This window comes from Pseudomonas sp. A0308, from assembly GCF_044218815.1.
Lineage (GTDB): Bacteria > Pseudomonadota > Gammaproteobacteria > Pseudomonadales > Pseudomonadaceae > Aquipseudomonas > Aquipseudomonas iridis.
Window position 1 is genome coordinate 1832036 of the sequence record NZ_CP162581.1, and the last position, 227950, is coordinate 2059985.

Consider the following 227950-nt stretch of genomic DNA (forward strand, 5'->3'; position numbering starts at 1 on the left):
GGCTTCAGAAGCCTTCGTTCGATCGTTGGCGAAGTTTCCCGAGTTCGAGTTTCTTGAATTAGGCATGATTCTCTACCTCTTGGTATTGATCGTGGCGAGCAGGTGCCCGTCTAGATTGAGAATTTTCTCACCGGCAAAGGTTTAGAAAAATTGCCATCGCTGCGACGAACGGTGAACCCTCGGCGAGCAGATCAAGCCTTGTTCGGCATCAATCCCGGCAAAGCATGCAGTAGCGCATTGATGGCGAAACCGATGAACATCACGCCGCACAATCGAGTGATGAGCAGTTCGTGACGCTGGTACACCGTGCGCACTCGCTGCGCGCCCACCACACCAATCAGAATCGCGTAGGCGAGCAGTCCACCAAGGAAACTCAGGGCGATCAGCGCTGGCAACATCGACCAGTTGAGCAGCTCGGCGCGGCTCGACAGCAGCGCGGTAAACGTCGCCACCGCCACCGGATAGGCTTTGGGATTGGTCAGGCCGAACAAAATGCCGTGCCAGAAGGGATTGCGCGCCGCGCCCTGCGGTTGATCGTCACTGCGCCGTTGCGCACGCACTGCACGCCAACCGAGCCAGAACAGGTACAAGCCACTCAGTACGCCAAGCACATCAAACGCGGTGCTGCCGATTTCCCGTGCACCGACAATCGCGATCAGTGCGGTGCTGCACCACACCACATCGCCCAGCAAATGCCCGCAGAGAAACCCCGCGCCAGCACGCCGCCCATGCGCCGCGCCGATGCCGAACACCGCCAGTACGCCCGGCCCGGGCGTGATGCCGTAAATGAAACCCGAGGCCAGCACGGCCATTAGCAACGATGGAGTCATGGGTTACCTGCAAACGCGAGAATACGTGGCGGCCAGTCTATATCAGCGAAAACGGTCTGTTCACGGCGCGTCGTAAAAACGCATGCCGGCATACGGTTTTTGCCGACACGCCGCCAGCCGCGAAGCGAGATCGCCGACGTGAACTTCGAGCTGATGGCCGTCAGGATCGAGAAAGTAGAAAGAAGCACCTTCGCTGCGGTTATCCCGCCATTGCTGAACGTGTGCCGCTTTTAGTCTCTGTACCAAAACCGGGAAATCCGCCGCGCTGAGGCTGAAGGCGTAGTGGGTGTAATCGCCGCACGCCTGGGCACTGCGTTTCGAATCAAGCGAAAGGCACAACCACAGCCCCGGCAGCGACAGATAGGCGCCGTTGTCCCACGTCGCTTCGACGCGCAACTGCAGCACATCGCGGTAAAACGCCAGGCTGCGACTCAGGTCGCCGACGGCGAGGGTCAGGTGGTTGAGGCCGGTGAGCATCGGTTCAGTAACCTCTGAGATCTTCAGGGACGCCGTATTGCTGGCCATCGTAGGTCAACGTGATCCGGGTTTTCTTCAGGTGAGTGGTTTTGGAAACGCACTCGTTGCCCGACTTGGAGTCGTTCATTTTGCTGGCGCTGGTGGTGATGATCAAATCGGCGAAACCATGGTGACTCGATGGACCGATCTCGACACTCCTGCGAACCTCATTGGTGTAGCCCTCGCAATCGCTCATGAATTCGCCGTTGTTTTTGTAGACCACCAAGCCTTCCAGAACCGGGCGCAGGTTGTTGCCTTCGCGGACGTACAACGCCAGATCGGTTTTTTCGTAGGGAATTGCATGGGAGCTGTGCACGAACTTCGAGCGCAGACCAAACGCGCGAACATTCGGCGCCAGTCGGTAGCGCCCGGTATCAATGCGCAGGTCATCGAAGCGCACGGCATCGGAGTTGTAAGCGCCGGGTTTGCGGTAAGTGGCGATAGGGTTTGCATTGCTGGCGTTGACGATCGACAGGTCCAGATCGAACACCCCGGCATCGTCGTCGCCGGGGTCGGCCAGGTACGTGGATTTGACCGCGATCGCCTGAGTCGGGAAGGCCGGCCAGACGATGCAGCGTGCCAGTGATTGGCCGTCGAAGGCCTTGGTGGTGCAGGCGGCCTGGGCTTGGGCGGTGATGGCCAGAATAGCGAGGGCGATAAGGAGTCTGGTAGGGGTGAGCATGGTTCTTCCTTGATAAGAGTCGTGTTTCAGCAGGTGAATCAGAGTCCCTTGAGACCTGGTGGCAGGACGTAATTCTTTCCGTCGTAATGCAATGTTGTCAAAACCGGTTGGCGTACAGTCGTCTTGTCTTCACACGCGTCGCCTTCAACCACACTTGTCGTGCCTTTTTCCTGGGTTTTGACGATTAAATCTGCATAGCCATAGGAGCTCGTTTTAGCGATATCGACGGTTCTTGAAATTTCAAAACGCTGTCCGGCGCAGTTGTCATCCCACTCGCCGCCATACTCATAAACCACCAACTGACGCAGGACAGGACGCAACGTCTCGCCCTCCTTCACGTAGAGCGACAGTTGATGTTCCTCCACGGGATTGAGACGAGAGCCGTTAGCGAGTGTTGCGCGGACACCAAAGGCTCGAAGTTCGGGAGCGAGTTTGTAGCGTGCCGTGTCGAGCGTCAGATCCTTCAAGTGGACGCCATCCATTACGAAAGCGGCGGCCTGGTGATAAGTCGCAATCGGAGTCGGTTGGCCATCCTGCAACACGGACACGTCCAGATCGTGGGTGCCGAGCGCTTCGGTAGTGCCCGGCTCAAACCGCGTCGAGGCGCTGATGGTCAGCCCGGTGTAGGCTGGCCAATCCTTGCAGGCAGAGACATCCTCCCCCGCAACCGCTGGCGGCGTGCAAGCGGCAAACACCTGCCCCGCCATCAACCACCCGCTCAACACCACACACCCGATCAATCCAGACTTCACTGTCACTTCCCGCTCCTTGCTAACGTTTCAGCCGCGCACTATCCCCTGCTCAATCCTGCGATTCAACCAATTCAACGCCTGATCCCCGCCCCGGCGCTTATGCCACGCCAGCACAAACGTGAACGGCGGAATCTCGAACGGTGGCGGCACGACGACAAGTTCACGCGGGTCAATATCCCGCAAGCCCCGTGACGACACCGTAAGAATCAGATCCGTACCGCTGATGAACTGTGGCGCGACGTTCCAGTGCGGCAGGCTGATGGCGACGCGGCGGCGCTCACGCAGTGACGTTAAAGCGCGTTCGATTTCCGGCGTGCCGCTGCCCCGCATTTCCAGCAACACGTGCGGGCGAGACAGGTAGGTCGGCAGATCCAGAACGCCGTCGGCAGGCAAACTGGCGCGATCCAGCAGGCACACGTAGCGCTCTTCAAACAGCAGCGTGCTGCGCAATTCGTTGGGCATTTCCGGGAACACGCCGGCGGCCACGTCGATATCGCCGTTGAGCACCCCTTCCAGCATGCCTTCTCGACTGGCGTGGCTGATTTGCAAGTCGATGCCTGGCGCTTCGCGGCGCAAGGTACGGATCAGCGTGGGCAGGATGATCGCCGCGCCGTAGTCGGACATCGCCACGCGAAAGGTGCGGCGCGCACTCGCCGGATCGAAGGTGTTGGGGGCCAGCAGCGACTGCACCTGGGCCAGCGCTTCGGCCAACGGCGCGACCAGCTCGAGCGCCCGCGCGGTGGGCACAAGGCCAGAGCCTGCGCGCACCAGCAATGGGTCACCAAGCAAGTCACGCAATCGCGCCAGCGCATGGCTGACCGCCGGTTGGCTGAGGTGCAGGCGCTCGGCGGCGCGGGTGACGTGTTGCTCGCTGAGCAAGGCGTCGAGGATCACCAGCAGATTGAGGTCGATACGGCGCAGATCATTCATCTGGTGCATGTACTTGATGACAAAACGGAATTTAAATCTGCGCGACGAATAGCCTAGAGTCCAGCAAAACCTGTTGGAGGATGATCATGAGTACGTTGCAGTGGGCCGGTCTGCTCGCCTTGGCCGCTTTCGCCGGCGCCGTGGTGCCGTTTCAAAGCGCGATCAACAGCAATCTGGCGCGAGGGCTGGGACATCCGTTGTGGGCGACATTGGCGTCGCTGCTGGTGAGTGTGCTGGTGTTGTTGCCGGTGATTCTGGCGTTGCGCTTGCCGTTGCCGTCAGTGGCGTTCATCAGCAAGGCTCCATTGTGGATATGGGCCGGTGGCGCGTTCGGCGTGTGCTTTGTGGCACTGGCGGTGATGCTTTTGCCCAAACTCGGCGCGTCGGGATTTGTCGCGCTGGCGTTGGCCGGACAGGTCATTGCCTCGATGGTGCTGGATCACTTCGGGCTGTTTGGTTTGATGGAAAAGCAGCTGACATTGCCGCGAGTATTTGGCGCGTTGTTGCTGGTTGCGGGGGTGGTGTTGATTCAGTTTGGTGGGGTTTTCGAGAGGAATGTGGCGGTTGTTGGGTAACCTGAGAACTCAATAGATTTGCAGTGCCTGGTAATCAGTCTTCGCGAGCAGGCTCGCTCCCACAATTGAAATGCGATTCACTGTGGGAACGAGCCTGCTCGCGAAGAGGCCGGTTTGACTGGGTCGAAATTACCAGGAAAGCACTGACCTCAAAACGCGTTGCGGAAAATCTCCTCGATTTGCCGCTGATCCGCCGCGCGTGGATTGGTCAGCCCGCAAGCGTCTTTCAGGGCGTTGGTGGCGAGTACCGGAATGTCCGAGAGTTTCGCGCCCAGCTCCCGCAAGCCGCCCGGAATTTCCACGTCTCTGGCCAGGCAACGGATCGCCGTGATCGCCGCCTGAGCGCCCTCTTCCGGGCTCAAACCGTGAACATCGGCACCCATGGCGTGGGCGACATCGGTGAGCCGGTCGGCACACACCAGCGCATTGAACGTCTGCACATGCGGCAACAGCACAGCGTTGCAGACACCATGAGGCAAGTCGTAGTAACCGCCCAACTGGTGCGCCATCGCGTGCACGTAGCCCAGCGACGCATTGTTGAACGCCATGCCGGCGAGGAACTGCGCGTAGGCCATGTTCTCCCGTGCGGCGAGGTCGCTGCCGTCACGCACGGCCAGACGCAGGTTGTTGCTGATCAGGGTCATGGCCTTCAGCGCACAGGTATCAGTGATCGGGTTGGCGGCGGTGGAGACGTAGGCTTCGATCGCATGAGTCAGGGCATCCATGCCAGTCGCGGCGGTCAGGCTTTTCGGCATCGCAACCATCAGCGCCGGGTCGTTGACTGACAGCAGCGGCGTGACGTTACGGTCGACGATGGCCATTTTCACGTGACGCGATTCGTCGGTGATGATGCAGAACCGGGTCATCTCGCTGGCAGTGCCGGCGGTGGTGTTGATGGCGATCAGCGGCAGTTGCGGCTTGCTCGATTGATCAACGCCTTCGTAATCGCGAATCTGCCCGCCATTGGTCGCACACAGCGCGATGCCCTTGGCGCAGTCGTGAGGCGACCCACCGCCCAGCGACACCACGAAATCACAATGACTTTCCTTGAGCAGGCCCAAACCGCACTCGACATTGGCGATGCTCGGGTTCGGTTTGGCGCCGTCGAAAATCACTGAATCGATGTCCTGCATCGCCAGTTTCTCCGCCACCATGCTCGCCACGCCGGCCTTGGCCAGCCCCACGTCGGTGACGATCAGCGCCTTGCGAAAACCGTAGTTGCGGATCGCGACCATGGCTTCGTCGAGGCATCCATTGCCCATGATGTTGACCGCCGGAATGAAAAAGGTGCTGCTCATCGTGTGACTCCTGACTGGGGCCGAATCGACAGCTGCGATCCGACGGGTAAGCACAGGATCGACCGATCGGTCACGGCGTATGTTGATCTGGCTCAATGTCCGCTCGTGATAAAGTCACCGCCCATCAGCCCCTTTGTTTTGAGATGTGCCAAGTAATGAGCGATTTTCTGGATGTCGACGCCACCCTCGAAGACTGGAACACCCTGCGCGCCGCAACCGGCTTCAACGGTTTGCTGGTGGGCAACGGCGCCAGCCGGGCCGTTTGGGATGACTTCGGCTACGACTCGCTGTTCGAAAACGCCCGTACCGTGGAAGAAAAACCCCTGAGCGCGTCGGAGCTGGCGGTGTTCGACGCGATGCAGACGCACAGCTTCGAGCAGGTCCTCAGCGCCCTCAAAACCACCAGCCGGGTGAACAAGGCGCTGGCCGTCAGCTCGGCCGCACCGCGCAACCGCTACTACGCGATCAAGGAAGCGTTGATCAACACCGTGCACGCCATTCACATTCCGTGGCGGCTGGTTCAGACCTCAACGCTCACCACGCTGAATGAAGAGCTGGCGCGCTATCGCACGGTGTTCACCACCAATTACGACTTGCTCAACTACTGGGCGATCCAGCATCGCAGCGAGGCCATCGACGATCTGTTCAAGGGCGCCAACGCCAGTTTCGATATCAGCGAAACCGCTACGTCCAAACCGCGTTTGCTGTACCTGCACGGCGGCCTGCACCTGGTACGCAATCAGGATGGCACCGCGCGCAAACTGACCTCGACCGAGGGCACGCTGCTCGGCAGTTTTGCGATCAACAACACGATCAAGACGCTGGATGACGTACCGCTGTTCGTCACCGAAGGGCCGAGCGCCGACAAGCTCAAGACCATTCGCAGCTCGGATTACCTGTCGTTCTGTTACGAGCAGTTATTGGGCCACAGCGACAGCCTGTGCATCTTCGGCCATGCCTTGGGCGAGCAGGACAACCACATCGTCCGGGCCCTGCGCCTGGCAAAACCGAAGGTTGTGGCGATCTCCATTTATCCGCGCAGCGCGGCGTTCGTTCAGCATCAGAAGCGCCACTACGCGAAGGTGTTTGAGGGGACGGGGGCGCAGTTGCGCTTTTTTGATGCGAAGACGCATGCATTGGGCAGTCCGAAGTTGTCAGTGCCCGTCGAGGTTTGATGTAGCCAGGACTGACGCCTTCGCGAGCAGGCTCGCTCCCATAGGGATTCTGGTTGGATCAGATCGTGTGGTGTGACCCATGACACTGTGGGAGCTGGCTTGCCAGCTCCCACAGGAATTTGTATTGGGTTGGAAAGTGGAATCAGAGGACCGGCAGGGTCTTGTCCTTGATGGTCTTCGTCGGGCCATTGGCCTTGACGCTGGCAATGCCTTTGTCACACGCCGCATCCGAGGAGTAGGCCTCGCTGTTGCCGATGACCTGATGATTGGCCGCTTTTAGATTGAAATACGGATGACCATCCTTGGTGGACTTTTTCTCGTAGCGCTCATCCAGCGGACTGTTGGTCTGCACTGACGCAATGCCGCCGTCGGCTGCTGCGCGGGTGGTGTAGAGCTCGCTGGTGAGAATGGTTTCGGCGTTGGCAGCCTTGAGTACAAACCTGAACTGGCCGTTGCTGCTTTTACTCACTTCGTACCATCCGGACATGCTCGTTTCTCCTTGGCGGTTGAGAGGTTTTCGCGCTTCAGAGTAAAGACCAACCTCAGGCTTCTGTCGCCTGTACTGACGCCATCGCTGGCAAGCCAGCTCCCACAGAGTCCGGGTCGTTCACAAAATCCTTGTACCGCACACAGAACCTGTGGAAGCTGGCTTGCCAGCGATGGCAGCGACTCGGCATGAGTTATTTCACCACCGCCCGCACCACCGACAATGGCGGCGAATCCACCCGCCGCTGACTCAGATACCGCGTGCAACTCACCCGCAAGAACGAAGCAAAATTGACCACCTCACCGCGGTAATCCATCACCTCTTCATACAGCTTGGCGATCAGTTGATTGGTGGTCATGCCGTCGATCTCGGCGATTTCGCCGAGGATGTCCCAGAACTGATTCTCCAGGCGCAACGTCGTCACCACCCCGCAGATACGCAGCGAGCGAGAGCGCGATTCATAGAGGATCGGGTCGGCCTTGACGTAGAGCTCGCACATGGACGAAACCTCGTTACAGGGTGATTTGGGTGCCCAGCAAACCGAGGAAACCGGCCAGCCAGTTCGGATGCGCCGGCCAGGCCGGAGCAGTCGCCAGATTGCCTTGAACGTGGCCGTCCGTCACTGGAATGTCGATGTACGTGCCGCCCGCCAGTCGCACTTCAGGCGCGCAGGCCGGATAGGCGCTGCACTCGCGACCTTCAAGAACGCCCGCCGCTGCCAGCAACTGCGCGCCGTGGCACACCGCTGCAATCGGTTTGCCGGACTTGTCGAAGGCACGCACTAGATCCAGGACTTTTTCGTTCAGACGCAGGTATTCCGGAGCACGACCGCCAGGGATCACCAGCGCGTCGTAATCGGCCTCACTGGCACTGGCGAAATCGAAATTCAGCGCGAACAGGTGACCGGGTTTTTCGCTGTAGGTCTGGTCACCTTCGAAGTCATGGATCGCGGTGCGCACGGTCTGGCCTGCGGTTTTGTCCGGGCAGACCGCGTGGACGGTGTGCCCGACCATTTGCAGGGCCTGGAACGGCACCATCACTTCGTAGTCTTCGACGTAATCGCCGACCAGCATCAGGATTTTTTTCGCGGCCATGGGGAGTACTCCTCTGGGAAATGCTTGGGAGTATTGAAGGTAGACCTTATCTGTCGGGGCGGGTAACAACCGGCTACTACGCCTGACGCGCCAGGCAGTTTGTACACGAACACCTGTAGGAGCTGCCGCAGGCTGCGATCTTTTGACTCTGGTTTTGTAGCAACAAGATCAAAAGATCGCAGCGTGCCGCAGCTCCTACAGGTTACGAGTCAAGCCAGACAACCGTGGGCGCGCAGCGGAGTTGCGATTCAGGCCAGGTAGCCATCAGCGCGCAGCAAGGTTTCCAGGCAGTGCTCGCTGATGTGGTAGAACGCCTTCAACTCCTGGATTTTCACCAACAGCTGAGCCGGGTCCACCGGCTCGGCGCGTTTCACTGCCAGAATCATCTTGTTCTTGTTGGTGTGATCCAGCGAGATGAACTCGAACACTTTGGTCTCGTAACCACAGGCTTCAAGGAACAGCGCGCGCAGGCTGTCAGTGACCATTTCCGCCTGCTGACCGAGGTGCAAACCGTATTGCAGCATCGGCTTGAGCAGCGCCGGGCTCTGGATCTGCAGGCGGATCTGTTTGTGGCAGCACGGCGAGCACATGATGATCGACGCGCCCGAACGGATGCCGGTGTGGATCGCGTAGTCGGTGGCGATATCGCAGGCATGCAGGGCGATCATCACGTCCAGTTCGCTCGGCGCCACGCTGCGCACATCACCGCATTTGAAGACCAGGCCCGGATGATCGAGTTTGGCCGCTGCGGCGTTGCACAGGCTGACCATTTCTTCACGCAACTCGACGCCCGTGACTTCGCCCTCGGCTTTCAAGGTATTACGCAGGTAGTCGTGGATGGCGAACGTCAGGTAGCCCTTGCCCGAACCGAAATCCGCGACCCGCACCGGTTTGTCCAGCGCCAGCGGTGACGATGTCAGGGCATGGCTGAAGACTTCGATGAACTTGTTGATCTGCTTCCACTTGCGCGACATCGCCGGGATCAGCTCGTGCTGGGCGTTGGTCACGCCCAGGTCCCTGAGAAACGGCCGGTTCAGGTCCAGAAAACGGTTTTTCTCGCGGTTGTGCTCGGCCGACGGTGCCTCGCGCAATTGCTGAGGCTGGCTCTTGAACAGCGAAGTTTTGCCCTTTTTGCTGTATTCGAGCTGAGCTTCGTCAGCCAGCGTCAGCAAGTGCGCATTTTTGAACGAGGCCGGCAGCAGCGCGGCAATGCTCGCAACGCCTTCGCTCAATGGCAGGTTCTTGGTGATGTCGCGGGTTTTGTAGCGATACACGAACGACAGGCAGGGCTGAGCTTTAACGGTCACCGGTTTGATGATGACGCGCTGCAAGTCCGCTTCTTCACCGACGTATTTGGCCAGCACCAGTTTGATGAAACCGTTCTGCTCGAGGCTGGTTTGCAGCAACTCGATGAACTGGGCGTGGTGGTCCGGCGCGGGTTTGGCTGATGGCGCGGAGGGGGCGGTAACGGACATGAACAAGCGGCCTCGGGGGGGGCGAATCGGGAATGGCGGGTATTTTAGGGGGGATGGGGGTTGGGGACACGCTCTTATTTACCGAACGGTTTTAAATGAGGCCCTCACCCTGGCCCTCTCCCAGAGGTAGAGGGAACTGACCGAGGTGTTATCTCAAGCTACGCCGACCTGAATTATCGAGCCGAACTCAGGTTTTGAAACCAACAAATATCGGCTCCCTTTCCCCCTCTCCCATTGGGAGAGGGCTGGGGTGAGGGGCTGGATTTCAAGTCAGACAATCCTTCTCAGGCCAACACCACCAACCGGTTCGGCAACTCATTGCGCACCTGCGTCACCGGCACATGCACCTTGAGCAATTCCCCGCACGCCTCGATGCAAGTGACAAACCCCTCAAGCGTGCGCCCCTGCCGTACCTGCTCAGTAAACGCGGCGACAATCACATCCCAGCTTTCATTGCCCAACCGCTTCGATATCCCCTCATCCACCAGAATCTCCACATAGCGCTCGGCCTCGCAGACGAAAATCAGCATGCCGGTGCTGCCCACGGTGTGATGCAGGTTCTGTTCGAGAAACTGTCGCCGCGCCAGGTTCGATGCACGCCAGTGTCGTACACGGCGTGGCACCAGATGTGTGGTGATCTTCGGCAGGCGAAACAGCAGGCACAGCACAATGAACAGGCCCCACTGCACCAGCAACAGGCTGCGCAGGGTCAGCCAGCCGGTCAGATAATGCACGACGCCCGGCACCACCAGCGCCAGCAGGCTCGCCCACAGCAGCGGGATGTATGCGTAGTCATCGGCGCGAGCCGCCAGCACTGTCACCAGTTCGGCATCGGTGTCGCGCTCGACCCGTGCGATCGCCTCGGCGACTTTGCGTTGTTCGTGTTCAGTCAGTAATGCCATGTCAAAAAGTGCCTGCTCATTATTCTTTTAATGTCACCAGCCGCCGGACGAACCACCGCCGCCGAAACTGCCCCCGCCGCCGCTGAAGCCCCCACCGCCACCGCCGCCACCAAATCCGCCGCCACCGCCAAACCCTCCGCCGCCACCGGAGCCGCCACGGCCGGTGGGCAGGATACCGAGCATCTGGCAGACAAACACCGTCAGGATGAACAACATCACCAAAAAAACGAACAACGTCGGATGGCGCGAGATGAAATCGCTCTGCGGGTCCCCGCTGGACTCATACACCGTCGACGGTTCGTCCAGCGGATTGCCGCCCAGCACAACCAGCATCGCCGCCACGCCGTCGCTGATGCCTTTGCTGAAATTGCCGGTCTTGAACGCGGGCGTGATGACTTGATGGATGATCACCGAGGTTTGCGCATCGGTCAGCCGGTCTTCCAGGCCATAACCGACTTCGATGCGCAATTTGCGCTCGTCACGGGCAACGATCAGCAGCGCGCCGTTATTCTTGTCCTTTTGCCCTATGGCCCAATGACGACCGAGCTGGACGCCATAATCCTCGATGGTGGTGCCTTGCAGATCGGGCAGCGTGACCACGACCAATTGCTCACCGCTCGCCTGTTCGTGGGCCTGCAACTGTTGGCTCAATTGCGCGCGCACCGATGGCTCGATCATCTGCGCCTCGTCCACCACGCGCCCGCTCAGCGCCGGGAACGTCAACTCGGCCCGGGCGCTGACGGCGAACATCCACAGCATCAGCACCAGGCCTATTTTCAACACACGCATGGGCAACCTCGAATCAGAACTTCACTTGCGGGGCCTTTTCCGCACCGGGCGTGGTGGCTTCGAAGGTTTCGCGCATCGGCAGGTCGCTGTACATCACGCTGTGCCAGAGGCGACCGGGAAAAGTGCGGATCTCGGTGTTGTACTTCTGCACCGCCAGAATGAAATCGCGTCGTGCCACGGCGATGCGGTTTTCCGTGCCTTCGAGCTGCGATTGCAGGGCGAGGAAGTTCTGATTGGCCTTCAGATCCGGATAACGCTCGGACACCACCATCAAACGGCTCAATGCGCCGCTCAATTGATCCTGCGCCTGCTGGTACTGCTTGAGCTTCTCGGGATTGTCGAGGGTACTGGCATCAACCTGAATCGACGTGGCTTTCGCCCGGGCTTCGATCACTGCGGTCAGGGTTTCCTTTTCGTGGGCGGCGTAGCCCTTCACCGTTTCCACCAGATTGGGGATCAGGTCAGCGCGGCGCTGATACTGGTTCTGCACCTGCCCCCACGCGGCCTTGGCCTGTTCGTCGAGGGTCGGGATGTTATTGATGCCACACGCGGTCAGCAAAGTCGCCAGCATCAACAATGTGGCGACCTGCAAACGCGAGCGATAGGTTGGACTTACATTCATTGCAGTGATGCTCCCTGACACATTTCATTAAAAAGCCGAGCGCGAAACCTTCTCAGCCGGTGGTTGGGGCATAATCGGCCGCGCCACTGGATTGCGACCGGTCAATGGGCTAAAAAGTGCCTGCGCGGTCGAGCTGCCTGCGGTCAACGGTGTTTTTTTGGCTTGGCGTTTTTGCGCCCGCACCCGAACAACAATAGTCGCTCCCTAAATTTTGGCTGGCCGGCATTGCATTGCCGTTTGTGCCCTTGAGAAAAATATTCATGAAGAAGCTGTGTTTGCTGGGCCTGTTCGTCAGTCTGGCCAGTCATCAAGTATTGGCCGCTGAGACCTCGGTACCTCTGGAAAACAAGGACGCCTTCATCAGCAACCTGATGAAGCAAATGACCCTCGACGAAAAGATCGGCCAGTTGCGCCTGATCAGCATCGGCCCGGAAATGCCCCGCGAGCTGATCCGCAAGGAGATCGCCACCGGCAACATCGGCGGCACGTTCAACTCGATCACCCGCGCGGAAAACCGTCCGATGCAGGACGCTGCCATGCGCAGTCGCCTGAAGATTCCGATGTTTTTCGCGTACGACGTGATCCACGGTCACCGTACGATTTTCCCGATTCCGCTAGCCCTGGCTTCGAGTTGGGACATGGACGCCATCGGTCGCTCCGGGCGCGTTGCCGCCAAAGAGGCCGCTGCCGACAGCCTCGACATCACTTTCGCGCCGATGGTCGACATCTCCCGCGACCCGCGCTGGGGCCGTAGTTCCGAAGGTTTCGGTGAGGACACCTACCTCACTTCGCGCATCGCCCGAGTCATGGTCAAGGCCTATCAGGGCGACGCCCCGAACACGGCCGACAGCATCATGGCCAGCGTCAAGCACTTTGCCTTGTACGGCGCGGTCGAGGGCGGTCGCGACTACAACACCGTCGACATGAGCCCGGTGAAGATGTACCAGGATTACCTGCCGCCGTACCGCGCCGCCATTGATGCCGGCGCCGGTGGTGTGATGGTGGCGCTGAACTCGATCAACGGCATTCCGGCCACCGCTGACACGTGGCTGATGAACGATCTGTTGCGCAGGGATTGGGGTTTCAAGGGCCTGGCGGTCAGTGACCATGGCGCGATCTTTGAACTGATCAAGCACGGTGTGGCTCGCGACGGTCGTGAAGCGGCGAAACTGGCGATCAAGGCCGGCATCGACATGAGCATGAACGACACCCTGTACGGCAAGGAACTGCCAGGGCTGCTCAAATCCGGCGAGATCGAACAGAAACATATCGACAACGCTGTGCGTGAAGTCCTTGCGGCCAAGTACGACATGGGCCTGTTCAAGGACCCGTACCTGCGCATCGGCAAAGCTGAAGATGATCCGGCCGATACCTACGCCGAAAGCCGCCTGCACCGCGCCGACGCCCGTGACGTCGCGCGTCGCAGCCTGGTGCTGCTGAAGAACCAGAACGAAACCCTGCCACTGAAGAAGACTGCAAAAATCGCGCTGGTCGGCCCGCTGGCCAAGGCGCCGATCGACATGATGGGCAGTTGGGCCGCCGCCGGTCGTCCGGCGCAATCGGTGACCCTGTTCGACGGCATGAACGCACTTATCGGCGACAAATCGAACCTGATCTACGCCCGTGGCGCGAACATCACCAGCGACAAGAAGGTGCTCGATTACCTGAACTTCCTCAACTTCGATGCACCGGAAGTGGTTGATGATCCGCGCCCGGCCAATGTGCTGATCGATGAAGCGGTAAAAGCCGCCAAGGATGCCGACGTGATCGTCGCAGCCGTAGGCGAGTCCCGTGGCATGTCCCACGAATCTTCCAGCCGTACCGACCTGAACATCCCGGAAACACAGCGCGAGCTGATCCGCGCGCTGAAAGCCACCGGCAAGCCGTTGGTGCTGGTCTTGATGAACGGCCGCCCACTGACCATTCTCGAAGAGAACCAGTCGGCCGATGCGATTCTGGAAACCTGGTTCAGCGGCACCGAGGGCGGCAACGCCATCGCTGACGTGCTGTTCGGCGACTACAACCCGTCGGGCAAACTGCCGGTAACCTTCCCACGCTCCGTTGGGCAGATTCCGACCTACTACAACCACCTGAGCATTGGCCGGCCGTTCACACCGGGCAAACCGGGCAACTACACCTCGCAGTATTTCGATGACACGACGGGCCCGCTGTTCCCGTTCGGTTACGGCCTGAGCTATACCGATTTCAGCCTGAGCGACATGGCGCTGTCCTCGACCACCCTGAATGCCAGCGGCAAGCTCGACGCCAGTGTCATGGTGAAGAACACCGGCAAGCGTGACGGCGAAACCGTGGTGCAGCTGTACATTCAGGACGTTACCGGTTCGATGATTCGCCCGGTGAAAGAACTGAAGAACTTCCAGAAAATCATGCTCAAGGCCGGCGAACAGAAAGTCGTGCACTTCACCATCACCGAGGAGGAGCTGAAGTTCTACAACGCCCAACTCAAGTACGCCGCCGAGCCCGGCAAGTTCAACGTGCAGATCGGTCTGGACTCTCAGAATGTGACGCAGCAGAGCTTTGAGTTGCTGTAACTGCAAGCACACCGCAAAACCCTGTGGGAGCGAGCCTGCTCGCGAAAGCGGTCATTCAGATAAACAATTACTGACTGACACACCGCCTTCGCGAGCAGGCTCGCTCCCACATTGGATTTAGGGTGTATTCAAAATCGGTTTTACCCGCGGCGGTCGAGGATGTTAACCACCAACCGATCCACCCACCCCCACATCCTCTGTTTCACCCGCCGCCACAACGGCCGCCTCTGCCACTCCTCCAGGCTCACCCGCTGACTCAAGCCGAAATCCTTCTCGAAACTCGCCACCACCGCTGCCGTCAACGACGGATCGAGCGCCTCAAGATTCGCCTCCAGATTGAAGCGCAAATTCCAGTGATCGAAGTTGCACGAACCGATGCTCACCCAATCGTCCACCAGCACCATTTTCAGGTGCAGGAAGCACGGCTGGTATTCGTAGATCTGCACGCCGGCCTTGAGCAGTCGCGGGTAGTAGCGATGCCCGGCGTAGCGCACGGACGGGTGATCGGTGCGCGGCCCGGTCAACAGCAGGCGCACGTCGACACCTCGGGCAGCGGCCTTGCGCAGCGATCGGCGGATTTTCCAGGTCGGCAGGAAGTACGGCGTGGCCATCCAGATGCGTTTTTGCCCGCTGTTCAGCGCGCGAAACAGTGATTGCAGAATGTCGCGGTGCTGGCGGGCGTCGGCGTAAGCCACGCGGCCCATGCCCTCGCCCATGTCCGGCACCTTGGGCAAACGCGGCAAGCCGACATGCGCGGATGGCTTCCAGGCACGGCGATGGCGGTTGGCGATCCACTGGCGGTCGAACAATAGCTGCCAGTCGAGCACCAGCGGGCCGCTGATTTCCACCATCACTTCGTGCCACTCGCTGGTGTCGTGCCCCGGGGTCCAGAACTCATCGGTGACACCCGTGCCGCCGACCACCGCCAGCCGCTGGTCAACCAGCAGCAGTTTGCGGTGGTCACGATAGAAATTGCCGACCCAACGGCGCCAGTGCAGGCGATTGTAGAAGCGCAGCTCAACCCCGGCGTGCGTCAAGCGTTTACGCAGGTTCAGGGTAAACGCGAGGCTGCCGTAGTCGTCGAACAGGCAGCGCACGCGTACACCTCGCTCGGCGGCCAGCACCAGCGCTTGCACGATGGTTTCGGCACAGGCGCCAGCCTCGACGAGGTACAGCTCAAGTTCGATCTGCTCCTGGGCGCCGGCAATTTGCTCAAGCATGCGCGGGAAGAATTGCGGGCCGTCGATCAACAGCTCGAAACGGTTGCCGTCACGCCAAGGGAAGATCGCGCCGCGCATGTCAGCGCGCCGTGAAAATCAGTACCGCACCCACCGGCACCGACAAACTGATGGCCGACAAATCGGCCAGTTTGCGCAGGCTTTCCAGCCCTGGGGCAAGATCGAAATCCTCGGCATTGATCACCACTGGCTCCAGTGTCACCACCTGGAAGCGTCGGTCATCAAGACGCGTTGCCAGCAGCTCGGCCGGGTACTCATTTTGCTTGCCATGCAGAGTGACGGTCAGCGGCAGACGCAATTCCAGTTGCGCACCGGGGGCCAGATCGTTGATCGGGCGCAGGTCGATCTGGGTGGTGATGGTCGCGTCGGGGAATTGCTCGATCTGGAACAGCCCCTTGCGCATGCGCTCGTCACGCAGCGGGATGCCGCTGTTGATCGAATCCATCTCGACCTCGACCTCGGCGCGACCGTTCGGATCGACCTTGCCATGCAGCACCAGAAAGCGCTGCACTTCGGAGATATGGGCGTTTTTCGTGCTGACAAACGACAGCCGTGACGACTCGCCGTCCAGGTACCAATTGGCCTGCGCCGGCAACGCAGCGGCAGCCAGCAGCAGGCAGGACAGGGTTTTGTAGAGGGAGCGGTTGAACATTGAGGACTCGTGGGGGCGATAAACCTGAGCCGAACATTAACTGGCTGGGGCGTTATTGCAAATCGAAGATCAAAAGATTGTCCGATCGCGGCCCGAGCCTTCGACAGCTACAAGTTCCACTGTTGACGCTTCACCTGTGGGAGCTGGCTTGCCAGCGATTGGGCCGGCACAGGTGAAATTTTTGCTGAATGACACGCCGCCATTCGCTGGCAAGCCAGCTCCCACAGGGTTCTTTATTTGCAGGGCAATTGTGTGTTCAGGGGTTGAGGCGGCAGCCCTGGCGCTCACTCAACCATTGCGCGCTGTTGCTGCGGCCCATGCCACTGACGGTGATGGTTTTGCTATCGACGTCATCGCTGAAGCCGCTGGTCGGTAGCCACTGTTTCACATAGCCACGGCAATATTCGGCATCGTTGTTCATGACGTAGCGGCACGAACAATATTCCTTAGCCGTGTAGGCACTGATGATGTCCGCAAAGGCCCAGAGGTTCTCGCGCTCATAGGCAATCCAGCCGAGCAGCACGACAAGCAACACCAGCAAGAACCGCTTCATGGCCGCACCGCCGCAAGCACACGTTTGAGCAGTTCGTTGTGGCGGTAGCTGCCGTCGCGATCATCGGCGTAGCGCACGATCACCAGTTTTTCGCTGGGGATGACGTACAGCGCCTGGCCCCAATGACCCAGCGCGGCGAAGGTATCGGGCGGCGCATCGGCCCACGGTGACGATGCGCCTTGCGCCGGGCGATTAAGCCACCAGTGGCCGCCGGGCACGGCTTCATCCTGATTGGCCTTGTAACCGGCGAAGGGTTGCAGGTTGAAGGTGAGCCATTCCTTGGGCAGCAATTGCCGATCATTCCAGCGTCCGTCGCGGGCCATCAACACACCGACACGCGCCAGATCCCGCGCGGTCAGGTAGGCATAGGACGATGCGACGAACGTACCGTTGGCATCGGTTTCCCACACGGCGTGGCGGATGCCCAACGGTTCGAACAGTGCTGTCCACGGATAGTCTGGATATCGCTGTGGGCCGACGATGGATTTCAACGCTGCCGCCAGCAGATTGCTGTCGCCGCTGGAGTAACGGAATGCCTGCCCCGGTACGGCGTAGCTGTGGTGATCGGCGGTGAATCGCGCCATGTCCTGGTGACCACGGGTGTAGAGCATCGCCACCACCGAGGATTTCAGCGGGGCGTATTCATAGTCTTCCTGCCAGTCGATGCCCGAGGCCCAATGCAGCAGATCGGCAATAGTGATCGCCGGGTGTTTTTCCAGCGCCGGGTAGAACTTCACGGCTGGATCATCGAGCTTGAACAGGCCTTCACCGTAGGCAACGCCAAGCACCGCAGCCATCAGACTTTTGCTGATCGACCAGGTCAGGTGTGGGGTTTGCGCGTTAGTCGGGCCGGCGTAGCGTTCGTAGATGATCTGGCCATCGCGAATGATCAACAAGGCATCGGTGCGAATGCCCTGGCGAGTGGTGTCGTCGCGGGGTGGGAAGGCGTAGGCCTGAAGATCCTCAACCGCTGTGATCTGCGGACCAACCGGCCACTGTTCGCCGGGCCATGATTCGGCCTGAACGGTGAAGCTGATCAGCAGCAGAAACAGCGACAGGCCTTTGAACATGGTGAGGGCTCTTGGGGAGAACCTGCTGAGCGTAGTCGGGGCTCATGACAAATTGGCGATCCTGGCTGTTCATCAGGCCATCATCGCTGGCAAGCCAGCTCCCACAGGGTGAATGGTGTACAGACAATCTGTGGCAATCACACAAACCTGTGAGAGCTGGCTTGCTAGCGATGGGGCCCGTCAGATCACCGCCAAAGCCTTGACCAGGCGCTTGGCTCGGGCACCGGAGGCCAACTGCATCACCGCCTGATCACGCTGCCACATCTGCGCCCATTCCGGATCACCTTCGCTTAACGCTTGGTCAATCTCGGTCTTGACCGAATCAAACTGCGCAAACAACCCACCGAGCAACACATGCCCCGCCGGATTGTTCGGCGGCTGTCGACTCATCTCCGCACACCCGGCCAGCAGCGCCAGCAAGCGCAGTTGCAGCGTCTGTGGCCAGTCGTTGTCCTGCCCCACGCCGTACAACCAGGCGGTCATCGCGCTCAGCACATAGACATCTTCCAGCGTGCGAAACGGTTTGACGTAAGCATCCCAGCCGTCCCCCGCGAGCAACTCGCACAGAGCCCCATCGAGATGCAGTCGGCCATGGCTGATGTCGGGCATCAACGGCAGAGCCGGCAGTTTTTCCACCGTCACACCGGGCTCACCGGGATACACCACCGCCAGACTCAGGCGCGGCGTTGCGCCGGCCTCTTCACTGCGTGCGGCGATCAGCAGCCAGTCCGCCGCATCGCCGGCGGTAACGAAATCCTTGGTGCCACTCAAGCGTAAATCCGTCAGCCGCGTTTGCATGTCGGACGGACGCAGGCTGCGCTGTTCGGTCGCACACAACGCGCCGAGGCTCAGCGGTGCGCTCGGCCACAACATGCGCAATGCCGCTTGATAACCGACCAGAAACGCCAGCCCTGGCGTCGCCATCCGCCGCCCGCCCGCCACCGCCAATTCGAACGGCGTGACGTTGCCCAACTGCTGCAACAACGTCGCAAAACCCTCGGCCAGGTCAGCAACGGCGGGCAATCGTTCACGGCTTTGCAACAGATCTGGCCAGGGCATAAGAGGCTCCTTGTGGGCTGTCATATAAGCATCACCAAAGGTTCATGGCGATGACACCGGGGCTACATAGCCTGACTTTGCACAACACGGCTGCATAAAGAAAGTCGATCGGCTGCAACCCATGACGGGTTCAAGGCCCGTACGGAGATTCAAATGACTCAGATCGCCCGCATCAGCGACACCGGCAATGAACGCCGTCTGCAAGCCGAACGCCTGATCGGCGCCGAAGCCTTGCAGCAAGCCCAGGCCCTGCGATTCAGCGTCTTCAGCGGCGAGTTCAACGCCAAACTGAAAGGCGCGGAACTGGGTCTGGACATGGATGATTATGATGTTCACTGCAGCCACATCGGCGTGCGTGACCTGAACACTGGTCGCCTGGTCGCGACCACGCGATTGCTCGATCACACCGCCGCCAGCAGCCTTGGCAAGTTCTACAGCGAAGAAGAATTCAGCCTGCATGGCCTCGCTCATCTGCAAGGCCCGATCCTGGAAATCGGCCGCACCTGCGTCGACCCGGCCTACCGCAACGGCGGGACGATTGCAGTGCTGTGGGGTGAATTGGCCGAAGTGTTGAACGAGGGCGGCTACAGCTATTTGATGGGGTGCGCGAGCATCCCGATGCAGGACGGTGGCGTACAGGCCCACGCGATCATGCAGCGTCTGCGCGAACGTTATCTGTGCACCGAAAACTTGCGTGCCGAGCCGAAAAAACCGCTGCCAACCCTCGACATTCCGTCGAACGTGATCGCCGAAATGCCGCCGCTGCTCAAGGCTTATATGCGCCTGGGCGCGAAGATCTGCGGCGAGCCGTGCTGGGACGAAGACTTCCAGGTCGCCGACGTGTTCATCCTGCTCAAGCGCGACGAACTCTGCCCGCGCTATGCCAAGCACTTCAAGGCGGCCGTGTGATGAGCCGGTTGCGGGTTTACGCGCGGATCGCGCGAGTGCTGCTGGTGGTATCGCTGGGATTGACCATGGCCAGTCTGTTCGGCGTGTTCGAGAGGATTGGCCTGGCGCACTCGATGGAACGTCGCCAGCGCTGGTCGCGCTTTTTCATGGCGCGCCTGAGCAATGCCCTGCCCTTTCGCATGACCGTCCACGGTGAACTGCCAAAGCAGCCGATGTTGTGGGTCAGCAATCATGTGTCGTGGACCGATATACCGCTGCTGGGCATGCTCACACCGCTGTCGTTTCTGTCCAAGGCCGAAGTGCGCACCTGGCCGGTCGCCGGTTGGCTCGCAGCCAAGGCTGGCAGCCTGTTTATCCGTCGTGGCTCGGGCGACAGCCAGTTGATCCGCAAACAGATGACCCGGCACCTGCAAACCGATCATTCACTGCTGATGTTCCCGGAAGGCACGACCACCGATGGCCGTTCACTGCGCACCTTTCACGGTCGCTTGCTGTCGGCGGCGATTGATTCAGAGGTGATGCTGCAACCGGTGGCGATTCGTTATCTGCGTGACGGCGAAGTCGATACGTTGGCACCGTTCATTGGTGACGATGATCTGCTGTCGCACCTGATGCGTCTGTTCAGCAATGATTGCGGCGATGTCGAAGTGCATCTGCTCAAGCCGATCGCCTGCGAGGGTCGGGAACGTGCGGCGCTGGCGTTTGAAGCGCAGCAGGCGGTGCAGAAGGTGTTGTTTGGATCGATTCCGGAAACCCGACAATCCCCAATGCGCCCGGCAATCGCCGCCTGAAATACAAATCCAGAAATCACCCTCGCCCCTGTGGGAGCTGGCTTGCCAGCGATAGCGATAGACCAGCCGACACGAATGTTGAATGTGCTGACGCCATCGCTGGCAAGCCAGCTCCCACAGGGATTCAGGGGGTTGCTGGAGACTGGGCGAAGTCCTGGAGTTGTGGGTAGAAAAGTCGGAAGTCTTCACTCAGCGGCTCGTACAACCGCCGCAATTCCTGCATCGCCCCCGCCAGTTCCTCTGGCCGGCTCAATCGCCGGGAGATCCCGCGCAACACCTGATCAAGCACTTCAAACTCCTGATACGAGCCCAACCAGTCATTGGCGACCATGTGCGGCGCAATCTTCGCCAGGCGCTCGGGCAATTGCGGTTCGCGGGACAACACTCGATAAACGTCAGCGGTGAACTGCGCCAGCGGTTGATCCGCGTACAACCGCCAGTCCCGCGCCAGACAGTGGTCGAAAAAGACATCAAGGACGATCCCGGCATAACGCCGACGGGTATCGGAAAACCGCCCCAGCGCGATGTCCACCAGCGGATGGCGATCAGTGAACACGTCAATCCGTCGATGCAGTTGAATACCCGCCTCGACCTCCGGGGCAAACTGCCCTTGCAGCCGGCCTTTGACGAAATCGCCATACAGACTGCCGAGTAATTGGTCGGGGCGCTGGCCACCGAGATGCAAATGTGCGAGATAGTTCATGGGCGCAGCTTAGCACCGCGCCCTCGTTCCAATACACCCAACGTATCGTTATAACCCGATATACCGATTTGTGCGGTCGTCAGATCAAAATCATATTGGTATATCGCGAAGTAGCGATTTAAAGTTCGCCTCATCGCGATATAGCGTTTTACACACCGAGCACCCTGCCATGAACCTTGACCTCGACGAAATAATAAAAGCCCTGGCACACCCAGTACGGCGAGACATCCTCAACTGGCTGAAAGACCCGAAAGGCGAATTCCCGGAACAGTTGCACAACCACGAGTACGGCATTTGCGCCGGGCAGATCGATCAACGCTGCGGTCTGTCGCAATCAACCGTGTCCGCCCATTTGGCGACCCTGCAACGCGCCGGACTGATCAGCAGCCAGAAGGCCGGTCAATGGCACTTTTTCAAACGTAACGAGGACGTGATTCAGGCGTTCCTCAGCACACTCAGTAAAGAGCTCTGACCCTTAACGTCAGCCAGCCCACAAGGAAAAAACGATGCCCCTCTCGCTACTCATACTCGCCTTGAGCGCTTTCGCCATCGGCACCACCGAATTCGTCATCATGGGCCTGCTGCCCGATGTGGCGGCCGACCTCGGTGTGTCGATTCCCGGCGCCGGCTGGCTGGTGACCGGTTACGCCCTGGGCGTGGCCATCGGTGCGCCGTTCATGGCACTGGCCACCGCCAAATTGCCGCGCAAGGCTGCACTGGTCGCGCTGATGGGCATCTTCATTGTCGGCAACCTGCTCTGTGCGATGGCCAGTGACTACAACGTGCTGATGTTCGCCCGTGTCGTCACCGCGCTTTGCCACGGTGCGTTCTTCGGTATCGGTTCGGTGGTGGCGGCAGGTCTGGTGGCGCCGAACAAACGCGCTTCGGCAGTCGCCCTGATGTTTACCGGTTTGACCCTGGCCAACGTCCTCGGCGTGCCGCTGGGCACCGCATTGGGTCAGGAGGCCGGCTGGCGTTCGACCTTCTGGGCAGTGACCGTGATCGGTGTGATCGCGCTGATCGGCCTGATCCGCTTCCTGCCGGCCAAACGTGACGAAGAAAAGCTCGATATGCGCGCCGAACTCGCCGCCCTCAAAGGCGCCGGTATCTGGCTGTCGCTGAGCATGACCGCTCTGTTCGCCGCCTCAATGTTCACCCTATTCACCTACGTCGCCCCGCTGCTCGGCGATGTCACTGGCGTCTCGCCAAAAGGCGTGACCTGGACGCTGCTGTTGATCGGTCTCGGTCTTACCGTCGGCAACATCATCGGCGGCAAGCTCGCAGACAAACGCCTCGCTGCCACCCTGATTGGCGTGTTCGTGGCGATGGCGGTGATTTCCACGGTGTTGAGCTGGACCAGCGTCGCGCTGATCCCGACTGAAATCACCTTGTTCCTCTGGGCCACTGCTTCATTCGCAGCCGTACCGGCACTGCAAATCAACGTAGTGACCTTCGGCAAAGCTGCACCGAACCTGGTCTCGACCCTGAACATCGGCGCGTTCAACGTCGGTAACGCCCTCGGCGCCTGGGTCGGCGGCAGCGTCATCGCCCACGGCTTCGGCCTGACCAGCGTGCCTCTGGCCGCCGCTGCCCTGGCAGTGCTTGCCCTGCTGGTGACCCTGATTACTTTCCGTCAGAACGGCAATGCCGAACTGGCCCCTGCGACTCACTGATTAACCACTTAAACCAAGAGGGTTGTATTTCATGGCAACTATTTTCGATCCGATCAAACTGGGCGACATCGAGCTGGCCAACCGCATCATCATGGCCCCGCTGACCCGCTGCCGCGCTGACGAAGGCCGTGTGCCAAACGCGCTGATGGCCGAGTACTACGTACAACGCGCCTCCGCCGGCCTGATTCTCAGCGAAGCCACTTCGGTGACCCCGATGGGCGTCGGCTATCCGGACACCCCGGGCATCTGGTCGAACGATCAGGTGCGTGGCTGGACTAACGTGACCAAAGCCATTCACGCCGCCGGCGGCAAGATCTTCCTGCAACTGTGGCACGTGGGCCGGATCTCTCACCCTTCGTATTTGAACGGTGAAGCGCCAGTCGCACCGAGCGCTATCCAGCCCAAAGGTCACGTCAGCCTGGTGCGTCCAATGGCCGACTACCCAACCCCGCGCGCACTGGAAACCGCTGAAATCGCCGAGATCGTTGACGCTTACCGCACCGGTGCCGAGAACGCCAAGGCGGCCGGTTTTGATGGCGTGGAAATCCACGGCGCCAACGGTTACCTGCTCGACCAGTTCCTGCAAAGCAGCACCAACCAGCGCACCGACAATTACGGCGGCTCCCTGGAAAACCGTGCCCGCTTGCTGCTGGAAGTGACTGACGCGGCAATCGAAGTCTGGGGCGCCGGTCGTGTCGGCGTGCACCTGGCACCACGTGCTGATTCCCACGACATGGGCGACGACAATCTGGCTGAAACCTTCACCTATGTGGCACGTGAGCTGGGCAAGCGTGGCATCGCCTTCATCTGCTCCCGCGAGAAAGAAGGCGCCGACAGCCTCGGCCCGCAACTCAAAGAAGCCTTCGGCGGCCCGTACATCGCCAACGAACGCTTCACCAAGGACAGCGCCAACGCATGGCTGGCCAGCGGCAAGGCTGACGCCGTGGCGTTCGGTGTACCGTTCATTGCCAACCCGGATCTGCCAGCGCGCTTGAAAGCCGATGCGCCGCTGAACGAGCCACACCCGGAAACGTTCTACGCTAAAGGCCCGGTTGGCTACATCGACTATCCAACGCTGTAAGCCTTGACGCAAAAACGCAAAAGCCCCCGACTTGTGAGAGTCGGGGGCTTTTTTTTCGCCAGCGGTTACCGGGCATTGGCAACACTCGTTCACACCAGCGACACAAAATCCCTACAAAATGCCTGGCTCGCTACCTATAAACTCCGCACCTCAAACGTATATGAAAGCAGGCCAATTGACATAAGCTGTGCCGATTAGACATTGTTCATTTGCGCAGGCTGGGGCTCAGCCGCAGCATGTCCATCCCTGTGTCGACCCAACGCTCGGCTTCGGCGTGCAACTCGAAGCTGTCCGGAGCCAATAGCCACCCATAGAGGAGGCCATCGATATAGGCATGAATGCTGATGGCCGCACGGACAGTGTCGAGATCTTCCGGCAACTGGCCGCGATTCACCGCATTACGCAGGGTCAACCCGATACGCAGATTGCAATCGAGACTGGCCGTCCGGCGCTGCTGGCGCAGATCGCACATTTCATCGGTGAACTCGCACTTATGAAACAGAATTTCGTTGATGCGACGGGTCTTCGGGTCCAGCGCAACTTGATGAAACAAATGAATCAACAATTTGCGCATGCAGCCCAACGGGTCGAGTTCATCTTCGCTTTCACTGGCTTTGGCCAATTCATCCAGCGGCTCATGCAAGCTGTCGAGCATGGCCTGCACCAGATCGGCCTTGTTGCTGAAATGCCAGTAAATGGCGCCGCGCGTGACGCCGGCCATTGTCGCGATATCCGCCAAAGTCGTGCGGGCCACGCCCCGTTCATAGAACGCTTTCTCTGCCGCTTCGAGAATCTGGCTTCGCGTTTCCTGAGCTTCTTCTTTGGTACGACGGACCATGGCAGTAAAACCTCAAACAGGATATTTCAGGGATGGATTGAACATCCGCTGAACAAAGAGGGGGTCGATCTCTCTTGAATCGGCTCCCCAGCCTACAATTTCAAACCTTGCAACGACTTTTGTAACAGGGTGGGTACGTGGCCAAGGTGTTTACAAACAACCATGAACGTAAGTATATTACTTAGCAAGCTACTTATCCACCCGATAGTATTTTTTTACCCTTCCACACTTCTTGTGCGTTTTTTGCGCGCCTGACCCGAGGATCTTCATGCAATTCAAGCCAGCTGTTACCGCTCTGGTCACTGCCGTCGCCCTGGCATCGCTGCTCAGCGGATGTAAAAAGGAAGAAGCGGCACCGGCCGCTCCGCCTCCTCAGGTCGGCGTCGTCACCCTGCAACCACAAGCGTTTACCCTCACCTCCGAGCTGCCGGGCCGCACCAGTGCGTTCCGCATCGCTGAAGTGCGACCACAGGTCAACGGCATCATTCTCAAGCGTCTGTTCAAGGAAGGCGGCGATGTCAAAGCCGGCCAGCAGCTGTATCAGATTGATCCGTCGGTTTATGAAGCGACCCTGAAAAGCGCCGAAGCCAACCTGCGTTCGACCAAGTCGATCTCCGACCGCTACAAGCAATTGGTCGATGAGCAAGCCGTGAGCCGTCAGGAATACGACACTGCCGTGGCCAATCGCATGGAATCGGAAGCGTCCTTGCAGACCGCACAGATCAACGTGCGCTACACCAAGGTCTACGCGCCGATTTCCGGTCGCATCGGTCGCTCTTCGGTCACCGAAGGTGCGCTGGTCAACAACGGCCAGACCGACGCGATGGCTGTGATCCAGCAGCTCGATCCGATCTACGTCGACGTTACTCAATCCTCGGTTGAAATGCTGGAACTGCGTCGCGAGCTGGAAAGTGGTCGCCTGCAAAAGGCCGGCGACAATGCCGCCGCAGTCAAGCTGACCCTCGAGGACGGCAGCCAATACAAGCTCGACGGCAAGCTGGAGTTTTCCGAAGTCTCGGTTGACCAGACCACCGGTTCCGTGACCCTGCGTGCCGTGTTCCCGAACCCTGATCACACCTTGCTGCCAGGCATGTTCGTCCACGCCCAGTTGCAGGCCGGCGTGAACAGCGCCGCGATCCTCGCGCCACAGCAAGGCGTGACCCGCGACCTCAAAGGCACCCCGACCGCACTGGTTGTCGGCCCGGACAACAAGGTTGAACTGCGTCAGCTCAAGGCCAGCCGCACCGTAGGCAGCCAGTGGCTGATCGAAGATGGCCTGAAAGCGGGCGATCGTCTGATCACCGAAGGGCTGCAATACGTCAAACCTGGTGTCGAAGTAAAAGCCAGCGAAGCGACCAACGTCGGAGTAAAGAACCCGGCCCCCGCACAGGCAGCTGATAAAGCCGCCGGCGGCAAAGGGGAGTAACCCATGTCAAAATTCTTCATCGACCGTCCGATTTTCGCCTGGGTAATTGCCCTGGTGATCATGTTGGTCGGGGCACTTTCGATCCTGAAATTGCCGATCAACCAGTACCCGAGCATTGCGCCACCAGCCATTGCGATCTCCGTGACCTACCCGGGCGCCTCGGCGCAAACCGTGCAGGACACCGTGGTCCAGGTGATCGAGCAACAGCTCAACGGTATCGACAACTTGCGTTATGTGTCCTCGGAAAGTAACTCCGACGGCAGCATGACCATCACCGCGACCTTCGAGCAAGGCACCAACTCCGACACCGCGCAGGTACAGGTTCAGAACAAGCTGAACCTGGCCACCCCGCTGTTGCCGCAGGAAGTGCAGCAACAAGGTATCCGCGTGACCAAGGCAGTGAAGAACTTCCTGCTGGTGATCGGCGTGGTGTCGCGTGACGGCAGCATGAGCAAGGACGACCTGTCCAACTACATCGTGTCGAACATGCAGGACCCGATCTCCCGTACTGCGGGTGTCGGCGACTTCCAGGTCTTCGGTGCCCAGTACGCGATGCGCATCTGGCTCGATCCGGCCAAGTTGAACAACTTCAACCTGACCCCGGTCGACGTCAAAACCGCGATTGCGGCGCAGAACGTCCAGGTCTCGTCCGGTCAGCTCGGCGGCTTGCCGGCCGTACAGGGCCAGCAGCTTAACGCGACCATCATCGGCAAGACCCGTCTGCAGACCGCCGAGCAGTTCAAAGAGATTCTGCTCAAGGTCAACAAGGACGGCTCGCAAGTCCGCCTCAAAGACGTCGCCAGTGTGGGCCTGGGTGGTGAGAACTATGCGATCAGCGCCCAGTTCAACGGCAGTCCGGCATCCGGCCTGGCGGTAAAACTGGCCAACGGTGCCAACGCCCTCGACACGGCCAAGGCCTTGCGCACCACCATCGACGGACTGAAACCATTCTTCCCGCAAGGCATGGAAGTGGTATTCCCGTACGACACCACTCCGGTGGTGACTGAATCGATCAAGGGTGTGGTTCACACGCTGATCGAGGCAGTGGTGCTGGTGTTCCTGGTGATGTTCCTGTTCCTGCAGAACTTCCGCGCCACGGTCATTACGACCATGACGGTGCCGGTGGTATTGCTCGGTACATTCGGCATCCTCGCCGCCGCCGGTTTCAGCATCAACACCCTGACCATGTTCGGTATGGTGCTGGCCATCGGCTTGCTGGTGGACGACGCCATCGTTGTGGTGGAAAACGTCGAGCGGGTGATGAGCGAGGAAGGCTTGTCGCCCAAGGAAGCGACCAAAAAGTCCATGGGCCAGATCCAGGGCGCACTGGTCGGTATCGCGCTCGTACTGTCGGCGGTATTGCTGCCGATGGCGTTCTTCAGCGGCTCCACGGGTGTGATCTACAAGCAGTTCTCGATCACAATCGTTTCGGCCATGGCCCTGTCGGTACTGGTTGCCCTGATCTTCACCCCGGCGCTCTGCGCGACCATGCTCAAGCCGATTCCGAAAGGCGAGCACGGTACGCCGAAGAAAGGTTTCTTTGGCTGGTTCAACCGCAACTTCGACCGCGGGGTGCGGAGCTACGAACGCGGTGTCGGCAACATGCTGACCCGCAAGGCGCCGTACTTGCTGGCTTACCTGCTGATCGTCGTCGGCATGATCTGGCTATTCACTCGCATTCCAACCGCGTTCCTGCCGGAAGAAGACCAAGGCGTTCTGTTCGCCCAGGTGCAGACGCCGGCCGGCTCCAGTGCAGAGCGCACTCAGGTGGTCGTGGATGAAATGCGTGAATACCTGCTGCGTCCGAACAAGGATGGCGGTGAGGCTGACGCGGTGGCTTCGGTGTTCACCGTAACCGGCTTCAACTTCGCCGGTCGTGGCCAGAGCTCGGGTATGGCGTTCATCATGCTCAAGCCGTGGGGCGAACGAGACGCTGATAACAGCGTGTTCAAACTGGCCGCACGTGCTCAACAGCACTTCTTCAGTTTCCGCGACGCGATGGTGTTTGCCTTCGCACCACCCGCAGTACTGGAGTTGGGTAACGCCACAGGTTTCGACGTGTTCCTGCAAGACCGTGCCGGTATCGGTCACGAAAAACTGATGGAAGCACGCAACCAGTTCCTTGGCATGGCGGCGCAGAGCAAAGTCCTGACCCAGGTGCGTCCGAACGGCTTGAACGACGAGCCGCAGTTCCAGCTGGAAATCGATGACGAGAAGGCCAGCGCCCTGGGCGTTACCATCAACGACATCAACAACACCTTGTCGATTGCGTTGGGTAGTAGCTACGTCAACGACTTCATCGACCGTGGTCGAGTGAAGAAAGTGTACATACAAGGCCAGCCGGACTCGCGCATGAGCCCGGAAGACTTGAAGAAGTGGTATGTGCGCAACGCCTCCGGCACCATGGTTCCGTTCTCCGCATTCGCCAAAGGCGAGTGGATCTACGGCTCGCCGAAGCTGGCACGCTACAACGGTGTGGAAGCGGTAGAAGTGCTGGGTGCTCCGGCGCCGGGTTACTCCACCGGTGAGGCCATGGCGGAAGTCGAAGCGATTGCCAAGAAACTTCCTTCAGGTGTCGGTATCTCCTGGACCGGTCTGTCCTATGAAGAACGTCTGTCCGGTTCGCAAGCACCAGCGTTGTACGCCTTGTCGCTGCTGATGGTGTTCCTGTGCCTGGCGGCGCTGTATGAAAGCTGGTCGATTCCGATCGCGGTCATGCTCGTAGTTCCACTGGGGATCATCGGTGCGTTGATGGCCACCAGCCTGCGCGGTCTGTCCAACGACGTGTACTTCCAGGTGGGCTTGTTGACAACCATTGGTCTGGCGGCGAAAAACGCCATTCTGATTGTCGAGTTCGCCAAGGAACTGCATGAGCAAGGGCGCAGTCTGCGCGAAGCGGCGATTGAAGCCTGCCGCATGCGTCTGCGACCGATCATCATGACTTCGCTGGCCTTCGTGCTCGGTGTTGTACCGCTGGCAATCTCGACCGGTGCCGGTTCGGGCAGCCAGCATGCAATCGGTACTGGCGTGATTGGCGGTATGCTGACGGCCACGATCCTGGCGATCTTCTGGGTTCCACTGTTCTTCGTCACCGTGTCTTCCATTGGTCAGCGTAAAAATGCCGACAAGGATGACGCCATAGAAACTCCTAAAGAGGCTGGCCAATGAGCAAGTCGCTACTCTCCCTCGCAGTCGCCGCCTTCGTGCTGAGCGGTTGCTCGCTGATACCTGACTATCAGCAGCCTGAGGCTCCGGTCGCAGGCCAATACCCGCAGGGGCCGGCGTACTCGCCGGCCCAGGCACCGGCGCAAGCCGCTGCCGAGCAGGGCTGGAAGCAGTTTTTCCATGACCCGGCCCTGCAACAGCTGATCCAGGTCTCGCTGGAAAACAACCGCGACCTGCGTGTCGCGGCACTGAACATCGACGCTTATGCGGCTCAATACCGCATTCAACGTGCCGACCTGTTCCCGGCGGTTTCGGCCAATGGCAGCGGCAGCCGTCAGCGTCTGCCGGCGCGCGCGTCGCAGACCGGCGATTCGATGATCAGCAGTTCGTACTCCGCCACCGTCGGCATCAGCGCCTACGAACTCGACCTGTTCGGTCGGGTGCGCAGCCTGAGCGAACAAGCGTTGCAACAATACTTCGCCACTGAAGAAGCGCGCCGCAGCACCCAGATCAGTCTGGTCGCCAGCGTCGCCAACGCCTATCTGACCTGGCAGGCCGACAAAGAACTGCTCAAGCTGACTCAGGACACCCTCGGTGCCTTCGAAGAAAGCTACAAGCTGACCAGTCGCAGCAATGAAGTCGGTGTGGCTTCGGCGCTGGATCTGGCGCAGTCGCGCACCTCGGTGGAAAACGCTCGGGCGCAACTGGCGCGTTACACCCGCCAGGTGGCCCAGGACGAAAACAGCCTGACCCTGCTGCTCGGAACCGGCATCCCGGCCAATCTGCAAACGGCCAAACCGCTGGCCGATGACCTGCTCAGCGACGTACCGCCGGGCCTGCCATCGGACCTGCTGCAACGTCGTCCGGACATCCTTCAGGCCGAGTACAACCTGAAGGCCGCCAACGCCAACATCGGCGCCGCCCGTGCAGCTTTCTTCCCGAGCATCAGCCTGACCGCCAACGCGGGCACCCTGAGCCCGGACCTGTCCGGTCTGTTCAAGGGTGGTTCGGGGACGTGGCTGTTCCAGCCGCAGATCAACCTGCCGATCTTTAACGCCGGCAGCCTGCGCGCCAGCCTCGACTACGCCAAGATCCAAAAAGACATTGGCGTGGCGAACTACGAGAAGTCCATTCAAACGGCCTTCCAGGAAGTCGCCGATGGCCTGGCCGCACGCCAGACCTACACCGAGCAATTGCAGGCGCAGCGTGATTTCGTACAGGCCAACCAGGATTACTACCGCCTGGCCGAGCGTCGTTACCGCATCGGTGTCGACAGCAACCTGACCTTCCTCGATGCCCAGCGTCAGCTGTTCAGCGCCCAACAAGCGCTGATCACCGACCGCCTCGCGCAACTGACCAGTGCGGTCAACCTGTACAAGGCATTGGGTGGTGGCTGGAATGCGCAGACGGCGCAAAACGAACCACAGAAAGAAGAAGCACCGAAGATGAAGTTGTTCTGATCATCGGCTGAACACAAAGAGCCCACCTTATTGGTGGGCTTTTTGTTGCCTGCCAGAAAGTTGTGTTGTCTGGGCGGTTGCTATCGCTGGCAAGGCAGCTCCCACAGGGTTCTCGGGTGTACCCGGGGTATGTGAACAACCCAAAAACCTGTGGGAGCTGGCTTGCCAGCGATAAGGCCATCACCTGCATCGCAAAACCCGGCCCAATCTTGCGTTCGATAATCGCCCCAAAACCGCTTTCCCCGATTGAAACCCCGCCTCCGCGCCCCGCACCATTCATCCCACAAAACCAATAACATCAGGTTCGACACCATGCCCCCGCGCCCTGCCCTGTCCGGCTGATCACCGCCGCTCATTCCGAAATCTGCAAGCCAATGCCCGCCGCAAAAAGCGCCGGCACCGGACTCCGTTCGCCCCAAAAATAACAAGAGAAACTGCAATGACCTACCCAACTGCGCCGTACGCATTCCCCGGCCTGATCGCCCTGGCACTGGCTTGCGCGGCTTTGCCCGTTGCGGCTGAAGAGGCCGGTTTTGTCGAAGGGGCCAAGGTCAACCTGAACCTGCGCAACTTCTACATCAACCGCAACTTCACCAACCCGACCAAGGCTCAGGGCAAGGCTGAAGAGTGGACGCAAAGCTTTATCCTCGACGCCAGATCCGGCTTCACCCAAGGCACCGTCGGCTTCGGCATGGACGTGCTCGGGCTGTATTCGCTGAAGCTCGATGGCGGCAAAGGCACTGGCGGCACGCAACTGTTGCCGCTTGATCATGACGGTCGCCCGGCGGACAACTTCGGCCGCACCAACGTCGCGTTCAAGGCGAAGCTGTCGCAGACCGAAGTGAAGGTCGGCGAATGGATGCCGGTACTGCCGATCCTGCGTTCGGACGACGGTCGCTCGCTGCCGCAAACCTTCCGCGGCGGCCAGATCACGTCGAAAGAAATCGACGGCCTGACGCTTTACGGCGGTCAGTTCCGCGCCAACAGCCCGCGCGACGACAGCAGCATGAGCGACATGTCGATGACCGGCAAAGCGGCGTTCACCTCTGATCGCTTCAACTTCCAGGGTGGTGAATACGCTTTCAACGAAAAACGCACGCAGATCGGTCTGTGGAACGCCGAGCTCAAGGACATCTACAGCCAGCAATACATCAATCTGATCCACAGCCAGCCACTGGGCGAATGGACCCTGGGCGCCAACCTCGGTTTTTTCTACGGCAAAGACGACGGCAGCGCGCGCGCCGGGGATCTCGACAACAAGACCTGGTCCGCATTGTTCTCGGCAAAATATGGCGGCAGCACCTTCTATGTCGGCCTGCAAAAACTCACCGGCGACAGCGCGTGGATGCGCGTCAACGGCACCAGCGGCGGCACCCTGGCCAACGACAGCTACAACGCCAGCTACGACAATGCGCAGGAACGTTCCTGGCAGGTCCGCCACGACTACAACTTCGTCGCCCTCGGCGTCCCCGGCCTGACGCTGATGAACCGCTACATCAGCGGCGATAACGTACATACCGGGACCATCACCGACGGCAAGGAGTGGGGCCGCGAATCCGAACTGGGCTACACCGTGCAGAGCGGCACGCTCAAGGACCTGAACGTCAGATGGCGCAATTCGACCATGCGCCGGGATTTCAGCAATAACGAGTTTGATGAAAACCGGTTGATCGTCAGCTATCCGATCAGTTTGCTCTAACCTCTCCTCTTTATCAGCTGCGGCACGCTGTGATCTTTTGATCCTGAAAAACAAGATCAAAAGATCGCAGCGTGCCGCAGCGCCTACAAAAAAAACCGCATCAGGACGCCACCCGTCAGGTCGGGTGGAGCTTTCTTTGCTGGCGAGTAGAGTTTAAAAACCTGAAGGACTCAGGCGTACAACCCTACCCACTTCCGTTATCTGTTGTAGTTGGTCCCCAAGACTTGAGCCAGGTTGTCACGGAAGACACTGCTGATCACCGGAGGACCACCTCATGATCGCTCGACTCAAAACGGCACCCGACTGGGATGCCAAGGCTTACCAGCAGTTTTCCCGTCTCAGGCAACGCCCGGTCAACGAATTGCTCGACCGTGTCGACCTGCAAACCCCACAGCATATTTACGACCTTGGTTGCGGCACGGGCATTGCCACTCAGTTGTTGGCCGAGCGCTGGCCACACGCGCAACTGCAGGGAATCGACAGCTCACAGCAAATGCTTGAACAAGCCCGCTGCCTGCCGATCAACGCATCGTGGCAGCACTGTGACATGCTCGACTGGCGACCCGAACAACCTGCAGACCTGCTGTTCGCAGCGGCGGTTCTGCATTTCATCAACGGTCATGAGACGTTACTGCCGAATCTGCTGGGTCTGCTCAATGATGGAGGGTGCCTGGCGGCGCACATGCCGGACTGGCGCGATGCATTGTGGTATCGACTGATGCTCGACACCCTCGACGATGCCGGCCCCGGCAACACGCCACTGGGCACACCGCAACTGCGCCAGCGCATGGCCGCGCGGCCCTTGCTGTCACTTGAGGATTACTACCGTTTGCTCGCACCGCTGACCGCGTCGCTGGACATCTGGGAGACCGAGCAATTGCAGGTGGTTGACGGCAAGTCGCCGGTGTATGACTGGATAAAAGTTTCGGCGCTAAGGCCGGTGATGCAGGCGCTGACGTCAGAGGAACAGGCGCGCTTCATTTATCACTTTCTGATGCGTGTGCATGCGCATTATCCGCAGGAGGAAAACGGGCACACGCTGTTTCCGTTCAAGCGCATTTTCATTGTGGCCACAGTCTGAAGATCAAAAGATCGCAGCCTTCGGCAGCTCCTACAATATGCAATGCAATCCCCTGTAGGAGCCGCCGAAGGCTGCGATCTTTTCAAACCCGACAATCACTCCCGGGATTCAACACCCAGCTCATCCCACACCGACTCAGCCAGATGAAACGTCGCGTTTGCCGCTGGAATCCCGCAGTAGATCGCGCTCTGCATGATCACTTCCTTGATCTCGCCACGGCTCACGCCGTTATTGGCCGCCGCGCGCAGGTGCAGTTTCAGTTCGCCCTCGCGGTTCATGCCGATCAGCATGGCGATGGTGATCAGGCTGCGGGTATGCCGAGGCAAACCTGGGCGGGTCCAGATGTCGCCCCAGGCGTGGCGGGTGATCATCTCCTGAAATTCCGAGTTGAACTCGGTCAGTGTGCTCAGGCTGCGATCGACATGCGCGTCGCCCAACACTGCGCGGCGGACCTGCATGCCTTCGTCGTAACGTTGTTTCTCGTCCACAAAAACTTCCTCACTGAGCCTGTAAAAACGTCAACACGCGATCGCTGAAAGCGATACCTGCCTGCACGTTTGAAAGATGCGCCGCGTAGAACTCGGCGTACTCCGCACCGCGCACATGCTCCTGAATAAAGTGGCCACCGGACGGCGGCGTTACCGCATCTTCGGTACCGGCGATCACCAGTAGCGGCAGGTTGATGGACGCCAATTGATCACGGAAATCGGCATCACGCACTGCCGCGCAATTGGCCGCATAACCTTGCGGCGAAGTCGCCGCGAGCATGTCGGTAATCTGCTTGGCCGCGGCCGGATGGGCTTGGGAAAAGTCCGGGGTAAACCAGCGGGCAATCGACGCATCGCGCAGGGCAACCATTGCTGACGCACCGTCACGCAGCACGGTTTCAATGCGCGGATTCCACACTGACGGATCGCCGATTTTCGCTGCCGTGTTGCACACGATCAGTTTGTGCAGTCGATGCCCGGCATTGATCCCCAGCCACTGACCGATCAACCCGCCCATCGATAACCCGCAGAAATGCGCGCGCTCGATGTGCAGCGCATCCAGCAGCCCGAGCACGTCGTGGCCCAGTTGCTCGATGCTGTACGGCCCCGGCGTCACCAACGACTTGCCGTGACCACGGGTGTCGAAACGCAGCACGCGAAAGTGCTCGGTGAATGCCGGCATCTGCACGTCCCACATGTGCAGGTCGGTGCCCAGCGAGTTGGACAGCACCAGCACCGGCGCATCGACCGGGCCTTGAATTTGATAGTGCAGTTCGCCATCGGCGAGTTGAACGAAAGCCACAGCCCTCTCCTTCAGACAGTCAAAGCGTTGTGTTCGGCCACCGCTCGCTCGACCCAGACCTGCGCCTGACCGAGGTAATGGGCGGGGTTCAAAAGATTATCCAGTTCAGCGCTGCTCAATTGCGCAGTGACCTGCGGTTCGTCACCGAGCACGGCGCGCAAGTGGCGCTGTTCGGCCACGGCACGTTTGCAGCATTGTTCGAGCAAGTGATGGGCGGTGTCGCGGCCAACCCGTTGTGCGAGCACGATGCTCACCGCTTCGGCCAGCACCAGCCCTTGGGTCAGGTCGAGGTTGCGCGCCATGCGTGGGGCGTCTACCTCCAGGCCCTCAGCCAACAGGCGCGCCTGTTGCAGTGAGCCCGAGACAAGGCAGCAAATCTGCGGCAAGGTTTCCCATTCGGCATGCCACAGACCGAGGCTGCGCTCGTGCTCCTGCGGCATCGCACTGAACAGCGTCGACACCAGCCCCGGCACTCGCGTGGCTGCGCCGATCAACACGGCGGCACCCACCGGATTGCGCTTGTGCGGCATGGTTGACGAACCGCCCTTGCCCGGTGCCGAAGGCTCGAAAACCTCCGCTGCTTCGGTTTGCATCAACAGACTGATGTCGCGGCCAAGTTTGCCGAGACTGCCGGCGATCAAACCCAGTACCGCGCCGAACTCCACCACGCGATCACGCTGGGTGTGCCACGGCTGTTCCGGCAAGGTCAGTTGCAGTTCTTCGGCCAAGGCCTGGGCAATCGGCAATGCCTGTTCGCCCAATGCCGCGAGGGTGCCCGACGCTCCGCCGAATTGCAGCACCAGCAAACGGGGTTTCAGCTCGCGCAAACGCTGGCGGCTGCGGGTCACGGCGCCGAGCCATCCGGCGATTTTCATGCCCAGAGTCACCGGTGTCGCGTGTTGCAACCACGTGCGCCCGGCCATTGGCGTTGCCGCGTGGCGCTGAGCCTGCGCAGCAAGAGAATCGGCCAGTTGCGCCAGATCGCTTTCGATCAGATCCAGCGCCTGACGCAATTGCAGGACCAACCCGGTATCCATCACGTCCTGACTGGTCGCGCCCAGATGCACATACCGCTCGGCCTCGGCGTCGGTTGCGGCAATCTGCTTGCCCAACGCCTTGACCAGTGGAATCGCCGAATTGCCCGCCGTGGCAATCGCCTCGCCCAGCGCTGCGAAGTCATAGAGGTCGGCGCGACAGGCATTCTCGATGGGCGCAACAGCGCTCGCCGGAATCAAACCCACCCGCGCCTCGGCCCGAGCCAGCGCCGCTTCGACGTCGAGCATCGCCTGCACGCGGCCCTGATCGCAGAACACCTCGCGCATATCGCGGGCGGTGAAGTAGGCATCGAACAACTGATCGCCCGGTCGCTGAGTCATAAACAGTCCTTGCCGGCGCGGGCCATCGCGGCCCGCGCACATGGGGTTACAGATCGTGGTGCAAATATTTCGCCTGCTTCGGCAACCGCAGGCTGAACAGGAAGGCCACCGCCATCATCGCCGTGACGTACCAATAGAAGACGTTTTCCATGCCGCCAGCCTTGAGGCTCAGCGCAACGAATTCGGCCGAACCACCGAAGATCGCGTTCGCCACCGCATACGCCAGGCCGACGCCGAGGGCGCGGACTTCCGGCGGGAACATTTCGGCTTTCACCAAGCCACTGATCGAGGTGTAGAAACTGACGATGGCCAGCGCCACGGTGATCAGCACGAACGCCAGGAACGGACTGCTGACAACCTTCAGGCTAAGCAGGATCGGCACCGTGAACAACGTACCGAGGGCGCCGAACCAGAGCATCGAACTGCGTCGGCCGATCTTGTCGGCGAGCATGCCGAACAGCGGCTGCATGCACATATAAAGGAACAGCGCGCCGGTCATGATGTAGCTCGCGGTCTTGGCGTGCATGCCGGCGGTGTTCACCAGGTATTTCTGCATGTACGTGGTGAACGTGTAGAAAATCAGCGAACCACCGGCGGTGTAGCCAAGCACGGTGATGAACGCGGCTTTGTGATCGCGGAACAATGCGCGGATGCTGCCGGCGTCCTTGTTTTCGCGCATTTCCTTGCTGGTGGTTTCTTTCAGCGAACGACGCAGGAACAGCGAAATCAGCGCCGCCACCGCACCGACCACAAACGGAATCCGCCAGCCGTAGGCACGCAGGTCGTCTTCAGTGAGGAACTGTTGCAGCACCACCACCAGCGACACCGCCAGCAATTGCCCGCCGATCAGCGTCACGTACTGGAACGAGGCAAAAAAACCACGCTGGCCCTTGAGCGCAACTTCGCTCATGTAGGTCGCGGTGGTGCCGTACTCGCCGCCGACCGACAGGCCTTGCAGCAGACGTGCGAACAGCAACAGCACCGGCGCCCAGACGCCGATGTCCTTGTAAGTCGGCAGGCAGGCGATGAGCAACGAACCGAAGCACATCATCAGAATCGAGATCAGCATCGAGTTCTTGCGGCCGTGCTTGTCCGCCACCCGGCCAAAAATCCAGCCGCCAATCGGCCGCATCAGGAAGCCTGCGGCGAACACGCCAGCGGTGTTGACCAGTTGTACGGTGGGATTGTCGGAGGGGAAAAACGCCGGGGCGAAATAGATCGCGCAGAAGGCGTAGACGTAGAAGTCGAACCATTCGACGAGGTTGCCGGACGAAGCGCCGACAATCGCGAAGATGCGCTTGCTGCGCTCTTCGCCGGTGTAATGGGCGGTCTGGGTTGTCATTATTTTTCACTCAATAGGGACAGTCAGAGTCTAGACACACTTTGCAACAGTCCCGTTCCACAAGCTGGAACATCAAAAGATCGCAGCCTTCGGCAGTTCCTACAGAAAGCACATTCCAAATGCAGGAGCTGCCTAAGGCTGCGATCTTTTGCTCTTGATCTCAATAATCGAAGAACACCGTCTCGGCATCAGTGCCCTGCAAAATCACATTCCACTGATAAACCCCCGACGCATCCGGTTTGGCCAGCAACGTCGCACGACGTTCGGCCGGCACGCATTCGAGCAGCGGATCAGCAACGTTGGCCGGTTCACCCTCAAAGTAGATCCGCGTCAGCAAGTGCTTCACCAACCCGCGTGCAAACACCAGCACCACCAGATGCGGCGCCTGGGTCGAGCCCTTCAGCCCCTCAACCGTACCCGGTTTGATCGTGGTGAAACGGAAGCGCCCCTGCGCATCCACCGGCACCCGGCCAAACCCTTCGAAATGCGGATCGAGGGGTTTGGCCTGCTCGTCTTCCGGGTGGTCGTACTTGCCAGCGGCATTCGCCTGCCACACTTCAAGCATGGCGTCGTTGACGACATCGCCGTTGCCGTCCACCACTTGACCGGTGATCGCCACGCGCTCGCCGAGGGTTTGTTCATTGGCGAGGTTTTCGCGGTTCAGCCAGGTCAGGCCGATGTGGTAATACGGCCCGACGGTGTGGGACGTGGTCGCAGTCAGCGTCATCTTATTTCTCCATCGGCGTGGCTTCACGCCCGCGCAGCACGATGTCCCAGCGATAACCGAGGGCGTAGGACGGAATGGTTTTCTCCAGATCGAAACTGGCGATCAGACGTTCCTTGGCCGACGTATCTGGCACGCAGTTGTAGATCGGGTCGTAGGCCAGCAGAGGATCGCCGGGGAAATACATCTGCGTGACCAGCCGGGTGAGGATGCTCGGCCCGAACAGCGAAAAGTGGATGTGCGCGGGGCGCCAGGCATTGTGATGGTTGCCCCACGGATAGGCGCCAGGCTTGATGGTCTGGAACTGATACCAGCCGTCGGCATCGGTCACGGTGCGGCCGGTGCCGGTGAAGTTCGGGTCCAGCGGCGCGTCGTGCAGATCGCGCTTGTGGTTATAACGGCCGGCGGCGTTGGCCTGCCAGATCTCCACCAGAATCCCCGGCACCGGCAAGCCGTTTTCGTCGAGCACACGGCCATGAATGATGATGCGCTCGCCCTGCGGCTCGCCGTCGTGTTGGGCGGTCAGGTCGTTGTCCTTCTCGGCAACACGCTCGGCGCCGATGGTCGGACCGGTGATTTCCGACAGCGAATGCGGCAGAAACACCAACGGCTTGGACGGCGAGCGCAGATTGGTGGATTGATACGTCGGGTGCAGGTACTCAGGCTGGGTGCCTTCCTGCGGGCGACGGTAACCAGGCTTGTCAGACATTTCGATTTCCTCTGTTCTTCTTCGTCACGGCTGCGTCAGACGCGTTCGATGGCCAACGCCAGACCTTGGCCGACTCCGACGCACATGGTCGCCAGACCTTTCTTGCCACCGGTCTTTTCCAGCTGATGCAGGGCAGTCAGCACCAGCCGTGCACCGCTCATGCCCAACGGGTGCCCCAAGGCAATCGCGCCGCCGTTCGGGTTGACCTGCGCGGCATCGTCCGCCAGCCCTAATTCACGCAGCACTGCCAGGCCTTGGCTGGCGAAGGCTTCGTTGAGTTCAATCACATCAAAATCACCGACCGCCAGACCAAGGCGCTCGATGAGTTTGCGCACCGCCGGCACCGGGCCGATGCCCATCACCCGTGGCGCTACGCCGGCACTGGCCATGCCCAGCACTCTGGCGCGGGCGGTCAGACCGTGTTTTTTCACCGCGTCAGCCGAGGCCAGAATCAGCGCGGCGGCGCCGTCGTTGACCCCGGAGGCATTGCCGGCGGTGACGGTTTTGTCCGGGCCGTTGACCGGTTTCAGTTTGCTCAGCGCTTCAATCGTGGTGTCGGCACGCGGATGTTCATCCTGGCTGACCACGGTTTCGCCCTTCTTGTGCGCAATCCGCACCTCGACGATTTCTTCGGCGAAGTAGCCGGCAGCCTGCGCGGCCGCAGTACGTTGCTGACTGCGCAGGGCGAAAGCGTCCTGATCCTCGCGGGAAATTTCATAGTCATCGGCGACGTTGTCGGCAGTCTGCGGCATCGCATCGACGCCATACTGCGCCTTCATCAACGGGTTGATAAAACGCCAACCGATGGTGGTGTCTTCCAGTTTCATGTTGCGCGAAAACGCCGCGTCAGCCTTGCCCATCACAAACGGCGCGCGGGACATCGACTCTACGCCGCCGGCAATCGCCAGTTCCATTTCGCCGCTGGCGATAGCACGGAACGCGGTACCAATCGCATCCATGCCCGAAGCGCAGAGGCGATTGAGGGTCACGCCCGGCACGGTTTCCGGCAGGCCCGCCAGCAGCAACGCCATGCGCGCGACGTTGCGGTTGTCTTCGCCGGCCTGGTTGGCGCAACCGAGGAACACCTCGTCGATTGCGTTCCAGTCCACCGATGGATTGCGCTCCATCAGCGCCTTTATCGGCACAGCAGCCAGATCGTCGGCGCGCACGGCGGCCAGACCACCGCCGAAACGGCCAATGGGGGTGCGAATCGCGTCGCAGATATAAACGTCACGCATCATGCTTCTCCCGGTGCCTGACCGTGGGCCGCCGCGGTGCGCGCTTCGAGATCGCGCAGCGCGGTCAGTTCGACTTCGCTCGGTTCGGCAGTGGTGGCGACATTGTCGGCAAAACGGATGGCCCAACCGGTGGCGGCGATCACTTGCTCGCGGGTCACGCCCGGATGCAGCGCGGTGACCACGAACTCATGGGTGCCCTCTTCCGGCTCCATGGTGCACAGGTCGGTGATGATGCCGACCGGGCCAGCGCCCGGCAGGCCCAGGCGCTTGCGCGAATCACCGCCCTCGCCATGCCCGACCGAGGTGATGAAATCGAGCTTGTCGACAAACGAACGCGCCGACTGTTTAAGGATGATCAGCACGCTTTTCGCCGAACCGGCAATTTCCGGCGCGCCACCGGCACCCGGCAGACGCACTTTCGGCGCGTGGTAGTCGCCCACCACGGTGGTGTTGATATTGCCGAAGCGGTCGACCTGCGCCGCGCCGAGAAAACCGACGTCGATGCGTCCGCCCTGCAACCAATAGCGAAAAATCTCACCGGTCGGCACCACGGTGTCAGCGGTTTCCGCCAGTTCGCCGTCACCGATGGACAGCGGCAACACGCTTGGCTTGGCGCCAATCGGGCCCGATTCGTAGATCAGCACCACGTCTGGCGACGAGGTCAGGCGTGCGAGGTTGGCAGCCTTGGAGGGCAGGCCGATGCCGACGAAACACACCGAGCCGTTTTTCAGGCGACGGGCCGCGGCGACGGTCATCATTTCATTGGTGGTGTAAGTCATTACTTGGCCTCCGAAGCAGCGGCCAACTTGGCCTGGAATTCGCTGAAATCAGCGCTGCCATGGATGTATTCGTTGATCCACGCAGTAAACGTCGCACGGTCGCGGGCGATCGGGTCCCACGCCTGATAGAAACGGTTATCGCGCTCGTTGTAACCGTGGGCGTAGGACGGATGCGCGCCACCGGGCACATGGCACACCGCACTCAGAGCCCAGGTCGGCAGAACACAGGAATTCATCGGGGCATTAAGGTCATCGACAATTTCTTCGACGGTAACAATGCAGCGCTTGGCGGCCAGTGCGGCTTCCTTCTGCACACCAAGAATGCCCCACAGCAGCACGTTGCCTTTGCGGTCGGCTTTCTGCGCGTGGATCACCGTGACGTCCGGGCGCACCGATGGCACCGCCGCCAATACTTCACCGGTGAACGGGCAAGTGACGGACTTGATCAGTGGATTGACCTTCGGCAAGTCAGAGCCTGCGTAGGCACGAAGCACCGCGAACGGTAGGCCTGAAGCGCCAGCCACGTAGGCATTGGCCAGGTCGGCGTGGCTGTGTTCTTCGATTTCCAGTGGCTGCGGCCATTGCTTCTCGACGGCATCGCGCAGACGGTGCAGCGAACCCACACCCGGATTTCCGCCCCAGGAGAAAATCAGTTTGCGCGCACAGCCGGCACCGATCAGTTGGTCGTAGATCAGGTCAGGCGTCATCCGCACCAGCGTCAGATCTTTCTTGCCCTGACGAATGATTTCATGACCCGCCGCCGTAGGGATCAGGTGAGTGAAGCCTTCGAGCGCAACGGTGTCGCCGTCGTTGACGAATTGCTTCACCGCGTCGTGCAGCGAAAGGATCTCAGCCATGGAGCGGGCTCCCGTTTTTGTAGTGGATCGCCAGTGATAAAAAGGCGCGAGGTTCAGCGCCGGAGTCACTGAAGATTAAGCCTGTGAAAATCACCAAACAATCCGATAATCGACTGAGTGTTCGTTTATCGAACAGATTGTTGTCAGCCTATCAATCAGATCAAAAGCTTCGTCGGAACGCCGCCCGGAGCAGGCTCGCTCCGACAATTTGAAATGCATTCCATTGTGGGAGCGAGCCTGCTCGCGAAGGGGGCGGAACCTTCAACGAATATTCCTACGCTGAAACTCAAGTCGCATCCGCATGACTGACCATGCCCTTGATCACGACAGCAGCAGTCGCCAACGCCGCCGGAATCACCAATGCCGTCAACACCTGCTCAAAATTCCAGCCCAATCCGAGCAACGTCGCGCCCATCCACGCCCCGAGAATCGCGCCAAAGCGGCCGATCCCGAGCATCCACGACACACCGGTCGCCCGGCCCTGGGTTGGATAGAACCGCGCCGCCAGTGACGGCATTGCCGACTGCGCGCCGTTGACGCACATCCCCGCCACCAGCACCAGCGTCGCCAGCAGCGTGATGTTGCCCAGGCTCTGCCCCACCGCGTAGGCAAACACCCCGGCCAACAGGTAAAAAGTGCCGATGACCTTGTGCGGATTGAACCGGTCCATCGCCCAGCCTACGCCGACCGCGCTCAACACCCCGCCGAACTGGAACAACGCACCGATGAACGCTGCCTGCTCCATGCTCGCGCCGCTGTCACGCATCAGCGTCGGCAGCCAACTGGTCAGCAGATAGACGATCACCAGGCCCATGAAATAGGTCAGCCACAACAATAAGGTGCCGGTGCTGTAGGTGCCGGAGAAGATCACCGCGAACACGTTGCGTGCCTTGACGGTTTTCTGTTCCGGCACGCTGAAGCTTGAGGCCTGGGCGACGGTAACCGGATCGATTGGCGCCAGCGTCTTGCGCACTTTGTCAGTGCCACGGTTGCGCACCACCAGATAGCGCGCCGATTCCGGCAGCCAGAACACCAGCACCACGGTGAGAATCAGCGGCAGAATCCCGCCGATCAGCAACAGGCTGTGCCAGCCGAACGCCGGGATCAGCTTCGCGGAAATGAACCCGCCACCGGCCATGCCGAGGTTGAAGCCGCAGAACATGCTGGTCACCAACAACGACTTCTTGCGCTCCGGGGTGTATTCCGAGAGCAGCGTAGTGGCGTTGGGCATACCGGCGCCCAGGCCCAACCCGGTGAGAAAACGCAGGACCAAAAGCTCTTCGATGTTGGTGGCGTAGGCCGACGCCAGGCTAAACGCGCCGAACAGAAATACCGCGCCGACCAGCACGACTTTGCGTCCGAAGCGGTCTGCCAGAGGCCCGGAACCGAGTGCGCCGAAGACCATGCCGATCAACGCGGCGCTCATCACGGGGCCGAGGCTGGCGCGATCAATGCCCCAATCCAGCGACAACGCCGGGGCAATAAAGCCCATCGCTGCGGTGTCGAGGCCATCGAGAAACACAATCAGGAAACACAGGATCACCACCCGCCACTGATAGCGCGAGATCGGTTGAGCATTGATGAAGGTCTGCACGTCGAGGCAGTTACCCACAGCGGACTGAGGCTGGTTCATTATTTTTATTCCACGCAAAAAACGCAGTCGAACGGCGGCCGGCCAGAGAGCGGCACAGGCACAAGAATAGAAGGTCGGGATCAGGCGTTGCGTTGAATCCGGCAACAGCGATCGGTGCGGAGACAGTCGGGGAGCGTGCGCATAGTGAGTTGCCTCTTGTCATTATTATGGGAGTCGGCAGTCCGGCGAGCTCATTCACATCAGCGCCGGATGACGCTGCCGCGACATTAATGATCCAGGGGTTTTAGCGTCAATTCGATAAACGCAACACTGTGCGTTTATCGAACAGCTTCATCAGGCAAACAGTTGCGCACTGAGGTCGCGACTGGCGCTGAGCAGGCCCGGCAGAAAGCGCTGTTCCAGCTCGGTGCGGCTGACACGACCGGCGTGGGTGCTGACGTTGAGCGCCGCCACCACTTGGCCGGAAGCGTCGTAAACCGGTACGGCAATCGAGCGCAGGCCTTGTTCCAGCTCCTGATCGACAATGCACCAGCCCTGCTGCCGCACTTGCTGCAAGCATTCAAGCAAAGCGTCCGGGGTGTGGATCGTGCGGCTGGTCTTGGCAACGAGTTCGGCGTGGTCGAGGTATTCACCTAACGACGTGTCGTCCAGCGCCGCCAGCAGAATCCGCCCCATCGACGTGCAATATGCCGGCAGGCGCCCGCCCACCGACAGATCCACCGAGATCAAACGCTGGGTGGTCGCCGAACGGGCGATGTACAGAATGTCATCGCCCTCCAGCGTGGCCATGTTGCAGGCTTCGTGCAGTTGCTCGCTCATGCGGTCGAGGTACGGCTGGGCGGACACGGCCAGCGGCGTCGACGACAGATAAGCGTGGCCGAGGGTCAGCACTTTGGGCAGCAACGAGTAGGTGCGACCGTCCGTGGTGGCGTAGCCGAGTTTGATCAAGGTGTGCAGGCAACGGCGCACGGCAGCGCGGGGGATTTCCGTGCGATGACTGATCTGGGCGATGGTCAGGTGCCGTTTGCGCTCCTGAAATGCCTGAACCACCGCCAGGCCACGGGCCAGCGAGGTCATGAAATCCGGATCCCCCGTCAGCGCCTGAATGCGCTTGGCCGGCGAGGCGACGATCGGCGGCGCCACGGAAGTGAAGGAGTTGCGCATTTGATCGTTCATTTCAGGTCCTTATCCGGCACGGATCGATGGCTATACAAGCGGCTCGCGGCGGGATGCACAAGGGTTGCGACGCGAAGATTGGGCGATTATCGAACCGCCGACCGATTATCGCAATTGATCAGGTAGCGTTTGCCTGACCTCATGTGACGTTTGCTGACTTCGTCGGCACTTTGAATTTTCGTCTGAGTTGCTCGACTAAATGACGTCAAAAACAGATCACTTCGCAAATAACGGTCTGTGCGCAGTTCAACTAGCGATAAAAGTTGCGAGTAACAAAACGATCACACATCCGGAACCGTTTTTAACTTGGCAAAGATAGTCATTCCCGAATCGACCGCTATAATGCACCTCAGTGGGACCCCGTTCTTAAATACCGGGGTCGCCACCCGCTGACGCGATGTCCATCGCTGTCGGCCCCGGCCAGCGCCTGGCACTTATTGTCAATGTAATGCCAACGCTCGCTGAAACTGGAAACTGATGCTGCGTCAGTTTTAATCTGGTGCCGTAGCCGCCTGCTAGACGCAAGTCTTGATCGTCTTGCCGATCCCAGCAACGCCTGTTCAGGTGTTGGTCTTCGGTAGATTGCTCAATCGATTCGTTGCAGTGCGTTTCACCAGACATTTAACTCAACTCATACAGGTAGCACTGTGACGAAAGACGAACTGCGCGCGGAACTTGAGCGCCAGGAACAACGTTACAAGGAAGTTTACGGCGGGGAAGTCACCACCTACGCCGCTCAGCCAGAACCAGAACGCAAGGCGTGGCGCAAGCGCCCCACCGTTCAGGATCAGGTCTTCAAGCAGGAAATCGAAAAGATCGAAAAGGAACTCAAAGCCGAAGAGCCATGAGCCAACCGGTTTTGATATTCGAGGGTCAGTGCGCACCGTTTACAAGCGCGGTGTGACGACGATGCCCTGTGCGCCCGCTATCCGCGGGCAGCAGCCATTACCCCGTCCTACAGGGTGATAGGAAGCTTCTTACAGGTTTCATTTATATTTCAGACAAGCGTATGAGCCCGTGTTTTATCGGTCAAAAGCCCCGCCATCACTGGCCTTTCCCAATAAATTCAGTAACTTGAAAGACCCTGCGCGCCGCTTGGTTTTAATGCGCTGCAACAAATTAATTCGAATAAGAGTGTTACTGATTAGCAGGTAGGGCATCGATTTCGAGACTTTTCTGGCATAATCGCGCCCCCTTACGACCGGGTCAGAAAACCTTCATGATCGATTTATTCAGCGGACTGGATGCTTGGGTGCTTGTGAGCCTCCTGCTCGCCCTGACATTCGTCCTCGCCTTCGAGTTCATCAATGGATTTCATGACACCGCTAACGCGGTAGCCACTGTTATCTACACCAAAGCCATGCCGCCTCACCTGGCGGTGTTCTTTTCCGGCGTGTTCAACTTCCTCGGCGTTCTGCTGGGTGGCGTTGGCGTGGCGTATGCCATTGTCCATTTGCTGCCGGTTGAGCTGCTGATCAATGTGAACACCGGCCACGGGCTGGCGATGGTGTTCTCGTTGCTCGCCGCGGCAATCGCCTGGAACCTTGGCACCTGGTACTTCGGTATCCCGGCCTCCAGCTCGCACACCCTGATCGGTTCGATCCTCGGTGTCGGCCTGGCCAACGCCCTGATCAACGACATTCCGTTGGCCGATGGTGTGAACTGGCAGAAGGCGATCGACATCGGCGCCTCGCTGGTGTTCTCGCCAATGGCCGGCTTCCTGATCGCGGCGCTGGTGCTGATCGGTCTGAAATGGTGGCGCCCGCTGTCGAAGATGCACAAGACGCCGGAACAACGCCGCAAGCTCGATGACAAGAAGCACCCACCGTTCTGGAACCGTCTGGTTCTGGTGATCTCGGCCATGGCCGTAAGCTTCGTGCACGGCTCCAACGATGGTCAGAAAGGCATCGGCCTGATCATGCTGGTGCTGATCGGTATCGTACCTGCGCAGTTCGTCCTCGACCTGAACAGCACCACCTACCAGATCGAACGCACCCGCGACGCGACGCTGCACCTGAGCCAGTTCTACCAGCGCAACAGCGATTCGCTGGGTGAATTCCTGGCTTTGGGCAAGAGCGTGGAAGGCGACCTGCCGGAGAAATTCCGCTGCAACCCGCAGCAGACCGAACCGACCATCACCGCCCTGTTGCACACCCTTAAAGGTGTTGCGGACTATCGCTCGCTGTCTTCCGAAAGCCGTATTGAAGTCCGTCGCTACCTGCTGTGCCTGGACGACACTGCGAAGAAAGTCGGCAAGTTGCCTGGCCTGGAACCACGCGAAAAGGCTGACCTCGACAAACTGCGCAAAGACCTGACCACCACCACCGAATACGCCCCGTTCTGGGTGATTCTGGCGGTCGCTCTGGCCCTGGGCCTGGGCACCATGGTCGGCTGGAAACGCGTAGTACTGACCATCGGCGAGAAGATCGGCAAGCAAGGCATGACCTACTCGCAAGGCATGTCGGCGCAGATCACTACCGCGACCCTGATCGGTATGGCCAACATCTTCAGCCTGCCGGTATCCACCACCCACGTACTCTCCTCGGGCGTGGCCGGTACCATGGTCGCCAACAAGAGCGGCCTGCAAGGCGGGACGGTTCGCACCATCCTGCTGGCCTGGGTACTGACCCTGCCAGCGACCGTGGCACTGTCCGCCGGCTTGTTCTGGCTGGCGTCCAAGGCGTTGGGTAGCTGATAGATAGCTGGAAATGAAAAAGGCGTGATTCGAGAGGATCGCGCCTTTTTTTGGTTTGGGATTTGGGGCCATATCCTTGGCTGCGGCGAGGGCTGCTTAGGGTTTCGCCCTTAACCTAAAAGGCTTTGCCCCGGCGTACGGCCTGCCGAAGGGGCAGCAAATCAAGAGCCCCTCACCCTAGGGAGAGGGCTGGCGCGAGGGAAAACCCACCACAAAACAAGAGTCGACCGCACGCTCTTCCCCCACTCAACAGGATGAGCGTTAGCTCGGCTGAGCTTTTGATCTTCAGGCCCGTCGGCAGGCTGAGTGGAGGGATTCATCCGGGGAGAACATCGAAAGGAGGTGCAGCGAAGCAAACCGGAATCGATGCCCTGGATGAACCCGGAGCGAAGGAACCCCGAGCCCCAGCGAGCGGGCCGAACGTCAGGGCAAAGCCTTTTGGGTTACCTTTTCGGCGCTTGGAAAAGGTGACCCGCCGTAAGGGCGGAACCCTACTCAGCCATCACCCAAAAAACGGATATTCACACAGCCCCCCCAACAACCTGGTCGGCCCACAGGCCGCCAAGGCAAAAAAAAAGGGCAACCGAAGTCGCCCAAAATGCCTTGCGTGCTCATCAATCCAGAAGAATCACTTCTTGCGCTTATTCGCATCCTTCCAGATAAAAAATCCAAACCCTGCAAAAAACAGAACCATGAGGCCGACAGTCAGCACTCCGGCAAAAACCACGTTATCGAAAAACATGACTGGCCTCCTGAACCTGCTCTGCTGCGATGGAACTAAGTTAACCAAACACGCAGGCGCAATAATTGACCAGGATCAAGTCCGGCCAACACAGAACGCAAAGGAGGGGAAATAACTGACATGCATCAACGGATGCAGGAGGAGATCAACGCTTTTTCGGCTTGTTCTTCGATTTTTTCTTCGGTTTCCCCAAAGGCATTGCCTGCTCGAAGGCATTGCGCACTTCGTTCAAGCGCTTCTCTTTGATGTCATGTACGCGCTTGGCACGCTCAGAATTGAGGTCGATCAGTTTGTCGTCTTGGCTCATGGCAACATACATCGCTAAAAATAATCACAACTGCCGCGACAACGGCAGGACTGCGCCAATAATGCAGCCTCACGCCAGCGCTGACCAGTCGCCAGCACCAACGCTCTAGAACATTTTATGTAAACGACGAATATCAGATCTCGATATCGACCCACAAACCCTGACGCGGCTGATCTTCCATAAGCGGCACGACGGGCACGGTGTTGTCGGCATTGAGTTCGTCGCCGGGCACGGCGAGGTGTTCTTCAGGGTCTTCATCGGCTTCGCGGCGACGGCGATCGCGCTCCTGCTGGCGACGCTGTTCTTCGCGCAGCAGCAAACCGTCCTCTTCAGGATCACGCTTTTGCAGATCGATCGTGCTTTCGTTCGAGCTTTCCTGCACCGGCACTACAGGAGGAATGTCCGGTCGCTGACGAATCGGATCCTGCTGAGAAGTAACTGGCACAACGCTCAAGGGGAGCATCGGTGGCAACATATAAGAGATCTCCTGTCAGCAGGCTATCGGCTGCGGCGAAGGTGCCTTGAGCCACTGGTCGCAAACTTGTGACAGGGTTGGCACTCACTGGTGCCCCACAACCTTCGCAAACTGACAGATGACCGCATTAGGCGTGCTACACGCTTGTGGCTAAAAACTTGCCGCTGCGCCTAATCCTTTGGCCCTGAAGCCTGCATTCCGTTAAGATAGCCCGCTTTTTCAAGGTGGGAGTCAGGCAGCATGGCGCAGCAGTATCAACCGGGGCAACGCTGGATCAGTGACAGCGAAGCAGAGCTTGGTTTAGGCACCGTTCTGGCACAGGATGGCCGCTTGTTGACCGTGCTTTACCCGGCCACTGGCGAAACCCGCCAGTACGCGCTACGGAATGCGCCCCTCACCCGCGTGCGGTTCTCGCCCGGTGACAGCATTACCCACTTCGAAGGCTGGAAGATGACTGTCCAGCAAGTCGACGACGTCGATGGCCTGATGGTCTATCACGGCCTCAACGCGCAGAACGAAGCCGTCACCCTGCCGGAAACCCAGCTGTCGAACTTCATTCAGTTCCGTCTGGCCAGCGACCGTCTGTTCGCCGGGCAGATCGACCCGTTGGCGTGGTTCTCCCTGCGTTACAACACCCTCGAACACACCAGCCGCCAGTTGCAATCTGCGCTCTGGGGTCTGGGCGGCGTGCGCGCGCAACCGATCGCGCACCAGTTACACATCGCCCGTGAAGTCGCCGACCGCATCGCGCCACGCGTATTGCTGGCGGATGAAGTGGGCCTGGGTAAAACCATCGAAGCCGGTCTGGTGATCCATCGCCAACTGCTCTCGGGCCGTGCCAATCGCGTGCTGATCCTGGTGCCGGAAAACCTTCAGCACCAGTGGCTGGTGGAGATGCGCCGCCGCTTCAACCTGCAAGTTGCGCTGTTCGACGAAGAACGCTTCATCGAAAGCGATGCCGCCAACCCGTTCGAAGACACCCAACTGGCGCTGGTTGCGCTGGAGTGGCTGGTCGAAGACGAGAAAGCCCAGGACGCGCTGTTCGCCGCCGGTTGGGACTTGCTGGTGGTCGACGAAGCGCACCACCTGGTCTGGCACGAAGAAAAGGCCAGCCCCGAGTATTCGCTGGTTGAGCAACTGGCCGAAGTGATTCCTGGCGTGTTGCTGCTCACCGCGACCCCGGAACAACTGGGACAGGACAGCCACTTCGCCCGTCTGCGCCTGCTCGATCCGAACCGTTTCCATGACCTGGCCGCCTTCCGCGCCGAGAGCGAAAACTATCGCCCGGTGGCTGAAGCCGTTCAGGAGCTGCTGGACAAAGGGCGCCTGTCGCCTGAAGCACACAAGACCATCCACGGTTTCCTCGGCAACGAAGGCGAAGCCCTGCTGACCGCGGTCAACGATGGCGACACCGAAGCCAGCGCCCGCCTCGTGCGTGAACTGCTCGACCGCCACGGCACCGGCCGCGTGCTGTTCCGTAACACCCGCGCCGCCGTGCAGGGTTTCCCGGAACGCAATCTGCACCCGTACCCGTTGCCGTGCCCGGACGAATACCTCGAACTGCCGCTGGGCGACCACGCCGAGCTGTATCCGGAAGTCAGCTTCCAGGCGCAGCCGGATGCGAATGAAGAAGAGCGCTGGTGGAAATTCGACCCACGCGTCGAGTGGCTGATCGATCAGCTGAAAATGCTCAAGCGCACCAAAGTGCTGGTGATCTGCGCCCACGCCGAAACCGCGATGGACCTGGAAGACGCCCTGCGCGTGCGCTCCGGCATCCCGGCCACGGTGTTCCATGAAGGCATGAACATCCTTGAGCGCGACCGCGCCGCCGCCTACTTCGCCGACGAAGAGTTTGGCGCGCAGGTACTGATCTGCTCGGAAATCGGCAGTGAAGGTCGCAACTTCCAGTTCGCTCACCATTTGGTGCTGTTCGATCTGCCGGCGCACCCGGACTTGCTGGAACAACGTATCGGTCGTCTCGACCGGATCGGTCAGAAGCACATCATCGAACTGCACGTGCCGTACCTGGAAACCAGCCCGCAAGAGCGTCTGTTCCAGTGGTATCACGAAGCGTTGAATGCGTTCCTCAACACGTGCCCGACCGGCAACGCCCTGCAGCATCAGTTTGGCCCGCGCCTGCTGCCGCTGCTCGAAGAAGCCGACGACAGCGAGTGGCAAGCGCTGATCGACGAGGCGCGCACCGAGCGCGAGCGTCTGGAACAGGAGCTGCACACCGGTCGCGACCGCCTGCTGGAACTCAACTCCGGCGGTTCGGGCGAAGGCGATCAGTTGGTCGAGGACATCCTTGAGCAAGACGATCAGTTCGCCCTGCCTATCTACATGGAAACCCTGTTCGATGCGTTTGGCATCGACAGCGAAGACCATTCGGAAAACGCCCTGATCCTCAAGCCAAGCGAGAAGATGCTCGACGCCAGTTTCCCGCTGGGCGACGACGAAGGCGTGACCATCACTTACGACCGCAACCAGGCGCTGTCGCGCGAAGACATGCAGTTCATCACCTGGGAACACCCGATGGTGCAGGGCGGCATGGATCTGGTGCTGTCCGGTTCGATGGGCAACACCGCCGTCGCGCTGATCAAGAACAAGGCGCTGAAACCGGGCACCGTGTTGCTGGAACTGCTTTACGTCAGCGAAGTGGTTGCCCCGCGTTCGCTGCAACTGGGCCGTTACCTGCCACCGGCCGCCCTGCGCTGCCTGCTGGATGCCAACGGCAACGACTTGTCGTCACGCGTTTCGTTCGAGACGCTGAACGATCAGCTCGAAAGCGTGCCACGTGCCAGCGCCAACAAGTTCATCCAGGCCCAGCGCGATCAGCTGACGCCACGGATCAACGCCGGTGAAGAGAAGATCACCCCGCGTCACGCCGAGCGCGTGGCCGAGGCCCGTCGCCGTCTGGCGGCCGACACCGACGAAGAACTGGCGCGCCTGACCGCGCTGCAAGCGGTCAACCCGACCGTACGTGACAGCGAACTGGTTGCGTTGCGCGAGCAGCGGGAGCAGGGCTTGGCGATGCTGGATAAAGCGGCGTTGCGCCTGGAAGCGATCCGGGTATTGGTGGCGGGTTAAACCACCCTGCTCCACCGCTGAAAACAAGAAGGCCCGCAGTGATGCGGGCCTTTTTGTTTGCCTGTTATTTATCCGCTGATATTGATGGCCTTATCGCTGGCAAGCCAGCTCCCACAGTGATGGAGTCGCCCACAAATCATGTGATCACCTCAGGACCTGTGGGAGCTGGCTTGCCAGCGATAGCGGTTATGCAGTCGCTACTGCAACATCAGGCTCAACCACCGCAACCAACCCCTCTTTCATCCGCTGCGCATCGCGCACAAAACACCGCGCCGCCAAAAACAGAAACACCATGGTCAGGAACAGTGCCACCGGAATCAGGTACATCGCGTCATGCAGCCCGACAGCCTTGAATGCTTCGGTCATCTGCTGCGCCCCGGCTGCCAACATCGCCGTGTGCGCGAAATGATCCGACAACCCGCCTACCACCACCGGTCCCAATCCTCCGCCCAGCAAATACAAACCGGCAAAGAACAACGCCATCGCCGTGGCCCGCAGGCGCGGTTCGACCACGTCCTGAATCGCCGTGTACACGCAAGTGTAGAAGTTGTAGGCAAACAGCCAACCCAGGCTGAATACCGCAACAAACAGACCTATCTCGATCCGTCCGGCGTGCAGCGCCCACGCCGTGCACAGTGTCGAAATGATCAGGCTGAATGCCGCAAACAACAGACGACCGTTAGCCACCCGCTGGTGGATTTTGTCGGCAATCCAGCCGCCAAGGGTCAAACCGATCAGCCCGGTCACGCCGACGATCACACCGGTCGCCACCGCCGCTTCCTGCAACGGCATCAGGAAATAACGCTGCAGCATCGGCACCAGAAACGAATTGCAGGCATAAGTGGCAAAGTTGAAGCACAGCCCCGCCATCACCAGCCACAGGAAGGTCGGCACAGCGAGGATCCGGCGGATCGGCTTGTCGACTTTCTCCTGCGACACCTGCACGCTTTCCGCCGCCCCGCGCTTGGGTTCCTTGATGAAAAACATGAACACTGCCAGCAACAAGCCCGGCACGGCGGCGATAAAGAATGGTGCGCGCCAGCTGTCGAACGCCTTGACCATCCAGCCGATGGTGAAGAACGCCAGTAGCAACCCCAGCGGCAGCCCCAGCATGAAGATGCCCATGGCCCGCGCCCGGCGATGAGCCGGGAACAGATCGCCGATCAACGAGTTGGCGGCCGGCGCATAGCTGGCCTCACCAATGCCGATGCCCATTCGCACGATCAGGAAACTCCAGAAACTGCCGACCAGCCCGTTGACGGCGGTCAACGCACTCCATGTCGCCAGCCCCCACCCCATCAGTTTGCTGCGTGAACCCGTATCAGCCATGCGCCCAAGCGGCAACCCGGCGATCGCGTAAACAATGGTGAATGCCGTACCGACGATGCCCAGCTGAAAGTCGCTGAGATGCCATTCCATGCGGATCGGCTCGATGATGATCGCCGGAATGGTGCGGTCGAAGAAGTTGAACAGGTTGGCGAGGAACAGCAGGAACAGAATGCGCCAGGCATTCGCCGCTTGGGTCGAGTTCTGCATGGGTCCGTCTCTTTATTGTTATAGGGCTTCACTGCCAACGCATCCGAGCCCGGAACCTGCAATCTAGTCAGCGCTGTGGCGGCTGTCTGTGATCATTCGTCTGCCTGATATAGGGCCATGTCACTGTAACGAAACGTAAGCCCTTGATAAGTCTGCAATCCCCTTGAATCCGGGGCTTTTCCGGCAAAACCTTGCCATAAAAAAATAGTTTCAAGCCCCCCTTCCCATTGCCGTTGCGAAGCCTAGAATGGCCACCGGATCCGTCCGGATCTCCCGATCAATCCCTTTGATACCCTCCCCAATGTCCGAAGTCAGTCCGTGTCTGAATTGCGGTGCCTGCTGTTCCCATTTTCGCGTGTCTTTTTTCTGGGGTGAATGTGCTTCGTCCGGGGGTACAGTGCCCGATGAGCTGGTGACTCAAATCTCTCCCAGCCGGGTGGCGATGAACGGCACCGACTGCAAATCGCCTCGATGCACCGCATTGGAGGGTGACGTTGGCAGCACCGTGAGCTGTTCGATTTATGACAAACGCTCCAGCACCTGCCGTGAATTCGAGTCGTCTTGGGAAAACGGCGAGCAAAATGTCGATTGCGACAAGGCGCGCGCCCGTTTCGGACTGCCTCCCTTGCAACCGGACTGGGCCGAAATCCCCTTTGAGAAGAGCGCCTGACCCTTAGCGCCAATCGCTATGACGCTAATGCCGAAATCATTAGCACCAATGTGCCACTACCGCTTGCTCCCCGAAAACCGCCTCTATACTTCTGTCTTCAGCCAGCGTTAACCGCGCGGTAGGACTTCAGAGACGGGGCGTGCTATGGAGTGGCTTGGTTTGCAGTTCGTTACCGAGCTGCCGGAGAGCGGGCAGGTCATTCTTGATTGCACACATAATCCCTTGCTGGTGCTGGTGGCCTATCTGGTTGCTTGCGCTGCGAGTTTTGCCACCCTCGATATGGCCGAGCGGGTTGCCCACGCCGACGACCCGAGTTCCCAGCGATTGTGGCGCTGGATAGGCGCCACCTGCCTGGCCGGCGGCATCTGGGCCATGCATTTCATCGGCATGCTCGCCTTTCAGGCGCCGATTGAAATCCAGTACGACCTGCCGATCACCCTGTTTTCCCTGTTGATCGCCCTGCTCGCCTCGTGGCTGGCGATGTACACGCTGAGCCATGCGCAGCCGAGCCTGGTGCTCTACCTGAAAACCGCACTGCTCATCGGCCTCGGCATCGCCGGCATGCATTACGTGGGTATGGCCGCCATGCAATCGCGCGCCACTGCGTACTACGAACCGTCCCTGTTTGCGCTGTCGATAGCTATCGCCATCGGCGCCAGTTTCGCCGCGCTGCGGGTAGCCGGTTACTTGCGCGAAGGCAGTGGCATGGCTCATCAACTGCTCAAATACAGCGCGGCGCTGATACTCGGCGCGGGCATTTTCAGCATGCATTTCACTGGAATGGCAGCCCTGCAACTGGTGTTGCCCGAGGGCAGCCTGCCCGCGACGCCCGTCGATACCAGCCAACTGCAACTGGGCCTGACAGTCGCGCTGATCATCCTGTTGATTCTGAGCAGCGCGATCAGCGCGGCGCTGTTCGACAAGAAACTGCAGAACAAGGAAAACGACCTGCGCCGGGTCAACGCCCTGCTCAGCCAACTTGATCAGGCACGCATGGCGCTGCAACAAGTGGCCAACTACGACGCCCTGACCAACCTGATCAACCGCCGCGGCTTCAATCAGATCTTTGCCGAGAAGCTCAGCCAGAAAACCACCGAAGGCGGCATGCTCGCGGTGATGTTTCTCGACATCGACCACTTCAAACGCATCAACGACAGCCTTGGCCACGACGCCGGTGATGCCCTGCTCAAGGTCATTGCCAATCACATCAAAGGTTCGGTGCGCAGCCATGAAGATGTGGTCGCGCGTTTCGGCGGTGACGAGTTCTGCATTCTGATCAGCCTGCGCGACCGCGATGAGGCGCGCAACATGGCCCAGCGGATCATGGCCAAGATGAAGGAGCCGATAGAACTGGCCGGACGCCGCATGGTGATGACCACCAGCATCGGCATCAGTCTGTTTCCTGAAGATGGCAGCACCTGCGAAGAATTGCTCAAGCACGCCGATCTGGCGCTGTATCAGTCCAAGGGCGCCGGGCGCAATGGCCTGCACTTTTTCAGTTCCAGCCTGAAAAACCGCGCGACCCTCGAATTGCAACTCGAAGAAGAACTGCGCCACGCACTGCGCGAAGAAAACGGCCTGACGCTGTATTACCAACCGATCTTCGAACTGAAAACCGGTCGGGTGACCAAGCTCGAAGCGCTGATCCGCTGGCAGCATCCGATTCGTGGTCTGCTGACACCTGACTCTTTTATCAGCATCGCGGAAAACAATGGCCTGATTGCCGAGCTGGACAACTGGGTGCTGCGCCGGGCCTGCAAGGACCTGGGCGAGCTGTCGAAACATGGCTGCGAAGAACTGAAAATCGCCTGGAACTGTTCGCCGTTGAACCTCGCTCGCGAAGAACTGGCCGACGAAATCGAAAATGCGTTGCGCACCGCTGGCGTCGCTCCGGAACGTCTGGAACTGGAAGTCACCGAAAATGCCTTGATGGGCAATATCGCCGATACTCTGGTGCTGTTGCGGCAGATCCGCGCCCTCGGCGTGTCGCTGTCGATCGACGACTTCGGCACTGGCTACTCGTCACTGGCTTACCTCAAGCGCTTGCCGCTCAACACGCTGAAGATTGACCGTTCGTTCATCCTCGACATTCCCAAGGCGACGGCAGACATGGAGATCGTCCAGGCGATCATCGTCATGGCCCACACCCTGCATTTGCAGGTGGTCACCGAAGGCGTCGAAAGCCTGGAGCAGTACGAATTCCTCGAACGCTCCGGCTGCGATTTCATTCAGGGTTACTTGCTCAGCCGCCCGGTGCCGCTGGACGAGCTACGCCCGGTGCTGGAAGAAATCAATCAACGCAAACAATCACACTCGGTCAATCCGTTGATTCTGGCGCGCGGTACATTTGCACCAGTGTCGCTGGATCTTGCTCCAAAAAGCCTTGCGCCCCATGCAGGCGCATCAGTTGTGCGGCCAATCCGCTGATCGGCGTGGCCGAGCCTTGCTCGCGAGAGAATTTCACGGCGGTGTCGAGATCCTTGAGCAGCGTGCGCACGTGCCACTTCACCGGTTCGAAACGGCTCTCGGCCATTTGCGGGGCGAGGATCTGCAACGGTTTCGAATCGGCAAAACCACCGGCCAACGCTTCAGCGATCAAGCGCGCATCGACCCCGGCCTGCTCGGCCAGTGCCACCACTTCAGCGATCACCAGCGCATTGCAGGCGACGATCATCTGATTACAGGCCTTGGTCACTTGACCGGCACCCACGCCGCCCATGTGCGTAACGCGCTGGCCAAGATTGAGCAGCACCGAGCGTACGCGCTCAAGATCTGCCGCCTCACCACCGACCATGATCGCCAGACTGCCGGCCTCGGCGCCGACCACCCCGCCTGACACCGGAGAGTCGAGCCAGGCCATGCCGGTTTGACTCAGCAATTGCGCGGCCATCTCTCGAGTGGCCGTAGGTTCGAGACTGGAAAAATCCACCAGCAACTGACCGCCCTTCGCGCCCTCGGCGACACCGGCCGGGCCAAATACCACCTCGCGCACCACGGCGGTATCCGCCAGGCACAACATCACCACGTCGGCGTGTTCGCACAGTTCAGACGGGCTGGCGACCTGTCGGGCGCCGGCCGCGACCAGTGGCGCGCACTTGGCCGGATTGCGGTTCCACACCGTCAGCGGATAACCCGCCGCCAGCAGGCGTCGGCACATCGGCAGGCCCATCAGGCCAATTCCGGCAAACCCCAACGATGGTAGCGATGACATCATTTAGCCTCCTTTTGATTAAAGATCGCCGAATAATGGCCGATTCATCAACGATCAGGAAAGGATTCCCCCCAAGCGACAGTCAGGCCAAGTCCCTGACGCTAGGGCCAAATTCGCGCAAAAAAGACGCGACATCTTATTCCGTGAGGTTCGCTGACATTCAGTCACCGGACCAACCCAGTCCAGGTACATGGCGCACAATGACTTCTAAAAATAATCCCGCCACAGCGGTATCCGATCTGACCTTGAGCCCGGCCGCCAACAGCCCGTCATCGTCCAAGCCATTGGTTCCCTCGCGCCCGCTGTCGACCCAGCAATACCTGTACTTCACCGAAACCAACACCGACCGCATCCTCGACAACCTCGACGGTTTGCGCGACATGGTGTTCCCGCGCCCGCCGCATCTGGAAGGCGACAACGAGCAGCACAGCGATCAGGAATTCCCGTCGGTGTGCCTGATCGGCCTCGGTCGCTGCGGCTCCAACATCGCCCTCGATGTGGCGGAGTTGGTGTACAACGCGCGCAAGTTCTACCTCAATGAATTCAACAACGAAGACCGTGCAGGCGACCGGCGTTCGGCCGACAAGGGCTACAGCCCGGCGCAGTGGATCAAAAACAACCTGCGACTTGGCACCAGCAAAGCGAGCAAACCGGTGTTCCTGGTGGAACCGCTGGTCATGCTCGGCGACCTCGACAAAGACATCGCCGGACGCATCCGTTTCTCGCGCAAGAGCGAAAAGAGCGGCTTCCTGCGCGACTACAGCAAAATGAAAATCATGGACCTGTCCGAAGTCCACGCCGGTGGCGCCGGTAACGCGCCGATCCTCGGCCAGTATCTGGCGAAGATCATCCTCAACAAGGACACCCAGCGCTTCTCCAGTCCAGACTGGAAAATGATCCACTCGTACCTGATCGACAGCTGCGGCATCAAGGCCAACCAGTCGCGCCTGTACTTTTCGATCTTCAGTGCCGGCGGCGGTACGGGTTCGGGCATGGCCTCGGAGTTTGGCCTGGCCCAGCAGCATTCGTACATGAACAAGACGTTCGACACCAAGCCGATGGATGAGCACGACGGCAAGAGCGGTCATTCGTTCGTGTTCGAGCCGATCTTCACCAGCGGCATCTGTGTGCTGCCGAACATTTCCGACCACCGCAGCGAAATGTCCGAGGCGCTGCACATCAACGCCGGTCGCCTGCTGTGCAAATACCTTTCGGAAGAATGGGATTTCTCCTACAACTTCGCCAATGAAGACAGCAGCGAAGCCAGCGTCATGGGCCGTATCCGCCCATGGAACGCGATGATGCTGATCTCCAACGACATCATGCGTTACGCCGAAGAAAACGATGACGGCAACATCCAGAACATTGATGTCAATGCGATGGAGAAACACGCCAATCAGTACATCTCGCAGCAGATCTTCAACATTCTGACGGCGCAGGCAGTCACCACCGACTACGACCAGAACTACTTCCGTCGCGCCGGCATCGACATCGGCGAAACCATTCGCCTCGACGCCAACGACCTGTTCATGAGCCTGGCCGGCCCGGTGGCGATCGCCTACGCCGAATCGGTGGTGCCGGAAACCCCGCCGCCGAGCAGCGACAAGTTCAAGGTGTTCGATAAAGAACCGCAGCGTCTGAACATCGACGACTTGTTCTTCCGTTCGATCGACCTGCCGCACTTCAACAAAGTCACCCAGGCCATTGAAGGCATCAGCCTGTTGCCGATCGAGTCCAAGCGCTATCGTGCCTCGCTCGAACAGTACAAGAATTCCGGCTACGATGCCGCTGCCTTGCACGACCTGCATTTCTTCAAGAACTGCTCGTCGGTGGTGTCGATCGTTTCGCTGCCCAAAGACTACAAGCTGTCGTACATGGATCTGAACCGGTTGAAGACGCACCTCAACAGCCTGTTCCCCAATACCACGCTCAAGCGCTACGCACTGGTGATCGGTGCCTCGGCCAACCTGTCCCTAACCACCTTGATCGCCAAGAGCCCGTGCCTGTCGGACGACTTCCTGACACTGATCGTCGCGTTCATCAAACGCTGTTTCGCGAAAAATCCGTACCGTTTCGACGAAACGCTGGATAACTCGATCCTCGACTTCATCATCAATGAAGAATTCGACGAAGACCGCATCGACGAACTGCTCAACGAGTTCGAAAACCCGGCGAAGATCCTCGACACCAACTGGTACGCGATCAAACCGATGTACGAAAAGAAGTACCGCGAACTGATCAACGATAAAGAGAAGTTTGTCTCGATCAACGACATTCGTCTGTCGCGTGATTGCGTGAAGAAGTCGATCAAGTACCTGCGCGAGATCTACCGTCACCGGATTGGCAAGACCAAGGTTATTTCGCTGAATAACCATACCGGGAAGTCGTTTACGGTCTGACTCCAGACCGAGTTGCCGCAATCGCTGGCAAGCCAGCTCCCACAGGTTTTGGGTCGTGCGCAGGTTGTGTGTTCAACAACGACCCTGTGGGAGCTGGCTTGCCAGCGATGAGGCCATCAAATTCACTGAAAATTTCAGCCGATCCAACATCCAGAAACAATTAAGCAGCCGTCAGGCGGCTTACTAAACTGTGCTCGTTACGTTTACGTCACCGTTATGCCACCCCTGCCTGTGGCGAATCTCTACGGCAACGTGCCATCACGCTACTCGGCTACACACTTTCTTTGGATGAGGTCGCGCACCAATAAGGTGCGCACGCTTATTCGCCTGCCCTTTCCTGGATCAAAATCCACGGGCTGACCACCACGGCCCACAGCACAGGGTCACGCTCGAAAAGATCCAGCGCCCGCGATTCAGACAGCTTGGCGACCTTGTCTTCGGCCAGCCAGGCAGCGACTTTCTCGCCTTCATCAGAGGCCACGGCTTCGGCGGCGGCGATCAGATCCAGGCTCGGGTCGACCCACAATAGGGCACCCTTGGCGAAGAACGGCTCCAGCTCCTTCCAGGTAATAGATGCGGTTTCACCAAGCAGCTTGGCATAGAGGGTGCTAGGTTCTTGGTTCATGGGTTCTGTCCGGAAAAGAAATCGACGCGAATAATAACGTCGGTGGTCCGCCAGAAAAACCCGGTTGCAAAAAGCTGCACCGAACGAAAAGCGCAGGAAGGCCAAGGAATGCTGTTGATTGGGATATATGCCCACGAACGCCCCGCCGCAATTCTGTCTTTTTCATTCAAAAATGCGACACCCTCAAGTTTTGTCCCTCGGCGCCTGCTTCCCAGGCCAACAACCGGCGCTCTACACTGTACCGGTACAGTTGCCGAGGGCATTTCCGGAAGGTATCGCAAAGATATCTGACCCGGTTCTGCTGCTACGGCGCCAGAACTCAAAAAAAAATTACAACAGTAAGAGTGGAGCACTATGACTAAGGCTACTAAGCAGATTTCCAAACTGTTTGCCGCTATGGTTCTGGCCGGGGTTGCCAGCCATTCGTTCGCAGCTGACACCATCAAAATCGGTATCGCCGGTCCAAAGACCGGTCCAGTAGCCCAATACGGCGACATGCAGTTCAGTGGCGCGAAAATGGCCATCGAACAGATCAACGCCAAGGGCGGCGTCGACGGCAAGAACCTCGAAGCCGTTGAATACGACGATGCCTGCGATCCAAAACAAGCGGTAGCGGTTGCGAACAAGGTCGTCAACGACGGCGTCAAGTTCGTGGTCGGTCACCTGTGCTCCAGCTCCACTCAACCGGCTTCGGACATCTACGAAGACGAAGGCGTGATCATGATCACCCCGGCTGCCACCAGCCCGGACATCACCGCCCGTGGTTACAAAATGATTTTCCGTACTATCGGTCTGGACAGCGCCCAGGGCCCTGCCGCCGGTAACTACATCGCCGACCACGTCAAACCGAAAATCGTCGGCGTGCTGCACGACAAGCAGCAATACGGTGAAGGCATCGCCACTGCCGTCAAATCGACCCTTGAGAAGAAAGGCACCAAAGTTGCCGTGTTCGAAGGCGTCAACGCCGGCGACAAGGACTTCTCGGCAATCATTGCCAAACTCAAGCAAGCCAACGTCGACTTCGTTTACTACGGCGGCTACCACCCGGAGCTGGGCCTGATCCTGCGCCAGGCTCAGGAAAAAGGCCTGAAAGCCAAGTTCATGGGTCCGGAAGGCGTGGGTAACGACTCGATCACCCAGATCGCCAAAGACGCTGCCGAAGGCCTGCTGGTGACCCTGCCGAAATCCTTCGACCAGGACCCTGCCAACATCGCCCTGGCTGATGCATTCAAAGCGAAGAAAGAAGATCCGAGCGGCCCGTTCGTGTTCCCGTCCTACTCGGCCGTGACCCTGATCGCCGAAGGCATCAAGGCTGCCAAGTCCGAAGACCCGACCAAAGTGGCGGAAGCCATTCACGCCGGCACCTTCAAGACCCCGACTGGCGACCTTAGCTACGACGCCAAGGGCGACCTCAAGGACTTCAAATTCGTAGTCTACGAGTGGCACAACGGCAAACCTAAAACTGAAGTTTCGCCTCAGTAAGGCATTGCCAGACTGACTGCCAATAAAGCCCACGGCGTGCCGTGGGCTTTGTTTTACGAATGTATAGGGCCGCGCTGGCGTGATCCGCCAGTCTCCCCACCTGAAAATCTCAAAACCGTCATCAGCGGTTCGCTGGCAAAACCCGGATTCGAAGTGGATAAAGATCCACGGGGCCGGGCGGGAAAATGACTCCACCAGTGAAATGCGTATCAGGTTTTTAGGAGCGCTGTAATGCCTGACATCTATCACTTCTTCCAACAGCTGGTTAACGGCCTGAACGTTGGCAGCATGTATGCCCTGATCGCCATCGGCTACACGATGGTTTACGGCATCATTGGAATGATCAACTTCGCCCACGGCGAGGTGTACATGATTGGCTCCTACGTGGCGTTCATCGCCATCGCCGGGCTCACCATGATGGGACTCGACAGTGTCCCGCTGTTGATGACGGCGGCGTTCATCGCCAGCATCGTCGTTACCAGTTCCTACGGTTACAGCATCGAACGGATCGCCTACCGCCCCCTGCGTGGCAGCAACCGTCTGATCCCGCTGATTTCCGCCATCGGTATGTCGATCTTCCTGCAGAACACGGTTCTGCTGGCGCAAGACTCCAAGGACAAAGCTATCCCCAACCTGATTCCGGGCAACATCGTCTTCGGGCCAGGTGGCGCACAAGAAGTGCTGATTTCCTACATGCAGATCGTGGTGTTCGTGGTCACGTTGATCGCCATGCTCGGCCTGACACTGTTCATCTCTCGCTCTCGTCTGGGTCGCGCCTGCCGCGCCTGTGCCGAAGACATCAAGATGGCCAACCTGCTCGGCATCAACACCAACAACATCATCGCCCTGACCTTCGTCATTGGTGCTGCGCTGGCGGCCGTCGCGGCTGTGCTGCTGAGCATGCAATACGGGGTGATCAACCCGAACGCCGGTTTCCTCGTCGGCCTCAAAGCCTTCACCGCCGCGGTACTGGGCGGGATCGGCAGCATCCCCGGCGCCATGCTCGGCGGGTTGGTGCTTGGGGTGGCGGAAGCTTTCGGTGCCGATATCTTCGGCGACCAGTACAAGGACGTCGTGGCTTTCGGCTTGTTGGTTCTGGTGCTGTTGTTCCGTCCGACCGGCATTCTGGGCCGTCCGGAGGTTGAGAAAGTATGACTAGGAATCTGAAACAGGCACTGTTCAGTGCCTTGCTGGTGTGGGCCGTGGCCTACCCGGTACTGGGTCTGAAACTGACCATCGTCGGCATCAATCTGGAAGTGCACAACACCAGCACGGCTGTTCTGGCGACCATCGCCATCTGCTCGGTGCTGATGTTCCTGCGCGTGCTGTTCAACCAGCAGATCAGCAAGGCCTGGCGTTCCTCGCCGGGCATGCCGCTGATCCCGGCCAAGGCCAGCAACTTCCTGACCCTGCCGACCACCCAGCGCTATTTCATCATTGCGCTGATCCTGCTGGCGCTGGTGTGGCCGTTCTTCGGCTCCCGTGGCGCGGTGGACATTGCAACGCTGATCCTGATCTACGTGATGCTCGGCCTGGGCCTGAATATCGTCGTCGGTCTGGCCGGTCTGCTCGACCTTGGTTACGTCGGCTTCTACGCCGTCGGCGCCTACAGCTACGCGCTGTTGTCGCACTACTACGGCCTGAGCTTCTGGATCTGCCTGCCGATTGCCGGCCTGATGGCGGCGACGTTCGGTTTCCTGCTGGGCTTCCCGGTATTGCGTTTGCGCGGTGACTATCTGGCGATCGTGACCCTCGGCTTCGGCGAGATCATCCGTCTGTTCCTGCGTAACCTGACCGACATCACGGGTGGCCCGAACGGCATCAGCAACATCGACAAGCCAACGTTCTTCGGCCTGACCTTCGAACGCAAAGCCGCAGAAGGGATGCAAACCTTCCACGAGTATTTCGGCCTGCAGTACAACTCGATCAACAAGGTGATCTTCCTTTACCTCGTTGCCCTGTTGCTGGCGCTGGCGGCACTGTTCGTCATCAACCGCCTGCTGCGCATGCCGATCGGCCGTGCGTGGGAAGCGCTGCGTGAAGACGAAATCGCTTGCCGCGCGCTGGGTCTCAACCCAACCGTGATCAAGCTTTCCGCGTTCACCCTCGGTGCTGCGTTCGCCGGTTTTGCCGGCAGCTTCTTCGCCGCCCGCCAAGGCCTGGTGACACCGGAGTCGTTCACCTTCATCGAGTCGGCGATCATTCTCGCCATCGTCGTGTTGGGCGGCATGGGCTCGCAGCTCGGCGTGATCCTCGCTGCCGTGGTGATGATCCTGTTGCCGGAAATGATGCGTGAGTTCAGCGAGTACCGCATGTTGATGTTCGGTGCCCTGATGGTGTTGATGATGATCTGGCGTCCACAAGGTCTGCTGCCGATGCAACGCCCACACATGGAGTTGCGAAAATGAGCCGCGAGATCCTTAAAGTTGAAAACCTGAGCATGCGCTTCGGCGGCTTGCTGGCGGTCAACGGCGTGGCCCTGACCGTGAAGGAAAAACAGGTGGTTGCATTGATCGGGCCGAACGGCGCGGGCAAGACCACCGTGTTCAACTGCCTGACCGGTTTCTACCAGCCTAGCGGCGGCAGCATCCTGCTCGACGGCGAGCCGATTCAGGGCCTGCCGGGCCACAAGATCGCCCTCAAAGGCGTGGTGCGCACCTTCCAGAACGTGCGGTTGTTCAAGGACATGACGGCGGTCGAGAACCTGTTGATCGCCCAGCACCGTCACCTGAACACCAACTTCCTGTCCGGCCTGTTCAAGACCCCGGCGTTCCGCAAAAGCGAGCGCGAGGCGATGGAATTTGCCGAGTACTGGCTGGATAAGGTCAACCTCAAAGAGTTCGCCAACCGTACTGCCGGCACCCTGGCGTACGGTCAGCAACGTCGTCTGGAAATCGCCCGCTGCATGATGACCCGACCGCGGATCCTCATGCTCGACGAACCGGCCGCCGGCCTGAACCCGAAGGAAACCGAAGATCTCAAAGCGCTGATCAGCATGCTGCGTGAAGAGCACAACGTCACCGTGCTGCTGATCGAGCACGACATGAAACTGGTCATGAGCATTTCCGACCACATCGTTGTGATCAACCAGGGCACGCCTCTGGCCGACGGCACGCCGGAACAGATCCGCGACAATCCTGAAGTGATCAAAGCCTACCTGGGGGAAGCGTAAATGCTGCAGTTCGAAAACGTTTCCACCTTCTACGGCAAGATCCAGGCCCTGCACAGCGTCAACGTCGAAGTCCGTCAGGGCGAGATCGTGACCCTGATCGGCGCCAACGGTGCCGGCAAGTCCACGCTGCTGATGACGCTGTGCGGTTCGCCGCAAGCGCACAGCGGCAGCATCCGCTACATGGGTGAGGAACTGATCGGCCAGGACTCGTCGCAGATCATGCGCAAGAGCATTGCCGTGGTCCCGGAAGGTCGTCGGGTGTTTGCCCGTCTGACCGTTGAAGAAAACCTCGCCATGGGCGGATTCTTCACCGACAAGGGCGACTATCAGGAACAGATGGACAAGGTTCTCGGACTTTTCCCACGCCTGAAAGAACGCTTTGCCCAACGCGGCGGCACCATGTCCGGTGGCGAACAGCAAATGCTCGCCATCGGCCGTGCGCTGATGAGCAAGCCGAAACTGCTGCTGCTCGACGAGCCGTCGCTGGGTCTGGCACCGATCATCATCCAGCAGATCTTCGACATCATCGAACAGCTGCGCAAGGACGGTGTGACGGTATTCCTGGTCGAGCAGAACGCCAACCAGGCGCTGAAAATCGCCGACCGTGCGTACGTTCTGGAGAACGGCCGCGTGGTCATGCAAGGCACCGGTGAAGCGCTGCTGACCGACCCGAAAGTGCGCGAGGCGTATCTCGGCGGTTGATGGGTTGCGCCAAACAAAAAAACGGCCTTCGGGCCGTTTTTTTTTTGTGCCCGTCAAATCCCCCCCCTCGGCAGCTCCTACACAGGGATGGCGTATTTTCTGAAAAAGATTTGTACGGGGCTGTAACGCATTGCCATGTCATTTCTCTAGAGGGACAAGCAAGCACATTTCGCTTGTAAAACCCCAAGCTGAATCTGGAGAAACACCATGACTGCTACTACCCGCACCCTGTCCGCCACCGCACTGGTTCTGGCCCTTGGCTCCGCGCTGAGCATCGCTAGCGTTTCGACCGCTCAAGCTGCCGACACCAAAATGGAAAAATGCTTCGGCGTGGCATTGAAAGGCAAGAACGATTGCGCTGCGGGCGCTGGTACCACTTGTGCCGGCACCTCGAAAATGGATTACCAGGCCAACGCCTGGAAACTCGTTCCGGAAGGCACCTGCGCCACCACCGAGAGCAAAACCTCGCCGACCGGCTTCGGTCAGATGACCGAGTTCAAAGCCAAGTCCTGATCTGCCGCCTGCCTGAGTGACGATCATGTTCACACCCCACGACCATGCCCTCCCCCGCACTCAGGCAGCCTGCGCAGCGCTCCCGCCCCGTGCCGGGCTGGGGCTCAAGACCGAGCACTTTCGCGAAGTGCTCGGTTCGCAGCCGGACATCGGCTTTTTCGAAGTCCACGCCGAAAACTACATGGTTGCCGGCGGTCCGTTTCATCATTTTCTCGGATTGATTCGCGAGCAATATCCGTTATCGCTGCACGGTGTCGGACTGTCCATCGGCGCTGAAGGGCCACTGGATGTTCAGCATTTGCAGCGTCTCGGCGAGTTGATCGAACGCTATCAACCGCAATCCTTTTCCGAACATCTGGCATGGTCGAGCCACGGCCCGGTGTTCCTCAATGACCTGTTGCCACTGGCGTATGACGAGCCGACGCTGAAACGTGTTTGCGAGCATATCGACCAAGTGCAGAACACCCTCAAACGCCCCATGCTGCTGGAGAATCCAGCGACGTATCTGGCCTTCCGGCATTCGACCATCGACGAAGCAGATTTCATTGCTGAAGTGATCCGTCGCAGCGGCTGCGGTTTGCTGCTCGACGTCAACAATGTCTACGTGTCGTGCGTGAATCATCAGCGCGATCCCTTGGCCTACCTCAATGCGTTGCCGTTGCACGCGGTTGGCGAAATTCATCTGGCCGGTTTTGCCGAAGATTCCGACAGCCTCGGCGACCGCTTGCTGATCGACGATCACGGCGCGCCCATTGATCAAGCGGTCTGGGATTTGTATCGCCAAGTGCTGGAGCGCATTGGCCCGGTGGCGACGCTGATCGAGCGTGACAATCAGGTGCCGCCGTTCAACGTGTTGCTGGCCGAAGCGCAGCAGGCCGATGAGTTGTTGCAGCGTGTGAGGCGTTCGTCATGAGCACTCACGCCGCTTTCTGCGCCGCGCTGCTCAACCCTGGATCGCCCTGCCCCGAAGGTTTGTGCAGTGCCAACGGCGCCGATCCTGAGAGCCGTTTCGCGGTGTATCGCAACAATGTGCAGAGTTCATTGATCAACGCGTTGGCGGACAGTTGCCCGGTGGTCATGCAATTGGTTGGCGAGGCATTCTTTCGCGCCATGGCAGCCATTTTCGTCCAGGGCCAGCCGCCGCGAAGTCCGTTGATGAGCCGTTACGGCGAAGATTTTGCGGATTTCATAGCCGCGTTTGAACCAGCCTGCAGCGTGCCCTATCTGGCCGACATCGCGCGCCTGGAACACTTGCGCACCCGCGCCTACCACGCCGCCGATGCCGAGCCAGTGCGCCCGGAACAGATCACCGCGGCCCTGAACGCCCCGCAGGTATTGAGCGAGCTGCGTTTCGAACTGCATCCGTCCCTGCACCTGCTTGATTCAGCCTATGCCGTGGTTGCGATCTGGGCGGCGCACCAGCAGGAGGCAACACTCGCCGGCATCGACATCAGCCGTGAACAGCACGCTCTGGTACTGCGCAACGGCCTGGAGGTTGAAGTGTTTGCGCTCGAGCCCGGCGCCAGCACGTTCATTCGCCATTTGATCGAAGGCCAGCCACTGCTGGCGGCGGCAGAAAACAGTCCGCCATTCGATCTGGCCCAAACCCTCGGTCTGCTGATCGCGCACAACGCCATCACTCATCTGAAATTCAAGGAACAGCCATGAATAACCTGATCATCCGCGCCATCGCGCTGCTGGAAAAAATCCCCCACAGCCTGATCGCTTTTCTTGCACGCTTCTCGATTGCGGCGGTGTTCTGGAAATCCGGGCAAACCAAGGTCGAAGGCCTGGCCATCGATCTGATCGACGGCACCTTTCAATTGGGCTGGCCACACTTGGCCGGCTCGACGATTCCGCTGTTCGAAAGCGAGTACCACGTGCCGCTGCTTTCGCCCGAAATCGCCGCGCACATGGCCGCGTTTGCCGAGCATTTCTTTCCTGTTCTGATCCTGCTCGGTTTCGCTACACGCTTTTCGGCGTTGGCGCTGCTGGGCATGACCCTGACCATTCAGTTGTTTGTGTACCCGGATGCATACCCGACCCACGGCACCTGGGCGGCGGTGTTGCTTTACTTGATGGCAACCGGGCCGGGCAAGCTCTCGATCGATCACCTGATCGCCCGCCGATTCGCAAGCTGAGCAATTGCGTGTGGGAGCGAGCCTGCTCGCGAATACGATTTCACATTCAGCAAATGTGTTGCGCCATGTACGGCTTTCGCGAGCAGGCTCGCTCCCACGGAGACTGGAGTGAAACCGGAATTAGCGCTGCAGGCGGTCGAGCGCCTCGCCGCTGCGCTTGAACCAGCCGATCAAATAATCTGCCAATACCTGCGTGCGTTTGGGCAACCCGCCTTGATACGGGTGCACCAGGTACATCGGCATGCGCCGGGTCTGGTAGTCGCGCAGGAGCCAGCGCAATCGCCCGTCAGCCAATTCTTCCTGCAGCAGGTACGACGGCAACCGGGCGATGCCGGCGCCGGTGAGAGCGGCTTTCTTGAGCAGATTGTAATGGTTGCTGGCGAACGGCCCCGACACCCGCACCCGCAGTAATTCGTGTTGCTGGTGGTACAACCATTCCTCGCGACCGCTGTAATGACTGTTGAGCAAACAGCGGTGTTCGGCCAGCGCCTGGGGCGTCATTGGCTCGCCGAAGCGCTCGAGATAGTCAGGACTGGCACATGTCATTTCCTGCCAGGCCAGCAGCGGTTTGGCCACCAGCCGTTGGTCATTGGCGACTTCGCTACGAATCGCCAGGTCAAATCCATCCCGCGAAAGATCGCGATAGCTGTTGTTCAGTTCCAGCTCGATCTGCACTTCGGGGTATTGCTGCGAGAAATCCAGTAGCAGACCGTCGAAGAAGGTTTCCCCCAGCGAAACCGGAACCGTCATACGCACCGGGCCGGCCATGTCGTCCTTCAACCGCGCCAATGCCTGACGTGCCCTTTCCACTTGGACTACAAGTGCCTGCGCCTGTGGCAACAATGCCGCACCGGCGGCGGTCAGGCTCAAACGTCGGGTCGTACGCTGTAGCAAGACCACGGAAAACCGCGCCTCCAGCTGACTGATGCGCTTGGACAACTGGCCTTTGCTGCAACCCAGTTGCTGCGCTGCCAAGGTGAAACTGCCAGCCTCGATCAACACGGCAAACGCGGCCAGATCATCCATTTCGCTCATGGACTGTTTCCATTTGAAAACCAAAGGTTGCCCATTAGCGCGTTTATCCGCAGGAAAAACCACTCTAGATTGAAACCTCGTTCAATCACTTGAGGCACAGCACGATGAAAATTCTGTTGATAGGCGCTGGCGGCACCATCGGTTCGGCCGTGGATAAAGAATTGTCGCAACGCCACGAGGTCATTCGTATCGGTCGTACCAGCGGTGACTTTCACGTCGATATCAGCGACAGCGCGTCGATCCGCAAGCTCTTCGAGCAGACCGGCAAGTTCGATGCACTGATCTGCGCCGCCGGCAACGTGACATTCGCCCCGCTGGGAGAAATGAGTGAAGACAGCTTCGCACTCGGCCTCAAAGACAAACTGATGGGTCAGGTCAATCTGCTGTTGATCGGCCGCGAATTCGCCAATGACGGCGCCTCGTTCACATTCACCACTGGGGTGCTCAGCCACGATCCGATCCGCAGTGGCGCCTCGGCTGCACTGGTCAACGGTGCGCTGGACAGCTTCGTCCGTGCCGCCGCCATCGAACTGCCGCGCGGTTTGCGAGTGAACTCGATCAGCCCGACCGTTTTGCTGGAAGCGATGGGTAAATACGCCCCGTATTTCCGTGGCTACAAGCCCGTTCCTGCGGCGGATGTGGCGTTGGCCTACGCCAAAAGTGTCGAAGGCTTGCAGACAGGCCAGACATTTCACGTCGGTTGATGAGACTTAGTTGATCAGGGTCGGCAAAAGTCTTTTGGCCACGGGGCGTTCTATCGATATCCGGAACCTCTCCCTCAAAACGGAATGCACCGTTGCCGTGGTGACCGGCAGGCCATTGATCGATACGGTCAATGGCTGCCCCATCGCTGCAAGGCTCACTTGTTGAGCGCGCTTCGCCGCTTCGGCCGTCAGGGTGACTGATAATTCGACATGGTCCGGGTTGGCCCCGTCTTGATCCTCAAGCAGTATTTGCAGCCGTTTGAAGTCTGCAGAAGAGGTAAATTGGAGGTCGGCTGCCTGGCCAGCGCCGGCTCCCGCCATCATCAGCAGCAACATCATGGTTTTCCATTGCATCCAAATCTCCTTCGCCACCGCTCCTCGACAGCGCATCACTATGCAATGGCGCTGGAGCCCACTCAATAGCGTTTACACAAACCTTGTGATCGGCGGCTGGCCTCAGTAACGTGGCGGCACTTGTCTGGAGAGTCGAAGATGCGTGTTGCCCGTTCGTTAGTCCTTGTTGCCCTGTTGCCGTTGTTCGCCGCGTGCCAGTTGTTCGATGGCCAACGTGAAAGTGCCTCCCATGTGGGGCAGACACGGATGCAGGGGCAACTGACCGCTGCCGACGGCAAACTGGTGTTCCAGCCGTGTCAGGATCAGCGTCAATACGTGGTCAACGACATCGGCGGCACCAGCGTTCTGCAAGAGGCCGCTACCCTCGCCGATGAGCACGGCAAGCTGTTCGCCGACGTGCGCGGCAAGGTCGCCGGCGACCGACTCGATCTGACTCAGTTGTATCGCGTCGAGCGCTCGGGCACGGCCTGCGATGACCCCAATTTCAAGCTGTTGATCCTGCGTGCTGCCGGCCATGGCCCGGAATGGAACGTCAAGGTCAGCGGCAAAGGCATGGTCATCGACCGCGACGGTCAGCCACCACTCGCCGTACCTTATGTTGAAGAACAACTGGGCGATGGCCGCTTCAATCTGAGCAGTGAAGCCAACAATCAGCGCATCGAATTGTGGGTCGCACCGCAGCGCTGCGTCGACAGCAGCACTGGCAGCGTGCAGCACATGAGCGCCGAGTTGCGCATCGATGGCCAGGTGCAGCGCGGCTGCGGGTATTTCGGCGGATCGCGTAACGACTGAGTGTTTTAGCCTCACCGGATCCGGCCTTTGCGGCTTATAATCCCGGCCTTCAAACGCCCTGGCGCAGTTGTGCGCCCCGCGAACCCGGATCCTCGCCATGTTACGAATCACTGAACTCAAGCTGCCAATCGACCATCCCGAAGAAGACCTGCGCGTTGCCATCGTGCAGCGTCTGGGCATCGCCAGCGATGACTTGCTCGATTTCACCTTGTTCAAGCGCAGCTACGACGCGCGCAAAAAGTCCTCCGAACTGTGCTTCATCTACACCATCGACCTCAACGTAAGCGACGAGGCCAAGGTGTTGGGCAAGTTCGCCGACGACCGTAACGTCAACGTGGCGCCGGATGTCAGCTACAAATTCGTCGGCCAGGCGCCGAGTGACCTGAACCAGCGCCCGATCGTGGTCGGTTTCGGCCCCTGCGGAATCTTCGCCGGCCTGCTGCTGGCGCAAATGGGCTTCAAGCCGATCGTTCTGGAACGCGGCACCGAAGTGCGCCAGCGCACCAAGGACACCTGGGGCCTGTGGCGTAAAAGTGTGCTTAACCCTGAGTCCAACGTGCAGTTCGGCGAAGGCGGCGCGGGTACATTCTCCGACGGCAAGCTGTACAGCCAGATCAAGGATCCGAAGTTCCTTGGCCGCAAGGTTCTGCACGAGTTCGTCAAGGCCGGCGCGCCGGAAGAAATCCTCTACGTCAGCAAGCCGCACATCGGTACGTTCCGTCTGACCGGCATGGTTGAAAACATGCGCGAGCAGATCCGCGAACTGGGTGGCGAAGTACGCTTCCAGGAGCGCGTCAGCGACGTGCTCATCGAAGACGGACAATTGGTCGGCGTGCAACTGGCCAGCGGCGAAACCCTGCACTCCAGACATGTGGTTCTGGCCCTCGGCCACAGCGCCCGCGACACGTTCCGCATGCTCCACAGCCGTGGCGTGTTCATGGAAGCCAAGCCGTTTTCGGTAGGTTTCCGTATTGAACATCCGCAATCGCTGATCGACCGTGCGCGTCTGGGCAAATACGCCGGCCACCCGAAACTCGGCGCCGCCGACTACAAACTGGTGCACCACGCCAAGAACGGCCGCTCGGTCTACAGCTTCTGCATGTGCCCAGGCGGCACCGTGGTGGCGGCGACTTCCGAGCCAAACCGGGTGGTCACCAACGGCATGAGCCAATATTCGCGTAACGAGCGCAATGCCAACTCCGGCATCGTTGTCGGCATCACACCGGAAGTCGATTATCCGGGCGGCCCGCTGGCCGGGATCGAGTTGCAGGAACGCCTGGAATCCCATGCGTTCATCCTTGGCGGCAGCGATTACAAGGCTCCGGCGCAACTGGTCGGCGATTTCATCAACGACATTCCTTCGACCGAACTGGGTGAAGTCGAACCGTCGTACAAGCCGGGGGTCGCATTGGGTGATCTGTCGCTGGCTCTGCCGGATTTCGCTATTGAAGCGATCCGCGAAGCCTTGCCGGCGTTCGAGAAGCAGATTCGCGGTTACTCGCTGCACGATGCGGTGTTGACCGGGATCGAGACGCGCACCTCGTCGCCACTGCGCATCACGCGCAACGAAACGCTGCAGAGCATGAACGTGAAGGGCTTGTTCCCCGCCGGTGAAGGTGCGGGCTATGCGGGCGGGATTCTGTCGGCGGGCGTGGACGGAATTCGGATTGCCGAGGCTGTGGCTCGGGACATTCTGGGCCTCAAAGCGTAAATCTCAAGATCAAAAGATCGCAGCCTTCGGCAGCTCCTACAGGAATGTATTCTCTTGTAGGAGCTGCCGAAGGCTGCGATCTTTTTGCTTTTAAATGTTGGCGCGCAGGACAGAGGTCGGCAGCACCTCACCGCGTTCGGCACTCGCCGCCACTGCCTCGATCAACTCGTCCAGCTCATACCCCTGAGCCTTGAGCCATTGCTGATCGTAGTAGGTGTCGGCATAACGCTCGCCGCCATCGCACAGAATCGCCACGATCGACCCCGACTCCCCCGCCGCTTTCATCTGCTGCGCCGCCATCAGCGCGCCAATCAGATTGGTCCCGCTCGACCCACCGACGTGCCGTCCCAGCCGCTGCGCCAGATAATGCATGGCTGCCAGTGACAAGGCGTCCGGTACCTTGACCATCGCATCGATCACTTTGGGCAGGAAGGAAGCCTCCACCCGTGGCCGACCGATGCCTTCGATCCGCGAACCGCAATCCAGACGCAGGCTGGCGTCGCCAGTCTGGTAGTAATCGAAGAACACCGAACGTTCGGCGTCCGCACACAACACGCGGGTGCAGTGCTGGCGATAGCGTACGTAACGGCCGAGGGTTGCGGTGGTGCCGCCGGTGCCGGGGCTGGAAATCAGCCAGCTCGGCTCGGGATGCTGCTCGAAGCGCATCTGCTGGAAAATCGATTCGGCGATATTGTTGTTTGCCCGCCAGTCGGTGGCGCGCTCGGCATAGGTGAACTGGTCGATGAAATGGCCGCCGTGCTCGCGAGCCAGGCGTTCGGATTCGGCGTAGATCTGCGTCGGATCTTTCACCAGGTGGCTTTGCCCACCGTAGAAAGCGATCTGGGCAATTTTCTCTTTGGACGTGGTCGCCGGCATCACTGCAATGAACGGCAGACCCAGCATGCGCGCGAAATACGCTTCGGAAATCGCCGTCGAACCGCTGGACGCTTCGATCACCGGCGCACCGGGTTTAAGCCAGCCGTTACACAGTGCATAGAGGAACAATGAGCGGGCCAGGCGGTGCTTGAGGCTTCCGGTCGGATGACTGGATTCGTCTTTGAAGTACAACTCGATGCCCGCAAAACCCGGCAACGGCAAGGGAATCAGGTGGGTGTCGGCGCTGCGCTGAAAATCCGCTTCAATGATGCGGATGGCTTCGCGGGCCCACTGTCGGGTGTCGCTCATGGTCAGGGTTCTCGGTCGAATCGGGCAGGAGTTCAGCCTCCTCGAAGGCTCTCTCGCAAGCTTAGAAAAATTCCTGCATCGCGCACAGATACAGCTGAGTCTCAATGTGCCAGGCAACTGCTAGGCTGACCTTGGCTTTGCAGCAGACGCGTTGTAACGACATATAACAAAAAAGAATATAACTTTTGTTTTAACAACTAACGGTACGGGTTAGGGTGTTCCACCTTTTTGACTTATCGATGGAGAGCGACCTTGCCTCTGCGTAGCACTTTCACGCGTTTCTTTCAGTTGGAAGCTGCCAGCGGTCTATTACTGATCGCCGCGGCCATCCTCGCTTTGATTATCAACAACTCACAGCTTTCGTGGCTGTACAGCGGCCTGCTCGACACCCCGGTGGTGGCGCAGATCGGTGCGTTGAAAATCGCTAAACCCCTGCTGCTGTGGATCAACGACGGCTTGATGGCGCTGTTCTTCCTGCTGATCGGCCTGGAAGTGAAGCGCGAGGTGCTCGACGGTCAGTTGTCCAAGCCATCGCAGCTCGTCCTGCCCGGCGCGGCCGCTATTGGCGGCATGCTGGTGCCGGCGCTGATCTACTGGTTCCTGAACCGCGACAACCCTGCTGCCCTCGACGGCTGGGCGATCCCGACCGCCACCGACATCGCCTTCGCCCTCGGCGTGCTGGCTCTGCTTGGCAAACGCATACCGGTGTCGTTGAAGCTGTTCCTGATGACCCTGGCAATCATCGATGACCTTGGCGCCATCGTGATCATTGCAATCTTCTACTCAGGCGATCTCTCGACCCTGTCGCTGGGTCTGGCAGCAGCATGCATCGCCGCATTGGTGGCGCTGAACCGCCTCGGCGTGGTCAAGCTTGGCCCGTACATGATCATCGGCCTGATCCTGTGGGTGTGCGTACTCAAGAGCGGTGTGCACGCGACATTGGCCGGCGTAACCCTGGCCTTCTGCATTCCGCTACGCACGAAAAACGCCGAGCCTTCGCCGCTGCTGACCCTCGAACACGCGCTGCATCCTTGGGTCGCCTACGGCATCCTGCCACTGTTCGCCTTCGCCAACGCTGGCCTGTCGCTGAGTGGCGTCACCGTCGAAAGCTTCACCCATCTCGTACCCATGGGCATTGCCGTGGGCCTGTTGGTGGGCAAGACCGTCGGTGTGTTCGGCCTGACTTGGCTGGCCGTGAAGACGGGCATCGCCGCCCTCCCTCAGGGTGCCAATTGGGGTCAGGTGCTGGGAGTCGCGATTCTTTGCGGGATTGGCTTCACCATGAGCCTGTTTGTCGGTTCGCTGGCCTTCGTTCCAGGTGCCAGCGAATACGCAGGCATGGACCGGATGGGCATCCTGACCGGCTCGCTGTTCGCCGCGTTGATTGGTTATGCGGTAACGGCGGCGGCCAGTCGCAAGAGCACTGCTCTGCCGAAAACTTAAAATGTTCGTGAAGGGCTTTTGTTGCGAGGGAGCTTGCTCCCTCGCCATAAGTTACCGGCCCTTCAGGTAAGTAGCGAACAATCCCTGGCAGGTTCTGCCTTCGAAGCGCTGCCCGCCGTCGCCGCCAGTACTTCAGCGGCCACCCTGGTGGGATTGGTCGCGCTCTTCATACCGTCAAGCCTTGGCGACAGCGCTCTCTACACCGACGAACAACTGCGCGCGCTCAAACAGGCCCGCACCCGCGTACGCCTGCGAATCGAACAACAGGCCAACGGCAGCCTCAAAGGCTACGCCTTCTATACCGGCAAGAATCGCGATTGGGAAATGGTAGATGTCGTGCAATTCATTGCGCGCGACGGCCAGTTCGTCGCAGTTCTGGGCAAGGGCAAAGGTATCGAACTGATCTGGACGCCAGCCGTGGATGGCTCAGACATCCTCGGTATTCCGGCGCTGGAGGCCGCCCCGCAGACACCGCACATCTGGGTTTACCCGCCAACGAATGCAGCGGATGCGATTCTGGTTAATCCGGTTTATCCGCCGGCGTACGAGGATTTCATTCTGGTGTTTCCGGTGGGTTCGGGGGTAAGACCGCTGTATATAGTGGTTGAGGGTCCGGTATCCGGTGACCACGACTACCATATTCCCCCCAAGTTACTCCCTGCATTCCCCGACGCAAAACCGGTTCGTAACAAAGGGCATCGCAAGCGCTGGGAAAGCAAGAAACGCATTTATGAGTGGGACTATCAACATGGAGCTGTCGAGGTTTATAACTGGGAAGGGGATCATCTCGGCGAGTTCGATATTCAAACGGGCGAGCAGACGGGTAATGCAAAACCTGAAAGACGCACTACAACCAAGTGACGATCGAGTATTGAAAAATGATTTTTTTAGCTCTTTCTGGATTTTTCCCAGAATCAAATCCAGACGACTCTCTGCAATATGACAAAGATGTACCGCAGACTTCAGAGCAAGCAGTTCTTGACGTAATGGGATGGAAATCCCTGAAAGACGTACCAATGGGTGAGCATGACCTGACGCAAACCCAAGCCAGAGAAATCATGCAGCTTGTCAAAACACCCTTCAGGGACGATTTGATTTACTGCATCGGACTTTGTCGCGAAGACTGAAAAACCTGATTCAAAAAGGCAACGGCCACAAAAAACCCCGACCAGTCACCTGATCGGGGTTTTCTTTTACCGCTTGCTCTCGCTTAGTGCGAAACGCGGCTAGTCCCGCCAACAGTCGAAATCCGTACCCGCTCGCCAACACGGAACACTTCATTCTCCTGAACCTGCTGCACATAGGCGCGCATGCTGCCGTCGTCTTCACGAACGGTGATTTCCACGCCTTGAGTACGGGTCAGGCCTTCTTCGGTTGCGGAACCGAGCAGACCACCCGCCACCGCACCGATGACAGCAGCAACGATACTGCCCTTGCCACCGCCGATAGCGCTGCCACCAACACCGCCGACCACAGCGCCTGCAGCGCCGCCAATCGGGGTCTTGGTGCCTTCGATTTTGACCGGACGCAGGGATTCGATGGTGCCCATGCGAATCGTCTGCACGCGACGCGCTTCGTCACGGGAGTAGGAGTCACCGGTCAGGCTCGATTGGCAACCGGTAAGCAACATCGCCATCGTGGAAAAGGAAGCAACCAGCAGAACAGACTTACGCATAGCATCAACTCCAAAAGAACATCTATTCATTAAACTCCGCAGCTTGACGTCTGTCACGACGCAGTGCGGATAAATTGGCTTTCATTCAGGCGAGGTACAGACGCCTGTGCTCTTCCCTCAGAATCCCAACCTTAGCGCCAAATGACCGATCCTGCGCCACCGCCCCGAGGATTTTCATGGATTACTTCATCATCGTCGTTACCACCGTCGCCGGTCTGTACTTCCACGGGTGGTTGTACTTGCGGATCAAACGCTGGATGGACCGCGACCTCGCGCTTTCACTGGCCGGCAAGGATGAAGGCAAACGTGCCTTCATGCTCGATCAGTTGGCCCGCGCTCAGGCGCTGAAGATCAAGCGCAGAGACCTGTCGATGTGGCTGGAGGCCTCAGCGGCAGGCTATCTCGCTCGGTAGACTGCTTAAGGTGCCAGACGTTCAAGAATCCAGTCGGCGCCTTGCAAACGGTAGTTGAGGCGATCATGCAGTCGGCTCGCACGGCCCTGCCAGAACTCGATGCGCTCGGGCAGCAAGCGGTAACCGCCCCAGTGTTCCGGGCAATCCGGCTGGGTATCGCTGAAGCGCTGCTCGGTGGCCTTGAGCAAATCTTCCAGCTCCCCTCGCCCGTTGATCACCCGGCTCTGCGGCGACGCCCAGGCACCGAGACGGCTGCCCAATGGACGCACTTGATAATACGCATCGGACTCTGCAGGCGTGACTTTCACCACCCGACCTTCGATGCGCACCTGACGCTCAAGGGTCGGCCAGAAGAAGGTCATGGCCGCGAACGGATTCGCTGCCAGATGCTGACCCTTGGCACTTTCGTAGTTGGTGAAGAAGGTGAAACCCTGCTCGTCCAGGCCCTTGAGCAACAGAATGCGGCAATGCGGACGCCCGTCCGCATCTACTGTGGCCACGGTCATGGCGTTGGCTTCAACCGGCGCCTGCTCGGTTTTCACCGCATCGGCAAACCACTGGTGGAACAGCGCAAACGGCTCGGCCGGGGCTTGCGCCTCGGTCAGGCCATCACGGGTGTAATCACGACGCATATCTGCCAGAGCCTGGGTCATGGCGCATTCCTTTTCGTTAGCGGATCACTTCTTGGCGGCATCGGTGGCGGCGACTTTCTTGTCGGTCGCCGCGGCTTTGGCTGGAGCAGTCTTCTTCGCTGGAGCTTTGGCTGGAGCCTTTTTCGCCGGAGCCTTGGCGGCAGCTTTCTTGGCCGGGGCCTTTTTGGCGGCTGGTACAGCAGCTTTCTTCGCGGCCGGGGCTGGCGTCACCGGTTTGGCCACTGGCTTGACGTCTTGTGCAGCAACCAGGGTCACTGGCTTCGGCGCCGGCATGTTGTATTTGCTGAGCAACGCAACCATGGTGTTTTGCGGGGTCACCAGCAGTTCAACACGACGGTTCAACGCACGGCCTTCAACGCTGTCGTTGGCCGCACGTGGCGCTTCAGAGCCCATGCCGCGCAGCATCAGACGATCACGCTGCAAACCGCTGAGGCGGAAAATCGCTGCAATGGCCTGGGCACGTTCCTGACTCAGTTTGACGTTGGCTGGAGCAGCACCGCTGGTGTCGCTGTGACCAAGTACAAGCACGGCAGTTTTCGGGTCGGCTTCGAGGATTTTCGCCACACGAGTGAACGGGCCGAGGGTGACTGGCAGCAACATCGACGGACGATCCGGGTTGAACGAACCTTCAACCGGCGCGGTGACCACCAGCACGTTTTCGCGGCGCTCGAGTTGCAGGTTGCTGTCCTTGATGGCGGTGCGCAGACGCGGCTCGTAATCGTCGAGCCAGGCCTGGGTGACTTTCGGATCCGGCATCGGCACTGCTTTGGTCACAGGCTGATCCTTGCCGCCGAACGGCCACCACCATTTTCCACCTGCGTCAGCTTCAGCCTTGGCGACGGAGACCGGTTTCTTGGCTTCAGGTGCTACTTCGGCCTTCATGTCAGCTTTGGCAGCGGCATCATCGGAGCCGAACGGCCAGTACCAGGGATTGCTGCTTTCAGCCTTGGCAACCGGCGCGGTGGCGGCAGGTTTCAGCGGCGCCGGAGCTGGAGTCGGTGCAGGCTCATTGGCCGCCACTTTGTCGGGAGAACCGAACGGCCACCAGGTGCCGCCGTCCGCGTCGTTTTTAGGAGTCTGTGCACAACCGGTGATCGCAACACACAGGGCCAGGGCGAGAGTCGTTTTAGCTGACATTGAAAATCCACAAAATGAAGTAATGAAAAATCAGAGCACTTTCGCCCGGATAAACAGACGCTTTGAATCGAAAAACCTTTCGAGGTTCCGGCCCTGGAACCTCGGGTGATACTTTACAGACAAGTGGCTAGCACCCGCGCGAGCTTCTGCGCACGCGGATCCATCAAGACGTACGGTCCAAGCGTATTTGTCACAAAACCAAACGCGACATCATGCTCCGGGTCAGCAAAACCGATAGAGCCGCCCGCGCCCGGATGACCAAAGGCCCGTGGGCCGAGGCCGTAGGTGGCATTGGGCACGTCCGGTTGATCGAGCATGCAGCCCAGACCAAAACGCGTGCGGGTCAACAGGGTCTTGTCTTCGCCGAGGCTGTGCTCGCGGGTCAGCTCTTGCAGCATGTCGCTTTCGAGCAGGCTGCCATCAAGCAGTCCCGCGTAGAACCCGGCCAGACTGCGCGCATTGCCGTGGCCATTAGCCGCCGGTTGCTGCATGCGGCGCCATTCCGGTTTGTTGGTGCTGGTGAGCACCGACGGCGGATTGGTGAAAGCGCGGGTGGTCATGGCAGTGGGTTCACGCATCGTCGTTTGCAGCAGACGCTGAGCAGCGGCGTCGCCAGCGTTACCCTTGCCGCGAGCGATATGCGCCACGCGATAAAACTCTTCATCCGCCAGACCGACATGGAAATCCAGCCCCAATGGCTTGGCGACTCGGGCGACGATCGATTCACCCGGCCCGCGACCGTCGGCACGACGGAGCAGTTCGCCGACCAGCCAACCGTACGTGATCGCGGCGTAACCGTGACCGGTGCCCGGCGTCCACCACGGCGCTTCAGCCGCAAGGGCGTCAACCATGGTTTGCCATTCATAAAGCGCTTCGGGCGCGAGCAGTTCGCGCAGGGCCGGCAGACCTGCCTGATGACAAAGCAATTGACGCAGCGTGACGGATTCTTTGCCGGCGGCGGCGAATTCCGGCCAGTAGCGCGCGACCGGAACATCCAGTTGCAGTTTGCCTTCGGCAACCAGTTGCAACGCGGTGACGGCCGTGAAGGTTTTCGTGCAGGAGAACAGGTTGGCGATGGTGTCGCTGTGCCAGGCTTCGGCGCCATCCTTATCGGCAGTACCGGCCCAGAGATCGACGACGGTTTCTCCGCCGACCTGAATACACAAGGCTGCGCCGCGTTCCTGGGGATCGTCGAACAGTGCGGCGAAAGCCTCGCGCACCGCTTCGAACTGAAGCTCGTAATGTCCCTGAATCTGCACCCGCAACTCCCCCGCGAAAACGCTCTACAAAGTGGCCCGCATTGTTCCAGCCCTTGAGGGATTTGGGAACAGCTGCGGGCTCGGTGGTCATCTCTAACCGAAGATCAAAAGATCGCAGCCTGCGGCAGCTCCTAAAGAGAACGCAATCTCATGTAGGAGCTGCCGATGGCTGCGATCCTGGCTACCTGAAACTCAGTGACCATTGCCGGAATGCCCACCAGAGTGGCCCGCACCCGGACCTTTACCCGCCTCACCCTTGCGGCCGCCTTCAGCTTCATGAGCCGCCGCAGCCGGCGGTTTCGCGGCCTCTTTGCCCATCTGATCGACAGCCTGCAAATTGCCCTTGCGCACCGCGTCAACAAATCCTTGATACGGCAGATCCGTCACACCGACCAGGCCGAAGTGCCCGTTCTCGCCGTCCAGCAGACGCCCGGTCACGGGCTGATCGAGAAACTGGAACCAGTGAACCCCGACAATCGACGGCTCGTTCAGCGCCTGCTTGAGGAAGTTGGCGTACGCCGCGCCGCGATCCTCTTCCTTGGCCAGTTGCGTCACGCCGCCCCAGAACGGGCCGCGATCGGTCGAGCCAAAGTTGAACTCGGTGATCAATACCGGTTTGTCCAAAGCGCCCAGCGCGGCAAAGTCGTAACCGTCCTGCGGCTTGAGGGTGTACATGTTAAAGCTCAGTACATCGCAATACTGCGCGCACGACGCCACTGCTTCCGGAGTACTGACGGCGAAACGGCCGCCGAGCAGCAGTTGATTCGGCGCATGCCATTTCAGCGAGTCGGAGATGGTCTTGAAATAAGTGTCAGCGAAGACTTTCTGGAAATATTTGAAATCGGCTTCGATTTCCGGATGCTCAGGGTTCGGCATGGGCGGCACGAACCCCGGATCTTCCATCAACTCCCACGCCGGCAGATCGATACCCCATGCCTTCGACAGCCCCGCCTGATTGCGGTACTTGTCGCGCAACTGCTTGAGGAACGCGCGTTTGGCCGGTACGTCGGTGGTCATTTTCAACGTGCCGTAAGCCAGCGCGTAACGCGATTGCGCATCGTCACCGGGACCGGCCCACGCCAGTTCGTTGTCGGCGAAATAGCCGATCAGCCACGGATCGTCACGATGATCGCGTGCCGCGATGGCCACGGCACGCTCGGTCGCCATGGCGAAACGCGGGTCGAACGGATCGGGCATCGCGCCCCACCAGTCGTTGCCGGTGCTGATGCTGGTGTAATCGCCGACGATCGACAGCGGCAAGGTGTACGGCACGCGCTCGGCATCGACCACGGCGTCTGCACTCCAGTTGCCGAGGGTGTTGAAACCCCAGGCCTGAAGACGATCAAGGGTATGACTGGCCCACTTCTGCTCATCGACCGTGGCAGTACACGGCCTGGCAGCGGGCGGTTGCGCCGCTGGCGCTACCGATTCCGCTTTGGCCGCCTCAGCGACGCCAGCCTTGGGTTGCTCAGAGGTGGCAATCGGTTCTGCGGCATTGACGGCGGTTTCCTCAGCCGCGCCGGCCTTGGCCGCTTCGGCCACCCCGGCCTTGACGTCGCTGTCGGGTTTGCACGGTTCGCCATTCAAGCGCTGCAGATTGGCGCCATAGAAGTCATACCAGCGCCCGTTGCCGTAGCCTCGGCCCTGATCGGCGCCGTTGCCGCCACGGTTATCGCCTTCGCCGAAATGGCTGGCGAGCACTTCACCGGGTTTTGGCAGGGATTCGAACATCCACTCGCGCCCCGCCACGTAGGTCTGATTGACCTCGGGGCTGACGGTGTTGACGCCGAGGGAGTAGAACGGATGCCCTTCAGGCGTCACCAGGTACCAGCGGCCGTCACGTTTTTCGGTGCGGAAAAAACCACTGGCCTTGAACGCAGGACCTTTGCTCCAGCCCCCGAACTTGTCCAGTGAGGACTTTTCACGCTCGGCAAGCCAGGTTTTCAGCTGTTGCTGTTCCTTGGCGGCGGCGGATTTGAGTTGTTCGTCACTGGAGACTTTTTCTGGCCATTTGCTGCGGGTCGATTGTCCGTAAGGGTCGACCAGATTGCCGTACACCGCTTGCGTGATCCCCTCGCCGTCCTGCACACCAAAGCGCTCAAGCAGCAGGCTTTGGGCAACTTTCGGCTGATCCATCGACAGGCTCACCGATACCACTTGGCTGCGATCAATCTCACCGCTGCTGCTGGCCAGCAGAATGCGCTGGCCATCTACGGTCATCGGCATCGGTGGCCCGGCCTTCATGCCCTGGCTCAGTGGCGAACTTGCCACCAACGGCACCAGCAAGGTTTGCGCCGGGCCCGCCGGCAGATCGACACGACTGGTCAGCGTCTGGCCGTTGTTGCTTTGAATCTGCACGTAGACCGTCACGGCCCAGTTCATCGCGCTCTGAATGCGCAGGCTCATCATCCCGGACTGCGACCAGTCCCATGCGCCGGTTTGCGGGGTCAGACGCAACGTCGGACGTGCCACCGCGTTGAACGTCACCCGGCGCAGCACTTCACCTTCAGCGGTTTGCTCGGCGTTGGCTTGCGGCAGGTCGGCGTTTTCCGTGGCGATTTTCACCACGTCGGCGGGACGGACAAAGTTGAACAGAGTCTGCTGGCCAGCAGGCGCCGCCAGCAACGGGGCAGCAAAGATCAAGGCAAATACGGCAGGCAACGAACGGCGGATCATAAGAACGGAGTTCTCCCTAACGACCAAATGGCCAATGGAAAAGCGATGGCAGAGAGATAGACAACGCGGCGGGCAAAACTGCCCACCGATGTCTCAGGATATTTCACGACGGAAAGGAGGCAACGCATTGAGGATCGCCTTGCCGTAGCGCTGGGTGACCAGCCGCCGATCGAGCAAGGTGATGGTGCCGCGGTCTTCTTCGGTACGCAGCAGACGACCGCAGGCCTGAACCAGTTTCAGCGAAGCATCGGGCACCGAGATTTCCATGAACGGATTGCCGCCCCGGGCTTCGATCCACTCCGCCAGTGCCGCCTCGACCGGATCGTCCGGCACCGAGAACGGGATCTTGGCGATCACCACGTGCTCGCAATACGCGCCCGGCAAGTCGACGCCCTCGGCAAAACTGGCCAGACCGAACAGCACGCTGGAATCGCCGCCATCGACCCGCGCTTTGTGCTTGTTCAGGGTTTCCTGTTTCGACAGGTTGCCTTGAATGAACACTTGCTTGCGCCAGTCACGGTCCAGACCATCGAACACGTCCTGCATCTGTTTGCGCGAAGAAAACAGCACCAGCGTGCCGCGTGAGCCTTCGACCAGGTCCGGCAAATCACGGATGATCGCCGCCGTGTGGGCGGGAGCATCGCGTGGGTCGGCCTTCAGATCCGGCACCCGCAACACGCCGGCATCGGCGTGATGGAACGGGCTCGGCACCACGGCGGTGACGGCTTTCTTCGGCAGACCGGCACGCATGCGGAAGCGGTCGAACGTGCCGAGGGCGGTCAGAGTGGCCGAGGTGACCAGGCAACCATAGGCGACATTCCACAGGCTGCGGCGCAAGGTTTCAGCGGCGAGAATCGGGCTGGCGTTGACCTCGATATCAAACAGCGAGCCGCTTTCGGCCAAGGTCAGCCAGCGCGCCATGGGCGGGCTGTCTTCCGGGTCTTCGGCGGTGAACGCGGTCCAGAGTTCCCAATTGCCGGACGCCCGCGACAACAGGCTGCCGAACAGTGGATACCATTCTTCGGCCTGATTGCTGGCGATGCCGATGTTGACCTCGCCATCCATGCCTTCCTTGAGCAGGTCGGTCAGGCGCGTGAACAGGTCATTGAGGCGGGAGAAGCCTTTTTTCAGCTCGATGCCCATTTCACGCATGTGCTCGGGAATGACCCCGGCGACAAAGCGATGGCGCGGCCGCTCACGGCCTTCGACGTCTTCGCCGGGTTTGAAATCGGCAACTTGCTCGCAGGCGCTGAACATGAACTGCTGCTGGGCCTTGATCTCACGCGCCAGCTCCGGCACTTGCTCGATAAGCTTGCCAAGATCGCCCGGCAATGGGTGTTGGGCCAACAGCTTGGTGAGGTTCTTGGCGGTGGTTTCCAGCCAGTCGGCGGTGGAACGCAAACGCGTGTAATGGGCGAAATGGCCGATCGCCTTGTCCGGCAGGTGATGGCCTTCGTCGAATACGTAGATGGTATCGCGGGGGTCAGGCAGCACGGCGCCGCCGCCCAATGCCAGGTCAGCAAGGACCATGTCGTGGTTGGTGACGATGACATCGACTTTGCCCATACCTTCGCGCGCCTTGTAAAAGGCGCACTGGCCGAAGTTCGGGCAATGGCGGTTGGTGCATTGGCTGTGGTCGGTGGTCAGTCGCGCCCAATCGGCGTCTTCGAGCGCGGTCGACCAGCTGTCGCGGTCGCCGTCCCATTTATTGCCGGCGAGCTTCTCGATCATGCTGGTGAACAGCTTCTGACTGGCCTCATCGACCTCGATCTTGAAGCCTTCTTCTTCGAACAGCTGAGCGGTGGCGGTTTGCGCGTGGCCTTCCTGCAACAGCATGTCGAGTTTGGACAGACACATGTAGCGACCACGGCCCTTGGCCAGCGCAAAGCTGAAATTCAGCCCGCTGTTGCGCATCAGGTCAGGCAAGTCCTTGTAGACGATCTGCTCTTGCAGGGCCACGGTCGCGGTGGCGATCACCAGGCGTTTACCGGCAGCTTTCGCTGTCGGAATCGCCGCCAGGCTGTAGGCCACGGTTTTGCCGGTACCGGTGCCGGCTTCCACCGCGACAATCGCGGGGTCGCCACTGCGCCGGCCTTCGTCGTCGGTGTCGATATCCCCGAGGACTTTGGCGATTTCAGCGATCATCAGACGCTGGCCGTAACGCGGCTTGAGGCTCTTGGCCTCTAGAAAACGCGAATAGGCGCCCTGGATCGTGGTTTTGAGTTCAGTGCTGATCATTGAGTGTCGGGCGCAAAAACGCTGGATAAATTTTCAGTGGTTCGGTTCGGCGGCTATCATACCCCGCGAATCGTTATCGCGCAGAACGGAGTACCTCAATGACACCTTTTAGCCTCGTTTATCCCCTGCATGTGCTGGCCGCTTTAGTGTGGGTCGGCGGTATGTTTTTCGCCTGGATAGTCTTGCGCCCCGCGGCTATGAAGGCTCTGGACGGCCCCAATCGACTGACGCTGTGGGTAGAAGTATTTCAAGGTTTTTTCCGCTGGGTCTGGGTCGCGGTGATCCTGTTGCCAATCAGCGGCGTGGGTATGCTGCATCTGCAGCAAGTCGGGTTCGAGACCGCACCGAAATACGTGCAGGTGATGATGGGTTTGTATGTGGTGATGACCGCGCTGTTTATCCGAATTCAGGGGCTGATGCTGCCGGAGTTGCGCAAAGCGGTTGAGGCGAAGGACTGGCCGGCGGGTGCGGTGGTGCTGGGGCGGATTCGGCGGGTGGTGGGACTTAACCTGATTGTCGGGTTGCTGCTGGTGGCGATTGCGGCGGCTCGGCCGATGTTCTGAAGTACGGACGCTGAAGATCAAAAGCCCCTCACCCTAGCCCTCCCCCAAGGAGAGGGCTGGGGTGAGGGAGAGCTTCTACAGGCGCTGCACAGTCACCGCACCCGCCGCACCCACAGGCCCCGGCTGACCATCAGCCCCCGCCTTGCCGCTCTTGCCGCCATCGGCGCGGTACACCAGGCAGCCCTTGGACTTGCCGCCTTTCCCAGCCTTGCCGCCAACACCCGCCGGGCCACCGGCGCCGCCAGCCACATTGACCTTGATCAGCTCGACCGGAAATTCGCGCGGTACTTCAAGCCGTACCAGCGCACCCGGTGCACCTGGCTGGCCATCGCTGCCGTCACTGCCATCCGCACCGTGCCCGGCCGAGCCATAGGTGCAGCCCGGATCTTCACCGTTGCCGCCATCAAGTCCGACAAACCCCGGCGCGCCCGTGCCGCCGCGCGCATCGACTTGCAGCTGCGGTGCGCTCAATGCCTTGAATTGCAGATTCAGATTGCGCCCTGCGCGGGCGGCTTTTTCATAAGTGCCCGGGGCACCGCGAGCGGTGATCCGGCTGCCTTCGCTCAGTTCTGCGCGATTGACTTTCATGTCCAGCGCCTGCTCACCCGGAACGATAGCGATCCGTGCTTCATGGCCGAGGCGCAACTCACCGACACTCAACTCAGTCACATTGGCGGGAATCAGCAAAGTGCCGTAATCGGCCACTTCCAGTTTTTCAAGTTGCAAGGTGCCGGCGGTGTTGGGCAGGCGCATCAGGGAATTGGTTTCGACGCTGACCACCTGGGCACAGGCCAACGGGCTGATAAATGCAGCGAACAGACAAAGTTTACGCATGGGAAGAAGCCTCCGGAGCGGCCGGGGCCGGGATGGTTTGCAGGTGGAATACGCCGAACAACAGGATGCGGGCACGATCACGCCAAGGGTGCGGACGCCCCTTGAGACTGCGATTACACAGCAGCATTTCGAACACATGGATCAGCAACAGCAGACCGCCGGCCAGATTGACCAACAGGTGCAGCGGATGTACGAACGGCACCAGCTGATTAGCCAGCACCACGCAGCAGAACAGCAGGGTCAATAATCGCCCCAGCCCCCAAAACACTTTCATACGCTCCCCCGTGTTGCGAATTATTCTTTGGGCGCACAGTAACGGCTTCTGCGGGGGATAAGCCAGAGGCAAAAATGAAAAATCATTACGCAGCCGCCAAATGGCTGCCGGATCGACACTAATCGCCGTCCGACAGCTCTAGCTTGCGGACTACAGACCCATCCTAACGATTGATATGTAACTCCACGCGACGGTTTTGCGCGCGGCCCTCGTCCGTTGCGTTGTCAGCCACTGGCTCACTCTCGCCACGCCCTTCACTGGTGAGTTTGTTGGGTGCAAGCCCCTGACTCAGCAGGTAAGCCGCCACACTGCTGGCGCGCCGTTCCGACAATGCCTGGTTATACGCATCCGAACCTTTGCTGTCGGTATGACCGATCACCTTGATGCTCACCACATCGGCGTTGCGCAGTTTGTCCATCAGGGTATCGAGCTGGGCTGTCGCTGCCGGGGTCAGGTCGGACTTGTCGAATGCGAACAACACATCGCCGGCATCGCTCAAAGTGACGACTTCGGTTTGCGGCGCCGGTTCGACCGGTTTTTCAACGACCGGATACTGCGGCATCGGGCAGCCACGGTGATCGACTGGCGTGTTGGCCGGGGTATCCGGGCAACGGTCGCGACGGTCGAACACGCCGTCGTCGTCTTCATCGCCGTCCTGGGCGTAACAGATCAGTCCGCCGGTCAAAATCCCCAGCGCTGCGCCGCCACCGGCCCAGCCAGCGCTTTCAATAGCGCCGAGCCCGCCGCCGACCAGCCCGCCAAGAAGGCTGCAGATCGGCCACGTACGTTGATTGAGGGGTGCAGTGCCATCGCTGTGAGTGGCGCAACCGGTAAGCAAACTGCCAAGCAGCAGCACCGGCAAGACAGACCTTGAGAAAACAGTCATTGTGAAAGCTCCTGTGTCACCGGCCCATACCGGTTACACAGGAGTAAAGACCCGCATCCGCGACTGCACAAGCCGCGGATGCAAGAGGACTAACGGTTGATTTTGATTTCAGTACGACGGTTCTGAGCACGACCGTCAGCGGTTTTGTTATCCGCAACTGGCTGGCTTTCACCGGCACCGGTCACCGAAACGAAGCTGCCCTGCGGTATGCCGCTCTCGACCAGGTACTTGACCACCGAGTGTGCACGACGATCCGACAGTTTCTGGTTGTAGGCATCGCTGCCCACGCTGTCGGTGTGACCGGTGACGGTCAGTTGCGCAGTCGAGGATTCCTGTTTCAGGCGCGTGGCGACCTTGTCGAGCACCATTTTGTCAGCGCCGGTCAGCGTGGCTTTGTCGAACTGGAAGTGAACATCGCGGATGACGATGGTTTCTTCCTTGACCACTACGGCTTCTTCAACCACTGGCGCCGGGACTGGTGGAGGGCAACCATCTGCATCGACCTGCACACCTTTAGGCGTGCCCGGGCACTTGTCGCGGCTGTCCGGCACACCATCGCCGTCTTCGTCGCCATCACCGTGCACCCAGCAATAGGCCGCCGCCATACCACCGACGATCAGTGCGCCGCCGCCCGCCCAAGAGGCGCTCTCGGTCGCGCCGAGACCGGCACCGACGACTCCTCCGACCGCCGCACAGGTCGGCCAGTCGGTTTTCTGCAAACCTGCGCAACCAGTCAACACACTGGTTAGCAGAACCAAGGGTAATGCTGTCCGAACTATGCTCATCTAGTTTTCTCCTGAGGGATCGGCTTGAAACCGATTCAGGGAGTAAAGACCGGAGTTTTAATCTCCGCCAGCAATAGACGACTGCTGTTTGCCACCGTGTTCACAGGACTTCGGCGCTTTGGCTGGAAACCTGCGAGACAGGGCTCTTTGCTGCCGCAGTCAGGCAGGCTAGTCTTGGCGGTCTGATTGAGGAGCTTCGATGAACGCCGCCATTTCTTCCCGCACGCCCCAACAGGCGTTAGCCGCTTTGCTGGATCGCTATGCCCCGGCGCGTTTGCTGCTGATCGGCGCCAGTGAATTCCCGGCATTGGCCGCTTTTAAAGCAGCCCACCCGGACACCTGCGTGGCCCATGCGGCCCCGGGAGCCTTGCCTGCTGAACTGGCGGCGCGGCGTTTCGATCTGGCCCTTGTAGTCGATTGCCTGGAACATTTGCCCAAGCGCGACGGCCTGAATCTGCTGGGTGGCATTCGTAATCTCAACGCCAGTCGCATTGCGGTGCTGGCGGATCTGTCGGCCAGTGGCTGGCAGGAAACCGATTTCTATTCGCTGGCGCTGCAAGCCAGTGAGCGCTTTGCCCGCGACGAGCAGGTTCTGACTCTGTTCACTTATGATCTGCTTGACTACAAACAAGTCCCCGACTGGCTCAACTCACGGTTCTGGGCCAATCCGGAAAACTTCGGGAAATACTGGTGGTAATGCAATGAGTACAGCCATTTGCCCTTGCGGCAGCGGTAATCTGCTGGATGCCTGCTGCGGTCATTATCACGAAGGCCTCCCGGCCCCGTGCGCCGAAGCCTTGATGCGCTCGCGCTACAGCGCCTACGTGCTGGGGCTGATCGATTATCTGGTGGCGACCACCCTGCCCGCCCAGCAAGCAGGGCTGGACCGGCAATCGATCGGTGCCTGGAGCGCGCAAAGCACCTGGCTGGGCCTCGAGGTCGAAAGCTCGGAGGTCTTCGGCGGCCAGCCGGAACACGCCTTTGTCACCTTCACCGCGCGCTGGCACGACAGCCAGGGCGAACACAGCCACCGCGAACGTTCTTCATTTGTGCAGAACGCCGGGCGTTGGTATTTCATCGATCCAACGGTGCAGTTGAAACTGGGGCGCAACGACAGTTGCCCGTGCGCCAGCGGGCAGAAGTTCAAGAAGTGCTGTGCGGGTTATTTCGGCGCTTGAGATGAAAAAACCGGCCAATCTTTTAGGGCTAGACTGAGCAACAAAAGGAGCTACTCCATGTTTGCTCAACAACGCGCATTGCAATCCCTCGCCTTTTTCCTGTTTCTGGGGCTCGGCGGCTGCGCCTCATGGTTCGCCGACGACACCCGCGACCCCGCCGTACACTTGGTCAATGTCGAAGTGGTGCGCGCCAAACTCCTCGAGCAGAAGTTCATCCTGCACTTTCGCATCGACAATCCCAACGACAGCGATCTGACCGTGCGCGGCCTGGAATACCGTATTCATCTGGCTGACATGTTGCTGGCTGAAGGCGAGCATGAACACTGGTTTACCGTCGGCCCCAAACACAGCGCGTACTTCAAAGTACCGATCCGTACCAACCTGTGGCCGAAGGTAAAAGACGTGGTGAAAATGCTGAAAAACTCGAAGCAGCAGATTCCTTATCGATTGCAGGGGGAAATGGAAACCGGTTTATTCATCGCTCACTACGTGCACCTTGAGCGCAATGGCGTGATAATCCCCGCCGATTTAATTCCGGAGCAACACCGATGACCCAACAACCTCATGTCCATGGCCCTGATTGCAACCACGATCATGATCATGACCATCATCACGATCACGACCACGGCCATGTTCACGGCCCGAACTGCGGCCACGCCCACCAGGAACCGGTGCGCAACGCCCTGAAAGACGTCGGCCGCAACGACCCTTGCCCTTGCGGCAACGGCAAGAAATTCAAGAAGTGCCACGGGGCGTGATGTTCCGGGCGAACTATTCCTTCGCCTGATCAACCGCCTTCGCGAGCAAGCTCGCTCCCACAGTTGACCGGTGCCAGGCAAGACACCTGTGTGCACCGCAAATCCTGTGGGAGCTGGCTTGCCAGCGATGAGGCCGGCACTCCCGGCCGAAATGTCGCCTGATACACCGGTATCGCTGGCAAACCAGCTCCAGCAGTGACGGAGTTTCTTCAGTTGCAATGCAATCTACTGTGGGAGCGAGCCTGCTCGCGAAGAGGCCGGCACATTCAGTAAGGTTCAGCCTGCCGCCAGAATCTGCTCAACCCTGACCACCGTCGCATACTCCCCCTGCAGATTCCCCAGCGACATCCCATGCACCTCTTCAGCTGAACGCGGCGTGCCGAAAAAATCAGCCTTGTCGAACGTGAAGCATGCATCCTCCGCCACCCACGCATCAAACCCCAGGTTGCCCGCCGTGCGCGCCGTGGACTCCACCGAGTTGTGGGTGGCCACGCCAACGATGATCAACTGTCCAATCCCCGCCTCACGCAGGCGCACTTGCAGCCCAGTGGCGCAAAAAGCGTCCGGCACTTGTTTCTGAATCAGCCATTCGCCATCCCGGGGCATAAATCTCTGCTGAAACTCCACCCCTTCCTGCTCGGGCCAGAACACTGAATCCGGCGAGCGCGACAGGTGTTGCACATGAATCACCGGCCGCCCACTGCGCCGCCAAAAACTCAGCAAATCGAGGATGCGTTCTTCAGCCAGTGGATTATTGCGCCGCCCCAAACGCGGATGCAGGATGCCTTTTTGCTGGTCAATGATGATCAGTGCAGCGTTGGCCTGAAGCTCCATGGCGGTTTTCTCGCGAGGGTCATTTGATTTGTCGCAGTTCAGCATCTCTCCCTTCAACCAGGCAAGCCATGAAACGATCATCGATCAGTGGCAAGAAATAACCACTCGCCCCGCTTGCGCGGCATCCTCCTGCTCACTAACGTAGCGCCTTTATTGCGCCCCCAGCCTCTACACCCCCGCAGGAGCTTTGCCATGGCCTCGCCAGCCCTCACACATTTTCTTCCCCGGTTCGGCGTTGCCGCAGCAGTGGCCGGTGTTTTGAGCCTGACCGGTTGTCAGACCTGGAACGCTCAGGACACCCTCCCGCCCACCTCTGGCGTGCAACCGCTCAAGGGTTTGGCGCAGAACGTTTCAGTGCGCCGCAATGCCATGGGCATGCCGTTGATCGAAAGCAACAGCTTCCACGACGCCCTGTTCGCCCTTGGCTATGTCCACGCCAGCGACCGCATCAATCAGATGGTCACCCTGCGCCTGTTGGCTCAGGGCCGTCTCGCGGAAATGTCCGGCGCGTCGATGCTCGACGCCGACCGCTACATGCGCGCGGTCAATCTGAAGAAGAGCGCCGGTGAGCTGTACAAAGCCTCCTCCCCCCGGCTCAAGCGCTTCTTCGAAGTCTATGCGCGGGGCGTCAACGCCTACCTGTTCCGCTACGCCGACAAGCTGCCGGGCGACCTCGCCTCCAGTGGCTACAAGCCTGAATACTGGAAACCAGAAGATTCGGCGCTGATTTTCGTCCTGCTGAACTTCAGCCAGTCGGCCAACCTGCCGGAAGAAATCGCTTCGCTGGTACTGGCACAGACCGTCACCACCGACAAGCTTGCATGGCTGACCCCGTCGGCGCCTGACGAAAACCTGCCGCTGGGCGAAGCCGACAAGCTGCAAGGCCTCAAGCTCAACGGGCAGATCCCCGGCCTGAGCGAATTGAGCAGCGCCAGCCAACAGCTGTCGACGTTGAACCTGTTGGGTGCCACGTCTTCGAACAACTGGGCCATCGCCCCGCAACGCAGCCGCAGCGGCAAAAGTCTTTTGGCCAGCGACAGTCACGGCCCGTTGGCCGCGCCGTCGCTGTGGAGTTTCGTGCAGATCCGCGCGCCGAAATATCAGGCTGCCGGCGTGACCGTTGCCGGTCTGCCGATGGTGCTCGGTGGTTTCAACGGCAAAGTGGCCTGGAGCATGAGCAGCGTGCTCGGCGACAATCAGGATCTGTTCCTGGAAAAAATCCGTCGCCAGGGCAGCAGCCTGACCTACGAGGTCAATGGCAAATGGCAGCCACTGGGCGTGCGCAACGAAACCTACTTCGTCAAAGGCCAGCGACCGATTCGCGAAGCGGTGTACGAAACCCGTCACGGCGCACTGCTCAACAGTGCCAAGGCTGCGGCGCAAGGCAGCGGCTACGGCCTGGCCTTGCAGACGCCAAGCTTCACCGACGACAAATCGCTGGACGCATTTTTTGATCTGAGCCGTGCACAGAACGTTGAACGCGCGTCGGACGCCAGCCGGGAAATCCGCGCCATAGCGTTGAATCTGGTGTTCGCCGACGCCAGCAACATCGGTTGGCAAGTCACCGGACGCTTCCCCAATCGCCGTGAAGGCGAAGGCCTGCTGCCATCGCCGGGCTGGGAAGGTCGTTATGACTGGGACGGTTACGCCGACCCGATGCTGCACCCCTACGATCAGGACCCGGCGCAAGGCTGGCTCGGCACCGCCAACCAGCGAGTCATCCCGCATGGTTATGGGATGCAGTTATCCAACTCCTGGGCTGCGCCGGAACGCGGCGAGCGTCTGGCAGAACTGGCCGGCAGCGGCAAGCACGACAGCCGCAGCGTGATCGCCATGCAATACGACCAGACCACAACATTCGCCGCCAAACTGAAGAAAGTCTTCGAAGCGCCAGGCATGAAGCAGCCGCTGAAACAGGCGATTGATGCCCTGCCGGAAGCCGATCGCAGCAAGGCGCGTGAGGCGTTCACGCGGTTGATGGCGTTCGACGGCAAGCTCAGCCCGACTTCGGCTGATGCGGCGATCTATGAACTGTTCCTGCAAGAAAGCATGAAACAGATCTTCCTCGACGAACTCGGTCCCGAATCCAGCCCGGCGTGGAAAGCGTTTATCGCTAACGGCGAATTGTCCTACCCGGCGCAGGCCGATCATTTGCTGGAGCGCGAGGACAGTCCGTTCTGGGATGACCTTCGCACGCCGCAAAAAGAAGACAAGGCAGTGATACTCGCCCGCAGCCTGGCGGCGGCGATCAACGCTGGCGACAGTCAGTTGGGCGGTGATCACAAGACCTGGCAGTGGGGCAAATTGCACAGCTATGCGTGGAAGAACGCCAATGGCCAGACCGTTCGCGGGCCGCTGGCGGCAGGCGGCGATCACACGACGCTGAATACTTCGGCGTTTGCCTGGGGCCAGGACTTCACTACTACCCGCGCGCCATCGATGCGCTTTATCGTCGACTTCGGTCAGACCGAACCCTTGATGGGGCAAAACGGCACAGGGCAGTCGGGGAATCCGCTTAGCCCGAATTACCTTAACGGCATCGATCAGTGGCTCAAGGGGCAGTACATCGGATTGCCGATGCAGCCACAGAACTTTGATCGGGTTTATGGGAAGGCGCGTCTGACCCTGACACCGGGCAAGTAAGAGAAAGAACAAAAGATCGCAGCCTTCGGCAGCTCCTACACAGACAAATGCAGGAGCTGCCGAAGGCTGCGATCTTTTGATTTTCACCCCTGAAAATCCAATAGAACTTCCACCCTCGCGCCAACCTCATAGCTAACAAGCCCCCCATTCTGGCAATGACATGGATCTTGTTATCGCGCGCCCGGAAGGTTTGTACTGCCCCGCCGGGGATTTCTATATCGACCCCTGGCGCCCCGTCGAGCGTTCGGTAATCACCCATGCCCACGGCGATCACGCCCGCACCGGCAACCAGCACTATCTGGCCAGCAGCGCCAGCGAAGGGATTCTCCGCTCGCGCCTGGGACAGGACATCAACCTGCAAACCCTCGCGTACGGCCAACGCCTGACCCACCACGGTGTCACCTTGAGTTTCCACCCGGCCGGTCACGTGCTCGGCTCGGCGCAAGTACGCCTGGAATATGGCGGTGAAGTCTGGGTCGCCTCCGGCGATTACAAGATCGAGCCGGACGGCACCTGCGCGCCGTTCGAACCGGTGCGCTGTCATACCTTCATCACCGAATCGACCTTCGGCCTGCCGATCTATCGATGGCAGCCGCAGGCGCAGGTGTTCAGCGAAATAAACGAATGGTGGAAAGGCAATATCGCCGCCGGCAAGGCCAGCGTGTTGTTCTGCTATTCCTTCGGCAAAGCCCAGCGAATCCTCCACGGCATCGACGAAAGCCTCGGGCCGATCCTCAGCCACGGCGCCGTCGAACCGTTGAACCGGGTTTACCGCGACGCCGGCGTATACCTGCCGCCGACGATCTACGCCGGTGATGTGAAAAAAAGCGATCCGATCATGCGCCAGGCCTTGGTCATCGCCCCGCCTTCAGCCGGCGGCAGCACCTGGATGAGGCGCTTCGGTGACTTCAGCGACGCGTTCGCCAGTGGCTGGATGCGCCTGCGCGGCACGCGTCGGCGGCGTGGAGTCGATCGCGGTTTCGTGCTGTCCGACCACGCCGACTGGCCCGGTCTGCTGTGGGCGATTGACCAGACCGGCGCCGAACGGGTGATGGTCACCCACGGCTCAATTGGTGTGCTGGTGCGCCATCTGCGCGAGCAAGGTCTCGATGCCCAAGGCTTCAACACCGAATACGGCGATGACGAAGAAGATAGCGCCGCTGCCACTCCGACCATCGCAGAGATACCAGCATGAAAGCCTTCGCCGAGTTGTACGCCGAACTCGACGCCACCACGTCCAGCAACGCCAAACTGGCCGCCATGCAGGCCTACTTCACCAAGGCCGAACCGCAAGATGCGGCGTGGGCGGTGTACTTTTTGTCCGGTGGCCGGCCACGGCAACTGGTGCCGGTGCGGATCCTGCGCGAACTGGCGGTCGCGGTCTCCGGGCTGACGCCATGGCTGTTCGAGGAGAGCTATCAATCGGTCGGCGATCTCGCGGAAACCATTTCGCTGGTACTGCCGGAAAACCCGCACAGCTCCGACGCCGGCCTCGCCGAATGGATCGAGGACAAACTTCTACCGCTACGCGGTGAAACCCCGGAGTCTCTTTCACTGCAATTGCCCGCACTTTGGGTGCAACTGGATCGGCCGAGCCTGATGCTGTGCATCAAACTGATCACCGGCAGCTTCCGCGTTGGCGTATCGAAACTGCTGGTGACCCGCGCACTGGCGTCGATGGCCGGGCTCGACAGCAAACGTGTCGCCCAGCGTCTGGTGGGTTACACCGACCTGTCGAATCGGCCCGATGCAGCCAGTTATCTCAAGCTGATCGCCGCAGAATCTGCCGACGAGCATGCTCAGCGCGGTGGCCAGCCGTACCCGTTTTTCCTCGCGCATGCCTTGTCGCAACCGGTTGAGGATTTCGAAGCGCTGATCGGCCCTGCAAGCAATTGGCAGGTGGAATGGAAGTGGGATGGCATCCGCGCGCAAGTGGTCAAGCGTGACGGCCAGTTGTGGGTGTGGTCGCGCGGCGAAGAACTGGTGACCGAGCGCTTCCCCGAACTGGATGTGCTGGTCCACGGTTTGCCCGATGGCACGGTCATCGACGGTGAAATTGTGGTGTGGAAAAGCACCCGTCCGCACACCGAAGATGCCTTTGATCCGCAATCGACCGAGCCGCCCGCGGTGCAACCGTTCGCCCTGCTACAACAGCGAATCGGGCGCAAAACCCTCGACAAGAAAATCCTCGAAGACATACCGGTGGTGGTGCTCGCCTACGACTTGCTGGAATGGCAAGGCGAAGACTGGCGCAATCAGCCGCAAGCCCGGCGCCGCGCGCAACTGGAGGATGTCATCGCCCGCTGCAACAGCCCGGTGCTGCTGCCCTCGCCAGTATTGACCGGCACGGACTGGTTCGACCTCGCCCGTCAGCGCGAAGCCTCGCGGCGCCTGGGCGTCGAAGGCATGATGCTCAAGGCACGCGATTCTCTATATGGCGTGGGCCGCACCAAAGACATGGGCGTGTGGTGGAAATGGAAGGTCGACCCCTTCAGTGTCGACGCGGTATTGATTTATGCACAACGCGGTCATGGCCGCCGCGCCAGCCTGTACAGCGATTACACCTTCGCCGTGTGGGACGGCCCGCCCGAGTCCAGTCAGCGCGCACTGGTGCCGTTCGCCAAGGCCTATTCAGGGCTGACGGATGCCGAAATGCGGCAGGTCGACAGCATCGTGCGCAAAACCACCGTGGAAAAATTCGGCCCGGTCAGCAGTGTGAAACCAAGCCTGGTGTTTGAACTGGGATTTGAAGGCATCGCCCTCTCGCGCCGGCACAAGAGCGGAATCGCCGTGCGTTTTCCGAGGATGCTGCGCTGGCGGCAGGACAAGACTGTGGACGAGGCCGATAGCCTGGCGACGTTGCAGGATCTGTTGGCCTGACCCTCACCCGCAATCGTTCCCACGCACCGCACGGGAACGATCTCGCACACAAAAAGTGCATCACATTTGCGATGCCCGTTTCCGTGCATCAATTTTCTGCTTATCTATTAATCCCACCTTTTAAAACACTTGTTCGGGACTATGGTTCGGAAATTGCTACTTTCTATAGGTCGTACGCGTTCCAGTAACAATAATTCTGCGCCACAAGCGCTCATATTGGTTCTTAGGGATTGAATAATGAAAAAAGCATTGCTGACCCTTTCTGCACTGGCGTTGTGCATGGCCGCTGGCTCCGCGCTGGCCAAGGAATACAAAGAGCTGCGCTTTGGCGTTGACCCTTCGTACGCACCGTTTGAGTCGAAAGCGGCCGACGGCAGCCTGGTAGGCTTCGACATCGATCTGGGCAACGCGATCTGCGCCGAACTGAAGGTCAAGTGCAAGTGGGTCGAAAGTGACTTCGACGGCATGATTCCGGGCCTCAAGGCCAACAAATTCGACGGTGTGATCTCGTCGATGACCGTGACGCCGGCTCGCGAGAAAGTCATCGATTTCTCCAGCGAACTGTTCTCCGGCCCGACCGCTTACGTGTTCAAGAAGGGTTCCGGCCTGAGCGAAGACGTCGCCTCCCTCAAGGGCAAAACCGTTGGCTACGAGCAAGGCACCATTCAGGAAGCCTACGCCAAAGCCGTGCTGGACAAGGCTGGCGTGAAGACTCAGGCCTATCAGAATCAGGATCAGGTTTACTCCGACCTGACTTCTGGCCGTCTCGATGCGGCCATTCAGGACATGCTGCAAGCCGAACTGGGCTTCCTGAAGTCGCCAAAAGGTGAAGGCTACGAAGTCAGCAAGCCCGTCGACAGCGAATTGCTGCCGGCCAAAACTGCTGTCGGTATTAAGAAAGGTAACACTGAGCTGAAAGCGCTTTTGGATAAAGGTATCAAAGCGTTACACGACGACGGCAAATACGCCGAGATTCAAAAGAAACACTTTGGCGATCTGAATCTGTACAGCGGCAAATAATGCCCCGGCGCCCATCCTCGATGGGCGCCTTTTCCATCCGCTCAGGTTGCTGATTTATGTTCGAAAACCTCTTACAAAATCTGGGGCTCTCCGCGTTCAGCCTTCAGGGTTTCGGCCCGTTGCTGTTGCAAGGCACCTGGATGACCATCAAATTATCGGCGATGTCGCTGCTGGTGGCCGTGTTGCTCGGCCTGCTCGGCGCCAGTGCCAAGCTGTCAAAAGTCAAACTGGTGCGTCTGCCCGCCCAGCTCTACACCACGCTGATCCGCGGGGTACCGGATCTGGTGCTGATGCTGCTGATCTTCTACAGCCTGCAAACCTGGCTGACGTCGCTGACCGATTACATGGAATGGGAATACATCGAGATCGACCCGTTCAGCGCCGGAGTGCTGACCCTGGGCTTCATTTATGGCGCGTATTTCACCGAAACCTTTCGTGGCGCGATCCTCGCCGTACCACGCGGGCAGGTTGAAGCCGCCACTGCGTATGGCCTCAAACGCGGCCAGCGCTTTCGCTTCGTGGTGTTCCCGCAAATGATGCGCTTCGCCCTGCCGGGCATCGGCAACAACTGGATGGTGATGCTCAAGGCCACGGCGCTGGTGTCGATCATCGGTCTGGCCGATCTGGTCAAAGCCGCGCAGGACGCCGGTAAAAGCACTTATCAACTGTTCTACTTCCTGGTCCTCGCCGCGTTGATCTATCTGCTGATCACCAGTGCCTCGAATTTCATCCTGCGCCGGCTTGAACGCCGTTATGCCGCCGGTTCCCGGGAGGCCGTACGATGATCGAACTCCTGCAGGAATACTGGAAAGCCTTCCTTTATACCGACGGCCAGAACATCACCGGGCTGGCGATGACGATGTGGCTGCTCAGTGCTTCGATCTTCATCGGCTTCATTGTGTCGATTCCGCTGTCGATCGCTCGGGTTTCCCCGCACTTCTATATCCGCTGGCCGGTTCAGTTCTACACCTACCTGTTCCGTGGCACGCCGCTCTACATTCAACTGCTGATTTGCTACACCGGCATCTACAGCCTCGCCGCGGTGCGCGAGCAGCCGATCCTCGACAGCTTCTTTCGCGATGCGATGAACTGCACGATCCTCGCGTTTGCCCTGAACACCTGCGCCTACACCACGGAGATTTTTGCCGGGTCGATCCGCAGCATGAACCACGGCGAAGTCGAAGCGGCCAAGGCCTACGGTCTGACCGGGTGGAAGCTGTATGCCTACGTGATCATGCCCTCGGCCCTACGGCGTTCGTTGCCTTACTACAGCAACGAAGTGATCCTGATGCTGCACTCGACCACCGTGGCCTTCACCGCGACCATCCCCGACATCCTGAAAGTCGCCCGGGACGCCAACTCGGCGACCTTTCTGACTTTTCAATCGTTCGGCATCGCCGCGCTGATTTACCTGACCATTACTTTTGCGCTGGTCGGCCTGTTTCGCCTCGCCGAACGCCGATGGCTGGCCTTCCTCGGGCCGACTCACTAAGCCGCGCTTTCAGGAATAAAGAGAAAGAACATGCGACACCAGATACATGACCTGCTCGCCCCGCTGCCGGGGACCGCACGACAGATTCACAGCTTTCACTTTGGCCCGGAACAGGCCAGAGGCAAGGTCTACATCCAGTCCTCGCTGCATGCCGATGAATTGCCCGGCATGCTCGTGGCCTGGCATCTCAAGCAGCGCCTTGCAGAGCTGGAGGCGGCCGGCCGTCTGCGCAGCGAGATCGTGCTGGTACCGGTGGCCAACCCGATCGGCCTCGAACAAGTGCTGATGGACGTGCCACTGGGCCGCTACGAACTGGAGAGCGGGCAAAATTTCAATCGCTGGTTCGTCGACCTCAGCGAAGAAATCGGCAACGCCATCGAGGGCAAGCTGGGCGATGACCCGCAACGCAACCTCGAACTGATCCGCACCAGCCTGCGCCACGCCCTCGCCCGCCAGACCGCCAGCACGCAACTGCAATCACAGCGCCTGACCCTGCAACGGCTGGCCTGCGATGCCGACATGGTGTTGGACTTGCACTGCGATTTCGAATCCGTGGTTCACCTCTACACCACGCCCGAAGCGTGGCCGCAGGTCGAGCCGCTGGCGCGTTACATGGGCTCGCAGGCCAGTCTGCTGGCCACTGACTCGGGAGGACAGTCGTTCGATGAGTGTTTCACCCTGCTTTGGTGGCAACTACGGGAGCGTTTCGGCGAACAGTTCGAGATTCCGCTGGGCAGTTTTTCAGTGACCGTCGAGTTGCGCGGTCAGGGCGATGTCAATCACCCCCTGGCCAGCCGCGACTGTCAGGCGCTGATCGATTATCTGATCCAGTCCGATGCCATCGTCGGTGAGACAAAACCGCAGCCGCCATTGCCGTACCCGGCCACGCCACTGGCCGGGGTGGAACCAGTGACCACGCCGGTCGGCGGCCTGCTGGTGTACACCGCCACGGCGGGGCAATACCTGGAGGCGGGCCAACAGATCGCCGAGATCATCGACCCGATCAACGATCGCATCACCCCCGTTCATTGCACCACTGCCGGCCTGATGTACGCCCGTTCGCTGCGGCGCATGGCCACGGCCGGCATGGTGATCGCCCACGTCGCGGGCGCCGAAGCCTATCGCAGCGGCTACCTACTTTCGCCTTGAGGATGTCTGTCCCATGTACAAACTGACCGTTGAAGGCCTGCACAAAAGCTATGGCGACCATCAGGTGCTCAAAGGCGTGTCGCTCAAGGCCAAGACCGGCGACGTGATCAGCCTGATCGGCGCCAGCGGCTCGGGCAAAAGCACGTTTTTACGCTGCATCAACTTTCTCGAACAACCCAACGCAGGCGCCATGAGCCTTGATGACCAGGCCATCCGCATGGTCACCGACCATCACGGCATGCACGTCGCTGATGCAAGTGAGCTGCAACGCCTGCGCACGCGACTGGCAATGGTGTTTCAGCACTTCAACCTGTGGAGCCACATGACCGTGCTGGAAAACATCACCATGGCGCCGCGCCGGGTGCTGGGTTGCAGCAAACAGGAAGCCGAGGATCGCGCGCGGCGCTATCTGGACAAGGTCGGCTTGCCGGCACGCGTGGCGGATCAGTACCCGGCGTTTCTCTCCGGTGGCCAGCAGCAACGCGTGGCAATCGCCCGGGCATTGGCGATGGAGCCGGAAGTCATGCTGTTCGACGAACCGACCTCGGCGCTGGACCCGGAGCTGGTGGGTGAAGTGCTGAAGGTGATCCAGGGCCTGGCGGAAGAAGGCCGGACGATGATCATGGTGACGCACGAGATGAGTTTTGCCCGCAAGGTGTCGAGCCAGGTGTTGTTTCTGCATCAGGGATTGGTGGAAGAGGAAGGTGCCCCTGAAGACGTGTTGGGCAATCCAAAAAGCGAACGCCTGAAGCAATTCCTCAGTGGCAACCTGAAATAAGCTACACACGTAAACCCTGTGGGAGCGAGCCTGCTCGCGAAAGCGCTCTGTCAGTCACATTGATTGTGAATGTTCAGCCAACTTCGCGAGCAGGCTCGCTCCCACAGGGAAATCCATCAGCCACAAAATTAAACTTGTCCTGCCAAGCCGCGGTCATTGGAAGAACCCCTCCAGAGCGCGCGCAGCCGGCATGGCGAAATCTCCCGACCTTGCAAAAACCTGGTTCAGCGCCCGTACCTGGAAACCCTTCGTCTTTCAGAAACAGGTCTGGGCCGCCGTAAAAAACGGCCAGTCCGGACTGCTCCACGCCAGCACCGGCGCCGGTAAAACCTATGCGGTGTGGTTTGCCGCGCTCAACCGTTTCGCTCGATCCGCGCCGGTTGTTGAAACGGTGCGCAAACGCAAACCCGTTGCCGAACCACTGACCGTGCTGTGGATCACGCCGATGCGCGCCCTCGCCGCCGACACCGCCCGCGCGTTGCAAACGCCGGTGACCGATCTGCAGATCCCGTGGAGCATCGGCCTGCGCACCGGCGACACCAGCAGCAGCGAACGTGCGCGCCAGAGCCGACGTCTGCCGACCACGCTGATTACCACCCCGGAAAGCCTGACGCTGCTACTCGCCCGCGCCGACGCACACAGCGCACTGTCGACCCTGCGCATGATCGTCGTGGACGAATGGCACGAATTGCTCGGCAACAAACGCGGCGTGCAACTGCAACTGGCCCTCGCCCGCCTGCGTTATTGGCAGCCAGACCTGATCGTCTGGGGCGTCTCCGCCACGCTCGGTAATCAATCCCACGCCGAGCAGGTGCTGATCCCACAGGGCGGTGGCGTCAGCATTCAGGGCCAGAGTGAAAAATCCCTCAAGGTCGACACCCTCCTCCCACCGACCATCGAACGCTTTCCCTGGGCCGGACACATCGGTCTGAAGATGCTCCCGCAAGTAGTCGCCGAACTCGACGCCTGCGCCAGCAGCCTGGTGTTCACCAATACCCGGGCGCAGTCGGAAATCTGGTATCAAGCGCTGCTTGAAGCGCGGCCGGACTGGGCCGGGTTGATCGCTTTGCACCACAGCTCATTGTCCCGTGACACCCGCGACTGGGTAGAGCAGGCATTGAAGGACGGCCATTTGAAGGCAGTGGTCTGCACGTCCAGCCTGGATCTGGGTGTGGATTTTTTGCCGGTGGAGCGCGTGCTGCAAATCGGTTCGGCCAAGGGTGTCGCCCGCCTGATGCAGCGCGCCGGGCGTTCCGGCCATGCACCGGGACGCACCTCACGAGTGACGCTGGTGCCCACCCACAGCCTCGAGCTGATCGAAGCTGTCGCTGCCCGCGATGCCGTGGCGCAACGGCGTATCGAACCGCGACGCTCACCACTAAAACCGCTGGATGTGCTGGTGCAACATTTGGTCAGCATGGCGCTGGGGGGCGGATTTATCCCCGAGGAGCTGTACGAAGAAGTCCGCGGCGCCTGGGCTTATCGTGATCTGACACAGGCGGATTGGGCCTGGGCGCTGGCATTCGTACGCCATGGAGGGATGTCTCTGACGGCGTATCCGGATTACCGACGAGTCGAACCGGATGAGCACGGTGTCTGGCGCGTGCCAGATGCGCGGCTGGCGCGGCGGCACCGCATGAGCATCGGCACCATCGTCAGTGACGCGAGCATTCAGCTGAAATTCTGGAGCAAGGGTGGCGGCGGCAAGCAACTGGGCAGCGTCGAAGAAGGTTTTATTGCGCGGCTCAAGCCCGGTGATGGGTTTCTGTTTGCCGGACGTCTGCTGGAGCTGGTACGCGTGGAGAACATGACCGCCTACGTCAAACGCAGCACCGCGAAAAAAGCCGCCGTACCGCGCTGGAATGGCGGGCGCATGCCGCTTTCCAATGAATTGGCCGAGGCGGTAGTGACACGCTTCACCGCCGCCGCACAGGGGGAATTTGTCGGGCCGGAAATGCAGGCCCTGCGCCCTTTGCTGGAAACCCAGGCGCGCTGGTCTGGCCTGCCCACGACGCAAAACTTACTGGTCGAGGTGCTGAAATCCCGCGAAGGCTGGCACCTTTTCCTCTATCCGTTTGCCGGTCGCCAAGTGCACCTGGGGCTCGCCAGCCTGCTCGCGTGGCGTGCCAGTCAGCGTCAGCCGGTGACGTTCTCGATCGCGGTCAACGATTACGGTCTGGAGTTGCTCAGCGCCACACCGGTTGATTGGTCGCAGCAACTTGATGCCGAACTGTTCAGCCCCGAACATCTGCTGCGCGATGTGCTGGCCAGCCTCAACGCCGGCGAACTGGCCCTGCGGCGTTTTCGCGAAATCGCCCGAATTGCCGGGCTGGTGTTCGCCGGCTACCCCGGCGCGCCAAAAAGTACCCGCCAGGTGCAGGCCTCCAGCGGTTTGTTTTTCGAGGTTTTCAAACAATATGACGCCGACAACCTGCTGCTGGCGCAGGCCGGGGAAGAAGTCCTGCGAGCGGAACTGGATATTCACAGGCTTGAACAGACGCTGGAGCACATCAATCGCATGAAACTCGACGTACATCTGATCAAACGTCCTACACCCTTAGGCTTTCCGCTGCTGGTGGAACGCATGCGCGAGAGCATGAGCTCGGAAAAACTCGCTGACCGGATCAGACGGATGGTGGGTGATCTGGAGCAATCAGCCGACAAGGGCAAGGGCTGATGAATGCGCCCTACCCCGTTCGTCTGGCCGGTGAGGAGCTCTGGTTGTTACCGGAAAAGGCCCTGTATTGGCCGGCGCAGCAAGCGCTGTTGATCGCCGACGTGCATTTCGGCAAGGCTGCCGCCTATCGCAGCCTCGGTCAGCCGGTTCCGCAAGGCACGACGTCAAGCAACATCGCCGTGATTGATCGACTGTTAGCTAAACTGCCCTGTCGGCAACTGATCTTTCTTGGCGATTTTCTCCACGGCCCGGGCTCCCATGCGCCAGGCACGTTAAGCGCACTGTCCAAATGGCGGTCGCGCCACGCTGATCTGCCGATGACGCTGATTCGCGGCAATCACGACAAGCGCGCGGGTGACCCGCCCGCATCGTTGAAAATTCGCGTCGTGCCGGAGCCGCTGTTGCTCGGCCCGTTCGCCTTGCAACACGAGCCCGATCCCCACGCTGAAAGACATGTGCTGGCCGGGCATGTGCACCCAGTCTATCGGCTGCACGGCAAAGGCCGGCAGAGCTTGCGTCTGGCCTGCTTCAAACTCGGCGAGCGCATCAGCCTGATGCCGGCGTTCGGTGCGTTCACCGGTGGTTATCAGGTCGACCGCGACGAGACCTGCAGGATTTTTGTCATCGGTGACAACGAAATCTGGCCAGTCAGTTGAAGTCTTTATCGACCTCTACTGACCGACCATTCATTGAGCGCGTCATTTAGCGCGTTTTTTAGTGCAAATCAGGCGACAGGTGCCGGTGGCGGCTCATCCGGAAGGGTCGGTTCGCCCGGCTCGGTCGGTTGTTCGTTGGGGGTATCGGGATCAGGCTGACCAGGAATCCCGCCGGCCATGCTGATGGGCGGATGTGCCAACAAGGACCAGGCTAAGACGCCAATCTGATTGGGCTCAAGCCTTGCCAGTTCGGCACTGATATGCGGATCGATCTTCATGGGGCACTCCTCGGCGAAGGCCCGTTTTGCCAGACACAAAAACGGGCAGTACACCCCATAGAGTGTCTGCCCGCCAAAGAATTCCCGACATCCGCCGGATGGACGAATCAGGTACGCGGCAGAGTTACGCCACGCTGGCCCTGATACTTGCCGCCGCGATCCTTGTAGGAAACTTCACATTCCTCGTCGGATTCAAGAAAGAGCATCTGTGCCACGCCTTCGTTGGCGTAGATTTTTGCCGGCAGATTGGTGGTGTTGGAGAATTCCAGCGTCACGTGGCCTTCCCACTCCGGCTCGAGCGGGGTGACGTTGACGATAATGCCGCAACGCGCGTAGGTGCTCTTACCCAGGCAGATGGTCAGCACGTTGCGTGGAATACGGAAGTATTCGACGGTGCTGGCCAGGGCGAAGGAGTTCGGCGGAATGATGCAAACGTCACTATGGATGTCGACGAAGCTGCCGGCGTCGAAGTTTTTCGGATCGACGATGGCCGAGTTGATGTTGGTGAACACCTTGAAGTGGCTGGTGCAACGCACATCGTAGCCGTAGCTCGACACGCCATAGGAGATCACGCGGTTGTCGTCACTGCCACGCACCTGGCGCTCGACGAACGGTTCGATCATGCCGTGTTCCTGCGCCATGCGGCGAATCCACTTGTCCGATTTGATGCTCATGGCGGGTGTCCTGAATAGCGAGGTGGAAAAATTCTGTCCGGCATCTTACCGGTCGCGCCGCCGCGTTCAAAGTGCGCGGTGCAATTCTCGCCGAACACCCTGGATTTGCGGACTCTGGCGACGAACTGTCACACCGCCGATCCCGAAATTAAAGAAACCTTCGCAAGAAGCATTGGCACATTCCGGAAAAAGGGTTAAGGTGGCGCCACTGTGCTGCTTGTGTCACTGAGAATCTCTACACGATATGTTGAATTTCGATCCAACCATCTACAAGAATTTTTCCTGCTCTTTGCACTCAGTCTCGGCCAGGGTTCTTCCTGTGTCGCAGTTATCTTTGTTCAAGGAGTTACACCATGTCTAATCGCCAAACCGGTACCGTTAAGTGGTTCAACGATGAAAAAGGCTTCGGCTTCATCACCCCACAATCCGGTGACGACCTGTTCGTTCACTTCAAAGCTATCCAATCCGACGGCTTCAAAAGCCTGAAAGAAGGCCAACAGGTTTCTTTCATCGCTACCCGCGGTCAGAAAGGCATGCAAGCTGAGGAAGTACAAGTTATCTAACTTGTAGCTTCTTTAGAAAAGAGCCCCGCCCTTAAAAGCGGGGCTTTTTTGTGGGCGTCTGTTTTTCAGGCGCAAAAAAAGATCGCAGCCTTCGGCAACCCCTCCTGAATCCAGGGGCTGCCGAAGGCTGCGATCTTTTGCTTTACGTTACCAAGCCACGCCAAACCCAGCGGTATAACGGGTCTTGTTCAAATCTGCATCATTGGTACCGCTGATGATGTCACGCTCGGCCTTCAGGTTCAGCGAGGCCCACTCGGTGACCTTGTAGCGCAAGCCCATCTCGGCATCCAGCGCGTAATTGGCCACGTTGGACAACGGCTTGCCAACTTCGCCGTTGGTGAAGAATTCGACCTTCTTGCCGATCAGGTAACGGTTGTAGTCCCACTTCATGGCAACGGAGTAGAAGTTGTCCTTGCTGCCATCCTTGTATTCGTAATCGGTGCGGTTGAGCAGCGAGCCCAGCGAGAACGCCCCCAACTCATCATCCCAGAACTGGTAGCCAGGACCGGTACCGACGACACGCTGACGCGCCAGCTCTTCGATGTGATCGCGCTTATAGTTCAGACGCCCCTGCCAGAACCACTGATCGGTCAGGAAGCGGTCAAGGGAGTACTCGGCGCGCCAGTTGTCAGTGGTGGTCACATCGTCCTGTACTTCACGGTTGTATTCGCCTTCGGCAATGTGCCGCCAGCGACCGTGCCGCGCCGTAGTCTTGAAGCCGATGTCGTAATCGTCGGTGTCCTTCTCCGCACGCTGATAGTCCAGCGCCAGATCGACATTGCCCTTCCACACCAGATCCTCGACCACCGGTTTGGGCTTGAGAATCTGCTGAATGCTCGCCAGCTCCACGGTTTTTGGCGCTTCGCCATTGGCCAGGGTGACCTTGCCGTCGTCAGCCGCGGTCAGCGATTTGGACATTTCACCCGTGTACGCATCCTGCTTGACCAGCAGGTGCTGATCACTGTCCAGGGTTTTGACTTCTTTCCAGTCAATCGTGACGGCCCCGGCATATTTGGTCTGGATCAACAGCTTGCCGCCGTCGAACACAGTGATAGTGCCGGTCAGCTTGTCACCGTTCTTCATCCAGACGGTGTCGGCAAGCAGGGGCGTGGACGCGCTACAAACAGCAAGGCACAGCAAGGTTCTGGAAAACATAAGCGAATCGAGGGCTCAAGTTTGCGTAAAAGGATCGGCATTATCCGGAGGAATAAGACCCTGACAAGGAGTGACCGGACTATTTCCATTGAGTTCATTTCTCAACTGGCCGATCAGGGTTTACGCTTCAGGCATTAATTCGACCCCGTTCAGGAACCGCGTACGTGACAGACCCGATCCATGGAGGCGAAAGCGAAGCGCAAATCCGACGCACGGCGCTCTACTCGACCCTTGCGCAAGTGCCCGCTGGTAAAGTCGTCAGCTACGGTCAATTGGCTGATCTCGCCGGGTTGGGGCGCGCCGCCCGCTGGGTCGGCCGCACGCTCAGCCAATTGCCCAACGACACCAAACTGCCCTGGCACCGCGTTCTCGGCGCCGGCGGTCGGATCAGCCTGCCAGTAGGCAGTCCCTCGGGCGATGAACAACGCGCGCGTTTGCGCATGGAAGGCATCACCGTCCTGAACAATCGTGTGGATATTCAACGCCATGGCTGGCGTCCGGTAGAGCACTGCGGTTAGAGTGCGCGCTTTGTTCCCGCAATCTTGAGGCAGACTTCAGCCCATGCCCCGTAAAACCTGGCGCGCCGCGCTCGCCGCCTATGCCAGTCCTTCGACGCTCGTGCTGTTGTTGCTGGGTTTCGCCGCCGGCCTGCCGTACATGCTGGTGTTCTCAACGCTGTCGGTCTGGCTGCGTGAAGCCGGCGTGGCCCGTGAAACCATCGGCTACGCCAGCCTGATCGGTCTCGCGTACGCATTCAAATGGGTCTGGTCACCGCTGCTCGACCAATGGCGCCTGCCGTTGCTGGGCAAGCTTGGCCGTCGCCGTTCGTGGCTGGTGCTTTCGCAGTCACTGGTAATCCTGGGCCTGATCGGCATGGGCTTCTGCGATCCGCAGAAGCATCTGTCCTGGCTGATCGCCATTGCGGTGATCGTTGCCTTCGCTTCCGCGACCCAAGATATTGCGGTCGATGCCTATCGCCTGGAAATCGCCGACGACAGCCGACAAGCCGCACTCGCTGCCAGTTATATGTCCGGCTATCGCATAGCCGCGCTGCTGGCGACTGCCGGCGCACTGTTTTTCGCTGAAGGTTTTGGCTCAACCGGCTTCAACTATCAGCACTCGGCCTGGGCCGGCACCTACTTGCTGTTTGGCGCGCTAATGATCCCTGCCCTGCTGACAACGCTGTTCATGCGCGAACCGCCTGTACCGTTGCGCACGCAGTTGCAGGCCGGGCGCTACACCTTCATGCATCAACTGATGTCCGTGTTCGTGCTGATCGTTCTGCTGGTGTCTGTGCCGGCGATGTTCACCCAGCTCTACAACACCGATTTCGCCAGCGTGCTGTTCGAAGGCGCCAGCCTGCTCGACCTGCTGCTGGAAGACCGTGCCTTCCTGCGCGCCATCCTCTATACGCTGCTCACCGCATTGTGCCTGTCGGCCATGGGGCGTCGCGGGCTGGCACCGGTGCTGACGCCGGTCAACGACTTCATCCTGCGCTACCGCTGGCAAGCGCTGCTGCTGCTCGGATTGATTGCCACCTATCGGATGTCGGACACGGTGATGGGCGTGATGGCCAACGTGTTCTATATCGACCAGGGTTTCACCAAGGATCAGATTGCCAGTGTCAGCAAGATATTCGGTCTGATCATGACCCTCGTCGGCGCCGGCATGGGCGGACTGCTGATTGTGCGTTTCGGCATTTTGCCGATCCTGCTCATCGGCGGCGCAGCGTCGGCGGGCACCAACCTGCTGTTCCTGATGCTCGCCGACATGGGTCCGAACCTGCAGATGCTGATGGTGACCATTTCCCTGGACAACTTCAGTTCCGGTTTGGCGACGTCTGCATTTGTCGCTTACCTGTCGAGCCTGACCAACCTGAAGTTCTCCGCGACGCAATACGCGCTGCTCAGTTCGATCATGCTCCTGCTGCCGCGCCTGATCGGCGGCTATTCCGGGGTCATGGTCGAGAAGTTCGGTTATCACAACTTCTTCCTGATCACTGCACTGCTCGGCGTGCCGACACTGGTGCTGATCGCGCTGCACTGGTTCCAGGAAAGCCGCCGCGAAGGCCCGACGCCAACGCCCGAGCCTGTACCGACGCCACTCGTGGACGAATCGTAAGACGTTTCGCCAACGGCGGGAGGAATCCCGCCGTTGGACCTCACTGCCGGCCGCACTTCTGTACGTCAGCAAAACTCGCCGGTACACTGCTCCGTCATTTCCAGTCTCAGCAACCGACAACGGCCAACCATGCGCACCAGTCAATTTTTGCTCGCCACACAGAAAGAAACGCCTTCCGATGCGGTCGTCATCAGCCACCAGCTGATGCTGCGTGCCGGCATGATCCGCAAACTCGCCTCGGGCCTGTACACCTGGCTGCCGATGGGCTTGCGGGTAATGCGCAAGGTTGAAGCCATCGTTCGCGAAGAAATGAACGCCGCCGGCTCTCTGGAAGTGTTGATGCCGAGCACCCAACCGGCCGAACTGTGGCAGGAATCGGGACGCTGGGAAGAATACGGCCCTGAGTTGCTGCGCTTCAAAGACCGCCACGGTCGTGACTTCTGCGCGGGCCCGACCCACGAAGAAGTGATCACCGATCTGATGCGCAACGAGTTGAGCAGCTATAAGCAGCTGCCAATCAACCTGTACCAGATCCAGACCAAATTCCGTGACGAAATCCGCCCGCGCTTCGGCTTGATGCGCGGCCGCGAATTCATCATGAAGGATGCGTACTCCTTCCACGCCGATCAGCCGTCGCTGCAGGTCACTTATGACCGCATGCACCTGGCGTATTGCAACATCTTCACTCGTCTGGGCCTGAAATTCCGTCCGGTTGAAGCCGACAACGGCTCGATCGGCGGCGCCGGTTCCCACGAGTTCCACGTACTGGCCGAATCCGGCGAAGACGATATCGCTTTCAGTAACGGCTCCGACTACGCGGCGAACATCGAGAAGGCTGAGGCAGTGCCGCGCGAAACTTCGCGCCCTGTTGCGAGCGAAGAGCTGCGCCTGGTCGATACGCCAGACACCAAGACCATTGCCGCGCTGGTGGAAAAATTCAATCTGCCGATTGAAAAGACCATCAAGACCCTGATCGTGCGCGCCGAAGAAGAAGGCAAGCTGATCGCTCTGGTCATTCGTGGCGACCACGAACTCAACGAGATCAAGGCAGCCCAGCAACCTGGCGTTGCCAGCCCGCTGGTAATGGCCACCGACGCCGACCTGCGTGACGCGATTGGCGCCGGCGCCGGTTCGCTCGGCCCGCTGAACCTGCCACTGCCGATCATCATCGACCGCTCGGTCGAACTGATGAGCGACTTCGCTATCGGTGCCAATATCGACGACAAGCACTACTTCGGCGTCAACTGGGAGCGCGATCTGCCGGTTCCAACCGTGGCCGACCTGCGTAACGTGGTTGCTGGCGACCCAAGCCCGGACGGCAACGGCACTCTGGAAATCGCACGCGGCATCGAAGTGGGGCACATCTTCCAGCTGGGCAACAAGTACAGCAAGGCGATGAAGTGCGAAGTGCTGGGCGAGAACGGCAAGCCTGTGACCCTGGAAATGGGCTGCTACGGTATCGGCGTGTCCCGTGTGGTGGCAGCCGCCATCGAGCAGAACAACGACGAAAACGGCATCATCTGGAGCGACACTCTTGCGCCGTTCCAGGTCGCCCTCGTACCGCTGCGCTATGAAACCGAGCAGGTGCGCGAAGCCACCGACAAGCTGTACGCAGAACTGACTGCGGCCGGTTTCGAAGTGCTGCTGGATGATCGCGACAAGAAAACCAGCCCGGGCATCAAGTTCGCAGACATGGAACTGATCGGCATTCCACACCGGATCGTGGTCAGTGACCGCGGCCTCGCCGAAGGTAACCTGGAATACAAGAGCCGTACCGAAGGCGAGGCGCAAGCGCTGCCGGTGGCTGACGTATTGTCCTTCCTTCAGGCCCGTATCCGCCGCTGAAACCAGATAGAGACGTCATGTTCAAGCGAAACACCTTGGGCCTCGGAGGCACCGCCCTGTGCGGTGCCCTGCTGGTCAGCGGCTGTGCCAATCACATGTCACAACGCAGCGAGCACGAAGAGCGGGTCGAGCGAAAACTGCTCGATCACCGCCTGCAGATTGATGTCGGTGAGCCCAAGGTGCTTGAGCTGCCGCAGCGACGCGTAAAGATCAACGAGCAGAAGACTTTCGAAGTCACCGAGTTCGAAGTCACCCGCCGTTACGATCGTTACACGCCTTACCAACCCTGGCGCGAGGTCTACGAGATTCCGCTGGGTGCGGTGGCGGTGGTCGGTGGCGTCGGCGCGAACGTGGTCAACGTCTTCGCGCTCGGCAATCTGCCGGACAGCGTGACCCGGGACTGGCTCAGCTACGGTTTTGCCGGGCTCAACCCGTTGATGAACGTGCAATCCAACGGTCGTGCGCAACAGAACCTCGCCGGCATCGATGAAATCCAGCGCGACAAGCGCACGGAGTATTCGAGCCTGCCGTGGAGCGAGCGTCCAGTGCAGGTCAAGGCTGGCAAGCAGACCTTCGAGATGACCACCGACCGTAACGGCGTTTTGCGTCTGAACCTGCTCGACAGTCCGTTTGCCGAGAATGATCTCAACCATGTCGGCAAATTGCAGATCAGCGTCGAGGATGCCAAGGATGACGTGCACTCTGACTCATCCCTGATGATCAGCAGCCACCTGCGCGGCAAATTGCTGGAGGCGCACGGGCTGATCTACGACGATCTGGAAGATGACGAAGTCAGCGAGTGGGTCCACCGGGTCAAACGTCTCTCGGAACTGGGGCTGGAAGAAGAAGCCAGCGAACTGGAACAGAGCTTGATCGAGTTGACGCGTAACGATCCTGAGTTGCAGGCTGAGTTTCTCAAGTCGCTGACCAAGGATGCCGGGCGATTGGTCGCGGATCCAGGACCGAATTAAGCGCTATTAAAAGATCGCAGCCTTCGGCAGCTCCTACAGGAAAATGCATTCCAACGTAGGAGCTGCCGAAGGCTGCGATCTTTTGCTTTTACAGGTCAACGCTCAAACAACTCCATCTGCTCAAACCCACCCCGCAAGTCCTCCAGCCTCACCCCGACCCCAAGCAACCGCACCGGTTTACCCCCGCGATTGAATGCCTGCGTCAGCATTAACTGATAACTGCCCAGATCCCGCCCTGCCCCGGCCTGCTCCAATGTGGTCTGGGTGAAGTCGTGAAACTTCACTTTGACGAACGGCTTGCCCGGCCGATAACTGCTGTCGATACGGGCCATGCGGGTTTTCAGGGTTTCGAGCAGCTCGGGCAACTTGTCCAGGCAACTGCGCAGATCCGGTAGATCAACGTCGTAGGTATTTTCCACGCTGATCGACTGACGGCGACTGTCGTTGTGCACCAGCCTGTCATCGATCCCACGAGCAAGACTCCACATTCGCTCACCGAAACTGCCGAATTCGCGCACCAGCGCCAGCTTGTCCCACTCGCGCAGGTGCTGACAGTCGACGATGCCGAGTCGGCCCAGTTTGTCAGCGGTGACTTTGCCCACACCGTGCAGCTTGCTGACCGGCAGGCCGCTGACAAAGTCTTCGACCTGATCCGGGGTGATCACGAACAAACCGTTGGGCTTCTTCCAGTCGCTGGCAATCTTCGCCAGAAACTTGTTCGGCGCCACGCCTGCGGAGACAGTGATATGCAACTGATTGGAAACGCGGCGGCGGATGTCCTGGGCAATACGCGTGGCACTGCCGCCGAAATGCGCGCTGTCCGACACGTCGAGGTAGGCTTCATCCAGCGACAAAGGCTCGATCAAGTCAGTGTAATCAGCAAAAATCGTGTGAATTTCCTTAGACGCTTCACGGTAAGCATCCATGCGCGGCTTGACGATGGTCAGGTCGGGACACAGCTTTAAAGCGTGGCCGGAGGACATGGCCGAGCGCAAGCCATACGCCCGCGCCTCGTAATTACAGGTGGCAATCACCCCGCGCCGATCCGCCGAACCGCCCACCGCCAACGGCTTGCCGGCCAGACGCGGGTCATCGCGCATCTCGATGGCGGCGTAGAAACAGTCACAGTCGACGTGGATGATTTTTCGCTGAGTCATGTCAGAAAAGGAAACGTGGCGAACCGGATCGGCAGTATCTCACTCACAACTGTATATAGCACCAGTGGTCAGAATGTTCTTTTCCTTCGGTAGGAAGCTTCGGTGAATTTATTTTCTCAATCGAAGAACGACCGCCAATAGAGCTGAAAGCCTTGCCCCACCTGCCCTGCGGCCTGTTTCAACCATCAAGAAAAGCGCTAACCGATTGAACCTCAACGAATTTTATCCAGATTGAAGGTTGACACCCCGGCGATCCTCTGTAGAATGCCGACACACAGACGCGGGATGGAGCAGTCTGGTAGCTCGTCGGGCTCATAACCCGAAGGTCGTCGGTTCAAATCCGGCTCCCGCAACCAAACATCAAGAAAGGCTACTCGAAAGAGTGGCCTTTTTTGTGCGCGCTTGTTTTGCAAAAGAAAGACTGTAAGAGCGCCCTCCTCCAAACGGGATTTCGTTGCATTTCTTAGGGTTACCCGTCACGTGCGACCGTTTGACGCTATTTCGCACTTATTTGACCCTTTACGGGATTAGCGGTTGACACCCCGCCGTTCGCCTGTAGAATGCCGCCACACAGACGCGGGATGGAGCAGTCTGGTAGCTCGTCGGGCTCATAACCCGAAGGTCGTCGGTTCAAATCCGGCTCCCGCAACCAAACATCAAAAAAGGCTACTCGAAAGAGTGGCCTTTTTTGTATCTGCTGAAAAAGTCCTTTCGCAACAATGAGCTGTCATCGTGCAGTGAACCGTCCAGGATCATCAGAAACGCCGAGTCGCGACTATGCTTGAGTCGCGGCGCAGACGCCTGTAATCCATGACTGCCCTCGCCGAGCCTCGGCGAGAGGCGTAATATTTTGTGATTATTTTTTTCTACAGGGATTGGTAACTTGGCTGGATACCTCCATCCTGTCGCGCACAATCCAAGAGGTGATTGATGCGCGCCAACTCGTCTGATCCACAAGGCAATGTCACAGCGGAACATCCGATCAAACCCGAGCGTTTGCGCTTGCTGGATCGGTTAAGCAAATACCGTCAACCCATCGGTCTGGCGGTCACTCTGCTGCTGTTTGCCATCGCACTGATTGCCTGTAGCCACTTGCTCGCCGAACTCGATCTCGATGCCTTGCACGACTCGATTCTCGAGGTACCGAAACCTGCCCTGCTCGGCGCGTTCGGTGCGACCGTGGTCGGCTTCATTATTCTACTGGGCTATGAATGGTCGGCCGCCCGCTACGCAGGCGTGACATTGCCACCGCGCACGCTGGCCCTCGGCGGCTTCACCGCGTTTGCGATAGGCAACGCGATCGGTCTGTCGCTGCTGTCCGGCGGCTCGGTGCGCTACCGTTTATATGCACGGCTTGGCGTGAGCGCATCGGAAGTCGCGCACATGACCTTATTCGCCAGCCTGTCGCTGGGCTGCGCATTGCCACCGCTGGCCGCACTCGCGACCCTCAGCGATCTGCCCGGCGCATCCCAGGCCCTGGGGCTGTCTGAAGGATTGCTCGGCACTGTTGCTGGCGCCGTACTCCTGCTGGGCGCGATTCTGGCGATCGGCATCTATCGTCGGCGCCTACCGGAACAACCATTCGCGCACAATCTGCTGGTCAAGGCCAGCCGCCGCACCTTGCGCCTGCCGGGTCGACGCCTGACGTTCATGCAACTCGTCATCACCGCCCTCGACGTTGCCGCTGCCGCCACCGTGCTTTATCTGTTACTGCCGGAAGCCCCGCCGTTTGGCGCGTTTCTGCTGGTGTATCTGTTGGCCCTGGCCGCTGGTGTGCTCAGCCATGTGCCGGGCGGCGTCGGGGTGTTCGAGGCGATTCTGCTGGCCGCCTTCGCCAATCAGCTTGGTGCCGCGCCACTCGCCGCTGCGCTGCTGCTGTATCGCCTGATCTACGTAGTGGCGCCGCTGCTGGTGGCTTGCGTATTCCTGCTGATCAACGAAGGCCAGCGCCTGTTTCAGACCCAGACCATGCGCGCAGCATCCGGTCTGGCTGCGCCGATTCTGGCGGTGCTGGTATTTCTGTCCGGCGTGGTGCTGCTGTTCTCCGGCGCCACCCCAGAGATCGATACGCGCCTGGAACACATCGGTTTTCTGATCCCGCATCGACTGGTCGACGCTTCGCACTTCGGCGCCAGCCTGATCGGCGTGCTGTGTCTGTTGCTGGCCCAAGGCTTGCGACGCCGGTTGTCGGCGGCGTGGATGCTGACCACCATTCTGTTGCTGGTCGGCGCCCTGCTCTCGCTGCTCAAGGGTTTCGACTGGGAAGAAGCCTTGTTGATGACCCTGACGGCAAGTCTGCTGGCGGTGTTCCGCCGCTCGTTCTATCGCCCGAGCCGCTTGACCGAGCTGCCGTTCTCGCCGCTGTACCTGGTAGCCAGCGTGTGTGTGCTGGGTGCTTCAGCCTGGTTGTTGCTGTTCGCCTATCAAGACGTGCCGTACAGCCATCAACTCTGGTGGCAGTTCACCCTCGACGCTGACGCCCCACGCGGTCTGCGCTCGCTGCTCGGCGCCGCAGTACTGTTGCTGGTGATTGCCCTGACCTGGTTGCTGCGCACCGCGCGCCCAGTCATTCACCTGCCAACGCCGGACGAACTGGATCGCGCCTCAAAGATTCTGATGGCCTCGTCTCAACCCGATGGCGGCCTCGCGCTGACCGGTGACAAGGCGTTGCTGTTTCACCAGAACGACGAAGCGTTCCTGATGTACGCCCGCCGTGGCCGCAGTCTGGTAGCCCTGTACGACCCGATCGGCCCCGGCCAGCAACGGGCCGAGATGATCTGGCAGTTCCGCGACCTGTGCGACATCCACCACGCCCGCCCTGTGTTCTATCAAGTGCGCGCGGAGAACCTGCCGTACTACATGGACATCGGCCTGACTGCGATCAAGCTTGGCGAAGAAGCGCGGGTCGACCTCACCCGCTTTGACCTCGAAGCCAAGGGCAAGGAGATGAAGGATCTGCGTTACACCTGGAACCGTGGCACCCGCGACGGCCTGTCGCTGGAGATCCATGAACCGGGTCAGGCGCCGATGGATGAGCTCAAGGTGATTTCAGATGCCTGGCTGACCGGCAAGAACGTGCGCGAGAAAGGCTTCTCCCTCGGCCGTTTCAGCGACGATTACCTGAAGCATTTCCGCATCGCGGTAATTCGCTTCGAAGGCCGCCCGGTGGCGTTTGCCAATCTGCTCGAGACCTACAGCCATGACCTGGCCAGTCTCGACCTGATGCGCGCACACCCGGACGCGCCAAAACTGACCATGGAATTCATGATGGTCGGCCTGATTCAACACTATAAGAGTCACGGATACGCGCGCTTCAGCCTGGGCATGGTGCCGTTGTCGGGGTTGCAACCCCGGCGTGGTGCACCGTTGACCCAGCGTTTGGGCTCGATGGTTTTCCGCCGTGGTGAGCAGCTGTACAACTTCCAAGGCTTGCGCCGCTTCAAAGACAAATTCCAGCCTGACTGGGAACCCCGTTATATGGCCGTGCCCGCCGGACTCGATCCGTTGGTGGCGCTGGCCGACACTGCTGCCCTGATCGCGGGCGGCTTGACTGGATTGGTGAAACGCTGATGATTCAACGCTCCCTGAAGTACATCCTGGCCGCACTGATCGTGCTGGCCGTGATTGCCGGCGGCGGTTTCTGGTACCTCAAACGCCCGGCACCGGAACCAACGCTCGAACCTATTACGGCGGCAGACGGCACCGTTTTGACCCGCGTCATCCCCGGCACCAAACCCAAGGCGCAGGTGCTGGTCGCGGTCAACGACGACCAGAAACTCTCTGAAAAGCAACTGACCACCCTGAGCCGCAGCGCCTCGGCGCAGATCGTTCAGGTGATTCTGCCCAAGGACTGCCTGCTGCAAAGCCGCGCCCTGCAAACCGGTCTGCGCGAACTGAACGGGCCGGCCACACTCGTTAGCGGCATCGGCCCGGGCGCCGTGCTGGCCTGGCGCTGGTTGTCCGAGCAGAAGGACGACAAGGCTCAGGCCATCTCCGTCGACCTCGCACTGGAAAAACCCGGCTGCACTCACCTGCTGCCGAAAGCCGCCGCCCACGGCCACTGGCTGGTGGCGTGGAACGACAACCCGGACGACGCCAGCGCGGGTTTTGTGCGCGATCAACCGAACGCCGAAACCAGCATCAGCGACTACGACATCAACTTGCCGCAAGTACTGAACAACGAACTGCGCAAGATCCTCGTCGGTGGCGACAAGGCCAATGGTGGTCTGGCGATCCCGGTGGTTGAAGTGCCTGCCGGTCAGGCCAAGGACACCGTAACCCTGTTCCTCTCCGGCGACGGCGGCTGGCGTGACCTGGACCGCGACGTGGCCGGTGAAATGGCCAAGATCGGCTACCCGGTCGTCGGCATCGACACCCTGCGCTACTACTGGCAGCACAAGAGCCCGGAACAAAGCGCCTTGGACCTGACCGAACTGATGCAACACTACCGGCAGAAATGGGGCACCAAGCGCTTCATCCTCACCGGTTATTCGTTCGGCGCCGACGTCCTGCCGGCTATCTACAACCGCCTGCCGGACACCGAGCAGCAGCGCGTCGACGCAATCATCCTGCTGGCCTTCGCCCGCACTGGCAGTTTCGAAATCGAAGTCGAAGGCTGGCTCGGCAACGCCGGCAAAGAAGCCGCCACCGGCCCGGAAATGGCCAAACTGCCACCGGCCAAGGTCGTGTGCATTTATGGTGAAGAAGAGGCCGATGAAAGCGGCTGCACTGACAAGACTGCGGTGGGTGAAGCGGTGAAACTGCCGGGTGGTCATCACTTCGATGAGAACTATCCTGCGCTGGCAAAGCGTCTGGTGGACTTGATCCAGAAGCGTCAGGCGGCGAGTCAGGTGGCCGAAGAGTGATCTGAAACGCTCCAACAAAAAGCCCCCGCAACTGCAAAGTGGCGGGGGCTTTTTACATTCCGGCAGCCGCCAAAATTTCCCGTGAGAGCGAGCCTGCTCGCGAATTCGGTGGGTCAGTAAACAGATTCGTTGACTGAGAGTACGTATTCGCGAGCAGGCTCGCTCCCACGGGGCATTGCGCTGGATTCGGATATCAATTCCTCCAGGCATATCTGCCAGACGTTTAGTTTCGTTTACTTCCAGTCTCGCAATATCGGATGACGCCCACAGACCTTGTAGGCAAACTCCGAATCGCGTGTTGCGGCGCCTTGCCGCCCTGTTGAGCTGTTTTTTGTCGGGATACTCTCCGGACGTCGCTGACCCATTCAGCGATCGGGCTTGGTAACCCGGTGGAATAAGACGCAACGGCGCACCTAACACGATTCAGGCGTATTTCCGCCTGTTGTCCAGTGTTATGGCAGCTGTGTGTGGGACGCTTTCGAGCGTGCCGGTTTCCTTGGTTCCCCGGTTTACCAACCTGCGCACAGCTGCCACCCATTCGCTTGGTATCGGATGCGGCAGCTCTCGAAATCAAGGGAATTGAACATGAGCAATCAATCTGATCTGAAAACCATCGGCTTCACCCCCTTCCTCTACAACGCAAATGAAGCCTTTTTCAACGTTCGCTCCGGCATCCCGATCATCGATGCCTTGTCCCAATCCTCCGACCTGCTGTACCTCGCCAAATCCTTCGCAGAAGACGCTGCCTACGCCAAAGACACCGACCGTCACGCTTGGGCGGTGCACTATCTGACGGTGATGGGCAAGGCTCTGATCGACGATGTGATACAAGCGCTGCTGCCACGACCTGCGCGCACGAAGACCGAGTCCGAAGCAGAGTTACCTGTAAGCAAGTAACACAGCCAAACCCTTGTGGGAGCGAGCCTGCTCGCGAATGCAGTGGATCAGCCTTCAGATTCCTCGACTGACACTACGCCTTCGCGAGCAGGCTCGCTCCCACAGGGGATTGATGCAGGAATCAGGTGGGACCCGCAGGCACAAAAAAGCCCCCGCCAGCCACTAGGCTGACGGGGGCTTTTCAATGGGGCGGGGATTACATCTCGACTTGCGTCCCCAACTCGATCACCCGGTTCAACGGCAGATTGAAGAACCTCAGGTTGCCGTTGGCGTTCTTCAACATGAACGCGAACAACGCCTCGCGCCAACGCGCCATGCCTTCGAGTTTCGAGGCAATCACCGTTTCACGGCTGAGGAAGTACGTCGTGCGCATCGGGCTGAAATCGAGTTCATCGAGATGACACAGCTTCAGCGCCTGCGGCACGTCCGGCTCGTCGGTGAAGCCGAAGTGCAGGATCACCCGGAAGAAGCCGTCGCCGTAGGCATCCACCTCGAAACGCCGGGATGGTGGTACGCGCGGGATGTCTTCATAAATCACCGTCAGCAGCACCACTTGCTCGTGCAATACCTGGTTATGCAACAGGTTGTGCAACAAAGCGTGTGGCACGGCGTCGGAACGCGCAGTGAGGAACACCGCGGTGCCCTGCACGCGATGCGGCGGTTGCACGCGGATGCTGCTGATGAAGATCGGCAGCGGCAGCGCACCTTCGTCCAGACGCTCGACCAGCAATTGCTTGCCGCGCTTCCAGGTGGTCATCAGCACGAACAGCGCGATACCGGCGATCACCGGGAACGCACCGCCCTGCACGATCTTCGGCACGTTGGCGGCGAAGTACAGACCGTCCACCAGCAGGAAGCCGAGCAACACCGGCACCGCGAGGATCGGTGGCCATTTCCACAGCAGCAGCATGACTGCCGACACCAGAATGGTGGTCATCAACATGGTGCCCGTCACCGCCACGCCATAGGCCGAGGCCAGCGCGCCGGACGACTCGAAGCCCAGCACCAGCAGCACCACGCCAACCATCAACGCCCAGTTCACCGCACCGATGTAGATCTGGCCCTGCTCGTCACTGGAGGTGTGCTGAATGTACATGCGCGGAATGTAACCGAGCTGGATCGCCTGACGGGTCAGGGAGAACGCGCCGGAAATCACCGCTTGCGAGGCAATCACCGTGGCCATCGTCGCCAGCCCGACCAGCGGAATCAACGCCCAGCTCGGCGCCAGCAGATAGAACGGGTTACGCGCCGCTTCCGGGTTTTCCAGCAGCAAGGCGCCCTGACCGAAGTAGTTGAGCATCAGCGCTGGCAGCACCAGCAGGAACCACGCACGGGCAATCGGCTTGCGGCCGAAGTGTCCCATGTCGGCATACAGCGCTTCGGCACCGGTCAGCGCCAGCACCACAGCGCCGAGAATAGCCACGCCCATACCAGGATGGACGACGAAGAAATTCACCGCCCACATCGGGTTCATCGCGTGCAGCACTTCAGGCGAGTGGCTGATGCCGTAGACACCGAGGGCGCCGAGCACAAGGAACCAAGTGACCATGATCGGCCCGAAGAGAATGCCGATGCGTGCCGTACCGTGCTTCTGAATCAGAAACAACGCAACCAGCACGACCAGTGACAGCGGCACCACCCAGTGATCAATGCCATCGAACGCCAGGCCCAAACCCTCAATCGCCGACAGAACGGAAATCGCCGGAGTGATCATGCTGTCGCCGTAAAACAGCGCCGCACCGATCAGCCCGCAGACCACCAGCAACGACCGCAGCTTCTTGCGTTCCCCCGCTGCTCGCCGCGCCAGCGCGGTGAGTGCCATGATCCCGCCCTCGCCCTGGTTATCGGCGCGCAGCACGAACATCATGTATTTGATCGACACGACCCAGATCAGCGACCAGAAGATCAACGACAGAATGCCTAGCACGCCATCGTGATTGACCGGCACACCGTAACCGCCGGAAAACACTTCTTTGAGGGTGTACAACGGGCTCGTGCCGATGTCGCCATAAACCACCCCGACCGCCGCGACCAGCATGCTCAGCGGTTTAGAGGCCGAACCCTCGGCGCCTGCCGCGTGACTACTTGCCTGACCCATCCAACAACTCCTGATTCCAGACCGGCTTCTTCGAATGAAGCACTATGCTTTGTGGTGCAGCATGCGCGTTTTTACGCCTTGTAACGGACGTTTTCTTGACTGTAAAAATTCAGTAAAGCGCTACGGCGCGAAGCATAGCGCAGCACTCGTCGTATTTCCCTGCATAAAGCTGGTCAAGAGAGCTGCTCGTCGATAGAATTGCGCACTTTTTGATCAGAGGCGCGCCCTAAGCGCCCATCCGTCGATTCCCGCGTCAGGCAATCGACGTCACAAAATACCGAGGTTAGACATGTCCACCACTCCTGCGCCAGCCAATCCAAAGGTTGGCTTCGTATCCCTGGGTTGCCCGAAAGCTCTGGTCGACTCCGAACGGATCCTGACCCAGCTGCGCATGGAAGGCTATGACGTGGTGTCCACTTATCAGGACGCCGACGTCGTGGTGGTCAACACCTGTGGCTTTATCGATTCGGCCAAGGCTGAATCTCTGGAAGTGATCGGCGAAGCGATCAAGGAAAACGGCAAGGTCATCGTCACCGGCTGCATGGGCGTAGAAGAAGGCAACATCCGCAACGTGCACCCGAGCGTGCTGGCCGTGACCGGTCCGCAGCAGTACGAGCAGGTAGTCAACGCTGTGCACGACGTCGTGCCGCCGCGCAAAGACCACAACCCGCTGATCGATCTGGTGCCGCCGCAAGGCATCAAGCTGACTCCGCGCCACTACGCCTACCTGAAGATTTCCGAAGGCTGCAACCACAGCTGCAGCTTCTGCATCATCCCGTCGATGCGCGGCAAACTGGTCAGCCGTCCCGTGGGTGATGTGCTCGACGAGGCCCAGCGACTGGTCAAGTCCGGCGTCAAAGAGCTGCTGGTGATCTCGCAAGACACGAGCGCCTACGGCGTTGATGTGAAATACCGCACCGGTTTCTGGAACGGCGCGCCGGTGAAAACCCGCATGACCGAACTCTGCGAAGCGCTGAGCACGCTGGGCGTCTGGGTGCGTCTGCACTACGTTTACCCGTACCCGCACGTCGACGAGCTGATCCCGTTGATGGCCGCCGGCAAGATCCTGCCGTACCTGGACATCCCGTTCCAGCACGCCAGCCCGAAAGTGTTGAAGTCGATGAAACGCCCGGCGTTTGAAGACAAGACCCTGGCGCGGATCAAGAACTGGCGTGAAATCTGCCCGGACCTGATCATCCGTTCGACCTTCATCGTCGGCTTCCCGGGCGAAACCGAAGAAGACTTCCAGTACCTGCTGAACTGGCTGACCGAAGCCCAGCTTGACCGCGTCGGCTGCTTCCAGTACTCGCCGGTTGAAGGCGCACCGGCCAATGACCTCGACTTGGACATCGTGCCGGACGACGTCAAGCAGGATCGCTGGGACCGCTTCATGGCGCACCAGCAAGCCATCAGCTCGGCGCGCCTGCAACTGCGCATTGGCCGCGAAATCGAAGTGCTTGTGGACGAAGTCGACGAGCAAGGCGCGGTCGGCCGCTGCTTCTTCGACGCCCCGGAGATCGACGGCAACGTGTTCATCGATAACGGCAGCAACCTCAAGCCGGGCGACAAGGTCTGGTGCAAAGTGACGGATGCTGACGAATACGATTTGTGGGCTGAGCAGATCTGATCTGAACGTCAAAAGCCCCTCACCCTAACCCTCTCCCAGAGGGAGAGGGGACTGATCGCGTTGTTCTTCCGAGCTGCGTCGACTTGAAATTTCGAGTCGAACCCAAGCTCTGAAAACCATGAAGATCGGCTCCCTTCCCCCCTCACCCCCTTGGGTGAGAGGGCTGGGGTGAGGGGGTAGATTTAGCCAGCGACGAATCCACCAAGCCGTACACCGCGACAAAAAGACCCAAAGCCCCGCTCTTTTTTGGAAGATGCGGGGCTTTTTTACGGCTATCGTTTACCGGGGGATGGACTCCCTTGAAACGGACAAGAGGCAAACGCGCATGCGCCACCATTCGGTCATCCACACGCCGAAACTCAGCGATTATCAGGAACTGACCCAGGTCTGGGAGGCCTCGGTCCGCGCGACCCACGATTTTCTGCCCGACAGCTACATCGAGCTGCTGCGCAAACTGGTGCTGACCCGCTACCTCGACGCGGTAATGCTGATCTGCACCAAGGACAGCCACCAGCGCATCACCGGGTTTGCCGGTGTTGCGGCAGGCAAGATCGAGATGCTGTTTATTGACCCCGCGCATCGCGGCCAAGGCCTGGGCAAGCGATTATTGCGTTACGCCATGGAGCACCTGAACGCCGACGAACTGGACGTCAACGAACAGAACCCGCAAGCGTTGGGGTTTTACTTCAAGCAGGGTTTCGAAGTGATCGGACGCTCGGAAGTCGATGGCATGGGCCAGCCGTATCCGCTGCTGCATATGCGGTTGCGCCAACCCGAGCAACGCTCGGGTAACGGCTGACACAACATAGATCCTTGTGGGAGCTGGCCTGCCAGCGATGCAGACGCCGCGGTCTGGCAAATACATCGAGGTGATGCCATCGCTGGCAAGCCAGCTCCCACAAGTAATGCGAACGCACCGAAATGGAACCGGGCTTAACCGGCGCCACACAGGTACAATGCACACCCCTTTTTTGTTACGGCCCTGTCATGACTGACCCGATTCGCCTCTCCAAACGCCTCATCGAACTGGTCGGTTGCTCCCGCCGGGAGGCCGAACTGTTCATTGAGGGCGGCTGGGTCACCGTGGACGGCGAAGTCATCGACGAGCCGCAATTCAAGGTCGAAGGCCAAAAGGTCGAGCTCGACAAAGACGCCAAGGCCACCGCGCCTGAGCCCGTCACTATTTTGCTCAACGTGCCGGCCGGCATCGATACCGACAGCGCAATGCAGCTGATCAGCGCCGAAACCCTGAGCGAAGAGCACCGCTACGGCAAACGCCCGTTGCGCGGGCACTTCCTGCGCCTGAGCACCAGCGCCGACCTGCAGGCCAATGCCAGCGGTCTGCTGGTATTCACCCAGGACTGGAAAATCCTGCGCAAGCTCACCGCCGACTCCGCCAAGATCGAGCAGGAATACGTGGTTGAAGTAGAGGGCGATATGGTCGCTCACGGCCTCAACCGCTTGACCCACGGCCTCACCCACAAGGGCAAGGAGTTGCCGGCAGTCAAAGCCAGCTGGCAGAACGAAAACCGCCTGCGCTTCGCCATGAAAAACCCGCAGCCGGGGATCATTGCCCAGCTCTGTCAGGCCGTTGGCTTGAAGGTTATCAGCGTGCGCCGCATCCGCATTGGCGGTGTGTCCATCGGCAAGGTGCCAGTTGGCCAATGGCGCTACATGTCCGGCAAAGAGAAGTTCTGACGACTCTGTTTTGCCGCCCCACATTTTCGGCAGCGCCCCGCGCGATGCCCACAGCGAAAGATCAGGATTGCTCACATGATTCATAACGACGTATTGCGCAGCGTGCGCTACATGCTCGACATCAGCGACAAGAAAGTCATTGAAATCACCAAGACCGGCGGCATGGAAATCGCCCTCGAAGACCTGGTGAAATACCTCGACAAGAAAGAAGAAGACGAAGAAGGCTTCGTGCGCTGCCCGGACGAAGTCATCGCGCACTTCCTCGACGGTCTGGTGATCTTCAAACGTGGCAAGGACGAAAGCCGTCCGCCGCAGCCGATCGAAGTGCCGGTGACCAACAACATCATTCTGAAAAAGCTGCGTGTGGCCTTCGAACTGAAAGAAGACGACATGCACGCAATCCTCAAGGCTGCCGAGTTCCCGGTGTCCAAGCCTGAGCTGAGCGCGCTGTTCCGCAAGGTTGGCCACACCAACTACCGTCCGTGCGGCGATCAACTGCTGCGCAACTTCCTCAAGGGCCTCACGCTGCGCGTGAGAGCGTAAAACCAGCTACAAGCCGCAAGCTGCAAGCTCTTACTTGCAGCTTGTAGCTTGCCACTCGCAGCTGGCCGCATGGCCTAGAGTGTATTGATCCCTAGCACTCAGGATTCGCCATGCACCCGTACTTTTCCCTGCAAGGCCGCACCGCTCTGGTGACCGGCGGCACTCGTGGTATCGGCAAAATGATCGCCAAGGCCTTTGTCGAGGCCGGCGCCCGGGTTTTCGTCTGCGCCCGGGATGCCGAAGCCTGTCATCAAACGGCCGAAGAACTCGGCGCGCTTGGCCTCTGTCATGGCATTGCTGCGAATCTGGCGACTGAAGAAGGCGTTCAGGAGTTGGCCGCTCGATTGGCCGAGCAGATCACTCATCTGGATATTCTGGTGAACAACGCCGGCACCACCTGGGGCGCGCCGCTGGAGAGCTACCCGGTCAAGGGCTGGGAGAAAGTCATGCAGCTCAACGTGACGTCGGTATTCAGTTGCATCCAGCAGTTTCTGCCGCTGTTGCGCAAGGCCGGCTCAGCGGAAAATCCGGCGCGGATCATCAATATCGGATCGGTGGCGGGGATTTCCTCCTTCGGCGAGCAGGCCTATGCCTATGGGCCGAGCAAGGCCGCCTTGCATCAGTTGTCACGGATTCTGGCACGCGAACTGGTGAGCCAGCACATCAACGTCAACGTGATCGCACCGGGCCGCTTTCCGAGCAAGATGCCCCAGCATATTGGCAACGATGAGCAGGCATTGGCCGAGGACACGGCGCTGATTCCGATGAAGCGTTGGGGGCGAGAGGAAGAGATGGCGGCGCTGGCGATCAGTCTGGCGAGTAAGGCTGGGGCGTATATGACCGGGAACATCATTCCTTTGGATGGCGGGTTCAGCCTCTGAAATCAGCGTAGCCGGTTGGAAAAGATCGCAGCCTTCGGCAGCTCCTACACAGGATCGGCGAACATCCTGTAGGAGCTGCCGAAGGCTGCGATCTTTTGATCTTTAGGGCATCATTCTCGCCCTGATCCCGCTTCTGACCTCAAACCATGACTTACAGCGTCTCCCCCATCGGCTTCGTCCGCTCCTGCTTCAAGGAGAAGTTCGCCATCCCGCGCCAACCGCAATTGGCACCCGCCGCCCGTGGCGTGCTGGAACTGGTGCCGCCGTTCGATCAGGGTGACGCCGTGCAGGGTCTGGAACAGGTCAGTCACGTCTGGCTGCTGTTCCTGTTCCATCAGGCTCTGGAAGAAAAACCGCGTCTGAAAGTGCGCCCTCCCCGGCTCGGCGGCAACAAGTCCATGGGCGTGTTCGCCACTCGCGCCACCCACCGCCCGAATGGCATTGGCCAATCCGTGGTGAAACTGGACAAGGTCGAAGCCAATCGGCTGTTCATCTCTGGTATCGATCTGCTCGACGGCACGCCGATTCTCGACATCAAACCTTACGTGCCTTACGCCGACATCATCCCCGACGCCTCCAACAGCATCGCCAGCGCTGCGCCGCAACTGATTGACGTGCAGTGGACGGACACAGCGCTGCAACAAGCGCACACACACGCACAGCGCCTGGCCGAGCCATTGGTTGAGTTGATCGAGCAGTGTTTGGCGCAGGATCCGCGCCCGGCGTATCAGACGCCAGCGCCGGAGCGTGAATACGGCGCACAGTTCTGGGATCTGGATGTGCGCTGGCATTACCCCGTGCCAGAGCAGATTCGCGTCCTCGAAGTCATCCCCGCCCACGCATAAACCCCGAAAACGAAAAAGCCCGCGCCGCCTTCTCAGGCAACGCGGGCTTTTTGCTGTCACACCACAACACCCATTGTGGGAGCGAGCCTGCTCGCGAAGGCGTTGTGTCACCCAACATAAATGTTAATAACAGATCGCATTCGCGAGCAGGCTCGCTCCCATAGGGAATGTGTCTTACTTCTCGACGAACGCACGCTCGATCAGGTAATCACCCGGCTCGCGCATGCGCGGCGAGACTTTCAGGCCGAAGCTGTTCAACACTTCGCTGGTCTCGTCGAGCATGCTCGGGCTGCCGCACAGCATGGCGCGGTCGTCCTGCGGGTTGATCGGCGGCAGGCCGATGTCGCTGAACAGCTTGCCGCTGCGCATCAGATCGGTCAGGCGGCCTTCGTTCTCGAACGGCTCGCGGGTCACGGTCGGGTAGTAGATCAGCTTGTCGCGCAGCGCTTCGCCGAAGAACTCGTTCTGTGGCAGGTGCTCGGTGATGAATTCGCGGTAGGCGACTTCATTCACATAGCGAACGCCGTGGCACAGGATCACTTTTTCGAAACGCTCGTAGGTTTCGGGATCCTGGATCACGCTCATGAACGGCGCCAGACCGGTGCCGGTGCTGAGCAGGTAAAGGTGTTTGCCGGGTTTCAGGTCATCCAGTACCAGCGTGCCCGTAGGCTTTTTGCTGATGATGATCTCGTCGCCTTCCTTCAGGTGCTGCAACTGCGAAGTCAGCGGGCCATCAGGCACCTTGATGCTGAAGAATTCCAGATGCTCTTCCCAGTTCGGGCTGGCGATCGAGTAAGCGCGCATAAGCGGGCGGCCATTTGGCTGTTGCAGGCCGATCATCACGAACTGCCCATTCTCGAAGCGCAGGCCCGGGTCTCGGGTGCACTTGAAGCTGAACAGGGTATCGTTCCAGTGATGAACACTGAGGACACGCTCGTGGTTCATGTTGCTCATGTACGTTTGACTCCTGGATATTGGGTCTGCGCGTCTCTTGAAGCCAATGATGGCAGGCCGACGGTGCGCAATTGCATCGCATTCTAATAGCGACGACAATATCTGTTAACTGGATTATTAAGATAAGGGTTATCGGTTATATCGATATGCGATTTACTCTCCGTCAACTGCAAGTCTTCGTCGCCGTCGCCCAGCAGGAAAGCGTGTCCCGTGCTGCGGGTCTGCTCAACCTCTCACAATCGGCGGCGAGCACTTCGATCACCGAACTGGAACGCCAGTCCAGCTGCCAGCTGTTCGACCGCGCCGGAAAACGGCTGAGCCTCAACGCCCTCGGCAAACAGCTGTTGCCGCAAGCGGTGGCACTGCTTGATCAGGCCAAAGAGATCGAAGACCTGCTCAACGGCAAGTCCGGTTTCGGCTCACTGGCAGTCGGTGCGACGCTGACCATCGGCAATTACCTGGCGACCCTGCTAATCGGCAGCTTCATGCAACGCCATCCGGAAAGCCAGGTGAAGTTGCACGTGCAGAATACGGCTAACATCGTGCAACAGGTCGCTCACTATGAAATTGATCTGGGTCTAATCGAAGGCGATTGCAGCCACCCGGACATCGAAGTGCAAAGCTGGGTCGAGGATGAACTGGTGGTGTTCTGCGCGCCGCAGCATCCACTGGCCAAACGCGGTAGCGCGAGCATGGAAGAGTTGACGCACGAGGCGTGGATTCTGCGCGAACAAGGCTCCGGCACGCGCCTGACGTTTGATCAGGCCATGCGTCACCATCGCAGCGCGCTGAATATCCGACTTGAGCTGGAACACACCGAAGCGATCAAACGCGCGGTGGAATCGGGGCTGGGGATTGGCTGTATCTCGCGGCTGGCACTGCGTGATGCATTCCGGCGCGGCAGCCTGGTGGCGGTGGAAACGCCAGATATGGATCTGGCGCGGCAGTTCTACTTCATCTGGCACAAACAGAAGTACCAGACCTCGGCCATGCGCGAATTTCTCGAGCTGTGCCGCGCTTTCACCGCGGGTGTTCAGCGCAGCGACGAGATCGTCTTGCCGACTATCGCTTAAAGCAGAATCACTGCCCACACCAGCGCGATCATGCTCAACGCCACGAATTGCGCGGCGCTGCCCATGTCCTTGGCGTTCTTGGACAGAGGGTGCAGCTCCAGCGAGATGCGGTCGATTGCCGCTTCCACTGCCGAGTTCAGCAGCTCGACGATCAGCGCCAGCAGGCACACGGCGATCAACAGCGCCTGTTCAACACGGCTGACATTCAGGAAAAACGTCAGTGGCACCAGCACCACATTGAGCAGCACCAGTTGGCGGAATGCCGCTTCGCCGGTGAAGGCTGCGCGCAGACCATCCAGCGAGTAACCGGAAGCGTTGAGAATGCGTTTCAGGCCGGTCTGGCCCTTGAAAGGTGACATAAAGTAGAAACCAACCAAAAAGGAGTGGGAAAGCTAGATCAACCAAAGTCAAAAAAGCGTGAACGCGCCAGCCATTACTGGCTCGGAATTGACTCCAGTTGTTGCAGAAGCAATGCCGCCTGAGTTCGGGTGCGCACATTCAGCTTGCGAAAGATCGCCGTGACGTGGGCCTTGATGGTCGCTTCCGACACACTCAACTCATAGGCAATCTGCTTGTTCAACAGGCCTTCGCAGACCATGGTCAATACGCGGAACTGCTGGGGGGTCAGGCTGGCCAGGCCATCGCTGGCGGCTTTGGCTTCGGCAGAAACGCTGACCGCTTCAAAAGCTTGCGGTGGCCAAAACACATCGCCATCGAGCACTTTGCGCACGGCTTGCTGAATCACGCTGAGGTCGCTGGACTTGGGAATAAAGCCACTGGCGCCGAACTCGCGGGATTTGACCATCACCGAGGCTTCTTCCTGCGCCGAGACCATCACCACCGGAATTTGCGGGTATTGGCCGCGCAACATCACCAACCCGGAAAACCCGAAAGCGCCGGGCATGTTCAGATCCAGCAGGACCAGATCCCAGTCAGCCTTTTCTGTCAGACGCGTTTCCAGTTCGGCGATGCTCGCCACTTCCACCAGCCGTACATCCGGGCCAAGGCCCAGCGTCACTGCTTGATGCAGGGCGCTACGAAACAGGGGGTGATCATCGGCAATCAGGATGTCGTATGTGGCCATTTTTCAAATGATCCTGTTTTTTGATGGCAGACCCGGTCTATTCGGCTCTGGCCAAAGCAACTCAAGATGCCGCTTGCAGCGGCATCCACAGGGGCACGTTCAACGCCAATAACCAGCAAACACGGCGTTTCAAACCTTGGCAGCACCCTAATCGGCGCCAAGCATGCCCAGCGAAGACGGGGTGGTCAAGCAACACGGTCGCCGCGATGTGCAGTATGGGCCACTATTGGGCCAAGACCGCCTGCGGCTTTCGTATAAAGGGTTGCAGCTCGGCGTGGGCCGGCGTCGATTCATTCATATCCAATTGCTGTTTTGCGCCCAGATAATGCTGGCTGAACACATCGAAATAAGCGTCCAGTGCCGACGCTGCATCGCTGTCACCTGCCAGTTCCAGACACAGCGCCGCGACTTCGGCGGTGCACAGGTGCTCACTGCGGGTCGAGCGGCGCAACCGGTAGCGCGACAGTTTGTCGGGCAGCAGGCTGAGAATCGGCAAGCGCTCAAAGTAAGGGCTCTTGCGGAAGATCTTGCGCGCCTCCGTCCAGGTCGCGTCCAGCAGAATAAACAGCGGGCGCTTGCCGCTTTCGAGCTCGACGGTGTTGGTCACCCGTGACGGTTCGACATATTCCCCGGGAAACACCAGATACGGCTGCCACTGTGGGTCATTGAGCAGTGCCAGCATCTGCGGGTCGGGCTCGGTACGTGACCAGATGAATGCGTGGTTATCCCGTACCACATCAGCAATCAGCCAACCGGTGTTGCTCGGTTTGAACACTTCCTTGCCGGTCATGATCAGGCACACACCCGAGCGGGAGTCGACGCTTGGCCGCCAGGCGCACAGGCAATGACTGATGATTACCCGACAGTCACGGCAACGTTCGGAGCGAAAGCCTCGGGCCTGAATAGGCTTGATACCCTCGTCCTCGCGCTGATCACGCAAGCGGGCTACGGCGTTGGGGGCATGATGGATCACGGGCGGCGCCACTCAGCAGGGAAACTCGACACGAACGACACTCGGCAGGGCAATAAAGACCGGAAGTTTACCAGAGCGACAAGGACAAACCTGTACCGTCCAGACCGGCTCCCCTATAATTCGCCGCCACTGAACGCACAGTCACGTGGCTGGTCGAAACACCAGTCACTGAACCAGGAGAGTTTCATGCTGCGCCTTATCGTTCCCACCGCTGCCATTCTGCTGGCGTCGTCCTTCACCGCTCAAGCTGCATCCTTGAGTGAGCAGAATCTGAACAGAGAGCTGCGCAACGTCGCCGCCCAAAGCAGCGTCGGCACGCCACGGGCAATCAACGAAGACATTCTTGATCAGGGCTACACCGTTGAAGGCACTCAGTTGATCAATCACCTGAGCGTACAAAAGAGCCACGCCGACAAAATGCGCGCAGACCCCAAAGCCGTGTATTTCCAGTTGGGTGCGTCGGTTTGCAACAACCCATCGTTCCGCAAGCTGATGGCCAAAGGCGCGATCATGCGTTACGAATTCACCGAAGTGAAAACCAACAAGGCTGTTGGCGCTGCCAGCTACCAGGATTCGGATTGTCCGAAAGCCGCTCCGGCGAAAAAGAAGTAATCATCGCGAATTGGCGCGCCGCTGTTCATCCTCGGCGCGCAATTCGGCCACCAGAGCCTGTAAATAACGAGAACGCCGCTCCCCGCCTGCCAACCTTCGGCAGCACTCCTCTTCGAGACTCACCTGGTTGGTCTCGGCTGAAGCCTTCAACATCCGATACAGCTGCGTATCGATTTCCAGAATCACTCTGGCCACGTATCCCGCCTCCTTGCTATCGACAAATCCTTGAATAGCGTGCTCCTTGCATACGGTCAGTAATGCCAAGTTGTAGCAAGGTGCCTGTAGGTTAGTTAATCAGAGGGTTTGCCGTTCGGCGCACGTTCGGACGAACGGTGAAATCATCGACCGGACAATCAACAAGCGATTGCTATCCGCCGCGCTGCAGCGCAATGATCAAGTCAGCGCAATCACGCGCAAGGGTCTAGATTCAGAGTATTCACGATCAGTTGTCAGCGGCAGGAAAAGGAACTGTCGATTGTGTGTTTTCGCAGCGCAGCCCTGACGCCGCGCGTCAGGGCGACCCGCTCTGTGCAGAAGGAGACGTTGAATGCCTTACCAACCGAATGACCTGCTCAGCCGTCATTTTCAGGAAAGCGGCCCCGACCTCATCAGCCAGGTCGAAGAACAACTCAACCGTGTTTCCACCAACAGTCCAAATATTCCCATCTACCGAGACATGATCCTGACTGTGCTGCGTATGGCCCAGGAAGACCACAACCGCTGGAACGCCAAGATCACGTTGCAAGCCCTGCGCGAGCTGGAGCAGACGTTTCGGGTTCTGGAACAATTCAAGGGCCGACGCAAGGTCACTGTGTTCGGCTCGGCGCGCACGCCGGTCGAGCATCCGCTGTATGCATTGGCCCGGGAACTCGGCGCGAAACTGGCGAGTTCGGACATGATGGTCATCACCGGTGCCGGTGGCGGCATCATGGCCGCCGCCCATGAAGGCGCAGGGCGTGATCACAGCCTCGGGTTCAACATCACCCTGCCTTTCGAACAACATGCCAACCCGACCGTGGACGGTACCGGCAACCTGCTTCCGTTTCACTTCTTCTTCACCCGCAAGCTGTTCTTCGTCAAGGAGGCCGACGCATTGGTACTGTGCCCGGGTGGCTTCGGCACGCTGGATGAAGCACTGGAAGTGCTGACACTGATCCAGACCGGCAAAAGCCCACTGGTTCCGGTGGTACTGCTGGACGCACCGGGCGGTACGTTCTGGCAAGGCGCGATGGATTTCATCCGCCAGCAACTGGAGGAAAACCACTACATCCTGCCGACCGACATGAAGCTGATGCGATTGGTCTACACCGTCGAGGAAGCGGTGGAACAGATCACCCAGTTTTATAGCAACTTCCACTCCAGTCGCTGGCTCCAGGGGCAATTCGTGATTCGCATGAATCACAAGCTCAGCGATCAGGCGTTGGAGCATATGCAGGAAGCCTTTGCTGATCTGTGTTTAAGCGGCCATTTCCATCAGCATGCCTACAGCGGCGAAGAACACGACGACGCCCAGTTCAGTCATCTGTCGCGCTTGGCTTTTGCCTTTACCGCCCGCAATCAAGGGCGCTTGAGGGAGTTGGTGGACTACATCAACTTGCCGGAAAACTGGGCCCATTCCCAACCGCAAACCGCCCAACGCAGCCGAGAACCTTCCAAGGTAATTTGAAGGCAAAAAAAAACGGCCCGCTATTTTCATAGCGGGCCGTTTCGTTTCAACCGTTCAATCGTCCATCCCTCTGCCGCTGAACAAGCGGTTGATCATCTCCATCGAGAAGCCCCGATACGCCAGGAAGCGGCCTTGTTTGGCCCGTTCCCTGGCATCAATCGGCAAATGCCCGGAGAATTTCCGCTGCCAGGTTTCCTGAAGTTGCTCCTGCCAACTGATACCGCTTTCGCGCAGGGCGAGTTCGATATCGGCACGTTGCAAACCACGCTGGCTCAGCTCCTCGCGAATTCGCAGAGGGCCATAACCGGAACGGGCTCGGTAGGAAACAAAGCTTTCAAGATAACGGGCTTCGGAAAGCAGCCCTTCTTCCGTCAAACGGTCGAGGGCTGTTTCGATCATTTCCGCCTCAGCGCCGCGCTGACGCAGTTTACGCGTCAGCTCGACTCGACCGTGCTCGCGACGTGCGAGCAGGTCCATGGCGGTTCGCCGCACCGCGACGAGGGTATCGAGTACAAGTGTCATTCAAAGACTTCAAACGTCGACATCGGCCTCAGCCATATCGTCGACTTTGTCCTTGGCCAGCGAAGCCTTGACGTCTGCCGCCGGGGCCAACAGTTTGTCACGCAGTTGCTTCTCGAGCTTCTTGGCGATTTCCGGATTGTCTGCCAGGAACTTGGCCGAGTTGGCCTTGCCCTGACCGATCTTGGTGCCTTCATAGGCGTACCAGGCGCCGGACTTCTCGACGAAGCCGTGCAGCACGCCCAGGTCGATCATCTCGCCGTTGAGGTAGATGCCCTTGCCGTAAAGAATCTGGAACTCGGCCTGACGGAACGGCGAAGCCACCTTGTTTTTCACAACCTTGACGCGAGTTTCGCTGCCGACCACTTCGTCGCCTTCTTTCACCGCGCCAGTACGGCGGATGTCGAGACGAACCGAGGCGTAGAACTTCAGCGCGTTACCACCGGTGGTGGTTTCCGGGCTACCGAACATCACGCCGATCTTCATGCGGATCTGGTTGATGAAGATAACCAGGCAGTTGGCGTTCTTGATGTTACCGGTGATTTTACGCAGCGCCTGGGACATCAGACGGGCTTGCAGGCCCACGTGCATGTCACCCATTTCGCCTTCGATTTCAGCCTTCGGCACCAGTGCAGCCACGGAGTCGACGATGATCACGTCAACGGCGTTGGAGCGCACCAGCATGTCGGTGATTTCCAGAGCTTGTTCGCCGGTGTCAGGCTGGGAAACCAGCAGGTCATCAACGTTGACGCCCAGTTTGCCGGCGTACTCAGGGTCGAGGGCGTGTTCGGCGTCGACGAATGCGCAGGTCGCGCCAGCTTTTTGAGCCTGGGCGATCACGGACAGTGTCAGTGTGGTTTTACCGGAAGATTCAGGACCGTAGATTTCAACGATACGGCCTTTTGGCAGGCCGCCAATGCCGAGTGCAATGTCCAGACCCAGAGAGCCAGTGGAGATAGCCGGGATCGCCTGACGGTCCTGATCGCCCATACGCATCACGGCACCCTTGCCGAATTGACGTTCGATCTGACCCAGGGCCGCAGCCAAGGCTTTCTTCTTGTTGTCGTCCATTAAAGTCCTCACGTAATCAATAAGGCCTGACGGCCAACACCTGTATAAGTAGCCAGTATTATTCCACAGCGTTCGCGGATCGCCTACCCCTGATTTTCGATTTCTCGTGCCGCTAGTCGCATGAGCCCCTCTAGCGCGGCCTTCACCGTTTGTCGGCGGACTTCATCGCGATTGCCCGCGAAGTGCTGCACTTCACTGGTAACCACATCGCCAACGCCCCAGGCCAGCCACACGGTGCCCACCGGTTTGTTTGGCGTGCCACCGTCGGGCCCGGCCACACCGCTGACCGCCACGGCGAACCGCGCCAGGCTCTGTGCCTGCGCACCTCGCACCATCGCCTCGACCACCTCGCTACTGACTGCGCCCACCGAGTCGAACAACTCGGCCGGCACATTCAGTTGCTGGGTTTTCTGCCGGTTGGAGTACGTCACGTAACCGGCCTCGAACCACGCCGAGCTGCCTGGAATCCGCGTGATGGCTTCGGCAATCCCGCCGCCGGTGCAGGACTCGGCGGTGGTGACGTGGGCATTGAGCACTTGCAGACGTCGGCCAAGCTCGGCTGCCAGTTGAGTGATCTCTTTCACGTTGCTCTCCGGATCGTGTGGAATGCGTCCACCGTACACGAGCCGGTTGTGCTTTCAATACACAAGCTTATTCAAAATGTTCGGGCGCCAACGCTCTGACATAGGCCTGACAGGCCTGCAAGGCAATCAGTCCGCGATCGCCTTCGTCGGTGATGGCGACAATTCGTTGAGCATGCGCCGGGTCAAGTCGGGCGCGTACGGTTGCATGATCCACGCCGCCGGTGCCGGCGGCGGCTGGCACTGCACAGCCTGCGGCAACGTCGCCTGCGTCGAGGAGGACTGACAGGCGCACATCAGCAGTGGCAAGACGATCGCGCAGGCGATCCTGATCACGTTGGGCATCGCTGAGTGCTCGATAGTGGGTTTGTTCACTGGCTGCGAGCCGCTGCTCCAGTGCCAGACGTTTATCCTGCTCGGCTTGTTGCGCGGTGGCTGCGGTCAGGGTCAGTTGATTGAGGACTTCTGCGTTTAACCGAGCCTGTTCGGCCAGTTGCCGTCCATAGCGCCAGTCCTGAACCTGCCAGCCCAGCGCCGCGGCCCCCAGGGCCAGCAACGCCACGCCGATCACTCGCCAGGTGATTGGCATAACACCGCCCTCGCCCGCGCCCAGATTTCGAGTCGATCCTGCAAGCCGTTCAACCCGCCGTTGATACGCCGGGTGATGGTGTTGAACTGATCGCGATCGGCGAGCTCGTTCAAGCCATTCTTTTCCCAGAACCACGCGGCGGACTCGGCGGCCCATTGCGGTTGCTCCAACAGTTCCGGCAAGGACAGCAGACGCTCATCGCCGAACAGCCCGACGCTGCATTGACGATAGTTGCTACGGCCGGTGATCTGGATCAACCCGCGACCGCGGTACTTTTGTCCATCACCATCGGCCTGCGGCGTATTGCCCAGACGTAACGCCAGCGTGCCGGTGTCGTATTTGCTCAGGTATTGGTTGTTGCCCAACTCGCGCACGTACTGCAACTGGCCCGATTCGTGGCCGATTTGCGCGAGGAATGCAGCGACGCGTTTGGGCGAGTCGATGTGGTGGTTTGCCATGGCACTGTTGAGCGCAGAAACAAAAACGCCCGCTTGGCTGCGGGCGTTTGGCATGATGTTTAAAAGGTTGTTTTCAGTTATTTGCATGATGCGTAATCCTCCCTGGATGCCGGGATTGAATCATGGTTGGCGGCAGAGACCTGCGAGGCATTTTTATCAGAAGTTTTCCGGCGACGGCGTCTTCATGAAGTCCTGGTTATTTAAAGTGTCGCAGCCAACCACCTCGGCGCTACCGGCCGATGCTCGCTGAACGGGAAAACAGAAACCTGCGGCCAATCTCGCAACGCACGTCGATAGGTTTGCAGTTCGGCGTATTGCTCGGTGGTCAACGTGGTGCCGCCGCCGTCCTCAAGCTCATCGCGATCACGAGCTACCAAACCGTCGGTGGCGGCCAGTTGTGCGGTGCGCCAATGACGTTCGGCGTCGGCAGCTTCCTCTGCCGAAGGAGGCGGTGGGTCAACCAGAATTGGGAAACCGTTATCCGCCCGCACACCAATCACTTTTGCAGAGACCGACAGTTGCTGGAGCAGCGAGGTCCAGTAGGCTTGAGGAATTTCGATGACGTCGTCGGGAATGTCCGACAAATGTATACCCGGTACATAAACGCCCCGGGTGCTGGCGCTGAAGAGAACACTGTAGACGTTCATTCAATAACCCTTCACCTGATAGTGGACAGTCCAGCCAGCCGAGACCGTGCCGAGATAACTGCGAATTTTCAGATGGCACCCGAATTTGTTTGCCGGCGGGTTGCCATTCAGAATAACTATGGCGCTATCGCCCCCGGCATGAGTCGCCACGATGTTGCTGAATGCATTGGGGAAAGCGATAGGGAATACGACATTGACATCGCCATTGGCGTCCGAAACTGCCGCCCCCCACTGCTCGATAACGCCGCTCGCAAACCGCTGATAGCCGGCATCGCCAAAGACACCGGAATGAACCGACGCGAACCGGTCGCTGACCGAGCCGCCGTAGAGGCGCCAGTCGCCGCCTGTACGGAACAACTGCGCGGAGTCACCGATACCCAGTACCAGCGATCCCACCGTATTGCTGCTGACAATACGGTCGTTCGGCGCCGGGTTGATCGTCAGCACACCGGTGCCAAGATTAAGGATAGTCAGCGTGCTTGTGCTCATGACACTGGTGGTAACCGGCATCGTGGCAGTGACCGCCGTGCTGCTGTAGAAACTCACCACTCCGCCCGCTTGAGCCGCTGTCAAAGCAGCGCTGGTCGCATAGGTCGAAAATCCGGAAAACTGCGTACCGCTGCGGTTCACAAACCCGGTGGTGGCAACGTTCTGGCTGTTATCAAACTGTGGCGGTGTTGCAAACAATCGGTTGCTGCGCAAGGCCGTCAGCAACTGATCGGTTTTGGCTTCTGACGCGGTGAGGCCGGCGGCCTGGATGACATTAAGCAACTCCTGCGTAATGCCATTGCCCCAACTGGCCGGAATCAACGATCCCGGTTTGCCGGCGATCGGATCTTCATCAACAAACCGGCCGTTGAGCAAGCCGGCACTCGGGACACTATTTGGATAGTCCACTGTACTTCTCCTTGTGTTTGTGAATCAGGTGTTTACCGTCGTTCCGGGTGCAACGGGCCAGATGATTTCCTCGGGGAAAGCAGCCTGTTTCTCGATACGGTTCAGCTCAACGCTGTAGAGCTTCCATTCGAGCAGTCGCAGCTGTTCATCATGGCTGGCATCACCGATGTCTTCGGCGTATTGCAGGGGCGCGATGCGCTGGACGGCGTCGCGCAGCAGGGCATCACGCTTAGCGAGAACAATGCGTTTTCGATCCGCCAGTTGCGCGGCTTCATCGACCCGCCACGCGCTATCCACCCATACGTGAAAGCCCCCCGGCCAAGGCAACCGGGTGAAGCCTTGAGGCAATTCGCCCAGCACGGTCCAGGTTTCCCTGTGCCCAGAGTCGGTGCGATATATATCGCCGCGACAATCGACCTGCTGTTGCAACGAGCCCTTGTCATAGGCCCAGGCAAAACCCTCGGGTGCCGGGGCGAGCTCGATGCTCAGCGTCACCGCGTTGCTTGGCAGTTGCACACCAATCCCCGGTACGAGCGGAAACTCGACAGGCCCGGTCAATGCGCCGCTGTCGTCTATCAAATAATTGAACATGGGTACCTCAGATCAGTTTGATTCGCGCGGGATAGGCGACGTTTCGCGGCCGGGTTTCGCCCGCAAAATTGCCGATATTGCCGATATAGGTGTCCGAGTCGAATGCAGGGTTGGGATACGTCGTTGCCACCGTCGCAGAGGTCGGTAAAAAGTTGACGTTGGTGGTAACGTCCCAGGCGGTATCCGGAATCGCTGGGGCAGGTTTGAACGTCGCCCCGGTTCCTGTCGGCAGATAATGGTTGTGGCTTTGCAGCGCATGCATTTGCAGACTACCCATTAGCCGTCCTGCATCAACGTTTCTGGTCTCGCTGAGCACCCGCAGAAACTCTCCACGTATTTCTGGAATTCGAAAGTTCGAGGCGCCATCGCCACTCGTCCATCCGCCCTCTCTGCCGGCTCTGGCGGCCTCTGTCGTCAGCGCCCCGGATAACTGTGCAAAATCCCACAGCCAAGGCCACTCGTCACGCTTGAACAGGTCACCATTGGGAACGCCGTAACCTCCAGGATTTAGCGCTGTGGTGGTTTCAAAAAACGGGCGCCCCAAAGCCGTATCGTCAAAACGACCAACCGGCCACCAGCTCCCCGCCCCGTCACTGCGCAAATGCCACCAGTCCCCTGCGCCCATCAATACGAAAAATGGATAACCACTCGGCGAAAGGTGCGTGTGAAAACGGATGCGGTCAGTACCGGATGCCTGGATCACCAGACGATTACCGCTGTTGTCCACACGACGAACAATCACGTCGCGTACACCGAGTGCAACGTTGGCCGGCGGCAACAGCACGGTCAGCGGAGCCGGGCCGCCGTCGATCAGCAAAAGACCGAGTTCTTGCTCGGTCAGCGTTTTGGAAGCAGCCAGTCGAGTGATGACCGAACGCATCGGGCTGGCATTCCCGATAATCGCCTGAATCGCCTTGAACAACTGAGTGTTGTCCGCTTCAGAAGCCACCAGCCCGCCACCGGTAATCACACTCAGGATCTCCTGAGTCACGCTATTGCCCCACACCGCCGGAATCAAAGAACCCGGCGTGCCCGCCACCGGGTTTTCATCTACGAAGCGGCCATCGACCAGGCCGACGCTGGGGACGCTTTTTGGATAATCCATAGGTTTTTCGTTCCTCTGAAATAACAAATGAACCGCGTCACGAGCGCTGCTATTGCAACCTCGTCTACGGTCAGTTTCTGAAAATAAAAAAGCCCACTTTGGAGTGGGCTTTGGTGATACAGCACGAAGGGATCGCAACTGATTGATCGGATGACCGATCTTGATCGGAACAATTTTTCAAGCCACTCGTTAAGACAACCGGGCAAGCCACTTAGGCGTTTGTGGGCGCGACGCGGTATCAACGACATCGTTTGCGGCGGGCCAATCACGCAGGGCTTGGCGATAGGCGAGCAACTTCGCAAACTGCTTGGAACTCAAACTTGTTTGTACTCCGGCGTCTAGTTCATCGCGATGACGGATCACCACCCAGTCAGATTCGATGAGCACTGCCGTGCGCCATTGGCGCTCCGCTGTTGCTGCAGCGTCCTGCGAAACGGTCAATGCGGCAGGCTCGCTGAAGGTGTCGCCCTTAAAGATCCAACCTGTGGAGACCGGCTTGCCAACAGGAATCAAAACGCCGCAATCGACGTCTCCGTTCACCAAAGCAGTCACCAAACCGTTTTCGATTATGGCTTTCATAGTCAAACCTCCCAACGCACGCGCGCGTTGATGACACCTGCAGCACTAAGGTTCTGCGCCCACGCTACAATTAACACGCGTCCCATATAACGGTCCGTAAATCCACCCTCTGGTACAACCTGCGTCCCTGACACCGCTACACCGATCTCTTCACTGACCACGCCATAATCGGTTTTCACGTTGCCGTCAAAGTCGTAGATCCCTGCAATGTAGGCGCGCGGTTTACGGGCCCAGTTCAACGCTACCGAGTAACTGCCACTGGCAGCGGACCAGACTCCTACGGCTTCAAGCCGCGCCTTGTTCGCCAAAAGCGTTAGCTTGGGCGCCGTCCCTGCGCCTGCGGTCACCACTTTGGCTACAAGCATGTCGATACAGGTGGAGTCGAATCCGCCACCTCCGCCCCCGGTTCCGCCCTTCAATGCCGCCGGGATCGCATCGGTATCGGCACCTTTTTGCATGTAGCAAACCAGTGCCTCATCACGCACCTGCAATCGCAGAAAATAAGTGCTGTTGATATCAAGCGCAGGCGATGCCCATGCTGTCGTCAACAAGCCACGCGGCCGAGCTGTCATGCCAACGGTCACTTCTTCGCAGAGACTGACCAGAACACCGCCCGGTACCGACACGTTGCCTCCCGCCAAGCCGCTCGCAGCGGTCACTGCGATGCGGCCATCCACCGTAGCCACCGTCGGGAATGCCAGCGCGGCGAAGGGCAAGGCATCCTGGGACAGCACGGTTTTGAGTGACTTGAACAGTTGGTTCGACTCACTCTCGGAAGGCACCAGACCTGCCGCACGAATCACGGTCAGCAGCTCCTCGGTCACCGCATTGCCCCAAGTGGCCGGAATCAACGACCCCGGCGTTCCCATCAGCGGGTTCTCATCGACAAACTTCCCGTTCACCAACCCGGCGCTGGGCACACTTTTCGGATAATCCATCCCATTTACTCCCTAGTCATAGTTGATGTGCACCTTGGTATGCGCCGGCGCACTGCGGTGGATCAGGCATTCCAGTGCCGAGCCCGGGTTTACGCCGAAGCGTTCGCCCCAGTAACTCGCCCCGAAGCGTCGACCCAGCAGCAGGCGGCCGCCGGTGTTGAGCGTCCACATGAATTGCGCTTCCCAGGTGCCGAAATGCGCCGCGCCGAACCGTGCACGACCCATGCGTGGGGCTTCGTGTTCGGTGATGGAGGCGTTGGGGTAGCCCTGGCTTTTGGCGATTTCGAGGTAGTAACCGACGGCCTGACTGCCAACCGCGAGCAAGCGCCGGCGCACGGCGAGGCGGCGGTCGTCGAACAGCGGTTCGGCGCCCAGGCACGGGTCGGGCAGGTTCATCACCCGCTCCCAGTCCGGCACCAGTTCACTGACGCCGGCCGGGTCCATTTCGTTGAGCAGGTCGGCGGCGCGGGCGTCGAGACGCGCCAGTTCGACGGCGACGCCTTGCAGCACTTCTTCAAGTTCCGGAACCCGCTCCGGGTCCCATGCGGGACCCGATGGCAGCAATGCGCGAAGTTGCGCCTGATATTGTGCGGCGGTTCTTATGCCCCCCATACGCAACCTCCGAAGGTGAGCAGTTCACTTGGGGCGGCGGGCACATCGACGACCGGTGCGGTGAGCGTGTGATCGTATTCGCCGCCAGCGCTGCTGATGGCTTCACGGATGTGGCTGATCAGCAACGGCACGCCAAGATCGGCTTCACGGTTGTGCAAGTCGCGCAACTGCGCTTCGACGGCGGCACGCACGGCGGTGGTGTCGGGATTGACGCTTTTGAAGCGATACACCACCGGCACTTGAATCGGCTTCTGCACATGCACTTCGGCGGTGACCGGGCGCAGCGGTTCGATATAGTCCTGAACCTCTGCCAGTTGCTCGTCGTTGGGTACTGGTTGCGGATCGTCGTCACGCATGATGAACACCGTCACCGTACCCGGACCGAGCAAACCGCCACGGCACCATGCGCGGGTCACGCCCGGCACTTCCAGCGCCCAGGTCTCGTAGTCATTGGCCGAGCCGCCATGGGGGATGACGCGATAGGAGCGGATCACTCGCGAGCGCAGCGACTCCAGACTTTCGCGCGCCACGCCCCCGCTGAGTCCTGGCGCCAAAACGACAAAACTGGTGCCGACAATGCCGGCGATCGGCTGCACCGGGGTCAATGCCAGACCGGCATCGGCGTTACCCAAACTTCCGGCATCCAGCGCGGCGATGGTCGTGGTGTTGATACCATTGGCGGTGGTGCGCGCCGTGGTCACTTTGTACGTGCGACCGTCGTTCGTTTGCAGCAGCGTGTCCACGTCCAGCACTGCGCCGGCCGTCGCAGTGAAACTGACGCTGCCGCTGGCCACTTGCGCGGGTTTGCGCGGCTGGTTCAGACGCAGCGCGGCGATGCGTTCCAGGGTCGACTCGTCGGCCTTGTCCGGCAGGATCTGCTCGGCGATCCAGTCGAGATAGCCGTACAGACCATAAGCGGCACCGCCCAAGGTGCGGGCCAGCACTTGCGCATCGGACTGGCGCAGCGAATCGCCGGCCAGGTCGCTTTGGGTGCGCTTGATCAGCACCGGCAGCGAAGGGGTTTCAAACGGCATAGATCACCTGCCAACTGTTATCGGGGTTGATGTCCAGACGTTCACCGTCGGCCAGGGTCAGGACCGTGCGCAGGTTCAGGCGCTGGGCGTCGAGGCGTTCGCTGATGATGTCGATGGCGCTGCAATGGCCGTCGTCGATCAGCCATTGCAAGGCTTCGCGCGCATAAAACTCGGCGTCCATCTGGGTCTGTCGGGTCAGCTTGACCCGACGCAACAGCCACAGACGCGAGCCGATGCGATCGTCGGCAACGGTGGGAAAAGTGTCGCCCCACCAGCCGTAGCGCTCTTCGTCGTCGAGGGCGTCGTCATCGGCGGCGCGACGCCAGCTGAACAGGCTGATGAGCACGGCGCGGGTCAGCGCGGCGTGGAGGTTCTGGCTGATAAACATCACTTGCCTCCTGCCGGTGCGCCGGTCTGGCCGTTGCCGGCCTGCACGCCGACGTGCACGTGTTTGATCTGGCTGATGCCGCCGGCGAGTTGATCGCCCGTGGAGACGATCTTGCCGGTCTGATTGATCACCGGCGTATCGAAGTTCACAGCGGCACTGGCGCGTATGTTCAGCGTGGCGGTCTCGATGTCGATGATCCGCCCGCGCTTGAAGTGAATTTTGTCGCCCTCGTCGGTGTAGATCGCTACTTCGCCACTGGCGAGCGATTGCAGGCGGTAGCGACGATCGGCGACCACCAGGGCGATAGCGTGGGAACGGTCACCGCCCAGAAATGTGACGACACCTTCGGCGCCGGGCAGCGGGTTGCTGGTGAAGCCGTAAGGTTCGAAGTGTTCGAGGTCATCGTTGACTTCGCCGGCGGTGAGGCGCATTTGCAGCGATTGCAGCTTGGATGCCGAATTGGCGAGCACGACAGTGCCGCGCGCCAGGAGGCGTGTCAGTAGGCTCATTTTGGGTTCCTGTGAGAACGGGGCCGATGCCAAAAGATCGCAGCCTTCGGCAGCTCCTACAGGTGTAAATCGAGCCCCTGCAGGAGCTGCCGAAGGCTGCGATCTTTTGAGGGGCTATGAGGTCTTTTTGGGGGGCGAAGGATCAGGATCAAACGTATGCGGCGGCGCAACCTGCAGGGTTGTCACCGAGCCCTGTGCCGACAACGAGTACGTCACTTTGGAAATCAGCATGTCGCCATCAAACCCGAGCACCGGATCCTTGACCTTCACCAGCGTGTTGTGACGCCACAGATCGCCGTTGGCCTGACGCCAGCCCTGTACCTGATAGGTGGTGGTTTGCGCCCGCCCCATGCGGGTGGCGCTTTCCCATTGGGCACGTTGTTGCGCCAGCTCAAACGTCAGCGCGGTGCCCTCGTTGATGATCGTGGTTCGTCGACGTTTGAAGCTCAGGTCGGCCGCTGTCGATTCAACTTCGCTGACGGCCGCCCCACTCTTCTTGTCCGAGCCTTTTTGCTGACCGATCACCCGGTATTCGGAGAACACCTGGCTGTGATCCATTGCCGCGTTGGCCGACAAGATGTTCTTGCCCAACTCCAATGCATCGCTGGCGCGCCCGCCACTGCCGGGCTTGGCCAGTACCAGCCGGCCTTGCTCGTCATCGGTGGAAAACACCCGGAACAACGAGAGCAAACGGTCGATCGACTGGAATACCGTTTCACCCGGCACAATCGTGTGCTTGGCCAGCCGCGAGGTCTCGGCAATTTCGTTGACCACCATCAACGAATACTCCATCGCCAAGGCCTGGACAATGCTCAGCAACGGTTGCTCCTGCCATTGATTGGGCCGGTTGGTGGCGGCGCAATCGACCAGATCCTGAGTTTTGGAACTGCCCTCGACACTCAGGCTGATCTGCCGACCGTCGTAGGTAATGGGCGCCTTGAACACGTAACCGGTGAGCACTAGGTCCTTGCCGATTTTCACTTCGCAGGGGTCACCCGGTTTGATCCGTTGATCCACCGTCTGCCCCGGCCATTGCCAGGTGATGTCGAGTTTGAAGGTGCGAAACTGGCGCTCAAGATCAGCTGTGATTTGCACGCTTTTCCAGCCGCCGTACTCCATGTCGTTGACTATCAACGTAACGCGGTTATCCATCTCGCTCATGGTTCACTCCCCGGAGACTTTCACGTCGTTGGGCGAAAAACCCGGATGAGATATCCCGTTACGCTGAGTCACTTCGGTCACCCGAGTTGCATCGCCAAATTGCTTGTAGGCCACGACCACCGCCGGAAAGCTCTCCTGAAAGGATTTGCTGACTTGCCGCACACCGGACGACGCCACAGCCTTGAGATGCGCAATCAGCGCCTCTTTCACATCGCTGATGGCCTGGAAGTGCGCGGGGTCGGCCTTGTCCAGCATTGGATTGATCGCCACGGCCACGGCGTTACGCAGAGCCTGCATGTCGTCACTGACCGGGACTTCCTGCCGGGCCACCGGGCTCGTCGCCTGTTGGCCTACCGATGGCGTCGATTGCAGCTTCACCGGGGTGGTCGCCACCGGCATCGATGCCACCCATTGCGCCACTTTGACCAGCAGTGTGTCCTGCACCAGATCCGCCATGGCTTGCGCCGCCGCGGTGGTGTCCTTGCCGGTGGTGATCTTCGGTGCATCGGCCTTTCGGATGGCTTCGAGTTGTTGCGACACGTCGGCAATCACGCCACGGTAGCCCTCCTTCGCGAACGCCTTCAGCTCCTTGATATCGCCGAGCAAACCCTTGAACTCCGCCGCCACTTCCTTGGGCAGCTCCTTGACGGCTTTGACCAGTTCGGTGATCTGTTTGTACTGCTCGATCAGCGGTTTGAGCTGTTCCTTGATCACTTCATAAACCCCGGTCAGGCTGTTGCGCAGATTGGCGATACCGATCCGCGCAGCCTTGATCAAGGTCATCGCCTGTTCGAAGCGTGCCACCGCCGAACCCAGCAAAGTGTCAGCCTTGGACAACAACACTTTCTGCGTACTGACGGTTGCCGTCGGAAACGGCAACGGCTGATCGGGATAGAACTTCAGCGCGAACGTGACCAACCCACCGTCCTGGCGGGTGTGGGTCATGTCGCACTCGCCGACCTTGACTTGCACGCGGCCGAGCCATGGATGCACCAGCTCACCGCTACCCGCCTCCAGTGCCTTGAGCAACTTGTCGCGCTGCTCCAGGCAATCGGCGCCGACGATAAATGCCGTCAGATCGTGGGTCTTGGCCTGCTGGCCGAGGTCCTCGAAAAACGGCAGGTCACGCTGCGGATACTCGTGCAACTGACCTTTGCGACCGACCGGGATTTTCGCCTGATCGATCCAGAACCCGACACCGCGAAAGGATGCCGGCAACAAGCGGTCACGCCAGTTCATTGGAACCTCCTGCCGACAGTGAGCGATAGCCGATGCGCGACGACAGCGCCAGGCCCGGTTGATTGGTTTGCGGTTGATCGGTACGCAGTCCGGCCGGCGCATTTTCGAAGCGCACGGTCAGGCCGCCCTCGAGTTGCGTGCGGTTGTTGGCGGCGCTTTGCTGGATCAGCGTGTTGGAGGTTTGCGACAGAGAGCCGGCCTGTAGGGCCGGTTTTTCCGGCGTAGTTCCGGGTGCCGCCAACGGGCTCGGTGACGACTCCACGGTGCCTTTGAAAAACACCGGCGCCAGTTCGCCTTTACCTTCAGCGTTGGTTTTCAATTGGGCTTGAGTGAAAACATCCACCCTGGCCTTGGCATCAGCGATCAGCTCGCCGAAACCGCCGTTGAAAAACGCCTTGATCGGTGCGATGGCGTCCTGAAACTTCTGCGCCCACTTTTCGATCCAGGCGGTAACAGGTGCCCAGTTCTCGATGATTTTTTCCAGCGGTGACCAGCCCAGTTGCTCGCGGATAACCGCGTACATCGCCACAAACGGCAGTTTGATGTAATCCCAGATCGCGGTGAACACACTGACCACCCCGCCCCAGACTGCCTGGATTACTTCCAGCGGCGACCAATCAAAGAAGCCTTGCAGGAAAGTCTGCACAGGCACCGAGACCGCCCTGAGCAAATCCCAGATCGAAGAGAACAGCCCGACCAATGGCCCCCAGTTATTCACGACCAGCCCATGAGGCGAATAGTTGAACCAGGTCTTGAAGAACTCCATCACCGGCGCCGCGACAGCCTTGACGCCCTCCCATAACGCCGCGAAAAAAGCCGTGACCGGTCCCCAGTTACTGATCAATTGCCCCAGCGGGGTATAGCTGAACATCGTCTTGAAAAACTCGGCCATCGGAATGACAACCGGCGCAATTTTCTGCCAGAGCCCGATGAAAAACGTCGAGATCGGTTTCCAGTTGGCCACGATCAAACCGGCAGCCAAGGCAATGCCTGCGGCAATCAGCATGATCGGGTTGGCCTTCATCACCATGCTCATCACGTCGAACACCTGAGTCGCACCGGCCACAGCGGTTTGCATCGCCGAGAAAGCGATAGCCCCCGCCGCCAGGCCTTCGACCAATTGCGGATTGTCGGCGAGGATACCGCTGACCTGAGTGAGCATCGGCTCAAGTCCGACGACCAATGCACCGACAGCGGGCACCAGCGCGGCATCGATTGCGCCCGTGACCTTTTCCATCGACGCACTGAACACGTTCATGTTCTGCGCCGCGACTTTCGGTGCGGCCGGCAAGTCGACGGTTTTTGCCGTCGCGCTGACCTCGGTCAATTTGCCCTGAAACGCCGCCGCCGACTTGATCCCATCCACGAACGGCGTAATCACGCTGCCGCCCTTGAACAGACCACTGATGTCCAGTTTGCCGAGACCGGTCTGCTCAAGGTTTTTCTTGAAACTCTCGACATTGGCTCGAAGGGCGCCGAGTTTGGGCGACAGTTCATCGATGCCCGTGATCAGCACCGGAGTTTTCACTTTCTTTTCTTCGTCTGCCATCACTGCACCTGCTGCATCGCATTGATCCGTTGCGCGTGCTCCAGCGATTCGCGGAGCACATCCAGTGGCCTGGCCATCATCTGTTCGGGGTCAACCTTCCAGAACCAGGCCAGGTCATAGGCGACGGCGATCAGGTCGGTGATGGCGCCGACGCCGCACTCATGAAAAAACTCGCAACGGCCCAGCTCAGCGCGTTGAGGTCAGCCAGATCCAACTGGTTGACCGACGACGGCGGAATGCCGGCGCACACGGCGATGTATTTGGCCGCGACGTCCATGTCGAGGCTGACTTCTTCGCTCTTGTCGATCTTGTACGGCAGCGCCTTGATCGCTCGCACTTCCTGCACCGTCGGACGGCGCAGGACGAGTTCGGTCAGGGGCTCGCCGTGAGCTTCGATCGCAACTTGAAGCTTCACGGCGCCGCTCATTGCCAGGTCCCCTTGATGCCTTCGAATTTCAGTTCGATGGTCGCGTCATCGCCTTTGGAGACTGGCTCTTCGACCAGGTAAGCGCCGGCCAGCACATAGACTTTGCCGTTGCTGAATTCGCAGGTGACGGTGATATCGGTGCCGTCGATCAGCTTCTTCAGCGGGAAGTCGGGGGTGTGCAGCGCAGTCACTTTGAACGACGGTGCGATGTCGGTTTCCTTGTAGAAACCGGGTACGACGGTTTCGCGTTTGACCGCCATCAACGGGGCTTCGCAGCCGCCATTGATAGTCAGTTGTGCGCCGTCGACCTTGACGTAGCAGGTGCCTGCAATCAGTTGACCCATGGTGTTACTCCCTTTCATAAAAAAGCCCACGCGAGGTGGGCTGAATGCTTGACGTCAAACGCTGCGATCAGGCTGCGTCGTCGTATTGCAGGCGGAATTGGTTGAGCAGTGCGAACACGCGCAGACCGTTGATGTAATCCGGCGGGAACAGTACGTTCACGCGGCTCGGGTCCTGCACGTCGCGCTCGACGATCAGGTGCTCGGCGAACAGTTCGGCGTTCTCAACGTGGCCTTCCAGTTCGAGCTTGGCGTACTGGGCGATCAGCTCACCGCGAATGGTGCTCGGGGTGACGATTGGCTGGCCGGCGCCGAAACGGGTGCCGTCGGAAGCCAGTTTGTGCCGGCCGTACTTGCTGGTGATCACGCTTTGCAGACGACGCACGATGAACGCCGACTGGTGCATGGTTTCGCTGTCCAGGTAGGAGTTGTCAGCCTGGCCGTAAGCGTTTTTCTGGTAGGTGGTGATCGAACGCTGGATGCGCACGTAGCCGCCTTCGTAGTACGCGGTGGCGATGCCGTAGTTGAGCAGCGACTGACGCTCGGTCAGGGTGAAGCGCTCGCTCGCCGGCGCCGGATCGACACCCGGCAGGCTGCCGCTCTGGGTCGGACGACTGGCGTCGGCGGAGATGAACACCGAGGTGCGTGCAGCCAGTGCGGCGGCTTGTACCCAGACCGGTTGCGGTACGCCCGGCTCCAGCGCCTGAATGGTCATGTGCTGATCGTTTCGCGCCTGGCCTGCAGCGACCAGAGTGCCGACGGTGCCGCGTTTGGCGCTGTAGACGTGACCGAACAGTTGCTTGGCCCAGGACCAGCGACCGGTGCTGTCATCCATGACCGCTTGCCAGGTGTTGAGGGTGGCCAGATCCGACCACGGCAGTGCGATGAACTCGAACGGCTCGTCACCCAGTGCCGCGACAGCAGCGATCTGATCGGGCACGCCGGCGCCGCCGGTCATGGCGGTGACTGCGCTGGTCAGGCCAGCCGGGGTTTCTTCGCCGTTGCTCTTGCCCAGGCGATTGAATTGCAGGCTGATGTCATTGCCGCTGTCGCCAGTCCATTTGGCAGACAGGGTGACCACACCTTCGGCCGCTGCCGCACTCACCGGGAGATCGGCACTGGCATTGATTTTCTGCGCCAGCGCAGTGGCTGCCTGAGCAGCGGTCGCACCGTTGACCACGGTGGCTTGTACACGCACGCCGCCAACATACAGGTTGAGCAGACCCGCCTGAGTCGCGGTGCCGGTCAGGGTCAGCACGCCTTTGGCGACGGCGCCTTCAGTGTTGTGCAGCGGCAGGCACCAGATCTCGCCAATCGGGTCGGCCTTGCGGAAGGTCTCGTACATCGAGGCGAGCATCGAGCCCTGACCACCAATGCTTTTCGCCAGTGCAACGCTGGAGACCAGCGCCAGTTTGCCGACCTCGCTCGGGGCGACGTTGTCGTTGACCTGGGCGACAATCAAACGGCGCATGGTCGAGCTCGCGCTATTGGCGGCCGAGTTGTCCATTTCGGCATAGAACAGCGGTACACGAATGTCCGCGGGGATGTTGCTGAATCCGATCGCCATTATTTGGCTCCCTGTGGTTTAGCCGCTTTTGCGGTTTTGAGTGTGATATCGCCGTCGGCCAGACGTCGGCGCCACCAGGCGCTGTCCAGCACTTCACGGCCTTCGAGGGGCAGCAGATCGCCCGCCTCCGGGTCAGGCACAGCGCGGCCAGCGGCCGGCAGTACGGTGATGCGATTGCTCATGGGGTTACCTCTGCAGAGAAAGTCAGTTCCACGCGCCCATCGGGGCCCGGGCGTTTCAGGTTGGGGTCGGCGGGGTCGATCGCATCGACTCGCACGGTGGCCCCGGTAAAGGACGACAAACCGTCCAGTTCACGTTCGTGCCAGCTCTGCGCAGGTTGACCGGGCAGATTGCGACCGAGCTGGAACTCGGCAAAAAAGCGCAACCGGTAAAACACGCGGCTGCTGTTGATCGAGACCATTTCGCCGCCGTCATAAACGATGGCGTTGTAGTCGTTGTCAGGCTTGAACCCCACCAACGCGCGCCACAGTTCGCCGCGCAGGTCATGCAACAGATCCAGCGCTTTTGTAGCGTCGGTGGCATCAAGCACTAGGACGATTTCGAAGCGGTCGCGGATCGGTTGAGTGATGAGGTTTTGTGCGGTGCTGCTACTGGCGACATCGGCCATTGGCAGCACATGGGCCGAGGGTGTCGGCAGATCGGAATTGCCTTGCAGCAATGCCAGATCAACACCTACCGCAATGTGACTGGCCAGGCTGGGGCATTGCGCACGCAACTGCGTGAGGATCGGGGTGATCTTCATGGGGGTGTTCCTGAGTCGGGGGAGTTATCGCAGACCCAAATGTGGGAGCGAGCCTGCTCGCGAAAGCGGTGGATCAGTCGCCATCAAAGTTGAAGGTGCCGGCCTCTTCGCGAGCAGGCTCGCTCCCACGGGGTGTTGTGCAGGGATCAGGCTTTGGGATCGAGGCCGGTTGCCTCGATCAGACAGCGATAGCTTTCCTCGCGCTTGCCGCTGGCGGTGACTTTTTCGATCGACCAGCGACCGCGCATGAAGTCTGGCCAGGTGTCATCGAGCACCAACAGTCCTTCGGCAGCCAGCAGCGGATCGCCCGGGCAGGTGACCTTCAGCTTGTATTTCTCGCGCAGCATCTTGCGCACTTCGGCTTCGCCGATGGCTTTGGCTTCTTCTTCACTGGCCTGTTTCTGGCGAATGACCTTGTAGGGTGCGGAACCGGTTATCACCTCGCGCAGTTTGCCGGCGGCGATGTCCCAGAAGCAGGTCTTGCAACCCTGATTCTGGGTGCGAGCAGTCTCTTCCAGTGTGGCGCTGATGAAGGCGTGATCACCCGGTCGATTGTTGCGGGTCACCGACAGCCTGACGTCCGGTATCACTTGGCCCGACAGGTTTTTCAGTTGCGCCGGTTTCGCCAGCACGTAGAGGTCGTTGAACGGTTTGGCCACCGCGTCGTACTTCTTTGCCAGTCGCGTGATAAAGCCCATGTCGGTTTCGTTCGACTGATCAACATGAGCAATCCGGATCAGCGCCAGTTCGGGATCGACGCGCGGCGAAAAACCGTGCGGCGAGACCAACTGGCGAAACAGTGCGCCAAGGGTGGTGGGGCCATGACTGGCCGTGCGCCGTTCCTTGAATCGGGTCTCATCCTTGCCGCTGAAAGGCGCTGCGGTCGCCACCAGCGTCAGGCGCAAAGGGAACAGCGTCGGGGTCAGTCGAGTCACCTTGAACTGGCCCTTTTCGACCAGCCCGGACTCCAGATAGCCCACCCGCAGGCCGATGGTTCCGCCCAGGGTCGGCAAGCCTTCAAGGCCTTCCAGGTCGATCACCAATGTCAGTTGATCGGACTCCATCCCGGCAGCATCAATGTGTTCCCAACTGATCAGGCGCTGGTTCAGCAAGGCCTGGTTGGCGCCGTAGATTTCGATTGCCGGTGTAAATCCCTGTGCCATGCAACCTCCTTAGTCCCAAGCCAAAACCGGTTTGATTGCGGCGGGTCGGCTGTCGAGTTCCGGCAGCGTCACCCAAATGCCCGCCGGCAAAACGGGGCCGTGTTCGGCCAGGGTCGCATTAAGTTGCCACAACGCTTCTTCGGCCTGATCGTCTGAGCGACCCGATTCGCGGTAGAGCAGCAGATTGACCGAATCACCGGCCACGCTTCGGACCTTACGCATTGTTGAACTCCGCTAATTCGAGTACCCACTTGATCACCATCGCGGTGCCGTCATCGATGACCTCGCTCTGGTTTTCCTGAACGCTGTTGATCCGCCACAACCCCCAGTTGCGACCGATGCCGTCGATCAACGGCAGCGGTGCTCTCAAGGCTTGCAGCGCACGCAGTTCATTGAGCCGTTCCATGGCCACGGCGTACATAGCGGTGCCGCCGATGGTCAGGGTTTCGGGCTTCTGTCCGGTCTGATGGGATTTGGGTTTACTGGTGAGGATCTGCAATTCAGTCCAGCCACCGTCGGATTTGCGCGCCAGCGTGCTGTAAGCAAACTCGCGGGACAGGCCGAAGATGAAACTGCCGAGTGCCATTTGTTGTTTCATCAGGCGACTCCATCGCTGAGGGCTGCGTCGCGGCGGGTGGCGAGGGGGTTGGTGCTTATCAAAGGCGTAAAGTCAGAAGTGAAATGTGACTGCATGACCTGCGCGACCATGGCGGTCACTTTTTCAGCGCTCACCAGATCGCCGCCACTGAAGTTAAAAGCGGGCGCGTAGGTGACATTCTGGCTCTGCTGATTTTGCGCCTGCACACTGCTCAGGCCGGCGCTGACTTCTGACGGTGGAGCAAGCCGATCAGGCGCGGGTGTCGCAAGCTTTTCACCCAGCGCTTCCCCTTCCTGACTGCCGTAAAAACTGCCGATAGCACCGCCCAATGCACCACCGATTAACGTACCGATGCCGGGCAGAATGAAAGTACCGATCGTGGCGCCGATACTCGCGCCGGCATAGCCACCGGCCAGGCCGCCCGCTGCCATGCCTACGCCACCGGCGACTTTTTTCGTATCGCCCTCGGCCACGCCTTCGACGACCTTCATACCGGCTTCGACCATCGTCAACGGCATGCTCAATGGACCTGCCACCCGGCCGACCCGGGCCCCCTGACTGATCAGACTGCGGCCTGGAGCGGAGACCAGAAATCTGGCCCGATTCAGGGCGGCGGTACCGAGGGCGCCGGCACTGGCCGAGAGACTGCCCAAGCCGGATCTGATGCCGGCCATGACGGGGCCTGTCCACGTGGCGGCTTGGGACGCCAATGCGCCCAACGGCTTGCCGCCCTTCATTCCGGCAGCCATCAGGATCAGCGCGCCAGCGAGTGCCGGGGCTTTTTCCGCCACCTCACTTAAACCATCGGCTGCACCTCCGACTTTTTCCACTAGGTAATCAAAAACTGGCAGCACGGTATCGCCGGCGGATGAATAGAGCCGGTCCTTCTGGGCGCCGAAGATGTTCCAGCGTGCCTGCGAAGTATCCGCGAGTGTCAGGGCAGTCTGATCAACCGCCCCTGTGTACTGTTTTTTATCCTTTTCATCCTTTTTACCCGCCACCAGTGCAAAGGCGCGCTGCACGTCAGCGGTGTTCTCGAGCATTTGCCGCACCGGTTGGGCGACCGAGAACAACGTTGTCGACAACGCGGATTGCTCATTCGGGGATTGCTTTTTCAGCGCCTCCAGCAACTCCAAGATCGCGCCGGGAGCATCGCCTTTCATTTTCTCGGCCAAGGCCTTGGGGTCGAGCTGCAGCTGAGCGAACGCCGCTTTCTGGCTTGCAGAAGCTTTATCCCCGAGTGCCAGGGTCGTCGTGATTTTTTCGAACGCTACGCCCGCATCGGCCTTGTTTACCCCGGCGTTAAGCAACGCCGCAGAAAATGCCGCGGCTTGCTCGGGCGCCATTCCGGCGCCTTTTGCCGATGTGCCGTAAGTGCCCAGAATCGAACCGATATCAGCGGCAGAAGCGGCCAATCGACTGTCGAGCAAACTGGTCGCGTCAGCGAGATCGAGGGTTTGCGCGCGATTGAGGCTCATCGAGGTACGCCAGCCGATCAACAGGTCCGCGGCATCCAGCGGTTTCATCTTGAACGCGGTCGCCGTGACCGCTGTGTCTCTGGTGAAATCCATCAGGTCGTTTTGCCTGCCGGCTTGATCGATATTGCCTTCGGCATCCAACCGATCATTGCCGACCCCGGCCTTGGCGCCAGCGTAGCCGATGCTTGCCAGCTCAACCGCAGTTGTACCGCCGGCAGCCACCTTCGCCTCGGTGGCCATCTTCTCCAGCGCGACCTGCAACGTTTTGCGTTGGTCGCCTTCAAGCCCGACGACCAGATCAAGCCTCGCCATCGCGGCGTCGAGATTGATGGCCGGTTGCAAAGGCTGATATGGCGCCGTGGCGGCATTCTCACTCGGCGTTTTTTGCCCGGCGCCAAGGGCCATTCCGCCCATTTGTGATTGTCGGTCGTTCAGTGCCTGTTGCAGCGAGTGCTGTGACATCAGCACCGTGTGTATCGACCCCAGCACATCCCTGAGCTGAACCTGTTCGGCCGTCAACTGACGCAGCTCGGCGGTGGCATCTGCCAGCGCCAGGCTCAGCCCGGCAAACCCGCCATCCGCTTTCAACATCGGCTCCACACCTGCCGAACCGATGTCTCGCGCAGACATCACTGGAGACTTCAGCGTGGCCGTGGTGTGTGCCGTTCGGGTCTCTTGATTGACATTCGCGAACGTCAACGCATAGTTATCCTCTGCCATGCCGCTCTACTCCTGTTTCACGCCAAGGCGAGTGATCGCTATGTCGTAGCGGCGCAACGCCTTTTCGGCGTCCCATTCCAGAATTTCCGCCTCACTTACCGGGTAAATGAGCGGGACGATATCGAGGATTACTTCGATGTCGCGTTCCGAAAGTAGGCCGCCGGCTGGTTTAAAAAATCGTCGATGCGCACCTGCAATTGTGTCCAGTCCGGGACGCTCAACAGGGCCAGATCGGGGATCATCAGGCCGGTGCAATGGGCGGTGATGAACTCGGCGCGTTCTTTGGCCGTTTTCAGTTTCTTCATCACTTTGGTGGCGCGCAGCACCGGCATTTCCAGGCTCAGCGAAGTGACTGTGCGGCCGGTGATGGCGAGCGGTTGCAGCAGTTGGATTTGATCGGGATCGTCGGACTTTTCCGCGTTTTCAACCTGATCGAGAAAGTACGACGCCGGACGGGTCGACATTTCGTGCACGTACTGGGCGATGCTCACGTAGTCCGGGCGTTTGAGCTGGTCGAGTTCCTTGACCGACAGGCCGGTGGCCAGCAACGCCAGTTCGAAGAACTGATCGTCTTCATCATCGCCGGCACGTTCCAGCGCGTCTTTCTGCGCGGCGTAGAACAGCGGCTTGAGCTGGATCGTTTCGATCTGCGAGCCGTCGTCACCGGTAATCGGCGACAACAGGTCATGCTTGGGTGGCATCCACGACATGAATGAATTCCTTGGTGATTCTTGGGGGTTACTCAATTTTTCTGCCAGTCACGCTGGCCCACTGTGGGAGCGAGCCTGCTCGCGAAAGCGGTCGTTCAGTCACATTGATGTTGAATGTGCTCAAGCCTTCGCGAGCAGGCTCGCTCCCACAGGTTTTTGCTCTGCGCCGGGTTACGGCATCAACACCGCACGCCGCGCATCACCGAGGATGTCGACGCCGTTGAGCACAAACTTCTGCGTGCGCACGTCGATGTCGATCACCGGTACGCCGTTTTCCAGACGGTTGTAGGTGCGGCAGGACAACTCCAGATTGGTCTTGGGTTTTTCGCCCATTTTCACCGCCGTTTCCTCAAGGGATTTCAGCTTGCCGCCGACGGTGTGGTAGGTGAACCAGGTGTTGCCATCCTGATCCTGACCGGCTTCACGCACGTTCAGCAGAATGTCGTCGCCAAGGTTCACACCCAGCGCCAGCATCACTTCTGTACCCATACCTTGCAGGGTCAACTTCGCGTTGAGGGCTTTGCCACCCTTGACCATTTCTTCAACAATGAAGCGGCCACCGCGCATCTCTTCCACGTCGAATTCGATCTTCGGCGGAGTAAATTCTTCCACGGTCGCCGACAGCGGCAGGCCTTGCAGAGTGGCCGCGATGGCCTGGCGATTACGGTTGGTAAACATTAGAGAACGTCCTCCAGGAACTGCTCGATGATTTCATCGCGGGCGTTGAGTTGATAAACCATGTGTTCGTTCGGCGCGTAGCGGCCGTAGTCGATGACCACGTACCAGGTGCCGTTCTTGTACTTCTCGACGCTGTTGAGTTCCGGGTGCAGGTACACGCTGCCGCCGGGAATGGTTTCGTCGGCGACCAGGGTTTGCAGCCAGTCGTTGATGCGCTTGACCTCCTGATCCATGAAGGACTTGGTCAGGTTTTTGGCCATGGCTTTCTGGCCGGCCTTGACCAGTTTGCGGCTGATCGCATCTTCGAGGCCGACGTAGCTGATGAACTTACCGGTGATCGAGCGGTTACCCAGCAGCGAGAAACCGCCCAGCACAGTGCGGGCGTAGTAGCTGACGCCGTAGCGGTTGAGCAGATCGCCTTCGGTGGAGGTGTCGAGGATGTTGTATTCGACGACTCGCGATACATCTTCGGCGTAGGTCACCTGGTTGCCCGGGCTTTCCCACTGCTTGACCTTGGCCAGCGCGGCGATCGCCAGGCTGGAAGGCGACAGGAAGACGTTTTTCTTCGCTGCTTTGGAGTAAACGGCGGGCATGTTGTGCACCACCAGGCAACGGTCGAAACCGAGATCGGCGCCGCCGAGTTCCTGGCTGTAAGCCACTTGATCAGCGACCGAGGCGTCCTTGCCATCCAGTACCACACGGGCCTTGATGCGCTTGCCGAACGAGGCGAACTCGCTGGCCACCGCTTTGGTGCCGGTGAAGCCCGGCGCGCCGATGATGGTCAGGTCTTCCGGGACACTGCCCAGCGCAGCCAGACCGAGCTTGCGGCCAGTCGCCGGCTCAACGCCGCCGATCACTGCGTTGACGGTATCAGCCGGGGTCGCACCCGCTTCGACGATCACGACATACACCGGCACCTTGACCACTTTGAGGATCTGGTAAACCGCGTGATACAGCGTGCCCTCTTCCGAACCGGTCGGATCGAGCAGTGCATGGGTGGTGAAGCTGTTGATGCGGAACGGTGCGTTACGCGGAATCAGCGGATCAGCCTTCGGCGCGGTGCCGACCAGACCGATGACGTTGTCACCCAGGCCACCCATGGCCTCGGGGGATTCAGTGGCATTGACGGTAATGCCGTTGTGCTCGAAGTTCAGAACCTCAGCCATGTTTAGTCAGCCTTCTTGGCAGCGGCCTTTTTGGCCTGAGTGGAGGGTGTTTTCAGTTCAAGTCGACCGGCGATGTACAGCGCACTGGCCTCGACGTCGAGCAGATCAAGGTCTTGACCGACGCTCGACCAGTGCCCACCGCCGGTGGGGAATGGGACGAGCACGGTGTAGGTTTGGCGGGTTGCCATTTTTCGTTTCTCCATAAACGGGAAAGCCCCTCGGGGAGGGGCTTTGGCGGGTGTAGGTTTTTTTAGGCGGATAAGAAAACGCCCCGGGGTTCGGGGCGTTTATTGCAGATTTGCGGATTCAGGCGGCGATGAATCCGGCCAGCCTTCGGCGAGCATCTCATCGCGATACTCGCCCGCCTCGATTGCACGTAACAAGCTCAGCTCACGGTCAAAACAGGCTTGAACGTGTGCCCGAACGGCTTTGGCAATGACGATGATCTGCGCTGATCCGATCTCGACGAAACCGGTCAGGGTTTTGAAATTGCAGCGGTAATTGGTGTCGAGGACGGCAGCGAATCCGGTACTCGCAATGAGCGCCTGGCTATCGCGGGTTGTTTCGATGTGTAGGCCTTCGACAACGACCCCCGTAGCCTCGCGCTTGTAACGTTCAGCAGCGACTACCTGCTTATAGTCCGGAACCACTGCCGGGAAAGGTTGTTTGACAATATCGTCACCCTCCCGTCGCCAGATTCCGTCAGTTTCCTGGGTGATCTGGAAAAACAGCGATTCGCTCAGTTTTACAGCAGAGTCCGGAATGACGTGTAGACCATCGATCAGGCAGGTTTGCAGCGTCGAGTCATCGTTAAATACAGCGTATTTCATATGTCCCCCCCTTAATGACCAATGGCGATGTAGCGCGCAGAGGATGCTCCTTGCCCGTCTGTGCCGTTTGATCTGACTGTCAGCGTTGTTTTGGATGTCATACCGGAAGCGGTCGCGTAGAGGGTTATGCCAGGCATTACGCCAGTCGTTTTATCCCCCATGCTTACGACGGCTTGAAAGACCCCGTTGGGGAACGCAATTGGATATGGCGCCGACTGATCTCCGGTTGTGCCGTTGACAGTGCCCCACTGAATGATCACCCCCCCCAACCAACTCGGGAAAACGATATAGCCATTCGTGGCCTTTTGGATCTGAACCCCCCAGCGTAGCTTTTTCGGGGTCACGATCGTGGAGTCGTCAGTCCCTTCTACCATTTGAGTCTGGGTGGCAACCTTCGCCGTACCCTGATTGCTTTCCGATGCTTGCTGCGCTAGAACGGTCAGCGGTGCAATGTCGATGTTTCCCTGATTGACCGGGGCGTTCCAGGCTTTGATGCACCACATGACGGCGAGGTTGCGCGGCCGCGTTCCAACGAGATTGCCTCTCTCATACATAGGCAGACTGTCTAAAAATGACAGCCCTTCTCTCGCGGCCGAGCTGACGGTAATGCCGGTATCCGGATACATGGCCTTAGTGACAACGTCACCGCCAACATATGAATGACTGTTCTCACTGAGGGTCGGACCAAGCTTGAACGCTACGGTGGTGTCTTGCAGCGCCTTGATATCAGGGGTTATTGCGTCAGTCGCTAAGAGTGTTGCTTTCTGGAAACTTCCCAGTACCCGCCCTGAATCAACTCCACGCCCATGATCCCAACCACGCAGGAACTCACCACGCGATTCTGGCAACCGGAAGTTGCCCGCGCCCTCGTCACCCTTGTTGTAAGTGGTACCTAGATAAGCCGCCAGATCCGGATAAGTCGCAATGCTCTGCACACTGCCATCCAGCTCCAGATAACCGGGTGCAACGATCCCCATTGGGAATGCCAGAACAGCACCCACCGGAACGGCGGACTTGAGTCGTTCGACTTCCTTGGCCAGTGCGGCTACGTCGATGGTTCCCTGGTTGACCGGGGCATTCCAGGCTTTGATGCACCACATGACGGCGATGTTGCGAGGGCGGGTTTCACCTCCCCCCATAGCCGAGCCATCAAGAGCTTCGACCCCCTGTGTTTTACTATTGGTATCAGGTTGCCCAGAAAGTCCTAACTGCACCGTTGCCGCTATAGAAGTTCCGGTCCCTCCGCCGTATTTGGCCATGAGGTAGTGCATATGCTCTTTGACTTCATCAGGCTGCCAATCGCCGATCCCTCGACTGAAATCCACTCCGCGTCCATGATCCCAACCGCGCAAAAACTCTCCACGCGACTCAGGCAGTCGGAAATTCCCAACGCCTTCATTACCCTTGTTGAACTTGCCGCCCAGATAGGCGCTTAAGTCCGGGTAAGTTGCGCTGCTCTTGACACTGTTATCCAGTTCCAGAAAACCCGGCGGCGGAACATCTACCGGGAACGCGACAATCGAGCCCACCGGCAATGCCGAAGCTTTCGCAATCAGCGCTTCGACTTCAGCCTTGGTGTACGAATCCTTGATGCCAAACCCTGCCAACGTCTCAGGATTTGCCCCAGCCGTCGCCCGTCCATATTCATCAACGGTCAGACTCTTGTAAGTCCCGGCAGCAATCCCGGTGCGCCCTGCCAGCATCTTGAACGTCAGCGCAGTTGTACCGAGAGTAATCGGCGCATTGGTAGTCAGGTGCCACAGCGAATCACCGTTCGCCGTACCCTCCTCCACCATGACCGTCAGGCCCGGCGTCACCTTGGCGCTGGTGTTGGCGTCGGTTGCTCGCACCCAGTTACCATTGGCGACTATCCACAGGCCGTTGTCCTTGGCCAGGGTTTGATTGGCCAGCAAAACACGATCGCCTGCAATCACGGCCACACCATCAATCTGCTGTGCACCGCTCAACACAATGTTGGTGGATGCCGCAACGCGTACCGATTGCTTGCCATCCAGCTTGCCAAGTTCTTCAGCGAGGTAACTCATGACCCACGCACGAGTAGCCTTCACCACCGTGTCATCAATCAACAACGTCACCAGCGACGCGTTACTGGTCTCGAAAATCGAGCGGATGTAGAACTCTTTACCCGACCCCGAGTTGGCCAGAATCGGCTTGAACGACTCCGGGTATTTGACGATGGCGTAGAGAACACCGGTGTCAGTCCACAACCCCGCTTCGCGCACATACCAACCGCCAACATCCGGCGGGATGGTTACTTCAGCGAGCAGCCAACTCGGATTTTTCTCGTCCTGGAACAGCGCATTGAGCGGCCCGCGCCAGACTTCGCGTTTGAGCGCGGTGGCGGTCGCGGCCGGGTTGTAGACCCCGCCCTCGCCGCCGTCACCGACGGAAATCTGCGTCAACTTGATCGGCGTGCCCGCGGCCTTGCACGCCGTTTCGTAGGCAATCCCTGCGTTGGTGAGCAGGGTGTAATAGTCAGCCATTCAGGCCCCCTGAGGATAAATAGTGGATGTTTCGACGGAGTACATACCGGCAGCCATGAATGCCTCTCCCGAGGTTTCAAGCCCTTCGATGAACACCGGATAAACCGTGGTCAGTTCGCCGCAGAAGGTCGCGGCGCCGATGTAATGGCTGCCGAATGCGCTCAGCCCGACCGACACCGACAGAATGTCCCGTTCGCTCTTGGCATCCGCCAGACGGCGGTCGAGACGGGCGTCGATTTCGGCGCTGTAGGGTTGGTCACTGAAGGCCCGCACGGAAAAGCTGTACGGCGCGCCGGGCGGTGTCCGCTCGTACCACGCGCGAATTTCCGGGCGAAGTTGCAAACCCTTGGCGGCGTTCTCCAGCGCTTTGCGTGTGCCGGCCTGGCGCGCGGTGGGCCAGGCGAGTTCGACGGTCAGGCGCTTTTCCGCTTCCGGTGCAGTCGTGCTCCATTCGGCGACGCCACGATCGGCTGCCAGATACGGTAGAAACGCGACAGGCGTTTCGCTCGGATTCATCAATTCGGGAAACGGCGGCGCGATGCGATCAAGTAGTGCGCCGAAGCCAAGATCCAGCCCTCGTTCCAGTGCCGAACTGTTCGCCGGCAGCAACGTCGGGCGCTGAGTTTGATCGCTCATATGGTCAGCACCTCGATTTCGACCGCCGTGCAGTACGGCGCTTCAAACGCGCTGGTGATGATCGAATCCACCGGCTCAAGAATTTGTAGTTGCACGGCGCCGGCACTGTGCAACGTGTAGTCGATCCAGCTCGGATCGACCCGCCCTTCAAGGCGATGACAACTGTCGGCGTAGGCCTGCAATTGTTGTTGCGCAGCGACTTGGGTCAGGCCCGAATCGGGGCCAGAGTTGATCTTGGCGACGACACGGATTTTGTAGCGCTGAATGTCGGCAGCCTTGACCGTGACCCGATCTGTTTCCGGGCGGACATCGGGCCGGGCAAAGTGTTGGCGAACGCCATTGAGCAATGCCTCGGAAGGCGTGCCGTCACCATCGCGGGAAAGCACAGTGACCTGCACTTCGCCGGGCGCTGTGCGGCGGCCGTTACCATCCTTGACCTGCGCGGCGAGGCCGTCGGGGTTGAAGGTGTAAGTGACGTTCACCACGCCGGCATCGGTCGATTCGACTTTCACCGTCGGCCGCTCGCCGAGGGTGAACACTTCGCGGCGATACTGCATCCGCGAACCCGCCGCCGGGGCATGGGGCGCGAGGTAATAACGCAGCCGCGCATCGTCGTCGCTTTCATAAATCGCCGGCACCGCCGGGAAGGCTGCCGGATCGCCCGGATCGAGCAACTGCCGCTCCAGGCCCATGTCGGCCAGCCGTGCATCGAGATTGCTGCCGGTTGCCCACCACGCCAGCATCTGCTTGATGCGGGCGTTGTATTTGCGTTCGTGGGTTTGCAGCCGGACGCAAAACGCTTCCAGCGCAAGCGTCAGCAATTCGCTTTCGTTTTCCAGGCTGCTCTTGAGTTTTGCTGCGCTGTCCGGTGCTCGGGCGCCGACGTATTCGACGACGAAGGTCTTGAACTCGGCGAGCAAATCTTCGAAGGCTTCGACGGTGATCAGCGAAGGTTCGGCCAATTGGTTCTGGCCGGGGATCAACATGCTCATGTCACTACCTCGAAAGTCTGTTGACGGTTTTTCCAGGTGCCGGCGAAACGCAGCAACAGACCGGCGCCCTGACGGCTGGCGACAATCACTTGCGGCTGAAAATCATCGATGCCGTTTTGCTTGTTGTAGAACGCCTGCGCCGCGTGGCTCTGGGCCAGAAGCAGCACGTCGTCACCGAGGTTCTGCCCCAGCAGCGTGGGGATCAGCGAGCCATAGAGGGGCCTTTTTTGCCGGGTGCCCAGCGGCGTGGTCAGGGCTCGGGTCGCGCGCTGCACAAACTGCAGCCAGTCGTCGACCGTGGCCCCGCTGTCTCTGTCGATTCCGATCATGGGAGGCTCTTGAATCAGGGACTGATGACGCGGCCCTGGTGATCCACCAATGGGCCGCTGAAGTGAACGCCCGAAGCGTCGATGGTCAGGCCGACGGCGCCCAGTTGCAGGTTGATCACCTGCGGGGTCAGCGTCAGTCGCGCCGGGCCGATGCTCAGTTCAAGCGACTCTCGAGACCCGTTGAAAGCCGCCGGGCCGTTAAGCCAATTCAGCGTGTGCGTGGCGTCGTCATAACCGCTTTCGCTGCCGTCCTGATGCACGCGGCGCGTCAGCGTCGGTACGGTCGAGGTGGGCGGAAAACGATCACTGTTCAAGCCGAATAACGCCACGCTCTGCGCGCCGCTTTCACCGCTGCCGTAATTGAACAACAGGCACTGCTCGCCCACCGTCGGAATCCGCGATTCGCTTTGAGCGCCAGCGCTGGGGTTGAAGAACTTGATCGATGGCGTCAGCAATCCACCGTGGCTGACCTTGCAGGTGTTGCTCGCGGCGTCGGCTTCCTGACAGACGCCGATGCGGCAGAAACTTTCGGCGCGTCGGTGCAGGTCTTCTATCTCCGCTTCCATCTCGGCCAGCCGTTCAATGATCGGGCCCAGCTGCATGCGCAGTAATGCGTCGAACATCGGTCAGGCCTCCAGCGTGGTGTATTGGTCGGGGTCGTCGATGTTGCTGACTTCCCAGGTACGGGCGAATTTCGGGATGCCCAGCGGGTCGTCGAGCAAGGTCGGACCGAGGTAAAGGGTCTGATTGAATGACAACGTCCAGGTTTTGTATGGCTGATCTGTGCGGATGAGCAATGACGGCAAGCCATCGATGTTCATCGGCAGATCGCATTGATCGCCGGGCAGGCTCCAGCGGTTGTCGGTGATCAGGTTTTTCAACACGGCAATCAGATCGCACGCTGCAAACGCCGTGGCGGCAAGCGCCGGGACGACTTGCAACGACACCGTCATGACATGAGCAATTCGCCCATCAGCGGCGCGCACTCCCGATGCATTTCGGTCGAAGTCGATTAACACCCAAGCCTGTTCGCCAGGTGCGGTGAAATCGTCGTGATTGCCGACATTGAGGTTGAGCGCGGCGGTGTTACGCAGCGTCGTCGCGATGGCTGTAAACAGTTGCGACGGCTGCTGGATCGGTGTGGGCATGCATGACCTCCTTTTCAATCGTCCACGCGCAGCCCTGCCGCCAAAATGGCGGCACGGAGAAACATTCGGGGTTAAGGCTGGTCGCGCGGTGGAACTTCGCAGACGCCGATGCGCTTGGCGGCCCAGCGTTCGTACAGACCGATGGCCACGTCGGCGCCGGCCATTGCCGTCAGGCAACCGAACGCGCCGGCGGCCCAGATCGACAGCCCTGCGGCATACAGCAGCATGATCGCCGACACGCCGCAGATCATGCAGGCGCCGGAGCGCAGGGCCAGGCGCCGCAGCAGTGACCAGCCACGGGCGCCCTCTTTATCGGCACGCCACATTTCGCCGGACACCCCGCCCACTACGGCAAGGAGGATGACCAGCCAGATCGGCATTTCTGCCAGCGCTTGTTGCTCGCTTGTCATGTCACGCCTCCTGGTGTGATGGATGAGTGGTATGTGTTGGGTTCAATCGTTTTCTCTTGAGGTAGGCATTCCAAAAAGCCCGGCCATTCGCCGGGCTTTTCAGTAATGCGCTCCTTCGCCTTCCTTTAAATCCTGTGTTCATAAAAGGAAGCTGACTTTTCGGCGCTACTGGCGCGGTACGAGTCCATTCAAATTGTTTTTCCGACCGCGGTCCCTGCCCGCCGGATAACTGATTGTGGTGTTTTACGCTGCACACCCGGGTCAGTTGCCAACCCTCTGAACCGTTGAGGCCGGTTCATCGCTGCCTGTTCTTGTGGAACTAAAGAGCTTTCGTTTCCAGCCGCTTTGTCGAGCGGCTTGGTGGCAATAATATGCATGGATGCATATACAGTCAATGCGTAAATGCATTTATTTATGCGCGATAAATGCATGGACGCATGAAAGCCGCATGGATCAAGGTTCCAAGGGTTTTTGACGGGCGAAAAAAAACCCGCCGATGGCGGGTTTTATCTGAAAGCGTTGTGATTACCGGGCGTACATGCCCCACCAGAAGACGTGACCGAGGATGACAATTTGCTCCTCCTGGATTTCCTGGAAGCTGTAGTCCTCGTCAGGGTGCTCGTCACGATTGAAGCTGCGCAGTCGAATGCCGGTAGGCAAGCGATAGAGCTGCTTCACCCGCAACTGGCCGTTGTGGTTGATCGCGTACAGATCACCATCAATGATGTCGCCGATGCCGCACTTGCCCGCGTTCACACCCACGGTCGCGCCGTCACGCAGTACCGGCAACATGCTGTTGCCGCGCACGGTCACGCATTTGGCCTGGTCGAACTGCACGCCGTTATGGCGCAGGCTGCGCTTGCCGAAGCGCAGGCTAGAGCGTTCGCTCTCTTCGATGACGAATCTTCCTGATCCTGCTGCCAATTCAACCTCGCGAAGAAACGGCACCGACACCTCGTCGTCATCGACAGGTGTGTCGTCGTCCCACAGCATTATGTCCTTGAGTTCTGCGTGTACGTCACCGCGCCCGGCACCCGCCGACGGCGCGACATCCGCGCGCCCGCGCAACTGATCGGTGCTCACGGCGAAGTACTCGGCGATCTTCGAAATATGTTTATCCGAAGGATCGACGATCTTCCCGCTGAGAATCCGCGAGAGAGTGGATTGAGGCACGCCGGTGCGACGGTGGAGCTCCGTGGGGGAGATCCCGTGCTGATCGAGCAGTGCTCTTAAGACGGAGGATACGTTGCGTTTTTGCATAACGCGCATAATGCTTGAAGTTATTCGCCAAGACAAATGCTGATTTGCATAATCAATGCATATAGCGTCTTTTCGACGAAGGAAATACACAGCGACCTGCGACGCCTGCGTCGAGCAGACTCCCCATGGTAACCTTGCGCCCATCGCGGAAAAGCCCGGTCGTTGTCCCCGCTTTTGCCCTACATCTTTTAACGAGTTGCCTGACAATCCGATGAATAAAGCCGTCTCCGATCTGTCCTCCCACACCCCGATGATGCAGCAGTACTGGCGCCTGAAGAATCAGCACCCGGATCAGCTGATGTTCTACCGCATGGGTGACTTCTACGAGATCTTCTATGAAGACGCGAAGAAGGCCGCCAAGCTGCTCGACATCACGCTGACTGCGCGCGGGCAATCGGCGGGACAGGCGATTCCTATGTGTGGGATTCCTTACCACGCCGCAGAAGGTTACCTGGCGAAACTGGTCAAGCTTGGCGAGTCGGTAGTGATCTGCGAGCAGGTTGGCGATCCGGCCACCAGTAAAGGGCCGGTTGATCGTCAAGTGGTGCGGATCATCACGCCGGGCACGGTCAGTGACGAGGCACTGCTCGATGAGCGCCGCGACAACCTGATCGCCGCTGTACTGGGTGACGAGCGCCTGTTTGGTCTGGCGGTGCTGGACATCACCAGCGGCAACTTCACCGTGCTGGAAATCAAGGGCTGGGAAAACCTGCTGGCCGAACTGGAGCGGGTCAACCCGGTGGAACTGATGATCCCGGATGACTGGCCGAGGGATCTGCCGGCGGAAAAACGCCGTGGCGTGCGGCGTCGTGCGCCGTGGGATTTTGAGCGTGATTCGGCGCTGAAAAGTCTCTGTCAGCAATTTTCCACCCAGGATCTGAAAGGCTTCGGTTGCGAAAACCTGACACTGGCCATCGGCGCTGCCGGTTGTCTGCTGGCCTATGCCAAGGAAACCCAGCGCACCGCCCTGCCCCATCTGCGCAGCCTGCGCCACGAACGTCTCGATGACACCGTTGTGCTCGACGGCGCGAGCCGGCGCAATCTGGAGCTCGACACCAACCTGGCCGGGGGCCGCGACAACACCCTGCAATCGGTGGTCGATCGCTGCCAGACAGCCATGGGCAGCCGTTTGCTGACGCGTTGGCTGAACCGTCCGCTGCGTGATCTGACCGTACTGCTGGCGCGTCAGACATCGATCACTTGCCTGCTCGACCGCTATCGTTTCGAAAAACTGCAGCCGCAGCTCAAGGAAATCGGCGACATCGAGCGGATTCTCGCGCGAATCGGCCTGCGCAACGCGCGTCCGCGTGACCTTGCGCGCCTGCGCGATGCCCTTGGTGCGCTGCCTGAACTGCAAGTAGCGATGACCGATCTGGAAGCACCGCACCTGCAAAGTCTGGCGACGACCACCAGCACTTACCCGGAACTGGCGGCACTGCTGGAAAAAGCCATTATCGACAACCCGCCTGCGGTGATCCGTGACGGCGGCGTGTTGAAGACCGGTTACGATAGCGAACTCGACGAGTTGCAATCGCTGAGCGAAAACGCCGGCCAGTTCCTGATCGATCTGGAAGCCCGGGAAAAGGCTCGCACCGGGCTGTCCCACCTGAAAGTCGGCTACAACCGTATTCACGGCTACTTCATCGAGTTGCCGAGCAAGCAAGCCGAATCGGCACCGGCGGATTACATCCGTCGCCAGACCTTGAAAGGTGCCGAGCGTTTCATTACGCCAGAGCTGAAAGAGTTCGAAGACAAGGCGCTGTCGGCCAAGAGCCGCGCCCTCGCTCGCGAAAAGATGCTTTATGAGGCGCTGCTGGAAGATCTGATCAGCCAGTTGCCACCGCTGCAGGACACTGCCAGCGCGCTGGCCGAGCTTGACGTGCTGAGCAACCTCGCCGAACGCGCATTGAATCTGGATCTGAACTGCCCGCGTTTCGTCAGCGAGCCGTGCATGCGCATCACTCAGGGTCGTCACCCGGTGGTCGAGCAAGTCCTGACCACGCCGTTCGTGGCCAATGACCTGAGTCTGGATGACAACACGCGGATGCTGGTGATCACCGGCCCGAACATGGGCGGTAAATCCACCTACATGCGTCAAACTGCTTTGATCGTGCTGCTGGCACACATCGGCAGCTTCGTGCCGGCGGCCAGTTGCGAACTGTCGTTGGTTGACCGGATCTTCACCCGAATCGGTTCCAGTGATGACCTGGCCGGTGGCCGTTCGACCTTCATGGTAGAAATGAGCGAAACCGCCAACATCCTGCACAACGCCACCGAACGCAGTCTGGTGCTGATGGACGAAGTCGGACGCGGTACGAGCACCTTCGACGGCCTGTCGCTGGCCTGGGCTGCTGCCGAGCGCTTGGCGCATCTGCGCGCCTACACGCTGTTCGCCACGCACTATTTCGAACTGACTGTGTTGCCGGAAGCCGAGCCGTTGGTGGCCAACGTCCACCTCAACGCGACCGAACATAACGAGCGCATCGTGTTCCTGCACCATGTGCTGCCAGGGCCTGCAAGTCAGAGCTACGGCCTGGCCGTCGCACAACTGGCGGGCGTACCGAGCGAAGTCATCGTGCGGGCGCGGGAACATCTGAGTCGACTGGAAGAGACCGCGCTGCCCCATGAAGCGCCGAAACCGGTCAAGGGAAAACCCGCAGCGCCGCAACAAAGCGATATGTTCGCCAGTTTGCCGCACCCGGTGTTGGATGAGCTGGCTAAACTGGACATAGACGACATGACGCCGCGTCGTGCTCTGGAAATGCTCTATGCGCTGAAGAACCGGATATAAGCACTGAAGAACCGGATATAACGCAAACGGCTTCAAGCTGTTAGAATCTCGCGCGGTTTGGGATGCTGCTGGCTAATAGCCTGGCCAGCAGACATCGCTCCCGAACCTGGCGACCCCAACCGTGAAGGGGCAACGCTGCCGCCGCCTGAGGAGAGAACTAGAAATGACCTTCGTCGTCACCGACAACTGCATCAAGTGCAAGTACACCGACTGCGTAGAAGTCTGTCCGGTGGACTGCTTTTACGAAGGCCCGAACTTCCTGGTGATTCACCCGGATGAGTGCATCGACTGCGCCCTGTGCGAACCAGAATGCCCGGCCGTAGCCATTTTCTCCGAGGACGAAGTTCCGGAAGAGATGCAGGAATTCATCCAGCTGAACGTTGAGTTGGCGGAAATCTGGCCGAACATCACCGAGAAGAAAGAATCGCTGCCGGATGCCGAAGAGTGGGATGGCGTCAAAGGCAAGATCAAAGACCTCGAACGCTGATCTGTCACGCGCTCGAAAAAAGGCCCCTTGCGGGCCTTTTTGCTTTTGCGGTTTTTACTTTTTTGCAGACAAAAAAGGGGCGGTTTGACCCGCCCACATTTTTCCCTATTCCCTGTGTTCCCTTTCATCGTCCTGATGAATCGCATCCTGCGATGTCCATTCCCCTCTTCCTTGAAGGGCGTGTCTGTCCGTCGACACAACCCCGATACTAGAGAATTTCCCGGCAAGAGCAATGCGTCCTGAGCGCTCAAACGGTCCGTCACAAACGCTTCATATTAAAAAATAATCATATTAATCAATAGGTTAAAAACAGCCCATTAAAAAACAGACGCCTTCGACCGTGTAAAAATAACGAACACTTACGAAACAGTAAGAAAAGGCTTACAGAGCGAGACTACAAATCTCGACCGATAGCTTTTGCAGGAGCTGCCGAAGGCTCGGGCCGAGATTCGACGCGAATTCCAGGCAACAAAAAGCCCCGAACCAGTCGGGGCTTTTTGCGGGTGGTCGTTTGAAGCGCTTACTGAAACAGCGACTCGCTCGACAGGCCGTTCTTCTCAAGGATTTCGCGAAGGCGCTTGAGGCCTTCTACCTGGATCTGTCTTACCCGTTCCCGGGTCAGGCCGATCTCCAGGCCTACATCTTCCAGCGTGCTGCTCTCGTGGCCGCGCAGGCCGAAGCGGCGAATGACCACCTCGCGCTGCTTGTCGGTCAGTTCCGACAGCCATTGATCGATGCTCTGCGACAGGTCATCGTCCTGCAGCAGTTCGCATGGATCGGTCGGACGATCATCGGTAAGTGTGTCCAGCAGGGTTTTATCCGAATCCGGACCCAGCGAGACGTCGACCGAAGAAACACGCTCGTTCAGGCCCAGCATGCGCTTGACCTCACCTACCGGTTTTTCCAGCAGGTTGGCGATTTCTTCGGGTGAAGGTTCGTGGTCGAGTTTCTGCGTCAGCTCCCGTGCAGCCCGCAGGTACACATTGAGCTCCTTGACCACATGGATCGGCAACCGAATGGTTCGGGTCTGATTCATGATCGCGCGCTCGATGGTCTGACGAATCCACCAGGTCGCGTAGGTCGAGAAGCGGAAGCCGCGCTCGGGGTCGAACTTTTCTACCGCGCGGATCAAGCCGAGGTTGCCCTCTTCAATCAGATCCAGCAACGACAGCCCCCGATTGACGTAACGCCGGGCGATTTTCACCACCAGCCGCAGGTTACTTTCAATCATGCGCTTGCGCCCGGCCGGATCGCCACTTTGCGACAAGCGCGCAAAATGAACTTCTTCCTCGGGGGAGAGCAATGGGGAAAAGCCGATTTCGTTGAGATACAACTGCGTGGCATCAAGTGCCCGAGTGTAATCGATGTATTTATGTTGTTTGAGTGAAGCAGATTGTTTGGATTTGGAACGAACGGAAGGTGGAGCAGCCCCTTCATCATTCGACATCGAAGATTCCGAATCGATGCCGGCCTCCATAAGGAGAACCTCATCGTCGATGTCAAACTCCGGCACTTCTTTACTGAGAGCCATTGTTATAGTCCTTTGGTGAGTTCGACCCCAAGCTCAAGCGACGCCTCTATCCTTGGCAACGCTGGAGCCTGTCCCCTCTACGCGACGGAACAGGCTGGATTGCAAATCAACGCCTTGGCAGGAACTGCAGCGGATCTACTGGTTTACCTTGTCGGCGAATCTCAAAATGCAGTTTCACCCGGTCTGTACCCGTTGACCCCATTTCGGCAATTGTCTGTCCGACTTTGACCTGCTGTCCCTCCCGAACCAACAGCCTGCGGTTATGTCCGTAAGCACTGACGTAGGTTTCGCTGTGTTTGATGATGACTAATTCGCCGTAGCCCCTTAAGCCACTCCCGGCGTAAACCACCGTCCCATCAGACGCAGCTAAAACAGGCTGTCCCAAATCCCCGGCGATATCAATTCCTTTATTCAAACTACCGTTTGAAGAGAATTTACCAATCAGAATGCCATTAGATGGCCATCCCCAGCCGGTCGGGGCTGGACCGGCTGGAGGCATTGGAGCCGGGGTTTGCTTGTTGGCGACGGACGGTACAGCCCCAGCAGAACCGCGGGTTGTGGTGGTTGTTGTGCCATTTGCCTGGCGCCGGATTACCGTGGTTTTGCTGGACGATGATGGCGAGGAACTGGCGCTGCTCACCACGGCAGTCGGCGTTGAACCGGTACGCCCGTCGAAGCGAATTGTCTGACCCGGATGGATCGTATACGGCGTAGGAATATTGTTCCGCGCCGCGAGGGCTTTGTAGTCCCAGCCGTAGCGAAATGCGATGGAAAACATCGTATCGCCCGGACGGACTACATATTGACCGGTCGTCACGGTAGGACGCTGTGCGGCCGCGCCGTTGCGATCGACTACCCGGACACTGCTCGATTTGGTGCTGGAGCAACCCACCAGCAAGGTGCTCAAGACAAGGCCAGTCACCAGGCGCTGAAAGCTCGTGTTACCCATACGCTGCGCAATGACAGTGAGACTCACCCGCCGCTCCCTTTGTGGTGGCTGAAAAATTCGAATGCCGAACTCCGGCATGAGGTGTCGCAAGTATAACGGGCCGAATCGGCTTTACCTTTAATGAAGCGAATTCGCTTCACGCACACGTTTGCAAGCTGACAATCTGCTGCGTTTAAACGATCGCCGCCGGTGTAAGACCAAGGCCAGCGAAAGGAATTCAGCGCCGTTGAACAAATGCTCAGGCCAGTGGACCATTGAGCAATGGCACGAAACGCACGGCGCCTAAAACGTGTCGAGAAAAACCATTTTCTTCGCGCACGATCAGCATCAATTGCTGCACTTCTCCGGAACCGACCGGGATCACCAATCGCCCGCCCGGTGCCAGTTGATCAAGCAACGCTTGCGGCACATCGGTGGCCACCGCGGTAACAATAATGCCGTTGTACGGTGCCAGCGCCGGCCAGCCTTCCCAGCCGTCGCCCCAACGAAACACCACGTTGCGCAGATTGAGTTCGACCAGACGCTCCTTGGCCCGATCCTGCAAGACCTTGATGCGCTCGACCGAGAACACCCGCTCAACCAGTTGCGACAACACGGCAGTCTGGTAACCGGAACCGGTGCCGATCTCCAGCACCTTGTCCAAGGGGCCCGCCTCCAACAGCAGCTCGCTCATGCGCGCCACCATATAAGGCTGGGAGATGGTCTGGTTATGGCCGATCGGCAGCGCAGTATCTTCATAAGCGCGGTGCGCCAACGCTTCGTCGACGAACAGGTGACGCGGCGTGCGCCGGATGACTTCCAGCACCTTGGCGTTGGACAGACCTTCTTCATACAAACGCTGGATCAAACGCTCCCGCGTGCGCTGGGACGTCATGCCGATGCCGCTGCGCATTCTGTCTTCGTGTTCACGAGCCATCAGCGCAGTCCCTCCAGCCAGCCATCGAGACTTCTGAAGGCGTCGTTGAAGGTGCGATCGAGTTGCAGTGGCGTGATGGAAACATAGCCCTGCATCACCGCATGAAAGTCAGTGCCCGGGCCGCCATCTTCGGCATCGCCGGCGGCAGCAATCCAGTAACCGGCCTTGCCACGCGGGTCGACCACTTTCATCGGCGCCGCCGCCCGGGCACGGTGCCCCAGTCGGGTCAGCTGGATGCCGCGAATGTGGTCGATCGGCAGATTGGGAATGTTCACGTTGAGCACCGTGCGCGGCGGCAGATCGAGCCCGGCGTGGGCTTCGACCAGTTTGCGCGCAAAGTAGGTCGCTGTAGGAAGATTATCGACCTGGCGTGAGACCAGCGAGAAGGCGAACGATGGGCGCTCGAGGAAACGTCCTTCAAGGGCCGCCGCCACCGTCCCGGAATACAACACGTCATCTCCAAGGTTGGCGCCGAGATTGATCCCGGAAACCACCATGTCCGGCTGGCGCTCCAGCAACCCGTTCAGGCCCAGATGTACGCAGTCGGTTGGCGTGCCGTTGAGGCTGATAAAGCCGTTGGCCAGGTATTGCGGGTGCAACGGACGGTCGAGCGTCAGCGAACTGCTGGCGCCGCTTTTGTCCTGCTCAGGGGCGATAACCACGCACTCGGTGTAATCCGCCAGCGCAGCATAAAGCGCGGCGAGACCGGGTGCGGTTACCCCATCATCGTTAGAAATCAGAATACGCATGGGCTGTCCGTCTGCCCCACCGGCACCAGATCAACGAGCTCGCGCACCAATACAGTGGCGAAGCATCCGGCCGGGAGGACGAATTCCAGTTGCAGAATGTCAGGCTGGGGATAATGCCACGTCAACCCGCCAATGGGCAGCCGCAGGATGCGACGTTCGTGACTCATGCCGGCGTTGATCAACCAATCGCGCAGATCCGCTTCACGCGCGGCAATCCCCTGCTCCAGATCATGGACAGCGCCAGCAGCCGGAGAGTCACCTTCACCCCACTGCGGGCCGGTCGGATGCAGATCGAGAATCGCCAGACGCGGGTCGCTCAATTCAGCTTCACCGGCCGGGAAGAAACTACGGCTATCGGTGAAAGCCAGCAGATCGCCAACCAGCGCGCGCTGCCAGGTGCCATCCGCCACACGTGCAGCCAACACCTGGTTAAACAGAAAACTGCGCGCCGTCGACAGCAGTCGCGAGCGTACATTGCGCTGCTCCGGCAAGGCCTTGCGCGCCGCCCACGATCGGGCATCGACGACATTGCCGCCGTCATGGCCGAAACGCTGGGCGCCGAAATAATTGGGAATACCTTGTTTGACGATCAGTTGCAGGCGCTCTTCAATCTCGGCTTTGTCGCCGGCGAACTGCGTCAGACGCAACGTGAAACCATTCGCCGAATGCGCGCCGCGTTGCAGCTTGCGCTTGTGGCGAGTGGTCTTGAGGATTTTCAACGTGTCGTTTTCCGCCGCTGACAGATCAGGATCTGCCTTGCCCGGCAGTTGCACACTGAACCACTGACGGGTCAGCGCCTGACGATCCTTGAGACCGGCGTAGCTGACAGTGCGCAGCGGCACACCGGCAGCCTTGGCGATACGCCGTGCGGCTTCCTCTGTGTTCAGGCCACGTTTTTCCACCCAGATCCACAGGTGTTCGCCGTCGCCGCTGAACGGGATATCCAGCACTTCATCCACCTGAAAATCTTCAGCGATGGCTTTCAGTACCGCGGTGCCGAGGGGTTCGCCATAGGCGCGCGGGCCGAGCAATTGCAGTTCATTCATGCGCGCAGCAACAAGGCAACGGAGTGCACGGCGATGCCTTCTTCGCGACCGACAAAGCCAAGCTTTTCGGTGGTGGTAGCTTTCACGTTCACTTGATCCAACTCAACTTGAAGATCCGCGGCGATCAGTGCGCGCATCGATTCGATATGCGGGGCCATTTTCGGCGCCTGGGCAACGATGGTGTTATCGACGTTGCCGACTTTCCAGCCCTTGGCGTGGATCAGACCGACCACATGACGCAACAATGCACGGCTGTCGGCGCCCTTGAATTGTGGGTCGGTATCCGGGAAATGTTTGCCGATATCGCCCAGCGCAGCCGCGCCGAGCAAGGCATCGCTCAAGGCGTGCAGCAGGACGTCACCGTCGGAATGAGCGAGCAGCCCGAAGCTATGTGCAATGCGCACGCCGCCCAGAGTAATGAAATCGCCTTCAGCGAAACGGTGCACATCATAGCCGTGGCCAATACGCATAAAAAAAACGCCCCGATTTTTGTCAGGGCGTGATTCTACCTGCATTAGCCCCGAAGGGCTTGTGCGTGATGCTGCAAGTGGTCGTCTATAAAGCTTGAGATGAAGAAATAGCTGTGGTCGTAGCCCGGTTGCAGGCGCAGCGTCAGCGGATGACCCGCTTGTTTGGCCGCTTGTTGCAGAGCTTCGGGTTTAAGCTGAGTCGCGAGGAAGTCATCGCGATCACCTTGATCGACCAACAACGGGAGCTTCTCGTCAGCCTCGGCGATCAGCGCACAGGCATCCCACTCTTTCCACTTCGAACGGTCTTCACCCAGATAACGCGAAAATGCCTTCTGCCCCCACGGACAATCCATCGGGTTGTTGATCGGCGAAAAGGCCGACACCGACTGATAACGTCCCGGATTGCGCAAGGCACATACCAACGCACCGTGGCCACCCATGGAGTGGCCGCTGATGCTGCGTTTATCCGAGGCCGGGAAATGCGCTTCAACCAGTGAAGGCAATTCCTGCACGACATAGTCATGCATCCGATAGTGCCGCGACCAGGGTTCCTGCGTGGCATTCAGATAAAACCCGGCACCGAGACCAAAGTCCCAGGCTCCATCCGGATCGCCCGGCACATCGGGACCACGCGGGCTGGTGTCCGGTGCGACGATGATCAGGCCGAGTTCAGCAGCCATGCGCAACGCGCCGGCCTTGTGCATGAAGTTCTCGTCGGTACAGGTCAGCCCCGACAGCCAGTACAACACCGGCAGCTTGCCGCCCTGCTCCGCCTGCGGTGGCAGGTACACGGCAAATACCATGTCGCAGCCCAGCACGTCGGAACGGTGACGATAACGCTTGTGCCAACCGCCAAAACTCTTCTGACAGGAGATATTTTCCAGGCTCATGTAAAGACTCCAACGCGGTCACGGCCACAAGCCTTCAAGACTTGTAGCCATGACATCACGATTGATCAGAAATGGATGACGGTACGAATGCTCTTGCCTTCGTGCATCAGGTCGAACGCCTTGTTGATATCTTCCAGGCCCATGGTGTGGGTGATGAAGGTATCCAGCGGGATTTCACCGCTCTGGGCCATGTCGACATAGCTTGGCAATTCGCTGCGGCCACGTACGCCGCCGAATGCCGAACCGCGCCAGACGCGACCGGTGACCAACTGGAACGGACGGGTAGCGATTTCCTGACCGGCACCGGCGACACCGATGATGACCGACTCGCCCCAGCCTTTATGGCAGCACTCGAGGGCGGCGCGCATCAGTTGCACGTTGCCGATGCACTCGAAGGAAAAGTCGACGCCGCCATCGGTCATGTCGACGATGACTTCCTGAATCGGACGGTCGAAATCTTTCGGGTTTACGCAGTCGGTTGCACCCAGTTGCCTGGCGATTTCAAACTTGGCCGGGTTGATGTCGATGGCGATGATGCGCGCGGCCTTGGCCTTCACTGCACCGATGACTGCCGACAGACCGATGCCGCCCAAACCGAAAATGGCCACGGTGTCGCCCGGTTTGACCTTGGCGGTATTGAGCACTGCACCGATACCGGTGGTGACGCCGCAACCAAGCAGGCAGACTTTTTCCAGCGGTGCGTCTTTAGCGATTTTGGCCACGGAGATTTCCGGCAACACGGTGTATTCCGAGAAGGTCGAAGTACCCATGTAGTGGAAAATCGTTTCGCCCTTGTAGGAAAAACGCGAAGTGCCATCCGGCATCAGGCCTTTGCCCTGGGTCGCACGAATGGCCTGACACAGATTGGTCTTGCCCGACTTGCAGAATTTGCACTGGCCACACTCCGGGGTGTAGAGCGGGATAACGTGATCGCCGACAGCAACCGATGTCACGCCTTCGCCGATCGCCTCAACGATGGCGCCGCCCTCGTGGCCGAGGATCGAAGGGAAAATCCCTTCCGGGTCAGCGCCGGACAAAGTGTAGGCATCGGTATGGCAAACACCGGAAGCGACTACCCGCAGCAGCACTTCGCCAGCCTTGGGCATGGCGACATCAACTTCTACGATTTCCAGCGGCTTCTTGGCCTCGAAGGCAACGGCGGCGCGCGACTTGATCATGCTGACTCTCCCGTGAATCCATTAAATAAAAAAGCAGACAAGGAGTGTAATACATGGCCTGACGATGAATAATCCGGCCAAAAGCAAAACATTATTGCCATACAGGGATAATCCTGATGTCCGAAAACCGCTGGGAAGGCATCGACGAGTTTGTCGCCGTTGCTGAATGCAGCCAATTCACCGCCGCGGCTGAACGTCTCGGGGTTTCTTCCTCGCACATCAGTCGACAAATCGTACGACTGGAAGAGCGTTTGCAGACGCGCCTGCTCTATCGCAGTACCCGCAGGGTGACGCTGACCGAAGCCGGGCAGACATTCCTGCAACACTGCCAGCGCTTGCAGGACGGTCGCGAAGAAGCCTTGCGCGCGGTTGGCGATCTGACCAGCGAACCCAAAGGCATGCTGCGCATGACGTGCGCTGTGGCCTATGGCGAGCGATTTATCGTGCCGCTGGTGACACGGTTCATGGGGCTCTACCCGCAACTGCGCATCGATATTGAGCTGAGCAATCGTCAACTCGATCTGGTGCATGAGGGGCTGGATCTGGCGATTCGATTGGGACGATTGCAAGATTCACGACTGGTCGCGACGCGCCTGGCGCCACGGCGTATGTATCTGTGCGCGTCACCTTCCTACATGGAACGGTACGGCCGCCCACACAGCTTGTCGGAACTCAGTCGACACAATTGTCTGATTGGCAGCACGGACATCTGGCAGCTTGAGCAAAACGGGCGGGAATTTTCCCAGCGAGTGCAGGGAAACTGGCGTTGCAACAGTGGGCAAGCGGTGCTGGATGCCGCTTTACAAGGGGTCGGGTTGTGTCAGTTGCCGGACTATTACGTGCTGGAGCACTTGCACAGCGGAGCATTGATTTCGTTGTTGGAGGCGCATCAGCCGCCGAATACTGCGGTGTGGGCGCTGTATCCGCAACAGCGACATTTGTCGCCGAAGGTGCGCAAGTTGGTGGACTTTCTTAAGGAAGGGTTGGCCGAACGGCCAGAGTATCGGATTTAAGATCAAAAGATCGCAGCCTTCGGCAGCTCCTATAGGGGGATTTGCCGCGACAAAAACCACTGTAGGAGCTGCCGCAGGCTGCGATCTTTTAGCGGCGGTTAGCCCATCGCTGACGCAACCACTCCAGATCTTCCGGGCGGGTCACCTTGAGGTTATCCGCACGCCCTTCGATCAGACGGGGAGCCTGCCCCGCCCACTCCATCGCCGAAGCTTCATCGGTAATCACCGCATCCGCCACCAGGCTGTCCGCCAATGCGCGATGCAGTGCACCGAGGCGGAACATCTGCGGCGTGTAAGCCTGCCAGATCACGCTGCGGTCAACGGTTTCAACCACACGACCGTGCTTGTCGATGCGCTTCAGGGTGTCGCGCGCGGGAACCGCCAGCAAACCACCTACCGGGTCATCCGCCAGTTCAGCGAGTAATTTGTCGAGATCATCGCGACTCAGATTGGGCCGCGCCGCATCGTGCACCAGCACCCAGTCCTGATCGTCCGCACCTTGCGCGTGCAGATGCAGCAAGGCATTGAGCACCGAACCGGAACGCTCGGCACCGCCGTCAACGCGCTGAATACGCGGATCGTTGACGCATGCCAGGCTCGGCCAATAAGGATCATCAACAGCAACACTGACCACCAAACCCTTGAGGCTCGGGTGATCGAGGAAACAGCCGAGGCTGTGTTCGAGAATTGTGCGCCCGCCCAGTTGCAGATATTGCTTGGGACGGTCCGCGGCCATTCGGGCACCGACGCCCGCGGCAGGAATCACGGCCCAGAAGGCCGGCAGGGAATTGATCATTGAGCCAACTGGTAAAGGGTTTCGCCGTCCTTAACCATGCCCAACTCGTGGCGAGCCCGCTCTTCAACGGTCTCCATGCCTTTCTTCAACTCGCTGACCTCAGCGTCCATCACCCGGTTACGCTCCAGCAAACCTTCGTTCTCGGCATGTTGATCAGCAATCTGCTGATTCAGCTCGGCGACTTGCGCCAGACTGCCATTGCCCACCCACAGGCGGTACTGCAGACCGGCCAGCAGCAGGAGCAAAACGAGAAACAACCAGTAAGGACTGCGCATCGAATATCAGGTATCCAGTGAAAAAAGACAGCCACGCCAAAACTTTGCAGCGTCTGATAGCACGAAGCCTGGAAAATCCAGGCTTGTGCTGTTAAGGCATCAGATTAGTGGCAAATCCATCGCTGTCACGACTTTTTCGACACAATCCGGTGTCCTTTTATCAGTTTCAGCTTAACCGCGGAACTCGCTACGACCGTTGTACTTGGCTTTGCCATTCAACTGCTCTTCGATACGCAGCAGTTGGTTGTACTTGGAAACGCGGTCGGAACGGCACAGCGAACCGGTCTTGATCTGGCCAGCCGAGGTGCCCACAGCCAGATCGGCAATGGTCGAATCTTCGGTTTCGCCGGAACGGTGCGAGATCACTGCGGTGTAACCGGCAGCCTTGGCCATCTGGATGGCTTCCAGGGTTTCGGTCAAGGTGCCGATCTGGTTGAACTTGATCAGGATCGAGTTGGCGATCTTTTTATCGATGCCTTCTTTCAGGATCTTGGTGTTGGTCACGAACAGATCGTCGCCCACCAGCTGCACTTTCTCGCCGATTTTGTCGGTGAGAATTTTCCAGCCAGCCCAGTCGGACTCGTCCAGACCGTCTTCGATGGAGATGATCGGGTAACGCTCGGTCAGACCTTTGAGGTAGTCGGCGAAACCTTCAGCAGTGAACACCTGGCCTTCGCCGGACAGGTTGTACTTGCCGTCTTCGTAGAATTCGCTGGCTGCGCAGTCCAGGGCCAGGGTCACGTCGGTGCCCAGCTTGTAACCGGCGTTGGCCACGGCTTCGGAAATCACTTTCAGCGCGTCTTCGTTGGAAGCCAGGTTAGGCGCAAAACCACCTTCGTCGCCGACAGCAGTGCTAAGACCACGGGCCTTCAGCACAGCTTTGAGGTGATGGAAAATCTCGGTGCCCATGCGCAGACCTTCCGAGAAAGACTTGGCGCCAACCGGCTGAACCATGAATTCCTGAATGTCGACGTTGTTATCGGCGTGCTCGCCACCGTTGATGATGTTCATCATCGGAACCGGCATCGAGTACACACCCGGGGTGCCGTTCAGGTTTGCGATGTGAGCGTACAGCGGCAGGTCCTGATCCTGAGCAGCAGCCTTGGCCGCAGCCAGGGACACGGCGAGAATGGCGTTGGCGCCCAGGGTCGCTTTGTTTTCGGTACCGTCGAGCTTGATCATCGCGTGATCGAGGGCTTTCTGGTCGCTTGGGTCAGTGCCCAGCAGCAGATCGCGGATCGGACCGTTGATGTTGGCTACCGCTTTAAGCACGCCCTTGCCCAGGTAACGGCTCTTGTCGCCATCACGCAGCTCGAGCGCTTCACGCGAGCCAGTGGATGCACCGGACGGCGCGCATGCGCTGCCGATGATGCCGTTGTCGAGAAGCACGTCCGCTTCCACGGTGGGATTGCCACGGGAGTCGAGAACTTCACGACCTTTGATGTCGACGATTTTTGCCATTGTTGTAAACACTCCAAAGTTGACGAAAACGACGCAGCTAGAGGAAATCTTTTTACCGTCGGCAAGGGGGTGCAGCGGGCAGATTTGCAGACGATAACGCTCATGCCCGAGGGCATGAGCGACAAATCGTGCGGTACTTTACCGGAGAATTGAAGTTTACGCGGTTTCTACCGTCGGAAAACTCTTAACCAGTTCGTCCAAGGCTTTGAGCTGGGCCAGGAATGGCTCCAGTTTGTCCAGACGCAAGGCGCAAGGGCCGTCGCATTTGGCGTTGTCCGGATCCGGGTGAGCTTCGAGGAACAGACCTGCCAGACCTTGGCTCATGCCAGCCTTGGCCAGGTCCAGGACCTGTGCACGGCGACCGCCGGCGGAGTCGGAACGACCGCCAGGCATTTGCAGCGAATGGGTCACGTCGAAGAATACCGGGTACTCGAACTGCTTCATGATGCCGAAGCCGAGCATGTCGACCACGAGGTTGTTATAGCCGAAGCTCGAACCACGCTCACAGAGGATCAGTTGATCATTACCCGCTTCAACGCACTTGTTCAGGATGTGTTTCATTTCCTGAGGGGCGAGGAACTGGGCTTTCTTGATGTTGATGATCGCGTTGGTCTTGGCCATCGCCACGACCAGATCGGTCTGGCGCGACAGGAAGGCCGGCAACTGGATGATGTCGCAGATCTCGGCGACGACCGCGGCCTGTTCAGGCTCGTGGACGTCGGTGATGATCGGCACGCCAAAAGCCTGCTTGATGTCCTGGAAGATGCGCATGCCCTCTTCCAGTCCAGGACCGCGATACGAGGTCACAGAAGAACGGTTGGCCTTGTCGAAACTGGCCTTGAACACGTAAGGGATACCGAGTTTTTCGGTGACCTTCACATACTCTTCGCAAACCTGCATGGCCATGTCACGGCTTTCCAGCACGTTCATGCCGCCGAACAGCACCATGGGTTTGTCGTTGGCAATCTCGATGTCGCCGACGCGGATGATCTTCTGTGCCATCGGGGTTACGCCTTCTTCTGGTGTTGAGCCAACGCTGCTTTGACGAAGCCGCTGAACAGCGGATGGCCATCACGTGGTGTCGAGGTGAACTCTGGGTGGAACTGGCAAGCGACGAACCATGGATGATCCGGTGCTTCAACCACTTCAACCAGGGCTGCATCAGCGGAGCGACCGGAAATCTTCAGGCCGGCCTCGATGATTTGCGGCAGCAGGTTGTTGTTCACTTCGTAACGGTGACGGTGACGCTCGACGATCACGTCCTTGCCGTAGCAATCGTGCACTTTGGAGCCGGTTTCGAGCAGGCATTCCTGAGCGCCGAGGCGCATGGTGCCGCCCAGATCGGAGGCTTCAGTACGCACTTCTACGGCACCGGTGGCGTCTTCCCACTCGGTGATCAGGCCGACAACCGGGTGGCCGCTGGCGCGATCGAACTCGGTGGAGTTGGCATCTTTCCAGCCCATGACGTTACGAGCGAACTCGATGACCGCCACTTGCATGCCCAGGCAGATACCCAGGTACGGAACCTTGTTTTCGCGAGCGTACTGAACGGCAGTGATCTTGCCTTCCACGCCGCGCAGACCGAAGCCGCCCGGAACGAGGATGGCGTCTACGCCTTCAAGCAGCGCAGTGCCCTGGTTTTCGATGTCTTCGGAATCGATGTAGCGCAGATTGACCTTGGTACGGTTGCTGATGCCCGCATGGCTCATCGCTTCGATCAGCGACTTGTAGGCGTCCAGCAGTTCCATGTACTTGCCGACCATGGCGATGGTGACTTCGTGTTCCGGGTTCAGCTTGGCGTCAACCACAGCTTCCCACTCGGACAGATCGGCACCGCCGCACTGCAGACCGAAACGCTCGACGACGAAATCGTCCAGACCCTGCGAATGCAGAATGCCCGGGATCTTGTAGATCGTGTCGGCGTCTTCCAGAGCGATGACCGCACGCTCTTCAACGTTGGTGAATTGCGCGATCTTGCGACGCGACGAGATGTCGATCGGGTGATCGGAGCGGCAAACCAGCACGTCAGGCTGCAGGCCGATGGAACGCAGTTCCTTGACCGAGTGCTGGGTTGGCTTGGTTTTGGTTTCGCCGGCGGTGGCGATGTACGGCACCAGCGTCAGGTGCATCAGCATCGCGCGCTTGGCGCCGACTTCGAATCGCAGTTGACGGATGGCTTCGAGGAACGGTTGCGACTCGATGTCACCCACGGTGCCACCGATTTCGACCATCGCCACGTCGGCATCGCCTGCACCCTTGATGATGCGGCGCTTGATTTCGTCGGTAATGTGCGGAATCACCTGGATGGTTGCACCCAGGTAGTCACCACGGCGCTCTTTGCGCAGCACGTGTTCGTAAACACGGCCGGTGGTGAAGTTGTTGTTCTGGGTCATGGTCGTGCGGATGAACCGCTCGTAGTGGCCCAGGTCCAGGTCGGTCTCGGCGCCGTCGTGGGTGACGAACACTTCACCATGCTGGAACGGGCTCATGGTGCCCGGGTCGACGTTGATGTACGGATCCAGCTTAAGCATGGTGACCTTAAGCCCCCGCGCCTCCAGGATAGCCGCCAATGAAGCCGAGGCAATGCCTTTCCCCAATGAAGAAACAACACCGCCCGTGACGAATATGTAGCGCGTCATGAAAAACCCTAGAAGTCTGCGTTAAAGCGGTACGAGCCGCCGGGGAAAGCGAAGGAAGGCCGAAGCCCCCGATCACCTGCATTAATCACAGTGCACCTTTCAAAAAAACCGCCGCGTTGGGACAGACCGGCAGATGAAACACCGGTACGTTGCTCGCTACACATTTTTTGGAATCGCCCAGCAAAGACTGCTTGGTAATCGGCAACTCCTGCAATTCAGGCGAATCCACAGAAGTTGTATCAAGAAGGGAGCGTAGTCTACCGGAATGCCCCTTTCATCTCAAACCTTGATCTTCGTCTGTTGGCTGCCAATGCAATTTCCAGCCGTCCTGCGCATTGCCATCAAGGCCCGGCAGGTTTGCCACCGCGAGCAATTCTTCACCGCGAAACAGCAGCGGCAATCTGCCACGCACGAAGGCCGGCACCGCACGTTCGTTGAGCAACCGTTTGAGATCACGATGGCCACGATCGGCCAGATGCATCAATTCGCCGCCCTGACGGTAAGCAATGCGCAACGGCCCGCAAGGCGTCTGGCCACTGAACACGACGACCCCGTTACCGGACAAGCGTAGCGGTGATGTCGGGGTGTGCCACTCGCCGCCGATCACTGGTGCACGCAGCCAGTCGTCGCTCAGCCACCAGAGACGACCGGCGCTGCGGTGCAACTCGCCATCAGCCAAACGCCAGACCGGCGATGCATCGTTGGCGGCATCGCACAAATCCGTCCAACCCGACCAATGGTCAGTATCAGGCAGCCGGGTGAGTGGTTCGAGCCAGTGGCTCAATGCATTTCGCTGACGGGCCACGGACAACGCCGCCAACGGTGCCAATTCCAGCGACGGCACGCCCAGCCAGTCGAAATCAGTCGAGGCTTTGGCGTGCGCCAGATCGATCTGTGCCAGCTCATCCAGCAAGCCTTGCGCCTCACGCAGATGCGCGGCGCTGCGGGCCATGTTGGCTTGCGCTTGCGGCCAGCGCCCGGTCAACAGCGGCACGATCTGATGACGCAGGTAATTGCGCGAAAACTGCCGATCTTCGTTTGACGGGTCTTCGATCCATTGCAACTGGTGCGCCGCGGCGTAGGCTTCAAGTTCGGCGCGAGTGACGTCGAGCAAAGGCCGAACCAACGTGCCCTGCCCCAACGGACGTTGCGCCGGCATTGCCGAAAGCCCACGCACGCCGGCACCGCGCAACAGACGAAACAACAGGGTTTCCGCCTGATCGTCGCGGTGCTGACCGGTCAGCAAAACGTCGTTGGACTGGTTTACCGAACCGAACACCGCATAACGCGCATCCCGCGCCGCCCGCTCAAGACTCGCCCCCGGTTGCACCTTCACCCGCTCCACTTGCAATGGAATGCTCAACGCATCGCAGACCGCCTGGCAATGTTCCGGCCACGCATCGGCTGCAGCCTGAAGGCCGTGATGGATGTGGATGGCGCTTAGCGTCGGGAGGGACTCGGTTTTGGCGACATGGGCCAGCAGATGCAGGAGGACAGTGGAATCGAGGCCGCCGGAGAAAGCGACGCGCCAGTTCCTGGCATTGCGCCAGGCTGCAAGATTAAGCAAAAGCCGGGAAGGCAAATCAATCATGGACTGCGCCATATCGTTCTCTTTGCCTCAATCAAATGTGGGAGCGAGCCTGTTCTCGAAGACGGTTTAACATTCAACACATTCGTCGATTGTCATACCGCTTTCGCGAGCAGGCTCGCTCCCACATCAGGTATCGCGTTTCGACTTAGAGACCGTAGCTCATCAGTCGATCATAACGGCGCTTGAGCAGCGCTTCGTTGTCGAACTTCTTCAGCATCGCCAGTTGCGAGCTCAGCTCGGCACGGATCGACGCCGCAGCGGCTGCCGGGTCACGATGGGCGCCGCCCAGAGGCTCGCCGATAACCTTGTCGACAATGCCCAGGCCTTTCAGACGCTCAGCAGTGATGCCCATCGCTTCAGCGGCATCCGGTGCTTTTTCGGCGGTTTTCCACAGAATCGAGGCGCAACCTTCCGGCGAAATAACCGCGTAGGTCGAGTACTGCAACATGTTCAACTGATCGCACACGCCGATCGCCAATGCGCCGCCGGAACCACCTTCACCGATGACGGTGGCGATGATCGGAGTTTTCAGGCGCGACATGACACGCAGGTTCCAGGCGATCGCTTCGCTCTGGTTGCGCTCTTCAGCGTCGATGCCAGGGTAGGCGCCCGGCGTGTCGATGAACGTCAGGATCGGCATTTTGAAACGCTCGGCCATCTCCATCAGACGGCAAGCCTTACGGTAGCCTTCCGGACGCGGCATGCCGAAGTTGCGGCGAACCTTCTCGCGTACTTCGCGGCCCTTCTGGTGACCGATGATCATCACTGGCTGGTCGTCCAGACGGGCAATACCGCCAACGATTGCAGCGTCGTCGGAGAAATGACGATCGCCGTGCAGTTCGTCGAACTCGGTGAAGATGTGCTCGATGTAGTCCAGGGTGTACGGACGTTTCGGGTGACGTGCCAGGCGTGCGATCTGCCAGCTGGTCAGCTTGCCGAAGATGTCTTCGGTCAGCGTTTTGCTCTTGTCCTGCAGGCGGGAGATCTCATCGCCGATATTCAGCGAATTGTCATTACCGACCAAGCGCAACTCTTCGATCTTGGCTTGCAGGTCGGCGATCGGCTGTTCGAAATCTAGAAAATTCGGGTTCATAGGCGTCCGTCTTGGGTCGTGTCCCAAATGAGCTTGGGCCGGCCGGTTGTCTATTCGCGCCCTACCTTAAGGGAGAGGCGCGCTGAGGTCGAGATTAAAAATTCAGGTTGCGGGCAAGTGCAATGATGGCACCTGCCGGTCAACGGTATTGGAGGAAGACGTTGTCTCGCCCGAACTGGTCACGCAGGGCTTGAATCAAGGCGTCCGCCGGGTCGATTCGCCAGGTCTCGCCGAACTGCAGCAAGGTCTTCGCATCAGGGCTGGTGTACTCCATTGTGATCGGGCACGCCCCGCGATGACGCTTGAGCAGATCACCCAACCAGCGTAGCTGATCGCCTTTGAGATCCTGCGTCTGCAACTTCAGACGCAGGCTCTCGGCGAGGTTTGTGCGTGCATCTTCCATGCTCATCACCCGCTTGACCCGCAGGCGCAGGCCACCGGAGAAGTCGTCGTTACTGACTTCGCCTTCGACCACCACCATCGCGTCAGTCTGCAGCAGCGACTGCGCCGAGTGGAACGCCTCGGCAAACAGCGACGCCTCGATCCGCCCGGAGCGGTCGTCGAGGGTGATGAAACCCATCTTGTCGCCCTTCTTGTTCTTCATCACCCGCAGGGCAATGATCATCCCCGCCACGGTTTGCGTATCGCGCGCCGGTTTCAGGTCGATGATGCGCTGACGGGCGAAACGACGAATTTCGCCTTCGTATTCGTCGATCGGGTGGCCGGTCAGATAAAGGCCCAAGGTGTCTTTCTCACCCTTGAGACGCTCCTTGAGGGTCAGCTCCTTGGCCTTGCGATGCACCGCATACACATCGGCGTCTTCCTCGACGAACAGCCCGCCAAACAGGTCGGCGTGGCCACTGTCGCGGGTACGGGCGGTCTGTTCGGCTGACTTGATTGCCTCTTCCATCGCCGCCAGCAGCACGGCGCGGTTACGGTCGATGTTGGCCTGATAAGCCTTCTGTTCGTCGTGGAAATACGGACCGAGACGATCCAGCGCACCGCTGCGGATCAAGCCATCAAGGGTGCGCTTGTTGATGCGTTTGAGGTCGACGCGGGCGCAGAAGTCGAACAGATCCTTGAACGGTCCCGCCTGACGCGCCTCGGTGATCGCTTCCACCGGGCCTTCGCCGACGCCTTTGATTGCGCCGAGGCCATAGACGATGCGGCCGTCGTCGTTCACCGTGAACTTGAACTCCGAATTGTTCACATCCGGCGCGTCGAGACGCAGCTTCATGGTGCGAATTTCTTCGATCAAGGTCACGACCTTGTCGGTGTTGTGCATATCCGCCGACAGTACCGCCGCCATGAACGGCGCCGGGTAATGCGTCTTCAGCCAAGCGGTCTGGTACGACACCAGACCATAAGCGGCAGAGTGAGACTTGTTGAAACCGTAACCGGCGAACTTTTCCACCAGGTCGAAGATGTTACCGGCCAGGTCCGCATCGATATTGTTGGTCTTGCAACCTTCAATGAAACCGCCGCGCTGCTTGGCCATTTCTTCGGGTTTTTTCTTACCCATGGCCCGACGCAGCATGTCCGCACCGCCAAGGGTGTAACCGGCCATGACCTGGGCAATCTGCATCACCTGTTCCTGATACAGGATGATGCCGTAAGTCGGCGCCAATACAGGCTTGAGGCCTTCGTACTGGTAGTCCGAGTGCGGGTACGCGAGTTCGGCGCGACCGTGCTTACGGTTGATGAAGTCGTCAACCATGCCTGACTGCAGCGGGCCCGGACGGAACAGGGCCACCAGTGCAATAAGGTCTTCCAGGCAGTCGGGCTTGAGCTTTTTGATCAGCTCTTTCATACCGCGCGACTCGAGCTGGAACACCGCCGTGGTTTCGGCTTTTTGCAGTAGCTGATAAGTCGGCTTGTCGTCCAGCGGGATGAACGCGATGTCCAGCGGCGGCTGATCGACCTTGGCACGGTCGCGGTTGATGGTCTTCAGCGCCCAGTCGATGACCGTCAGGGTTCGCAGGCCGAGGAAGTCAAACTTCACCAGTCCGGCGGCTTCAACGTCGTCCTTGTCGAACTGGGTCACCAGACCGTCGCCCGCCTCATCGCAATAGATAGGCGAGAAGTCAGTCAGCTTGGTCGGCGCGATTACTACACCACCGGCGTGCTTGCCGACGTTACGCACAACGCCTTCGAGCTTGCGCGCCATCTCCCAGATTTCTGCGGCTTCTTCATCGACCTTGATGAAATCACGCAGGATCTCTTCCTGTTCGTAGGCTTTTTCCAGGGTCATGCCGACTTCGAACGGAATCATCTTCGACAGACGATCCGCCAGGCCATAGGACTTGCCCTGCACCCGCGCCACGTCACGCACCACAGCCTTGGCGGCCATCGAACCGAACGTGATGATCTGGCTTACCGCGTTGCGGCCGTACTTCTCGGCCACGTAGTCGATGACCCGGTCACGCCCGTCCATGCAGAAGTCGACGTCGAAGTCGGGCATGGAAACCCGTTCCGGGTTAAGGAAACGTTCGAACAGCAGGTCGTATTCCAGCGGATCGAGGTCGGTGATTTTCTGCACATAGGCCACCAGCGAGCCGGCACCCGACCCACGGCCCGGGCCTACCGGCACACCGTTGCTCTTGGCCCACTGGATGAAGTCCATAACGATCAGGAAGTAACCGGGAAAGCCCATCTGGATAATGATATCCAGCTCGAAATTCAACCGGTCGACATAGACCTGACGCTTGGCGTCGTAATCTTCGGTGGTGTCTTTTGGCAACAAAACCGCCAGCCGCTCCTCCAGACCATCGAAGGACACCTTGCGGAAATACTCATCGATGGTCATGCCATCGGGAATCGGGAAGTTGGGCAAAAAGTGTGTGCCCAGTTTTACTTCGATGTTGCAACGCTTGGCGATCTCGACGGTGTTTTCGATTGCGTCGGGAATGTCGCTGAACAGCTCGGCCATTTCCTCGGCGCTTTTGAGGTATTGCTGATCGCTGTAATTCTTCGAGCGCCGAGGATCGTCGAGGGCACGGCCCTCACCGATGCACACCCGGGTTTCGTGGGCGGCGAAGTCTTCCTGCTTGATGAAACGCACATCGTTGCTCGCCACCAGCGGCGCGCCGAGCTTGTCGGCCAGGGCCACGGCGCCGTGCAACTGCTCTTCATCGTTAGGGCGACTGGTGCGCTGGATTTCCAGATAGAAGCGGTCCGGGAACACCGACATCCACTCACGCGTCAGGGCCTCGGCTTCGGCCGGGTTGCCACTGATCAGCGCCATGCCGATCTCGCCCTCTTTGGCGGCGGACAGCATGATCAGGCCTTCATTCGCCTCGGCAACCCACTCGCGCTCGATGATGATCATGCCGTTGCGCTGGCCTTCGATGAAGCCGCGCGAGATCAACTCGGTGAGGTTGCGATAGCCCTTGGCGTTCATCACCAACAGGCTGAGCCGGCTCAGGGGCGCGTCCGGGTCCTTGTTCGACAGCCACAGGTCGGCGCCGCAGATCGGCTTGATGCCTGCGCCCATGGTGTTTTTATAGAATTTGACCAGGGAACACATGTTGTTCTGATCAGTGACCGCAACCGCCGGCATGTTCATGGCGGTCAGCGCCTTGACCAGCGGCTTGATCCGCACCAGCCCGTCGACCAGGGAGTATTCAGTGTGCAGGCGTAGATGAACGAATGAAGCCGGCATAGTGATCCTGTCCAGTTACAGAGAGACAACAAGGCCCGGATTGTACCGGGCCTCGAACAAAACATCAGCCTTGCGACTAAACCTGCGTCAGACCTTCCAGCGCTTCATAAGCCTGACGTACCGGGGCGAACGAGCGCCGGTGAATCGGCGTCGGGCCCAAACGGACCAACGCTTCCAGATGAACGGGCGTCGGGTAGCCTTTATGGCCGCCGATACCGTAACCCGGATAGATCAATTCGAATGCGGCCATTTCGCGGTCACGACTGACCTTGGCCAAAATCGATGCCGCTGCAATGGCTGGAACCTTGCCATCGCCCTGCACCACCGCTTCGGCGCGCATTGGCAAGTGCGGGCAGCGATTGCCATCGATCATCGCCAGTTTCGGCTGAATGTGCAGCCCTGCCACCGCGCGCTGCATGGCCAGCATGGTCGCGTGCAGAATGTTCAGCTCGTCGATTTCTTCGACTTCGGCACGGGCGATGCACCAGCTCAGGGACTTCTCGATGATCTCGTCGTAAAGCTTTTCACGCTTGGCTTCGGTGAGTTTCTTCGAGTCATTGAGACCGAGAATCGGCCGGTTCGGATCGAGGATCACCGCCGCCGTCACCACCGCACCGCACAACGGGCCACGACCGACTTCATCGACACCGGCGACCAGCTCTTCAACTTCGGCAACCAGAGTGAAATCCAGGCCCATCTGCATATCTTTCTTGCTCATCGTGTTTGACCGACCAGGTTCAGCACGGCGTCCGCCGCTTGGTTGGAAGCATCCAGCCGCAGGGTGCGATGGATCTCGTCGAAACCACGGGTCTGCTCTTCGCCGCCCTCGATCAATGGCGACAGGGTCTGAGCCAGCGCCTCGACTGTCGCATCGTCCTGCAACAATTCCGGCACCAACAAGCGCTGGGCCAGCAGGTTCGGCAGGGACACGTACGGGCTCTTGACCATGCGTTTGAGAATCCAGAACGTCAGCGGTGCCAGGCGATACGCAACCACCATCGGCCGCTTGTACAACAGCGCTTCAAGGGTCGCCGTGCCGGAAGCGATCAGCACCGCATTGCACGCGGCCAGAGCCAAGTGGGATTTGCCATCGAGCAACGTCACCGGCAGATCACGGCCGGCGAGCAGTTCTTCAAGTTGCACACGGCGCTCCGGACTGGCGCACGGCATGACAAAACGCACACCCGGACGCAGGGCCCGCAGGCGCTGGGCAGTATCGAGAAACAACGCGCCGAGACGGCCGACTTCACCGCCACGGCTGCCGGGCATCAACGCGACCAGCGGCCCGTCTGGCAGGCCCAGCTCGGCACGTGCGGCGGCGCGATCGGCTTGCAGCGGTATGGCGTCGGCCAGCGAGTGACCGACGAACCGTACTGGCACGCCCTTCTCTTCGTAGAATTTGGCTTCGAACGGGAACAGCGTAAGCATCAGATCGCAACCTTCGCGAATCTTCAGCACGCGCTTCTGCCGCCATGCCCACACCGACGGGCTGACGTAATGCACGGTTTTGATCCCGGCCTGACGCAGCTTGAGTTCGATATTGAGGTTGAAGTCCGGGGCATCGATGCCGATGAACGCGTCAGGCTTCTCGGCAATCAGCGTGGCAATCAGCTTTTTGCGACGCTTGAGCAACTCGCGCAGTCGGCCGAGAACCTCAACCAGCCCCATGACCGACAAGCGCTCCATGGGGAAGTAGGAAGTCAGGCCTTCGGCCTGCATCAACGGACCGCCGACACCGATGAACTCGACTGACGGGTGTTGTGCCTTGAGGGCACGCATGAGGCCGGCACCGAGAATGTCACCGGAAGCCTCCCCCGCCACCAGCGCAATACGCAGACTGGCCATGATCAGCGGGTGATGCCGCGAGTCGACGACTCGATGGAGTCGCGAAACACCGCGACTTCCGGGAACTGAGCAGCAGGCCCTGCCAGGTCGGCCAAGGCCTGATCAACTGTCAGCCCTTGGCGATAAACGGTTTTATAAGCACGGCGCAGCGCGTGGATAGCGTCTTCGCTGAACCCGCGACGGCGCATACCCTCGAAGTTCATGCTGCGCGCTTCGGCCGGGTTGCCAAATACCGTGACAAATGCCGGAACATCTTTGCCGATCGCCGTGCCCATACCGGAAAAACTGTGGGCGCCGATGTGGCAATACTGGTGAACCAGGGTGAACCCGGAGAGGATCGCCCAGTCATCGACGTGCACGTGGCCAGCCAACGCGGTGTTGTTGACCAGAATGCAGTTATTGCCGATGACGCTGTCGTGACCGATGTGGGCATAGGCCATGATCAGGTTGTGATCGCCCAGCGTGGTTTCCGAACGGTCCTGAACGGTGCCACGGTGAATCGTCACGCCTTCACGGATGACGTTGTGGTCACCGATCACCAGGCGGGTTTCTTCACCCTTGTACTTCAAGTCGGGCGTGTCTTCGCCTACCGAAGAAAACTGGTAGATGCGATTGTGTTTACCGATGCGGGTCGGACCTTTGAGGATCACATGCGGCCCGATCACGGTACCCTCGCCGATTTCCACACCTGCGCCGATGATCGACCACGGGCCGACCTCGACGCCGTCAGCCAGAACGGCCGACGGATCGATGATTGCGCGAGGGTCAATCAAACTCATACTTTTTGTTCCGCGCAGATGATCTCGGCCGAGCAGACCGGCTTGCCATCAACCGAAGCCTGGCATTCGAATTTCCAGATCTTGCGTTTGCAGCTGATGAACGTGGCTTCAAGAATCAACTGGTCGCCCGGCTTGACTGGCTGACGGAAGCGCAGTTTGTCCGAACCAACGAAGTAATACAGAGTGCCGTCGGCCGGTTTGACGTCGAGCATTTTGAAACCGAGGATCCCGGCAGCCTGAGCCATGGCTTCGATGATCAGCACGCCCGGCATGATTGGGTGCGCAGGGAAGTGACCATTGAAGAACGGCTCATTGATGCTGACATTCTTGTAGGCGCGAATTCGCTTGCCTTCAGTGTCCAGATCCACCACCCGGTCCACCAGCAGGAACGGGTAACGGTGAGGCAGGTATTCGCGAATCTCGTTGATGTCCATCATTTCGGGGGGAAGCCTATGTAAAGATTGGGAGCGCGACTGACGCGCACTCCTCTAGCAAATCAAGGAGGCAGTCTAGAGGCTGTGCACACTTGATATGGAAATGGTATCAGCCATCTGATGAAGCATTGCCGTCAGGGGTCACTTCCCCTACGCGCTTTTCCAGCTGTTTCAAACGTCGCGCGATGTCATCGAGCTGACGGATGCGTGCCGCGCTTTTGCGCCATTCGGCAGCCGGTTGCATGGCTGTGCCGGAAGAATAAGCACCCGGCTCGGTAATCGAGTGGGTCACCATGGTCATCCCGGTCAGGAAAACGTTGTCGCAAATATCAATGTGCCCGACCAGACCGACACCGCCGGCCAGCATGCAGTGCTTGCCGATTTTGGTGCTGCCGGAGATGCCCACGCACGCAGCCATCGCGGTGTGATCACCGACCTGGACGTTGTGAGCAATCTGGATCTGGTTGTCGAGTTTTACACCATTGCCGATAACGGTATCGGCCAGAGCACCGCGGTCGATGGCGGTATTCACGCCGATCTCCACATCGTCACCGATGGTCACACCACCAATCTGGGCGATTTTCTGCCAGATACCCTTCTCGTTGGCAAAGCCGAAGCCTTCACCACCGATTACGGCACCGGACTGGATAACCACACGCTTGCCGATGCGCACATCGTGATACAGCGTCACCCGTGGAGCGAGCCAGCCGCCCTCACCGATTTCACTGCGTGCACCGATAACACAATGGGCACCGAGAGTGACCTGCGCACCAATCCGCGCACCCGCCTCGATCACCACAAACGCACCGATGCTGGCGGTTGGATCAACCACCGCATCAGCCGCAATCACCGCCGAAGGATGAATACCCGCAGTGGCTTTTGGCTTGGAATCGAACAGGTGAGAGATGCGTGCGTAGGCCAGATAAGGATCCGGCACCACCAATGCGTTACCGGCAAAACCCTCGGCGTCCGCCTCTTTGAGCAGCAACGCTGCTGCCTGAGAACCGGCAAGGAATTTGCGATATTGCGGATTTGCCAGAAAGCTCAACTGAGCTGGGCCAGCCTCTTGCAAAGTGGCTAGCCCAGTAATTTGCTTCTCCGCGTCGCCACGCAGGGTGGCGCCGAGGAACTCGGCCAGCTGGCCGAGCTTGATAGTCACGGTCATGGGTTACTTCAGCTGATTCATGCGCTCGATAACCTGGCGCGTGATGTCGTACTGAGGCTTGACATCGATGACTGCGCCACGCTCGAACACCAGGTCAAAACCACCTTTCTTGATGACTTCTTCCACGGCGCCATCCAGTTTTGGCTTCAGTTGCTTGAGCATTTCGCGGTCGGCAACGGCTTTGGCTTCGTTCAGCTCCTTGGACTGGAACTGGAAATCGCGGGCCTTCTGCTTGAATTCAAGTTCCAGACGCTCACGCTCACCTTGCTGCATCTTGTCGCCACCGGCCATCAGACGATCCTGAATGCCTTTGGCGCTGCTTTCCAGAGTCTTCAGCTTGGTCAGTTGCGGACCGAACTTCTTCTCGGCATCCACGGCGTACTTCTTCGCCGCGTCGGATTCCAGCAAGGCCATCTGATAGTTCAGAACAGCGATTTTCATGTCGGCGAACGCCGGGCCTGCCACCAGTACGGAGGCCAGGAGAACCAATTGAGTCAACTTACGCACGATGCACTCCTACAAAATCCATTGTCGTTATCTTGGGTCAGACGCTTAGAACGTCTGGCCGAGGGAGAATTGGAACACTTGAGTTTCAGCGTCATCCGGTTTCTTGATCGGCATGGCCAACGCGAAGCTCAGAGGACCCAGCGCGGTGACCCAGGTCACGCCCACACCGACGGAACTTGCCATGTTGCTCAGGCTGATGTCGTTGCACTGAGTGGAGGAAGTCGAACCGACGTTAGCGTTGGTAGTCTTCTCGCACTTGGAATCAAATACGTTACCCACGTCCCAGAATACCGAAGTACGCAGGGAGCGCTGATCTTTGACAAACGGCAGCGGGAACAGCAGTTCGACACCACCCTGGATCAGCACATTACCGCCGAATGGCAGCGGATCCTGATCCGGGTCGGCCAGCGTACCGGTGTTACCGGTCACACCTGCACCACGACTTGGCGTGCTTCGCGGGCCAAGCGTACTGTCCTTGAAACCACGAACCGAGTTGAAACCACCAGCATAGTAGTTTTCATAGAAAGGCAAGCCGTCAGTCGAACCGTAACCATCGCCATAACCGAGTTCGGTGTGCAGACGCATGGTGTAGTTTTCGCTCAGTGGCTGGAACAACTGGCCACGGTAATCAAGTTTGAAGAACGACAGGTCGCTACCCGGAATGGTGCTCTCCAGGGTCAGGCTCTGGGAACGGCCACGGGTCGGCAAAACGCCTTTGTTCAGGGTCGATTCGGACCAGCCGGCCGAAGCCTTGAAGTTCAGATAGCTGTCGCCTTCCTTTTTGACGAAGTCAAAAATCTCGTCAACGGTGTATTTACCTGTATTGATCGTGTCTTGCTGAGCAGACAGACCGAAGGTCAGTCGCGAAGTCTCGCTGATCGGGTAGCCAACGTTGACACCGGCGCCCAGGCTGTCTACCGAGTAGCTCGAGATATCGGCATCGAGTTCATCGTAGTCAGTGGTGCGGTAGAACGCGTTGTAACCCAGACTTACGCCATCGGCGGTCCAGTACGGGTCAACATAGCCGAAGTTGTAGCGGCTCTGGTATTCGCTTCGTGTCAGACCGATGCTGACGCGGTTACCGCTACCGAGGAAGTTGTTCTGGGTGATCGAACCGCCGAGGATCAGACCGGCACTCTGGGCGAAACCGACACTGGCGGTAATCGAACCCGACGCCTGCTCTTCAACGCTGTAGTTCACATCAACCTGGTCATCGACACCCGGAACGGCCGGGGTTTCGACGTTGACTTCTTTAAAGAAGCCCAGACGCTCAAGACGTGTCTTGGACTGGTCAATCAGGTAAGTCGAAGCCCAGCCACCTTCCATCTGACGCATTTCACGACGCAACACTTCATCTTCCGACTTGGTGTTACCACGGAAGTTGATGCGGTTGACGTAGGCACGCTTGCCCGGATCGACGGCAAACAGGATGTCCACGGTGTTGTCATCATCGTGCGGCTGAGGCACGCCGTTGACGTTGGCGAAGGTGTAACCCTCGTTACCCAGACGACGGGTGATCAGTTCAGAGGTGGTGGTCATCAGCTTGCGCGAGAACACCTGGCCTTTCTGCACCAGCAACAAGGACTTGACCTGGTCTTCAGGAACTTTGAGGTCACCGCTGAGTTTGACGTCGCGAACGGTGTACTTCTCGCCTTCGGTCACGTTGACAGTGATGTAGACGTGCTTCTTGTCCGGGGTGATGGACACCTGGGTCGAAGCGATATCCATGTTGATATAGCCGCGGTCCAGATAGTAGGAGCGCAGACGCTCCAGGTCACCGGACAGTTTTTCACGGGCATATTTGTCATCGTTCTTGAAGAACGACAGCCAGTTGGTGGTCTTCAGCTCGAACAGATCGGTCAGGTCATCCTCAGGGAAAACCGTGTTACCCACCACGTTGATGTGCTGAATGGCCGCAACAGTGCCTTCGTTGATCTTCACTTTCAGGCCGACGCGGTTACGCGGCTGCGATACCACTTCGGTATCGACCGTAGCCGAATAGCGACCTTGCGCGACGTACTGGCGCTGCAGTTCGTTACGCACGCCTTCGAGGGTGGCACGCTGGAAGATTTCGCCTTCGGCCAGACCGGACTGCTTGAGGCCTTTCATCAAGTCTTCAGTGGAGATCGCCTTGTTGCCCTCGATCTCGATACTGGCAACCGACGGACGTTCGACGACCGTGATCACCAGAACGTTGCCTTCACGGCCCAGCTGGATGTCTTGAAAGAAACCGGTTTTGAACAACGCACGAGTGGATTCCACCAGGCGACGATCATCCGCCTGCTCGCCGACGTTCAACGGCAAGGCACCAAAGACACTACCCGCGGAGACCCGCTGGAGGCCATTGACGCGAATATCAGAGATGGTGAAGGACTCGGCGTGAACTTCGGCGATCATCAATACGGTGAGAACCGCAGTTAGCAGCAGACGTTTCATGAAGTCCTTTCTTATTCCAACTGGCAATAAACAAACTGCCGCAAAATGCGGCAGATTCGCAATTCAGCGAAGCATTACAGTCGACCCAGATCGTTGACCAGAGCAAGCAACATCACCCCGACCACCAAACTGATACCGATCTGTATCCCCCAACCTTGCACCCGATCCGACAAGGGACGACCACGCGCCCACTCGATCAGATAAAACAACAAATGCCCCCCATCCAGTACAGGAATGGGCAGCAAATTCAGAACACCCAGGCTAATACTCAGATAAGCAAGGAAATTCAGGAAATCAGCGACACCCGACTGGGCAGAAGCGCCCGCCACTTTAGCAATGGTTATCGGTCCACTCAAGTTTTTTACCGAGAGCTCGCCGAACAGCATTTTCTTGAGCGAATCCAGCGTCAGGATGCTCATGGTCCAAGTACGACGGGCGCCCTCGCCAATCGCGGCTAACGGACCATAACTGACTTCGCGGATCATCTCCGGCGGCCAGTCGATCGCTTTGACACCTGCGCCCAGATAACCGCTTGGCGCCTTGCTTTCACCGCGCGCTGCCAAAGTGACAGGGACGTCGATTTGAGCACCATCGCGCTCGACCCGCAGCAAGATTTTGGTATCAGGACGCGTACGAACGGTATCGACCACCTGCTGCCAGTCATTGAGCGCCTGACCGTCAAGAGACACCAGGCGATCACCGGTTTTCAGGCCAGCGGCCTGGGCCGGGCCTTTTGGATCAAGCTCGGCGAGCACAGGTGGCAGGGCAGGACGCCATGGACGAATCCCCAGAGAGCGGATCGGATCCGGCTCATCAGCCCCCTTGAGCCATTTGTCCAGCGTCAGCTCACGCGGTGAATCCGCCGTAGAGCCCTGCTCGCGCACCAGCACCTGCAGCGAGCCGCTTTCGCCGAGCCGGCGAACCAGCTGCAAATTGACGGCGGCCCAGCCGGAAGTCGGCTCGCCATCAATCGCGACGATCTCCTGACCTGCACCCAGACCAGCCTTCGCGGCGATGCTGCCGGATTCGACCGCACCGATTACCGGGCGGACCTGCTCACTACCGAGCATCGCCAATACCCAGAAGAACACCAGGGCCAGAAGAAAGTTGGCGATAGGGCCAGCCGCGACAATAGCAATACGCTGGCGAACGGACTTGCGGTTGAACGACTGATCGAGCTGATCAACCGGGACGTCGCCTTCGCGCTCATCGAGCATCTTGACGTAGCCACCCAGCGGAATCGCAGCGATGACGAACTCAGTACCTTGCTTGTCGTGCCAGCGCAGCAGCGGCATGCCAAAGCCTACGGAAAAACGCAGAACCTTGACGCCACAGCGACGCGCGACCCAGAAGTGGCCGAATTCGTGAAAGGTGACCAGCACACCCAAGGCGATCAGGGTGCCGGCAATCATATAGAGCGCGCTCATCTACTTTCTCCGCAATCCTGTTCAGTGCTGCTTGAAACTATTGTGTTGCAAAACCTATCGGTCGTGACGAGCCAGCCATTGCTCGGCCAGAACTCGCGCCTTCGCGTCCGCCGTGAACACAGCCTCGAGATCATCCAGCGCTACGACCGGCTCGAGGTTCAAGACCTCCTCGATGATACTCGCGATTTCCAGGTAACGAACCCGTCCGTCGAGAAACGCTGCCACCGCCACTTCGTTGGCCGCATTGAGCATCGCCGGTGCGCTGTCACCCACCTCGGCCGCTTGCCGCGCCAGACGCAGGCACGGGAAGCGCTCTTCATCCGGCGCTTCGAAGTCCAGACGCGCGATCGCAAACAGATCCAGCGGCGCGACGCCGGAGTCGATACGCTCCGGCCAGGCCAGCGCGCTGGCGATCGGAGTGCGCATGTCAGGATTGCCCAACTGAGCCAGGACCGAACCGTCGACATAATCGACCAGCGAGTGAATCACGCTTTGCGGATGAATCACCACCTCGACCTGCGCTGGTTTTGCATCAAACAACCAGCAGGCCTCGATCAGTTCGAGACCTTTGTTCATCATGCTGGCCGAATCCACGGAAATCTTGCGGCCCATTGACCAGTTCGGATGCGCACACGCCTGCTCAGGCGAAACATGCGCCAACTCACTCATGGGCGTCTGCCGGAACGGTCCACCAGAAGCTGTCAGTAAAATCCGACGGACTCCGACCTTGCTTAATCCACTGGCGAAATCCTGTGGCATGCACTGGAAAATCGCATTGTGTTCGCTGTCGATTGGCAGCAGCACCGAACCACTCTTGCGCACAGCCTGCATGAACAAGGCGCCGGACATGACCAGCGCCTCCTTGTTAGCCAGCAGAATCTTCTTGCCTGCTTCGACAGCCGCCAACGTCGGACGCAGGCCTGCGGCGCCGACGATCGCCGCCATGACCGCATCGACTTCCGGCGCAGAAGCGACCTGACACAAGCCAGCCTCACCCACCAGCACACGAGTCGCCAGACCGGCTGCACGCAAATCGTCCTGCAAACCGCGAGCTGCAGCGACTTCCGGCACCACGGCAAATTGCGGCACGTGACGTATGCACAAGGCCAACAGTTCGCTGAGGCGCGTGAAACCGCTCAACGCGAACACCTGATAACGCTCAGGATGACGCGCAATCACATCAAGGGTGCTCAGACCAATCGAGCCGGTAGCGCCCAGTACGGTAATCAGTTGCGGGCGGCTCACGGCGCAGCCATCCACAGCAACACGGCAAACACTGGAATGGCCGCGGTCAGACTGTCGATGCGATCAAGCACGCCGCCATGACCGGGCAGCAGGTTACTGCTGTCCTTGATGCCGGACTGGCGCTTGAACATGCTTTCGGTGAGGTCTCCCACGACCGAGATGAAGACGATCAGCGCAGCGCCAATCAGACCCTTGAGCAACTCGGCCACCGTCCAGTCACGCACCAAGCCAACAATCGCGGTGATCAGCAGGCTTAGCGCCAGACCACCGTAAACGCCTTCCCAGCTCTTACCGGGGCTGACTTGAGGAGCCAACTTGCGCTTGCCAAATTTACGGCCAGAGAAATAGGCACCGATATCTGCGCCCCAGACCAACACCATGACCGCCATGATCAGCCAGTTACCCAACGGGTACTGCTTGATCTGCACCAGACCTTGCCAGGCCGGCAGCAAAATCAGCAAGCCGATCACCAGTTTGGTGGCCGCACTGGACCAATGCTCGCTGGAACGTGGATAGGTCAGCACCAGATACGTCGCGACCACCCACCACAGCACCGAAGCACCGAGCACCCAAGGTGCGAGACCGGGCAGCACATACATGACGAACAGCATCAACGCGACGACGGCGGCAAAACCGACGCGGAACGATTGTGCAGTGAAGCCCGCGAGTCGCGCCCATTCCCAGGCGCCCAGGCTCACGACCAGACCGATGAACAGCGCAAAACCGGAACCTTCAAGCAGGAAAAACCCGCACAAGGCGATCGGCAGCAGGATCAGCGCGGTGATGATTCGTTGTTTAAGCATTAAACCCGGGCTCCAGCTTCGACCTGTTCGCTCGTTTTACCGAAGCGACGTTGGCGCGAAGCGAAATCGGCCAGCGCATTGCGCATGGCATCGTGTTTGAAGTCCGGCCAAAACAGGTCGGAGAAGTACAACTCGGCGTAAGCCAGTTGCCACAACAGGAAGTTGCTGATGCGGTGCTCGCCACCGGTGCGGATGCACAAGTCCGGCAACGGCAGATCGCCGGTTGCCAGACACGTTTGCAGCAGATCCGGGGTGATGTCTTCCGGACGCAGATGCCCGGCCTGAACCTCACGTGCAAGACGCTGTGCAGCTTGTGCGATATCCCACTGACCGCCGTAATTGGCGGCAATTTGCAGGATGAAACGGTTGGCACCCGCGGTCATGGCCTCGGCTTCGCGCATCGCGACCTGAAGCTCCGGATGAAAGCGCGAGCGATCACCGATGATGCGCAAGCTGATGTTGTTGTCGTTAAGGCGCTTGGCCTCACGACGCAGCGCCTTGAAGAACAGGTCCATCAAAGCGCTGACCTCATCGGCCGGGCGCTGCCAGTTTTCACTGGAGAAAGCGAACAGGGTGAGCACCTCGACCTTGGCCTCGGCACACACCTCGATTACCGCACGAACCGCATCCACGCCCGCCTTATGCCCGGCGACACCCGGCATAAAGCGTTTTTTCGCCCAGCGATTGTTGCCATCCATGATGATCGCGACATGGCGCGGCACCGCGGACGGCGCAGTCTGCTTGGTCTTGTCCATTAAAAACTCGACCCTTATACGGCCATCAAATCCGCTTCTTTCTGCTTGGTAGCCGCGTCGATATCAGCCTCAGCCTTGTCGGTGAGTTTCTGGATATCGGCAGCAGCACGACGCTCTTCGTCTTCGCTGATTTCTTTGTCTTTAACCAGCTTCTTCAAATCGCCCAGCGCATCGCGACGGATGTTGCGCACGGCAACACGAGCGTCTTCAGCGGCACTGCGTGCCTGCTTGGTGAAGCCCTTGCGGGTTTCTTCGGTCAGGGCAGGCATGGAGATCAGCAACAACTCGCCCAGGTTGGTCGGGTTGAGGTTCAGGCCAGCGCTCTGGATCGCCTTGTCGACAGCCGCGAGCATGTTGCGCTCGAAAGCCACGACTTGCAGGGTGCGCGAGTCTTTTACGGTAATGTTGGCCACTTGGGTAATGGAGGTATCAGCGCCGTAGTACGGCACCATTACGCTGCCCAGAATGCTTGGGTGAGCCTTGCCGGTACGAATCTGACCAAATGCGTGGGCCAGAGAGTCCAGGGATTTCTGCATACGCTCTTGAGCGTCTTTCTTGATTTCGTTGATCATTGTTGACCTTCCTCGATCAGGGTGCCTTCAGCGCCGCCATGCACGATGTTCAGCAGGGCGCCGGGCTTGTTCATGTTGAATACACGCAGCGGCATCTTGTGGTCGCGGCACAGGCAAATAGCTGTCAGGTCCATTACACCCAGCTTGCGATCCAGTACTTCATCATAAGTCAGATGATCGAACTTCTCGGCATGCGGGTCTTTGAACGGATCTGCGGTGTAGACGCCATCGACCTTGGTCGCCTTGAGGACGACATCGGCATCGATTTCGATTGCACGCAGGCAGGCTGCCGAATCCGTGGTAAAGAACGGATTGCCGGTACCGGCTGCGAAAATCACGACGTCTTTGGAGTTCAGGTGACGCATGGCTTTGCGGCGATCATAGTGATCGGTCACGCCCACCATCGAAATGGCCGACATGACGATTGCCGAGATATTCGCACGTTCCAGCGCGTCGCGCATGGCCAGGGCGTTCATCACAGTGGCCAGCATGCCCATGTGGTCGCCTGTCACCCGATCCATACCGGCTTTGCTCAAGGCTTCGCCGCGGAACAGGTTGCCACCGCCGATCACCAGACCGACCTGTACGCCGATGCCGACCAGTTGGCCGACTTCAAGCGCCATCCGATCCAGCACTTTTGGATCGATCCCGAACTCTTCCGAGCCCATCAGGGCCTCGCCGCTAAGCTTGAGTAGAATGCGTTTATAGCGAGCCTGATAACCACTGCCCTGCTGAGCCATTGCGAATCTCTCCTGCGGCGTATTTAAAATTCTTTGCGAGCTGTTTTCAGCTGGCGTTCACTCTAGCTTGGCGCTGCTTCAGCGCCATCGGAACATGGCTTTGTAAGTCAGTTCCAAGTGGAAACCAATAAATAATTGGTTACCCCATCTGAAAAGAGGCTGCGCGCGTGAGCGGGCAGCCTCTTTCGGGCGACAGTTGAAAACCGTCTTACTGCTTGGCGGCAGCCAGCTGGGCAGCAACTTCTTCAGCGAAGTTGTCGACCGGCTTCTCGATGCCTTCGCCTACTTTGAAGTAGGTGAAGGAAACGATTTCAGCACCGGCTTTCTTGGCCAGGTCGCCGACCTTGATTTCAGGGTTCTTGACGAACGCCTGCTCAACCAGGCTCGCTTCAGCCAGGAACTTGCTGATACGGCCTTTGATCATGTTTTCAACGATGTTTTCTGGCTTGCCAGCGATCTTGTCAGCGTTCAGGCTCAGGAAAACGCCCTTCTCACGCTCAACTGCTTCAGCGGAAACTTCCGATGGCAGCAGGAATTCAGGGTTGGTCGCCGCTACGTGCATAGCGATGTCCTTGGCCAGCTCAACGTCGCCGCCTTTCAGAACAACTGCAACACCGATCTTGTTGCCGTGCAGGTAACCACCAACAACATCACCTTCAACGCGAACCAGACGACGGATGTTGACGTTTTCGCCAACCTTGCCGACCAGTACCAGGCGATCAGCTTCCTGCGATTCGATCAGAGGCTCAACGGTAGTGAGCTTCTCGTCGAATGCTTTTTTGACGCTGGCAGCAACGAATGCCTTGAAGTCGTCTTGCAGAGCCAGGAAGTCGGTCTGCGAGTTCACTTCCAGCAGAACGGCAGACTTGCCGTCTTCAACCAGAGCGATCGCGCCTTCAGCAGCGACGTTGCCGGCTTTCTTGGCGGCCTTGATGGCGCCCGAAGCACGCATGTCGTCGATGGCTTTTTCGATGTCGCCGCCGGCCTTGGTCAAGGCCTTTTTGCAATCCATCATGCCTTCGCCAGTACGCTCACGCAGTTCTTTAACCAACGCTGCAGTAATCTCTGCCATTTTCAAATTCCTCTTGGATAGGTTTTCAACCATTCCACCCGATCGAACGGGCGTTCAATTCTTCCCGAAACACCCTTGTTAGCCGCTGCACGTTACAGATGCTGTAGCTGCGCTGTTAACAAATGGTTTTCGAGGTGGCAAAAAGGGGGCCAAGCCCCCTTTTTGCTTACTGAGTCAACGCCAGGGCGTCAATTACTCAGCTGCAGCTGCCGGAGCTTCTTCAGCTGCGAACTCTACAGTGCCGCCGCCAACATTGCTGCGACCACGGATAACAGCGTCAGCCATCGAACCCATGTACAGCTGGATAGCGCGGATTGCGTCATCGTTGCCTGGGATGATGTAGTCAACGCCTTCCGGGCTGCTGTTGGTATCGACAACGCCGATTACCGGGATACCCAGCTTGTTGGCTTCGGTGATCGCGATGCGCTCGTGGTCAACGTCGATCACGAACAGTGCGTCTGGCAGACCGCCCATGTCCTTGATGCCGCCCAGGGAGCGATCCAGCTTCTCAAGATCACGAGTGCGCATCAGCGCTTCTTTCTTGGTCAGCTTGGCGAAAGTACCGTCTTCGGCTTGAACTTCAAGGTCACGCAGACGCTTGATGGAAGCACGAATGGTTTTGAAGTTGGTCAGCATGCCGCCCAACCAGCGGTGATCGACGTACGGCGAACCGCAACGTGCTGCTTCTTCAGCAACGATCTTGCCAGCGGAACGCTTGGTGCCGACGAACAGAATCTTGTTTTTGCCCTGGGCCAGACGCTCTACGAAAGTCAGAGCTTCATTGAACATTGGCAGGGTTTTTTCAAGGTTGATGATGTGAATCTTGTTACGCGCGCCGAAAATGTATTTACCCATTTTCGGGTTCCAGTAACGGGTTTGGTGACCGAAGTGCACACCGGCCTTCAGCATATCGCGCATATTGACTTGGGACATGATAGTTCCTTAATAAGTCGGGTTTGGCCTCCACGTATCCCAATGACCAACCAGTGGCATAACGCCAAAAGCACCCAGGTCATCGTGTCGACACGTGTGTGGATTTAAGCCTTTCGGGGTATCCCCGGAAAGCGGCGCATTTTATATCACAAGGAAGGCAGAAACGGAACTCGAAATCTGCAATCACACCAAGGACATGGGCTCAGCCCTCTTGGAATCGGCGCCGCGGGCACCATTCTATAGATAGAAGCGATGCATGCAGGCGCGGATTTGCTCCTCTCGTCTGTTAGAATCGCGTTTTTCAGGGTCGCAAAAAACGCACACCTGCCACCCTATCCGTAACAGCAAGCGCCGCCGAGCGCAAAGAGAGCCTGTATGACCGTTAACCTCAAAACACCCGAGGACATCGCTGGCATGCGTGTCGCCGGCAAACTGGCCGCCGATGTGCTGGAAATGATTGCCGAACACGTCAAACCGGGCGTTACCACCGATCAACTGAACCAGATCTGCCACGACTACATCGTCGACGTGCAGCAGGCCATCCCTGCCCCGCTCAACTACAAGGGCTACCCGAAGTCGATCTGCACCTCGATCAACCACGTCGTCTGCCACGGCATCCCGAATGACAAGCCGTTAAAAAACGGCGACACCCTGAACATCGACGTCACCGTGATCAAGGACGGTTACCACGGCGATACCAGCCGCATGTTCCATGTCGGTGAAGTGCCGGTGTGGGCTGAGCGTCTGTCGCAGATCACTCAGGAATGCATGTACAAGGCGATCGAGATCGTCAAACCTGGCTGCCGCCTCGGCGACATCGGTGAAGTCATCCAGAAACACGCGGAAAAGAACGGTTTCTCGGTGGTTCGCGAGTTCTGTGGCCACGGCATCGGCAAGGTGTTCCACGAAGAGCCGCAGATCCTGCACTACGGCCGCGCCGGTACTGGCATGGAACTGAAGGCCGGCATGACCTTCACCATCGAGCCGATGATCAATCAGGGCAAGGCCGACACCAAGGTATTGGGCGACGGCTGGACCGCGATCACCAAGGACCGCAAGCTCTCGGCCCAGTGGGAACACACCCTGTTGGTCACCGACACCGGCTACGAGATCTTCACGCTGCGTGCCGATGACACCATTCCACGCATCTCGGCCTGATCCACAAACGCTCCCAGCCTTATAGAAGGAAAGCCAATCGATGCCGCAGGTGGATCCCGAACTCTTCGACCGCGGCCAGTTCCAGGCTGAGCTGGCCCTGAAAGCGAGCCCCATCGCCGCCTTCAAGAAGGCGATTCGCCAGGCCCGCGACGTGCTCGACGCACGTTTTCGCAGCGGTCGTGATATTCGTCGGCTGATCGAAGACCGTGCCTGGTTCGTCGACAATATCCTGCAAAAGGCCTGGGAGCAGTTCAACTGGAGCGAAGACGCGGACATCGCACTGGTCGCGGTCGGCGGCTACGGCCGGGGCGAATTGCACCCTTACTCGGACATCGATTTGCTGATCCTGCTGGACAGCGCCGACCACGAGGTTTTCCGCGATTCCATCGAGCGTTTTCTCACATTGTTGTGGGACATCGGCCTGGAAGTCGGTCAGAGCGTTCGCTCGGTGGACGAATGCGCGCAAGAGGCGCGCGCTGACCTGACCGTGGTCACCAATCTCATGGAAAGCCGCACAATCAGCGGCCCCGAGCGTTTGCGCCAACGCATGCTCGACGTCACCAGCACTGCGCACATGTGGCCGGCCAAGGAGTTTTTCCTGGCCAAACGCGCCGAGCAGAAAGCTCGCCACCACAAGTACAACGATACCGAATACAACCTGGAACCCAACGTCAAAGGCTCGCCCGGCGGACTACGGGATATTCAGACGATTCTGTGGGTTGCCCGTCGTCAGTACGGCACGCTGAATTTGCGTGCACTCGCCGGCGAAGGTTTCCTGGTAGAGAGCGAGAATGCGTTGCTCGCGTCCTCTCAGGAATTCCTCTGGAAGGTGCGCTACGCCCTGCACATGCTCGCCGGGCGCTCCGAAGACCGCCTGCTGTTCGATCATCAGCGTTCGATTGCGACGTTGCTGGGGTTCGAAGGCGATGACGCCAAGCACAGCATCGAAAACTTCATGCAGCAGTATTACCGGGTGGTGATGAGCATCGCCCAGCTGAGCGACCTGATCATCCAGCACTTCGAGGAAGTCATCCTCGCGCCGGAAGACGAAGCGCCGCCGCAGCCGATCAATTCGCGCTTCCAGCTACATGACGGGTACATCGAAGCGCGCAACGACAATGTGTTCCGCCGCACCCCATTCGCCATGCTCGAGATATTCGTGCTGATGGCCCAGCAGCCGGAAATCAAAGGCGTGCGCGCCGACACCGTTCGTTTGCTGCGCGAACATCGTCACCTGATTGACGACGACTTCCGCAACGACATACGCAACACCAGCCTGTTTATCGAGCTGTTCAAATGCAAGATCGGCATTCATCGCAATCTGCGACGGATGAACCGTTACGGCATTCTCGGGCGCTACCTGCCGGAGTTCGGTTTTATCGTCGGGCAGATGCAACACGACCTGTTCCACATCTATACGGTCGATGCACACACGCTGAACCTGATCAAACACCTGCGTAAGCTGCAGTACACCCAGGTGTCGGAAAAATTCCCGCTGGCCAGCAAGCTCATGGCCAAGCTGCCGAAACCCGAGCTGATTTATCTCGCCGGCCTGTATCACGACATCGGCAAGGGCCGTCATGGCGATCACTCGGAGATAGGCGCGATCGATGCCGAGGCGTTCTGCCAGCGCCATCAGTTACCAGTGTGGGATAGCCGCCTGATTGTCTGGCTGGTGCAGAACCACCTGGTGATGTCGACCACCGCCCAGCGCAAGGACTTGTCCGACCCGCAGGTGATCCACGATTTTGCGCAGGCGGTCGGCGATGAAACCCGTCTCGACTATCTGTACGTACTGACCGTGGCCGACATCAACGCGACCAATCCGACGCTGTGGAATTCGTGGCGCGCCAGCCTGTTGCGCCAGCTCTACACCGAAACCAAGCGGGCATTGCGTCGCGGTCTGGAGAACCCGGTGGATCGCGAAGAGCAGATCCGCCAGACCCAGAGCGCGGCACTCGACATCCTCGTGCGCGGCGGCACCGATCCGGACGACGTCGAACAATTGTGGGCGCAACTGGGCGACGACTATTTCCTGCGCCACACCGCCGGCGACGTGGCCTGGCACAGCGATGCGATCCTCCAGCAACCCGTCGATGGCGGGCCGCTGGTACTGATCAAGGAAACCACCCAGCGCGAGTTCGAGGGCGGCACACAGATCTTCATCTATGCGCCGGATCAGCACGACTTCTTCGCGGTTACCGTGGCGGCGATGGATCAGCTCAACCTGAACATTCACGACGCCCGGGTTATCACCTCGAGCAGCCAGTTCACCCTCGACACCTACATCGTGCTCGACAACGATGGCGAATCCATCGGCGACAACCCTGTGCGGATCAAGCAGATCCGCGACGGTTTGACCGACGCTCTGCGCAATCCGGACGACTACCCGACGATCATTCAGCGCCGGGTGCCGCGCCAGCTCAAGCATTTCGCGTTCGCGCCACAGGTCACTATCCACAACGACGCGCAACGCCCGGTCACCGTACTGGAATTGACCGCGCCTGACCGACCAGGTCTGCTGGCGCGGATCGGCGGCATCTTTCTGGAGTTTGACCTGTCGCTGCAAAACGCCAAGATTGCAACGTTGGGCGAACGAGTGGAGGACGTGTTCTTTATTACTGATGCGAAAAATCAGCCCTTGTCCGATCCGCTGCTGTGCAGCCGCTTGCAGGATGCGATTGTCGAGCAGTTGAGCGTCAGCCATGAACCCGATATCAATCTTTCGCGTATCAGTATCTGAATGCGCTACCTGATTTAACCGCTTTGCACGAGACCCCGCACCGATGAACAACGCTCTGAACCAGCTCCAGCCCTACCCGTTCGAGAAGCTCCGCGCCCTGCTCGGCACCGTGCCCCCGAACCCGGACAAGCGCCCGATCGCGCTGTCCATCGGTGAGCCGAAACACCGTTCGCCAGGCTTTGTCGCCGAGACACTGGCAAACAGTCTGGATCAGATGGCGGTGTATCCAACCACGCTCGGCATCCCGGCCCTGCGCGAAGCCATCGCCGGCTGGTGCGAACGCCGCTTCGGCGTTCCGAGCGGCTGGATCGACCCGGCCCGCAACGTATTACCAGTCAATGGCACCCGTGAAGCGCTGTTCGCCTTCACCCAGACCGTGGTCAATCGTGGTGATGATGCGCTGGTGGTCAGCCCGAACCCGTTCTATCAGATCTACGAAGGCGCGGCGTTCCTGGCCGGCGCCAAGCCACATTACCTGCCTTGTCTGGACGATAACGGCTTCAACCCGGATTTCGACGCTGTTTCAGCGGACATCTGGAAGCGCTGCCAGATTCTTTTCCTTTGCTCGCCGGGTAACCCGACAGGCGCGCTGATTCCGGTCGACACCCTGAAAAAACTCATCGCCTTGGCAGATGAACACGACTTCGTGATCGCCGCCGACGAGTGCTACAGCGAGCTTTACTTCGACGAGCAGACACCGCCGCCGGGGCTGCTCAGCGCGTGCGTCGAACTGGGTCGCAAGGATTTCAAGCGCTGCGTGGTGTTCCATAGCCTGTCCAAGCGCTCGAACCTGCCCGGTTTGCGTTCCGGCTTCGTTGCCGGCGATGCCGAGATCCTCAAGGGTTTCCTGCTTTATCGCACCTATCACGGCTGTGCGATGCCGGTTCAAACCCAACTGGCCAGCGTTGCCGCCTGGAATGACGAAGAACATGTGCGCGCCAACCGCACTTTGTATCGCGAGAAATTCGACGCGGTACTGGAAATCCTCAGCCCGGTAATGGACGTCCAGCGTCCCGATGGCAGCTTTTATTTGTGGCCAAACGTGAAAGGTGACGACGCGGCATTCTGCCGTGACCTGTTTGCCGAAGAACACGTGACCGTAGTGCCAGGTTCGTACTTGTCCCGCGAAGTGGACGGCGTCAATCCGGGCGCAGGCCGGGTACGGATGGCGCTGGTTGCACCACTTGCCGAATGCGTTGAGGCGGCACAGCGGATCCGCGCGTTCATTACTCGCCAACAGTAATCATGGCCCGCACCGGGCAATCCGGTGCGGGTATCAACCGTCGTGATATAAGCGTTTACAACGAGCACATTTACTCTTCTCCCTGCTCGGTCTAATTTCCCCCTTGAAACGCTGGCCACTGTAGAGCGACTTTAATCGCGCGAACTTCTACTAAAACCGAGCCTGCCGAAAACCAAAACCCTATCACCCTCAAATATAAAAATTTTGACGCCAGCTGAATCAAGGCGACACTTTGGCAATCAATAAGGATATTGACCATGCACAATTATAACCTCGTAAGAATGGCAAAACCGGCAGACAACTTCGAGCGGTTCCCGGAAAACAATAACGACGCGCCAGCAGTGCGCCGTAAACGTTCCTTGGGTTACACAACCAAGTTCTGGGAGAATGCCAGCACTATTACGTTCTCTTTCATGCATGACGTGTCCGACGAACTGAAATATCGAATCGAACTAGGCATCCGGAAGTGGGAACCTTTCGTCAGCCTGGCCTTTGAATTGGTCGAAAACGTGCCTGGAATGATTCGGATCGCCCTGCAAGGAAAGGACAGCTATTCGTTTATAGGGATCGACGCAATGAAAGTGGATGTCAACGAACCCACAATGGTTTTGGGCACCACGCCGGACTCACCGCTTTTCGACCACACGGTCCAGCATGAATTTGGCCACGCCCTAGGCTTCCACCACGCCCATTTGCACCCGGAGGCGCGCATCCCGTGGAACAAGGAAGCGGCCTATGAGTTCCTGGGCAAGCAACATGGCTGGACAAGGGAGGACGTAGACAGCAACCTTTTCGAGCTGGAGTCTCCGCACGCTGCTGTCTTCGGCGACTACGACAAACTCTCGATCATGCATTACCCAACTACCAACCTGATCTACGGAAATGACGCGGTTGGCCTCAATTTGACGCTTAGCGACAAGGACAAGGCCTTCGCCAGAAAAATCTACCCTGCCCTCAACTATGGGCAGTTGCCTGCCTGAGCATGTCAGCGCCAACCCGGCAATTTCAAGTGACGCGCAACCGTGGTGCCCTGCTCGCACTTGCTTGAAACATTCAAAAACCAAGTAACATCCCATATAACTGTGTAACGCACTTGTCTGTCGGCCAAGTACTAGTCTTGAATTGCACTATTCGCAGCATCTGAATAACTGCCGACTCTTAATTTCAAGGATGAAATCCACTATGCACGAACTGACAGATTGCCAACTTATACAATGGCCTGACGACCAAGAAGCTTACGCGGCAGCCATCAATGAAAATCCGGCCAATGCCGGCACGACGAAAAGCGCAACTACCGGCAACCGCCGCAAACGCTCGGTATTTAATTATTCAAAGCTATGGGCAAACGGCCGTACCTTGAAGATTGCCTTCATGGACGAACTTGAGGCGGATCACAAAGACAAAATCATCAAGGCAGCCAGTCAATGGTTGCCGTATATCAACCTGAAATTCGAGTTCGTTGATGACCTCGTGGGTGACATACGCATCGCCACTACCAATAACTTCAACAGCTCAATGCTCGGCACCGACGCGTTGTTGATTCATCCTGACGACAGAACCATGGACCTGGGCGTGAAACCGGATCATCCAGACTTCGAAGTCATCGTGACTCATGAGTTTGGTCACGCCCTTGGCGCGATGCATGAACACCAGCACCCGCAGGCGAAAATCCCCTGGGATAAACCAAAGGTCTACGAGTTCTATCAGAATCGCGAAATGGGTCCGCTCACGCCCGCGCAAGTCGACCACAACCTGTTTACCCCTTTCGACACGCTGGAAGCGATTTACACGGCCTACGACAAAAGGTCGATCATGCATCACCCGGTGGCAAACGATCTGACAGTGGGTGACTGGGAAGTCCCCATCAACCGCAAGATCAGCAAAAAAGACAAACAACTGATGAAATTACTTTATCCGAGGTAAGCCCAACTCGAACCGGGTGATTCCATCACTTCACTACCCCCAGATTGGCCTCACTCAGATCCAGTTCACCCAACACTTCTCGCAGCACGTCATCGCCAATCTGGTGATGACGGCTGAGGCTATACAACTCCAGTCGTTGCGCCCGCAGCGCTTTGAGGCGCAATCGGCGTTCCAGCAGATCCATCTGGAACGCCAGCGCCTGGGCTTCCGCCGAATCGTTGAACACGTCCAGTTGATGGCGGTATTCGGACATGATCCGCGCCTTCAATTCTGCCGCCAGCGCAGCTTGCGCGGCGTCGTGCTGATTGGCCTCTTCGGTTTCGAGCGCGTGAATCGCGGCCTCGGCCGTCTTGCGCCAGGCATCGCGAACCTCTTGACGACGCTTGTCATCAGGGCTTTTTTCGATGCCGCGCAGCAACAACGGCAAGGCGATGCACGCCGACACCAGCGACAACAGGATCACCCCCGCAGCAATAAAGATCAGCAGATCACGCTCGGGAAAGGCGTCCGCCCCCATCAACATTGGCACCGACATCACACCCGCCAGTGTCACCGCACCGCGCACGCCGCCGACGGTCAGCAGCCAGCAGGATCGCGCAGTCGGCACTTGCGTCAGCGCACCTTTACCACGCAACCGCCGCAACAACACCGATAAGCGCCAGATGCTCTGTACCCAGATAAATCGCAACAGCACCAGCGCGAGGAAAATCGCGATCACATCGAGGCAGCGGTAAAACAACGCCGGCCACAACGTCGGTTCATGGCTGACCACCGCTTTGATGATGTCCGGCAATTGCAGACCGAGCAGAAGGAAAATCAAGCCATTGAAGGCGAACTCCAACAGCGACCAAACGCTGCGATTGAGCAATCGTGTGCTGGTCTGGCGCGGCAGCAGATCGAGCCAGCTCTGCATCATCCCCGCCGCCACCGCCGACAGAATGCCCGAGGCGCCAAGGCGTTCAGCCAACACATAAGCCGCAAACGGCAGCAGCAACATGAAGACCACGTGGGTCGCCGGATCATCCCACCCGCGAGCGATCATCCACGACCGCAAACGCCCGACCAGCCAACTCAGCGCCACACCAACGGCCAGGCCGCCGACCGCCACCAATACAAACGTCAAACTGGCGGTGGCCAGCGAGAACACGCCCGTTACCGCAGCGGCCAAAGCAAACTTGAACGTCACCAGGCCCGACGCATCGTTCATCAGCGCCTCGCCTTGCAGCATGTGCATCAAGGGGGTCGGCAAGCGGTTTTGCGAGATCGCCGAGACGGCCACGGCATCAGTCGGCGACAGCACTGCCGCCAACGCGAACGCCACCGGCAGCGGAATCGTCGGCAATAACCAGTGAATGAAGTACCCGGCGCCGACCACCGTGAACAGCACCAGCCCCACAGCCAGTGTCAGGATCGGGCCACGCAGGTGCCAGAGTTCGCGTTTGGGCATGCGCCAGCCATCGGAAAACAGCAGCGGCGGCAGGAACAGGAACAGAAACAACTCGGGATCCAGCGCCACGTGCAAACCAAGGGTCGGCCAGGCCAGCAAGGCGCCGGCGGCAATTTGCAAAAGTGGCAGCGGCAGTGGGATAACCCGTCCGACCTGACGCGAAACGCTGACCAGCATCAGCAGGATCAGGACGGTGTAAGCGGTTTGCATAAATCAAAATCTCGGACGATCGACAGCGTTGAACTGCCATATTAGCCGTTTAGGCTGCGCCTGACCGTTGCACCTATGTCGCACGCCGACACTGATCCCCGTGCAGGAGCTGCGGCACGCTGCGATCTTTTGATGTTTAAAAACACGATCAAAAGATCGCAGCCTCGCTTCACTCGACTGCTCCTGCAGGGATTTGGCGCAGGGTAATGAAGCCGGGCGCCCGAAACGCTTTGGTCATGGCATAATCCGACACCATTTTTTCCCAGCACCTGTAAAGGGGGCAATTCCTTGACCGTTTCAAGTAAAACGTTGCACCTTTTCGGCATCAAAGCCTGCGACACCATGAAAAAGGCGCGCACCTGGCTTGATGAACACGCTGTCGCCTATGACTTTCACGACTACAAAACCGCCGGTATCGACCGTGAACACCTGACCCAATGGTGTGACGAGCACGGCTGGCAAACGGTGTTGAACCGCGCAGGCACGACCTTTCGCAAACTCGACGACGAACGTAAAGCCGATCTCGACCAAGCAAAAGCCATCGAACTGATGCTCGCCCAACCCTCGATGATCAAGCGCCCGGTGCTCGATCTCGGTGACCGAACCCTGATTGGCTTCAAGCCAGATATCTACGCGGCCGCTCTGAAGTAAGCAGCCCGTCACTCTTTGTAGAGGTATTCACATGTCCAACTCTCTGTTCAGCATCGCCTTCGGTGTCGGCACGCAAAACCGTCAGGGCGCCTGGCTCGAAGTGTTTTACGCGCAGCCACTGCTTAATCCTTCGGCCGAACTGGTCGCTGCTGTTGCGCCGATCCTCGGTTACACCGAAGGCAACCAGGCCATCACCTTCACCACCGCACAAGCGGCGCAACTGGCTGAAGCAGTCAAAGGTATCGACGCTGTTCAAGGCAAACTGCTGACCCGTCTGGCCGAGAGCCACAAGCCACTGGTCGCCACTTTGCTGGCTGAAGACGCGCAACTGACTTCCACGCCTGAGGCGTACTTGAAGCTGCATCTGCTGTCGCACCGTCTGGTCAAGCCGCACGGCGTGAGCCTGGCCGGGATCTTCCCGCTGCTGCCTAACGTTGCATGGACCAGCCAGGGCGCAATCGACCTGAGCGAACTGGCGGAAATGCAGCTCGAAGCGCGTCTGCGTGGCGAGTTGCTGGAAGTGTTCTCGGTGGACAAGTTCCCGAAAATGACCGACTACGTGGTACCGGCCGGCGTGCGTATCGCTGACGCCGCGCGTCTGCGTCTGGGCGCTTACGTGGGCGAAGGCACCACCGTGATGCACGAAGGTTTCATCAACTTCAACGCCGGCACCGAAGGCCCGGGTATGATCGAAGGCCGCGTGTCGGCTGGCGTCTTCGTCGGCAAGGGTTCGGACCTGGGCGGCGGTTGCTCGACCATGGGCACCCTGTCGGGCGGCGGCAACATCGTGATCAAGGTTGGCGAAGGCTGCCTGATCGGCGCCAACGCCGGTATCGGTATTCCGTTGGGCGACCGCAACACCGTCGAGTCGGGCCTGTACGTGACCGCCGGCACCAAAGTCGCGTTGCTGGATGAGCACAACAATCTGGTTAAAGTTGTGAAGGCCCGTGAACTGGCCGGCCAGACTGACCTGCTGTTCCGTCGCAATTCGGAAACCGGTGCGGTGGAATGCAAAACCCACAAATCGGCGATCGAGCTGAACGAAGCGCTGCACGCTCACAACTAAGCAGCACATTGATCACCTGTGGGAGTGAGCTTGCTCGCGAAGGCGTCCTTGAAGTCGCCAAAAGCTTCGCGAGCAAGCTCGCTCCCACAGGGTCAGGCGTATAACCCATGATGATTCCTTCTCCCTGGCGCGCCGATTTCCCGGCCATCGCCGCCCTGCAACGGCAAGACCAGACCTATCTGGATAACGCCGCCACCACCCAAAAACCCCAAGCCCTGCTCGACGCGCTGACGCATTACTACGCCAACGGCGCGGCCAATGTGCACCGCGCACAACACTTGCCCGGGGCCCATGCCACCCAGGCGTTCGAAGACAGTCGGCTGAAAGTTGCGCAATGGCTCAATGCCGGTGACAGCGGACAGATCATCTTTACCCACGGCGCCACCAGCGCGCTGAATCTCCTGGCTTATGGCCTGGAACATCTTTTCCAGCCGGGCGATGAAATTGTCATCAGCGCCCTGGAGCATCACGCCAACCTGCTGCCGTGGCAGCAACTGGCACAACGTGGTCAACTGAAACTGGTGATCCTGCCACTGGACGCCGACGGTTTGATCGAACTCGCCGCCGCTGTGCACCTGATCGGCCCGCGTACGCGCTTGCTGGCGGTCAGTCAGTTGTCCAACGTGCTCGGTGCCTGGCAACCCTTGCCGGCGCTGCTGGGCATGGCCAAGGCGCACAACGCGCTGACCGTGGTCGATGGCGCGCAAGGTGTGGTTCACGGTCGGCATGACGTGCAGGCACTGGGTTGCGACTTCTACGTATTTTCCAGCCATAAGCTGTACGGCCCCGATGGCCTCGGCGTGCTGTTCGGGCGCAACACTGCGCTCGAGCAGCTGAAGCCGTGGCAGTTCGGTGGCGAAATGGTCCTGGAAGCCAACTATCACGACGCACGTTTCCGCCCTGCTCCGCTGGGTTTTGAGGCGGGCACGCCGCCGATTGCCAGCGTGATCGGCCTCGGTGCGACCCTCGACTATCTGGCCGGGCTGGATCAGGACGCAGTATCGGCGCACGAAGCGGCATTGCATGACTATCTGTTGCGCGGCCTCGCGGCGCGTAACGGCATTCGTCTGCTGGGCAAGCCGCAACTGGCGCTGGCCAGTTTTGTCGTTGAAGGCGTGCACAACGCGGATCTCGCGCACCTGCTGACCGAGCAAGGCATTGCCGTGCGCGCGGGTCATCACTGCGCGATGCCACTGCTGAAGCGTTTCGAGTTGGCGGGGGCGATTCGGGTGTCGCTGGCGCTGTACAACGATTCCGAGGATCTGGAACGGTTCTTTGAAGCGCTGGATCAGGCGCTGGAGTTGTTGCGATGAGCTTGCCGGTAGAGGCTGCCGAGGCGCTGCAAACGTTTCAGAATGCCGCTGGTTGGGAACAGCGGGCGCGGTTGTTGATGCAGTTTGGTGATCGTCTGCCGCCGCTGAATGACGCAGACAAGTGCGACGCCAACCGGGTACATGGCTGTGAAAGCCAGGTGTGGCTGGTCGGCGCGTTACAGGATGGCCACTGGCAGTTCGCAGCGAGCAGCGATGCACGGATGATTCGTGGATTGGTGGCGTTGCTGCTGTTGCGAGTCAATGGCCTGACCGCTAATGAGTTGCAGCAAGTGGATTTGCCGGACTGGTTCAGTCAGTTGGGGCTGTCGCGACAGTTGTCGCCGTCGCGCAGTAATGGCCTGAATGCTGTGCTCAAGCGGATGAATGAGTTGGCAGGTTAATCGCCTTCGCGAGCAAGCTCGCTCCCACATGTGAACGCATTCCAGTGTGGGAGCGAGCCTGCTCGCGAAGGGGCCATCACTGGCAACCTCAAACCTGAGGTTTGACCCGCTCCGCCGGGCGCCGAACACCCGCCACAATCTTGTCCACAGCCTTGGTCGCCGCAACCATCCCGAACGTCGCCGTGACCATCATCACCGCGCCAAACCCGCCCGCACAGTCCAGCTTCACGCCGTCGCCGACAAAACTCTTCTGCAAACAAATGCTGCCGTCCGGTTTCGGATAGCGCAGTTGTTCGGTGGAGAACACGCACGGCACGCTGTAATGACGGGTCACGGTGCGCGAGAAACCGTAATCACGGCGCAATGTCGAGCGCACTTTCGAAGCCAGCGGATCGTTGAATGTGCGGTTGAGGTCACAGACCTGAATCAGCGTCGGATCAATCTGCCCACCCGCGCCACCGGTGGTGATGATCTGAATCTTGCGGCGCTTGCACCACGCGATCAGCGCCGCTTTGGCGTTGACTGCGTCGATGCAGTCGATCACGCAGTCGATGTTCGGTGTGATGTATTCGGCCATGGTCTCGCGGGTGACGAAATCCGCCACGGCGTGCACCGTGCAGTCCGGGTTGATCCCGCGCAGACGCTCGGCCATCACCTCGACCTTGGGTTTGCCGACGGTGCTGTCCAGCGCGTGCAACTGGCGGTTGGCGTTGCTGACGCAGACATCATCGAGGTCGAACAGCGAAATCTCGCCCACGCCACAGCGCGCAATGGCTTCCGCCGCCCAGGAACCGACGCCACCAACGCCGACGATCGCCACATGGGCCGCGCGCAAGCGCTCCATGCCTTCGATGCCATACAAACGGGCGATGCCTGCAAACCGCGGATCTTCTGTACTCATGACCATTACCCCAAAAACCGGCGCGCATTATAGGGCTACGCGGCCACAAGTTTTAAGCTTCAAGCGACAAGTGTAAGAACTTAAGTCAACGGCACTTGCCCAATGTGAGTAATTTCCCCGTCCGTTGTACGACTGGCGAACTACCGGTGTAGGATGCGCGCCCCTTTGGCGTATAGCCTACCGATCCTTCGTTCCACAGCCTTTGGAACCCGAAACAGCTATGTCATCGCGTAAATTTGGTCTCAACCTGGTGGTGGTTCTGGCAATCGCCGCCCTGTTCACTGGTTTCTGGGCGCTGATCAATCGCCCGGTCTCCGCGCCCAACTGGCCGGATCAGATCTCCGGTTTCTCTTATTCGCCGTTCCAGCAGGGCCAGTACCCACAGAAGGACCAGTATCCGTCTGACGACGAGATGCGCCGCGACCTCGAGATCATGAGCAAGTTGACGGATAACATCCGCATCTACTCGGTCGACGGCTCCCTGCAAGACATTCCGAAACTGGCTGAAGAGTTCGGTCTGCGCGTGACCCTGGGGATCTGGATCAGCCCTGATCAGGAGCGCAACGAGCGCGAAATCACTCGCGCCATCGAACTGGCCAACACGTCGCGCAGTGTGGTGCGCGTGGTGGTCGGTAACGAGGCGATCTTCCGTAAGGAAATCACTGCTGAACAACTCAGCGTATTGCTCGACCGGGTTCGTGCTGCGGTGAAAGTGCCGGTCACCACGTCCGAACAGTGGCACGTCTGGGAAGAACACCCGGAACTGGCCAAGCACGTTGACCTGATCGCCGCGCACGTTCTGCCTTACTGGGAATTCATCCCGGTCGACAAGGCCGGCCAGTTCGTCTTCGACCGTGCCCGCGACCTGAAGAAGATGTTCCCGAAAAAACCGTTGCTGCTGTCTGAAATCGGCTGGCCGAGCAACGGTCGCATGCGCGGTGGCGCTGATGCGTCGCCGGCGGATCAGGCGATCTACCTGCGCACGTTGGTCAACAAGCTCAATCGCCAAGGCTTCAACTACTTCGTGATCGAAGCGTTCGACCAGCCGTGGAAGGCCAGCGACGAAGGTTCGGTCGGCGCCTACTGGGGCGTTTTCAACGCCGCGCGTCAGCAGAAATTCAATTTCGAAGGCCCGGTGGTAGCGATCCCGCAATGGCGCGTGCTGGCGGTCGGCTCGGTCGTGCTGGCGCTGTTGTCGCTGACGTTGCTGATGATCGATGGCTCGGCGCTGCGCCAGCGCGGACGCGTCTTCCTGACCTTTATCGCCTTCCTTTGCGGATCGGTGCTGGTGTGGATCGGTTACGACTACAGCCTGCAATACAGCACGTGGTTCAGTCTGACGGTGGGTTTCCTGCTGGCGCTCGGTGCGTTCGGGGTGTTCATCGTGTTACTCACCGAGGCCCATGAACTGGCCGAAGCGGTGTGGATTCACAAACGTCGACGCGAATTCCTGCCGGTGGTTGGAGACTCGGACTACCGCCCGAAAGTGTCGATCCATGTGCCGTGCTACAACGAGCCGCCGGAGATGGTCAAACAGACACTCGACGCCTTGGCCGCCCTCGATTACCCGGACTACGAAGTCCTGATCATCGACAACAACACCAAGGACCCGGCGGTGTGGGAGCCGGTGCGCGACTACTGCGAAACCCTCGGCCCGCGCTTCAAGTTCTTCCACGTTTCGCCATTGGCCGGCTTCAAGGGCGGCGCGCTGAATTACCTGCTTCCGCACACCGCCAAGGATGCCGAAGTGATCGCGGTCATCGACTCGGACTACTGCGTGTCGCCGAACTGGCTCAAGCACATGGTGCCGCACTTCGCCGACCCGAAAATCGCCGTAGTGCAGTCGCCGCAGGATTACCGCGACCAGAACGAAAGCACCTTCAAGAAGCTCTGCTACGCCGAGTACAAAGGCTTCTTCCATATCGGCATGGTCACCCGCAACGACCGTGACGCGATCATCCAGCATGGCACCATGACCATGACTCGCCGTTCGGTTCTGGAAGAGTTGGGCTGGGCCGACTGGTGTATCTGCGAGGATGCCGAACTTGGTCTGCGCGTATTCGAAAAAGGCCTGTCGGCGGCGTATTACCACGACAGCTACGGCAAGGGCCTGATGCCGGATACGTTCATCGACTTCAAGAAGCAGCGCTTCCGCTGGGCCTACGGTGCGATTCAGATCATCAAGCGCCACACCGGCAGCCTGCTGCGCGGCAAGGACACCGAATTGACTCGCGGTCAGCGCTACCACTTCCTTGCGGGCTGGTTGCCGTGGGTCGCGGACGGCATGAACATCTTCTTCACCGTCGGCGCGCTGCTGTGGTCGGCGGCGATGATCATCGTGCCGCAACGGGTCGATCCGCCGCTGCTGATTTTCGCGATCCCGCCGTTGGCGCTGTTTGTGTTCAAGGTTGGCAAGATCATCTTCCTGTACCGTCGCGCCGTTGGCGTGAACCTCAAGGATGCGTTCTGCGCCGCGCTGGCCGGGCTGGCGTTGTCGCACACTATCGCCAAAGCGGTGTTGTACGGTTTCTTCACCAGCAGCATTCCGTTCTTCCGCACGCCGAAAAACGCTGATAACCACGGTTTCTGGGTGGCGATCTCCGAAGCACGCGAAGAGCTGTTCATCATGCTGCTGTTGTGGGGCGCGGCGCTGGGGATCTATCTGGTCAACGGCATGCCAAGCAACGACATGCGTTTCTGGGTGGTCATGTTGCTGGTGCAGTCGCTGCCGTATCTGGCGGCGCTGATCATGGCGTTCCTGTCGTCGCTGCCAAAACCGACGGCGGCGCCTGAGCCGGCACCGGCCGTCTAATTCCTTGTCGATGCACTAAACGGCGGCCAATGGTCGCCGTTTTGCTTTAAGATAACCGCCATTTTGCGGGGCTTGGCGTGATAACCGGTCTTACTGACCGAACTCAATCCCCTGTGAGAGCGAGCCTGCTCGCGAAGGCGTTGTAACAATCACCGATTATGTTGACTGACACACCGCGTTCGCGAGCAGGCTCGCTCCCACATTGGCCCTTGCCCAATTTCAAGTTTTCGGAGTTTTCCATGACGGCCCACGCCGACCTTTCGCCGACCCTTCAACTCGCCATCGACCTGATCCGCCGTCCGTCCGTGACGCCGGTCGACGCCGACTGCCAGAAGCAGATGATGCAGCGCCTGGGCGATGCCGGTTTCAAACTGGAGCCGATGCGCATTGAAGACGTGGATAACTTCTGGGCCACCCACGGCAACAACGATGGCCCGGTGCTGTGTTTCGCCGGTCACACCGACGTGGTGCCGACCGGTCCGGTGACTGCCTGGCAGATCGACCCGTTCAACGCGCTGATCGATGAACACGGCATGCTTTGCGGCCGTGGCGCGGCGGACATGAAAGGCAGCCTGGCGTCGATGACCGTCGCCGCCGAGCGCTTCGTCACAGACTACCCGAACCACAAAGGCAAGGTCGCGTTCCTGATCACCAGCGACGAAGAAGGCCCGGCGCACCACGGCACCAAGGCTGTGGTTGAGCGTCTGGCCGCACGTAACGAGCGTCTGGACTGGTGCATCGTCGGCGAACCGTCGAGCACCACCCTGGTCGGCGACGTGGTGAAAAACGGCCGTCGCGGCTCGCTGGGCGCCAAGCTCACCGTCAAAGGCATTCAGGGCCACGTGGCCTATCCGCATCTGGCCAAGAACCCGATCCACCTCGCCGCGCCGGCGCTGGCCGAACTGGCCGCCGAACACTGGGATCACGGTAACGATTTCTTCCCGCCGACCAGTTTCCAGATTTCCAACGTCAATTCCGGCACCGGCGCGACCAACGTGATTCCGGGTGATCTGGTGGCCGTGTTCAACTTCCGCTTTTCCACTGAATCGACTGTTGAAGGCCTGCAGAAACGCGTTGCCGACATCCTCGACAAACATGACCTGGACTGGCACATCGACTGGGCGCTGTCCGGCCTGCCATTCCTCACCGAGCCGGGCGCACTGCTCGACGCGGTGTCGGCGAGCATCAAGGACATCACCGGTCGCCAGACCAAGGCTTCGACCAGCGGCGGCACCTCCGACGGCCGTTTCATCGCGACCATGGGCACGCAAGTGGTTGAACTGGGCCCGGTCAACGCGACCATTCACCAGGTCAACGAGCGTGTGCTGGCGGCCGATCTTGATGTGCTGACCGAGATTTACTACCAGACCATGATCAAGTTGCTCGCCTGATGCTCGCGTGCCCGATCTGCAGTGAGCCGCTGAATGCGGTGGAGAACGGCGTGGTCTGTCCCGCCGGGCATCGTTTTGACCGTGCGCGGCAGGGTTACCTGAACCTGCTGCCGGTGCAGCACAAAAACAGCCGCGATCCTGGCGACAATCAGGCGATGGTCGAGGCCCGCCGTGATTTCTTGAACGCCGGGCATTACGCGCCGGTGGCCAAGCGTCTGGCCGAACTGGCGGCGAGCTACGCGCCGGCACGCTGGGTCGATATCGGTTGTGGTGAGGGTTACTACACCGCGCAGATCGCCGATGCGCTGCCGGATGCCGATGGCTACGCATTGGACATCTCGCGTGAAGCCGTCAAACGCGCCTGCAAACGCAATCCGCAACTGACCTGGTTGATCGCCAGCATGGCCCGCGTGCCATTGGCCTCGGGCAGCTGCCAGTTTCTCGCCAGCGTCTTCAGTCCATTGGATTGGGAAGAGGCCAAACGCCTGCTGAGCGTCGGCGGCGGATTGATGAAAGTCGGCCCGACCAGCGGACATTTGATGGAACTGCGCGAAAGCCTGTACGACGAAGTGCGTGAATACACCGACGACAAGCATCTGGCCCTGGTGCCGCAAGGCATGGCGCTGGCGCACAGTGAAATCCTGGAATTCAAGCTGACGCTGGACAAGCCGCAGGATCGCGCCAACCTCCTGGCGATGACACCCCACGGCTGGCGCGCCAGTGCCGAGCGTCGCGCGGCAGTGATCGAGCAGGCAGAGCCGTTCGAGACCACCGTGTCGATGCGCTACGATTATTTCGTTCTTCAATAACTATTGGTCTCGGGCAAATGCCCGGGGCCGGCTAAATCCGCGAATGGATTTTTCAGACCCGCAGTGAGGACATCCATGCGCCAACCGGACATCGAGATTTACCTGAAAGACGCCGACGTCGACCACAAGGCCATCTCCGCCTGGCTCGGCGCCGCGCTGGGCCCGTGCAGCGACTGGGTACAGAAGGGCCAGACCTACAAGTGCAAGGCCGGCAACGTCCCGGTCACCTGGCTGCCAAAAGCCGTGGGCAAGTGGAACAGCCTGTACCTGGAAAGCGACCAGACCCCGTGGGACGACGACATCGCCTGCGCCCGCGCAGCCTTTGCCGCGCTGAACGTCGAAGTGCGTTGCGCGCCGGGCACGTGGGTCGAGGAAGAAGGTGAGGAGACGGCGGATCGCTGGATGCGCATCAGCGAAGACGGTGAAGAAGAGATCACCTGGAAAACGGCGTAAAAGCAGCTACAAGCTACAAGCTGAAAGCCTCGAGCTGACCGCTTGTAGCTTGTAGCTCAAGCCTACAGCCTACAGCCCGACTACATCCTCAGCCTGCAAACCCTTCTCCCCCGTCACCACGGCGTACTCGACCTGCTGACCTTCCGCCAGCGAGCGGTGCCCTTCGCCGCGAATCGCGCGGTAGTGCACGAATACGTCCACCCCGTCGTCGCGCTGAATGAAGCCATAGCCCTTGGCGTCGTTGAACCACTTCACGTTGCCGGTTTCACGTGTTGCCATCTGTTCATACTCCTTTTTTATTATTGGACAGGCTTTTCGCAGGAAAGCCTTTGAGGAACGCCAGCCTGCGTCCGACGGCCATTAAAGGGCCGCGACGACAGACCGCCGAGTATATGACAGGCGCAAAAACTCTCAACAGGAGATTACTTCGCCGCTTTTTTGCCGATTTTCGCCTAATCCGGCACACTAGGGGGCGTTCTTCATGAGTTTTCGCGCCGCGTTGTCGCCTTGAAGCGGACCAGGCAAGGCGCAGGCCGCTGGGAATGGTTGTTCCCTTTCCAAGGCCTGCAACGCAGCCTGGTCCGCTTTAAGGCACAACCCGAAGGGCCGCGCCTGCTGTTGTGCAGGGCTGCGTTGCTCGAAGCTTGTTTGGAATGACCAAACCACGCTTCTCGCGCCTTGCCCTGCACAGCAGCAGGCACGGCGCGGCACGAAAACTCATGAAGAACGCCCCCTGCCCACCCGAGCAAACGCTCGGTTTTATCCACTCACGCAGAAGCCGTATGACCCGTTCCCCGTTCCGCCGTCTTGTGTTTGGCACCTTGCGCCGACTGTTGTATCTCTGGGTTCGCTCGGAGACCATCAACCAGTCGTCGTTCACCCTCAACCTCGACCGCAGTCGTCCGGTGTTCTACGTCCTGCAAAACCCTTCGCTGACCGATCTGGCCGTGCTCGACACCGAGTGCACCAAGGCCGGTCTGCCGCGGCCGGTGCTGCCGGTATCGGTGGGTAATCTGCTGGAGCCGGCCGCGTTCTTCTACCTGACGCCGGACCCGGACTGGCTTGGCCGTCAGGACAAACGCGGCGCGCCGCCGACCCTGACGCGCCTTGTCAGCGCCCTCACCCAGAATGCCGCCGAAGACGCGCAGATCATTCCGGTCAGTGTGTTCTGGGGCCAGTCGCCGGACAGCGAATCGAGTCCGTGGAAGCTGTTGTTCGCAGACAGCTGGGCAGTCACAGGGCGCTTGCGTCGACTGCTGAGCATCATGATTCTCGGGCGCAAGACCCGCGTGCAATTCTCCGCGCCAATTCATCTGCGCGAACTGATCGATCACAACAAGGGCCACGAACGCACCGTGCGCATGGCCCAGCGAATCCTGCGCGTGCACTTCCGCAATCTCAAAGCCGCCGTTATCGGCCCGGACATTTCTCACCGGCGTAATCTGGTGAAGGGTCTGCTCAACCAGCCGCTGGTCAAGCAAGCGATCCTCGACGAAGCCGAACGCGAAAACATTTCGCCGGAAAAAGCCAAGGCCCAGGCCCTGCGCTATGGCAACGAGATCGCCTCGGACTACACCTACACCGCAATCCGCTTTCTCGAAGTGGTGCTCAGCTGGTTCTGGAACAAAATCTACGACGGCATCAAGGTCAACCACATCGAAGGCGTACAGAAAGTCGCGCAGGGTCACGAAGTGATCTACGTGCCGTGCCACCGCAGCCACATCGATTACCTGCTGCTCTCGTACCTGCTGTTCCGCAACGGCCTGACCCCGCCGCACATCGCCGCCGGGATCAACCTGAACATGCCGGTGATCGGCAGCCTGCTGCGCCGTGGCGGCGCGTTCTTCATGCGCCGCACGTTCAAGGGCAACCCGCTGTACACCTCGGTGTTCAACGAATACCTGCACACCCTGTTCACCAAAGGTTTCCCGGTCGAATACTTCGTCGAGGGCGGTCGCTCGCGCACCGGACGCATGCTGCAACCGAAAACCGGGATGCTTGCGATCACGATGCGCAGTTTCCTGCGCTCGTCGCGGATGCCAATTGTGTTCGTGCCGGTGTACATCGGTTACGAGCGGGTGCTGGAAGGTCGCACCTACCTCGGTGAGCTGCGCGGCGCGAGCAAGAAGAAAGAGTCGATCTTCGACATCTTCAAAGTCATCGGCGCACTCAAGCAGCGCTTCGGTCAGGTCGCGGTCAACTTCGGCGAACCGATCAAACTGGCGGAATTCCTCGACAGCGAGCAACCGGACTGGCGCCAACAGGAACTCGGTCCGCAATTCAAACCGGCGTGGCTCAACGAAACCACCAATCGCCTCGGCGAAAAAGTCGCGCAGCATCTGAACGAAGCGGCGGCGATCAACCCGGTGAATCTGGTCGCGCTCGCCCTCCTGTCGACCACACGCCTGGCGCTGGACGATCGGGCGATGGCACGGGTGCTGGATCTGTACCTGGCGCTGCTGCGCAAGGTTCCCTACTCGCCGCACACCACGCTGCCCGAAGGCGATGGCCGCGCGTTGATCGAGCATGTGAAGGACATGGACCTGCTGTCCGAGCAGAACGATGCGCTGGGCAAGATCCTTTATCTCGACGAGCAAAATGCCGTCCTGATGACCTACTACCGCAACAACGTGCTGCATATTTTCGCGCTGCCGTCGCTGCTGGCGAGCTTCTTCCAGAGCACCTCGCGCATGAGCCGCGAACAGATCCTGCGCTACACCCGTGCCCTGTATCCGTACCTGCAATCGGAGTTGTTCATCCGCTGGACCCTGGACGAACTCGACGCTGTGGTCGATCAGTGGCTGGAAGCGTTTGTCGAGCAAGGTCTGCTGCGCTTCGAGAAAGAGGTGTACATGCGTCCGGCGCCAAGTTCGCGGCACTTCGTGTTGCTGACCCTGCTGTCGAAAAGCATCGCGCAGACCTTGCAGCGCTTCTACATGACCGTGTCGCTGCTGCTCAACGCCGGGCAGAACACCATCAGCGCCGAAGAACTGGAAGACCTGTGCACCGTCATGGCCCAGCGCCTGTCGATCCTGCACGGCCTCAATGCCCCGGAATTCTTCGACAAGAGCCTGTTCCGCCATTTCATCCAGACCCTGCTCGACCTCGACGTTTTGCGTCGCGACGACGCCGGTAAACTGAGCTACCACGAACTGCTCGGCGAACTGGCCGAAGGCGCGGCCAAACGCGTGTTACCGGCGGAGATTCGTTTATCGATCCGTCAGGTGGCGCTGCATCGCAGTGAAGATGCGGCCGATCAAGTCACCGCAGAGCCCGAAGTTTGATGCTTACCTGTAGGAAATCAGTCATGAAAAAACTCACCCTGCTCGCAGCCGCCACCCTATTGAGCGCCTGCCAATCGACCACACCCGGCAAGGCCAGCCTCGACGGTGAGGTGTTCTACCTGCAACGCATCGCCCTGCCACCGAGCGCGACCCTGAGCGTGAGCCTGCAAGACGTATCGCTGGCCGACGCCCCGGCCGTGGTGCTCGATGAACAGAAAGGCCCGGTCAAAGGTCAGGTGCCACTGCCGTTCCACTTGACCTACGATCCGGCGCAAGTCAAACCCGGCCACCGCTATTCGGTCAGCGCACGCATCGAGGTCAACGGTGAACTGATGTTCATCACCACCGAAAACCACGCCGTGCAACTCGATGGCAACGATCCGCAGCCGCTGAAAATCCGCGTCGACGCCATTCGCTAATTGTCTATCAAGGAAGCAGCCATGTTCCGCCCTACCCTTCGCTTCGCCGGCCTGTGCGCGGGCCTGATGATCTCCGCCAACGTGCTGGCGCTGTCGCTCGCCGACCTGTCGCAGCAAGACGCCACCGGCGGCCTCAAGGATGCCCTGACCCAAGGCGCGCAACTGGCCGTCAAACAATTAGGTACCCCGGGCGGCTTCAGCAACAACCCTGACGTGAAAATCGAACTGCCGGGCAAACTCGGCAAAGCCGCCAGCAAGATGAAAGCCTTCGGCATGGGCGCCCAGGTCGAAGAGCTGGAAACCGCCATGAACAAAGCCGCGGAAACTGCCGTAACCCAGGCGCAGCCGATCCTCGTCGACGCTGTGAAGAAAATGAGCGTCGCCGACGCCAAAGGCATCCTCAGCGGCGGCACCGACTCGGCCACCCAATACCTGGACAAATCCAGCCGCGAACAGATCCGCGCCAAGTTCCTGCCGATCGTCAAACAGGCGACCGACAAGGTTGGCGTAGCGCAGAAGTACAACGCCTTCGCCGGCCAGGCCGCGACCTTCGGCGTTGTCGACGCGAAGAGCGCCAACGTCGAAAACTACGTCACCGAGCAAGCGCTCAACGGCTTGTTTGAAATGATCGGCAAACAGGAAGAAACCCTGCGCAAGAACCCGGCCGCTGCGGCGACGAGTCTGGCGAAGAAAGTGTTCGGCACGTTGTAAGTTCTGAACGACAAAAAGCCCGCTGAACCTCACAGGTTCAGCGGGCTTTTTGTTGGGCGTCAGATTTGCGGATCGACTTGATCGAGGACGCGGTTCACCGACAGCTCTGCGAGGGAGATCATTTGCTGAATACCCAAAAGATGATTACACGTCGGGCCACTCAGGGTGAACGCCAGCTCCGTGGCCATGATATTGGCTGAGGCCAGCGTTTCACAGGCGTGAGCGAGTAGTGTTTCGGAATCGACTTCGGGGAGGACAGTGAAGATCGTGCTGGGATGATTGACGGGTTTGGGCGGGTTTGGCGTGGGTTTGAACATGGCGAAATCTCCTGAAGTGGTGGAGCCGCCACCGTTCGCTGCGAAACGAATGTTAGGTGGCAGCTGTACGCAGGTTCGCAG

General features: G+C 59.4%; 222 protein-coding genes, 2 tRNA genes and 1 pseudogene (1 of these 225 only partly in view). 88 read left to right on the plus strand and 137 right to left on the minus strand.

Annotated elements, in window-relative coordinates:
* The 6 genes from AB4P92_RS08575 to AB4P92_RS08600 form a co-directional block, all read right to left on the minus strand.
* Window positions 1-66 carry the beginning of a KGG domain-containing protein gene (locus AB4P92_RS08575; RefSeq protein ID WP_080762009.1) on the minus strand. 93 nt of this gene lie to the left of the window's left edge, so only the first 66 of its 159 coding nucleotides appear in the window; its start codon is at window positions 64-66; the stop codon falls past the left edge of the window.
* Window positions 67-191: 125 nt separating this feature from the next.
* Window positions 192-830 carry a LysE family translocator gene (locus tag AB4P92_RS08580; protein ID WP_047300057.1) on the minus strand — a complete coding sequence of 213 codons (639 nt, stop codon included), beginning with the start codon at window positions 828-830 and terminating at the stop codon, window positions 192-194.
* Window positions 831-890: 60 nt separating this feature from the next.
* The gene (gene fos, locus AB4P92_RS08585) at window positions 891-1307 is read right to left on the minus strand and encodes a fosfomycin resistance glutathione transferase (RefSeq protein ID WP_395599243.1); all 417 of its coding nucleotides are present in this window, start codon (window positions 1305-1307) and stop codon (window positions 891-893) included.
* Between the two features lie 4 nt (window positions 1308-1311).
* Window positions 1312-2028: a hypothetical protein gene (locus AB4P92_RS08590; RefSeq protein WP_261735185.1), complete on the minus strand. Its 717-nt coding sequence runs from the start codon at window positions 2026-2028 to the stop codon at window positions 1312-1314.
* Between the two features lie 38 nt (window positions 2029-2066).
* Window positions 2067-2786, minus strand: coding sequence for a hypothetical protein (locus AB4P92_RS08595; protein ID WP_261735184.1), 720 nt, complete (start codon window positions 2784-2786; stop codon window positions 2067-2069).
* Between the two features lie 21 nt (window positions 2787-2807).
* The gene (locus AB4P92_RS08600) at window positions 2808-3719 is read right to left on the minus strand and encodes a LysR substrate-binding domain-containing protein (RefSeq protein ID WP_191624483.1); all 912 of its coding nucleotides are present in this window, start codon (window positions 3717-3719) and stop codon (window positions 2808-2810) included.
* A gap of 77 nt (window positions 3720-3796) precedes the next feature.
* On the opposite strand from AB4P92_RS08600, the gene AB4P92_RS08605 reads away from it, so the two are divergent.
* The gene (locus tag AB4P92_RS08605) at window positions 3797-4285 is read left to right on the plus strand and encodes a DMT family transporter (protein WP_042558038.1); all 489 of its coding nucleotides are present in this window, start codon (window positions 3797-3799) and stop codon (window positions 4283-4285) included.
* Between the two features lie 149 nt (window positions 4286-4434).
* Here the strand turns inward: AB4P92_RS08605 and yiaY are convergent, their stop codons facing one another.
* Window positions 4435-5583, minus strand: coding sequence for an L-threonine dehydrogenase (yiaY, locus tag AB4P92_RS08610; protein ID WP_042558037.1), 1149 nt, complete (start codon window positions 5581-5583; stop codon window positions 4435-4437).
* A 155-nt stretch (window positions 5584-5738) separates the two neighbouring features.
* Here yiaY and AB4P92_RS08615 point away from each other — a divergent pair, with 155 nt between their 5' ends.
* The gene (locus AB4P92_RS08615; protein ID WP_115147661.1) at window positions 5739-6758 is read left to right on the plus strand and encodes a DUF4917 family protein; all 1020 of its coding nucleotides are present in this window, start codon (window positions 5739-5741) and stop codon (window positions 6756-6758) included.
* A gap of 142 nt (window positions 6759-6900) precedes the next feature.
* Here AB4P92_RS08615 and AB4P92_RS08620 read toward each other — a convergent pair whose 3' ends face one another.
* The 7 genes from AB4P92_RS08620 to AB4P92_RS08650 form a co-directional block, all read right to left on the minus strand.
* Complete coding sequence (locus AB4P92_RS08620; RefSeq protein WP_261735181.1) at window positions 6901-7245, minus strand: YegP family protein; 345 nt, start codon at window positions 7243-7245, stop codon at window positions 6901-6903.
* 193 nt (window positions 7246-7438) lie between these two features.
* Window positions 7439-7744, minus strand: coding sequence for a ribbon-helix-helix domain-containing protein (locus AB4P92_RS08625; protein ID WP_115147660.1), 306 nt, complete (start codon window positions 7742-7744; stop codon window positions 7439-7441).
* Between the two features lie 13 nt (window positions 7745-7757).
* A complete protein-coding gene (locus tag AB4P92_RS08630) occupies window positions 7758-8339 on the minus strand; it encodes a DJ-1/PfpI family protein (protein ID WP_042558033.1) in 582 nt (193 codons plus the stop codon).
* A gap of 248 nt (window positions 8340-8587) precedes the next feature.
* On the minus strand, window positions 8588-9814 hold the full coding sequence (locus AB4P92_RS08635; RefSeq protein ID WP_395599244.1) for a class I SAM-dependent methyltransferase: 1227 nt from the start codon (window positions 9812-9814) through the stop codon (window positions 8588-8590).
* Between the two features lie 284 nt (window positions 9815-10098).
* Complete coding sequence (locus AB4P92_RS08640; protein WP_047300048.1) at window positions 10099-10716, minus strand: TPM domain-containing protein; 618 nt, start codon at window positions 10714-10716, stop codon at window positions 10099-10101.
* Window positions 10717-10749: 33 nt separating this feature from the next.
* On the minus strand, window positions 10750-11505 hold the full coding sequence (locus tag AB4P92_RS08645) for a YgcG family protein (RefSeq protein ID WP_047300047.1): 756 nt from the start codon (window positions 11503-11505) through the stop codon (window positions 10750-10752).
* A gap of 13 nt (window positions 11506-11518) precedes the next feature.
* Window positions 11519-12127, minus strand: coding sequence for a LemA family protein (locus AB4P92_RS08650; RefSeq protein ID WP_042558030.1), 609 nt, complete (start codon window positions 12125-12127; stop codon window positions 11519-11521).
* Between the two features lie 260 nt (window positions 12128-12387).
* Between AB4P92_RS08650 and bglX the strand changes: the two genes are divergently transcribed.
* Window positions 12388-14679, plus strand: a complete 2292-nt coding sequence (bglX, locus tag AB4P92_RS08655; RefSeq protein ID WP_047300046.1) for a beta-glucosidase BglX — start codon at window positions 12388-12390, stop codon at window positions 14677-14679.
* 140 nt (window positions 14680-14819) lie between these two features.
* Here the strand turns inward: bglX and AB4P92_RS08660 are convergent, their stop codons facing one another.
* From AB4P92_RS08660 to AB4P92_RS08680, 5 genes are all read right to left on the minus strand, one after another.
* Entirely contained in the window at window positions 14820-15977 is a 1158-nt protein-coding gene (locus AB4P92_RS08660; protein ID WP_042558028.1) for a phosphatidylserine/phosphatidylglycerophosphate/cardiolipin synthase family protein, read from the minus strand.
* 1 nt (window position 15978) lies between these two features.
* Complete coding sequence (locus AB4P92_RS08665) at window positions 15979-16569, minus strand: YceI family protein (RefSeq protein WP_395599245.1); 591 nt, start codon at window positions 16567-16569, stop codon at window positions 15979-15981.
* 256 nt (window positions 16570-16825) lie between these two features.
* A complete protein-coding gene (locus AB4P92_RS08670) occupies window positions 16826-17122 on the minus strand; it encodes an amidase (protein ID WP_395599246.1) in 297 nt (98 codons plus the stop codon).
* The gene (locus AB4P92_RS08675) at window positions 17119-18192 is read right to left on the minus strand and encodes a serine hydrolase (protein WP_042558025.1); all 1074 of its coding nucleotides are present in this window, start codon (window positions 18190-18192) and stop codon (window positions 17119-17121) included. Before AB4P92_RS08675 ends, AB4P92_RS08670 begins: the two co-directional genes overlap by 4 nt.
* Window positions 18193-18372: 180 nt before the next feature.
* Complete coding sequence (locus tag AB4P92_RS08680; RefSeq protein ID WP_395599247.1) at window positions 18373-19251, minus strand: acyl-CoA dehydrogenase; 879 nt, start codon at window positions 19249-19251, stop codon at window positions 18373-18375.
* A gap of 153 nt (window positions 19252-19404) precedes the next feature.
* Between AB4P92_RS08680 and olsB the strand changes: the two genes are divergently transcribed.
* Window positions 19405-20160, plus strand: a complete 756-nt coding sequence (gene olsB / locus AB4P92_RS08685) for an L-ornithine N(alpha)-acyltransferase (RefSeq protein ID WP_042558023.1) — start codon at window positions 19405-19407, stop codon at window positions 20158-20160.
* A complete protein-coding gene (locus tag AB4P92_RS08690) occupies window positions 20160-20951 on the plus strand; it encodes a 1-acyl-sn-glycerol-3-phosphate acyltransferase (RefSeq protein WP_042558022.1) in 792 nt (263 codons plus the stop codon). Before olsB ends, AB4P92_RS08690 begins: the two co-directional genes overlap by 1 nt.
* Window positions 20952-21075: 124 nt before the next feature.
* Here the strand turns inward: AB4P92_RS08690 and AB4P92_RS08695 are convergent, their stop codons facing one another.
* The gene (locus AB4P92_RS08695) at window positions 21076-21654 is read right to left on the minus strand and encodes an ACP phosphodiesterase (RefSeq protein ID WP_042558021.1); all 579 of its coding nucleotides are present in this window, start codon (window positions 21652-21654) and stop codon (window positions 21076-21078) included.
* A gap of 169 nt (window positions 21655-21823) precedes the next feature.
* Between AB4P92_RS08695 and AB4P92_RS08700 the strand changes: the two genes are divergently transcribed.
* Genes AB4P92_RS08700 through AB4P92_RS08710 form a run of 3 tightly spaced genes read left to right on the plus strand, consistent with a single transcriptional unit; the run spans window position 21824 to window position 24408 of the window.
* Window positions 21824-22126, plus strand: coding sequence for a helix-turn-helix transcriptional regulator (locus tag AB4P92_RS08700; protein WP_016771327.1), 303 nt, complete (start codon window positions 21824-21826; stop codon window positions 22124-22126).
* Window positions 22127-22160: 34 nt separating this feature from the next.
* Window positions 22161-23327, plus strand: coding sequence for an MFS transporter (locus AB4P92_RS08705; protein WP_047300040.1), 1167 nt, complete (start codon window positions 22161-22163; stop codon window positions 23325-23327).
* A gap of 31 nt (window positions 23328-23358) precedes the next feature.
* Window positions 23359-24408: an alkene reductase gene (locus tag AB4P92_RS08710; RefSeq protein WP_042558019.1), complete on the plus strand. Its 1050-nt coding sequence runs from the start codon at window positions 23359-23361 to the stop codon at window positions 24406-24408.
* Between the two features lie 205 nt (window positions 24409-24613).
* On the opposite strand, the gene emhR is transcribed toward AB4P92_RS08710, so the two are convergent.
* Complete coding sequence (gene emhR, locus AB4P92_RS08715; protein WP_042558018.1) at window positions 24614-25246, minus strand: efflux system transcriptional repressor EmhR; 633 nt, start codon at window positions 25244-25246, stop codon at window positions 24614-24616.
* Window positions 25247-25514: 268 nt separating this feature from the next.
* Here emhR and emhA point away from each other — a divergent pair, with 268 nt between their 5' ends.
* The 5 genes from emhA to AB4P92_RS08740 all read left to right on the plus strand — a co-directional run bounded on the left by emhA (window position 25515) and on the right by AB4P92_RS08740 (window position 34077).
* Window positions 25515-26672, plus strand: a complete 1158-nt coding sequence (gene emhA, locus AB4P92_RS08720) for an efflux RND transporter periplasmic adaptor subunit EmhA (RefSeq protein ID WP_042558017.1) — start codon at window positions 25515-25517, stop codon at window positions 26670-26672.
* 3 nt (window positions 26673-26675) lie between these two features.
* Entirely contained in the window at window positions 26676-29840 is a 3165-nt protein-coding gene (gene emhB, locus AB4P92_RS08725) for an efflux RND transporter permease subunit EmhB (protein ID WP_042558016.1), read from the plus strand.
* Window positions 29837-31297, plus strand: coding sequence for an efflux RND transporter outer membrane subunit EmhC (gene emhC / locus AB4P92_RS08730; protein ID WP_047300039.1), 1461 nt, complete (start codon window positions 29837-29839; stop codon window positions 31295-31297). The genes emhB and emhC overlap by 4 nt, the downstream gene beginning before the upstream one ends.
* 439 nt (window positions 31298-31736) lie before the next feature.
* Window positions 31737-32996 (plus strand): OprD family porin, encoded by a 1260-nt coding sequence (locus AB4P92_RS08735; RefSeq protein WP_273875216.1) that lies wholly within the window; start codon window positions 31737-31739, stop codon window positions 32994-32996.
* A gap of 274 nt (window positions 32997-33270) precedes the next feature.
* Window positions 33271-34077, plus strand: coding sequence for a methyltransferase domain-containing protein (locus AB4P92_RS08740; protein ID WP_395599248.1), 807 nt, complete (start codon window positions 33271-33273; stop codon window positions 34075-34077).
* Between the two features lie 95 nt (window positions 34078-34172).
* Here AB4P92_RS08740 and pcaC read toward each other — a convergent pair whose 3' ends face one another.
* The 11 genes from pcaC to pcaR form a co-directional block, all read right to left on the minus strand.
* Window positions 34173-34565, minus strand: coding sequence for a 4-carboxymuconolactone decarboxylase (gene pcaC / locus AB4P92_RS08745; RefSeq protein WP_115147647.1), 393 nt, complete (start codon window positions 34563-34565; stop codon window positions 34173-34175).
* A gap of 10 nt (window positions 34566-34575) precedes the next feature.
* Window positions 34576-35367: a 3-oxoadipate enol-lactonase gene (gene pcaD / locus AB4P92_RS08750; protein WP_261735174.1), complete on the minus strand. Its 792-nt coding sequence runs from the start codon at window positions 35365-35367 to the stop codon at window positions 34576-34578.
* Between the two features lie 11 nt (window positions 35368-35378).
* On the minus strand, window positions 35379-36743 hold the full coding sequence (locus tag AB4P92_RS08755; protein ID WP_395599249.1) for a 3-carboxy-cis,cis-muconate cycloisomerase: 1365 nt from the start codon (window positions 36741-36743) through the stop codon (window positions 35379-35381).
* Window positions 36744-36789: 46 nt separating this feature from the next.
* Window positions 36790-38085, minus strand: coding sequence for an MFS family transporter (locus AB4P92_RS08760; protein ID WP_042558009.1), 1296 nt, complete (start codon window positions 38083-38085; stop codon window positions 36790-36792).
* Window positions 38086-38245: 160 nt separating this feature from the next.
* A complete protein-coding gene (gene pcaG / locus AB4P92_RS08765; RefSeq protein WP_047300034.1) occupies window positions 38246-38812 on the minus strand; it encodes a protocatechuate 3,4-dioxygenase subunit alpha in 567 nt (188 codons plus the stop codon).
* 1 nt (window position 38813) lies between these two features.
* On the minus strand, window positions 38814-39518 hold the full coding sequence (gene pcaH / locus AB4P92_RS08770; RefSeq protein ID WP_042558007.1) for a protocatechuate 3,4-dioxygenase subunit beta: 705 nt from the start codon (window positions 39516-39518) through the stop codon (window positions 38814-38816).
* Window positions 39519-39553: 35 nt separating this feature from the next.
* Entirely contained in the window at window positions 39554-40759 is a 1206-nt protein-coding gene (pcaF, locus tag AB4P92_RS08775; RefSeq protein ID WP_210622123.1) for a 3-oxoadipyl-CoA thiolase, read from the minus strand.
* Entirely contained in the window at window positions 40756-41535 is a 780-nt protein-coding gene (locus AB4P92_RS08780) for a CoA-transferase subunit beta (protein ID WP_047300032.1), read from the minus strand. Before AB4P92_RS08780 ends, pcaF begins: the two co-directional genes overlap by 4 nt.
* Window positions 41535-42392, minus strand: coding sequence for a CoA transferase subunit A (locus tag AB4P92_RS08785; RefSeq protein WP_042558004.1), 858 nt, complete (start codon window positions 42390-42392; stop codon window positions 41535-41537). The genes AB4P92_RS08780 and AB4P92_RS08785 overlap by 1 nt, the downstream gene beginning before the upstream one ends.
* A 286-nt stretch (window positions 42393-42678) precedes the next feature.
* Window positions 42679-44025 carry an MFS transporter gene (locus AB4P92_RS08790; protein WP_042558003.1) on the minus strand — a complete coding sequence of 449 codons (1347 nt, stop codon included), beginning with the start codon at window positions 44023-44025 and terminating at the stop codon, window positions 42679-42681.
* 294 nt (window positions 44026-44319) lie between these two features.
* Window positions 44320-45162, minus strand: coding sequence for a pca regulon transcriptional regulator PcaR (gene pcaR, locus AB4P92_RS08795; protein ID WP_042558002.1), 843 nt, complete (start codon window positions 45160-45162; stop codon window positions 44320-44322).
* Window positions 45163-45809: 647 nt separating this feature from the next.
* Here pcaR and AB4P92_RS08800 point away from each other — a divergent pair.
* Together AB4P92_RS08800 and AB4P92_RS08805 are read left to right on the plus strand one after the other, a co-directional pair.
* The gene (locus tag AB4P92_RS08800; RefSeq protein WP_008080067.1) at window positions 45810-46010 is read left to right on the plus strand and encodes a hypothetical protein; all 201 of its coding nucleotides are present in this window, start codon (window positions 45810-45812) and stop codon (window positions 46008-46010) included.
* A 371-nt stretch (window positions 46011-46381) separates the two neighbouring features.
* Window positions 46382-47857 carry an inorganic phosphate transporter gene (locus AB4P92_RS08805; protein ID WP_047300029.1) on the plus strand — a complete coding sequence of 492 codons (1476 nt, stop codon included), beginning with the start codon at window positions 46382-46384 and terminating at the stop codon, window positions 47855-47857.
* Between the two features lie 628 nt (window positions 47858-48485).
* Here AB4P92_RS08805 and ccoM read toward each other — a convergent pair.
* The 3 genes from ccoM to AB4P92_RS08820 all read right to left on the minus strand — a co-directional run bounded on the left by ccoM (window position 48486) and on the right by AB4P92_RS08820 (window position 49381).
* Window positions 48486-48599 (minus strand): cytochrome c oxidase subunit CcoM, encoded by a 114-nt coding sequence (gene ccoM / locus AB4P92_RS08810; protein ID WP_003222396.1) that lies wholly within the window; start codon window positions 48597-48599, stop codon window positions 48486-48488.
* Window positions 48600-48744: 145 nt separating this feature from the next.
* Window positions 48745-48906 (minus strand): hypothetical protein, encoded by a 162-nt coding sequence (locus AB4P92_RS08815; RefSeq protein ID WP_164488105.1) that lies wholly within the window; start codon window positions 48904-48906, stop codon window positions 48745-48747.
* 133 nt (window positions 48907-49039) lie between these two features.
* On the minus strand, window positions 49040-49381 hold the full coding sequence (locus AB4P92_RS08820; protein WP_042558000.1) for a hypothetical protein: 342 nt from the start codon (window positions 49379-49381) through the stop codon (window positions 49040-49042).
* Window positions 49382-49621: 240 nt separating this feature from the next.
* Between AB4P92_RS08820 and rapA the strand changes: the two genes are divergently transcribed.
* Window positions 49622-52468 carry an RNA polymerase-associated protein RapA gene (gene rapA, locus AB4P92_RS08825; RefSeq protein ID WP_042557999.1) on the plus strand — a complete coding sequence of 949 codons (2847 nt, stop codon included), beginning with the start codon at window positions 49622-49624 and terminating at the stop codon, window positions 52466-52468.
* 186 nt (window positions 52469-52654) lie between these two features.
* Here rapA and AB4P92_RS08830 read toward each other — a convergent pair whose 3' ends face one another.
* Window positions 52655-54004, minus strand: coding sequence for an MFS transporter (locus AB4P92_RS08830; RefSeq protein WP_042557998.1), 1350 nt, complete (start codon window positions 54002-54004; stop codon window positions 52655-52657).
* 301 nt (window positions 54005-54305) lie between these two features.
* Here AB4P92_RS08830 and AB4P92_RS08835 point away from each other — a divergent pair, with 301 nt between their 5' ends.
* Both AB4P92_RS08835 and AB4P92_RS08840 read left to right on the plus strand, forming a co-directional pair.
* Window positions 54306-54674 (plus strand): YkgJ family cysteine cluster protein, encoded by a 369-nt coding sequence (locus AB4P92_RS08835; protein WP_042557997.1) that lies wholly within the window; start codon window positions 54306-54308, stop codon window positions 54672-54674.
* Window positions 54675-54818: 144 nt separating this feature from the next.
* Window positions 54819-57101: a putative bifunctional diguanylate cyclase/phosphodiesterase gene (locus tag AB4P92_RS08840; RefSeq protein WP_395599250.1), complete on the plus strand. Its 2283-nt coding sequence runs from the start codon at window positions 54819-54821 to the stop codon at window positions 57099-57101.
* Here the strand turns inward: AB4P92_RS08840 and AB4P92_RS08845 are convergent.
* A complete protein-coding gene (locus AB4P92_RS08845; protein ID WP_210622117.1) occupies window positions 56992-57888 on the minus strand; it encodes an NAD(P)-dependent oxidoreductase in 897 nt (298 codons plus the stop codon). The two genes, AB4P92_RS08840 and AB4P92_RS08845, sit on opposite strands and share 110 nt — an antisense overlap.
* A gap of 197 nt (window positions 57889-58085) precedes the next feature.
* Between AB4P92_RS08845 and AB4P92_RS08850 the strand changes: the two genes are divergently transcribed.
* A complete protein-coding gene (locus AB4P92_RS08850; protein ID WP_042557994.1) occupies window positions 58086-60284 on the plus strand; it encodes a hypothetical protein in 2199 nt (732 codons plus the stop codon).
* A 319-nt stretch (window positions 60285-60603) separates the two neighbouring features.
* On the opposite strand, the gene AB4P92_RS08855 is transcribed toward AB4P92_RS08850, so the two are convergent.
* Complete coding sequence (locus AB4P92_RS08855; protein ID WP_042557993.1) at window positions 60604-60909, minus strand: DUF2288 domain-containing protein; 306 nt, start codon at window positions 60907-60909, stop codon at window positions 60604-60606.
* 354 nt (window positions 60910-61263) lie between these two features.
* On the opposite strand from AB4P92_RS08855, the gene AB4P92_RS08860 reads away from it, so the two are divergent.
* The 9 genes from AB4P92_RS08860 (at window position 61264) to AB4P92_RS08900 (ending at window position 68919) form a co-directional block, all read left to right on the plus strand.
* Window positions 61264-62391: a branched-chain amino acid ABC transporter substrate-binding protein gene (locus AB4P92_RS08860; RefSeq protein WP_047300025.1), complete on the plus strand. Its 1128-nt coding sequence runs from the start codon at window positions 61264-61266 to the stop codon at window positions 62389-62391.
* A gap of 231 nt (window positions 62392-62622) precedes the next feature.
* Complete coding sequence (gene livH / locus AB4P92_RS08865) at window positions 62623-63546, plus strand: high-affinity branched-chain amino acid ABC transporter permease LivH (RefSeq protein ID WP_042557991.1); 924 nt, start codon at window positions 62623-62625, stop codon at window positions 63544-63546.
* Window positions 63543-64799: a high-affinity branched-chain amino acid ABC transporter permease LivM gene (locus AB4P92_RS08870; RefSeq protein WP_042557990.1), complete on the plus strand. Its 1257-nt coding sequence runs from the start codon at window positions 63543-63545 to the stop codon at window positions 64797-64799. The genes livH and AB4P92_RS08870 overlap by 4 nt, the downstream gene beginning before the upstream one ends.
* On the plus strand, window positions 64796-65563 hold the full coding sequence (gene livG / locus AB4P92_RS08875; protein WP_042557989.1) for a high-affinity branched-chain amino acid ABC transporter ATP-binding protein LivG: 768 nt from the start codon (window positions 64796-64798) through the stop codon (window positions 65561-65563). The genes AB4P92_RS08870 and livG overlap by 4 nt, the downstream gene beginning before the upstream one ends.
* Window positions 65564-66265: an ABC transporter ATP-binding protein gene (locus AB4P92_RS08880; RefSeq protein ID WP_042557988.1), complete on the plus strand. Its 702-nt coding sequence runs from the start codon at window positions 65564-65566 to the stop codon at window positions 66263-66265. It begins immediately after the preceding gene.
* Between the two features lie 207 nt (window positions 66266-66472).
* A complete protein-coding gene (locus tag AB4P92_RS08885; protein WP_042557987.1) occupies window positions 66473-66778 on the plus strand; it encodes a DUF2282 domain-containing protein in 306 nt (101 codons plus the stop codon).
* 25 nt (window positions 66779-66803) lie between these two features.
* Window positions 66804-67691 carry a DUF692 domain-containing protein gene (locus tag AB4P92_RS08890; protein ID WP_395599251.1) on the plus strand — a complete coding sequence of 296 codons (888 nt, stop codon included), beginning with the start codon at window positions 66804-66806 and terminating at the stop codon, window positions 67689-67691.
* Window positions 67688-68446: a DUF2063 domain-containing protein gene (locus tag AB4P92_RS08895; protein WP_395599252.1), complete on the plus strand. Its 759-nt coding sequence runs from the start codon at window positions 67688-67690 to the stop codon at window positions 68444-68446. Before AB4P92_RS08890 ends, AB4P92_RS08895 begins: the two co-directional genes overlap by 4 nt.
* A complete protein-coding gene (locus AB4P92_RS08900; protein ID WP_042557984.1) occupies window positions 68443-68919 on the plus strand; it encodes a DoxX family protein in 477 nt (158 codons plus the stop codon). The genes AB4P92_RS08895 and AB4P92_RS08900 overlap by 4 nt, the downstream gene beginning before the upstream one ends.
* A 120-nt stretch (window positions 68920-69039) precedes the next feature.
* Here AB4P92_RS08900 and AB4P92_RS08905 read toward each other — a convergent pair whose 3' ends face one another.
* A complete protein-coding gene (locus tag AB4P92_RS08905) occupies window positions 69040-69954 on the minus strand; it encodes a LysR family transcriptional regulator (protein ID WP_395599253.1) in 915 nt (304 codons plus the stop codon).
* A gap of 104 nt (window positions 69955-70058) precedes the next feature.
* Here AB4P92_RS08905 and AB4P92_RS08910 point away from each other — a divergent pair, with 104 nt between their 5' ends.
* The gene (locus tag AB4P92_RS08910; protein ID WP_261735161.1) at window positions 70059-70658 is read left to right on the plus strand and encodes a short chain dehydrogenase; all 600 of its coding nucleotides are present in this window, start codon (window positions 70059-70061) and stop codon (window positions 70656-70658) included.
* A 6-nt stretch (window positions 70659-70664) separates the two neighbouring features.
* Here the strand turns inward: AB4P92_RS08910 and AB4P92_RS08915 are convergent, their stop codons facing one another.
* On the minus strand, window positions 70665-71012 hold the full coding sequence (locus tag AB4P92_RS08915) for a hypothetical protein (protein WP_042557981.1): 348 nt from the start codon (window positions 71010-71012) through the stop codon (window positions 70665-70667).
* 138 nt (window positions 71013-71150) lie between these two features.
* Here AB4P92_RS08915 and AB4P92_RS08920 point away from each other — a divergent pair, with 138 nt between their 5' ends.
* Together AB4P92_RS08920 and AB4P92_RS08925 are read left to right on the plus strand one after the other, a co-directional pair.
* Complete coding sequence (locus AB4P92_RS08920; protein WP_261735160.1) at window positions 71151-71804, plus strand: COG3650 family protein; 654 nt, start codon at window positions 71151-71153, stop codon at window positions 71802-71804.
* 97 nt (window positions 71805-71901) lie between these two features.
* The gene (locus AB4P92_RS08925) at window positions 71902-73515 is read left to right on the plus strand and encodes an NAD(P)/FAD-dependent oxidoreductase (protein ID WP_042557979.1); all 1614 of its coding nucleotides are present in this window, start codon (window positions 71902-71904) and stop codon (window positions 73513-73515) included.
* A 90-nt stretch (window positions 73516-73605) separates the two neighbouring features.
* Here the strand turns inward: AB4P92_RS08925 and AB4P92_RS08930 are convergent, their stop codons facing one another.
* The gene (locus AB4P92_RS08930) at window positions 73606-74700 is read right to left on the minus strand and encodes a pyridoxal-phosphate dependent enzyme (RefSeq protein WP_390896351.1); all 1095 of its coding nucleotides are present in this window, start codon (window positions 74698-74700) and stop codon (window positions 73606-73608) included.
* 252 nt (window positions 74701-74952) lie between these two features.
* Here AB4P92_RS08930 and nhaA point away from each other — a divergent pair, with 252 nt between their 5' ends.
* The 3 genes and pseudogenes from nhaA to AB4P92_RS08945 all read left to right on the plus strand — a co-directional run bounded on the left by nhaA (window position 74953) and on the right by AB4P92_RS08945 (window position 77270).
* A complete protein-coding gene (gene nhaA / locus AB4P92_RS08935) occupies window positions 74953-76143 on the plus strand; it encodes a Na+/H+ antiporter NhaA (RefSeq protein WP_261735159.1) in 1191 nt (396 codons plus the stop codon).
* 81 nt (window positions 76144-76224) lie between these two features.
* Window positions 76225-77004, plus strand: a pseudogene (locus AB4P92_RS08940) (S-type pyocin domain-containing protein); the annotation flags it as partial.
* Window positions 77005-77021: 17 nt separating this feature from the next.
* A complete protein-coding gene (locus AB4P92_RS08945) occupies window positions 77022-77270 on the plus strand; it encodes a pyocin S6 family toxin immunity protein (protein ID WP_150604943.1) in 249 nt (82 codons plus the stop codon).
* A gap of 83 nt (window positions 77271-77353) precedes the next feature.
* Here AB4P92_RS08945 and AB4P92_RS08950 read toward each other — a convergent pair whose 3' ends face one another.
* Window positions 77354-77818 (minus strand): glycine zipper 2TM domain-containing protein, encoded by a 465-nt coding sequence (locus tag AB4P92_RS08950; protein ID WP_016771369.1) that lies wholly within the window; start codon window positions 77816-77818, stop codon window positions 77354-77356.
* Between the two features lie 176 nt (window positions 77819-77994).
* Between AB4P92_RS08950 and AB4P92_RS08955 the strand changes: the two genes are divergently transcribed.
* The gene (locus AB4P92_RS08955; RefSeq protein ID WP_395599254.1) at window positions 77995-78231 is read left to right on the plus strand and encodes a hypothetical protein; all 237 of its coding nucleotides are present in this window, start codon (window positions 77995-77997) and stop codon (window positions 78229-78231) included.
* A 5-nt stretch (window positions 78232-78236) separates the two neighbouring features.
* Here the strand turns inward: AB4P92_RS08955 and pdxH are convergent, their stop codons facing one another.
* From pdxH to dinG, 5 genes are all read right to left on the minus strand, one after another.
* Window positions 78237-78884, minus strand: coding sequence for a pyridoxamine 5'-phosphate oxidase (pdxH, locus tag AB4P92_RS08960; RefSeq protein WP_042557973.1), 648 nt, complete (start codon window positions 78882-78884; stop codon window positions 78237-78239).
* 24 nt (window positions 78885-78908) lie between these two features.
* Window positions 78909-80021, minus strand: a complete 1113-nt coding sequence (locus AB4P92_RS08965) for an OmpA family protein (RefSeq protein ID WP_395599255.1) — start codon at window positions 80019-80021, stop codon at window positions 78909-78911.
* A 113-nt stretch (window positions 80022-80134) separates the two neighbouring features.
* Window positions 80135-81280: a serine hydrolase domain-containing protein gene (locus tag AB4P92_RS08970; RefSeq protein ID WP_210702403.1), complete on the minus strand. Its 1146-nt coding sequence runs from the start codon at window positions 81278-81280 to the stop codon at window positions 80135-80137.
* Between the two features lie 192 nt (window positions 81281-81472).
* Window positions 81473-83956 carry a beta-galactosidase gene (locus AB4P92_RS08975; protein ID WP_395599256.1) on the minus strand — a complete coding sequence of 828 codons (2484 nt, stop codon included), beginning with the start codon at window positions 83954-83956 and terminating at the stop codon, window positions 81473-81475.
* 93 nt (window positions 83957-84049) lie between these two features.
* Window positions 84050-86194 (minus strand): ATP-dependent DNA helicase DinG, encoded by a 2145-nt coding sequence (gene dinG, locus AB4P92_RS08980; RefSeq protein ID WP_042557969.1) that lies wholly within the window; start codon window positions 86192-86194, stop codon window positions 84050-84052.
* 98 nt (window positions 86195-86292) lie between these two features.
* On the opposite strand from dinG, the gene AB4P92_RS08985 reads away from it, so the two are divergent.
* The gene (locus tag AB4P92_RS08985; protein ID WP_395599257.1) at window positions 86293-86757 is read left to right on the plus strand and encodes a CopD family protein; all 465 of its coding nucleotides are present in this window, start codon (window positions 86293-86295) and stop codon (window positions 86755-86757) included.
* A gap of 75 nt (window positions 86758-86832) precedes the next feature.
* Here the strand turns inward: AB4P92_RS08985 and AB4P92_RS08990 are convergent, their stop codons facing one another.
* From AB4P92_RS08990 to AB4P92_RS09005, 4 genes are all read right to left on the minus strand, one after another.
* Complete coding sequence (locus AB4P92_RS08990) at window positions 86833-87591, minus strand: collagen-like protein (protein ID WP_261735156.1); 759 nt, start codon at window positions 87589-87591, stop codon at window positions 86833-86835.
* Window positions 87584-87865 (minus strand): DUF1145 domain-containing protein, encoded by a 282-nt coding sequence (locus AB4P92_RS08995; RefSeq protein ID WP_042557966.1) that lies wholly within the window; start codon window positions 87863-87865, stop codon window positions 87584-87586. The genes AB4P92_RS08990 and AB4P92_RS08995 overlap by 8 nt, the downstream gene beginning before the upstream one ends.
* Before the next feature lie 163 nt (window positions 87866-88028).
* A complete protein-coding gene (locus tag AB4P92_RS09000) occupies window positions 88029-88751 on the minus strand; it encodes an OmpA family protein (protein WP_042557965.1) in 723 nt (240 codons plus the stop codon).
* A gap of 89 nt (window positions 88752-88840) precedes the next feature.
* On the minus strand, window positions 88841-89536 hold the full coding sequence (locus tag AB4P92_RS09005; RefSeq protein WP_042557964.1) for an OmpA family protein: 696 nt from the start codon (window positions 89534-89536) through the stop codon (window positions 88841-88843).
* Between the two features lie 199 nt (window positions 89537-89735).
* Here AB4P92_RS09005 and AB4P92_RS09010 point away from each other — a divergent pair, with 199 nt between their 5' ends.
* From AB4P92_RS09010 to AB4P92_RS09025, 4 genes are read left to right on the plus strand one after another with little or no spacing between them, the layout of a single operon-like run.
* Complete coding sequence (locus AB4P92_RS09010; RefSeq protein ID WP_042557963.1) at window positions 89736-90233, plus strand: DUF6231 family protein; 498 nt, start codon at window positions 89736-89738, stop codon at window positions 90231-90233.
* 4 nt (window positions 90234-90237) lie between these two features.
* The gene (locus AB4P92_RS09015; RefSeq protein WP_115146436.1) at window positions 90238-90714 is read left to right on the plus strand and encodes a YchJ family protein; all 477 of its coding nucleotides are present in this window, start codon (window positions 90238-90240) and stop codon (window positions 90712-90714) included.
* A 57-nt stretch (window positions 90715-90771) separates the two neighbouring features.
* The gene (locus AB4P92_RS09020) at window positions 90772-91266 is read left to right on the plus strand and encodes an LEA type 2 family protein (protein ID WP_042557961.1); all 495 of its coding nucleotides are present in this window, start codon (window positions 90772-90774) and stop codon (window positions 91264-91266) included.
* Complete coding sequence (locus tag AB4P92_RS09025; protein WP_008083915.1) at window positions 91263-91472, plus strand: SEC-C metal-binding domain-containing protein; 210 nt, start codon at window positions 91263-91265, stop codon at window positions 91470-91472. The genes AB4P92_RS09020 and AB4P92_RS09025 overlap by 4 nt, the downstream gene beginning before the upstream one ends.
* 276 nt (window positions 91473-91748) lie before the next feature.
* On the opposite strand, the gene AB4P92_RS09030 is transcribed toward AB4P92_RS09025, so the two are convergent.
* Window positions 91749-92306, minus strand: coding sequence for a cysteine hydrolase family protein (locus AB4P92_RS09030; RefSeq protein WP_210622088.1), 558 nt, complete (start codon window positions 92304-92306; stop codon window positions 91749-91751).
* Window positions 92307-92498: 192 nt separating this feature from the next.
* Here AB4P92_RS09030 and AB4P92_RS09035 point away from each other — a divergent pair, with 192 nt between their 5' ends.
* The 10 genes from AB4P92_RS09035 to pdeM all read left to right on the plus strand — a co-directional run bounded on the left by AB4P92_RS09035 (window position 92499) and on the right by pdeM (window position 105601).
* Window positions 92499-94949 carry a penicillin acylase family protein gene (locus AB4P92_RS09035; protein ID WP_395599258.1) on the plus strand — a complete coding sequence of 817 codons (2451 nt, stop codon included), beginning with the start codon at window positions 92499-92501 and terminating at the stop codon, window positions 94947-94949.
* A 160-nt stretch (window positions 94950-95109) separates the two neighbouring features.
* Window positions 95110-96144: a ligase-associated DNA damage response exonuclease gene (locus tag AB4P92_RS09040; RefSeq protein WP_042557959.1), complete on the plus strand. Its 1035-nt coding sequence runs from the start codon at window positions 95110-95112 to the stop codon at window positions 96142-96144.
* Entirely contained in the window at window positions 96141-97829 is a 1689-nt protein-coding gene (locus AB4P92_RS09045; protein ID WP_395599259.1) for an ATP-dependent DNA ligase, read from the plus strand. Before AB4P92_RS09040 ends, AB4P92_RS09045 begins: the two co-directional genes overlap by 4 nt.
* A gap of 237 nt (window positions 97830-98066) precedes the next feature.
* Entirely contained in the window at window positions 98067-98849 is a 783-nt protein-coding gene (locus tag AB4P92_RS09050) for a transporter substrate-binding domain-containing protein (protein ID WP_042557957.1), read from the plus strand.
* 56 nt (window positions 98850-98905) lie between these two features.
* Window positions 98906-99634 carry an ABC transporter permease gene (locus AB4P92_RS09055; RefSeq protein ID WP_042557956.1) on the plus strand — a complete coding sequence of 243 codons (729 nt, stop codon included), beginning with the start codon at window positions 98906-98908 and terminating at the stop codon, window positions 99632-99634.
* Entirely contained in the window at window positions 99631-100341 is a 711-nt protein-coding gene (locus AB4P92_RS09060) for an ABC transporter permease (protein ID WP_047300003.1), read from the plus strand. Before AB4P92_RS09055 ends, AB4P92_RS09060 begins: the two co-directional genes overlap by 4 nt.
* Window positions 100342-100371: 30 nt before the next feature.
* Window positions 100372-101490 carry a succinylglutamate desuccinylase/aspartoacylase family protein gene (locus tag AB4P92_RS09065; protein WP_395599260.1) on the plus strand — a complete coding sequence of 373 codons (1119 nt, stop codon included), beginning with the start codon at window positions 100372-100374 and terminating at the stop codon, window positions 101488-101490.
* A gap of 13 nt (window positions 101491-101503) precedes the next feature.
* Window positions 101504-102268: an ABC transporter ATP-binding protein gene (locus AB4P92_RS09070; protein ID WP_042557953.1), complete on the plus strand. Its 765-nt coding sequence runs from the start codon at window positions 101504-101506 to the stop codon at window positions 102266-102268.
* A 190-nt stretch (window positions 102269-102458) separates the two neighbouring features.
* Window positions 102459-104945, plus strand: a complete 2487-nt coding sequence (locus AB4P92_RS09075; RefSeq protein WP_395599261.1) for a ligase-associated DNA damage response DEXH box helicase — start codon at window positions 102459-102461, stop codon at window positions 104943-104945.
* Window positions 104945-105601 (plus strand): ligase-associated DNA damage response endonuclease PdeM, encoded by a 657-nt coding sequence (pdeM, locus tag AB4P92_RS09080; protein ID WP_395599262.1) that lies wholly within the window; start codon window positions 104945-104947, stop codon window positions 105599-105601. Before AB4P92_RS09075 ends, pdeM begins: the two co-directional genes overlap by 1 nt.
* 68 nt (window positions 105602-105669) lie before the next feature.
* On the opposite strand, the gene AB4P92_RS09085 is transcribed toward pdeM, so the two are convergent.
* Window positions 105670-105879 (minus strand): hypothetical protein, encoded by a 210-nt coding sequence (locus AB4P92_RS09085; RefSeq protein ID WP_042557949.1) that lies wholly within the window; start codon window positions 105877-105879, stop codon window positions 105670-105672.
* A gap of 107 nt (window positions 105880-105986) precedes the next feature.
* The gene (dcd, locus tag AB4P92_RS09090) at window positions 105987-106553 is read right to left on the minus strand and encodes a dCTP deaminase (protein WP_010462661.1); all 567 of its coding nucleotides are present in this window, start codon (window positions 106551-106553) and stop codon (window positions 105987-105989) included.
* A gap of 353 nt (window positions 106554-106906) precedes the next feature.
* Here dcd and AB4P92_RS09095 point away from each other — a divergent pair, with 353 nt between their 5' ends.
* Window positions 106907-107116 (plus strand): cold-shock protein, encoded by a 210-nt coding sequence (locus tag AB4P92_RS09095; protein ID WP_002554837.1) that lies wholly within the window; start codon window positions 106907-106909, stop codon window positions 107114-107116.
* Window positions 107117-107263: 147 nt separating this feature from the next.
* Here AB4P92_RS09095 and AB4P92_RS09100 read toward each other — a convergent pair whose 3' ends face one another.
* Complete coding sequence (locus AB4P92_RS09100; RefSeq protein ID WP_042557948.1) at window positions 107264-108271, minus strand: DUF481 domain-containing protein; 1008 nt, start codon at window positions 108269-108271, stop codon at window positions 107264-107266.
* 164 nt (window positions 108272-108435) lie between these two features.
* On the opposite strand from AB4P92_RS09100, the gene AB4P92_RS09105 reads away from it, so the two are divergent.
* From AB4P92_RS09105 to AB4P92_RS09120, 4 genes are all read left to right on the plus strand, one after another.
* Window positions 108436-108789, plus strand: coding sequence for an MGMT family protein (locus AB4P92_RS09105; protein ID WP_395599263.1), 354 nt, complete (start codon window positions 108436-108438; stop codon window positions 108787-108789).
* 43 nt (window positions 108790-108832) lie between these two features.
* Window positions 108833-110392, plus strand: a complete 1560-nt coding sequence (locus tag AB4P92_RS09110) for an AmpG family muropeptide MFS transporter (RefSeq protein WP_047299999.1) — start codon at window positions 108833-108835, stop codon at window positions 110390-110392.
* A 129-nt stretch (window positions 110393-110521) separates the two neighbouring features.
* Entirely contained in the window at window positions 110522-112237 is a 1716-nt protein-coding gene (locus AB4P92_RS09115) for a proline--tRNA ligase (protein ID WP_395599264.1), read from the plus strand.
* Between the two features lie 17 nt (window positions 112238-112254).
* Window positions 112255-113208 carry a hypothetical protein gene (locus AB4P92_RS09120; RefSeq protein ID WP_395599265.1) on the plus strand — a complete coding sequence of 318 codons (954 nt, stop codon included), beginning with the start codon at window positions 112255-112257 and terminating at the stop codon, window positions 113206-113208.
* 95 nt (window positions 113209-113303) lie between these two features.
* On the opposite strand, the gene dinB is transcribed toward AB4P92_RS09120, so the two are convergent.
* Complete coding sequence (gene dinB, locus AB4P92_RS09125; protein ID WP_395599266.1) at window positions 113304-114365, minus strand: DNA polymerase IV; 1062 nt, start codon at window positions 114363-114365, stop codon at window positions 113304-113306.
* A gap of 279 nt (window positions 114366-114644) precedes the next feature.
* Between dinB and AB4P92_RS09130 the strand changes: the two genes are divergently transcribed.
* From AB4P92_RS09130 to AB4P92_RS09150, 5 genes are all read left to right on the plus strand, one after another.
* Window positions 114645-114721, plus strand: a tRNA-Met gene (locus tag AB4P92_RS09130).
* Between the two features lie 219 nt (window positions 114722-114940).
* Window positions 114941-115017: transfer RNA gene (locus tag AB4P92_RS09135), tRNA-Met, on the plus strand.
* A gap of 278 nt (window positions 115018-115295) precedes the next feature.
* Window positions 115296-117935 carry a bifunctional lysylphosphatidylglycerol flippase/synthetase MprF gene (gene mprF, locus AB4P92_RS09140; RefSeq protein ID WP_395599267.1) on the plus strand — a complete coding sequence of 880 codons (2640 nt, stop codon included), beginning with the start codon at window positions 115296-115298 and terminating at the stop codon, window positions 117933-117935.
* Window positions 117935-119230: a virulence factor family protein gene (locus AB4P92_RS09145; protein ID WP_042557942.1), complete on the plus strand. Its 1296-nt coding sequence runs from the start codon at window positions 117935-117937 to the stop codon at window positions 119228-119230. The genes mprF and AB4P92_RS09145 overlap by 1 nt, the downstream gene beginning before the upstream one ends.
* A gap of 585 nt (window positions 119231-119815) precedes the next feature.
* Window positions 119816-120127, plus strand: coding sequence for a DUF3077 domain-containing protein (locus AB4P92_RS09150; protein ID WP_261735141.1), 312 nt, complete (start codon window positions 119816-119818; stop codon window positions 120125-120127).
* A gap of 196 nt (window positions 120128-120323) precedes the next feature.
* Here the strand turns inward: AB4P92_RS09150 and AB4P92_RS09155 are convergent, their stop codons facing one another.
* A complete protein-coding gene (locus tag AB4P92_RS09155) occupies window positions 120324-122165 on the minus strand; it encodes a potassium transporter Kup (protein WP_395599665.1) in 1842 nt (613 codons plus the stop codon).
* Between the two features lie 349 nt (window positions 122166-122514).
* Between AB4P92_RS09155 and rimO the strand changes: the two genes are divergently transcribed.
* The 6 genes from rimO (at window position 122515) to tsaA (ending at window position 127819) form a co-directional block, all read left to right on the plus strand.
* Window positions 122515-123852 carry a 30S ribosomal protein S12 methylthiotransferase RimO gene (gene rimO, locus AB4P92_RS09160; protein ID WP_042557939.1) on the plus strand — a complete coding sequence of 446 codons (1338 nt, stop codon included), beginning with the start codon at window positions 122515-122517 and terminating at the stop codon, window positions 123850-123852.
* 325 nt (window positions 123853-124177) lie between these two features.
* Window positions 124178-124651 carry a GNAT family N-acetyltransferase gene (locus AB4P92_RS09165; protein ID WP_395599268.1) on the plus strand — a complete coding sequence of 158 codons (474 nt, stop codon included), beginning with the start codon at window positions 124178-124180 and terminating at the stop codon, window positions 124649-124651.
* Window positions 124652-124839: 188 nt separating this feature from the next.
* The gene (locus AB4P92_RS09170; protein WP_042557937.1) at window positions 124840-125550 is read left to right on the plus strand and encodes an rRNA pseudouridine synthase; all 711 of its coding nucleotides are present in this window, start codon (window positions 124840-124842) and stop codon (window positions 125548-125550) included.
* Between the two features lie 75 nt (window positions 125551-125625).
* Window positions 125626-126093 carry a DUF1456 family protein gene (locus AB4P92_RS09175; protein WP_042557936.1) on the plus strand — a complete coding sequence of 156 codons (468 nt, stop codon included), beginning with the start codon at window positions 125626-125628 and terminating at the stop codon, window positions 126091-126093.
* Between the two features lie 110 nt (window positions 126094-126203).
* Window positions 126204-126974 carry an SDR family oxidoreductase gene (locus AB4P92_RS09180; RefSeq protein ID WP_395599269.1) on the plus strand — a complete coding sequence of 257 codons (771 nt, stop codon included), beginning with the start codon at window positions 126204-126206 and terminating at the stop codon, window positions 126972-126974.
* Window positions 126975-127120: 146 nt separating this feature from the next.
* A complete protein-coding gene (tsaA, locus tag AB4P92_RS09185; RefSeq protein ID WP_042557935.1) occupies window positions 127121-127819 on the plus strand; it encodes a tRNA (N6-threonylcarbamoyladenosine(37)-N6)-methyltransferase TrmO in 699 nt (232 codons plus the stop codon).
* A gap of 174 nt (window positions 127820-127993) precedes the next feature.
* On the opposite strand, the gene fpr is transcribed toward tsaA, so the two are convergent.
* A complete protein-coding gene (gene fpr / locus AB4P92_RS09190; RefSeq protein WP_003443014.1) occupies window positions 127994-128773 on the minus strand; it encodes a ferredoxin-NADP reductase in 780 nt (259 codons plus the stop codon).
* 146 nt (window positions 128774-128919) lie between these two features.
* Between fpr and AB4P92_RS09195 the strand changes: the two genes are divergently transcribed.
* Window positions 128920-129846 carry a LysR family transcriptional regulator gene (locus tag AB4P92_RS09195; protein WP_042557933.1) on the plus strand — a complete coding sequence of 309 codons (927 nt, stop codon included), beginning with the start codon at window positions 128920-128922 and terminating at the stop codon, window positions 129844-129846.
* Here AB4P92_RS09195 and AB4P92_RS09200 read toward each other — a convergent pair.
* The 3 genes from AB4P92_RS09200 to AB4P92_RS09210 form a co-directional block, all read right to left on the minus strand.
* Window positions 129843-130205 carry a diacylglycerol kinase gene (locus tag AB4P92_RS09200; RefSeq protein ID WP_042557932.1) on the minus strand — a complete coding sequence of 121 codons (363 nt, stop codon included), beginning with the start codon at window positions 130203-130205 and terminating at the stop codon, window positions 129843-129845. The genes AB4P92_RS09195 and AB4P92_RS09200 overlap by 4 nt on opposite strands.
* A gap of 74 nt (window positions 130206-130279) precedes the next feature.
* Entirely contained in the window at window positions 130280-130930 is a 651-nt protein-coding gene (gene erdR / locus AB4P92_RS09205; protein ID WP_261735137.1) for a response regulator transcription factor ErdR, read from the minus strand.
* 223 nt (window positions 130931-131153) lie between these two features.
* Window positions 131154-131900, minus strand: coding sequence for a tRNA-uridine aminocarboxypropyltransferase (locus AB4P92_RS09210; RefSeq protein WP_200613810.1), 747 nt, complete (start codon window positions 131898-131900; stop codon window positions 131154-131156).
* Window positions 131901-132089: 189 nt separating this feature from the next.
* On the opposite strand from AB4P92_RS09210, the gene AB4P92_RS09215 reads away from it, so the two are divergent.
* Window positions 132090-132515, plus strand: a complete 426-nt coding sequence (locus AB4P92_RS09215; protein ID WP_042557929.1) for a PA3611 family quorum-sensing-regulated virulence factor — start codon at window positions 132090-132092, stop codon at window positions 132513-132515.
* Here the strand turns inward: AB4P92_RS09215 and AB4P92_RS09220 are convergent, their stop codons facing one another.
* The gene (locus AB4P92_RS09220; protein WP_003222272.1) at window positions 132516-132710 is read right to left on the minus strand and encodes a hypothetical protein; all 195 of its coding nucleotides are present in this window, start codon (window positions 132708-132710) and stop codon (window positions 132516-132518) included.
* A gap of 352 nt (window positions 132711-133062) precedes the next feature.
* Between AB4P92_RS09220 and AB4P92_RS09225 the strand changes: the two genes are divergently transcribed.
* Window positions 133063-134181 carry a TIGR00730 family Rossman fold protein gene (locus tag AB4P92_RS09225; RefSeq protein ID WP_042557928.1) on the plus strand — a complete coding sequence of 373 codons (1119 nt, stop codon included), beginning with the start codon at window positions 133063-133065 and terminating at the stop codon, window positions 134179-134181.
* Between the two features lie 54 nt (window positions 134182-134235).
* On the opposite strand, the gene recX is transcribed toward AB4P92_RS09225, so the two are convergent.
* The 40 genes from recX to AB4P92_RS09425 form a co-directional block, all read right to left on the minus strand.
* Window positions 134236-134703 carry a recombination regulator RecX gene (gene recX / locus AB4P92_RS09230; RefSeq protein WP_115146419.1) on the minus strand — a complete coding sequence of 156 codons (468 nt, stop codon included), beginning with the start codon at window positions 134701-134703 and terminating at the stop codon, window positions 134236-134238.
* A 9-nt stretch (window positions 134704-134712) separates the two neighbouring features.
* Window positions 134713-135771, minus strand: coding sequence for a recombinase RecA (gene recA, locus AB4P92_RS09235; RefSeq protein ID WP_042557927.1), 1059 nt, complete (start codon window positions 135769-135771; stop codon window positions 134713-134715).
* An 83-nt stretch (window positions 135772-135854) separates the two neighbouring features.
* Complete coding sequence (locus AB4P92_RS09240; protein WP_115146418.1) at window positions 135855-136355, minus strand: CinA family protein; 501 nt, start codon at window positions 136353-136355, stop codon at window positions 135855-135857.
* A 67-nt stretch (window positions 136356-136422) separates the two neighbouring features.
* Window positions 136423-136941, minus strand: coding sequence for a lysis system i-spanin subunit Rz (locus AB4P92_RS09245; protein ID WP_115146417.1), 519 nt, complete (start codon window positions 136939-136941; stop codon window positions 136423-136425).
* The gene (locus AB4P92_RS09250; protein WP_395599270.1) at window positions 136920-137486 is read right to left on the minus strand and encodes a glycoside hydrolase family 19 protein; all 567 of its coding nucleotides are present in this window, start codon (window positions 137484-137486) and stop codon (window positions 136920-136922) included. Before AB4P92_RS09250 ends, AB4P92_RS09245 begins: the two co-directional genes overlap by 22 nt.
* A gap of 113 nt (window positions 137487-137599) precedes the next feature.
* Window positions 137600-138046 (minus strand): phage tail assembly chaperone, encoded by a 447-nt coding sequence (locus AB4P92_RS09255; RefSeq protein ID WP_395599271.1) that lies wholly within the window; start codon window positions 138044-138046, stop codon window positions 137600-137602.
* The gene (locus AB4P92_RS09260) at window positions 138047-138910 is read right to left on the minus strand and encodes a gp53-like domain-containing protein (protein ID WP_395599272.1); all 864 of its coding nucleotides are present in this window, start codon (window positions 138908-138910) and stop codon (window positions 138047-138049) included. It abuts the gene before it with no gap.
* Between the two features lie 57 nt (window positions 138911-138967).
* The gene (locus tag AB4P92_RS09265) at window positions 138968-139534 is read right to left on the minus strand and encodes a tail fiber assembly protein (RefSeq protein ID WP_261735132.1); all 567 of its coding nucleotides are present in this window, start codon (window positions 139532-139534) and stop codon (window positions 138968-138970) included.
* A gap of 7 nt (window positions 139535-139541) precedes the next feature.
* Window positions 139542-140639 carry a phage tail protein gene (locus AB4P92_RS09270; protein ID WP_261735131.1) on the minus strand — a complete coding sequence of 366 codons (1098 nt, stop codon included), beginning with the start codon at window positions 140637-140639 and terminating at the stop codon, window positions 139542-139544.
* A 189-nt stretch (window positions 140640-140828) separates the two neighbouring features.
* Entirely contained in the window at window positions 140829-141218 is a 390-nt protein-coding gene (locus AB4P92_RS09275; protein WP_200613614.1) for a phage tail assembly chaperone, read from the minus strand.
* 2 nt (window positions 141219-141220) lie between these two features.
* Window positions 141221-142156 (minus strand): hypothetical protein, encoded by a 936-nt coding sequence (locus AB4P92_RS09280; protein WP_234451706.1) that lies wholly within the window; start codon window positions 142154-142156, stop codon window positions 141221-141223.
* A 12-nt stretch (window positions 142157-142168) separates the two neighbouring features.
* Window positions 142169-142768: a YmfQ family protein gene (locus AB4P92_RS09285; RefSeq protein ID WP_042557915.1), complete on the minus strand. Its 600-nt coding sequence runs from the start codon at window positions 142766-142768 to the stop codon at window positions 142169-142171.
* Complete coding sequence (locus tag AB4P92_RS09290; RefSeq protein ID WP_042557914.1) at window positions 142756-143802, minus strand: baseplate J/gp47 family protein; 1047 nt, start codon at window positions 143800-143802, stop codon at window positions 142756-142758. The genes AB4P92_RS09285 and AB4P92_RS09290 overlap by 13 nt, the downstream gene beginning before the upstream one ends.
* Entirely contained in the window at window positions 143792-144190 is a 399-nt protein-coding gene (locus AB4P92_RS09295; protein WP_042557913.1) for a phage GP46 family protein, read from the minus strand. The genes AB4P92_RS09290 and AB4P92_RS09295 overlap by 11 nt, the downstream gene beginning before the upstream one ends.
* Window positions 144190-144699, minus strand: coding sequence for a phage baseplate assembly protein V (locus AB4P92_RS09300; RefSeq protein ID WP_395599273.1), 510 nt, complete (start codon window positions 144697-144699; stop codon window positions 144190-144192). Before AB4P92_RS09300 ends, AB4P92_RS09295 begins: the two co-directional genes overlap by 1 nt.
* 114 nt (window positions 144700-144813) lie before the next feature.
* Window positions 144814-145860, minus strand: a complete 1047-nt coding sequence (locus AB4P92_RS09305) for a phage baseplate assembly protein (protein ID WP_261735128.1) — start codon at window positions 145858-145860, stop codon at window positions 144814-144816.
* Window positions 145861-145863: 3 nt separating this feature from the next.
* Window positions 145864-147099: a DNA circularization protein gene (locus tag AB4P92_RS09310; protein ID WP_395599274.1), complete on the minus strand. Its 1236-nt coding sequence runs from the start codon at window positions 147097-147099 to the stop codon at window positions 145864-145866.
* Window positions 147086-148648: a phage tail protein gene (locus AB4P92_RS09315; RefSeq protein WP_395599275.1), complete on the minus strand. Its 1563-nt coding sequence runs from the start codon at window positions 148646-148648 to the stop codon at window positions 147086-147088. Before AB4P92_RS09315 ends, AB4P92_RS09310 begins: the two co-directional genes overlap by 14 nt.
* 130 nt (window positions 148649-148778) lie before the next feature.
* Entirely contained in the window at window positions 148779-149075 is a 297-nt protein-coding gene (locus tag AB4P92_RS09320) for a phage tail assembly protein (protein WP_007908778.1), read from the minus strand.
* Window positions 149072-149419 (minus strand): phage tail tube protein, encoded by a 348-nt coding sequence (locus AB4P92_RS09325; RefSeq protein ID WP_042557909.1) that lies wholly within the window; start codon window positions 149417-149419, stop codon window positions 149072-149074. The genes AB4P92_RS09320 and AB4P92_RS09325 overlap by 4 nt, the downstream gene beginning before the upstream one ends.
* Window positions 149420-149486: 67 nt before the next feature.
* Window positions 149487-150983, minus strand: a complete 1497-nt coding sequence (locus AB4P92_RS09330; RefSeq protein WP_395599276.1) for a phage tail sheath subtilisin-like domain-containing protein — start codon at window positions 150981-150983, stop codon at window positions 149487-149489.
* Window positions 150983-151165: a DUF2635 domain-containing protein gene (locus AB4P92_RS09335; protein ID WP_003222219.1), complete on the minus strand. Its 183-nt coding sequence runs from the start codon at window positions 151163-151165 to the stop codon at window positions 150983-150985. Before AB4P92_RS09335 ends, AB4P92_RS09330 begins: the two co-directional genes overlap by 1 nt.
* On the minus strand, window positions 151162-151746 hold the full coding sequence (locus AB4P92_RS09340; protein ID WP_395599277.1) for a hypothetical protein: 585 nt from the start codon (window positions 151744-151746) through the stop codon (window positions 151162-151164). The genes AB4P92_RS09335 and AB4P92_RS09340 overlap by 4 nt, the downstream gene beginning before the upstream one ends.
* A 146-nt stretch (window positions 151747-151892) precedes the next feature.
* The gene (locus tag AB4P92_RS09345; RefSeq protein WP_047299937.1) at window positions 151893-152909 is read right to left on the minus strand and encodes a phage-like tail protein; all 1017 of its coding nucleotides are present in this window, start codon (window positions 152907-152909) and stop codon (window positions 151893-151895) included.
* 9 nt (window positions 152910-152918) lie between these two features.
* Window positions 152919-153131 (minus strand): tail protein X, encoded by a 213-nt coding sequence (locus AB4P92_RS09350; protein ID WP_047299936.1) that lies wholly within the window; start codon window positions 153129-153131, stop codon window positions 152919-152921.
* Window positions 153124-153507, minus strand: coding sequence for a phage tail protein (locus tag AB4P92_RS09355; protein WP_047299935.1), 384 nt, complete (start codon window positions 153505-153507; stop codon window positions 153124-153126). The genes AB4P92_RS09350 and AB4P92_RS09355 overlap by 8 nt, the downstream gene beginning before the upstream one ends.
* Entirely contained in the window at window positions 153507-155705 is a 2199-nt protein-coding gene (locus AB4P92_RS09360; RefSeq protein WP_395599278.1) for a phage tail tape measure protein, read from the minus strand. The genes AB4P92_RS09355 and AB4P92_RS09360 overlap by 1 nt, the downstream gene beginning before the upstream one ends.
* Window positions 155706-155833: 128 nt before the next feature.
* Complete coding sequence (locus AB4P92_RS09365) at window positions 155834-156415, minus strand: phage tail assembly protein (protein WP_395599279.1); 582 nt, start codon at window positions 156413-156415, stop codon at window positions 155834-155836.
* 171 nt (window positions 156416-156586) lie between these two features.
* Window positions 156587-157093, minus strand: a complete 507-nt coding sequence (locus tag AB4P92_RS09370) for a phage major tail tube protein (RefSeq protein ID WP_047299932.1) — start codon at window positions 157091-157093, stop codon at window positions 156587-156589.
* Window positions 157093-158259 carry a phage tail protein gene (locus AB4P92_RS09375; RefSeq protein WP_115146400.1) on the minus strand — a complete coding sequence of 389 codons (1167 nt, stop codon included), beginning with the start codon at window positions 158257-158259 and terminating at the stop codon, window positions 157093-157095. Before AB4P92_RS09375 ends, AB4P92_RS09370 begins: the two co-directional genes overlap by 1 nt.
* Before the next feature lie 2 nt (window positions 158260-158261).
* Window positions 158262-158447, minus strand: a complete 186-nt coding sequence (locus tag AB4P92_RS09380) for a hypothetical protein (RefSeq protein WP_395599280.1) — start codon at window positions 158445-158447, stop codon at window positions 158262-158264.
* Window positions 158448-158546: 99 nt separating this feature from the next.
* Entirely contained in the window at window positions 158547-159089 is a 543-nt protein-coding gene (locus AB4P92_RS09385; protein WP_395599281.1) for a DUF4376 domain-containing protein, read from the minus strand.
* An 11-nt stretch (window positions 159090-159100) separates the two neighbouring features.
* Entirely contained in the window at window positions 159101-161593 is a 2493-nt protein-coding gene (locus AB4P92_RS09390) for a phage tail protein (protein ID WP_395599282.1), read from the minus strand.
* Entirely contained in the window at window positions 161594-162229 is a 636-nt protein-coding gene (locus AB4P92_RS09395; RefSeq protein ID WP_395599283.1) for a phage tail protein I, read from the minus strand.
* Complete coding sequence (locus AB4P92_RS09400; protein ID WP_395599284.1) at window positions 162226-163221, minus strand: baseplate J/gp47 family protein; 996 nt, start codon at window positions 163219-163221, stop codon at window positions 162226-162228. The genes AB4P92_RS09395 and AB4P92_RS09400 overlap by 4 nt, the downstream gene beginning before the upstream one ends.
* The gene (locus tag AB4P92_RS09405; RefSeq protein WP_016985063.1) at window positions 163218-163550 is read right to left on the minus strand and encodes a phage baseplate protein; all 333 of its coding nucleotides are present in this window, start codon (window positions 163548-163550) and stop codon (window positions 163218-163220) included. The genes AB4P92_RS09400 and AB4P92_RS09405 overlap by 4 nt, the downstream gene beginning before the upstream one ends.
* A 14-nt stretch (window positions 163551-163564) precedes the next feature.
* Entirely contained in the window at window positions 163565-164173 is a 609-nt protein-coding gene (locus tag AB4P92_RS09410; protein ID WP_200613671.1) for a phage baseplate assembly protein V, read from the minus strand.
* A gap of 3 nt (window positions 164174-164176) precedes the next feature.
* Complete coding sequence (locus tag AB4P92_RS09415; protein WP_395599285.1) at window positions 164177-164698, minus strand: hypothetical protein; 522 nt, start codon at window positions 164696-164698, stop codon at window positions 164177-164179.
* 71 nt (window positions 164699-164769) lie between these two features.
* Window positions 164770-165108 (minus strand): phage holin family protein, encoded by a 339-nt coding sequence (locus AB4P92_RS09420; RefSeq protein WP_047299923.1) that lies wholly within the window; start codon window positions 165106-165108, stop codon window positions 164770-164772.
* Between the two features lie 525 nt (window positions 165109-165633).
* On the minus strand, window positions 165634-166377 hold the full coding sequence (locus AB4P92_RS09425) for an XRE family transcriptional regulator (protein ID WP_080895993.1): 744 nt from the start codon (window positions 166375-166377) through the stop codon (window positions 165634-165636).
* 202 nt (window positions 166378-166579) lie between these two features.
* Between AB4P92_RS09425 and mutS the strand changes: the two genes are divergently transcribed.
* Both mutS and fdxA read left to right on the plus strand, forming a co-directional pair.
* On the plus strand, window positions 166580-169159 hold the full coding sequence (gene mutS / locus AB4P92_RS09430; protein ID WP_115146394.1) for a DNA mismatch repair protein MutS: 2580 nt from the start codon (window positions 166580-166582) through the stop codon (window positions 169157-169159).
* Between the two features lie 163 nt (window positions 169160-169322).
* Window positions 169323-169646 (plus strand): ferredoxin FdxA, encoded by a 324-nt coding sequence (gene fdxA, locus AB4P92_RS09435; protein WP_007908827.1) that lies wholly within the window; start codon window positions 169323-169325, stop codon window positions 169644-169646.
* A 520-nt stretch (window positions 169647-170166) separates the two neighbouring features.
* Here fdxA and rpoS read toward each other — a convergent pair.
* The 8 genes from rpoS to AB4P92_RS09475 form a co-directional block, all read right to left on the minus strand.
* Complete coding sequence (gene rpoS / locus AB4P92_RS09440; RefSeq protein WP_047299921.1) at window positions 170167-171177, minus strand: RNA polymerase sigma factor RpoS; 1011 nt, start codon at window positions 171175-171177, stop codon at window positions 170167-170169.
* Between the two features lie 106 nt (window positions 171178-171283).
* On the minus strand, window positions 171284-172153 hold the full coding sequence (locus AB4P92_RS09445; protein WP_261735118.1) for a peptidoglycan DD-metalloendopeptidase family protein: 870 nt from the start codon (window positions 172151-172153) through the stop codon (window positions 171284-171286).
* A 211-nt stretch (window positions 172154-172364) separates the two neighbouring features.
* Window positions 172365-173000 (minus strand): protein-L-isoaspartate(D-aspartate) O-methyltransferase, encoded by a 636-nt coding sequence (locus AB4P92_RS09450; protein WP_170947254.1) that lies wholly within the window; start codon window positions 172998-173000, stop codon window positions 172365-172367.
* Window positions 173001-173041: 41 nt separating this feature from the next.
* The gene (gene surE, locus AB4P92_RS09455; protein WP_042557899.1) at window positions 173042-173791 is read right to left on the minus strand and encodes a 5'/3'-nucleotidase SurE; all 750 of its coding nucleotides are present in this window, start codon (window positions 173789-173791) and stop codon (window positions 173042-173044) included.
* A complete protein-coding gene (gene truD, locus AB4P92_RS09460) occupies window positions 173779-174837 on the minus strand; it encodes a tRNA pseudouridine(13) synthase TruD (protein ID WP_261735116.1) in 1059 nt (352 codons plus the stop codon). The genes surE and truD overlap by 13 nt, the downstream gene beginning before the upstream one ends.
* Window positions 174834-175307, minus strand: a complete 474-nt coding sequence (ispF, locus tag AB4P92_RS09465) for a 2-C-methyl-D-erythritol 2,4-cyclodiphosphate synthase (protein WP_042557897.1) — start codon at window positions 175305-175307, stop codon at window positions 174834-174836. Before ispF ends, truD begins: the two co-directional genes overlap by 4 nt.
* Window positions 175308-175351: 44 nt before the next feature.
* The gene (fghA, locus tag AB4P92_RS09470) at window positions 175352-176197 is read right to left on the minus strand and encodes an S-formylglutathione hydrolase (protein WP_042557896.1); all 846 of its coding nucleotides are present in this window, start codon (window positions 176195-176197) and stop codon (window positions 175352-175354) included.
* 65 nt (window positions 176198-176262) lie between these two features.
* On the minus strand, window positions 176263-177375 hold the full coding sequence (locus tag AB4P92_RS09475; protein WP_115146393.1) for an S-(hydroxymethyl)glutathione dehydrogenase/class III alcohol dehydrogenase: 1113 nt from the start codon (window positions 177373-177375) through the stop codon (window positions 176263-176265).
* 116 nt (window positions 177376-177491) lie between these two features.
* Here AB4P92_RS09475 and AB4P92_RS09480 point away from each other — a divergent pair, with 116 nt between their 5' ends.
* Window positions 177492-178388, plus strand: a complete 897-nt coding sequence (locus AB4P92_RS09480) for a LysR substrate-binding domain-containing protein (protein ID WP_395599286.1) — start codon at window positions 177492-177494, stop codon at window positions 178386-178388.
* 88 nt (window positions 178389-178476) lie between these two features.
* On the opposite strand, the gene ispD is transcribed toward AB4P92_RS09480, so the two are convergent.
* The 23 genes from ispD to rpsB form a co-directional block, all read right to left on the minus strand.
* Entirely contained in the window at window positions 178477-179184 is a 708-nt protein-coding gene (gene ispD / locus AB4P92_RS09485; RefSeq protein ID WP_395599287.1) for a 2-C-methyl-D-erythritol 4-phosphate cytidylyltransferase, read from the minus strand.
* Complete coding sequence (gene ftsB / locus AB4P92_RS09490; RefSeq protein ID WP_007908838.1) at window positions 179181-179459, minus strand: cell division protein FtsB; 279 nt, start codon at window positions 179457-179459, stop codon at window positions 179181-179183. Before ftsB ends, ispD begins: the two co-directional genes overlap by 4 nt.
* A 171-nt stretch (window positions 179460-179630) precedes the next feature.
* Window positions 179631-180920: a phosphopyruvate hydratase gene (gene eno, locus AB4P92_RS09495; protein WP_042557893.1), complete on the minus strand. Its 1290-nt coding sequence runs from the start codon at window positions 180918-180920 to the stop codon at window positions 179631-179633.
* 156 nt (window positions 180921-181076) lie between these two features.
* Window positions 181077-181922, minus strand: coding sequence for a 3-deoxy-8-phosphooctulonate synthase (gene kdsA / locus AB4P92_RS09500; RefSeq protein WP_150594518.1), 846 nt, complete (start codon window positions 181920-181922; stop codon window positions 181077-181079).
* 5 nt (window positions 181923-181927) lie between these two features.
* Window positions 181928-183559, minus strand: a complete 1632-nt coding sequence (locus tag AB4P92_RS09505) for a CTP synthase (protein WP_042557891.1) — start codon at window positions 183557-183559, stop codon at window positions 181928-181930.
* Window positions 183560-183833: 274 nt separating this feature from the next.
* Window positions 183834-185162 (minus strand): tRNA lysidine(34) synthetase TilS, encoded by a 1329-nt coding sequence (gene tilS / locus AB4P92_RS09510; protein WP_395599288.1) that lies wholly within the window; start codon window positions 185160-185162, stop codon window positions 183834-183836.
* A 133-nt stretch (window positions 185163-185295) separates the two neighbouring features.
* Complete coding sequence (locus AB4P92_RS09515) at window positions 185296-186243, minus strand: acetyl-CoA carboxylase carboxyltransferase subunit alpha (RefSeq protein ID WP_042557889.1); 948 nt, start codon at window positions 186241-186243, stop codon at window positions 185296-185298.
* Window positions 186244-186382: 139 nt separating this feature from the next.
* Entirely contained in the window at window positions 186383-189904 is a 3522-nt protein-coding gene (gene dnaE / locus AB4P92_RS09520) for a DNA polymerase III subunit alpha (protein WP_042557888.1), read from the minus strand.
* 76 nt (window positions 189905-189980) lie between these two features.
* Window positions 189981-190607, minus strand: a complete 627-nt coding sequence (gene rnhB, locus AB4P92_RS09525) for a ribonuclease HII (protein WP_042557887.1) — start codon at window positions 190605-190607, stop codon at window positions 189981-189983.
* Between the two features lie 11 nt (window positions 190608-190618).
* Window positions 190619-191749, minus strand: a complete 1131-nt coding sequence (gene lpxB / locus AB4P92_RS09530) for a lipid-A-disaccharide synthase (RefSeq protein ID WP_042557886.1) — start codon at window positions 191747-191749, stop codon at window positions 190619-190621.
* Between the two features lie 2 nt (window positions 191750-191751).
* The gene (gene lpxA, locus AB4P92_RS09535) at window positions 191752-192528 is read right to left on the minus strand and encodes an acyl-ACP--UDP-N-acetylglucosamine O-acyltransferase (RefSeq protein ID WP_042557885.1); all 777 of its coding nucleotides are present in this window, start codon (window positions 192526-192528) and stop codon (window positions 191752-191754) included.
* A complete protein-coding gene (gene fabZ / locus AB4P92_RS09540) occupies window positions 192525-192965 on the minus strand; it encodes a 3-hydroxyacyl-ACP dehydratase FabZ (protein ID WP_042557884.1) in 441 nt (146 codons plus the stop codon). The genes lpxA and fabZ overlap by 4 nt, the downstream gene beginning before the upstream one ends.
* Before the next feature lie 106 nt (window positions 192966-193071).
* Entirely contained in the window at window positions 193072-194127 is a 1056-nt protein-coding gene (gene lpxD, locus AB4P92_RS09545; protein WP_261735112.1) for a UDP-3-O-(3-hydroxymyristoyl)glucosamine N-acyltransferase, read from the minus strand.
* 3 nt (window positions 194128-194130) lie between these two features.
* Window positions 194131-194634, minus strand: coding sequence for an OmpH family outer membrane protein (locus tag AB4P92_RS09550; protein WP_042557882.1), 504 nt, complete (start codon window positions 194632-194634; stop codon window positions 194131-194133).
* Window positions 194635-194679: 45 nt separating this feature from the next.
* Entirely contained in the window at window positions 194680-197070 is a 2391-nt protein-coding gene (bamA, locus tag AB4P92_RS09555) for an outer membrane protein assembly factor BamA (protein ID WP_395599289.1), read from the minus strand.
* A gap of 74 nt (window positions 197071-197144) precedes the next feature.
* Entirely contained in the window at window positions 197145-198497 is a 1353-nt protein-coding gene (rseP, locus tag AB4P92_RS09560) for a sigma E protease regulator RseP (protein WP_047299911.1), read from the minus strand.
* A gap of 54 nt (window positions 198498-198551) precedes the next feature.
* On the minus strand, window positions 198552-199742 hold the full coding sequence (gene ispC, locus AB4P92_RS09565; protein ID WP_395599290.1) for a 1-deoxy-D-xylulose-5-phosphate reductoisomerase: 1191 nt from the start codon (window positions 199740-199742) through the stop codon (window positions 198552-198554).
* Entirely contained in the window at window positions 199739-200545 is an 807-nt protein-coding gene (locus tag AB4P92_RS09570; protein ID WP_261735109.1) for a phosphatidate cytidylyltransferase, read from the minus strand. The genes ispC and AB4P92_RS09570 overlap by 4 nt, the downstream gene beginning before the upstream one ends.
* Window positions 200545-201300 carry a polyprenyl diphosphate synthase gene (uppS, locus tag AB4P92_RS09575; RefSeq protein ID WP_042557877.1) on the minus strand — a complete coding sequence of 252 codons (756 nt, stop codon included), beginning with the start codon at window positions 201298-201300 and terminating at the stop codon, window positions 200545-200547. The genes AB4P92_RS09570 and uppS overlap by 1 nt, the downstream gene beginning before the upstream one ends.
* A gap of 14 nt (window positions 201301-201314) precedes the next feature.
* Window positions 201315-201872, minus strand: a complete 558-nt coding sequence (gene frr, locus AB4P92_RS09580; RefSeq protein WP_042557876.1) for a ribosome recycling factor — start codon at window positions 201870-201872, stop codon at window positions 201315-201317.
* Window positions 201869-202612 carry a UMP kinase gene (gene pyrH / locus AB4P92_RS09585; RefSeq protein WP_003222124.1) on the minus strand — a complete coding sequence of 248 codons (744 nt, stop codon included), beginning with the start codon at window positions 202610-202612 and terminating at the stop codon, window positions 201869-201871. Before pyrH ends, frr begins: the two co-directional genes overlap by 4 nt.
* A gap of 208 nt (window positions 202613-202820) precedes the next feature.
* Window positions 202821-203684: a translation elongation factor Ts gene (gene tsf / locus AB4P92_RS09590; protein WP_042557875.1), complete on the minus strand. Its 864-nt coding sequence runs from the start codon at window positions 203682-203684 to the stop codon at window positions 202821-202823.
* 192 nt (window positions 203685-203876) lie between these two features.
* The gene (gene rpsB / locus AB4P92_RS09595) at window positions 203877-204617 is read right to left on the minus strand and encodes a 30S ribosomal protein S2 (RefSeq protein ID WP_042557874.1); all 741 of its coding nucleotides are present in this window, start codon (window positions 204615-204617) and stop codon (window positions 203877-203879) included.
* A gap of 375 nt (window positions 204618-204992) precedes the next feature.
* On the opposite strand from rpsB, the gene map reads away from it, so the two are divergent.
* From map to AB4P92_RS09620, 5 genes are all read left to right on the plus strand, one after another.
* A complete protein-coding gene (map, locus tag AB4P92_RS09600; protein WP_042557873.1) occupies window positions 204993-205775 on the plus strand; it encodes a type I methionyl aminopeptidase in 783 nt (260 codons plus the stop codon).
* Between the two features lie 40 nt (window positions 205776-205815).
* Window positions 205816-208518 carry a [protein-PII] uridylyltransferase gene (locus AB4P92_RS09605; RefSeq protein ID WP_047299908.1) on the plus strand — a complete coding sequence of 901 codons (2703 nt, stop codon included), beginning with the start codon at window positions 205816-205818 and terminating at the stop codon, window positions 208516-208518.
* Between the two features lie 43 nt (window positions 208519-208561).
* A complete protein-coding gene (gene dapC, locus AB4P92_RS09610) occupies window positions 208562-209761 on the plus strand; it encodes a succinyldiaminopimelate transaminase (RefSeq protein ID WP_395599291.1) in 1200 nt (399 codons plus the stop codon).
* Window positions 209762-210018: 257 nt separating this feature from the next.
* On the plus strand, window positions 210019-210741 hold the full coding sequence (locus tag AB4P92_RS09615; RefSeq protein ID WP_395599292.1) for a M12 family metallopeptidase: 723 nt from the start codon (window positions 210019-210021) through the stop codon (window positions 210739-210741).
* A 202-nt stretch (window positions 210742-210943) separates the two neighbouring features.
* Window positions 210944-211684, plus strand: a complete 741-nt coding sequence (locus AB4P92_RS09620) for a M12 family metallopeptidase (RefSeq protein WP_200613722.1) — start codon at window positions 210944-210946, stop codon at window positions 211682-211684.
* A gap of 25 nt (window positions 211685-211709) precedes the next feature.
* Here AB4P92_RS09620 and AB4P92_RS09625 read toward each other — a convergent pair whose 3' ends face one another.
* Window positions 211710-213341: a Na+/H+ antiporter gene (locus tag AB4P92_RS09625; protein WP_395599293.1), complete on the minus strand. Its 1632-nt coding sequence runs from the start codon at window positions 213339-213341 to the stop codon at window positions 211710-211712.
* Window positions 213342-213629: 288 nt separating this feature from the next.
* Between AB4P92_RS09625 and AB4P92_RS09630 the strand changes: the two genes are divergently transcribed.
* The 4 genes from AB4P92_RS09630 to AB4P92_RS09645 all read left to right on the plus strand — a co-directional run bounded on the left by AB4P92_RS09630 (window position 213630) and on the right by AB4P92_RS09645 (window position 216772).
* The gene (locus AB4P92_RS09630; protein ID WP_042557868.1) at window positions 213630-213992 is read left to right on the plus strand and encodes an ArsC family reductase; all 363 of its coding nucleotides are present in this window, start codon (window positions 213630-213632) and stop codon (window positions 213990-213992) included.
* A gap of 31 nt (window positions 213993-214023) precedes the next feature.
* On the plus strand, window positions 214024-215058 hold the full coding sequence (dapD, locus tag AB4P92_RS09635; protein ID WP_003222105.1) for a 2,3,4,5-tetrahydropyridine-2,6-dicarboxylate N-succinyltransferase: 1035 nt from the start codon (window positions 214024-214026) through the stop codon (window positions 215056-215058).
* Between the two features lie 107 nt (window positions 215059-215165).
* Window positions 215166-216371 carry an aminotransferase class V-fold PLP-dependent enzyme gene (locus AB4P92_RS09640; RefSeq protein ID WP_395599294.1) on the plus strand — a complete coding sequence of 402 codons (1206 nt, stop codon included), beginning with the start codon at window positions 215166-215168 and terminating at the stop codon, window positions 216369-216371.
* Complete coding sequence (locus AB4P92_RS09645; protein WP_042557866.1) at window positions 216368-216772, plus strand: SufE family protein; 405 nt, start codon at window positions 216368-216370, stop codon at window positions 216770-216772. The genes AB4P92_RS09640 and AB4P92_RS09645 overlap by 4 nt, the downstream gene beginning before the upstream one ends.
* Before the next feature lie 88 nt (window positions 216773-216860).
* On the opposite strand, the gene tcdA is transcribed toward AB4P92_RS09645, so the two are convergent.
* Window positions 216861-217679, minus strand: coding sequence for a tRNA cyclic N6-threonylcarbamoyladenosine(37) synthase TcdA (gene tcdA / locus AB4P92_RS09650; RefSeq protein ID WP_042557865.1), 819 nt, complete (start codon window positions 217677-217679; stop codon window positions 216861-216863).
* A 214-nt stretch (window positions 217680-217893) separates the two neighbouring features.
* Between tcdA and AB4P92_RS09655 the strand changes: the two genes are divergently transcribed.
* The 4 genes from AB4P92_RS09655 to AB4P92_RS09670 all read left to right on the plus strand — a co-directional run bounded on the left by AB4P92_RS09655 (window position 217894) and on the right by AB4P92_RS09670 (window position 223138).
* Complete coding sequence (locus AB4P92_RS09655; protein ID WP_395599295.1) at window positions 217894-220485, plus strand: glycosyltransferase; 2592 nt, start codon at window positions 217894-217896, stop codon at window positions 220483-220485.
* Window positions 220486-220724: 239 nt separating this feature from the next.
* Window positions 220725-221876, plus strand: coding sequence for a succinyl-diaminopimelate desuccinylase (gene dapE, locus AB4P92_RS09660; RefSeq protein WP_042557863.1), 1152 nt, complete (start codon window positions 220725-220727; stop codon window positions 221874-221876).
* Complete coding sequence (locus tag AB4P92_RS09665; protein WP_042557862.1) at window positions 221876-222685, plus strand: putative RNA methyltransferase; 810 nt, start codon at window positions 221876-221878, stop codon at window positions 222683-222685. The genes dapE and AB4P92_RS09665 overlap by 1 nt, the downstream gene beginning before the upstream one ends.
* Before the next feature lie 75 nt (window positions 222686-222760).
* On the plus strand, window positions 222761-223138 hold the full coding sequence (locus tag AB4P92_RS09670) for a hypothetical protein (protein ID WP_016985110.1): 378 nt from the start codon (window positions 222761-222763) through the stop codon (window positions 223136-223138).
* A gap of 69 nt (window positions 223139-223207) precedes the next feature.
* Here AB4P92_RS09670 and AB4P92_RS09675 read toward each other — a convergent pair whose 3' ends face one another.
* Window positions 223208-223417 carry a cold-shock protein gene (locus tag AB4P92_RS09675; RefSeq protein WP_042557861.1) on the minus strand — a complete coding sequence of 70 codons (210 nt, stop codon included), beginning with the start codon at window positions 223415-223417 and terminating at the stop codon, window positions 223208-223210.
* Between the two features lie 503 nt (window positions 223418-223920).
* Here AB4P92_RS09675 and plsB point away from each other — a divergent pair.
* From plsB to AB4P92_RS09690, 3 genes are read left to right on the plus strand one after another with little or no spacing between them, the layout of a single operon-like run.
* Window positions 223921-226422, plus strand: a complete 2502-nt coding sequence (gene plsB / locus AB4P92_RS09680) for a glycerol-3-phosphate 1-O-acyltransferase PlsB (protein WP_115146378.1) — start codon at window positions 223921-223923, stop codon at window positions 226420-226422.
* A 23-nt stretch (window positions 226423-226445) separates the two neighbouring features.
* Window positions 226446-226841: a YbaY family lipoprotein gene (locus AB4P92_RS09685; RefSeq protein ID WP_047299899.1), complete on the plus strand. Its 396-nt coding sequence runs from the start codon at window positions 226446-226448 to the stop codon at window positions 226839-226841.
* Window positions 226842-226862: 21 nt separating this feature from the next.
* A complete protein-coding gene (locus AB4P92_RS09690) occupies window positions 226863-227552 on the plus strand; it encodes a DUF4197 domain-containing protein (RefSeq protein ID WP_042557857.1) in 690 nt (229 codons plus the stop codon).
* 59 nt (window positions 227553-227611) lie between these two features.
* Here the strand turns inward: AB4P92_RS09690 and AB4P92_RS09695 are convergent, their stop codons facing one another.
* On the minus strand, window positions 227612-227869 hold the full coding sequence (locus AB4P92_RS09695; RefSeq protein ID WP_200613760.1) for a DUF6124 family protein: 258 nt from the start codon (window positions 227867-227869) through the stop codon (window positions 227612-227614).
* Between the last annotated feature and the right edge of the window lie 81 nt (window positions 227870-227950).

Bases quoted from the DNA above. Each gene is read 5' to 3' on its own strand.
- AB4P92_RS08755 (WP_395599249.1), bottom strand. From the start codon at position 36,743: ATGACTCAGCGACCGGGCGATCAGTTGTTCGATGCCTACTTCACCGCC.
- recA (WP_042557927.1), bottom strand. From the start codon at position 135,771: ATGGACGACAACAAGAAGAAAGCCTTGGCTGCGGCCCTGGGTCAGATC.
- erdR (WP_261735137.1), bottom strand. From the start codon at position 130,930: ATGGCCACATACGACATCCTGATTGCCGATGATCACCCCCTGTTTCGT.
- AB4P92_RS09225 (WP_042557928.1), top strand. From the start codon at position 133,063: ATGCCTTACCAACCGAATGACCTGCTCAGCCGTCATTTTCAGGAAAGC.
- AB4P92_RS08620 (WP_261735181.1), bottom strand. From the start codon at position 7,245: ATGTCCGGATGGTACGAAGTGAGTAAAAGCAGCAACGGCCAGTTCAGG.
- AB4P92_RS09570 (WP_261735109.1), bottom strand. From the start codon at position 200,545: ATGCTTAAACAACGAATCATCACCGCGCTGATCCTGCTGCCGATCGCC.
- AB4P92_RS08740 (WP_395599248.1), top strand. From the start codon at position 33,271: ATGATCGCTCGACTCAAAACGGCACCCGACTGGGATGCCAAGGCTTAC.
- AB4P92_RS09200 (WP_042557932.1), bottom strand. From the start codon at position 130,205: ATGTCACCTTTCAAGGGCCAGACCGGCCTGAAACGCATTCTCAACGCT.
- AB4P92_RS09450 (WP_170947254.1), bottom strand. From the start codon at position 173,000: ATGACGTCCCAGCGCACGCGGGAGCGTTTGATCCAGCGTTTGTATGAA.
- AB4P92_RS09305 (WP_261735128.1), bottom strand. From the start codon at position 145,860: ATGAGCGAGATGGATAACCGCGTTACGTTGATAGTCAACGACATGGAG.
- tsaA (WP_042557935.1), top strand. From the start codon at position 127,121: ATGACTTACAGCGTCTCCCCCATCGGCTTCGTCCGCTCCTGCTTCAAG.
- AB4P92_RS09690 (WP_042557857.1), top strand. From the start codon at position 226,863: ATGTTCCGCCCTACCCTTCGCTTCGCCGGCCTGTGCGCGGGCCTGATG.
- AB4P92_RS09685 (WP_047299899.1), top strand. From the start codon at position 226,446: ATGAAAAAACTCACCCTGCTCGCAGCCGCCACCCTATTGAGCGCCTGC.
- tcdA (WP_042557865.1), bottom strand. From the start codon at position 217,679: ATGGTCATGAGTACAGAAGATCCGCGGTTTGCAGGCATCGCCCGTTTG.
- AB4P92_RS08700 (WP_016771327.1), top strand. From the start codon at position 21,824: ATGAACCTTGACCTCGACGAAATAATAAAAGCCCTGGCACACCCAGTA.
- dinB (WP_395599266.1), bottom strand. From the start codon at position 114,365: ATGACTCAGCGAAAAATCATCCACGTCGACTGTGACTGTTTCTACGCC.
- AB4P92_RS09395 (WP_395599283.1), bottom strand. From the start codon at position 162,229: ATGAGCGATCAAACTCAGCGCCCGACGTTGCTGCCGGCGAACAGTTCG.
- bamA (WP_395599289.1), bottom strand. From the start codon at position 197,070: ATGAAACGTCTGCTGCTAACTGCGGTTCTCACCGTATTGATGATCGCC.
- AB4P92_RS08615 (WP_115147661.1), top strand. From the start codon at position 5,739: ATGAGCGATTTTCTGGATGTCGACGCCACCCTCGAAGACTGGAACACC.
- frr (WP_042557876.1), bottom strand. From the start codon at position 201,872: ATGATCAACGAAATCAAGAAAGACGCTCAAGAGCGTATGCAGAAATCC.
- yiaY (WP_042558037.1), bottom strand. From the start codon at position 5,583: ATGAGCAGCACCTTTTTCATTCCGGCGGTCAACATCATGGGCAATGGA.
- AB4P92_RS09075 (WP_395599261.1), top strand. From the start codon at position 102,459: ATGGCGAAATCTCCCGACCTTGCAAAAACCTGGTTCAGCGCCCGTACC.
- AB4P92_RS08600 (WP_191624483.1), bottom strand. From the start codon at position 3,719: ATGCACCAGATGAATGATCTGCGCCGTATCGACCTCAATCTGCTGGTG.
- AB4P92_RS08850 (WP_042557994.1), top strand. From the start codon at position 58,086: ATGACTTCTAAAAATAATCCCGCCACAGCGGTATCCGATCTGACCTTG.
- AB4P92_RS09370 (WP_047299932.1), bottom strand. From the start codon at position 157,093: ATGTTTACCAACCGTAATCGCCAGGCCATCGCGGCCACTCTGCAAGGC.
- bglX (WP_047300046.1), top strand. From the start codon at position 12,388: ATGAAGAAGCTGTGTTTGCTGGGCCTGTTCGTCAGTCTGGCCAGTCAT.
- AB4P92_RS08625 (WP_115147660.1), bottom strand. From the start codon at position 7,744: ATGTGCGAGCTCTACGTCAAGGCCGACCCGATCCTCTATGAATCGCGC.
- AB4P92_RS09420 (WP_047299923.1), bottom strand. From the start codon at position 165,108: ATGACAAGCGAGCAACAAGCGCTGGCAGAAATGCCGATCTGGCTGGTC.
- AB4P92_RS09045 (WP_395599259.1), top strand. From the start codon at position 96,141: ATGAAAGCCTTCGCCGAGTTGTACGCCGAACTCGACGCCACCACGTCC.
- AB4P92_RS08945 (WP_150604943.1), top strand. From the start codon at position 77,022: ATGATTTTTTTAGCTCTTTCTGGATTTTTCCCAGAATCAAATCCAGAC.
- AB4P92_RS09290 (WP_042557914.1), bottom strand. From the start codon at position 143,802: ATGCCGTTTGAAACCCCTTCGCTGCCGGTGCTGATCAAGCGCACCCAA.
- ccoM (WP_003222396.1), bottom strand. From the start codon at position 48,599: ATGTTTTTCGATAACGTGGTTTTTGCCGGAGTGCTGACTGTCGGCCTC.
- emhA (WP_042558017.1), top strand. From the start codon at position 25,515: ATGCAATTCAAGCCAGCTGTTACCGCTCTGGTCACTGCCGTCGCCCTG.
- fdxA (WP_007908827.1), top strand. From the start codon at position 169,323: ATGACCTTCGTCGTCACCGACAACTGCATCAAGTGCAAGTACACCGAC.
- AB4P92_RS08955 (WP_395599254.1), top strand. From the start codon at position 77,995: ATGGATTACTTCATCATCGTCGTTACCACCGTCGCCGGTCTGTACTTC.
- AB4P92_RS08880 (WP_042557988.1), top strand. From the start codon at position 65,564: ATGCTGCAGTTCGAAAACGTTTCCACCTTCTACGGCAAGATCCAGGCC.
- AB4P92_RS09315 (WP_395599275.1), bottom strand. From the start codon at position 148,648: ATGGCAGACGAAGAAAAGAAAGTGAAAACTCCGGTGCTGATCACGGGC.
- AB4P92_RS08905 (WP_395599253.1), bottom strand. From the start codon at position 69,954: ATGAGCGAAATGGATGATCTGGCCGCGTTTGCCGTGTTGATCGAGGCT.
- AB4P92_RS08895 (WP_395599252.1), top strand. From the start codon at position 67,688: ATGAGCACTCACGCCGCTTTCTGCGCCGCGCTGCTCAACCCTGGATCG.
- pyrH (WP_003222124.1), bottom strand. From the start codon at position 202,612: ATGGCTCAGCAGGGCAGTGGTTATCAGGCTCGCTATAAACGCATTCTA.
- AB4P92_RS09400 (WP_395599284.1), bottom strand. From the start codon at position 163,221: ATGAGCATGTTGATCCCCGGCCAGAACCAATTGGCCGAACCTTCGCTG.
- AB4P92_RS08840 (WP_395599250.1), top strand. From the start codon at position 54,819: ATGGAGTGGCTTGGTTTGCAGTTCGTTACCGAGCTGCCGGAGAGCGGG.
- AB4P92_RS09340 (WP_395599277.1), bottom strand. From the start codon at position 151,746: ATGAAGATCACCCCGATCCTCACGCAGTTGCGTGCGCAATGCCCCAGC.
- AB4P92_RS09310 (WP_395599274.1), bottom strand. From the start codon at position 147,099: ATGAACTGGCGTGACCGCTTGTTGCCGGCATCCTTTCGCGGTGTCGGG.
- dapE (WP_042557863.1), top strand. From the start codon at position 220,725: ATGACGGCCCACGCCGACCTTTCGCCGACCCTTCAACTCGCCATCGAC.
- dinG (WP_042557969.1), bottom strand. From the start codon at position 86,194: ATGATCAGCACTGAACTCAAAACCACGATCCAGGGCGCCTATTCGCGT.
- AB4P92_RS09255 (WP_395599271.1), bottom strand. From the start codon at position 138,046: ATGAACGTCTACAGTGTTCTCTTCAGCGCCAGCACCCGGGGCGTTTAT.
- AB4P92_RS09335 (WP_003222219.1), bottom strand. From the start codon at position 151,165: ATGAGCAATCGCATCACCGTACTGCCGGCCGCTGGCCGCGCTGTGCCT.
- AB4P92_RS09325 (WP_042557909.1), bottom strand. From the start codon at position 149,419: ATGGGTCAACTGATTGCAGGCACCTGCTACGTCAAGGTCGACGGCGCA.
- AB4P92_RS08665 (WP_395599245.1), bottom strand. From the start codon at position 16,569: ATGTTCAACCGCTCCCTCTACAAAACCCTGTCCTGCCTGCTGCTGGCT.
- lpxD (WP_261735112.1), bottom strand. From the start codon at position 194,127: ATGACCGTGACTATCAAGCTCGGCCAGCTGGCCGAGTTCCTCGGCGCC.
- AB4P92_RS08835 (WP_042557997.1), top strand. From the start codon at position 54,306: ATGTCCGAAGTCAGTCCGTGTCTGAATTGCGGTGCCTGCTGTTCCCAT.
- fpr (WP_003443014.1), bottom strand. From the start codon at position 128,773: ATGAGCAACATGAACCACGAGCGTGTCCTCAGTGTTCATCACTGGAAC.
- AB4P92_RS08710 (WP_042558019.1), top strand. From the start codon at position 23,359: ATGGCAACTATTTTCGATCCGATCAAACTGGGCGACATCGAGCTGGCC.
- emhC (WP_047300039.1), top strand. From the start codon at position 29,837: ATGAGCAAGTCGCTACTCTCCCTCGCAGTCGCCGCCTTCGTGCTGAGC.
- emhB (WP_042558016.1), top strand. From the start codon at position 26,676: ATGTCAAAATTCTTCATCGACCGTCCGATTTTCGCCTGGGTAATTGCC.
- AB4P92_RS09065 (WP_395599260.1), top strand. From the start codon at position 100,372: ATGCGACACCAGATACATGACCTGCTCGCCCCGCTGCCGGGGACCGCA.
- livG (WP_042557989.1), top strand. From the start codon at position 64,796: ATGAGCCGCGAGATCCTTAAAGTTGAAAACCTGAGCATGCGCTTCGGC.
- AB4P92_RS08790 (WP_042558003.1), bottom strand. From the start codon at position 44,025: ATGAACCAGCCTCAGTCCGCTGTGGGTAACTGCCTCGACGTGCAGACC.
- olsB (WP_042558023.1), top strand. From the start codon at position 19,405: ATGACTCAGATCGCCCGCATCAGCGACACCGGCAATGAACGCCGTCTG.
- AB4P92_RS09170 (WP_042557937.1), top strand. From the start codon at position 124,840: ATGACTGACCCGATTCGCCTCTCCAAACGCCTCATCGAACTGGTCGGT.
- truD (WP_261735116.1), bottom strand. From the start codon at position 174,837: ATGAATGAACTGCAATTGCTCGGCCCGCGCGCCTATGGCGAACCCCTC.
- AB4P92_RS09665 (WP_042557862.1), top strand. From the start codon at position 221,876: ATGCTCGCGTGCCCGATCTGCAGTGAGCCGCTGAATGCGGTGGAGAAC.
- AB4P92_RS09030 (WP_210622088.1), bottom strand. From the start codon at position 92,306: ATGGAGCTTCAGGCCAACGCTGCACTGATCATCATTGACCAGCAAAAA.
- AB4P92_RS09015 (WP_115146436.1), top strand. From the start codon at position 90,238: ATGAGTACAGCCATTTGCCCTTGCGGCAGCGGTAATCTGCTGGATGCC.
- mutS (WP_115146394.1), top strand. From the start codon at position 166,580: ATGAATAAAGCCGTCTCCGATCTGTCCTCCCACACCCCGATGATGCAG.
- AB4P92_RS09675 (WP_042557861.1), bottom strand. From the start codon at position 223,417: ATGGCAACACGTGAAACCGGCAACGTGAAGTGGTTCAACGACGCCAAG.
- AB4P92_RS09655 (WP_395599295.1), top strand. From the start codon at position 217,894: ATGTCATCGCGTAAATTTGGTCTCAACCTGGTGGTGGTTCTGGCAATC.
- AB4P92_RS08660 (WP_042558028.1), bottom strand. From the start codon at position 15,977: ATGCGCGGCGCGATCTTCCCTTGGCGTGACGGCAACCGTTTCGAGCTG.
- AB4P92_RS09640 (WP_395599294.1), top strand. From the start codon at position 215,166: ATGATGATTCCTTCTCCCTGGCGCGCCGATTTCCCGGCCATCGCCGCC.
- AB4P92_RS09265 (WP_261735132.1), bottom strand. From the start codon at position 139,534: ATGTTCAATTATTTGATAGACGACAGCGGCGCATTGACCGGGCCTGTC.
- rapA (WP_042557999.1), top strand. From the start codon at position 49,622: ATGGCGCAGCAGTATCAACCGGGGCAACGCTGGATCAGTGACAGCGAA.
- ispF (WP_042557897.1), bottom strand. From the start codon at position 175,307: ATGCGTATTGGCCACGGCTATGATGTGCACCGTTTCGCTGAAGGCGAT.
- AB4P92_RS09025 (WP_008083915.1), top strand. From the start codon at position 91,263: ATGACCCAACAACCTCATGTCCATGGCCCTGATTGCAACCACGATCAT.
- AB4P92_RS08910 (WP_261735161.1), top strand. From the start codon at position 70,059: ATGAAAATTCTGTTGATAGGCGCTGGCGGCACCATCGGTTCGGCCGTG.
- AB4P92_RS09150 (WP_261735141.1), top strand. From the start codon at position 119,816: ATGAGCAATCAATCTGATCTGAAAACCATCGGCTTCACCCCCTTCCTC.
- AB4P92_RS09410 (WP_200613671.1), bottom strand. From the start codon at position 164,173: ATGTTCGACGCATTACTGCGCATGCAGCTGGGCCCGATCATTGAACGG.
- pcaH (WP_042558007.1), bottom strand. From the start codon at position 39,518: ATGTCTGACAAGCCTGGTTACCGTCGCCCGCAGGAAGGCACCCAGCCT.
- AB4P92_RS08695 (WP_042558021.1), bottom strand. From the start codon at position 21,654: ATGAACTATCTCGCACATTTGCATCTCGGTGGCCAGCGCCCCGACCAA.
- AB4P92_RS09165 (WP_395599268.1), top strand. From the start codon at position 124,178: ATGCGCCACCATTCGGTCATCCACACGCCGAAACTCAGCGATTATCAG.
- AB4P92_RS09005 (WP_042557964.1), bottom strand. From the start codon at position 89,536: ATGAGCATAGTTCGGACAGCATTACCCTTGGTTCTGCTAACCAGTGTG.
- AB4P92_RS09475 (WP_115146393.1), bottom strand. From the start codon at position 177,375: ATGATCAAGTCGCGCGCCGCCGTTGCCTTCGAGGCCAAGAAGCCGCTG.
- tilS (WP_395599288.1), bottom strand. From the start codon at position 185,162: ATGGCGCAGTCCATGATTGATTTGCCTTCCCGGCTTTTGCTTAATCTT.
- livH (WP_042557991.1), top strand. From the start codon at position 62,623: ATGCCTGACATCTATCACTTCTTCCAACAGCTGGTTAACGGCCTGAAC.
- AB4P92_RS09425 (WP_080895993.1), bottom strand. From the start codon at position 166,377: ATGCGCGTTATGCAAAAACGCAACGTATCCTCCGTCTTAAGAGCACTG.
- AB4P92_RS09280 (WP_234451706.1), bottom strand. From the start codon at position 142,156: ATGGATTATCCGAAAAGTGTGCCCAGCGCCGGGTTGGTGAACGGGAAG.
- AB4P92_RS09390 (WP_395599282.1), bottom strand. From the start codon at position 161,593: ATGGCTGACTATTACACCCTGCTCACCAACGCAGGGATTGCCTACGAA.
- AB4P92_RS09300 (WP_395599273.1), bottom strand. From the start codon at position 144,699: ATGAGCCTACTGACACGCCTCCTGGCGCGCGGCACTGTCGTGCTCGCC.
- AB4P92_RS08965 (WP_395599255.1), bottom strand. From the start codon at position 80,021: ATGTCAGCTAAAACGACTCTCGCCCTGGCCCTGTGTGTTGCGATCACC.
- AB4P92_RS08785 (WP_042558004.1), bottom strand. From the start codon at position 42,392: ATGGCTGAGATCCTTTCGCTGCACGACGCGGTGAAGCAATTCGTCAAC.
- dcd (WP_010462661.1), bottom strand. From the start codon at position 106,553: ATGAGCATCAAATCGGACAAGTGGATTCGCCGCATGGCGCAGGAACAC.
- AB4P92_RS08900 (WP_042557984.1), top strand. From the start codon at position 68,443: ATGAATAACCTGATCATCCGCGCCATCGCGCTGCTGGAAAAAATCCCC.
- pcaG (WP_047300034.1), bottom strand. From the start codon at position 38,812: ATGACGCTGACTGCGACCACGTCCCACACCGTCGGGCCGTATTACCAC.
- AB4P92_RS08635 (WP_395599244.1), bottom strand. From the start codon at position 9,814: ATGTCCGTTACCGCCCCCTCCGCGCCATCAGCCAAACCCGCGCCGGAC.
- AB4P92_RS08630 (WP_042558033.1), bottom strand. From the start codon at position 8,339: ATGGCCGCGAAAAAAATCCTGATGCTGGTCGGCGATTACGTCGAAGAC.
- AB4P92_RS09000 (WP_042557965.1), bottom strand. From the start codon at position 88,751: ATGACTGTTTTCTCAAGGTCTGTCTTGCCGGTGCTGCTGCTTGGCAGT.
- AB4P92_RS08830 (WP_042557998.1), bottom strand. From the start codon at position 54,004: ATGCAGAACTCGACCCAAGCGGCGAATGCCTGGCGCATTCTGTTCCTG.
- AB4P92_RS09020 (WP_042557961.1), top strand. From the start codon at position 90,772: ATGTTTGCTCAACAACGCGCATTGCAATCCCTCGCCTTTTTCCTGTTT.
- AB4P92_RS08690 (WP_042558022.1), top strand. From the start codon at position 20,160: ATGAGCCGGTTGCGGGTTTACGCGCGGATCGCGCGAGTGCTGCTGGTG.
- AB4P92_RS09250 (WP_395599270.1), bottom strand. From the start codon at position 137,486: ATGCAAATAACTGAAAACAACCTTTTAAACATCATGCCAAACGCCCGC.
- AB4P92_RS08820 (WP_042558000.1), bottom strand. From the start codon at position 49,381: ATGTTGCCACCGATGCTCCCCTTGAGCGTTGTGCCAGTTACTTCTCAG.
- AB4P92_RS08985 (WP_395599257.1), top strand. From the start codon at position 86,293: ATGACACCTTTTAGCCTCGTTTATCCCCTGCATGTGCTGGCCGCTTTA.
- AB4P92_RS09350 (WP_047299936.1), bottom strand. From the start codon at position 153,131: ATGCGTAAGGTCCGAAGCGTGGCCGGTGATTCGGTCAATCTGCTGCTC.
- map (WP_042557873.1), top strand. From the start codon at position 204,993: ATGACCGTTAACCTCAAAACACCCGAGGACATCGCTGGCATGCGTGTC.
- AB4P92_RS08645 (WP_047300047.1), bottom strand. From the start codon at position 11,505: ATGCGTGTGTTGAAAATAGGCCTGGTGCTGATGCTGTGGATGTTCGCC.
- AB4P92_RS09180 (WP_395599269.1), top strand. From the start codon at position 126,204: ATGCACCCGTACTTTTCCCTGCAAGGCCGCACCGCTCTGGTGACCGGC.
- mprF (WP_395599267.1), top strand. From the start codon at position 115,296: ATGCGCGCCAACTCGTCTGATCCACAAGGCAATGTCACAGCGGAACAT.
- AB4P92_RS08975 (WP_395599256.1), bottom strand. From the start codon at position 83,956: ATGATCCGCCGTTCGTTGCCTGCCGTATTTGCCTTGATCTTTGCTGCC.
- AB4P92_RS09215 (WP_042557929.1), top strand. From the start codon at position 132,090: ATGCTGCGCCTTATCGTTCCCACCGCTGCCATTCTGCTGGCGTCGTCC.
- AB4P92_RS08640 (WP_047300048.1), bottom strand. From the start codon at position 10,716: ATGGCATTACTGACTGAACACGAACAACGCAAAGTCGCCGAGGCGATC.
- pdxH (WP_042557973.1), bottom strand. From the start codon at position 78,884: ATGACCCAGGCTCTGGCAGATATGCGTCGTGATTACACCCGTGATGGC.
- AB4P92_RS09345 (WP_047299937.1), bottom strand. From the start codon at position 152,909: ATGGCACAGGGATTTACACCGGCAATCGAAATCTACGGCGCCAACCAG.
- AB4P92_RS08990 (WP_261735156.1), bottom strand. From the start codon at position 87,591: ATGCGTAAACTTTGTCTGTTCGCTGCATTTATCAGCCCGTTGGCCTGT.
- lpxA (WP_042557885.1), bottom strand. From the start codon at position 192,528: ATGAGTTTGATTGACCCTCGCGCAATCATCGATCCGTCGGCCGTTCTG.
- AB4P92_RS09145 (WP_042557942.1), top strand. From the start codon at position 117,935: ATGATTCAACGCTCCCTGAAGTACATCCTGGCCGCACTGATCGTGCTG.
- AB4P92_RS08705 (WP_047300040.1), top strand. From the start codon at position 22,161: ATGCCCCTCTCGCTACTCATACTCGCCTTGAGCGCTTTCGCCATCGGC.
- AB4P92_RS08805 (WP_047300029.1), top strand. From the start codon at position 46,382: ATGATCGATTTATTCAGCGGACTGGATGCTTGGGTGCTTGTGAGCCTC.
- AB4P92_RS09380 (WP_395599280.1), bottom strand. From the start codon at position 158,447: ATGGCAACCCGCCAAACCTACACCGTGCTCGTCCCATTCCCCACCGGC.
- rnhB (WP_042557887.1), bottom strand. From the start codon at position 190,607: ATGCAGATGGGCCTGGATTTCACTCTGGTTGCCGAAGTTGAAGAGCTG.
- AB4P92_RS09360 (WP_395599278.1), bottom strand. From the start codon at position 155,705: ATGGCAGAGGATAACTATGCGTTGACGTTCGCGAATGTCAATCAAGAG.
- AB4P92_RS09320 (WP_007908778.1), bottom strand. From the start codon at position 149,075: ATGAGCGGCGCCGTGAAGCTTCAAGTTGCGATCGAAGCTCACGGCGAG.
- AB4P92_RS09110 (WP_047299999.1), top strand. From the start codon at position 108,833: ATGCCCCGTAAAACCTGGCGCGCCGCGCTCGCCGCCTATGCCAGTCCT.
- AB4P92_RS09670 (WP_016985110.1), top strand. From the start codon at position 222,761: ATGCGCCAACCGGACATCGAGATTTACCTGAAAGACGCCGACGTCGAC.
- pdeM (WP_395599262.1), top strand. From the start codon at position 104,945: ATGAATGCGCCCTACCCCGTTCGTCTGGCCGGTGAGGAGCTCTGGTTG.
- AB4P92_RS08590 (WP_261735185.1), bottom strand. From the start codon at position 2,028: ATGCTCACCCCTACCAGACTCCTTATCGCCCTCGCTATTCTGGCCATC.
- rpoS (WP_047299921.1), bottom strand. From the start codon at position 171,177: ATGGCTCTCAGTAAAGAAGTGCCGGAGTTTGACATCGACGATGAGGTT.
- AB4P92_RS09515 (WP_042557889.1), bottom strand. From the start codon at position 186,243: ATGAACCCGAATTTTCTAGATTTCGAACAGCCGATCGCCGACCTGCAA.
- AB4P92_RS08815 (WP_164488105.1), bottom strand. From the start codon at position 48,906: ATGAGCCAAGACGACAAACTGATCGACCTCAATTCTGAGCGTGCCAAG.
- dapD (WP_003222105.1), top strand. From the start codon at position 214,024: ATGTCCAACTCTCTGTTCAGCATCGCCTTCGGTGTCGGCACGCAAAAC.
- ftsB (WP_007908838.1), bottom strand. From the start codon at position 179,459: ATGCGCAGTCCTTACTGGTTGTTTCTCGTTTTGCTCCTGCTGCTGGCC.
- AB4P92_RS09050 (WP_042557957.1), top strand. From the start codon at position 98,067: ATGAAAAAAGCATTGCTGACCCTTTCTGCACTGGCGTTGTGCATGGCC.
- AB4P92_RS08930 (WP_390896351.1), bottom strand. From the start codon at position 74,700: ATGAGCGACACCCGACAGTGGGCCCGCGAAGCCATCCGCATCATTGAA.
- AB4P92_RS08995 (WP_042557966.1), bottom strand. From the start codon at position 87,865: ATGAAAGTGTTTTGGGGGCTGGGGCGATTATTGACCCTGCTGTTCTGC.
- AB4P92_RS09415 (WP_395599285.1), bottom strand. From the start codon at position 164,698: ATGCCCACACCGATCCAGCAGCCGTCGCAACTGTTTACAGCCATCGCG.
- AB4P92_RS09040 (WP_042557959.1), top strand. From the start codon at position 95,110: ATGGATCTTGTTATCGCGCGCCCGGAAGGTTTGTACTGCCCCGCCGGG.
- AB4P92_RS08855 (WP_042557993.1), bottom strand. From the start codon at position 60,909: ATGAACCAAGAACCTAGCACCCTCTATGCCAAGCTGCTTGGTGAAACC.
- AB4P92_RS09625 (WP_395599293.1), bottom strand. From the start codon at position 213,341: ATGCAAACCGCTTACACCGTCCTGATCCTGCTGATGCTGGTCAGCGTT.
- lpxB (WP_042557886.1), bottom strand. From the start codon at position 191,749: ATGGCCAGTCTGCGTATTGCGCTGGTGGCGGGGGAGGCTTCCGGTGAC.
- AB4P92_RS08780 (WP_047300032.1), bottom strand. From the start codon at position 41,535: ATGACTTACACCACCAATGAAATGATGACCGTCGCCGCGGCCCGTCGC.
- AB4P92_RS08915 (WP_042557981.1), bottom strand. From the start codon at position 71,012: ATGCAATGGAAAACCATGATGTTGCTGCTGATGATGGCGGGAGCCGGC.
- AB4P92_RS09405 (WP_016985063.1), bottom strand. From the start codon at position 163,550: ATGATCGGAATCGACAGAGACAGCGGGGCCACGGTCGACGACTGGCTG.
- AB4P92_RS08920 (WP_261735160.1), top strand. From the start codon at position 71,151: ATGCGTGTTGCCCGTTCGTTAGTCCTTGTTGCCCTGTTGCCGTTGTTC.
- AB4P92_RS09605 (WP_047299908.1), top strand. From the start codon at position 205,816: ATGCCGCAGGTGGATCCCGAACTCTTCGACCGCGGCCAGTTCCAGGCT.
- AB4P92_RS09645 (WP_042557866.1), top strand. From the start codon at position 216,368: ATGAGCTTGCCGGTAGAGGCTGCCGAGGCGCTGCAAACGTTTCAGAAT.
- fghA (WP_042557896.1), bottom strand. From the start codon at position 176,197: ATGAGCCTGGAAAATATCTCCTGTCAGAAGAGTTTTGGCGGTTGGCAC.
- AB4P92_RS08845 (WP_210622117.1), bottom strand. From the start codon at position 57,888: ATGATGTCATCGCTACCATCGTTGGGGTTTGCCGGAATTGGCCTGATG.
- AB4P92_RS09085 (WP_042557949.1), bottom strand. From the start codon at position 105,879: ATGAAGATCGATCCGCATATCAGTGCCGAACTGGCAAGGCTTGAGCCC.
- pcaR (WP_042558002.1), bottom strand. From the start codon at position 45,162: ATGAACGATCAAATGCGCAACTCCTTCACTTCCGTGGCGCCGCCGATC.
- AB4P92_RS09285 (WP_042557915.1), bottom strand. From the start codon at position 142,768: ATGGGGGGCATAAGAACCGCCGCACAATATCAGGCGCAACTTCGCGCA.
- AB4P92_RS08870 (WP_042557990.1), top strand. From the start codon at position 63,543: ATGACTAGGAATCTGAAACAGGCACTGTTCAGTGCCTTGCTGGTGTGG.
- AB4P92_RS09070 (WP_042557953.1), top strand. From the start codon at position 101,504: ATGTACAAACTGACCGTTGAAGGCCTGCACAAAAGCTATGGCGACCAT.
- AB4P92_RS09615 (WP_395599292.1), top strand. From the start codon at position 210,019: ATGCACAATTATAACCTCGTAAGAATGGCAAAACCGGCAGACAACTTC.
- AB4P92_RS09010 (WP_042557963.1), top strand. From the start codon at position 89,736: ATGAACGCCGCCATTTCTTCCCGCACGCCCCAACAGGCGTTAGCCGCT.
- AB4P92_RS09330 (WP_395599276.1), bottom strand. From the start codon at position 150,983: ATGGCGATCGGATTCAGCAACATCCCCGCGGACATTCGTGTACCGCTG.
- AB4P92_RS08950 (WP_016771369.1), bottom strand. From the start codon at position 77,818: ATGCGTAAGTCTGTTCTGCTGGTTGCTTCCTTTTCCACGATGGCGATG.
- AB4P92_RS08680 (WP_395599247.1), bottom strand. From the start codon at position 19,251: ATGCCCTGGCCAGATCTGTTGCAAAGCCGTGAACGATTGCCCGCCGTT.
- AB4P92_RS09355 (WP_047299935.1), bottom strand. From the start codon at position 153,507: ATGAAACAACAAATGGCACTCGGCAGTTTCATCTTCGGCCTGTCCCGC.
- AB4P92_RS09270 (WP_261735131.1), bottom strand. From the start codon at position 140,639: ATGGATTATCCAAAAAGCGTCCCCAGCGTCGGCCTGGTCGATGGCCGC.
- AB4P92_RS09385 (WP_395599281.1), bottom strand. From the start codon at position 159,089: ATGAAATACGCTGTATTTAACGATGACTCGACGCTGCAAACCTGCCTG.
- uppS (WP_042557877.1), bottom strand. From the start codon at position 201,300: ATGGACAAGACCAAGCAGACTGCGCCGTCCGCGGTGCCGCGCCATGTC.
- AB4P92_RS09155 (WP_395599665.1), bottom strand. From the start codon at position 122,165: ATGCTGGTCGCGGCGGTCGGGGTGGTTTATGGCGACATCGGCACGAGC.
- AB4P92_RS09505 (WP_042557891.1), bottom strand. From the start codon at position 183,559: ATGACGCGCTACATATTCGTCACGGGCGGTGTTGTTTCTTCATTGGGG.
- ispD (WP_395599287.1), bottom strand. From the start codon at position 179,184: ATGATCAATTCCCTGCCGGCCTTCTGGGCCGTGATTCCTGCCGCGGGC.
- AB4P92_RS08885 (WP_042557987.1), top strand. From the start codon at position 66,473: ATGACTGCTACTACCCGCACCCTGTCCGCCACCGCACTGGTTCTGGCC.
- fos (WP_395599243.1), bottom strand. From the start codon at position 1,307: ATGCTCACCGGCCTCAACCACCTGACCCTCGCCGTCGGCGACCTGAGT.
- AB4P92_RS09620 (WP_200613722.1), top strand. From the start codon at position 210,944: ATGCACGAACTGACAGATTGCCAACTTATACAATGGCCTGACGACCAA.
- AB4P92_RS08650 (WP_042558030.1), bottom strand. From the start codon at position 12,127: ATGAATGTAAGTCCAACCTATCGCTCGCGTTTGCAGGTCGCCACATTG.
- AB4P92_RS09275 (WP_200613614.1), bottom strand. From the start codon at position 141,218: ATGAAAGCCATAATCGAAAACGGTTTGGTGACTGCTTTGGTGAACGGA.
- AB4P92_RS08605 (WP_042558038.1), top strand. From the start codon at position 3,797: ATGAGTACGTTGCAGTGGGCCGGTCTGCTCGCCTTGGCCGCTTTCGCC.
- AB4P92_RS09695 (WP_200613760.1), bottom strand. From the start codon at position 227,869: ATGTTCAAACCCACGCCAAACCCGCCCAAACCCGTCAATCATCCCAGC.
- AB4P92_RS08735 (WP_273875216.1), top strand. From the start codon at position 31,737: ATGACCTACCCAACTGCGCCGTACGCATTCCCCGGCCTGATCGCCCTG.
- AB4P92_RS08760 (WP_042558009.1), bottom strand. From the start codon at position 38,085: ATGACAACCCAGACCGCCCATTACACCGGCGAAGAGCGCAGCAAGCGC.
- AB4P92_RS08670 (WP_395599246.1), bottom strand. From the start codon at position 17,122: ATGAAGCGGTTCTTGCTGGTGTTGCTTGTCGTGCTGCTCGGCTGGATT.
- AB4P92_RS09100 (WP_042557948.1), bottom strand. From the start codon at position 108,271: ATGTTTTCCAGAACCTTGCTGTGCCTTGCTGTTTGTAGCGCGTCCACG.
- AB4P92_RS09245 (WP_115146417.1), bottom strand. From the start codon at position 136,941: ATGCCAATCACCTGGCGAGTGATCGGCGTGGCGTTGCTGGCCCTGGGG.
- plsB (WP_115146378.1), top strand. From the start codon at position 223,921: ATGACCCGTTCCCCGTTCCGCCGTCTTGTGTTTGGCACCTTGCGCCGA.
- AB4P92_RS09295 (WP_042557913.1), bottom strand. From the start codon at position 144,190: ATGTTTATCAGCCAGAACCTCCACGCCGCGCTGACCCGCGCCGTGCTC.
- AB4P92_RS09035 (WP_395599258.1), top strand. From the start codon at position 92,499: ATGGCCTCGCCAGCCCTCACACATTTTCTTCCCCGGTTCGGCGTTGCC.
- AB4P92_RS08580 (WP_047300057.1), bottom strand. From the start codon at position 830: ATGACTCCATCGTTGCTAATGGCCGTGCTGGCCTCGGGTTTCATTTAC.
- fabZ (WP_042557884.1), bottom strand. From the start codon at position 192,965: ATGATGGACATCAACGAGATTCGCGAATACCTGCCTCACCGTTACCCG.
- rimO (WP_042557939.1), top strand. From the start codon at position 122,515: ATGTCCACCACTCCTGCGCCAGCCAATCCAAAGGTTGGCTTCGTATCC.
- AB4P92_RS09060 (WP_047300003.1), top strand. From the start codon at position 99,631: ATGATCGAACTCCTGCAGGAATACTGGAAAGCCTTCCTTTATACCGAC.
- rpsB (WP_042557874.1), bottom strand. From the start codon at position 204,617: ATGTCCCAAGTCAATATGCGCGATATGCTGAAGGCCGGTGTGCACTTC.
- AB4P92_RS09055 (WP_042557956.1), top strand. From the start codon at position 98,906: ATGTTCGAAAACCTCTTACAAAATCTGGGGCTCTCCGCGTTCAGCCTT.
- AB4P92_RS09175 (WP_042557936.1), top strand. From the start codon at position 125,626: ATGATTCATAACGACGTATTGCGCAGCGTGCGCTACATGCTCGACATC.
- AB4P92_RS08860 (WP_047300025.1), top strand. From the start codon at position 61,264: ATGACTAAGGCTACTAAGCAGATTTCCAAACTGTTTGCCGCTATGGTT.
- AB4P92_RS09365 (WP_395599279.1), bottom strand. From the start codon at position 156,415: ATGTCGTGGATGCCACCCAAGCATGACCTGTTGTCGCCGATTACCGGT.
- eno (WP_042557893.1), bottom strand. From the start codon at position 180,920: ATGGCAAAAATCGTCGACATCAAAGGTCGTGAAGTTCTCGACTCCCGT.
- AB4P92_RS09375 (WP_115146400.1), bottom strand. From the start codon at position 158,259: ATGGCTGAGGTTCTGAACTTCGAGCACAACGGCATTACCGTCAATGCC.
- dnaE (WP_042557888.1), bottom strand. From the start codon at position 189,904: ATGCCGGCTTCATTCGTTCATCTACGCCTGCACACTGAATACTCCCTG.
- AB4P92_RS09095 (WP_002554837.1), top strand. From the start codon at position 106,907: ATGTCTAATCGCCAAACCGGTACCGTTAAGTGGTTCAACGATGAAAAA.
- dapC (WP_395599291.1), top strand. From the start codon at position 208,562: ATGAACAACGCTCTGAACCAGCTCCAGCCCTACCCGTTCGAGAAGCTC.
- AB4P92_RS09115 (WP_395599264.1), top strand. From the start codon at position 110,522: ATGCGCACCAGTCAATTTTTGCTCGCCACACAGAAAGAAACGCCTTCC.
- AB4P92_RS08890 (WP_395599251.1), top strand. From the start codon at position 66,804: ATGTTCACACCCCACGACCATGCCCTCCCCCGCACTCAGGCAGCCTGC.
- AB4P92_RS09120 (WP_395599265.1), top strand. From the start codon at position 112,255: ATGTTCAAGCGAAACACCTTGGGCCTCGGAGGCACCGCCCTGTGCGGT.
- emhR (WP_042558018.1), bottom strand. From the start codon at position 25,246: ATGGTCCGTCGTACCAAAGAAGAAGCTCAGGAAACGCGAAGCCAGATT.
- AB4P92_RS08925 (WP_042557979.1), top strand. From the start codon at position 71,902: ATGTTACGAATCACTGAACTCAAGCTGCCAATCGACCATCCCGAAGAA.
- AB4P92_RS09195 (WP_042557933.1), top strand. From the start codon at position 128,920: ATGCGATTTACTCTCCGTCAACTGCAAGTCTTCGTCGCCGTCGCCCAG.
- recX (WP_115146419.1), bottom strand. From the start codon at position 134,703: ATGACACTTGTACTCGATACCCTCGTCGCGGTGCGGCGAACCGCCATG.
- tsf (WP_042557875.1), bottom strand. From the start codon at position 203,684: ATGGCAGAGATTACTGCAGCGTTGGTTAAAGAACTGCGTGAGCGTACT.
- surE (WP_042557899.1), bottom strand. From the start codon at position 173,791: ATGCGTATTCTGATTTCTAACGATGATGGGGTAACCGCACCCGGTCTC.
- pcaF (WP_210622123.1), bottom strand. From the start codon at position 40,759: ATGATGCGTGACGTTTATATCTGCGACGCGATTCGCACCCCCATTGGC.
- kdsA (WP_150594518.1), bottom strand. From the start codon at position 181,922: ATGGCACAGAAGATCATCCGCGTCGGCGACATCGAGATTGCCAACGAC.
- AB4P92_RS08675 (WP_042558025.1), bottom strand. From the start codon at position 18,192: ATGTTCAAAGGCCTGTCGCTGTTTCTGCTGCTGATCAGCTTCACCGTT.
- AB4P92_RS09480 (WP_395599286.1), top strand. From the start codon at position 177,492: ATGTCCGAAAACCGCTGGGAAGGCATCGACGAGTTTGTCGCCGTTGCT.
- rseP (WP_047299911.1), bottom strand. From the start codon at position 198,497: ATGAGCGCGCTCTATATGATTGCCGGCACCCTGATCGCCTTGGGTGTG.